The organism is Telluria sp. ZT3P25 (assembly GCF_059685895.1).
This window is the reverse complement of sequence record NZ_JCASIJ010000001.1, coordinates 1-225,631: the sequence shown is the minus strand read 5'-3', so window position 1 is coordinate 225,631 and position 225,631 is coordinate 1. Positions and strand designations below refer to the sequence as shown.

The window sequence follows — 225,631 nt, the reverse complement described above, 5'->3', positions numbered from 1 at the left end:
ACGGGTCGAACGCCTTGGCCACCACGTCCGGCGCCATGCCGGTACCGGCATCGGACACCGACAGCGTCAGGTAATCGCCAGGCGACAGTTCGAGCGCGCGGGCGGCAACGGGGTCGATCTGGCGATTGGCTGTTTCGATGGTGATCGAGCCGCCGGCCGGCATCGCGTCGCGCGCGTTGATGCACAGGTTTAGCAGCGCGTTTTCGAGCTGCGACTGGTCCACCAGCGCCGCCCACAGCGCGCGCTCGGCGCGTGGCTCCACCTGCACGCCGGGGCCGACCGTGCGCCGGATCATGTCAAGCATGCCATCGACCATCGCGTTGACGCAGATGGCCGTCGGTGCGAGCGTCTGGCGGCGCGAAAACGCCAGCAGGCGATGGGTCAGCGCCGCAGCGCGCCGGGTCGCGCCCTGCGCCACGCCGATGTAACGGTCGACATCGCCCACGCGGTCTTGCGCGATGCGGATCTTGACCAGATCCAGGCTGCCCGCGATGCCGGCCAGCAGATTGTTGAAGTCGTGCGCCAGGCCGCCGGTGAGCTGGCCGACCGCTTCCATTTTCTGCGAATGGCGCAGCTGTTCCTGGGCGCGTTCGAGTTCGGCCTGGCGCTCGCGTTCGACCGTGATGTCGCGGCCGGTCGCATACGTCACGCTGCCCGCTGGCGCCGCGGCCCATGAAATCCAGCGTATCGAGCCATCCTTGTGGCGATAGCTGTTGACCAGATGCGGCTGCTCGCCTTCCGCTGCAGCGCCATACGCATTCATCGTCGAGGCATGGTCTTCGGCCACAACGAATTCATTGGTGTGATGCCCTACGAGTTCGTCGGGCGTGTAGCCAAGCAAATGGGTCCATGCCGGATTGACGCGCCGGAACACGCCATTGGCATCAATCGTGAGCAACAGGTCGGGCGATGTGTCCCACATGCGGTCGCGTTCGGCCTGGGCTTCTTTTTCAAGGGTCACGTCACGCGCCGAGCAATACACCTTGCCGTCGTCCGGGACGGCCACCCACGATAGCCAGCGCCAGCCGCCGGCCTTGTGGCGGTGACGGTTTTCAAATCGCAGCGCGGGAATGTTGCGCTCGAGTGCATCACGCCACACGGCCCGGGTCAGCGCCTGATCGTCCGGATGGACGAACTCCATGAAGTGCGTGCTGGAGATCTCTTCCTCGGTCCAGCCCAGGCTAGCTTCCCAGGCGGGGTTCGACGTCTCGACGAAACCGTCGGCATTGAGCACGCCCAGGATGTCCGGACTGACCTGCCAGGTGCGGCCACGCGCCAGCGCCTGCGCAATGACTTTCTGCTCGAGCTGCTCGTTAAGGGCGCGCAGCTTGAGGATCGCCTGATCGCGTTCGGCCTCGACTGCGCGCCGGCCTTCGACGTCGATCAGCACGCCCGGGAACAGCAGCCCGGTGCCGTCCGGCGCCAGTTCGACCCGGCCGTTGGCCTCGATCCAGTAGTAGCGCCCGTCGGTGCGCCGCACGCGGTACTGGTGGGCGTAATGGCCGCCGCGCGCGATGACGGTGTTGATTGCCTGCGCCAGCCCGGCCTGGTCGTCGGGGTGGACCGTGGCGACGATCTGGGCCAGGCTCAGGCCGACGCGCCCGAGCGCCGGGTCAAGGCCGAAAGCGCGCGCAAATGCCTCGTCGACCGTGAACCGGTCAGTCGGCAAATCCCAGAACCAGGTGCCGATGATGGCGCCGGCGGACAGTGCCAGCTGCACGCGTTCGGCATCGATGCGCGAATTGCTTTCGTGCTGACGCAACACGGCCTCGTCGGCTGCCTGGCGGCGCCGGGTGAGGATGGTGTCAGTGGTTTCGATGCAGGTGCATAACAGGCCGAGGATCTCGCCGCCGTCGCCGCGTACCGGGCCGTACGAAAACGTGAACCAGGTGTGCTCGGCATAGCCCTTGCGCTGCATGACCAGCGGCAGGTCATGCATCTTGTACGATTCGCCCCCGACCAGCGTGCGGTCGACCAGCGGCGCAAGCACGTCCCAGATTTCGGGCCAGGCGGCCTGGAAGCTGCCGCCCAGTGCATGCGGGTGCTTGTCGCACAGGATCTCGGCGTAGGAATCGTTGTACAGGAGGGTTTGTTCGGCGCCCCAGACCAGAAAACTGGGGAACGCCGAACCGAGCACGATGCTCACACCGGTGCGCAGCGTGGCCGGCCAACCGGCGATGGGGCCCAGCGGCGTGGCCGCCCAGTCGTGGTCGCGAATCGCGGCGCCGAGCGCCCCGCCATCGATGGGAAATGCAATCGGATCACGCATGGGATCGACAGGCTGCGGGGCCGGCTGTCAGCGGAAAAGGGGTGCGCACGCTCATGATGCCGGCATTATGGCATGGGCAGTGCGCACTACTCCGCTACGCTGCGATGGCGATGCGCTGGTGCGCCTTGTGCCCGAGCGCGCGCCCGTGCTGGTGCCCGCGCTGGTGCCCGTCCGCTTGCGCATCGACCTTGAACACGCTGACCATCTGCTGTAGCGCGTGGGCCTGCTCTTGCAGCGCGCCGGTGGCGGCCGCCGCTTCTTCGACCAGCGCCGCGTTCTGCTGGGTTGCCTGGTCCATCAGGCTGACCGCTTCGTTGATCTGACCGATGCCCGACGTCTGCTCTTCGCCGGCAGCCAGGATCTCGGCCATGATGTCGGAGACCCGCTTCACGCTGGAGACGATCTCGTTCATCGTGGTGCCGGTGCTGTCGACCAGGACCGTACCCGCCTCGACATTGGTCACCGACGTGCCGATCAATTCCTTGATCTCTTTCGCCGCCGCCGCCGAACGCTGCGCCAGGTTGCGCACTTCGCTGGCCACGACCGCGAAACCGCGGCCCTGCTCACCGGCGCGCGCCGCTTCCACGGCCGCATTGAGCGCCAGGATATTGGTCTGGAACGCGATGCCGTCAATGACCGAAATGATGTCGACGATGCGCTTGGAGGACGCATTGATGGCGCTCATCGTCTCGACCACGTCCGACACCAGCTTGCCGCCACGTACCGCCACTTCGGATGCCGAGCGCGCCACATTGTTGGCCTGACGAACGTTGTCGGCATTGTGCTGTACGGTACTGGTCAGTTCTTCGAGCGAGGATGCGGTTTCTTCCAGGCTGCTGGCCTGCTGTTCGGTGCGGCCCGACAGGTTCATGTTGCCTGCTGCGATTTCGGCGCTGGCGGTGGCGATCGACATGCTGCTGTCACGCACGCTGCGCACGGTGCCGGACAACTGCTCCTGCATCGAAGCCAGGCCCTTGAGCAGCGCGCACATTTCATCCTGGCGATCGACAACGACCGTCGTCGACAAGTCGCCGTGGGCCATCGCGTCAAAGTGAGCGATGGCCTGCTCGAGCGGCCGCATGATTGCGCGCAGCAGCACCACCGACGACACGATCGCCAGCACGAGGCCAAACACCACGCTCAGACCTGCAGCCCACATCAATGTCGTAAACAGCGCCAGGCTGGATTCGAACTCATGGCGGGCCGTGGCCAGCTGGTAGTCGTCCAGCGCCACTGACGCCTTGTCGAAGACACCGTACAACGCCGTCATCTCTTTCATCGACAGCGCTTCGATGCGCTCGCTATTACCCTGCTCGAGGGCGGTGGCCAGCGCCAGCATGCCGTCGTTGATGTAGCGTGTCCGTTCGGTTTCCAGCGTCTTGGCCAGTGCCGCCTCTTCACCACTGCGCGACAAGGCCAGGTAGGTTTGCCACGATTTGTTGGCGTCGTCGATGAAGCCCTTGGCGCGCGCGATGGTCTTGGCGACGTCAGGCGCATCCGGGTGGAAGACGCCACGATCCAGGCCGAAACGTGCGCGGTTCAGGAAGTTCTTGGAATTGTTGATCGCAATGCTCGAAGCGAGCTGGTTGCTGTACACCTGCTCAAGCGCGGCATGATTGGAGCGCATCCCATAGATGCCGAGCACGCCAATAGCAGCAATCAGAAGGCCGAGGACCGCCAGCGTGGCGATCAGTCGGAAACGCAATGTCAATTTGGAAAGCATGGAGACCCTGGGTAAGTTTTCTTGCGCGAAGTAAATTCCGGAACGGAAAGACGATATCCCGGAAGTGACTACTCTTCGTTAAAAAATAGAGTCTGCCGTTCAATATTCCAAAAATTAGTTGTCTATAAGCAACAAATGAATAGCATACTGGTTAGTTTTTTCGGCAATCTTGGTGGGAACACCACACCATATCCGTCGATGCTGGCCTGACAATTCTCGCCAGTGCCGATGCGCGAGCACATCCTTACTAGGCAGCCATAAAAAAACCGGGGCACACGGCCCCGGTTCTCGGTATCAAACAACGCTATCGATTACAAATGCACTGAAATCTGCGGCATCAAATCGTCAAACGTACGGCCATTGCCGTTCTCGCCGATCGCATGCATCTTCCACTCGCCGCCATGGCGGTACAGCTTGGCCATGATCTGCGCCGAGTGCGAGCCCGTCACCGACAGGTTGAAGCGCGCGACTTCCTGCTGGTTGCCTGCATTAATCAGGCGGCAGTAGGCGTTTTCGACCGTGGCAAACGTTTGCCCGGTGAAGCTGTTGACCGTAAACACCAGCGCCTTGACCGATGCCGGCACGGCGCTCAGGTCGACGGTGATCTGCTCGTCGTCGCCATCACCGGCGCCGGTGCGGTTGTCGCCCGTGTGCACGATGCTGCCGTCCTTGCTCTTGAGCTGGCGGAACCAGATCACGTCCACCGGCTTGTTCGACTCGTCGAACATGACGACCGATGCGTCCAGATCGACGGCGTCCGACTTGCCGCCACCGAAGCCGAAGAAACCCTTCGACTTGATCGCATCCCAACCCAGACCCATGGTCACGCGGGACAGGCCGCCACCGGCTTCCTTGTCCAGAGAGATCTTCTGGCCCTTTTGCAGATTGACTGACATTGTGTTCCTCCGTTATTTCGCTGGCTGCTGCATCCAGGCTTTGAATGCAGTGCGGTTGCGCGAACATACATACACCTTGCCACGACCCGAGAAGCGCAGGACCATGCCCTCGCCGCTCGTCTGGCTGTTGATCAGGTTACCCAGGAAGCCGCCGCTGGTGCCGGTCGTGATCGAAATTTCGTAGCGCAGCGTGCTGTCCCAGCACACCACGTGGGAGTTGTCGATGATCGCGTCCTTGCCCGGCTCGACATCCAATACCGACATCGATCCGAAGCCTGACACCACCACCTGGCCCTGGCCGCCCGTCTCGGTGACGAAGAAGCCGCCACTGTTGGCGAACATGGCATTGCCCAGGCTTTGCGTGCGCACCTTGAGGTCGACGCCGGACGTGGCGGCGACAAATGCGCCATCACTGATGATGTAGTGGTTCGGACCGACATCGACCGTCTGCATCGCACCCGGCAGGGTTGGCGACAGCAGGCAGTCGCCATCGCCGCGCGTGGCTTCGATGTGCTGCTGGAAGAACGACTCGCCGTTGGCAAAGGTGCGCATCAGCGCACTACCGAGCCCGCCCTTCATCTTGCCTTTGAGGTCGAGGGTCGATTCCATCATCACCATCGCGTCGGATTCGCAATAGATGGTCTCGCCCTGCTTCATCGACACATGAAGGAAAGGATCGACGTCCCCGGTCACGGTAAATACTGGCATTTGGCTTCCTTAGAATTTGGTTCCACGCAGGGCGCCTCCGCAGAAGCGCCCTGGCTTGAATGATTAAACGTTGACGCCGTAGTTGCGGGCCAGAGGGCCCAGGCCGCCGGCAAAGCCCTGACCGATCGCGCGGAATTTCCAGTCCGCGCCGTTGCGGTAGACCTCACCGAAGATCATGGCCGCTTCGGTCGAACCGTCTTCCGACAGGTCGTAGCGCGCGACTTCGGCGTTGGTGGCGTTGTTGACGCAGCGGATGAACGCCTTGCCGACCATGCCGAAGTTCTGGCGACGGGTTTCGGCATCGTGAATGGTCACGCCCAGGACGACCTTGTCGACGTCGGCCGGAACCTTGGTCAGGTCGATCGTGACGAATTCATCGTCGCCCTCGCCGGCGCCGGTCGTGTTGTCGCCCGAGTGGACGATCGAACCGTCGCTCGACTTCAGGTTGTTATAGAAGATGAAGTCGCCATCCGAACGGACCTTGCCGGACGAATTGAGCAGGAACACAGCGCCGTCGAGGTCAAAGGCTGCGCCATCGGTGGCGCGAATGTCCCAGCCGAGTGCGACTTTCAGTGAAGTCAGGCCTGGTGCTTCTTTCGACAGGTTGACGTTGCCGCCTTTTTGCAGACTGATTGCCATGATGAGAATCTCCTAAATTGTGAACACCGGGTTGCAAGCGCCGCGAGCTGGTGTTCTGCCACTCGCAGCGAATTCTGTACTGCAGGGCCGGCATGCATGCCGCCGGCCCGGTTACCGCTTACGCGCCGCCGAGTGCGGCGTGCTTCTTCTTGTACTGAATCGAGCTCCACAGCGACGCCAGGATGAAGGCCACGCCCACACCGCCGGTGATCAGCTCTGGCACGTGCCACTTCATGCTGGCCAGCATGATCACGGCCAGGATACCGATCGCGTAGTGCGCGCCGTGCTCCAGGTAGACGTATTCATCGAGCGTGCCCTTGCGCACCAGGAACACGGTCATCGAACGCACGAACATCGCGCCGATTGCCAGACCCAGCATGATGATCACGACGTCGCTGGTGATCGCGAACGCGCCGATCACGCCGTCGAACGAGAACGACGCATCCAGTACTTCGAGGTACAGGAAACCACCGATACCGCCTTTTTTGACCGCATCACCGACAGCGCCCTCGCCCGATTCGCTCTTTTCCAGCAGGCTGCTAAGCATATCGACAGCAACATAGACCAGGATGCCCCACATACCGGCGATCGCAACGACCATCTTCTGCGCTTCATCAACATACGTCAGGCTAAACAGCAGCGCGGCGATGGCGATCATGACGGCGATCGACGACACCTTGCCGAGCGAGCCCAGTTTTGCTTCGAAGTTGCCCAGCCAGTGGGTTTCTTTTTCATCGTCCAGCATGAAGTTCAGGAACACCAGCAGCAGGAACATGCCGCCGAATGCCGCCACTTCAGCGTGGTGGTTGGTCAGGTGCATCGAGAAGGCTTTTGGATTGGTCAGCGCCAGGTTCCAGACTTCCCCCGCGCCCAGGTCGGCAGCCACGGCCACGATGACCAGCGGGAACACCAGACGCATGCCGAACACGGCGATGATGATGCCCACGCCCAGGAACAGCTTGATCCAGAACTCGTCCCAGGTCTTGAGGACCGAGGCGTTGACCACCGCGTTATCGAACGACAGCGACACTTCCATGACGGCCAGAATGGCCGCCACGCCCAGCGCGGTAATCATGCCCGACGTGCCGCCATGATCGAATCCCCACCATGCCGCAAGGGCAAGACAGACCGCGGTCACGATGAATGACCAGGTAAAGTACTTCATTAATATTTCCCCTCTTATGATTTATAAAAAACGGTGCTGACGAACAATTGTAAAGGTTGCCAAACGATTGAAAAAGCGAAGATAATCGGAGGGTTACTTCCGAAAAACAGAAGCCATGAGCCACGCACTCCCCAACTTTCGCCACCTCTATTACTTCTGGGTGGTTGCCAAGGAAGGCAGCATTACGCGCGCCGCCGAGCGCCTTGGTCTGGCCATCCAGACAGTGAGTACGCAGCTTACCTTACTTGAACAGGCGTTCGGCAAGGCACTGTTCACGCAGCAGGGCCGGCGCCTGACGCTGACCGAAGCGGGCCGCCTGGCGCTGTCGTATGCCGACCAGATCTTCCTGCTGGGCGAGCAGATGCAGGAAGCACTCGACGCCTCCGACAGCACGCGCATCCGCCTGGCGGTGGGCATTTCCGATTCGCTGCCCAAGTTCACCGCCTACCGCCTGCTCGAGGTCACGACTCAGTTGGCCACCCCGGTGCGCCTGGTGTGCCACGAAGACCAGTACGAGGCGCTGCTGGGCGATCTGGCGCTGCACAAGCTCGATGTCGTGCTGACCGACCGCGCTGTGCCCACCGGCACCACGCTGCGCGTGTTCAGCCACCTGCTGTCCGAAAGCGAAATGTTTGTCGTCGGCGCCCCCGCCCTCGCGCATGAGTACCGCGATGATTTTCCGGCGTCGCTGCACGGCGCGCCGTTTTTGCTACCCACGCGCAACAACGCGCTGCGCGGCAAGATCGACGACTGGTTCGAGCGCCATGCGATCCGGCCCGACGTGGTCGGCGAGTTCGAGGACAACGCGTTATTGAATACCTTCGGCCGGCGCGGCCTGGGCCTGTTCTTCACGCCGGCCGCGCCTGCTGCCGACATCGACTACCAGCTCGGCGCCGAGCTGGTCGGCCGGGTGCCGGAGGTACGCGAACACTTCTATGCGATCTCGAACGAACGCAAGATCAAGCATCCGGCGGTCGAGGCAATCCTGTCGGCCGTGCACAAAGGCGCGTTAGCAGACGGATAAGAGCCGTTTTGGGTTGTACAATGCCCCTTGGCTTTACCTTTTGTTAAGACATCTCCAGCATGGAAAATATTCTCTTCCTCGTTCTCGCCCTGTTTCTGGTCGCGCTGAACGGCCTGTTCGTCGCCGCCGAATTCAGTATCGTCACGCTGCGCAAGACCCGCGTGAACGCCATCGCCAAGACCACCGGCCTGCGCGGACGCATCCTGGAAAAAGTCCACGGCAAGCTCGACGCTTACCTGTCGGCCTGCCAGCTGGGCATCACGCTGGCGTCGCTGGGCCTGGGCTGGGTCGGCGAGCCGGCCTTTGCCAGCCTGCTCGAACCGGTCTTTGCGTTTGTGGGCGTGACGTCCGAAGAGCTGATCCACAGCATTTCGTTCATCGTCGCGTTCTCGGTGATTTCGTTCCTGCACATCGTGGTCGGTGAACTGGCACCAAAGACGCTGGCGATCCGGTTGCCGGAGTCGGTGGCACTGTGGTGCGCCATCCCGCTGTACGCGTTCTACTGGGCCATGTACCCGGCGATCGCCCTGCTCAATGCCAGCGCCAACACGCTGCTGCGCGTGGCCGGCCTGGCCGGCAAGGGCGGGCACGATCATCACTACTCGCTCGACGAACTCAAACTCATCCTGCGCACCAGTAACCCGGCCGAAAAGATCACGCAGGACGACCGCAATATCCTGGCCCAGTCGCTCGACTTCAGCCAGCTGGCCGTGTCCGAGCTGATGCGCCCGATCAACGAAGTCAGCGCCCTGTACGCCAGCCGCTCGCTCGAGCAGAATCTGGAAACCGTGCGCCGCAACCGCTTTTCGCGCTACCCGTATTTCGACAAGGACGGTGAAGAAGTCATCGGCATCGTCCACCTGAAAGACCTGTATTTCGCATTGCAGTCGGGCCGGCCCATCGGCGACCTGACGCAGTTCCTGCGACCCGTTGAGTCGATTTCAGCGCGCACGCCGGCGCAGGACATCTTCCGGCGCTTCCGCGGCGGCGCGCCCCATTTCGCGCTGATCGGCGAAAAGGGCAAGCGCCCGGTCGGCTTCGTCACGCTCGACAACCTGCTGGGCGCGATGGTCGGCGAGATCCGCGACGAATTCCGGATGAACGAAAACGATTGGCTCAAGCAGGCCGATGGCACCTGGATCGGCAAGGCCAGCCTGCCGATCTTCTCGCTCGAACGCCTGCTGGGCATCGACATCGATAACGAACAAATGGGGCTGGACGATGTCGAATCGGTCGGCGGCCTGTTGATGGCCAAGCTGGGCGACATCCCCAAGCAGGGCCAGCGCATCGGCTTCCCGCAGTTCGATGTCGTGGTCAAGAAAATGAACGGCCCGCGCATCCTGCTGGTCAAGGTGATCCCGCAACTGACACGTGCTGGCGAGAACGACGACCACGACTAACCGCCTTTTACATCGGCATTGCTGACATTACACAAGAATGATGCTATTTTTTGTGTATATCTGCGTGAACCGACGAGAGGCATTCAATGTCCGCCCTGCTCCGCCATAACGTTCACCTCGCCGGTCGGGGCGCCGCCACGATGGTGTTTGCCCACGGTTTCGGGTGCGACCAGACCATGTGGCGTCACCTCGCCCCTGCGTACGAAAACCGGTATCGCGTCCTGACCTACGATCTGATCGGCTCCGGCGGCTCCGATCTTTCGGCCTATGACCATGAACGCCATGGATCGCTGCATGGTCACGCCAACGACCTGCTTGCCTTGCTCGACGCCCATGCCACCGGCCCGGTCGTGTTTGTCGGGCACTCGGTCGGCGCGACGATCGGCATGCTGGCCACGATTGCCGCGCCCGGGCGCTTCGCGGCCCAGATCATGGTCAGTCCATCGCCCTGCTACATCAACGACGGCAACTACACCGGCGGCTTCACGCGTGATGACATCGACGAACTGCTCGAGACGATGGAGACGAACTTCATTGCCTGGTCGCACAGCCTTGCCCCGACCATCATGGGCGCACCGAACCAGCCGCACCTTGCCTCGGGACTGACCGCCAGCTTCTGCCGCAACGATCCCGAGATCGCGCATCACTTTGCCAGCGTCACGTTCCGCTCGGACCACCGCCTTGACGTGCTCAAGTCGACGACGCCGGCGCTGATCCTGCAATGCAGCGACGATCTGATCGCGCCGCTGACGGCCGGTCAGTGGCTGCACCAGAACCTGCCGGACAGTACCCTCGCCATGGTGTCGAACGTCGGCCACTGCCCGCACATGAGCGCGCCGACTGCGGTGTCGGACGCCATCGACGCTTTCCTCGCACAGCCACAACGCTGACCGTCCATGACCGCCGCCCTCACCGCGACCGACCTGTTCTTCGACCAGGCTGCATGCGGCCTGATGGCAACCGATGCACACGGCATGATCCTCACGGCCAACGTCAGCCTGCATGCGTGGCTCGGCATGGCACCCGGGGCGCTGGTGGGCATGCGCCTGCACGACCTGCTGCCGGCCAGCGCCCGCCTGTTCCACTACACGTGCTGCGTCCCGCGCTTGCAGAACGAGGGTGCGGCGCATGACATCCAGATCGACCTGTTGAGGCCGGGTGGCGCGCGGCTGCCGGTGCTGCTCCAGCTCGTGCGCCAGCGTGACGGCAATCTCGAGATCGATCACTGGGCGCTGTTTCGCGCCGGTGACCGGCATGCCTACGAAAACGCGCTGCTGTGCCGGTCTGAAGTCGCCGACGAGGCGCGCGAAGCGCAGCACCAGCGCGACCTGCAACTGCAGGCAGCAAACACGCAGTTGTCGGCGGCCGACCTGCGCAAGGATGAATTTCTGGCCACGCTGTCGCACGAGCTGCGCAACCCGCTCGCGCCGATGCGCAGCGCGCTCGACGTTCTCAAGATCAAGCACGGCAACGACGAAGACGCGCGCGTGATCGGCGCATTCGACCGCCAGTTGCGCCACCTGACGCGGCTGGTGGACGACCTGATGGAAGTCTCGCGCATCACGCAGAACCGCATGCAGCTGCGGCGCGCGCCGGTCGACATGGCCGCGCTGGCACGCGGCGCGGTGCACGACATGGCGCCGGTGATGACGGCGGCGCGCCACACGCTGCGCCTGACGCTGCCCGATACGCCGCTGACCGTCGACGGCGACGCCACGCGTCTGGCGCAGGTCGTGATCAACCTGCTGGGCAACGCAGCCAAGTACACACCCGATGGCGGGCTGATCTATGTTGAGCTGACTGGTTCGAACGGCCACGCCGAGCTGCGCGTGCGCGACAACGGCATCGGCATCCCGGCGGGCGCGCTGGGCACGATCTTCGAGTTGTTCACGCAGCTGGAACCGGGGCGCGAACGCGCCTGCGGCGGCCTGGGTATCGGCCTGGCACTGGCACGGGGCATCGTGGAGCTGCATGGCGGCGAGATCCTGGTCGAGAGCGACGGGCCGGGCCGCGGCAGCGAGTTCACGCTGCGCCTGCCGCTGATTGCCGGTTGCGCTGTGGCAGAAGAAACATCGACGGTGCCTGGCCAGCCGGCGCCACTACGGGTGCTGGTGGTGGATGACAATGTCGATGCGGCCGAGACGATGGCGACGATGCTCGAGCTGTTCGGCTGCACGACGCTGCTGGCGCATACGGCGGCGGGCGCGCTGGCACTGGCGCCAACGTTCTTGCCCGAGGTGGCGCTGCTCGATATCGGCCTGCCCGACTTCAATGGCTACGAACTGGCGCGGCGCCTGCGCGGGCTGGATGCCTGCGCCAGTACCAAACTGATTGCGGCCACCGGCTGGGGCCAGGAACGCGACCGGCAACTGGCGCGCGATGCGGGGTTCGACCACCACCTGACCAAGCCGATCGATATCGAGCGGCTGCGCTTGCTGCTACAGTAAGCACCTGTTCCTTACCGACACCGACACCATGACCCGCGCCTTGTCCCTGAACCTTCTCGCAGCAGGCTTGCTGTCACTGGCCACCCTGGTCGTGACGCCCGCCCCTGCCCATGCCTGCGAGCGTGTCTACCCGCTGGCCAACGGCGACGACCGCACGCGCCACGTGCGCCTGTCGGCCGGCTGGCCCGATGCGCAGATCCTGCAGAACCTCAAACTCAACCTCGACCGGGCCGACGTCAAGCGCAGCGAGAATTCGGGCACGGTCAGTATCCAGTACACGTACTTTCACAAGACGGTCGTGATCACGCGTTCGGCCAAAGGCGTCGAGGTGCAGCTGCTGGAAAAGGATCGTGAGAAGCTCGTCTGGCAGCTGGGACTGTGTTGATTGTACGGAGCGGAGCGAGACCAGGGGCCTCGCTCCATGCACGCGTTAGGCAGCCACGATCTTGCGGTTCGCCACGCCCGGCAACATGCGCAGCGTCTTGCCGACGACCGCCTTGTAGGTTTTCGACGTGACCGTATCGACGTAGCGGTACTCGGCCCGCGCTTCGGTCGGCGTGACCGTCAGCACGACGAAACCGCGCGAGGCCGTCTCGGCGTATTGCAGCGGCCCGATCAGCTGCTCCATGCCACCTGCCACTGTGGCCGGCGCGATGGTCGGGAAATAGGTCTCGAAGCCGGGCGAGGTCACGGCAGGCACGCCGAATTCGACGCCCACTGCACGCCCCTGCTGGTCGGCCAGATCGCTGGCCCAGGCATTGTGGGTGTCGCCCGCCAGCACCACCATGTTCTTGTTCAGTGTCTGCGCCATGTTCAGCACCGTCTCGCGCGCAGCATGGTAACCATCCCAGGCATCGAGGTTGTACGGCACCGGCGTGGCCGTGAGCAGTTGCTGTTCGGCGGCGCTCAGCGCGATACCGGCCTTGACCTTGGCGGCAATCGCGAAGTACGCCGGATAGCCCGTGGTGCCCAGCACCATCGGCGCCGGCAGCAGCATGCGCGCCATCAGCACCTGCTGGCCCAGGATCTGCCAGGTGGCAGTCGACTTGCTCATCTGGTTGCGCAGCCAGGTGGTCTGCTCCGTGCCCATCAGCTGGCGCGCCGGGTTCGTCACGTCGGCAGTAAAAGCGGCGCTGTTGAAGCTGCGGTCGGCGCCGACATAGCTGGCCAGGGCCAGTTGCTTGTCGCGACCGATCACGCGCGTGTCGAGCATGTGCAGCGAAATCAGGTTGCCGAAATCAAAGGAGCGGTAGATCTTGTCCGGCTGCGCGGCGTTCGGCACACGGATCGGCATCCACTCGTGATAGGCCTGGATCGCCATCTGGCGCCGCGCCGACCACAAGCCTTCCGTGGCCGGATCGTGGTTCTCGGCGCCGCCGCTCCAGGTGTCGTTGGTCAGTTCATGGTCATCCCAGACGGCGATGAAGGGCATGCGCGCATGCACCGCCTGCAGGTCGGGGTCGGTGCGGTATTGCTGGAAGCGGATCCGGTAATCGGTCAGCGTGATGATCTCGGTGGCCGGCTTCGACACGCGCCCCAGGGTACCCGCGTTCTGCGAGGCATAGCCGCCGGCGGCGTATTCGTAGATGTAATCGCCCAGGTGCAGGCCGACATCGATATCGTCGAACCTGGCAGCGTCGGCGTACACGTTGAAGTAGCCGGCCGGGTAGTTCGAGCAGCTGAACACCGCAAAGCGCACGCGTGACACGCTGCCCGTTGGCAGCGTCTTCGTACGGCCCACCGGCGACAGCTGGCCGTAGCAGCCGAAGCGGTAGAAATAGCTGCGGTTGGCCGTCAGGCCGGTCGCATCCACTTTCACCGTGAAGTCGCTGGCCGGACCGGTGCGCAGGCTGCCCGAGGCCACCGTACGCGAAAAGTCGCTCGTCTCGGAGATCTCCCAGCCGACGTCGATGTCGGCGGTGCCGGTGGCCGTGATGCGCGTCCACAGGATGACGCGGTCGGCGAGCGGATCGCCGCTGGCCACGCCATGCGCGAAGCTGACCGTGCGGTCATCACCATCACCGCCGCAGGCTGCGAGCGGGAGGGTGGACACGGCGACGGTGCCGAGCGAGAAGGTACGAATGAAATTGCGACGCGAATGCGATTGGTTCATGGGATGGCAATTGGTAAAAGTGAAAGACGGCAAATCTTAGCCAGCGCCGATGACGCTCTGATGACGCCGGCGATGCAGGGGGCATGAAGTGCCGGGCATGAAAAAACGCCCGGCCGGACATGGACATGCCGGCCGGGCGTGCACGGCGCGTGCGTGATCAAGCCTGCTTGCGCTTTTTCAGTCCGATGATGCCGGCAAGCCCCAGGCCCAGCAGCGCCAGCGAATGCGGCTCGGGCACCGGCGTTGCCGGCCCGAATACGGCGTCGCGCGCGGTGACGGCGATGTCCGGGAAGTTCGTGAAGACGCCATCCACGCCGAGGTTGTAGGCAGCCTCATAGGTAGCCGGGTTGTTCAGGAACGTGTATGGCATGACCGTCATGCCGGCATCGTGCGCGGCCTGTACGCAGGCTGCGCTGAGCTGGCCCGCCGACGGGCCGATCCCGTCGGCGATGGCCGCGACCGCTGCCGCGCCTGCCGCCGTGGTGGGACAGACGCCCAGATAGCTGACCGGAATGGACGAGTTGGTGTTCAGGTATGCCACCTGCTCTGCATTGAAGGACTGCGTCAGGGCGTGGCCCGCCGTCGTGAAGTAGCCGTTGTACTTCGTATTGGTCAAGCCCGCCAGGATGGCTTCCGCCACTTCCAGCCCGCTCTGCTTGGCTTCGGGGAAGACACCGATCGCGACACCGGTTTCGAGGAAATGGTTGTAGGCCAGGTCAAGGAAGGCGTCGTAGGACGTGAAGCTGTACGAGATGGCCGGGTTGAAGTAGGTCTTGTCGGTGCAGTAGCCGTTGGCGTTGCGGCATGTCACGGACAACTGCTCCAGCTGCGCCAGCGTGAATTTGCGCACGTCGTAGGTCCCGTTGCTGGAACGCAGCGCGGCGATCTCGGGATGCGTCGCTGCGAACGCGACGACATTGGTCGTGGCATTCAACGTGCCGTCATGCAGCATCACTGCCTTGTTGTCGGCGGTCAGGTAGACATCGCCCTCGATATAGTCAGCGCCCATCCGCATGGCGAGCTGGTACGACTGCACCGACTCTTCCGGCAGATACCCGCTGGCGCCGCGGTGGGAAATGACCAGCGGACGCTCGCCCGTGAGGGTCGACACGGGCATGGCATGGGATGCGACCGGCGCGAACAGCATGGCCGCGAGCGGCAACAGTCCGAGATACGACGTTTTCATAAAAGCAAACCCTCTTCAAGTGTTATGAGTTATTTCGCGCCACGCATGACGGGCGAGCGCATCAGAAGTTGTCAGCGCCATATTGGTGGGGCGAACGAGAGGATGCTAATTCGGCATGATGACAGTGGCATGAATTTGCGCGCCAATGTGTTGTTGATAACGCGGCGTTGCAGGCGTCACCGTGCCATCAAGACCTTGTAAGAAATATCCTACAAGACGAATTTACGCGTTAGACTCGTGGGGAAGCAATGAACATCCCTCCAGTCCGTCCTGGACCATGCATAAGTAAATGGAATAGCCTGCAATTATGGAAGAGTCCCTGCCGGCGTTCGCAGAAAAACCCACTACATTACTATCCAAATTAGGACCTGGCCTGATCACCGGCGCGGCAGACGACGATCCGAGCGGTATCGCAACCTATTCGCAGGCCGGTGCGCAATTTGGTTTCGGGTTGCTGTGGACGCTGTTATTTACCTATCCGCTGATGGTGGGTATCCAGATTGTCAGCGCACGTATTGGCGTGGTGACGGGCCATGGTTTGGCCACCAATATCCGGCGACATTATTCAAAGACGTTGCTGTATGCGATCGTCATGCTGCTGCTGATCGCGAACATCATCAATATCGCCGCCGACATCGCGGCCATGGGCGACGCACTGCGGCTGGTATTGGGTGGCCCCGCGCACGTGTATGCGATCGGCTTCGGGGCATTGTCCGCCGTGCTGCAGGTGATGATTCCCTACACACGCTACGTGCGCATCCTGAAATGGATGACGCTGGCGCTACTGGCGTACGTGGTAACCGTGTTTGTCGTCAGGGTGCCATGGGCCACAGTCGCGGTCGGCCTGGTCACGTTTCCGCACCTGCCTTGGAAGGCAGCCTACGTCACGACGATTGTTGCGGTATTCGGAACCACCATCAGCCCGTATCTGTTTTTTTGGCAGTCATCGCAAGAAGTCGAAAACCTGCGTGCGCTACCCGAAGCGCGGGCGCTGAAATATGCGCCGGCCGAAGCGAAGGCAAGCCTCGACCGGATCAAGGTCGATACCTACGTCGGAATGGGTTTTTCAAATGCGGTGGCATTCGCCATCATGCTGACCTTTGCCGTGACATTGCACCTGCACGGCATCACCGATATTTCGTCCTCGGCACAGGCGGCCGAAGCGCTGCGGCCGATTGCCGGCGAATTCGCATTCATCCTGTTCAGTCTTGGGATCATCGGCACCGGCCTGCTGGCGATTCCCGTGCTTGCGGGATCTGCTGCCTACGCGATGGCGGGCACATTTGAGTGGAAAAACAGCCTGCAAGACAAGCCTGCGGTAGCACCCCGCTTCTATGCGATCATCGTCCTGGCGACGCTGCTCGGGGTCATCCTGATCTACGCGCCCATCGACCCGATCAAGGCGCTCTACTGGAGCGCAGTCATCAACGGCGTCGTATCGATCCCGATCATGGCCGTGATGATGCCGATGGCAGCACGGAACGACATCATGGGCGCGTTGACAATCTCCCGACGCTTGAAGATCCTTGGGTGGCTCTGCACGTCGGTGATGGCGCTTGCCGTGGCGTGCATGTTTATCCTGACGTGAACGGCAAGGCGACCAGGCCAGGCCCTCGAATATCACGTCACGCGGCCGCCCGTTATCGGCCAGCCGCTGCTGCGCCGTTTTTTGCGCAATCGCTTCCCAGCCATTTTCCGGTGCCGCTTGCTTTCTGGCTGATATCTGCGCCGCCCGGCCCCGGTACGGTAGTGACCGAGTCAAACCGGTACGATGTTTCGCTGTCGGCCTTCAGGACAGCGTCGACCTTCATCCGGGGCTGGGTGCAGACCATGTTCACATTCATGCCGCCAGCGATGGGTGTCATCTTCTTGGTGCAGGAATCCGCGCCTTTTTTGCCGAACAAATCGAAGTCGTTGATGTTTTGCTGGGTAATGCACTGCCTCGTGCGCAAACCATCGCCATTCAGTTCAGTGCCACTGGCGGCCATCATCTTGTCGATCTGCGCGCGCTGCTCGGGCGTCATCAAAGCCATCTGGCTTTTCATCAGATCGAGATAGCCCCCCAATGGATTGCCCGCCGCCTTGTCCGACAGCGTCATATCGATCTGCCACAGTCCGGGTTTGATGGTCGGTTGCTGTGCAAATGCCTGCCCGGCGCACAGACTGGCAAGAACAAGGACGATCTGGGTAGCGCGTTTCGTTCGCATACTGGCTCCTGATAGGTAGAGTATTTCAGTGTATGCGATTCGGGCAGGCAGTGAAATTCGGGTGCGTGCGATCGATGAGGCAAGGACTCAGTGTCAGGCGATATCCCCGGCAACCCACGCACTGTCTGCCCGCAAATGCCAAGGCAGCGTGTCGATCACGTGCTGCGGACCTTCCACGTCCCAGGCAAAAATGCAGCAGCCGCAACCACTCATCTCGGAAATGTATGACAGGTTTTCCTTATTGTGTTCAAGCCACCATTCAGCTTCGTCGACCTGGCCTGCTATATCGACCGAAGCGCAGATTGATGCACGCGTTTTCATTATTGAAGTTCTAAAAGAGCGAAATTGGGGCTAAACGCCAGTATGCTTCAGGCCCGGCCCAGCCGCTCAGGCCAGTCTGGCAGGTTACCAGGTCGAAAATCCAGGGGTGACCGCGACAGACCGGAATCGAGTCAAGCGGATCTAGGATGCGCTCCCGTCACGACAACGCTCATAGAAGACAAACAGCCTGGAACTGTCTTCGCTCAGCCTCACACCATTCACTACCAACCAATTTCCTTTGTAGCCGAGCGGGTAGAACTCTGGAGCAAAAAAAGCTGGGGTCAGGTCTGACATTCGGACACGCGCTCAACAATGGGCAGATTCTTGTTGGACGGATGCTGGCTGCTTAATGCAGAGTCCGTGTCCAAATGTCAGACCTGACCCCGGCTGTTGGACCTGACCCCGGCTGTTGGACCCCGGCGGTTGTGACTTCGGACGTTGGCCAGCAAGCTTATGCCGCACCGCCGACCAGCTTCGCCAGCAGGAACACATCACTCGACTCGACCAACTCCGGTACCTGCGCCGCCAGCATCTGAAGATGCGGCGTTGCAAGATGCCGATCCAGGTCGGCCCTGCTCTGCCACTCCTCGGTGAACACGAAGCGACGTGGATTGGCGATGTCGCGGTTCACCTGGTAACTGACGCAGCCTTCTTCGCGCAGTGTCGGCTCGACAACGCTGCGTAACAGTGTTTCCAGTTTTTCTTCCAAACCGGGCTTGGCAACGAAAATAGCAACAACGGGCAATGTCATGATGGTCCCTGAGAGTGAGCGACTGACAAGATTATCACAACGATCTGCACAGCCCCGTCAGCCGATTCGTCTCGCCCGCGCTCAGCGCGGATCGACCGCCACCACCGCAAAAAACTGGCCCTTCAAGCACGTTTCCCGCCTTCCTTCTATACTGGCCGACCGCCGCGGCGCAGACCGCGGCTTGACCCTCACGTTAAGAAAACGAAAAATTCATGGCAGCCTTGTTTACCCCGTTCACACTCAAAGACGTCACTTTGCGCAACCGTATCGCGGTGCCGCCAATGTGCCAGTACACCGCCAATGACGGCTTCGTCAACGATTGGCATCAGACGCATTACGCCAGCATCGCCCGCGGCGGCGCCGGTCTGGTGATCGTCGAAGCGACCGCCGTTTCGCCCGAAGGCCGGATCACCCCGGGCTGCACCGGCCTGTGGAACGATGCACAGGTCGAGGGCATGGCCCACATTGCCGCCCGTATCAAGGCTGCAGGTTCGGTCGCCGGCATCCAGATCGGCCACGCCGGTCGCAAGGCCAGCGCCAACCGTCCATGGGAAGGCGATGACCACATCCCGTCGGAAGATGCGTATGGGTGGGATACCATTGCACCGTCGGCCATTGCCTTCGGCAAGAATTTGCCGAAAGTGCCGAAGGAAATGACGCTGGACGACATCGCGCGCGTCAAGGCCAATTTCGTCGACGCTGCCCGTCGCGCGCTTGCTGCCGGCTTCGAATGGCTTGAGCTGCACTTTGCGCATGGTTACCTGGGCCAAAGCTTCTTCTCGCCGCACTCCAACAAGCGCACCGACCAGTACGGCGGTGACTTCGCCGGTCGCAGCCGCTTCCTGCTCGAAACGCTTGAGGCCGTGCGCGAAGTCTGGCCAGCCAACCTGCCGCTGACCGCGCGCCTGGGTGTCATCGAATACGATGGCAACGATGAACAAACGGTGAATGAGTCGATCGAACTGATTCGCATGATGCGCCAGCGCGGTCTGGACATGCTGAGTGTCAGCGTCAACTTCACGATTCCGGATGTGAATATCCCTTGGGGCCCGGCCTTCCTGGGTCCGGTGGCCAAGCGCGTGCGTGACGAAGCCGGTATTCCGGTCGCGTCGGCATGGGGCTTCGACGGTCCGCACCTGGCGGAACGCGCCGTGGCCGACGAACAGCTGGACCTGGTCATGGTCGGCCGCGCCCACCTGGCCAATCCGCATTACCCGCTGGAAGCCGCCAAAGAGCTGGGCGTGGAGCGTCCGACCTGGGTGTTGCCTGCGCCGTATGCGCACTGGCTCGAGCGTTACAGCATGCAGAAGTAAACCGTGTGTCGGCAGGCAGGGATCATTGTCCTGACTGCCAAACCGTTGTCCGGCAAGCGATTCAGGCGCCCGCGTTTCCCGCAGCGCCTGCCTCGCGCCACTTGCCCGGAAACCTCACTACAATCGGCTCACCGATCAGCAACGAGGACCATCATGAGCATTCATCCCGAACACGACCTCAATCCCGGCGACGATGCCGAACCGGGCACGCCAGGTACCGGCGAAGACATCTGTGACGCCTGCGCCGGCAAAGGCACACTCCCGGATGGGAAGGCATGCCCGCAATGCGGCGGCAGTGGCCATGTGATTGTGGGTATTGGCGGCGGCTGAGCGCGCTCGCCCAGACCTGACATCATCATGCAGCATGGGGCATGCCAGACGCATGTTCCATGCTGCCAATGTTTTACTGCGGCGGCTGACCGTTCGATGCCATCAAGCCGGCATCCACTGGCAGGTTCACGCCGGTAATGAGGCGCGCATCGTCGCTCGCCAGGAACGCCATCGCGGCTGCAACGCCGTCCGGATCTTCCGGCGCGCCCAGCGGCATGCGCTCGTTGAATTTGGCGACCAGCTCGGGCTTTTTGATCATATCCTGAGTCAACCCGGTGTCGGTAAAGCTCGGATTGACCGCATTCACCCGCACCCCATCCTTGGCCGCATCCATCGCCATCGCGCGCACCATATTGCTGACCGCGCCTTTCGACGTGTTGTAGGCAAACATCTCCCAGTCGCCACCCAGTCCCGAGACCGACGACGTCATGACGATCGATCCGCGGGTCTTGACGAGTTCGGGCATCGCTGCCTTGGCCATGTGATAGTAGCCGCTGACATTGACGGCCATGACGCGCGCGAAGTCCTCCTCGCTCGTGGCCATGATGTCGCCATCCGTCGCGATGCCGGCATTGTTGATCAGGATATGCAGGCCGCCGAAGCGCTCGACGGTGGCCTTGACGGCGGCTGTCGCGGTGGCCTTGTCGGCAGTGTCGCCCACCTGCACCAGGACGCGGTCTTGCGGCAGATCGGCCGCGACCTTCTTGAGTTTATCGCCATCGATATCGAGCATGACGACACGGGCGCCTTCATCCAGAAAACGGCGCGCAGCGGACAGGCCGATGCCGGACGCGGCACCGGTAACGAGGACGGTTTTATCGTTGAAACGGTTCATTGGATTCCTTTCGAGCAGGCGGGGACAGCCCAGTTGCGCACGGCAAGCGAGCCATCCATTACGCCTTGTTGGTTCACGAGAATGTGCTGTCGACGATAGCACAGGGGTTCGTGCACCCCTCTTACGGTTCCAGCAGGAAAACTCCAGTGGACCTATTCGACGATGCGTTCTTCGTCGTGCTTGACGATAGGGTCTTCGGTGCCGGTCCACTCGCTCATCAGGGAGTAACCGACCGCCAGCAGGACCGGCCCGATGAACATCCCGATAAAGCCGAACGCGATCAGGCCGCCCAGCACGCCGAGCAGCGTGAGCAAGAACGGCAGGCTGCTGCCACGGCTGATCAGCATCGGCCGCACGACGTTGTCGACGCCGCTGATCAAGACCGCGCCCCAGACCGTCATGAAGATCGACCAGCCGGTCTCGCCCTGCGCGAACAGCCAGAGCGCGGCGCCGCCCCAGACCAGCGGCGGGCCGAACGGGATCAACGACGTCAGGAAGATCAGCACCGACAGCAGCGGCACGGCGGGCACGCCGGCAATCGCAAAGCCGATGGCGGCGACGATTGCCTGTGCCAGCGCGGTGCCGAGCAGGCCGTACATCACGCCGCGCACCGTCTGGCTGACGGTGGCCTGAATCGATTCGGCGCCCTCGCCCATCACCTTGCGCATCGTGACTTCGATGATCGACAGCAAGCCGTTGCCGTCGCGGTACAGGAAGAAGCTCACGAACGCGGCCAGGCTCATTTGCACGACGCCGGTGCCCAGCATCAAACCACCCTTGACGAGCCAGTGACGGGCCGGTTCAAGCATGCGCTGGGCCAGCGCCAGCATCTGCTCGCGGCTGGCGATCAGGTTGTTCAGATAGGTCTCGACCGACGGGCCGACCAGCGGGATGTCGCGCAGCCAGGTGGGCGGCGCCAGTTCGCGGTGCTCGATCAGCAGGCGCAGTTCGCCGAAGCCGCGCGCGACATCGTCGCCCAGGTTGTAGGCGACCATCGACAGCGGAATGATGAACAGCAGCGTGAGCGAGAGCGTCATGGTCAGCGCCGCAATCGTGCGCTGGCCATTCAGGCGCGTGAGCAGCCGCAGGTACAGCGGCCAGCTCGAAATGGCGACGGCGGCAGCGAACAGGATCGCCGGCAAAAACGGCCGCAGCACATAGAGGCAGCCCAGCGTGAGCAGGATGACCATGGCGATGCGGGTGTAGTTCCTGCCGGGTCGTTGCTGCTCCATGCTGCCTCAGGGAAGTGGTATTTACGGCATCATAGCAGTTGGCGCAGGTCGTGGGCGATCAGGCCCGGCCCCTGGCCATGGCGCACGAACAGGCGCAGCTGGCCCTGCTTGTCGAACACGAAGCTGCCGGCCGTGTGGTCGACCGTGTAGCTGTTCGCGTCGGCGCCCGGCGCTTTTGCGTAGAACACCTTGAACTCCTTGGCCACTTTCGCCGTTGCGGCGGCGTCGCCATACAGGCCGATGAAGCGCTTGTCGAACGCCGGCACATAGTGCGACAGCAGTTCCTGCGTATCGCGCTCCGGGTCGACCGTGACGAACAATACCTGGACTTCGTCGGCCGACGGGCCCAGTTCTTTCAGCACGGTTGCCATCTCGGCCATCGTGGTCGGGCAGACGTCCGGGCACTGGGTATAGCCGAAGAACATCACGACGATCTTGCCACGGAAATCTTGCAGCGTGCGCACCTTGCCGGTGTGGTCGGTCAGCGTGAAGCCCTTGGCATAGTCGACGCCCGTCACGTCCGTGTTGTGGAAGGCCGGGGCTTTGTCGCGCAGCTTGTCGCAGCCGGTGGCAAACAGCGCCATGGCCGAGAACGCCGCGATGGTCAGCAGTCGTTTCATCTTGAACCCAATAGTAGAACGTGCGAATCAGAACTTAAAATAGTGGTCGACCAGCAGCGCCGCGAACAGCAGCGACAGGTAGACGATCGACCACGTGAACGTCTTGCGCGCCTGCGCATCGCTGTAGTTGCGGTGCACGCGCCACGAGTGGCGCAGGAAGACCGCGTTGAGCGGTACCGCCGCCGCCAGGTAGATCAAGCCGCTCATACCGACCGCAAACGGCAGCAAGGTCGTGGCGGCCAGGCCGATCGTGTACAGCCACACCTGCAGGCCGGTAAACTTCATGCCGTGCGTGATCGGCAGCATCGGCAGACCCGAGCGCGCGTAGTCTTCGCGGCGGTACATCGCCAGCACCCAGAAGTGCGGCGGGGTCCACATGAAAATGATCAGCACCAAGAGCCACGCTTCCATCGGCACTTCGTTGGCCACCGCAGCCCAGCCCAACGCGGGCGGCATCGCGCCCGACAGGCCGCCGATGACGATGTTCTGCGACGTGTTCGGCTTGAGTAGCAGCGTGTAAATGAAGGCGTAGCCGACGAACGTGACGAAGGTCAACCACATGGTCAGCGGATTGACGAGTGTGTACAGCACCAGCATGCCCAGGCCGCCGATGATCGACGAGAACACCACGGTCTGCGTCGTGCTCAGTTCGCCCGAAGCGGTGGCGCGGCGCGCGGTGCGCGTCATGCGCGCATCGACGCGCGCCTCGACCAGGCAATTGACGGCGAATGCGGCCGCCGCCAGCAACCAGATACCGGCGGTGCCGGCGATCAGCGTTTGCCAGCCCGGAAAACCGTCCGTGGCGAGAAACATCCCGATCACGGCGCAGAATACCGCCAGCTTCGTCACGCGCGGCTTGGTCAGGGTCCAATACTGCGAGAAACGGCTCTGGGGCTTGGGAATGGCTGTCTGGGTTGTCATCAATGGGTGCTTGCAGACGCGGCGAGTCCGGGCGCTGGGACAGCGCGGGCCGCGTCGAGTTGGAACTTCACCCGGTAGTTTAACATGGTCACCAAAATCACCAGCAGCGCCGCCCCGGCGTTATGCATGACGGCAATCGCCAGCGGGAAGCTGAAATACACGGTCGCGATGCCGGTGAACAGCTGCGCCACCATGACCAGTACCAGCAGGCGGGCAGTCTTGCCCAGCGCCGGCAGACGCCAGGCGCGCCACGCCGCCAGACCCAGCACCAGCACGACGGCCAGCGCGAAGGCGCGGTGCACCCAGTGGATCGCGACCAGCGCCGAGAACGGCAAATAATGCCCTTCCATCGTCTTGCCCAGCTCGCGCCACAGGTGGAAGCCATGCTCAAAGTCCAGTTCGGGCACGATCGCACCCTGGCACAGCGGGAACGTGTCGCAGGCCATGGTTGCATAGTTAGTGCTTACCCACCCGCCCAGCGCGATCTGCACGGTGAGCACGATGGCGGCGAGCAGCGACAGCCAGCGCAGGCCGCGCAGCCGCGCGATCATTCCAGGCCCCTGCAACGGCGCTGGCCGCTTGAGCAGCGCGTCTTCGCGACATCCCATCCAGACCAGCATCGCCAGGAGCGTCATGCCCAGCAACAGGTGGATCGTGACGATCACCGGTTGCAGCTTGAGGGTGACGGTCCAGGCGCCGAACGCGCCCTGCACCAGCACCGAGGCCAGCAACGCGATCGGCATGGCCGGCTGGAACACGGCGTCGTGTGTGCGGCGCCACTGCTTGACCGACGTGAACAGCAGCGCCAGGATCAGCGCGCCGATACCCATCGCCAGGTAGCGGTGGATCATCTCGATCCAGGCCTTGGCTACCGTGACCGGACCGGTCGGCATCGCCGCTTCGGCGGCGGCGATCTGCTCGTGCGCCAGGAACGGGTTGGCTTCGCCGTAGCAGCCCGGCCAGTCCGGGCAACCCAGGCCCGAGTCGGTCAGACGCGTGAAGCCGCCGAACACGATCAGGTCGAACGTCAGAAACACCATTACCCAGACCAGCTTGCGGTATTTGTGGGCGTCGGACGACATCCAGACGATCGCCAGCGGCAGGCTGGCCACGAGCAGGCCCATCAGGCCGAGGTGTATGAGGGAAGACAGGTCCATGTGATTCTTTACCGGTAACGTGATTCAGCCAATGGCCGATGCCTTGAGCAGTTTGGCGATGTCCTTGTAGACGCGGCCCGGTTCGGGCTGGAACGGGAAGCGCATCATGAGGTTGCCCAGCGGGTCGATCAGGTAGATATGCTCGCTCGGGGCGCGGCCCGCTTCGGTCGGCAGCCACTTGGCCACCGTCGCGGCCGGGGCGCGCAGCAATTCCATGCCGTCGTATTCGCGCATCATGACGGTATCGAGCGGTTCGCTGTCGGTGATCAGCCACACGCGCTCCATGCGTTCCATGTTCTTGCCCTGCATCGTGCGCCACTGGCGCATCGCGTACAGCTGGCGCATGCATTCATCGTTGCACTTGCCCCCGCCCACGCGCAGCATGACCCACTTGCCTTTCAGGTCGGCGAGCGTGCGCGGCTGGCCGTCGAGCGTGGTCGTGGCCATCTGCGGGATCGGCAGCGTGCGCGCATCGAGGATCGTGCCGTAATTGGTGCGGTCGGTCGGCTTGACGATGTAGAAGGTAATGTACGACACGATCAGCGGCGCGGCGCAGATCAGCAGCACCAGCAGCAGTTTGAGGCGGCCGCGGCGGCGCGCGGTATCAGGGTCAGCGAGTTGTTCTTGAGCCACGTCGAAATCCCGTCATCACATAAAAAAGAAGGGCCAGCGCCGCCAGTGCATACCACTGGAAGGCATAGCCGCGGTGTTTGTCGATCCCTGCCTCGGGCAGCGGCCAGTCGCGCGCCATCAGGTCGGCCGGCGTCGCCGGCAACGTCTGCTGCACGAGAAACGGCAGCAAGCGCAGGCCGCTTGCCTGCGCCAGTGCCTGCGGCGTCAGGTTCTGCACCGCCGCGCCCGGCGCCAGCGGCGGGCCGTCGCCCAGTTCCATCACCTTGCCGGCGGACAGGACGAGCCGACCTTCGAGGGTAACCGGCCCGGCTGGCGTCGCAAATGTCGGCAGCTTGTCGAACTCGGCCTGGCGCGGCAACCAGCCACGCAGCACCAGCACGTGCTCGTCGGCACCCGCTATTTTAAACGGCATTGCGAGATAGAACCCGGACTGGCTCCCGCGTGGGCGGTTCGCGAGCAGGACGGGCCAGCCGGGGACGAACTCGCCGTGTACGCGCACGCGGCGAAATTCAAGATCCGGGGCGGCGGCGATGGTGGGACCGAGGTTGAATGGCGGCTGGGCGGCGCGCGCCAGCTGGCGCGCCTGCAGGCCGGTCTTGTAGGCGGCCCGGTCCTGCTGCCAGTTGCCGAGCAGGATGCCGATGAGGGCCACAATCAGTGCTGCAATCAGGGCGACGGGGCGAAATCGGAAGGCGAAGCGCATTACAATGAATTCTCAACCTTTCGCGGGTCCATCATGAAAATCTTCGTTGCCATCGCCTTCGTCCTGATCCTGGCCAGCCTGGCGTCGGCCCTGTTCTTCATGATGCGCGACAAGGGGCGCACCAACCGTACCGTCAATGCGCTGGCGCTGCGGGTGGGCTTGTCGATCGTGCTGTTCCTGTGCCTGCTGGCGGCGCACCAGATGGGGTGGATTGCGCCGACCGGTTTGCGTTGATCGGGTTGTGCTTGCTTACAGCCAGTACACCACCACGTACAGGCCCAGCCACACCACATCGACGAAGTGCCAGTACCACGCGGCCCCTTCGAAGCCAAAGTGGTGTTCGGCCGTGAAATGCCCGCGCAGCACACGGTACAAAATTACCGATAGCATGATCGCGCCCATCGTCACGTGAAAACCGTGGAACCCGGTCAGCATGAAGAAGGTCGAACCGTAGATGCCCGACGTGAGCTTGAGGTTCAGGTCCTGGTAGGCGTGCATGTATTCATACACCTGGAAGCCCATGAACACGGCGCCCAGCAAAATGGTCGCGGCCAGCCAGAACGCCGTCTTGGCGCGGTGGCCGGCGCGCAGGGCGTGGTGCGAAATGGTCAGCGTCACGCCCGACGTCAGCAGCAGCGCCGTGTTGATGGTCGGGATCGGGAACGGCCCCATCGTGCGGAAGCCCTCGACGATGCCGGCCGGCCCCGTATTGCCCCAGTGCGCCGAAAAATCGGGCCACAGGATCTGGTGATCGAGGTCGCCCAGCCACGGCATCGAAATCACACGTGCATAGAACAGCGCGCCAAAGAACGCGCCGAAGAACATCACTTCCGAGAAAATGAACCAGCTCATCGACCAGCGGAACGACAAATCGATGCGCTTGCCATAAAGCCCCGATTCGGATTCACCGATCGCTTCGCCGAACCAGAAGTACAGCACGACGAGCATCGCGACGATGCCGGTCAGGCACACGGGCATCGCGAACGGCAGCCCGTTGACCCAGCCCGACGCGCCGGCCATCGTCACCAGCATCGACAGGCCGGCCAGCAACGGCCAGCGCGAGGGGCCGGGAACGAAGTAATAAGGCGCGGCGGTCTGTGGCGAAGCTGGTTGTGACGAACTCATCTTTATCTCCTCGGGCGATGCTGTTGATTGTTGCGTCAAACTGGGAAACTAGGCCACCGCGAAACTTACCGCCAGCATGATCAGGCCGATGAAGATCGCCACACCGATCAGGCCGGCGACGATCACGTGGACCGGGTTCAGGCTGGCCGCATCGTTCTCGTAATCGGCGCGCTTGCGCACCCCGAAGAACGACCACAGCACGGCCTTCATGCTGGCCAGAAAACTCCCCTTGCGCTGATGGGGCTTATCCGTTTGCATCGCCCTCTTTCGGCGCGGCAGCGGCCTTGAACGCCCCGCCAATTTCAAAGAACGTGTACGACAGCGTGATGTTCTTCACTTCACGCGGCAGCTTGGGATCGATGAAGAACACCACCGGCATCTGGCGCGCTTCGTTCGGGGCCAGCGTCTGCTCGCGGAAGCAGAAGCACTCGACCTTCATGAAATGCGGCGTGGCCGACTGCGGCGCATAGCTCGGAATCGCCTGCGCTTTCACTGCCCTGCCCTGCGTGTTGACGACCTCGTACATGACGGTGGCCAGTTCGCCCGGATGCACGTCGATGCTGCGCGTGGTGGGCCGGAACCGCCACGGGCCCTGCGAATTGCCGTCTAGCTCGATCGTGATCGTGCGCGACTTGTCGACCTGGCTGTTGGTCGGCGCCGCGACAAACCCGTCCTGCTGCGTGAGCACGTTGATGCCCAGCACTTCGCAAATCTGCCGGTACACGGGCACCAGCGCATAGCCGAAGCCGAACATCGCAACCGCCACAACCACCAGCTTGCCGAAGGTGCGGCGGTTCAGGCGCAGCAACTTGACGCTGGTGGCCATATCAGCGCAGCAGCGTGAACTTGACGAACACGCTGATGAAGAAGAACAGCGCCAGGCCGGCCAGCCACAGCGCGGTTTTCAGGTTGTTGGGTTTGCGTGGCGCGGTCATCGGATTGTCCTTACTTCACCAGCGGCGGCGTTTCAAAGGTGTGGAACGGCGCCGGACTCGGCACGGTCCACTCCAGGCCTTCGGCGCCTTCCCATGGTTTGGCGGGCGCCTTGGCGCCGCCGCGGATCGTCGGCAGCACGACCGCGAACAGGAAGTACACCTGGCTGAAGCCGAAGCCGAACGCGCCGATCGAGACGATCATGTTGAAGTCGGTGAACTGCACTGCGTAATCGGCGTAGCGGCGCGGCATGCCGGCCAGGCCCAGGAAGTGCATCGGGAAGAACGTGACGTTGAACGTGATCAGCGAGAGCCAGAAGTGCATCTTTCCGCGCGCTTCCGGGTACATGTGGCCGGTCCACTTTGGCGCCCAGTAATAGAAGCCCGCGAACAGCGCGAACAGCGAGCCGGCCACCAGCACGTAGTGGAAGTGGGCGACGACGTAATAGGTGTCGTGCACCTGGATGTCGATCGGCGTGACTGCCAGGATCAGGCCCGTGAAGCCGCCGATCGTGAACACGAAAATAAAGCCAACCGCGAACAGCATCGGCGTCTCGAACGTCATCGAGCCCTTCCACATCGTGGCGACCCAGTTGAAGATTTTGACGCCGGTGGGCACAGCGATCAGCATCGTCGCGTACATGAAGAACAGCTGCGACGTCACCGGCATGCCGGTCGTGAACATGTGGTGCGCCCAGACGACGAACGACAGGATCGCGATCGATGCCGTCGCGTAGACCATCGAGGCGTAGCCAAACAGCGGTTTGCGGGCAAATGCCGGAATAATCTGCGAGACGATGCCGAACGCCGGCAGGATCATGATGTAGACCTCGGGGTGGCCGAAGAACCAGAAGATGTGCTGGTACATCACCGGGTCGCCACCGCCGGCGGCGTTGAAGAACGAGGTGCCGAAGTGGCGGTCGGTCAGTGTCATCGTGATCGCGCCGGCCAGCACCGGCATCACGGCGATGAGCAGGTAGGCCGTGATCAGCCAGGTCCAGCAGAACATCGGCATCTTCATCAGGGTCATGCCGGGCGCGCGCATGTTCAGGATGGTGACGATGATGTTGATCGAGCCCATGATCGACGAGGCGCCCATGATGTGCATCGCGAAGATCGCCATGTCCATGCCCAGGCCCATCTGCGTCGACAGCGGCGCGTACAGCGTCCAGCCGGCGGCGGTGGCGCCGCCCGGCACCAGGAACGACGTCGCCAGCAGGATCGCCGCCGGTGGCAGCAGCCAGAACGAGAAATTGTTCATGCGCGCAAACGCCATGTCGGACGCGCCGACCTGTAGCGGCAGCATCCAGTTGGCAAAGCCGACGAAGGCCGGCATGATCGCGCCGAACACCATGATCAGGCCGTGCATGGTCGTGAGCTGGTTGAAGAATTCAGGGCGCACGAACTGCAGGCCCGGCTGGAACAGCTCGGCCCGGATCATCAGCGCCAGCACGCCGCCCGAGAGCAGCATGATGAACGAGAACCACAGGTACAGGCTGCCGATATCCTTGTGGTTCGTGGCATACACCCAGCGCCGCCAGCCGTGCGGATGGTCGTGGTGTTCGTCGTGTGCGTGCTCATTGCCGTGCTCATTGCCGTGACCCGGTGCGTGGTCGATCGTCGTGGTGCTCATGGCGTTACCCCTGCTCGTTACGTGCGTTGGTGGCGGACATTATTTGCGGGCGGCCAGGACTTCGGCCGGCTGGACGATATTTTCCGCAGCCTTGTTCGACCAGGAATTGCGGGTATAGGTGATCACGGCGGCGATCTCGGTGTCGGACAATTGTGGCCAGGCCGGCATCGCAGTAGGGAACTTGCCGCTCTTCTGGCCGTGCAGCAAAATGTCGATCTGGTGCGCCTTGCTGCCCAGCACATTCGGCGAGCCGTCCAGCGCCGCGAACGCCGCCGGGATGCCCTTGCCATTGACCTGGTGGCAGGCCACGCAGTTGGCGGTGTAGACGGCTTCGCCACGGGTTTTGAGTTCGTCGATGGTCCAGACCTTGGTGGGGTCGTCGGCCAGCGCCGCCATCTCTTTTTTCTTGCCTGCGACCCAGGCCGTGTAGTCGGCATCGGACACGACGCGCACGACGATCGGCATGAACGCGTGGTCCTTGCCGCACAGCTCGACGCAGTTGCCGCGATACACGCCGATCTGCTCGGCCTTGAACCAGCCGTCGCGCACGAAGCCGGGGATCGCATCCTGCTTGATCGCGAACGCCGGCACGGTCCAGGCGTGAATCACGTCGTTGGCCGTGAACACCATGCGGATCTTCTTGTTGACCGGCACGACCATCTCGTTATCGACTTCGAGCAGGTAGTTGGCGGTGCGCGCTTCGGTCGGCGCGACGCCGGGCTCGCCGATCTGCGAACGCGGCGTGGACAGGTTCGACAGGAACGAGATGCCCTCGCCCTCGCCTTTCAGGTAGTCATAGCCCCATTTCCACTGCATGCCGGTGGCCTTGATGGTCAGGTCGGCATTGGACGTGTCTTTCAGTGCGACGACGGTCTTGGTGGCCGGCAGCGCCATGCCGATGACGATCAGGAACGGCACGATTGTCCAGGCGATCTCGACGGCGGTGGATTCGTGGAAGGTGGCCGGCTTGTGGCCGAGGGATTTGCGGTGCTTGAACACCGAGTAGAACATGACGCCGAACACGGCGACGAAGATCACCAGGCAGACGATCATCATCCAGGTGTGCAAGCCGTAGATGTCGGCGCCGACGGCGGTGACCGGGGCCTGCATATTGAGCTGGTGCTCCTGAGGCCGGCCCGTCAGTTGCTGCGCCCAAGCCGGCGCAGAGCCAGCGGCGGCGCCGAGTACGGCACAGCCGTACAGCACGGCCCGAAGTCGCGTTGCATATGTCATGTATGTCCCCAACCACCCAAAAAATAAGAATTATTTTTAAACGGTCAGCCATTCCACGAACGAACGACGCCGCTCCGTGCTGGCCGCAGAACACCAATGCCGTGCCGGGGCATCTCTGCGGCTGCTGCAATTCTTTTTCTGTTTCTGTTTTGACTCTGTTTCGCGGTTTGCGATGCCGCTTTTTCAAGCGATTCTATCGGCTAGTCGTGAAAAATAGCAATTGATTATATCTAAAGCACTAATTTTTATTCAAGGAATATCGGGTGCCCCGCCAATCTGCCCGTGCACGCGACGACGTTACGGCTTGCGTGGCTGGAAGCGGACGATCGATTCACCGGCCGTCGTCGTGCGCGGCGCCGGGCGAAATGCGTGGCCGTAGATCACTTCGAAGGTCAGGCCCAGCTTGCCATCGGGGAGGCGCTGCGCCTCCAGCGCAGCGAGCACACGCTGCCAGGCCGCGCGGCCGATCAAGCCGCGCCGGCGCGATTCGAGCGGATTGCCGCCCAGTGCGCGTACGTCGCGCAGCAGCGCCTGTGGCGTGTCGTAGGTGACCGTGATGCGCTCCATGTCCATGACCGGTGTCGAAAAGCCCGCCTCGACCAGCTGATCGCCGAAATCATGCATGTCGACAAATGGCAACGTGTGCGGGTACGCATCCAGCGCCGCAAATGCCGTGCGCAGTTCGGTGAACGTGTCGGGGCCGAAGCTGGAAAACATCAGCAAGCCCTCGACGCGCAGCACGCGGCGCCATTCGGCAAACACGCGGTCGGGCAGCGGATGCCAGTGCAACGCCAGGTTCGACCACAACAAATCGACCGAGTTCGGACCGAGCGGCAGGTTGCCGTAGTCACCGCACAGGATGTCGACGCCCGCCTTGGCCGGCATCAGCCGGCTCAATAACTGATTGAGCGAACCCGAGGCGCCCGGCTTTTTCGCCGCGCGCGCCATGGCGCCGGCGCCATCCAGGCCGACGATCTGCGCCGAGGGATAGGTCTTTTGCAGCAGGGCCAGGTCGCCCCCGGGGCCGCAGCCGGCGTCGAGCACCTGCTTGGGGATGATCTTCACCAGGGCCAGGCGCTCGTGCATGCGCGCGGCGATTTCGCGGCGCAGGAAATCCGACGACGCAATGCGTTCGGGCCGCGCGAACAGGTTGCGCACACGCGACAAGTCAATGGGCGCGCTCAGCGTGGACGGGGATTGAGGAGATGCCATGGGATCGGATGCGTGATGAGATAATGTGGGCAGTTTAACCGTTTGTGGGACGCCGAGCCGATGCCGGACCTTCGCCCGCTGCCGATGCGCCTCGTGCACGCGCTGCTGGATGCGCTCTTGCCCTCGTGCTGCGCACTGTGCGGCGGGCATGCGCGCGCGGCGGTGTGCGCGGATTGCGAGCAGGCGTATGTGGCGCCGACGCCGCGCTGTCCCTGTTGCGCCAACCCGACCGGCGCGCTGGACGTTGTGCGGCATTGCGGCGCCTGTCTGGCGCAGGCGCCGTCCTTCGACGCCACCTGGGTTGCCTGCGACTACGCGGCGCCGCTCGACAGCCTGGTGCTGCAGCTGAAGTTTGGCGCACAACTGGCGCTGGCGCCGTGGATGGCGCGCGTGCTGCATGCGGCCATCGGGTCCGAGGCACAGGCATTGCCCGAAGTGCTGTGTCCGGTGCCGCTGGGCCCGGCCCGCCTGATCGAGCGCGGCTACAACCAGGCGCTCGAAGTCGCGCGCCCGCTGGCCCGCGCGCTGGGCGTGCCGGTCGCCCCGCAACTGCTGCACCGGCTGCGCGAGACAGCGCCACAATCGGGCGCCGCGCCCGGCGACCGGCGCAGGAACGTGCGGGGTGCGTTTGGCGTGGCCAGCACGTTCGACGTACGTGACCGGCATGTGGGCGTGGTCGACGATGTCATTTCGAGCGGCCACACGCTGGCAGAAATTGCCGCCGTATTGAAAGGGGCGGGCGCTGCGCGCGTGACGAACATCGTCTTCGCGCGCACCCCGCCGCATGGATAAGCCTCATCATCAAGGAGAAGCACGTTGTTCCACGTCGTCCTGGTCGAACCAGAAATCCCGCCGAATACCGGCAATGTGATCCGCCTGTGCGCCAACACCGGCGTGCAACTGCACCTGATCGAGCCGCTCGGCTTTCCGCTGGACGACGCCAAGATGCGCCGCGCCGGGCTCGATTACCACGACTACGCGACGATGAAGGTGCATAAGGACTGGGATGCGTTCCTGCTTGATGCCCAGCCCGACCCGGCGCGCATGTTCGCCCTGACCACGCACGGCTCGGCGCCGTTTGCCGAGGCCCAGTTCCAATCAGGCGACGTGTTCGTGTTCGGCCCGGAATCGCGCGGCCTGCCTCCCGCCCTGCGCGAGACCTTCCCACCCGCCCAGCGCATCCGCCTGCCGATGCGGCCCGATAACCGCAGCCTGAACCTGTCGAATACGGTAGCAGTCGTCGTCTACGAAGCCTGGCGCCAGAACGGCTACGCTGGCGGCGCCTGAGCCGACGCCACTGCTCAAACAGCCGCCGTGTCAAAAGCCGGGGTCAGGTCTGACATTCGGACACGGCCTCGACTGCTCGGAGGGATACAGCCGCTCGATTACAGTAGAGCTTGTGTCCGAATGTCAGACCTGACCCCGCTTGTTAGTAGAGCTTGTGTCCGAATGTCAGACCTGACCCCGGCTTGTGCCACTCACTCGAATGCATCGAGCAGACCGGCGCGGGCCAGCAGGTCGATGGCCTCGTCGACCCGGCGCGGCGCGGCGGCGTCGAGTTGCTGGCGGTCGTCGCCAACCAGGGCGCGCATTTGCTGCGGCACGATCACCAGGTCGATGAAACGCTGCGCGATGGCCGTGACCGCTTCGACCTGATCGGGCGACGGCCCGGCCAGCGCGGCCACGATACTCGCCACGCCGCTGTTGCGCCTGGACTGGTCCACCATCCGCGACAATTCTGGTAGTCGCTGTGCGGTCGTCAAACAGACCCGCAGCAGTGCCACCGACTCTTCCCTGAGCGCCTGCTGCAGCAGATGCAGTCCCACTTTGTGCAGGCGTTCCCGCATCGGCATGGCATTCGGCAAGTCGGGCGCAGCCGGCTCGGTGCCCTCGAGCGCGCGGTGCATGACCGCGCTGAACAACGCTTCCTTATTGGCATAACGTGCGTACAGCGTCGCCTTGCCGGCACCCGCCATGGCGACGACCTGGTCGCAGCTCGTCGCATCGAAACCGGCGCGCAGGAACAACGTCGTCGCTGCGTCGAGGATGCGGCGGTCCACTTGACCGGCGTGCTCGGCAGACGGCCGGCCACCCCGCTTGCGCGTGGCTGGGGGCTGTTCCGGCTCGGGCAGGCTCGCTGTCAAATGCATGGCAAAACAGTCATCATAATAAAATGAACTGAATGGTATAGTTCAGTTTCTGAACTCTCGATCAAAGGTGAAGCGATGGACATGCGTTTGAAATTTCTATCTGACAATATGAGGGCAATTGATTTTGGCATGCTCTCGACCCGCACCGAAGGCGGTGCCTTCGCCAGCCGGCCCATGAGCAACAACGGTGAGGTCGATTATGACGGGGACAGCTACTTTTTCACCTACGACCAGGCCCGTACCGTGGCGGACATCGAGGGCGACGCAGCGGTCGGCCTGACCTTCACTGGTGCTCCCGGCACCCACGGCCAGCCACCGCTGTTCATCGCGGTGCAAGGCAACGCGGAACTGATCCGCGACAAGGCCATGTTTGCAGCGCACTGGACGGCCGGGCTCGATCACTGGTTCGAGCAAGGCGTCGACACGCCGGGATTGGTCATGATACGCGTTCGGGCCGCACGAATCCACTACTGGAATGGCGCCGATCAGGGCGAGATCGTTCTGTAAAACCCGAACCCGCACGGGTCACGCCGGCCCCTACCCTATCACCGACTTGACAGGCCCACCATGCATACTGCAATCGACGCATTTCCCATCCATATTCCAGACGCCGATCTGACCGACCTCGCCGACCGCCTGGCGCGCACGCGCTGGCCCGATGCCGAGACCGTGAACGACACCTCGCAGGGCCCACAACTGGTCCGCATCCGCGCACTGGTGGAACGCTGGCAGGACAGTTACGACTGGCGCACCACGGAAGCCGCGCTCAACGAATGGGGCAGCAGCCGTACCGTCATCGATGGGCTGGGCATTCATTTCCTGCATATCCGCTCACCGGAACCGAACGCGACCCCATTGCTGCTGACGCATGGCTGGCCGGGCTCCGTACTGGAATTTCGTGAGCTGATCGGTCCGCTGACGCAGCCACAGGCGCATGGTGGCCTCGCGTCCGATGCTTTCCATCTGGTGATTCCGGCCTTGCCCGGCTTCGGCTTTTCCGACAAACCGACTGAACCAGGCTGGGGCGTGGGCCGCACGGCGCAGGCCTTCGCGGAACTGATGCGCCGCCTCGGCTACGGCGAGCGCTGGGTGGCGCAAGGCGGCGACTGGGGCGCGGCGGTCACGAACGCCCTGGCGCACATGCGCGTGCCGGGCCTGGCGGGCATCCACCTGAACATGGTGATGTTCCATCCAACCGAACAGGAAATCGCCGACGCGACGCCAGAAGAGCAGCAGATGCTGGACGACGCCGCCCGCTACGAGAAGGACTATTCGGGCTACATGAAGCTGCAATGCACCCGTCCGCAATCTGTCGCGTTCGCGCTGGCCGATTCGCCTGTGGGCCTGGCCAGCTGGCTGTACGCGCTGTTCCAGGACGTGTCCGATACCGGGGGCCAGCCGGAGCGCACGATCGCGCCGGACCGCCTGATCGACGATGTGATGATGTACTGGCTGACCAATACCGGGCCGAGCTCGGCGCGGTTTTACTGGGAAGCTGCGCGCGAGATGGCGCGCGGCATGCCCACTGCCCCGCTGCCCCTGCCAGCCGGCATCAGTATGTTTCCAGGCGAGCAGATGCGGCTGTCGGAGCGCTGGGCCGCATCGCGCTTCGCCGACCTGCGCTTCTTTGGCGAAGCCGAACGCGGTGGCCACTTCGCGGCGATGGAAAACCCGGCCACTCTCGTTGAGCATCTGCGCGCAACGTTCCGCACGATGCGCTGAGCAACTTCAGCCCCGATGGCCGAACACGCCATCGGCAAACACCTGCGCATGAAAGCGCTCGCCGATCAGCCGGTGCGTGGCGGCGTCCGGATGCAGCGCATCGGGCAGCGGCAGGTGCGCGTTATCCTCGGCACCATACAGCGCACTGCCATCGAGGTAATGGATGTGCGCATCGGTGCCGGCCCGCTGCGCCACGATCCTCTGCAACTGCTCGCGGATGACACCCAGCGTCAGCTTGCCCTGGCGCCGCTCGGCGTCGTTGCCCATCGCCCGGAACAGCAGCCTGCCCTGCTCCATCGCCTTGCCATCGAACATGGTCGGTCCCGGCGTCGTTTCGTGGATCGGGCACCAGGTCGGCGAGATTACCAGCAGCGGCGTGGTCCGGTGCCGCCCTTCGCGGATCGTGTCGAGAAAGCCGTGCACGGCCGGCCCGAACGCGCGCACGCGCATCAGGTCGGTGTTGACGAGGTTGATGCCGAGCTTCAGGCTGATCAGGTCCGCCGGCAGGTCGCGGATCGTGCGCGCCGTGAACGGGTCGAGCAAGGCATTGCCGCCAAAGCCCAGATTGAACAGGTCGACACCGGCCAGACCGGCAGCCACGGCAGGCCAGATGCCGGTCGGGTGGGTCGCATTCGAGCCCTGGCTGATCGAACTGCCGTGGTGGAGCCAGCGGCGCTGGCCGCCTGCCAACAGCGGCGACACCGGCGCATCCGCGCGCAAGCTCACCAGCTCGGTCGTCTCGTCGTGCGGTAGCCAGAGTTCGACGGTCTTGTCGCCCGCCGGCAGATCGCTAAAGCGCAGCCAGTGCGGTTCGCCAGGATGTACCCGCGTTGCGCCGCTGATCATGTCGATGTCGAGAAGTTTGCCGCCCGGCGCACTCGCCTGCTGGAGCAGCTTCCCATCGACCACCAGATCAAAGATACCGTCAGGCCGCGGCGCCATCTTGCCGTAGCGGCGCTTGGTCGGCAGCACCAGCACCTCGACGACACGGGCCGTCGTCCGAAACGCCAGCCGCACGCCGGATGGCTGCGCCGCAGCCAGCGCCAGTTGCACATCCAGGTGCTGCGCGAGCGCCCACGCCGGCAAACGCTGCGGCAGCAGGCCGGCGTCGGTGCGTTCGAGCTCGACCGCGCCGTGGATCAGGTCTGCGGGAATCGGCGAGAGCGTGTACATCGACGTGCCCGTCATCAGGCACCTGCCGCTTCGCGGGTCAGCACCGTCAATCCCTCGACCAGGCGATCGAGTTCTTCCACCGTGGTCGTCAACGCCACCGTGGCGCGCACGAGACTGGCGTCGCCCACCGGCCGCTCCACCGTGAACACGCCGAAGCGCTCCAGCAGCGCCGCCTGCACGTCACGCGCGCGCATGCCGTCGATCGTAAACGCCGCCAGCGCCGTGTCGCCCACCAGCGGGCTCATCAACTGCAGGCCCGGCAGGTCCGCCACGCGCTGCACCCAGTAATTCCTGAGCCACGCCAGCCGCGCGCCTTTCGCTGCCGAACCGCCCAATTGCGCATGCACGTCCAGCGCCACCGGCGCAGCCATGATCGCGCTCATCGGCGGCATCCCAGCATGCAGGCGTCCGCGGATATCGTCCGCCGGATAATCACGGTCGCCAAAGTGCGGCTCGATCCGGTCCAGGCGCGACGACCGGATGTACGCGAAGCCCAGCCCCGGCGGCGCGCCGATCCATTTGTGCAGGTTAAAGCCCGCGAAGTCGATGCCCATGGCCTGCACGTCGACGTCCAGCTGGCCCAGCGCATGCGCGCTGTCGACCAGCACGTCGACGCCGCGCGCCCGCGCCAGTGCGACGATCTCGCGCACCGGCACCGACTGGCCATTGGCCGGAAATACTTGCGAGAGCAAAAGCAATTTCAGTCCCGGCGTATCGCGGATCGCCGTCGCATACTGTTCCAGCAGCGCGTCACCGGACAACGGCAGGCTCAAGTGCAGTTCCGTCGGCACCACGCCGCGCCGCCCTTCCAGCCACGCCATCGCATAGCGCATCGCCGGATAATCGAGGTTGCTCCACAGGACGCCATCGCCCGGCGCCAGCCGGTGGTACTGGCCGATCAGTACCTGCATCGATTCACTCGCGCTGCGCGTGAGCAGGATCTCATGCGGCTCGGCGTTGATCAGCCTGGCCAGCCGCGCGCACAGCACCCCGCCATGCTGCAGGGCTTGCGCGCTGCGCAGGAACGGGCTCAGATGGCGATTCAGGTAGTCGACCGATTCGACCAGCGCCGCCTGCACCGGCTGCGCCATCGCGCCAAAGTAGCCGTGCTCGAGATTGACGATGCCGTCGGGCGCTGGCGGATACAGGCCGGTTAAAGCCGGCATCGCAGGGAGCTTGGCCATGCCGGTCAGCCCCGGATCCGCGCCACCAGCTTGGTGGTCGAGCGGTCATGCTCGAAGTCGATCGCCACCGCGCGCCCGCCATACGCCAGCACGGCTTGCCCTTCGGGAATCTGGTCCATCACGTAGTCGCCGCCCTTGGCATAGATGTCGGGCCGGCCTTCCTGGACCACTTCGAGCGCCGTCTGTTCGTCGAACTCGACCACCAGGCTGACCGATTCCAGCGAAGCCAGCACCGCCATGCGATCGGCCAGCGTGTTGTGCGGGCGGTCGTCGCCCTTGCCCAGCCGCTTGACGGACGCATCGGTGTTGACTGCCACCACGAGCGAAGCGCCCAGCTCGCGCGCCTGCGCCAGATAGGTCACGTGGCCGCGGTGCAGGATGTCGAACACGCCGTTGGTCAGCACCACTGGCTTTGGCAGTGCGGCGATCCGCGCAGCCAGGTCGGCGCGCGTGCAGAGCTTGTTTTCAAATGAAGGCATAGGTATTCAGTGTCAGTGTTTGGGCGTTTCGTCGTCAGGCTCTTCATCGAGCGCCATCGACAATTCGGATGGCCGCGCCGCGCCGGCCGGCAGGCCCGGCTCCTTGCGCTCGCCCGACAGCTTGACCTGCAGGCGCAGGCCATTGGCCGAGTCGGCATTGCGGATCGCTTCGTCGTAGCTGATGAAGCCCTTGTTGTACAGCTCGAACAAGGCCTGGTCGAACGTGCACATGCCCAGCTCGCGCGACTTGTGCATGATCTCCTTGATGCTCTGGAAGTTCCCTTTAAGGATCATCTCGGCAATCGTCGGCGTGTTGAGCAGGATTTCGATAGCGGCCTTGCGGCCCTTGCCGTCCTCGGTGCGCACCAGACGCTGCGAGACAATGGCACGCAGGTTCGACGACAGGTCCATCAACAGCTGGTTACGCCGCTCTTCGGGGAAGAAGTTGATGATCCGGTCCATCGTCTGGTTGGCATTATTCGCGTGCAGCGTGCCCAGGCACAGGTGGCCCGTTTCGGCGAACGCGATCGCGTGCTCCATCGTTTCGGTGTCGCGGATCTCGCCGATCAGGATCACGTCCGGCGCCTGGCGCAGCGTGTTCTTCAGCGCGTTGTGCCACGACAGCGTGTCCACGCCCACTTCGCGGTGCGTGATCAGGCAGTTCTTGTTCTTGTGGACGTATTCGACCGGGTCTTCCACCGTGATGATATGGCCGGCCGAATTGTTGTTGCGGTAGTCGATCATCGCCGCCAGCGTCGTCGACTTGCCCGAACCCGTGCCGCCCACGACCAGCACCAGGCCGCGCTTGGTCATCACGACATCCTTGAGCACCTCGGGCAGGTCGAGCTTTTCGAAGTTGGGGATCTCGGACGAGATCGTCCGCACGACCATGCCGACGCTTTGCTGCTGCACGTAGACGTTCACGCGGAAACGGCAGACGTTGGGCAGCGAAATCGCGAAATTGCACTCCATTTCTTTTTCGAACTCGGCGCGCTGACGCTCGTTCATCAGCGAGATCGCGAGCGCGCGCGTGACTTCGCCGCTCAGGCGCTGCTGGCTGAGGGCTTTCATGGCGCCCTGGTATTTCATGCTCGGCGGGAAATCAGCCGAGATGAAGAGGTCGGAGCCGCCCTGGTGATGCATCACCGTGAGCAGCTTATGGATATAGACCTGGGCTTCCGCCGGGCCAAACGTGGTGGACATGCGGGCCTTTCAGAAAAGATGCATAGGCGGAGCCTATCAAGGGATTATATCGACTATCATTCTTGCTACACCATTATTTCATGGCACGCACCCTGCCGTCCGCCATCCGCGAGGGGCGGGCAGCGTGCCGAGCCGAGACGCCTACCATGACCCTGACCGAGTTGAAATACATTGTCGCCGTCGCCCGCGCCAAGCACTTCGGCCACGCGGCCGAAGCCTGTTTTGTGGCCCAGCCCACGCTGTCTGTCGCCATCAAAAAACTCGAAGACGAACTGGGCGTGCTGCTGTTCGAACGGGGCGGCTCGGAAGTGTCCGTCACACCGCTGGGCGCGCAGATCGTCGCGCAGGCCGAGCGCGTGCTGGAGCAGACCGCTGCCATCAAGGAGCTGGCCAAGCAGAACAAGGACCCGCTGGCCGGGCCATTGCGCCTGGGCGTGATCTACACGATCGGCCCCTACCTGCTGCCGCCACTGGTCAAAAACCTGATCGACACGGTGCCCCAGATGCCGCTGGTGCTGCAAGAGAATTTCACGCACAAGCTGCTGGAATTGCTGCGCCAGGGCGAACTCGACGCCGCCATCATGGCGCTGCCACTGCCCGATCACGGGATGGCGGTGCAGCCGCTGTATGACGAGCCGTTCATCGTGGCCATGCCCAAACACCACCCGTGGGCCAAACGCACGGCCATCTCGGCCGAAGACCTGAAAAGCGAAACGATGCTGCTCTTGGGTGCCGGCCACTGCTTCCGCGACCAGGTGCTCGAAGTATGTCCGGAAATGGCGCGCTTCTCGGCGCCAGGCGGTGGCACCGGCATGCAGCGCACGTTCGAAGGCTCGTCGCTGGAAACGATCCGCCACATGGTCGCCAGCGGCATCGGCCTGACGGTGCTGCCGCGTGCATCGGTGACCGACCTGAGCGAATCGAACGGTTTGCTGGCCTATGTGCCGTTCACCAAGCCGACGCCGTCGCGCCGTGTGGTGATCGCCTGGCGCAAGAGCTTCACCCGCCGCGCCGCCATCGATGCGGTGATGCGGGCGGTGAGTGAATGTCATCTGGCCGGTGTGGAAATGATCACGTACGAGGCGGCGGCGTAGTACCCGTCCAGACGGCTGGCGACGCTGGAGTGACAGCGTCGGCGTCGGCCGTCTTGTCCGTCTCGCTGGCGTCGCCAGCGGCCGCAGGCCCGCCCCTGACCGCGTCCAGCTGCGACGGTGAGAACACGATGGTCTGGGTCGGGAACGCCAGGCTGATGTCAGCAGCTTCCAGCCGCTCGAAGATCGTCAGCAGCAGCTTTTCGCGAATGATCACCTGGGTATCGAACTCGTGCACATCGATGTGGGAAAACACCTCGATGTTGAAGGCGCGCTCGCTGATGCTGCCCAGGCGAGCGCGGTGCCCTTCAGCCATGTTCTTTTCTTCGGCCAGGACTTGCTGGACGATGGAAATCGCTTCCCGGAGCTTGGCCGACGAATTGCCATAAGCGATCGCGATCACGGGATTGAACAGGAACCGGTCGCGCGCGGCGTAGTTTTCGATCTGGCGCGCCGACAGGTCGCCGTTCGGAATCGTCACCACCGTGCGCTCATTGGTGCGGATACGGGTCGAGCGGATGCCGACGTCTTCCACGGTCCCCACCACGTCGCCGACCTTGATGAAGTCGCCCACCTGCATCGGACGGTCCGCAATCACGGTCACGCTCCCGACCAGGTTTTCCACGGTCTTCTGGGCGCCCAGCGCCAGCGCGATACCACCGATACCAAGCGCCGCGATTCCTGTCGTGACGTCGATGCCGAAGGTGCTCAGGATCGCAATGCACGAAAACGCCAGCAGGATCACCTTGGCGGCGCGGCGCGCCAGCGTGATGACCGAAATGACCTGACGCCGCTGACTACGCTGCATGCGGGCAATCGCCAGCTCCGAAATCGCATCGACCAGCCGCAGGCCGAACCACACCAGTGCGATGACGGAGACGATGCCGGTGTAGCGCAGCAAGGTCTGGCGCGCCACGATCGACACCGGCACCTGCTCGGCCCAGTTGTAGAACACCCCAACGGCAATCAACAGGCTCACCGGCGGCAGCGCCGCTTCGAAGAAGCGGTACAGGCCATTGGCTTCCGGGTCGGGCACGAGTTTGCGCATGCAGAACACGATCAGCGCCGACACCATCCACAAGCCGCCGAACACCAGCACGCCAATCCCCAGCAGCAGCGCCCAATCCTTCAGCGGTGCGCCGGCAACGACGACCTGATCGGCCGCAGGCTCGGTGACCACGGGTGCACGCTTGGTGGCGGCGGCAATCTGGGTCAGCGTTTCGCGCGCGACGCGCCACACCTGGTGCTCACCGTCCTGCCCTTTCGTGAGCAGCACTGGAATTTTCTTGTCCTGGATGGCGATCTCGCCGATACGCTCCTGCTCGACCGGCAGGTCGTCATTCACCTTGCCATTGGGGTCGTTGGACAGTGTGATGAACGTATCGAGTGTGCCGCCGTCGTCCAGCACCGCATGGAAGGCGCGCGCCTGTTCCACGGCGTTGGTGCGCTGGCGCGAGCTGGTCGCGGGCGGCAGGTCGAAGTACAGCGCGGTGCGATCGTAGTCGGACTCGCCAAGGGCGCCGAGCAGACCGGAGACCATGGAGCGCGGCGTCTCGCGCTTGAGCGGATCGGGAACGGCAGGTTCGGCGGCGGTTGCCTCGGCATCCTGGCCGGCGGCGAACGCCGGTGGTTGGGTAAGCCCCAGCAGCAATGCCAGGGACAGTGAGACCAGTAATCTCATCGACAATATTCTATTCAAAACGACTCCTTGCACGTGTTTGATCGCATGGCGCATGGCGCGGCCCGGGCGGGAGTAACGGCGCAACATCCGCGGGATGACAAGCGACTGGTTGGTCGCAGCCCTGGCGAGCGCGCACGGGTAGTGGCATGCCTGCAGATGCGCAGCGATGGGCATGGCGTGCCGGAGCAAACGCGCTGGCCCGGACCTGCGATGCGATCGGTCTGGATGGCCGGACAGTGGTGCCCGGGACCCAAAGTCTAGCATCCTGCCGATGTCACGCCCGCACTATTGCTGCGATCGCCGGACCAGTCACTGGAAGCCTTCGCCATAAGCTGCCTCACGCTGTCACATCACGCCGTCCAATGCGTGAGATGGTCTGGACGGTTGGCGTTGTTCTCAGCAGGCGTAATTCTCAACCCGTTCTGGTGCGCCCGGACACGCCCTCGATCACGCCTTCGGCGGAGGCGATCAGTGTCAACGGCTGCTGCGCGAGGGCAGCGATCAACTTGCGCGCCGTTGTGTTGCGCGTGCTGTCGCGTTCGTCAGCCTCTTCGATCCGCCGGATCGTCGAAATCGACACATCGGCCATGTCGGCAAGCTTGCTGGCCGACCAGCCGAGCATCGCGCGTGCCGCACGCAAGGCGCCGGGCGTGATGTCAACGAACGGTGCTGAAGTGCCCGAGGACTCAGGCGCAGGCTGCCTGAACCGGTTCAATCCGGCGATGGGGAGCAGGACGCCAATCCATTGCTGGATCTCTCCCTCGACATTTACGATTGGCATTCCCCGCGCATTGAACCAACGATAGACGCCATCGGCACATCGCACCCGATAGTCAGTGTTGTAATGCGAGCCATGCGCGACGGCTGTCATCCAGGCGGAGCGAACGCGCTCCAGGTCTTCGACATGGATTGCATCCATCCATCCCTCGCCTTTTAGTTCTTCGACGCTTTGGCCGGTCAGGGCAGTCCACTCCGGAATATCGACCGCGTATCCATCCGCGCCAACCGTCCATGTCGCTGCACTCGTCTCAACAATCAACTCTAACAGTTGAGAAGTGTAAAGATTTTCCATACATATATTTTACATATCGGATCTCTAAAGAAAGAGCGATTTTCATTCTTTTACGAAAGAAAATTATTTACATTTTGATTCTTTTTGATTCATTTGATATGATCATTCGCCTTAGCTTCACGATAACTACAAAGGAAGCTACACCATGGTCAATAGCTCGGGTGGACCGCAGCTTGAACCGGCACCGTGTGAAAATGAACGTATCGCATTTCTGGGTCAGATTCAGCCACACGGCTTCCTGCTCGAGGTATCGCCGGATTGGAACGTCGTTCGCTGTTCCGAAAACCTCGGAAATTATCTGCCAACTGAGGTCGGCCAGGCAAGTGGGCGCCCTCTTCATGAGCTGATCGGGCGGCGCGCGCTGCACGATATCCGCGGTGAATTGCAGGTCATCGGCACGAAAAGTGGCGTGCGCCACCTGTTCGATGTACCGGTCGGTGCCGAGGGGATCGACACGCAATTGTTCGATCTGTCGGTTTCGCGTACGAGTGAGTCGATCATCATCGAATTCGAACCGTCGGCGGCCTCAGGTGACGATGCCTCGGGGCGCATGGTGTCATTGCTCAACCAATTGCGTGACGCCAGCGATATCGACCGCTTCTGCGAGGTGCTGGCGGCCCAGACACGCGCACTGTGCGGGTACGACAGGGCAATGGTCTACAAGTTTCACGAAGACCTCAGCGGCGAGGTCGTTGCCGAACGCAGTCGTGGAGGCATGGACAGCTTCCTGGGCCTGCGCTACCCCGCCAGCGATATCCCGGCGCAGGCGCGTGCGCTGTATCTGGTCAACCCGCTACGCGTTGTGGCCAACGTACAGGCGCAGAACGCGTTCCTCGTGCCGCTCCTCGACTACAAAGGCGACATGCTCGACCTGTCGATGGCGTCCCTGCGCGCCGTCTCACCGGTACACATCGAATACCTGAGCAATATGGGTGTGTGCTCCTCGATGTCGGTATCGCTGATCGTCGACGGCAAATTGTGGGGCTTGCTTGTATGTCACCATAATAGTCCCCGCTATCTGGCGGCGAAATTGCGGATGGCCCTTGAGTTCTACGGCCAGATGGCCTCGTCCATCATCGAGAACTTTGTCCGCCGTGCGCAGGAGCGTGGCCGCGCGGTGTCTCGCGACACGCACATGCGCATGTTGTCGATGGTGTCACCCAACGCAGTTGGCGAAGATAACCTGTTCGCGATGCTGTCGGACTTGCGAACAAGCTTGAATGCCAGCGGCATGGCCACGTATGTCGACGGCCTCGTGCGAAGGGTTGGATCGACACCCGGCCTGCCCGCCATGATGCGGCTGGTGAAATTCCTGAACGGCGCCACGACCAGCGAGATTTTTACCACGCACTGCCTGGCACAGACTTGCCCGGAAGCGGTGGCCGATTGCCCGGGCGTCGCGGGATTACTGGCAGTTCCCATCTCACGCAGCCCGCGTGACTTCGTCCTGTTTTTCCGCGATGAACTCGTCGCAGAAGTGAAGTGGGCAGGCAAGCCCGACAAAGTCGTGCGTGCCGATGCAGGGGTCTTGCGCTATTCGCCACGCGCCAGTTTCGCGTTGTGGAAAGAACGTGTACACGAGCAATCGGCGCAATGGAGCGATGCCGACCGCGACAAAGGCGAGTCACTGCGGGTCTCTTTGCTTGAAGTGATGCTCAGAATGACCGATACAGCGGAGAAGATGCGCAAGCAAAGTCATGATCAGCAAGACACGCTGATCGCAGAGCTCAACCACCGCGTCCGCAATATTCTCAATCTCATTGTCGGGCTGGTACGCCAATGCGGCAACAGCGCGACCTCGGTCACGCAGTTTACCGAAGATATCAGTTCGCGCATCCATGCTCTGGCACGTGCTCATGACCAATTGACCAGTAGCGGATGGCGACCAAAGTCGCTGAGCGATATGGTACGCATCGAGGCTGCTGCCTACCTCGGCAACGATGCTGCCAGCGTCATCATCATCGGCAGCGACTGGGCGATTGAGCCAGAGGCGTTCGCCACACTGGCGTTAGTATTTCATGAACTGATTACCAATTCAGCGAAATATGGCGCGTTCAAGCACGAGGGCGGCCATGCCAAATTGCTCCTGGAGCGTGGCGATACGGGTGATCTCTCGGTCCAATGGTCCGAACACGGCGGCAGCATCGTCGTGCCGCCTACGCGGCGCGGCTTCGGTTCGACCATTATCGAACGTGCGATTCCTCACGAGCTGGGGGGCAAAGCGGCGGTCGAATTCGCTCCAGACGGCTTGATAGCGCGCTTCGAGATTCCAGCGCGTTATATTTCAAGCAATGACGACGCACCAGCCACGTCGTACCCAATCATTGCGCACGCACCGTCACCCCTGCTGCCACCGCCCATCGGAAACATCCTGCTGGTAGAGGATAACTTGCTGATTGCAATCGAAACCGAGTCTACGCTGCTGTCGATGGGTGCCGAAAGTGTGCAGGTCGTCTCTACAGTCGCTGCAGCCCTCGAGACACTTCGCCAGTTCACGCCGGACTTCGCCGTACTCGATTACAACCTGGGCCGCGAAACCAGCCTGGCAATTGCAGAACATCTCACCGAGCAGAACATACCATTCATGTTTGTCACCGGCTACGGCGACACGGCGATCATTGACCAGCGATTCCGTGGCCGCCCCGTCGTCTCGAAACCGTATGATGCGAGCGCGTTGATTTTGCACATCGCATTGGGCGCGAAGCGGACGTGACTACCGAGGTAATTGAACGACAGGCCAAGACAAGAAGGATACCGGTGCCTAATCCGGATTTTTAACGCTTATGCCATTCAGGAACAAGTCCACCATGTGGCCGATACGCGATGTCGTTGACCGGTCAGCGTCGATCGCGATCGAAATGGCAGTGACCACGTAAATCAAATCCTCGTAAGTGACATCGCTGCGGATGGCGCCCGCTTCCTGTCCACGCTGAAGCAACCGCTGCCCTTCTGCCGTGATCGCATTGCATCCCGGCGTCCCGCATTGGATCACCGTCCCGATCGACGCAGCAAGGCTCTGATAGATGCTGGTGTTGCTGGCAAGCTCTTCAAGATAAGCGCGTACCGCGGCGCCTGGCGCGAGGTCCGCGTCGCGCGCAAGGCTGGTCTGGGCCAGCGACAAGAAACGCTCATTGCTGGTAGCGGCCAACAGCGCCTCACGCGTGGGAAAGCGACGATACAGCGTACCGATACCGACGCCTGCGCGCTTGGCCACTTCTTCGAGTGGCACATTCGCGCCTTTTTCCAGGAATAGTGCTTCGGCGGCAGCGAGGATGAGTTCGCGATTTTTCTGCGCATCAGCCCTGAGGGCGGGTTCGTCACTCACTAATTTTCTCTTTCGCTTGTTAAGTGGAGGCTCCCTCCGTATTATAAGTGGGGCGATCCTCCACTTTTAAAAAAGGGTACCAGAAAATGACGAAACGTTTTGAAAACAAGGTTGTGGTGATTACGGGCGGAAGCGACGGCATTGGTCTCGCAACGGCGAAACTGTTCGCCATCGAAGGTGCGCACGTGTACATCACAGGGCGCCGGCAAGCATTGCTGGATGACGCCGTGAATGAGATCGGCCACGGGGCGGTCGGCGTGCAAGGTGACGTCACCAACGCTGCCCACATGACCCGGCTATACGAACGGATCCGGCACGACCATCAACGCGTCGATGTCGTGTTCGCCAATGCAGGCATGTACGAGGTCAAACCACTCGATGCGATCGACGATGCGCATTTCGATTCGATCTTCGACAGCAATGTGAAAGGCGTGGTGTTGACTGTGCAGAAGGCACTGCCTTTGATGACGGCGGGAAGTACTGTCGTCCTCAATGGCTCCATCGCTGGCAGTAAAGGCCTGCCAGGCCAGTCGCTCTATAACGCGAGCAAGGCGGCGGTGCGCTCGTTTGCCCGAAGCTGGACGAATGACCTCAAGCAGCAGGGCATCCGCGTGAATGTGGTCTCGCCCGGTGGCACGGAAACACGCCTGATACGCAGCTACCTCGACATGCAACCGGATGTTGAAGAGGCACTGAATAAAAGCGTTCCGCTTGGGCGGCTGGCGGAACCGAACGAGGTCGCGCGGGCTGTGCTCTTCCTGGCATCAAGCGAAAGCAGCTTTGTCGCTGGCCATGAACTCTTTGTCGATGGTGGTGTCGCGGCAGTGTAGGCCAGGGGCGCGCGATCTGCGATGGCGAATCGACGGCTTGTCTGAAAAGTGCTATTTTCACCGATGATTTATTTTCGGAAACAACCATGCTGACGACACCGGGTACGCGTCCCCGCCTCTTCACCTCCCCTACCCTCTGGCTCGTCCTGATGAATATCGGTGCGTGGGTGTATCTGGGTATGCACGGCGTCGACTGGATGTCGCCCGACCCGAGAGACCTGACCGCCTGGGGTGGCAATCTTGGCCCCTACACCCTCACCGGCGACTGGCAGCGGCTCGTGACGTCGATGTTCCTGCACCACGGCGCACTGCACCTCGGCCTGAACATGCTCATGCTGTCGCTGATCGGGCCATTGTGCGAAGCGGCCTGGGGCCGGGTCCGTTTCACTCTGATCTATCTGTTGTCCGGCTTGTTTAGTGCACTGGCCAGCGCCTGGTGGTACGCGAGTCTGGCCGTGCGCAATATGGGCTATGACCTGGTGCCATCGGCGATGGGCTTCACGCCGCACTTCGCGACCACGGTCAGCACCGGCGCGTCTGGCGCGCTGCTTGGTGCATCCGGCGCCCTGCTGGTGCATGCGCTGTGCGCCGGCAACGCAGCGAAAATCGAATTGAAAGTCATCTTCCAGGTGGTCGCGCTGAATATCGGCATGGGCTTTCTGGTGGCCGGCACCGATAACGCGGGACACATCGGTGGCGCGCTTGCCGGGATCGCCCTCGGTATCTTGCTGATGCTGCCCGGGAGAGTGCTACGGATCGGCCCTGCGGTGCAATCGGCGGTCGTGTTCGCCGTCGGCCTGGGCGTGCTGGTGGTACTGGTCAAGCAGCCACCATCCGACCAGGTCAGCCGGATCGCGCACATCCTGCGCGCATCGGAGGCGCTTGCCGCGCAGCGCGACGCGGCGCGGGCCGTGAATCCGGAACGCCCGTAGTTTGAACGCGTGGGCGGGTATCCCGCGCACGCGTTCAACGCAACCAACCCGATCAGCCCTGACGGCGACGCGCCACCAGCAAACCGCCCAGCAGCAGCGGCAGCATCAGCGCGATCGTCGACGGCTCCGGTACTTCGGCCACGATCGAGAACGTGTCGCCGGCGCGCATGCCGCTGGTGTCGAGCAGCCAGTCGCTGCGGCCATCGACGAGGGTCGGGTTCCCGAACTGGAACTCGGCCGGCTCGCCATTGGCAAACGTGATCGCCGCGTTGTAGAACGAGCTGTTCACGCTGAGGTCTTGCGAGAACGCGGACACGGTGCCCGGCGCCGCAAACCGGATGCCCTGCAGGCCAAAGGTGAACTGCGGGAACGACATGCCGCTCAGGTTCAATACCATTGCGCTCAGGCTCAGCGGGCCGCCGATATCGGCTTCCTGCAGCACGAAGTTGAGCGTGGTACCGGCGAAATTACCCAACGCCAGGTCGAACGAAACGGCACCGGCGGCGCTGTAGTCGGTCACGGCATTGCCGGCCGCGCTGTCCGAGCTTACCAGCAGCGCCGCGTGGCTCGACGTGGAGAACGCCAGCGCGGCCAGGCCGGCTGCGAAGAATGTGTTGATGGTCATGGTGAATATCCTTGAATGAATGCGGTGAGAATTACAGCGGACCCTTGGCCCACGGACCCGAGATCGCGAACGTGATGCCCGGCGTCTGGATATTCACGAACAGGTAGCGGCCGGTCGGATCGAAGCAGGCACCGGCAAATTCATTGCCACGGCCATCGCCGGCCAGCGCCGTCGACTTGCCGGCGGCGGTCAGCTGGGCCGTCGTCAGGTTCACGTTGTTCTTGGCAAAGATGTAGGCGTCGCCGGCGCCCGTCAGGCCCATCAGGCGCTGGCCGAAGCCGAAGGTGTCGGTGATCGGGCTGGACGAGTCTTCGCAGATCAGCAGGCCATCGCGTGGGCTGACGGCCAGGTTGTCGCCCATATTGCCGATCAACGGGCTCGGGCTCGAATAGATGCACTTGAGCGTCTGGCTGGCCAGGTCCAGTTCCCAGATCGCGCCGCGGTTGACCGGGCCACCCGACGTGTCCATCACGTACAGCTTGCCCTTGGTGTAGAAGATGCCTTCGCCGCGGTTCATGCGCAGCGCGCCCTTGGCCCAGCCCTGGTTGAACGGACCGGCGGCATTGCTGATTGCCTGACCGTTCAGGCCCACGCTGTTGCCACGGTTGGCGTCCGGGTTCGGGATCGAGACCCATTCCAGTTCGTACGTCAGGTCGACCGAAGCAGTAGCCAGGTTGACGTTGTTGACACCCTTGACCTTGGCCATTTCAAGCACGCCGCCGCGCGCCAGCGAACCGGCCGCGCCCGTCTTGATGTCCGGCACGTAGCGGTAGAAGCCCGACTTGCCCGATGCATCCTCGGTCAGGTAGACGTTGCTGTTGGTCGGATCGACCGCGGCGGCTTCGTGCGAGAAGCGGCCCATGTTGACGATCGGCTGGCCGGTCGTCTGGCGCGGATCGACCGTCACTTCGAATACATAACCATGCTTCTTGCCGCCGGCGGTGATCGCGTCGGAACCGACTTCTTCGCAGGTCAGCCACGTGCCCCACGGCGTGACGCCGCCGGCGCAGTTCTGCTGGGTGCCGCCCAGGCTTGGCGTCATGCTGACCCAGTCGCCGTCGCGGAACACCAGGTTGGTGGTGCCGCCGCACGAGCGGTTGGTCGTGGTGGTGTTGATCGTGCCGCCGTCGTAGAAGCTGTAGGCGTTGATGAAATTGCCAGCTGCACTGCTGGTGATTTCATGATTGCGCACCAACACCTGCTCGGTGCTGCGGCCCACCTTGCGGGTGGCGATCACGCCCATGCCGTCGTGGCCGGCCGGGCATGGCCGGCCGTCGGTCATGATGTCGCCGCGCCAGCCATAGCTCTTGTACGTGAAGCCAGGCGGCAGTTGCAGCAGCGGCAGGCCGGTGCTCAGGTCATTGGTCGGCGCGATCGGGCCGTACGGGCTGTCGATCAGCGCGGTGACGCCATTGGCCGCCGCTGCTTCACGGGCGTGCAGCGCGGCGAAGGCGCCGACGAATGGCAGCGCGCTGGCGCCGGCGATGCCCTTGAGCAGGTTGCGGCGCGACGGCGACGTGTCGTGGTTGTTCATCTGTGCTTCTCCATTGATTGGGACGTGCGAGCCGGTGGACCGGCATCTCGAATGTTGGCAGCGCCTGAGCGGCGGCCCTGTCCTTACCACCCCGGCTCGGACCGATGCATTAAAGCAAACGATCATGTCAAGTTAATGACAACAAAAAGACAATTTTTCAGCATGCACGGTTGGTCGTGACACATGCCTGTCATGCACGTCGCATGACGCCTGCTGCGGCAAGGGCGCACCGCGCGAGACGACCAAACCGGCTAGAATTACTGTCTTCCGATCAATATTTTTTGCGACAAAAAAGCGAACACATGAACAAGCTGGCGCTCTACTTTCGCCTGATCCGGGCCGACAAGCCGATCGGCATCCTGCTGCTGCTGTGGCCAACCCTGTGGGCGCTATGGATGGCCTCGGGCGGCGTACCGGCCCTGGACATGCTGGCGATCTTTGTCATCGGCACCGCGCTGATGCGCTCGGCGGGCTGCGCCATCAACGACTACGCCGACCGCGACTTCGACCGCCACGTCAAGCGCACGGTCGACCGCCCGCTCACGAGCGGCAAGATCCGGGGCCGGGAAGCAGTGATGGTCGCGGCGGTGCTGGCGATCGCGTCGTTCCTGTTGATCCTGCCGCTGAACGCGCTGACCAAGCAGTTGTCGGTGGTGGCCGTGGTGGTCGCCGGCACCTACCCGTACTTCAAGCGCTTCTTCGCCATTCCACAGGCCTACCTTGGCATCGCGTTCGGCTTCGGCATCCCGATGGCGTTTGCCGCCGTGCAGGGCGCGGTGCCGGGCGTGGCCTGGTGGCTGCTGGTGGCGAACGTGTTCTGGGCGGTGGCCTATGACACCGCGTATGCGATGGTCGACCGAGACGACGACATCAAGCTGGGCATGCGCACGTCGGCCATCACCTTCGGGCGCTTCGACGTGGCCGCCATCATGCTGTGCTACGGCGCGTCGCTCGCGATCTTCCTGCTGTGCGGCTGGTCGCTGGGCCTGCGCTGGTGGTTCGTGGCCGGTGTGGCCGTGGCGGGCGCGCTCGCGCTGTATCACTACACGCTGATCCGCCACCGCGACCGGATGAACTGCTTCAAGGCGTTCCGCCATAACAACTGGCTGGGGGCCGCATTGTTCATTGGTGTCGCGCTGGATTATGCATTAGGTTAATATTGTCCGAAATGCATTCATCGCTGCTGCGGCAGTGTGATCGACCACCACATCAAGAGGCCTAATATGATCGAAAAAATCCCGACCCAGACCAATACCCGCGACCAGTTGGTCAACGACCTGAAAAGCGTCATCGGCGATGCGGAATCGTGGCTGCGCAACGGTAGCCAGCTGACTGGCGAAGAATTCAAGTCGGCCAAGGCCAAGTTCGAGCAGACGCTGGCCTCGGCCAAGGTCGGCCTGATCAACGCCGAAGAAACCGTGGTCGAGCGCACCAAGGTTGCCGCCAAGGCCACCGACGAATACGTCAAGGACAACCCGTGGAAATCGGTTGGCCTGGGCGCTGCCATCGGTGTCGTCATCGGCATGCTGATCGTCCGTAAATAAAATGACGATCACCGCGACCATCTCGCGCATCGGGGCCAACCTGCTTGCCATGCTGCGCACGCGGTTGGAACTGGCCGCGCTCGAACTGCAGGAAGAAACGCAACGCTTGTTCGGCTACGTGGCCTGGGGCATTGCTGCCGCCTTCTTCGGCGTGGTCGCGGTGCTGCTGGCCATCCTGTTCGTGCTGGTGCTGTTCTGGGACACGCACCGCCTGCTCGCCGTTGGCGGCATGACGCTGCTGTTCGCGCTGGGCAGCGTGCTGGCGTTCTTCAAGGTCCGTGGCGACCTGACGACCCGTGGGCCGATCATGGCTGCCACGCTGGCCGAACTGCGCAAGGATGCGCAAGCTGTCAAAGGAGAGCCGATCGATGACCACAAAATCTGAACCACTGGCGGTGCGCCGCCGTTTGCTGGCTGCGCAATGCGCGGAACAGCGCGCCCAGATGTCGGCCGACGTGACGCTGCTGCGCACGCCGTCGGCCATGGGCGGCACCACGGGGTATGTGGTGCAGCACAAGAAAGCCATCCTGACCGCCGCCGGCGTCGGGGTGGGCATCCTTCTGACCAGGCCGACCTGGGTGGTCGGTGCGATCACCGCAGCGTTGTCGGCCTACAAGCTGGCGCAGAAGGTGTTGCCGGTGCTGGGGTGGCGCAAGTTCGAGGTGCATTGAACCCCGCACTCCCGCATCACGCAAAGGGGCGTCCGCATTGGCGGCGCCCCTTTTTTCATGCGCTCAATCCTGGCCCAGCTCATCCCCGAGCGCCTTGCCGCGTGCCGCTGCGGCCTGCATCGCCGCGACGATCGCGCCTTTGACGCCCGCCGCTTCCATGCTCTCGATCGCCGCATGCGTCGTGCCGCCCTTTGACGTCACGCGCGCGCGCAGCACGTCGACTGCTTCATCGGACTGCGCCGCCAGTTGCGCTGCCCCCGTGAACGTGGCCAGCGCCAGTTCCCTGCCCTGCTCCGCATTCAGGCCCATCGCGAGGGCGGCTTCCTGCATCGCTTCGAGGAAGTAAAACACGTAGGCCGGCCCGCTGCCCGACACCGCCGTCACCGCATCGATCTGCGCTTCGTCATCCAGCCACACGGTCTTGCCGACCGCGCGCATGACGGCGTCAGCCTGCTCGCGCTGTGCAGCGCTCACGGCCGGCTGCGCCGCCAGGCCCGTCACGCCCATGCCGATCAGCGCCGGCGTATTTGGCATCGTGCGCACGATGGCGTCGTAGCCGCCGAGCCAGCGCGTCAGGTCGCTGCTGCGGATGCCCGCCGCGATCGACAGCACCAGCTGGCGCGTCAGGTGCGGCGCCAGCGCTGTGGCCACTTCGCGCATCTGCTGCGGCTTCACGGCCAGCACCACGACTTCAGCGTGCTGGACACCCTCGTCGATGTCGGTCGCGGTGCGCACGCCATAGTCGCGCGCCAGGCGCTCCAGTGCTTCGGGATTGCGGTCCACCACGTGGATCTGCGCGCCGGAACCCGCGACCTTCACGAGCCCGGAAATCAGGGCTGCGGCCATATTGCCGCCGCCGATAAAGACGATGTTCATGGTGATCCTGTCAGGTGTAATCGCGTTTGCCAAAGATGGCGCTGCCCACGCGCACGATCGTCGCGCCTTCGGCGATTGCGGGCGCCAGGTCGCCCGACATGCCCATCGACAGCGTGTCCATTTCCAGGCCTTCAGCGCGCAGCGCGTCGAACAGGGCGCGCACGCGCGCAAAGGCGGCGCGCTGTTCTGCGACATCGGTGGTGGGTTCGGGGATCGCCATCAGGCCGCGCAGGCGCAGGTTGGGCAGTTGCGCGACCTCGCGCGCCAGGGCTGGTAATTCTTCGGGCGATGCGCCGCTCTTGCTGGCCTCACCGCTGATGTTTACTTGCAGGCAGATATTCAGCGGGCCCAGTTCGGGCGGCCGCTGCTCCGACAGGCGCTGCGCGATCTTGAGCCGCTCGACCGTGTGCACCCAGGCGAAGCTGGCGGCGATGGGCCGCGTCTTGTTGCTCTGGATCGGGCCGATGAAATGCCACTCGACGGCGGTATCTGGTTGCGCCTGCGCGACGCTTGCGATCTTGTCGAGGGCTTCCTGCAAATAGTTTTCGCCGAACGCCAGCTGACCGGCGGCCATCGCATCGAGCACCGCCTGCGCAGGGAAGGTCTTCGATACGGCCAGCAACTGGACGTCGTTTCTGGCGCGTTCCGATGCCTTTACAGCATCGGTGATTGTCGCTTCGACAGCTTGCAAGTTCCCGGCGATTATGGACATAATGATTTTCTATAGGAAATATTTTTGAGGCCGTTTGCGGCACAGGGATTATAAATGGACATATCGGAATTACTCGCTTTCTCGGTCAAGAACAAGGCCTCGGACCTGCACCTGTCGGCCGGCCTGCCGCCGATGATCCGCGTCCATGGCGACGTGCGCCGGATTAACCTGCCGCCGCTGGAGCACAAGGACGTGCACGGCATGATCTATGACATCATGAACGACGGCCAGCGCAAGCAGTACGAAGAAGTGCTCGAGTGCGACTTCTCGTTCGCGATTCCGGGCCTGGCGCGGTTCCGTGTCAATGCGTTCAACCAGGAACGGGGCGCGGCCGCCGTGCTGCGCACGATTCCGTCCAAGATTCTGTCGCTCGAAGACCTGAATGCGCCGAAGATCTTCGGCGAACTGGCACTGAAGCCGCGCGGCCTGGTGCTGGTCACCGGCCCCACCGGCTCGGGCAAATCGACCACGCTGGCGGCGATGGTGAATCACCTCAACGAGCAGGAATACGGCCACATCCTGACGATCGAAGACCCGATCGAATTCGTCCACGATTCCAAGAAATGCCTGATCAATCAGCGCGAGGTCGGTCCGCACACGCTCTCGTTCAGCAACGCGCTGCGCTCGGCGCTGCGCGAAGATCCGGACGCCATCCTGGTCGGCGAACTGCGCGATCTGGAAACGATCCGCCTGGCGCTGTCGGCCGCCGAAACGGGTCACCTCGTGTTCGGCACGCTGCACACGTCGTCGGCCGCCAAGACGATCGACCGTATCGTCGACGTGTTCCCGGCCGAAGAAAAAGAAATGGTGCGCGCGATGCTGTCCGAATCGCTGCAGGCCGTGATTTCGCAAACGCTGCTCAAGACCAAGGACGGCTCGGGCCGCGTGGCGGCGCACGAAATCATGATCGGCACACCGGCCATCCGTAACCTGATCCGCGAAGCGAAGATCGCCCAGATGTACTCGGCGATCCAGACTGGCAGCAATGTCGGTATGCAGACGCTCGACCAGAACCTGACCGACCTCGTACGCCGCAACATGATCTCGTCGGTTGCTGCGCGCAGCGCCGCCAAGATCCCCGAAAACTTCCTCGGCTAAGGGCCATCCATGGAACGCGACCAGGCTACCAAATTCATGTTCGACCTGCTGCGCCTGATGGTGACCAAGGGCGGCTCGGACCTGTTCATCACGGCGGGCTTTCCGCCGGCGATCAAGATCGACGGGCGCATGACGCCCGTCTCGAGCCAGCCGCTCACCAGCGGCCACACGGGCGACCTGGCGCGCGCCATCATGAACGACAAGCAGGGAGCCGGCTTCGAGCTCACGCGCGAAGCCAATTTCGCGATCACGCCGGGCGACCTGGGACGCTTCCGTGTCTCGGCCTTCATGCAGATGGGCTGCGTGGGCATGGTGCTGCGCGTGATCACCACGGCGATCCCGAAGTTCGAGGAACTGAGCCTGCCCGACACGCTCAAGGACGTCGTGATGACCAAGCGCGGGCTGGTGATCATGGTCGGCGCGACGGGCTCGGGCAAGTCGACGACGCTGGCGGCGATGGTCGGCTACCGCAACGAGAACAGCTACGGCCACATCATCACGGTCGAAGACCCGGTCGAATTTGTCCACCCGCACCGGAACTGCGTGATCACGCAGCGCGAAGTGGGCGTGGACACCGACAGCTTTGAAGCAGCGCTGAAAAACTCGCTGCGTCAGGCGCCGGACGTGATCCAGATCGGCGAGATCCGCGACCGTGAAACGATGGAACATGCCATCGCATTTGCCGAAACGGGCCACCTGTGCCTGGCCACGCTGCACGCCAACAGCGCCAACCAGGCGCTGGACCGGATCATCAACTTCTTCCCCGAAGAGCGCCGTCAGCAACTGCTGATGGACCTGTCGCTGAACCTGAAAGGCCTGGTGTCGCAGCGCCTGATTCCAAAGAAGGAATCGAAGGGCCGCGTGGTGGCGATCGAGATCCTGCTGAACTCACCGTTGATTTCGGACCTGATCTTCAAGGGCGAAGTCCATGAGATCAAGGAAATCATGAAGAAGTCGCGCGAGCTGGGGATGCAGACGTTCGACCAGGCGCTGTTCGACCTGTACGAAGCCGACAAGATCACCTACGAAGACGCACTGCGCAATGCGGACTCGGTCAACGACCTGCGACTGAACATCAAGCTCAATAGCAAGCATGCGAAGAACCGCGATTTTTCGAGCGGGACGGAGGCGTTGGGGTTGGTGTGATGGGCCGCATCGGCCCACCGCCGGCTTTTAAAACCGCGACTCCAGCGTCACCCGCGCCATCGCCTGCCCATCCGAAAACGTCTTCCTGCGCTGCACGCCGTTGTCATCCACGTAGCGCGATTCGGACACCGTATCCTGCGCCAGCAGATTGGTTGCCGCCAGCCGCAGCTGGTAAGTCGGGTTGAACTTCCACAGCGCATACACATCCAGCTCGCGCCGCACGCTCTGGTAGCGTGACTGCTCCACGTTCACGCGCACGTTGCCGCCATTCTTGAAGGCGAAGCTTGCGCCCGTCGTGAGCTTGCCGCCCGGCGTCTTGTAATCCACACCGAGCGTGCCTGATACGGGCACCTGCTGGTCGAGCCGGTTGTCCGGTCCCGGTACCGCGTCGACGCGCGACCAGTTGCGCGCCAGGCTCGCGCGCAGGTCGATGTCCGGCACGTCCTGCAGCACGGCCGACAGCGGAAACTTTGCCTCGAGCTCCAGGCTGCGCGTGACCGCGTCGCCATCATTCACCGGCGTCTGGATCCAGCGGCCGTCTTCAAAGAGCAGGCCCTGGCGCGTGTAGTCGCTGATGCGCCGTACCGATACGCTGGCGCTCAGCAGCGCCTTCTCGGCCCAGTAATGTTCGTAGGACGCGTCGATGCCGGTCGCCAGTTCGGGCTTCAGATCGGGATTGCCGCGGTAGTCAGGGTCGGTCTGGCTGTTGTTCGGGGTCGTGAAGCGCCGCGGAATCAGGTTGCTGGCCGCCGGCGCCTTGAACGTGCGCGTCAGCGCCAGGCGCACCTGGTCGCGGCTGTCCGGCAGCTTGTAGAGCGTCTGCGCAAGCGGGCTCCAGACGCTGGCGCGGTTGGTGCTGGTGTCGAACGTGTTACCGCTGCTGCGCGTTTCCAGCCCTTCCCAGCGCAGGCCCGCGTACATCGACCACTGCTTGGTGACGTTCCACTCGTCTTGCACGAACAGCGCCAGGCGCTTGAGGGTGGCGTCGTAATCTTCATCGCGGCGCAGCGTGCTGCCCGCGAGCGGGAACAGCTCCAGTTCGCCGCGTCCATCGTCGCGCAAGGTATGGCCGCCGTCCCAACCCATCGACAGCGCGTGGTCCTTCTTCCATGGCCGCGAATACTTGCCCACCGCGGTGACGCCAACTTCGTCAGTGGCACTGAGCACGGTGGAGTCGCGCGCCAAACGGTCAACCTCGCCCAGCGTACGGAAATCGTTCTCATGCCAGTTACCGCGGCTGCGCGACCCGTTCACGCCCAGTTTCAGCTCGAATTTGGCGCCCTCTTCCAGGTTATGCATCCAGGTCAGGTCCGAACGCAGCGTCGTGTTGGTGCCCTTGCTGCGCACGTCGCGCACGTCGTACAGCGGGCGCAGGCCAAGGACGGTCTCGGTCAAGGTGCTGCCCTGGTAATTGTTGCGCTGGTGCGCAACGAGCGATTGCCAGCTGACCGTGTCGCCATTCTCCAGGCTCCAGTTCAGCCGTGGCGTGAGGTTGATGCCTTGCGGGCTGCCACGATCGGTCTGCTCGCTGCGCCGCAAAAAGGCAGGACGCCCGGCCGCATCGATCTGCGATTCTTCGAATGGCGACGGGCGGTCGAACTCGTAGCGCCAGGCGCTCGCGGCAAGCGAATACGACATCTTGCCGACGCGGTCCGACATGGTGAGGCTGGCCGCAGGATTGCTCACCTCGCCGCTTTTGCCATACCCGACGCGCAGCTCGCGCTGCGCCTTTTTTACCGCGCGCTTGAGGACGATGTTGATGGTGCCAGCGATCGACTGGGTCGAGAACTCGGCGCTGGCGGCGCGCAGAATTTCGATGCGCTCGATCGACTCGGGCGAGAGCTGGTCGATGTCGAAGCCGGCCGGCGCGCGCTCGCCGTTGAGCAGGATCTGCGTGTAGCCGCTGCCCAGGCCACGCATACGGATCTCGCCACCACCACGCCCGCCGCCGCCGCTGACGGTGATCCCCGGGAGGCGCTTGAACACGTCGAGCACCGAGGTGTCGCCGTAGCGCCGGATTTCCTCGGTCGACACCACGATCTTGCTGGCGGTATCGTCGCGGCGCGGATCGTAGCCGTTGGCGTCGGCCTTGACTTCGACCTTCTGGACAGTGTCCGTGGAGAGTGCCGGTGCCGCGGTGTTCTGAGCGTAAGCAGGCAAGGCAGACAGGGAAAGCGCGACGAGCGTGGGGCGAAGCATCTGGGGGACAGTCATGGCAGATTCAAAGGTGCCGTATTCTGTCATGCCCCTGCTGCTGCGAACAGCACGTCGTCAAATTACCCGACCCGCATACGGGTCAAACACTCACCCGCCCGGTCCCATGCCGCCGCCCGGTGGCCCGAACCCTTGGCCACCGCCAGGCCCGCCCCGCGCGCCATCCGGTCGGCGCCCGCCCGCAACGCCAAAACTGCCGAAGCGGTACGACAGCCCGACATACACGAGGCGTCCTTCCTGGCGGCGGATGCTGTATTCGCGCAGGCGGTCGGTCTCGGTGATCGATTCGGTCTTTTGCGAGTCGAAGACGTCGTTGACGTTCACGACGAGGCTCAAGGCCTGGCTCAGGTTGCGGCGATAACTCAGGTCAGCGCTGCGGGTCGGCTGGCGGTAGCCTTCGCCGAACAGCGTCTTGCCCTGCGCATTGAGCACCAGTTGCAGGCTGTTGGTCGGGTTGATCTGGTAGCTCACGCGCGCCCGGCCGCTGAGCGACGTGGCGCTGCGCTTGTCGTCCTGGCTGTTGCCCAGCACTGACTGCTCGGAGTACCCCAGGTTGCCGCTGGCGTTGACCGTCAAGCTGGGCGTGACGCGGCCGCTGAACGTGAATTCGAGGCCGCCCGAATTGCTGCTGCCGGCGTTCTCGCGCGTGGTCAGCAGCACCGTGTCGGAGATGAAGGTGCGCCGCTCCTGGATCAGGTCCGAGTCGCGCCGCGCGTACAGACGCACATTGGTCTCGACCTTGCCCAGTTTGGTTTCCAGCCCCAGCTCGATCGAGTCGGTCTTGGTGGGCATCAGGTCGGGATTGCCGGACGAGACGTTGGTTTCGTCGCGGTAGACGACAAAGGGATTGAGGTCGCCCGCGCCCGGCCGGCGGATGCGGTGCGCATAACTCAGGCGCAGCGCCGTGTCGTCCGACAGGTCGTAGGTGAGGAACGCGCTCGGGATCGCGTCGAAGTAATGGTTGTTGGCCTTGACGTTGGTGGTGACCTGGTTCAGATCGAGGTCGGTGTACTCGGTGCGCAGCCCGCCCAGCAAGCCCCACTTCTCGGCCAGGCGCAGCTGGTAGGTACCGTACAGCGCCACCGTCGTTTCATCGAGCTCGAAGCGGTTGGTGCGCTGGTTGCTCAGGCTCTCGGCCAGCGTCGCCTCATCGACATTGAAAAAGCGCGTGTCGAACACGTTGCTGTTCTGCGCGACCTTGTAGCCGGCCTTGAACACGCCCTTCTCGCCCGGCAGTTCATAGTCGCCCGTGAAGTCGATCACGCGCGTTTCGGTCAGGTTGTTCTGGTGCGTGCGCGGCGCGGTCGAATTGGCGGGGCGCACCGTGTAATCGCTGGCAAAGCGCGTGTCGGCCTCGCCCTTGTTGCCCGACAGGCGCAGGTCGAGCTTGAGGATTTCGCCAGGGCGCGCGCCCTTGTGATCGAGGCCGCCACTCAGGCTGTAGCTGCGGTTGTCGTTGTCACGCACGCTTGAACGCAGGTAGTCGCCGTCGATGCTGCCGTCGGCGTTGACGCCGCGATAGCGTTCCTGCGACTGCCCGTCGCTGCCGTTGGCCGAGAAGCTCGCCTTGGCCGACAGCACGTCCTTGTCGCCCAGGTTGTAGGTCACAGAGCTGTTCATGCCCACGGCCTCGGTGTCGGTGTCGCTGCTGGAGCGCTGCGTGCTGCTGGCCACGGCGCCGGTGCGCGGATCGATCCGGTCGCGGTTTGTTTCGCCGTCGGAGCCACGCGTGTCGCGCCGGACGTACACGCCGCCCTGCACGCTCATGCGCCCGGTCGTGTAGCTGCCGAAGCTCGATGCATTGGCGCGCCCTTCCGGCCCGACGTTTGCATTGACGGCGCCGAAGCCGCCCGGCGTGCGCTCGCGCCGCATCACCAGGTTGATGATCGGGCCGCCCCCGCCTTCGTTACCGAACTGCGCGCCGGGGTTGTTGATCACTTCCACCGAATCGAGATCGGCCGCCGGAATCGCGCCCAACGCCGCAGCGCGGTTCTCGCCCTGCATCATCGCCGACGGCTTGCCATCGACGAGGATCTGCACATTGCTGCGCCCGCGCAGCGTCACGTTGCCGTCCGCGTCCACCGCCACCGACGGCACCTTGTTGAGCGTGTCGGCCACCGTGTCGTTGGTCGAGGCGGCGTCACTCTTGACGTCATACGCCTGGCGGTCGATGCGGTTGGACGAACGCGCGGCCGTTACGGCAACGGTGGAGGCGACGGGGACGTCGGCCCCCTGCAGCGCCGGGGCGGTCGGCGTTACGGCGCCGGTGACGGGATCCGCAGGACGTACGGCGGTTTCCTGGGCAAGTGCACAGACAGGCGCGAGCAGCGCGAACAACAGGGCGGAGGAACGATGACGTGACATGAATACCTGGGTGACTGGACGTTTGGACGAGCGTGATTGTCGCACGCGTGGTTGCCGGAATTTGTTAAGAAATGCTAAGACTGAAAAATTTCGGCAGCATCGATCACGGCGTCTTGACAGTGATGCCGTCGGTTTTGCGCGCGCGTCCCGGAGTAGCGTAAGCTCCTGCGTTTACAACAAGGAGCTCACCCATGAATGCCTATGACTTCAACGCCACTGCCCTCGACGGCCAGCCGGTCGACCTGCAGCGCTACCGCGGGAAGGCGCTCCTGATCGTCAATACCGCCAGCGCCTGCGGCTTCACGCCGCAATACCAGGGCCTCGAAGCGCTGCAGCGCCGCTATGCGGACCAGGGTCTCGTGGTGCTGGGCTTCCCGTGCAACCAGTTCGGGCACCAGGAACCGGGCGACGAAGCAGCGATCGGCGCCTTCTGCGAAAAGAACTACGGCGTCACGTTCCCGATGTTCGCCAAGGTCGACGTCAATGGCGACGACGCGCATCCGCTGTTTCGCTTCCTGAAGGGCGAAGCACCCGGCGTGCTGGGCACCGAGGCCGTCAAATGGAACTTCACCAAGTTCCTCGTCAACCGCGAAGGTGCGGTCGTCACGCGCTATGCGCCGACCACCAAGCCGGAAGACCTGGGCGGGGATATCGAGAAGGTGCTGGCGAACGGGGTCTGATTGCGCCAGCGCTCAAGGCGCAATGGCAATCACTTCGTCACCCGGCTGCGGCTCGCAGCTTGCGCCCAGCGGCGTCCAGCCGCGCCGCACGACGATGCGGCGTTCGTCGTGGCAGATTTCCACGCGCTGTGTCTCGGGTGCGCGGCGCTGCACGAAGGCCTCGATCGAGGCCGGCACACTGACTTGCAGCGACAGCGCGTGCAGGTCTTCCACCGGGTGGTCGTCCACGTGCACGAGCGGCACGAACTGCCCGGCGAACATCGTGAAGTGCGACGGCACCTTGACCGGACCGGGGACGTAATCGTGCGCGTGCAGCCAGGCCTGCGCTTTTTTCCGCGCGTTGCCCTCGCCTGCCGCGCCACCCCAGGCACTGGCCATCAGCTCGGCCACCCACTGGTTGCAGTTCTGGTATTTGGTGCCGTAGGCATAGGCGTTCGCACTGTACTGACCGGCCAGCAGGGCCAGCGCCAGCGCCTTGTCGCGGGCCGCGCGTTCGAGCGATGCGCTGTCGGCATCCGGCAGGAACAACAAGGCAATATGGCCCTTGCCCGGTGCGTCGGCGCCGAGCGCGAAGCCGGCAATACCCTGGTCAAAGATGTACGGACGCGCCTCGTCGCATTCGTAATACAGCTGGCGCACGGCCCAGGGGCTGTCCGGCGTGTCGCGCAGTGCGACGCCGGCGTGTGAATACACCAGATCGAAGCGGCTCAGGTCCGTGCCGGCGCGCGCGATCAGGGCGATCTTGCCGTTCGAGCGCGCCAGCTCCTGCTTGACCACGCCGGCAAAGCGCAGCACGCGGTCCTGTTCGGTCGCGTTGAGGTCGCGCGAGCGTTCGCAGAAGGTGGGAAAGCCAGCCCAGGCACTGCCGCTCGCACACAACAGCAGCGCCAGCGCAGCCTGGCGCACGAGCATCAGATCGTGACTTTGCGCGAGCCCAGTTCGCGGTACCACTCGTCCTGCAGCGCCAGGAAGAATGGCCGCTGGGTGTCGGCGTAGGCGAATTCGTAGCCGTAGGCGCGCTCATTGACCTGGACCACGTCGCCCGCGATCACGGTGCGCGTCGCGAGGGCGCGGTTGGGCACGTCGAGCTCGAACGAACGGGCCTGGCCGGCAGCGGTTGCGCGCAGCGTCAGCCGGGTGGTATCGGGCTTGTTGGGGGCGTGTGCAATGTTGATCACGCGGTACTGGCCCGCGGCGACCTTGTCGTTGTCGCTCGAGCTGTTGCTGGAACCGCTGACCGAATCGGAAATGCTGGCCGACGACGCCGAGCCGGCGCTGGACGCGGACGACGCGAAGCTGTCAGCCTGCGCAGGCGCATTGCAGGCCGCGGCGAACAGGGTCAGGCACAGCGTGCGGGAGAGGATAGGCAGGGTCATGGCACTCTTTCATTTAGCGAGCAGAACGCCCCTATGGTACAAGCCCTTGCGCCGAATGACCATAGGGCAATTTTATCGCGTCTGAATGCGGGCCGCGCCGTGGGTGATGCAGGCGCGGGTGACGTTGTCCAGAAAGCGGATTGCGACATCCATCGACAGGCCGGGCGGCAGCAGGTTGGCAAGCCCGGGGTCTTCGTTGAGGCGATCGACGCCATACGCCAGCCGGCGCGAGACGTCGCGCGCCAGTTGGCCATCGCTGTTGTAGAGCGCGTCATAGACGCCGGCCGCTTCCCATACCGGCACGAGGCCCGGGGTGCTGCTGTCTTCGAAGACGATGGCGCGCGGACTGTCTTCGTCCTCGCGCACGAGTTGAAAGGTAAAGCTCAAGATCGTTCCTGCTGGTGTTCGTTGCTGGGTCGGGGCGATGCTACCACGCTCACCGTGTTGCTGCAGTGGCCCGATGTCCGGCGGACGCTCCCGAATCAGTTTGCCGTACCCTGCCGGCATTCGGTGGCGTAGGCGATCTTGTACGGTTTGTCAAAACAGCGCTGCAGGCCTTCGACCACATCGATATTCATGGGCCAGCGCATTTTGAGTGTCGTGCCGTCAGCCGTGGGCAGTTCGATAAAGCCATTCACCAGGGCTGGCACATCCTCTCCGGTCATCGGCGGTACTGCGGCAAGCTTTCGGTGTGCAGCGTCCAGGGCGATCCTGTCGTTGCGCAGGAAGGCGATCGATGCGTCTACATAGAAATTCCATCCCGAAGGATCATCTTCCACCGGCACGCGCGAATGTTCCATCAATGCTGCGGCTGGTCCGGACTGGCCGGCGATGGCGCGCATCTGCCCTTCGTGCCAGTGCAGCATGCTGGATTTGTTGCCATGGGCCTGGCGATAGTCACGCAGCAAATCGGCTGCCACGAGCTCGCAGCCCGGCGTATCGCCGAGCGGGCGCCACCCACCGCTCATGTCCTGATCAAACTTTGCTTCATCCAGGGCGAGCAGGCGGCTGCGATCATGGCTGCATGATGTGCTCGTTGCATTTGCGGAGGGTGTGGCTGCCGCGGTGGCAGATGAAAACAGGAGCGTGCACGCCAGGGCAAGGGTCGGAATCGGTAAGGACATGTGCAGGATTGGTTAGTCAGCAACGTGCCAGATTAGCAAATAGCAGCAAGCGAATAAGCGCGGATTCTCACTATCCTCGATGCGGAAACGCTTCCATGAAACGGACTGCGAGGAGCTCCCAAACCATCAGTAATGATAACGACAAGAGACGACGACCAGTTCCGCGTCATTCACCATGTCGACATCGAAACGAGAGATGGCTGTCAATCAGGTCAGTCGCTGCTCCAGCAGCTCGATCCAGTGCGTCACGGGCGTCCCGGTGCCCGCCTGCAAATGCGCAATGCACCCGATATTGGCCGACACGATCTGGTCTGCCCCGGTCGCAGCCAGGCTGGCCAGCTTGCGCTCGCGCAGCGCCAGCGAGATGGCAGGCTGCAGTACCGAATAGGTGCCGGCCGAACCGCAGCACAGGTGGTTGTCGGCGCACAGCACCACATCGACGCCGGCCACCTGCAGCACCCCCTCGACCTTGCCCCGGATTTGCTGGCCATGCTGCAGCGTGCACGGCGGATGATACGCAACACGCGGGCCGCCCTTGTCCTTCACCAGCGCGGCGATCCGGTCCTGGAATAACGCCAGGACTTCCGACAGGTCGCGCGTGATCGCGCTGATTTGTTCGGCGCGGGCGGCATACGCGGGATCGTGCGCCAGCAGGTGGCCGTATTCCTTGACGGTCACGCCGCAACCGGACGCGGTCATGACGATCGCCTCGACCGCGCCGCTCTCCACACTCGGCCACCAGGCGTCGATATTGCGGCGCATGTCATCCAGCCCGCCGTCCTGGTCGTTCATGTGATAGCGCAGCGCGCCGCAGCAGCCGGCCTTGGGCGCCACGGTCAGTTGCACGCCCAGTGCATCGAGCACGCGCGCCGCGGCGGCATTGATGTTGGGCGCCATCCCGGGCTGCACGCAGCCGTCCAGCACGAGCATCTTGCGCGGGTGGACGCGTGTCGGCCAGCGGCCGGCGGCGCGCACGGGCGGCAACTTGGCTTGCAGCTTCTCCGGCAACAGAGGCCGCAGCAGGCGCCCTGCCTTGAATGCCGGCGTGGCCAGGCCCGCGTGCGGCAGGCAGGCCTTGAGCGTCGTGCGCGTGAGCCGCTCGCCCAGGGGCCGCGCCACGCGCTCGTCGACCAGCTTGCGGCCGATGTCGAGCAGGCGCCCATACTTCACGCCCGACGGGCACGTGGTTTCGCAGTTCAGGCACGTCAGGCAGCGGTCCAGGTGCAGCTGGGTCTTGCGGGTCGGCTCGGCGCCTTCGAGCACATTCTTGATCAGGTAGATGCGCCCGCGCGGACCATCGAGTTCGTCGCCCAGCAACTGGTACGTCGGGCAGGTGGCGGTGCAAAAGCCGCAGTGCACGCAGGATCGCAGGATCGCCTCGGCCTCGGTGCCCTCGCGCGTGCCCTTGATGAAATCGGCCAGAGTGGTTTGCATGCCCTATTTGCTTTCGTTGTACATGCGGCCCGGGTTGAAGATATGCGCGGGATCGAACGCGTCTTTCATGCGCGCGTGGATGCGCGCCAGCGCCGGCGCGAGCGGCTGGAACACGCCGGCCGACTTGTCGCCTCCGCGGAACAGCGTCGCATGGCCGCCGCACGCCTGCGCGGTGCGCCGGATCGCCTGCTCGGTACCCGCGTCGCCATCGGCGCGCAACCAGCGCTGGGCGCCGCCCCATTCGATCATTTGTGGGCCGCCCAGCACCAGCGCGCCCGTGGTGGATGGCACCGACAGGCGCCACAGCGCACCGTCGCCGTCAAAGAACGCCGTGCGTTGTTCGCGCACGGCGTGCCAGAACGCATCGGCAACCGGCATGACCTCGCCGCCAAGATCCCTCACGGCGGCATCGACCGCTGCCTCGGCGCCCGACAAACGCAGCGCCAGTTCGCCGTCGGCCCAGGCGCTGGCCGAGATGGGCAAGGGCTGGCCGCCCCACGTGTTCAGGGACCGCAGTGCATCGATCTCGTTCAGTGCAAACCGCAGCGTCGTTTCGGCAAAGGGCCGTGGCAGTACCTTGACCGAGACTTCCAGCAGCACGCCCAGCGTGCCGAGCGAGCCGGCCAGCATGCGCGAGACGTCGTAGCCGGCCACGTTCTTCATGACGCGCCCGCCGAAGGCCAGCACATCGCCGCGACCATCGAGCAGCGTCGCGCCCAGCACGAAGTCACGTGCGGCGCCACTGGTCGCGCGGCGCGGGCCGCACAAGCCGCCCGCAATCACGCCGCCCAGCGTGGCGTGCGGGCCGAAGTGCGGCGGCTCAAACGCCAGCATCTGGTTGCGTTCGGCGAGCGCGACCTCGATCTCGGCCAGCGGCGTGCCGCAGCGCGCCGTGATCACCAGTTCGGTCGGCTCGTAGTCGACGATGCCCGCATGGGCGCGCGTGTCGAGGATGGCCCCGGCCGGTGCGCCGCCGTACCAGTCCTTGGTGCCGCCGCCACGGATGCACAGCGGCTGCCCGCTGGCGGCGGCCGCCCTCACCTGCTGCTGGAAGTGTTCGACGGTGTTCATCAGAAGCGCGGCAATTCTGGAAATGGCACCTGCCCGTGGTGCACGTGCAGCTTGCCGAATTCAGCGCAGCGGTGCGGCGTGGGGATGGCCTTGTCGGGATTGAGCAGCGCGCACGGATCGAACGCGTGCTTGACGGCGAAGAAGGCGTCGAGCTCCTTGCGTCCGAACTGCACGCACATCGACCCGATCTTTTCCATGCCCACGCCATGCTCGCCCGTGATGGTGCCGCCCACCTCGACGCACAGCGCCAGGATGGCCGCGCCAAACGCTTCGGCGCGATCGAATTCGCCCGCCACGCTGGCGTCGAACAGGATCAGCGGATGCATATTGCCGTCGCCGGCGTGGAACACGTTCGAGCAACGCAGGCCGTACGTGACTTCCATCGCCGCGATACCGGCCAGCACGCGCGCGAGCTGCTTGCGCGGGATGGTGCCATCCATGCAGTAGTAATCGGGCGAGATGCGCCCCGCCGCCGGGAACGCATTCTTGCGGCCCGACCAGAAGCGCCCGCGCTCCGCCTCGCTCTGCGAGACGGTAATGGCGGTGGCGCCGGCGCGCGCCAGCACTGCGCTCATGCGGCTGATTTCCTCGGCCACTTCAAGCGCGGTGCCATCGGCTTCGCACAGCAGGATCGCGGCGGCGTCCAGGTCGTAGCCGGCCTTGACGAACGGTTCGACCATGCGCACCGAGGTGCGGTCCATCATCTCGAGGCCCGCCGGGATGATGCCGGCCGCAATGACGTCGGCCACCGCATTGCCGGCCGTGACCACGTCGGCAAACGAGGCCATGATGACCTGCGCCAGCGCCGGCTTGGGCACCAGTTTTACCGTCACCTCGACAACAATGCCGAGCATGCCTTCCGAGCCGATGAACACGGCCAGCAGATCCAGGCCAGGGGCATCGAGCGCGGCCCCACCCAATTCGACGATGTCGCCTTCGATCGTGGCCACGCGCACGCGCAGCACGTTGTGGATCGTCAGGCCGTATTTGAGGCAATGCACGCCGCCCGCGTTTTCGGCGACGTTGCCGCCGATGGTGCAGGCGATCTGTGACGACGGATCGGGCGCGTAATACAGGCCGTGGCTGGCGGCGGCTTCGGAAATGGCCAGGTTACGCACGCCCGGCTGCACGACGGCGGTACGCGCCAGGTGATCGACCCGTTTAATGGCGTTCATGCGCGCGGTCGAGAGCACGACGCCATCGTGGATCGGCAGCGCGCCGCCCGACAGGCCGGTGCCGGCGCCGCGCGGGACCACCGGCACATTCAGCGCGCGACACACGGCCAGGATGGCCAGCACCTGCTCTTCGTCGGTCGGCAGCGTCACGACCATGGGCAACTGGCGGTAGGCGGCCAGGCCATCGCATTCGTAGGGCCGCGTGTCTTCGGGGGCGAACAGGACGCACGCCGCAGGCACGCGCGCCAGCAGCGCGGCGACGACCTGCGCACGTCGGTCAGGCAAGGCTGGGTTGGACGAAGACATGGGTCGATTGTAAGCAAATCGGCAGGTTTTGTCGTATCCTCGTGCCATCGTATTTTCACCCTACTGCATAAGAGAACATCATGGGCAACCGCCTCTCCAAAATAGCAACCCGCACCGGCGACGATGGCAGCACGGGCCTCGGCGACGGCAGCCGCACCGGCAAGGACAGCGCGCGCATCCACGCGCTGGGCGAAGTCGACGAACTCAATTCCTTTGTCGGCCTGCTGCTGTGCGAAGACATGCCGGCGGATCTGCGCGACGAACTCGTTGGCATCCAGCACGACCTGTTCGACCTGGGCGGCGAGCTGTGCATCCCGGGCTACCAGATGATCAAGGAAGAACACGTGCTGCGCCTGGACACGATGCTCGAAAAATACAACGCCGACCTGCCGGTGCTGAAGGAATTCATCCTGCCGGCCGGTTCGCGCGCAGCGTCCACGGCGCACCTGTGCCGCACGGTGTGCCGGCGCGCCGAACGCGCGATCGTCGCGCTGTCGAAGGCAGAAGAGATCCACGCGCACCCGCGCCAGTACGTCAATCGCCTGTCCGACCTGATGTTCGTGCTGGCGCGCGTACTGAACCGCTTCGCGGGTGGGGGTGACGTGCTGTGGAATCACGAGCGCAAGGCCAGATAAGTCATGGACGACTTCATCGGCGTCTACGACGACGCGCTCACCGCGCAGCAGTGCGAAGCGCTCATCAAGCGCTTCGACGCCAGCGACAAGGTGGTGCGCGGGCAGACGGGCAACGGCGTCGATGTCGTCAAGAAGGACAGCTACGACATCACGATCAACCAGCATCCCGAGTGGGCCGATGCCACCGGCATGCTGGTGGACACGATGGCGCGCCACCTGGCTGCCTACGCCGAACGCTACCGGATGCTGCTGATGGGGTCACTCTCACCCACGCTCGAGCATCCCGTGACCGGCGTGCCGACCGTGCTGTCGATGACCAACTTCGACGAACTGGGGCGACCCAACATCGATGAGTTGCTGCGCGTGCTGTACCGGCCCGGCACGATCAATCTCCAAAAATACCTGCGCGGCAGCGGCGGCTATCACCACTGGCACTCCGAGATCTATCCGCAGAACGCAAGCTGCGAATCGCTTCATCGGGTGTTGCTGTGGATGGTCTATCTGAACGATGTGGCCGAGGGCGGCGAGACCGAGTTCCTGTACCAGGGCCGCAAGATCGCGCCCAAACAAGGCCGGCTGGTCATTGCACCGGCGGGCTTCACGCACACGCACCGTGGCAATGTGGCGGTCAGTGGCGACAAATACATCGCCACCTCGTGGATCCTGTACCAGCGCGCCGAGACGCTGTTCGCATAAATCACCTTGATCACCGGGAAGGCAAGCATGGACACCAATACAAGTAAAGTCGCCATCGTCACGGGAGCCTCGCGCGGCATCGGCCGGGCCATCGCGCTGCGCCTGGCGCAAGACAATATCGCCGTTGTCGTCAACTATGCCCACCGCGCCAGCGATGCCGACGAAGTCGTGCAGGCCATCGAGGCTGCCGGCGGCAGGGCCATTGCGCTGCAGGGCGATGTGGCCAACGCAAGCGATTGCGCGCGGTTGTTCGACGCGACCGAGGCGCAGTTTGGCGGCGTCGACATCGTCATCAACAACGCCGGCGTCATCCAGCCCGGTACGACCATGGTGGCCGACACCGACGACGCCCTGTACGAACGCATCTTCGCCATCAACACGCGCGGCACGTTCAACATGCTGCGCCTGGCCGCCACACGCATGCGGTCCAACGGCCGCATCGTCAATTTTTCCAGCAGCGTGATCGGCCTGGCGCTGCCCGGCTACGCCATCTATGCCGGTTCGAAAGCAGCGATTGAAACGTTCACCAATATCTTTGCCAAGGAATTGCGCGGCAAGGGGATTTCGGTGACGGCCGTGGCCCCGGGCCCGACGGCGACCGATCTTTTCATGGAAGGCAAGACGCCCGAGCTGGTCGAACGCCTTGGCAAGATGGCGCCGCTCGAACGGCTCGGCACGCCGGAGGATATCGCCGGCACGGTGGCGTTTCTGGTCGGTCCGCAGGGCGCCTGGGTCAATGGCCAGACGTTGCGGGTCAATGGCGGGATCGTCTAACGGCTTGCAGCGCGGCGAAGGAACGCATCCCAGGGCGGATGCTCGCCGAAGTGCTCGAGCACGAAGTCGATGAACACCCTGACCTTCTGCGGCAGGAAGCGGTTTTCGCGGTACACCGCCAGCACGTGCGTGCCGAACATGCCTACCGGCGCGAGCGCCGGCAACACGTGGACGGCGCGCCCGGCGCGAATATCCTCGCCCACGACAAAGGTCGGCAACAACGCGATGCCGGCGCCGCCAAGCATCGCCTCGCGCAAGGCCTGGCTGCTGTTGATGGCCAGCGTAGCGGCGGGCTTGAACTGCAGGCGCGCGCCTGCCACGTCGAATTGCCAGCCGCCGGCGGGGCCGCTGTCGCCGAAGATCAGGCAGCGGTGCTCATGAAGCGCGGCCAGATCGGCGGGCGCACCATACTGTTCGAGGTAGCCCGGTGACGCGGCCAGCACATAATTGAGCAGCGCGACCGGCCGCGCAACGGCGCTCATCAGATCGACCTTTGGACTCAATCGCAGGGCAACATCGATGCCCTCTTCGACCAGGTCGACATACCGGTCCTGCAATTGCAGGACCACGCGCACATCGGGGTAACGTGCCATGAATGCCGGCAGCAGCGCCGCCAGTTGCGCATTCCCGAACGCCATCGACGTGGACACGCGCAACGTTCCGCCCGGCCCTGACTGCTGACCTGCAGCGGTGGACTCGATGGCGCGGGCTTCCTCGACCATCCGCAGCGCATGCTGGTGGATGTCACGCCCCGCTTCGCTCAGGCCGATGCGGCGCGTCGACCGGTTCAGCAGCTTGACCTGCAATGCCGCCTCCAGCCGCGCGACCGCCTTGCTGATGCTGGCTTTGGTGGTGCCCATCTGGCGCGCCGCTTCCGAAAAGCTGCCGGCATCGACGACCCGCACGAAGGCCCAGATATCCGAAAAGTCGCGTGGTGTTAAACCGGGCATGCGTATCCCTGTTGGAAACAATGTGTTGTAATTACAGAGGATTGTATCGGTAAACAGGGGGTCGTATGCTGTCTTCTCACCACCGGAGACCATCATGACCACGTTGCGTACTGCCCTTCCCGTCAGCCTGGCGCCACCCGTGCTTGCGCTGCCCTTGCTGTTCATCCTGATGTGGAGTTCGGGCTATGTCGTCGGCAAGCTCGCCCTGCCCTTCGCCGGCCCGTTCACGCTGCTGGTGCTGCGTTTCGGCCTGGCGGCGCTGGTGCTGCTGCTCGTGGCCCTGTTCACCCGCGCGCCGTGGCCGCGCCAGCGCGCGCAGTACGCGCATCTCGTCGTCGTCGGACTGCTAGTGCAGGCATTGCAGTTCGGGGGCCTGTACACGGGTCTGAAACTGGGCGTGAGCGCAGGCGTCTCGGCCCTGATCATCGGCGCGATGCCCCTGTGTACGGCGTTCGGAGCGGGCGTGTTTCTGCACGAACGCGTTGGCGTGCGCCAGTGGATCGGCCTGGGCGCAGGCATTGCCGGCGTGCTGCTGGTGGCGCTTGGCAAGGGCGTCGCCTGGCACACGGGTGCAGCCGGGATCGGCGCCGTGGTGCTCGCCCTGACCGGCATCACGCTCGGCACGCTGTACCAGAAAAAGTACTGTACCAACCTGGATTTGCGCACCGGCGGCTGCATCCAGCTGGCCGTGGCCACGGCCGTGGCGTTACCGCTGGCGCTGGGTCTCGAAGGCTGGCAGGTAGCGTGGACGCCCACGCTGATCCTGGCGTCAGGCTGGCTGTCGTTCGTCAACTCCATCGGCGCCGTCAGCCTGTTGTTTCTGATGATGCGGCGAGGAGAATCAAGCAGGGTTGCCAGCCTGTTCTACCTGATTCCTGGCACGACGGCGCTGATGGGATGGATCGTGCTGGGCGAACGAATCGGCCTGCTCTCAATCTGCGGCTTCGCCGTCACGGCCGGCGCGGTGTACCTGTGCACACGAACGAAGCAGCCATGAAAAAGCGGCGCACACGGCGCCGCTTTTTACGAAGCACGGATATGTCAGCCGTTATTCACCACCAGGCGCGGTTCACCGGATGCCGACAGGCGCGCGCGGATCGATGCCGCGATGCCCTTGGCGTCCAGGCCCACCGACGACAGCAGCGCCACCGGATCGCCCTGGTCGATGAAGGTATCCGGCAAGCCCAGATTGAGCACCGGCTTGGCGATGCCGGCAGCGGCCATCGCTTCCATCACGGCAGCGCCCGCGCCGCCCATGATGCAGCCCTCTTCCACCGTCACGATCAGGTCGTGCTCCTGCGCCAGGCGCTTGACCAGGTCGACGTCCAGCGGCTTCACGAAGCGCATGTTCGCGACCGTCGCATCGAGTTCGTCGCCGGCCAGGATGCTGTGCGAAACCATCGAGCCGAACGCCAGGATGGCGATATTCTTGCCGCTGCGGCGCACTTCGCCCTTGCCGATCTCGATCGAGTTCAAGGCCTCCACGATTGGCGTGCCGACACCGGCGCCGCGCGGATAGCGCACGGCCGCAGGGCCCGGATAGTGGTAGGCCGTCGTGAGCATCTGGCGGCATTCGTTTTCGTCCGACGCAGCCATGACGACCATGTTCGGGATGCAGCGCAGATAGGCCAGGTCGTAGTTGCCGGCGTGGGTCGCGCCATCGGCGCCAACCAGGCCCGCGCGGTCCAGCGCGAAGGTCACGTCGAGGTTCTGCAGCGCCACGTCGTGAATCAGCTGGTCGTAGCCACGCTGCAGGAACGTCGAGTAGATGGCCAGCACGGGCTTGACGCCTTCGGTGGCCATGCCGGCCGCGAAGGTCACCGAATGCTGCTCGGCGATGCCGACGTCGAAGTAGCGCTGCGGGTATTCCTGGTGGAAGCGGACCATGCCCGAGCCTTCGCGCATCGCCGGCGTGATGCCGACCAGGCGCTGATCGGCCGCTGCCATGTCGCACAGCCAGTTGCCGAAGACTTCGGTGTAGGTGATCTTGCCCGGCGCGGTGGCCGGTTTGATGCCCTCGAGGTGATTGAACTTGCCGGTGCCGTGGTACAGGATCGGCTCGGCCTCGGCCAGCTTGTAACCCTGGCCTTTCTTGGTCACCACGTGCAGGAACTGCGGGCCCTTGAGCTTCTTGATGTTTTCCAGCGTCGGGATCAGGGATTCGAGGTCATGGCCGTCGATCGGGCCGATGTAATTAAAGCCGAATTCCTCGAACATCGTGGCCGGAACCACCATGCCCTTGGCATGTTCTTCGAGCTTGCGCGCCAGGTCAAGCACGGGCGCCGGCAGTACGCTCTTGCCCACGTTCTTGGCAGCGGCGTAGAACTGGCCCGACAGCAGGCGCGCCAGGTAGCGATTGAGCGCGCCGACCGGCGGCGAGATCGACATGTCGTTGTCGTTCAGGATGACCAGGAGGTTCACGTCGTCTTCGACGCCCGCATTGTTCAGGGCCTCGAACGCCATGCCGGCGGTCATGGAGCCGTCGCCGATAACGGCGATGGCGTGGCGGTCTTCACCCTTGATCTTGGCAGCTGCGGCCATGCCGAGCGCGGCCGAGATCGAGGTCGACGAGTGGGCGGTGCCGAACGTGTCGTACTCGCTTTCGTCGCGCTTCGGGAAGCCCGACAGGCCATTCAACTGGCGCAGCGATGGCATGCGGCCGCGGCGGCCCGTGAGGATCTTGTGCGAATAGGTCTGGTGACCGACGTCCCAGACAATACGGTCGCGCGGCGTGTCGTACACGTAGTGCAGCGCGATGGTCAGTTCGACCGTGCCCAGGTTGGACGACAGGTGACCGCCCGTTTTCGAGACCGACTCGAGCAGGAACTGGCGCAGCTCCTTGGCCAGTGGCGTGAGCTGGGTGCGCGGCAGCTTGCGCAGGTCGGACGGGTCGTTGATATTGTCTAGCAGGTTCATTTAGGCCTTCCGCTGCACGATCAGGTCTGCCAGTTCACGCAGCCGCTGTGCTTGTTCTCCGAATGGCGCCAGCGCGTCATGCGCGTCACGCCGCAATTGCTCTGCCAGGTCGCGCGAAGGCGCCAGGCCGAGGATCGACACATAGGTCGGCTTGTTGTCGGCCGCATCCTTGCCGGCGGTCTTGCCCAGCGTGGCCGAGTCGGCGGTCGCATCAAGTACATCGTCGACCACCTGGAACGCCAGGCCAACCGCGGCCGAATAGGCGTTCAGGGCCTCGACTTCAAGTGGCGTCAGGTCGCGGCCCGCGAGCGCGCCAAGCAGCACCGACACGCGTAGCATGGCGCCCGTTTTCAACTGGTGCATGCGTTCGAGTTCGTCGCGCGTCAGGGCCAGGCCCACGCTGTCGAGGTCAATGGCCTGGCCGCCGCACATGCCGTTCGAGCCGGCGGCCTGCGCCAGCAGGCGCACCATCGTCAGCAGGCGCGCCGGTGGCACGGTGGCGCATTCGGCCAGCACCGTGAAGGCCTGCGCCTGCAGCGTGTCGCCCACCAGCAGCGCGGTCGCTTCGTCGTAGGCCACGTGCACCGTCGGTTTGCCGCGGCGCAGCGCGTCGTCGTCCATGCACGGCATGTCGTCGTGCACGAGCGAATATACGTGGATCATTTCGACGGCGCTCGCCACACGCGCGAGCGCGGCCGGGTCGGCGTCGAACAGCGCGCCAGCGGCGTATGCCAGCAGCGGGCGTACACGCTTGCCGCCGCCCAGCGTCGTGTAGCGCATCGCTTCGTGCAGCTTGTGCGGCACCTGGGTGGCCGCCGGCAGGAACGCATCGAGCGCGCCCTCGACGTCGTGCTGGACCTGGCGGGTCCAGTCGGCGAACGCCGGCGCGCTCATTGCGCGCCCTCGTCGTCGCCCGAGAACGGCTTGAGCATGTCGCCTTCAAGTACCTTGACCTGCGACTCGACTTTCTCGAGCTGCCCTGCGCAGTACTTGACGAGTTCGGAGCCGCGCGCATACGCCGCGACCGAGGCGTCCAGCGGCAAGGCGCCGGACTCCATCTGTGTCACGAGCTGGGCCAGTTCGGCCATCGCCCCCTCGAAGGATTCGGGTGGCGCCGCCCCTGCTGCTGCGCTGCCCGCTGTCATATTCTTTGCCATAGGTCGGTATCGTAAGGGCGTCCAGTTGTGCGCCGTGGGTCAATCCAATCGCGTATTTTAGATCAATCCCACACCACGGGGGGCGCACATTGCACCATTCGCAACATGCAGCCCCGTCCATCGATTGGGCCATGCCCTCCCTCATCATGAAAATCATGCCACGAAGGCAATTTCCCCACCAGCGCACGCAACAGCCGCGCGCCGGACCAAGACGGTAGAGCTCGTTCCGAAGTATAATCGCCGGTTCTGTCCGAAATACCGTATTCCTTTACTTAAATACTGGTCTTTGGATTCTTTCTCTTCTTTGGATGCTTATTTAAGGGGGGTTGGGATGTCCGATCTGGCTACCCACGCCAAGCTGGCGCGATCCAACGCGCAGCTTCCGGTAACTGTGTATTTTGACGAGGCGCTGCTCAAACAAGAGATGCAGCAGCTGTTCGTGAATGGCCCGCGTTACGTCGGCCATGAATTGATGGTGCCCGAAACGGGCGACTTCGCCACGCTCGCCGCCGAGCACGAAGGCCGTATGCTGGTGCGTAATGCCAACGGCATCGAGGTGCTGTCCAACGTCTGCCGTCATCGCCAGGCGCTCATGTTCAATGGGCGCGGCAATGCGACGAACATCGTCTGCCCGCTGCACCGCTGGACCTATGACCTGAAGGGTGAACTGATCGGCGCGCCGCATTTTGCCGATACCCCGTGTCTGAACCTGTCCAAGACGCCGCTCCAGAACTGGAACGGACTGCTGTTCGAGCAGAATGGCTACAACGTGATGGACAAGCTCGGCCAGCTGTCGGTGACGAAAGACCTCGATTTCTCGGGCTACATGCTCGATCACGTCGAAGTGCACCAGTGCGACTACAACTGGAAGACCTTCATCGAGGTCTACCTCGAGGATTACCACGTCGAACCGTTCCACCCGGGCCTGGGCAACTTCGTCTCGTGCGACGACCTGAAATGGGAATTCGGCGCCGACTACAGCGTGCAGACCGTGGGCGTGAACCGCGCGCTGCAAAAGGCCGGCTCGCCTGCCTATAAACGCTGGCAGGAGCAGATCCTCAAGTTCAACAACGGTACGCCGCCGAAGTACGGCGCAATCTGGCTCACGCTCTACCCGAACATCATGGTCGAGTGGTATCCGCATGTGCTGGTGGTGTCGACGCTGTGGCCCGATGGCCCGGACAAGACGCGCAACGTGGTCGAGTTCTACTACCCCGAAGAGATCGTGCTGTTCGAGCGCGAATTCGTCGAGGCCGAACGCGCCGCGTACATGGAAACGGCGGTCGAGGACGATGAAATCGGCCTGCGCATGGATGCCGGCCGCAAGATCCTGGTGGCGCGCGGCGTCAACGAAGTCGGTCCGTACCAGTCGCCCATGGAAGACGGCATGCAGCACTTCCATGAGTGGTATCGCAGCAAGATGGCGCTGTAGGGAAGCACTGATTAATTCATGGAGGCGGACTTGGCGCGGAAAATAGCCACCCTGCGGCGTTGCAAATTCTCGCAATAGCTCGCTATTGCTGCGATTTGCGCCTTGCATGGCGGCTTTTTCCGCAGCCAATTCCATCCCCCAGAATAGATCAGTGCTTCCCTAGCCGTGTCGTGACACGCAGCGCTGCGGAGGGTGTGGCCAGTCGGCTGCCCCTCCTTTTTTTATTGGGAATACCATGGCTTCACTCTGGATGCTGTTCGCCAGCTTCGCGTTCGCCGCGATGGGCGCGGGCGTCAAGCTCGCCTCCGAGTTCTACTCCACGTCCGAACTGCTGATGTACCGGGGTCTGATCGGCACCGTCATCCTGCTGGCGATGGTGCGCCACCGTGGCGGCACGTTCAGGACGCCGTTCGCCAGATCGCACCTGATCCGCAGCTTCGTCGGCGTGACCGCGCTGTGGATGTGGTTCTTCGCCATCGGCCGCCTGCCGCTGGCCACGGCCATGACGCTGAACTACATGGCCCCGATCTGGATCGCGGCCTGGATGTTCGCGCTGGGCTGGTGGACCCGCACCAAGCACGCCGAATGGCCGCTGGTCGTCGCCATCGGCATGAGCTTCTTTGGCGTGACGATGGTGCTGCAGCCGGCGATCGAAAGCCAGCAGTGGCTCGGCGCCCTGGCCGGCGTATGCTCGTCGGTGGTGTCGGCGGCGGCCTATATGCAGGTGCGCAAACTGGGCCTGCTGGGCGAGCCGGAATACCGCGTCGTGTTCTTCTTTTCGCTCACCACTGCGGTCGTGGGCCTGCTGGCCACGCTGGCCGGCGACGGACCGAAGGGCGCCGTGTTCCACGCACACACGCCATACAGCCTGCTGCTGCTGGCCGGGATCGGCGCCGCAGCGCTGATGGCGCAGATGGCCATGACCCGCGCCTACCGCGTCGGCAAGGTGCTGGTGGTGGCCAACCTGCAGTACACCGGCATCGTGTTCTCGTGCCTGTGGGGACTGCTGCTGTGGAATGACACGTTCGACTGGCACGTCTGGCTGGGCGTGGCCGTGATCCTGGTGTCGGGCGTGGCCGCGACGTTCTACAATACCCGCAAGACGGCGCGCGGCGCCGTCGTCAAGGACACCGATCCGATCGCCAGCGAAACGTAAAGGAACCATCATGCACCAGACCCTGATTTCTGCCGCCGACCTGGCCGCGCACATCGACGACCCGGCCTGGGTCGTCGTCGACTGCCGCCACGACCTGATGAACCTGGCCGCCGGCCGCGACGCTTACGCGAGCGGCCACCTGCCGGGCGCGGTGTTTGCCGATATCGAGACGGTGCTGTCGGGCGCCAAAAACGGCGCCGATGGCGTGTTCCTGGGCCGGCATCCGCTGCCCGACAAAGCAGCGCTGGCCGAGGCATTGCGCGGCTTTGGCATCGACGACGCCACGCAGGTGGTGGCGTATGACGCGCATGGCGGCATGTTCGCGGCGCGCCTGTGGTGGCTGCTGCGCTGGTTGGGGCATGAGGCAGTGGCGGTGCTCGATGGCGGGATGGCCGCGTGGGAAGCTGCCGGGCAGCCGTTGACGACCGAGGTGCGTACCAGGCCGCGCGGCGCCTTGAGCGTCCGGGCGCCGTTCGTGCCGACCGTGACGGTGCGCGAGGTACTGGACAATCTGGAAAGCGGCAAACGGATCGTGATCGATGCGCGCGCGGCCGACCGCTATCGTGGCGAAAACGAGACCATCGATCCGGTGGGCGGGCATATTCCGGGCGCGAAGAACCGCTTCTTCAAGGATAACCTGGGGCCTGACGGGCGCTTCAAGGATGCTGCGCAGCTGCGCAAGGAATTGGGTGCGCTGATCGACGATCCTGCCGCAGCCATCATGCAGTGCGGGTCGGGCGTGACCGCCTGCCACAATCTGCTGGCACTGGAAGTGGCGGGCTTGCCGGGCGCTGCGCTGTATCCGGGATCGTGGAGCGAGTGGGTTGGCGATCCTGCGCGGCCGGTGGCCAAAGGCGCGGCGTAATTCTTAACCGTCGAGGCGTAGACGGCGGAGCCGTCCACCCTACGTCATGCGCATCGTGCTGACATCAGAACGCGTGCAACGCGACGACGATCGCCACGCCCAGCCCGATCAACAATACCTGCGGCACCGACTCGCGCATCGTCGAACGCCGCTGCATCTGCGGCATCAGGTCGCTCACCGCGATATAGATGAAGCCTGACGATGCAAACACCAGCACGTACGGAATCAGGCCGCTGGCCCGGTCAAGCGTGTAATACCCCAGCAAGCCCCCCGCCACCGCCATCAGGCTGCACAGCAGGTTGAACACATAGGCGCGCAGACGCGAGAAGCCGGCATTGAGCAGCACGATGAAGTCGCCGATCTCCTGCGGAATTTCATGGGCAACGATCGCCAGCGCGGTGACGATGCCCAGTTCCGGATTGGCCAGGAAGGCTGCGGCGATCAGGATGCCATCGGTGAAGTTGTGCATGCCGTCACCGAGCAGGATCATCCAGCCGGCCTTGCCGGCTTCGCGCGCATCGTGCCCGTGGGCGTGGTGGTGACCGTCGCCTTCATGATGGTGCGAGTGGCGCAGCAGGGCCACCTTCTCCAGCACGAAGAAGGCCAGCAAGCCGCCCAGCAGCGTGGCGAACAGGCTCCTGGTATCGGCGCCCGAATCGAACGCTTCCGGCAGCGCGTGCAGCAGCGATGTGGCCAGCATGATGCCGACCGACAGGCTGACCATCTTTTCCACCACTTTCGACAGCAGGGCAAACGAGAAAATGGCAGCCCCGGAGATGCTGACGACGCCGGCGACGAGCGTCGCCAGCAGGATCGAGCGCAGGGTCGGGTCGATGAATGGGGCTGAAAACGGGTCGATTTGAAGGCCTCTTGTTCTGTACGTGCGACGAGCCGCAAACCGGGCATTGTACCGCTCCCGGCCTGCCCTCGTCCAAGGCGGCGCCTGCTACATCAGGCGACGCCGTATTTGGCGAACCACGCCAGCGCGCGGTTCCAGCCATCCTGCGCGTCCGCCGCGTTGTACATCGGGCGGTAGTCGGCGTGGAAGGCGTGGCCCGATTCCGGATACACGTGGATCGTCGAGCGGCTGTTGCCCTTGTCGAGCGCGGCCTGCATGCGCTGGACCGATTCGACCGGGATGCCGGTGTCCTTCGCGCCATACAGGCCCAGCACCGGCACTTTCAGGTTCTGGGCAAAGTCGATCGGGTGCTTGGGCGACGTGGCGGTTGCCTCGCCCACCAGGCGCCCGTACCAGGCGACGCCCGCCTTGACCTTGAGGTTATGCGCCGCGTACAGCCAGGTGATGCGCCCGCCCCAGCAAAAACCGGTGATACCCAGTTTTTCGGTGTTGCCGCCGCGCTGGGCGGCCCACGTGACCACGCGATCGAGGTCCGACATCACTTGTGCATCCGGCGTCTTCCCCACGATGTTCTTCATCAGCTCGGCCGTGCTCGGGGCCTTGGTCGCGTCGCCCTGGCGCACGAACAGGTCGGGCGCGATCGCCATATAACCCTGCTTGGCAAAACGGCGCACGACGTCCTTGATGTATTCGTGCACACCGAAGATCTCGGAAATCACCAGGATCACCGGCACGCCCGTCTTGCCCTTGGGCTGGGCGCGATAGACCGGCACATCCTGGCCGTCGATGACGAGGATGGTGTCGCCGGCGTCGAGACCGTCGGTATCGGTCTGGATCTGGGTCTGCGCCATGACCGGCAGCGCGCTGGCGGCAAAGCCGGTGCCGATGGCGGCCCGGATGAAGTCGCGGCGCCCGACGCCATCGGTGTATGCGCTCGCGCCAAGCAGGCTGCCGGCGTCGTTGACGAGGTCTTTCATGGTCATCCCTTCGATCAGTGGTGGACAGGCTTGCGAGTTTAGCATCGCCTGCACCGGGCACGCACGGCGCTACGTGTGCGCAGGCACCACTTCATCGAGGATCGCGTACAGCTTCTGCATGTCGACCGGCTTCACCAGATGGTGGTTGAAGCCGGCGGCCGCCGTGCGCGCGCGATCCTGCTCCTGGCCATAGCCGGTGATCGCCACCAGCACCGCGCGCTGCGCGCTGGCCCGGGCGCGCAGGCGCCGTGCCAGTTCGATGCCATCGATGTCGGGCAGGCCGATATCGAGCAGGTACACATGCGGCGCCACGTGCTCGGACGCGGCCAACGCCGGCAGCGCGGCATGCTCGACGTGCACCTCGTGTCCGGTCGATTCGAGCAGCAGCGCGAGCATCGTCGCCGCGTCCATGTTGTCGTCCACTACCATGATGCGAAGATGATCGGACGATGCCGGCGCGCGCATCGTGCCGGCAGCCGGCGCGTTGGCGGCAGGCGCCTCGCTGTCCAGGCGCGGCAGGCAGACCGTGAAGGTGCTGCCCTTGCCCTGCCCTGCACTGTGGCACGTGACGCTGCCGTGATGCAGGCTGACCAGACTTTTCACCAGCGCCAGGCCCAGGCCAACCCGCCCAGCGAGCGATCCGACGAACGCTCGGCCTGAGAAAACAGCTCGAACGCGCGCGCGACCAGTTCGGGCGCCATGCCGATGCCGTCGTCCGTCACGTGCAGCAGCACATGCGTGGCGCGCACTTCAGTAGACAGCGTGATGTGGCCACCTTCGGGCGTGTACTTCGCCGCATTGCTGAGCAGGTTGGCCAGCACCTGCACCAGGCGCTTGTGATCTCCCTCGACCAGCGGCGCTTGCGGCGGCAGTTCCAGCGCCAGGTGATGGCGGCGGGCGTGGATCAGGGGCGTGACCTGCTCGATCGCGTCGTTCACGATATGGCGAAGGTCCAGGCGTGCGGTGTGCAGCGCCACCAGGCCGCGCGTGACCCGCGAGACGTCGAGCAGGTCGTCGACGAGGCTCGTCATGTGGCGCACCTGGCGCCCGATGACCTGGCTGGTCTTGCGCACCTGCGCTTCATCGAGCCGCGCCCGTTGCAGCAGGTCGGCGGCCGCGCCGATGGGCGCCAGCGGATTGCGCAGTTCGTGCGCCAGCATCGCCAGGAATTCATCCTTGCGCCGGTCGGCGGCAGTGAGCTGCTCCTGCGCTTCGCGGCGCTCGGTGACATCGCGGAAGAAGAACGCGATGCCGCCATCGAACGAGCGATGGGTGCGCGTTTCGATCCATGCCTGGCGCCCGTCTGGCATGCGGTGGGCCAGCTCGAGAATCCCGGGGGCGCCGGTGCTCATCACGCGCCGGAACACGGCGTCGGCCGGGGTAGCGCGCAGTTCGGGCCAGACTTCCCAGTGGTTGTGGCCGATGACATCTTCGGCGCGGCGCTGCGTCAGGCGCAGGCCTTCGGCGTTCATGCGCAGGATGTTCCAGTCCTTGTCGAGCACCGCGAAGCCCTCGCCCATGCTGTCGAAGATGCTCTGGCTCTGGTCGCGTTCACGGCGCAGCGCGGCGTGCGCGCGGGCCGCTTCGACCGCCGACCAGGTACGCTCGGCGGTCTCCTGCGCCATCCGTATCTCGGCCTCGCGCCACCGCCGCGGCGTAGCATTCTGCACCGTCAGCACGACCCGCATCTTGCCGGCCTTGATGTACGGGACCAGCAGGTCGGCGCCGACGCCGATCTGCGCATAGACGCCCGTATTGCCCGCGGTGCGGCTGTCCTGCGCGACATCGTGGTTGACGACGGTCTGGCCGGCGCGCAGCGCAGCGATCATCGGCGGACCGAAATCGTCCATGACCATGATCTTGCCGGCCAGGCTCGCCACGCCCTGCGCGGTCCAGTCGCGCACGATCGCAACGGTGCCGGCGTCGTCGTCGATCTGCGCATACAGCACGCGCGACGCCTGCAGCGCGCGGCCCAGCAGCTCGCAGGCCGCCTCGGTGACGTCATCGGGGTTGGCGAGCTGCCGGATGCGGTCGGCCAGTGTGAGCTGGAAGGTCTGGTTTTCGCGGACCTCTTCGAGCTGCTGGACTTTTTCGAACAGCGCCTGCGCCGCGTGATAGGCCTCGGTGACATCGCTGCCTTGCGCAAAGATGCCCGTCACCTGCCCCTCGTGGCCGAAGATTGGCTGGCACAGCAGATCGACGTAGCGCTGTTCCAGCGCGCCATCGGGCCGGCGCTGCAGCGAGATCAATGAATCGCGCAGCACGACCGGTTTGCCGCCCGCGAAGACGCCATCGAATACGCGGCGCACGCCCTGCGCCGCCAGCTCGGGCAATGCGTCGAGCAAGGGTTTGCCGATCAGCTCGCGCCGCCCCACCAGCTGGTAATACGCTTCGTTGGCCATCTCGAAGACATGATCTGGGCCGGTGAGCACCGCAATGAAGCTCGGCGCCTGGTTGAACATGGTCTGCAACTGGCTGCGCTCCAGGCTCAGGATGCGCGTCATCGCCTCGTGCATCTGCGGCCGGGTCATCTGCGGCATGTCGGGCACCGCATGCGCGCCATGCCTGAGATGGTAGGCGCCGGTGGCGGCGTCGAAGCGGTACAGATCCGTGACATCGATGGCGTTTTGCGCCACGAAGGCGACCTCACTGGCCGCATCGAACACCGGTGTATGGATCGCGCTCCAGTAACGCTCGCCGAACACGTGCCCGCCCGGCGTCTCGCGCGGCACCGCATACCGCAGCAGCGCGCTGGTGTGCGGCTGCTTCGTCGCAAAAGCTTGTTCGATCGACCGGCGTACCTCGTCGACGTTGGTCGATGCGGGGTCGTTCGGATCGGCCGGAAACGCCTCGAAGATATGCTGGCCGACGATCTGCTGCGCCGTGCGCCCGGTCGACTCCAGATACGCGGGATTTGCACCAATGATGGTGAAATCCCGGTTGATGAGCAGGTAAGGATACGGCGAGGCCGCGAACAATGCCGCGTAGTCAGGTTGCGTAAACATCACTTATTCTCACATATAAATTGCGAGAAAAATACGCGTTCTGTAACGGATTTTTCGGTGGCTGGTCAAGCCACCCCTGCCTGGGCCAGGGCGCTTAGTCTTAGTGCGCCTTTTCCCAGTTTTCGCCCACACCCGTTTCGGCTACCAGCGGCACCTTCAGCGTTGCCACGCCGGCCATCAGTTCGGGCAGCTTCACGCGCACCAGTTCGAGTTCGGCCTGCGGCACTTCGAGCACCAGTTCATCGTGCACCTGCATGATCATGCGCGTGCCCAGTTGTTCGGTTTCGAGCCAGCCCTGCACGGCGATCATCGCCAGCTTGATCAGATCAGCCGCCGTGCCCTGCATCGGCGCATTGATCGCTGCCCGTTCGGCGCCGGCGCGGCGCGGGCCGTTCGGCGAATTGATCTCGGGCAGCCACAGGCGGCGGCCGAACACCGTTTCGACATAGCCGCGCGCCTTGGCCTGCAGGCGCGTCTCGTCCATATACTGCTTCACGCCCGAGAAGCGCGCGAAGTAGCGCTCAATATAATTAGCCGCCGCGCCCCGCTCGATGTTCAGATTGGCCGCCAGGCCAAAGGCGCTCATGCCGTAGATCAGGCCAAAGTTGATGACCTTGGCGTAGCGGCGCTGTTCGCTCTGCACGTCCGCTGGCGGAATGCCGAAGATCTCGGCGGCCGTTGCGCGGTGGATGTCTTCGCCATCGGCAAAGGCCTTGAGCATCGCGACGTCGCCCGAGATATGCGCCATGATGCGCAGCTCGATCTGCGAATAGTCGGCCGAGACGATCACGCTGCCCGGCGGCGCGATGAAGGCTTCGCGGATGCGGCGCCCTTCGGCGTTGCGCACCGGGATGTTCTGCAGGTTCGGCTCATTGGACGACAGGCGCCCCGTGATCGCCACCGCCTGCGAGTAATTGGTGTGCACGCGGCCCGTGCTGGCGTTGACCATCTTCGGCAGCTTGTCGGTATAGGTCGACTTGAGCTTGGACATGCCGCGGTGCTCGAGCAGGATCTTCGGCAGCGGGTAATCCTCGGCCAGCTTCTGCAGCACTTCTTCGTCGGTCGACGCGGCGCCGGTGGCGGTCTTCTTGATCACCGGCAGGCCGAGTTTGACAAAGAAGATTTCGCCGATCTGCTTTGGTGAACCCAGGTTGAACGGGCCGCCGGCCAGTTCGTACGCTTGCTGTTCGAGTTCGAGCATGCGCTTGCCCAGCTCGTTCGATTGCACACCCAGCAGCTCACTGTCGATCAGCACGCCGTTGCGCTCGATCTTGTGCAGCACTTCCATCGTCGGCATCTCGATGTCACGGTAGATGTACGTCAGGCCCTTGTCGGCTTCGACGTGCGGCAGCATCGACCCGTGCAGGCGCAGCGTGATGTCGGAATCCTCGGCCGCATACTCGGTGGCGCGGCCCAGTTCGACCTGGTCGAAGCAGATCTGGTTGACGCCCTTGCCGCACACGTCCACGAACGGAATCGTCGTGTAGCCCAGGTGGCGCATGGCCATCGTGTCCATGTCGTGTGGCTTGTGCGACTCGAATACATACGACTGCAGCAGCGTGTCGTGCACGATGCCCTTCAGGGCGATGCCATGGTTGGCGAAGATATGCATGTCGTACTTGAGGTTCTGGCCGAGCTTGGGCTTTGCCGGATTTTCCAGCCAGGACCGCATCTTTTCCAGCACGTGTTCGCGCTCGAGCTGGTCCGGTGCGCCGGCATAGCGGTGCGCCAGCGGGATGTAGGCGCCCTTACCCGGTTCGACCGACAGCGAAATGCCCACCATCTGCGCCGTCATCGGATCGAGCGACGTCGTTTCGGTGTCGACCGACGTCAACGCGGCCGCGTCGATCAGCGCCAGCCACGTCTCGAGCTGCTCTTCAAGCAGAATCGTCTCGTACTCGCCCTTGATGACCGGCATGCCATCGAGCGTGGCCTGCGCGCCTTCCGGCGAATTGAGCGGACCGCCGCCCGGCGCACTGCCGGCTGCCGGGCGCACGCTGCCGTCGCCGGCTTTGGCGCCGCCCAGGTCGCGCAGCATCGTCTTGAAGCCGTAGCGGCTGAAAAATTCACGCAGCGCGTCGGCATTTTCGGGCCGGCCGACGAGCGTTTCTTCAAATGACACCACGTGCTTGACCAGGTCGCAATCGGTTTTCACGGTGATCAGTTCGCGGCCTTTCGGCAGCCAGTCGAGCGCCGCGCGCAGGTTCTCGCCAACGGCGCCACCGATACTGCCGGCGTTTTCCATCACGCCGTCGAGAGAGCCGTGCAGCGTAAGCCATTTGACGGCTGTTTTCGGACCGCACTTGGGCACGCCCGGCACGTTGTCGACGGTGTCGCCGACCAGCGTCAGGTAATCGATGATGCGGTTTGGCGGCACGCCAAACTTGGCCAGCACGCCGGCGTCGTCCAGGCGCTCGTTGCTCATCGTGTTGATCAGCATGACCTTGTCGTTGACGAGCTGGGCCAGGTCCTTGTCGCCGGTGGAGACGACCGTTTTCATGCCGCGCGCGGTGGCCTGTACGGCCAGCGTGCCGATCACGTCGTCGGCCTCGACGCCCTCGACCATCAGGATCGGCCAGCCCATGAGCCGCACCACTTCGTGGATCGGCTCGATCTGCTTGCCCAGGTCTTCCGGCATCGACGCACGCGTGGCCTTGTACTCGGGATACAGGTCGTCGCGGAAGGTCTTGCCCTTGGCATCGAACACGCAGGCAATGTAGGCGGCAGGAAAGTCGGCGCGCAGGCGGCGCAGCATGTTGACCATGCCGTGCATGGCACCGGTCGGGAAGCCGTCAGGGCTCCTCAGGTCGGGCAATGCATGGAAGGCGCGGTAGAGATAGCTGGAACCGTCGACGAGCAGAAGGGTATTGTCCATAGGGGCGAAAATCAGGTAAGCATGCGGCGTCGAGAGTGGCGCCAGGGTCGCTGCCATTATCGCAGAATCCGCAGGATGAGCAGCGCCCGCTCCAGCGTCTCAATTCCTCGCGGCAATCGTTGGATGTGGCACACGTTTCACAGGGAGGCGGTACTGTTTGCTACAATGGACTAAACGACATTAGGTGACCATCATGCTGCGCTCGACACCCCGCTTTGCCCTCCTGACGCTGTGCCTGTTCGCCCACGCGGGCCTGGCCTCGGCGCAGCCGACCACACCACCGCAAACACAGACCCAGCCGGCGCCACGCGCCACGACGCCAGCCGCGCCAGCCCAGCAACAACGCCCAAGCGACGCCCCGCCGCAACTCGAGCGCATCGAGCCGGGCAGCGATGTGCCGGCCGTGACGATCCCGCCCCGTAAAGGCACGGTCATCACCGAGAAGCGCGGCAACGACGGCAAGGTCAACGAAGTCGAAGTGCAAGCCGGCCCAAGCCGCTACACCATGAAGCCCAACGTTGCACCGGGAAATGCCCAACCAGGCGATATCTCGGGCAGCAGCATCCGCGCCCCACAATGGCAAGTGATGGAATTTGATTTTGGCAATCCCAAGAAACAGAATACCGACGAGCAGCCGGCCGCCGCGGCGCCAGCCCGTGCCGGTGCAGCCGGGACCATCCCGGCCCGCGCCGATGTGCCGCCGCCACCTGCGCTCGAGCCGACCACCAAACAATGATCCCGCCTGCCGCGTTCGCGCGGCAGTGTCACGGCCATCGTCCACTTCTCTTTCTTGCTAGCTCATGGCAGTTTTCACCGCGGTCGCGCTGGATGACCTTCACCAGTGGATCAAGCAGTTCCCCCTCGGCCAGGCCGTCGGGCTTGAAGGCATTTCCTCCGGCATCGACAACAGCAATTTCTTCCTGAATACTCAGCACGGCATGCAGTCCGGCCATTATGTGCTGACGATCTTCGAGAACCTGCGCTTCGACCAGCTCCCCTTCTATGTCAACCTGATGCGCCACCTGGCCGGGCGCGGCATTCCTGTGCCGGCGCCGGTGCCCAACCACGACGGCGAACTGGTCGTGAGTCTGCACGGCAAGCCGGCGATCATCGTCAGCCGCCTGAATGGCAGCTCGCAACTCGACCCGCAGCCGGTGCATTGCGCCGAAGTGGGCCGCATGCTGGCGCGGATGCACCTGGCGGCGCACGACTTTGCGCTGCAGCAGCCGAACCTGCGCGGCATCGACTGGTGGACGGCGACCGCACCCGAGGTCGCCCCCTTGCTGAGCGAAGCCGAAGCCACGCTGCTGCAGGACGAGGTCGCATACCAGGCCGCGTTCGCCGCAAGCGCTACCTATGCCAACCTGACGCGCGGCCCGGTGCACGCCGACCTGTTTCGCAATAACGTGATGTTCGAGGGCGAGCGCCTGAGCGGCTGCTTCGACTTTTACTTTGCCGGCATCGATACCTGGCTGTACGACGTGGCCGTGACCGTCAACGACTGGTGCGTCGACCTGGCCACCGGCGAGCTGGACGAAGCCCGCGTGTGCGCCCTGCTCGATGCCTACCACGCGGTACGGCCATTCACGGCCGACGAGCGCGACGCATGGCAACCGCTGCTGCGCGCGGGTGCGCTACGCTTCTGGCTGTCACGCCTGTATGATCTGCACCTTCCACGCGCGGCCGAGCTGTTGACGCCGCACGACCCCACCCATTTCGAACGTATTCTGCGCGAGCGCATTGCGCGCCCCGCGCCGGGCTTGCCCTCCACTGTCATTACATGAACAAACTACCTGCATCTACCGGCTGGACCTGGCTCAAGAATGGCGCCCTGCTGTTTCGTCAACAACCTGCCGCGCTGACCACGCTGCTATTCGCCAATATCCTGGTCAGCATCCTGATCAGCGCCGTGCCACTGCTGGGCGCGATGGTGGCGGTGGTGCTGATTCCATCGTTCTCGATGGCGTTCATGATGGCGTGCTCGATGATCGAGAACGGCCAGCGCGTCACACCGGCCGTGGCGCTGACGGGTTTTCGCAAGCCGGTGCTGCGTGAGCTGTGCAAGGTCGGCATTGTGTATCTGGGCGTGTCGCTGATCCTGGCGCTGATCACGCGCTTTGCCGTGCAGCCGGACTTCTGGGAGCAGGTGCAGGCCCAGAGCACCAGTGGTACCCCGGCCGTGCTGGCAGGCCAGGACGTGCTGGCGATGTTTTTGATCTTCGCGCTCGACGTGGTGGCGCTGATTTCACTGTGCTTTGCCGCGCCGCTGACGTACTGGCAGAAAATGCCGCCGCTCAAGGCCGTGTTCTACAGCTTCTTTGCCGTCAAGCGCAGCGCCGGCATTTTCATCGTGATGCTGCTGGCATGGTTCGGCATCTTCTTTACCGTGTGCATGGTGATCGCCGTGATCCTGGGCGGCAGCAGCATCGCGCGCGTCGTGATCATGTGGGTGATCTTCTTGTTCGTCCTGCTGCTGCAGTGCGCGCTGTATGTGGGCTACCGCGAGATCTTCGGTGCGCCGCCAGCAGAGCCCGGCAACAAGGTCAGCCTCGACAAGCAGCGGTAATCAGGAAAGACCAGCAACAATCAGCCAACGCTGGCGGCATGGCCGCCAGCGTGACTGCCCACCTTAGCGGCCCACCCGCTCCAGCTTCGCGATCGACAGATCCAGCACCTTCACCCCCGCCGAACCAAAGTTGATCTGGGCCCGCGCCGCGCCGGCGCCGCCCTCGATATTGACGATCACGCCTTCGCCGAACTTGGCGTGGACCACGCTCTCGCCCACGCGCCAGCCCGTGCCATTGCCCGCCTTTTGCGTGATCTGCTGCGCGATCTTGTTGTCGCTGCCGCCTTCGCGGAACTTGGCGTCGTCCCACGCCGTGGTCGACTTGCGCCCGCCGAACCAGTTGCCCTGCACGCGTGGCGAGAGCCACTTGATCGATTCTTCAGGCAGTTCGTCGAAGAAGCGCGATTTCATGTTGAAGCGGGTCTGGCCGTGCAGCATGCGCTGCTGCGTAAAGCTCATGTACAGACGGCGGCGCGCGCGCGTGATCGCCACGTACATCAGGCGCCGTTCTTCGTCGACACCGTCGGCCTCGCGCGCACTGCTCTCGTGCGGGAACAGGCCTTCTTCGAGGCCCGTGATGAACACGGCGTCGAATTCGAGGCCCTTGGCCGAGTGCACCGTCATCAGTTGCAGCGCCTCTTGCCCGGCCTGCGCCTGGGCGTCGCCCGCTTCGAGCGACGCATGCGACAGGAAGGCCGACAGCGGCGACATCACGGTGGGCAGCGGCGCGCCGCCATCGAGGATCTCGATGCCGTCCTGATACACGACCGATTCGCCGGCCTGCGCCTGCGCCGGCGGGCCGAGGTGGGCCGGCGCCTGGGTGCCGAAGCCCTCTTCTTGCACGAACTGGGTCGCGGCGCTAACCATCTGCTCCAGGTTCTCGATGCGGTCGGCGCCTTCTTTTTCGTTGCCGTAGTGCGCCAGCAGCGTACTGCGCTCGAGCACCACGCGCACCAGTTCGGGCAGCGGCAATTGCTGGGTCTCGAAGCGCGCACCTTCGATCAGCTTGACGAAGTTGCCCAGCACGGTGCCGGCCTTGCCCGTCATGTACGGCACCGCTGCGTACAGCGAAATGCCGTAGCTGTCGGCCGCCATCTGCAACTGCTCGATCGAGCGCGCGCCGATGCCGCGCGTGGGGAAGTTCACCACGCGCATGAAGGCCGAATCGTTGTGCGGATTGTCCATCAGCTGCAGGTAGGCGATCGCGTGCTTGACCTCGGCGCGCTGGAAGTAGCGCAGGCCGCCGTACACGGTGTACGGAATGCCGGCCGCGAACAGCGCATGCTCGATCACGCGGCTTTGCGCATTGCTGCGGTACAGGATCGCGATTTCGTTGCGGCCCATGCCCTCGTTCATGAGGCTCTTGGATTCTTCGATGATCCACTGCGCTTCTTCGAGATCCGACGAGGCCTCATACACGCGCACCTGTTCACCCTGGCCGGCATCCGTACGCAGGTTCTTGCCCAGGCGCTTGGCGTTATTGGCGATCAGGAAGTTGGCGCTGTCGAGGATGTGGCCATGCGAGCGGTAGTTCTGCTCGAGCTTGATCAGGTTCTTGACCTGGTAATCGCGTTCGAACGCCGACATATTGCCGACGTTGGCACCGCGGAAGGCGTAGATGCTCTGGTCATCGTCACCGACGGCGAAGATGGCACCGCCGCCCGATTCGCCCTGCCCCGCCAGCAACTTGAGCAGGTTGTATTGCAGGTCATTGGTATCCTGGAACTCGTCGACCAGGATGTGACGAAAGCGCATCTGGTAGTGGTGGCGCAGCGGCGTATTGCGTGCCAGCAGTTCGTAAGAGCGCAGCAGCAGTTCGGCGAAATCGACAACGCCTTCGCGCTGGCACTGCTGGTCGTACAGCTCGTAGAGCTCGACCATGCGGCGCTCGATCGGGTCGTAGGCTTCGACCTGCGAAGCGCGCAAGCCCTGGTCTTTGGCATTATTGATGAAGTACATCAGCGCTTTGGCCGGGTACTTGTCATCGTCGACGTTGTGCGCCTTGAGCATGCGCTTGATCAGCGACAGCTGGTCTTGCGAATCGAGAATCTGGAACGTCTGCGGCAGCGCGGCGTCGCGATAGTGCGTGCGCAGCAACCGGTTGCACAGCCCGTGGAAAGTGCCGATCCACATGCCGCGCGTGTTAATCGGCAACATCGACGACAGGCGCGTGAGCATTTCTTTCGCCGCCTTGTTCGTGAACGTTACCGCCATGATGCCGGCAGGCGAGACCTGGTTGGTCTGGATCAGCCAGGCGATGCGCGTGGTCAGGACGCGCGTCTTGCCTGAGCCGGCGCCGGCCAGGATCAGGGCGCTTTGCGCCGGCAATGTGACGGCGGCAAATTGTTCAGGATTCAGGGTGTCGAGTTTCAGCATCTGGCCATTATACCGCCGCGATATACTGTATGCCCATCCAGTTTCGTGGCGTACGCGTGATCCATGGGCGGGACATTGACTAGCCGTTCGAGCGTGTCGTCTGGAATTGTGGCAGGCCGTCATCGAGTTTGAGCCAGTCCAGGCGGCTGCGTACGAACACGTGATCGGCTGGCGGCACCTGGTTCGGGTCATCCAGGCTGGCAGTGGCGATATCGATCTCGTCGGGCCACCTGTCGTCCTGATAGGTCAGCGTCGTGCCGCACGCCGCGCAGAAACCGCGCACGGCCTGGCTGCTCGACCGGCGTACCGCCAGTTGGCCGGCAGTCCAGCGCAGCGCATTGCTGGCGACACTGAACCACGCAAACGCCGGCGCACCCGACGCCTTGCGGCAATCGGCGCAATGGCACAGTGTGCTGTTGAACGGTGCGCCATCGGTTTCGAATCGGACTGCGCCGCAGGAACATCCACCAATGAACGTCATCACGTCTCCTGTCGTTATCTTCGTACATTTCGTCGAGGAAATCTCATCAACTGTGCTCAATTGTCGGAATTCAAGCTTCCCAAGCGCGCGCCGTGTGACGAGTGTTTCGCTTATGTTAACACCAGCTTTGCGACAAGCTCGTGAAAATCTTAATAAGGAGAATGATCATGCTAGGACGCGTAGTGACCATGGCCGCGCTGGCCGTTGGCGGTGTGATGCTGTCGAAAAAATTCAAGGGAAACAATGGCTTTGGCGCCAGCTCGGGAATCGTCGAGACCATTGAAATCAATGTGCCCGTAAGCACCGCCTATAACCAGTTCACGCAGTTCGAAGACTTCCCGCAATTCATGAAGAGCGTGAAGGAAATCCGCCAGCTCGACGACAAGCACCTGCATTGGCGCGCCAATGTCGCCGGCGAAGAAAAAGAGTGGGATGCCGAAATCACCGAGCAGATTCCGGACAACCGCATCGCATGGCGCAGTGTCACCGGCGTGAAAAATGGCGGCGTCGTTACCTTCCACAAGATCTCGGACACCGTCACGCGCATCGCGCTGCAGATGGATTACGAACCGGAAGGGACGCTGGAAACCTTGGGCGACGCCCTGGGCGCCGTGCGCATGGAAGCGCGCGCCAACCTGGCCAACTTCAAGGAGCTGCTCGAGCAGCGCGGCAGCGAAACCGGTGCCTGGCGCGGCAAGGTCGATCAGCACTGACCGATCCGTGCACCCTCGCCGGCACCGGCACGCCGGTCAAGGCCGGCGGCTGTTGACCGGTTTGATCGATGCCGGCAGCGCCACGCGCTCGACTGGCGTCGTCTGCGCCGCAATAAAACCTTCGAGCGCCAGCGACAGATCGGCCACGACCTGCGGGCCATAGGCCGCTTCGATCAATTTGTACTGGCGCTCGATGAGCGGGGCGATATCGTCGATCAGGCGGTCACCCTTCGGGGCGAGGCGCACCCAGATGCGGCGCTGGTCGGCCGCCACACGCTGGCGCTCGATCAATCCCAGCTCTTCCATCCGCGACAGCACGCCCGTCATGCTCGGGCTCAGGATCTGGCACAGTTCGCACATCTCGCGTGGTTCCAGCTGCTCGTGCTCGTCCAGCACGCGCAGGATGCGCCATTGCTGCTCGGTCACGCCGAAATGGTTGAGGATGGGACGGAAGTGCAGCAACAACGATTCGCGTGCCTTCAGAAAAAGCTGGGGAAGATTGCGGTGGGTAATCCGGCGGGCCAAGGAATGCTCCGTAATAGGTAATTCTGTCTCTGGTTCTGCATCGGCCGCTGCGCACGGATGCGCGGCAATCGTGCCTGGCTGACTAATATACTTGCCAGCCCGATGGATTTCGCTTCACGCAGCCGATTCCATGCGAATTTTTTGTGAACAGATATTACCGCAGCCCCTCTAAAGCACGAAAGAGCGACTCGATGGCCGCCCTTCACGTCAGCGGAAACGCATCAACCGGCAACCGGCGCCGGCCGTGCCAGGCCCTTCGCCCGCGCATCGCGGATCAATGCGCGCACCGTCTTGTCGGCGACTTTGCTTTCGCGCTCCATCTCCTTGCCCAGCATGCCCATCCTTTCACCCAGCACGTGCATCGGTTTGCCGGCCTCTTCCATCTGGCGACCAATCGCTTCCATCGATGCGTGCGACTTGCGTATCTGCGGCGAATCGTAGGCCTGGCCGATCTGCCGGCCTGCGGCGTTCATGCGCGCTCCGGTCGCCGCCATCTCGCGGCTGAGGCGCTCGCGCTCGGCCTGGTCGCGTGCGCTTTCCATCAGGCTGCTCAGGCGTTCCATGTGCTGGCTCAGCGCCTGCATGCCGCCATCGATCTCGCGCATGTCGCGCTCGCTCGGCAGATTGGCCTTGTTGGCGGCAACGCGGTCCATCTCGCGTCCCAGCGCGTCCATTTTTTTGCTGTGGACATCCATTTCCTTGCTATGCACATCCATGCGCGCACTCAGCCGGTCCAGCGGCGCCCAGGCGGTACGCACCTTGGCCATGACTGCGGCATCCTGGATCACGTAGTCGCGCCCGCCTTCACGGAACCAGATGAATTCGCCCGGAATGGCGCGCTGGGCCGCCTTCACCGCTGGCCAGTCGTCACTGCTGCCGCTGATATTGAAGCTGCCTTCCTTGCCGCGCACCAGCGCGTACGGCTCGCCCTGCGTCACGCGCACCGCGCGCCAGGATTCCTGCGCGCCAGCCTGCATGGGCATGCTCAAAGCCAGCGACGCGGCGCACAGCGCCAGGCCAATGAAGGGAAGCGCCAGTCGGCGCGTGAGCGGTGTGGAATGCGGCATGAGGTTCTCCTTGGGCCAGGAACAATGGCAACAGGCCGGACGCGCCGGCGATGAAAACACTCTAGTCCCCTGCCCCGGCACGAGCCAGCACACTGCGACAGGCCGTCGAAATCGCGGCGCAGACCGTCAATCGAGGCCCGTAACGACAACGCGGCCCGAAGGCCGCGTGCATCACATGCAGATGGTGCGGGCCTTAAGGCCTGCGGTGATCAATAGACGACCACCGAGCGGATCGATTCGCCGGACTTCATCAGGTCGAAGCCTTCGTTGATACGGTCGAGCGGCAGGTGATGGGTGATCAGCTCGTCGATATTGATCTTGTTTTCCATGTACCAGTCGACGATCTTCGGCACGTCGGTGCGCCCACGGGCGCCGCCGAAGGCCGAACCTTTCCATTCGCGGCCGGTCACCAGCTGGAACGGACGGGTGGCAATTTCTTGGCCAGCAGCAGCCACGCCGATGATGATCGACTTGCCCCAGCCCTTGTGGCAGCACTCGAGCGCCTGGCGCATCGTGTTGACGTTGCCGATGCACTCGAAGCTGTAGTCGGCGCCGCCGTCGGTCAACCCGACAATGGCGTCGACCACATTCTCGACCTGGGTCGGATTGATGAAATGGGTCATGCCGAACTTGCGCGCCATCGCTTCGCGTTCCGGGTTCAGGTCGACACCGATGATCTTGTCGGCGCCCACCATCCGGGCTGCCTGGATCACATTCAGGCCGATGCCGCCCAGACCGAACACGACGACATTCGCGCCTGCCTCGACCTTGGCGGTGAAGATCACGGCGCCGATGCCGGTGGTCACGCCGCAACCGATATAGCAGATCTTGTCGAATGGCGCGTCATTGCGCACTTTTGCCAGGGCGATCTCGGGCACCACGATATAGTTCGAGAAGGTCGACGTGCCCATGTAGTGATAGATCGGCTGGCCGTCGATCGAAAAGCGCGACGTCGCATCCGGCATCAGACCGCGGCCCTGCGTCGAGCGGATCGCCTGGCACAGATTGGTCTTTTGCGACAGGCAGAATTTGCACTGGCGGCATTCCGGCGTGTACAGCGGAATCACGTGATCGTCCTTACGCAGGCTGGTCACGCCCGGGCCGACGTCCACCACGACACCCGCGCCTTCATGGCCCAGGATCGATGGGAAGATGCCTTCCGGATCAGCACCCGACAGCGTGTAGTAGTCGGTATGGCAAATGCCGGTGGCCTTGATCTCGACCAGCACTTCACCGGCCTTCGGGCCTTCGAGTTCCACTTCTTCGATCGTCAGCGGCTGACCCGCTTTCCACGCGATTGCTGCCTTGGTTTTCATGTCGTTTTCCCGTTGCTTGAATGGACCGGCGCGCGCAGGCGCGCTGCAAAACGCCATGATAACAAGCTTGGGGCATCATGGCCGCGCGCTGCCGTGGATGCCGGTATCAAGTCGCCCGGCTGGTGGATCGCACGCCATGCCAGCGCGCACAACGGCGGGACGCGTGGCCCTATTTGGGCAGCCATATCCATACGACATGAACGTCATTACACAGTAACAAACGGTCGCTACTGTTCCCGCTTGCCGGTTCGGCGGTGCGGTCGGTCCGTGTGCTCGTTCAATGATGTTTGCGAGGAAATGCATGAATACGGCCGGGTACGTGACCACGAAGAATAACGTTTCAAATGAATCGTTGACCGATGTAGGGCAGACGGCGCTGCCGGGCACGATGCACGCCGGGGCGCGCCAGGACCTGGTCTTCCATACGACAACACTGCTGTTCGCCGCCTCGGTGCTCCTGATGCTGACCGGGTTGATCATCTCGCTGACGATCGGCGCCTGGCCGGCCCTGCGCGAGTTCGGTCCGGGGTTCGTGACACGGGTCGAGTGGGATCCGGTCAACCAGCAGTTCGGCGCCATGATCGCCATCGGCGGCACGCTGATGACGTCGATCATCGCACTGGCCGTGGCATGTCCGGTCAGTTTCGGCATCGCCCTGTTCCTGACCGAAATCTGTCCCGGATGGCTTCGCCGCCCGCTTGGTACTGCCGTCGAGCTCCTGGCCGGGGTCCCCTCGATTATCTACGGCATGTGGGGATTTTTCGTCTTCGCGCCCGTCTTTTCCGCGTATGCACAGCCGGTGCTGGCCGGCACACTCGGGCAAGTGCCAGTTCTGGGCACGCTGTTCAGCGGCTCACAGAACGGCCTGGGCATCCTGACCGCCGGCCTGATTCTCGCGATCATGATCATTCCATTCATCGCATCCGTCATGCGCGACGTCTTCGCCATTGTCCCGGCCGTGCTGAAAGAATCGGCATATGGCCTGGGCTGCACGACATGGGAAGTTGCGCACAAGGTCGTCCTGCCCTACACACGCAACGGTGTGGTTGGCGGGGTGATGCTGGGCCTGGGCCGGGCGCTTGGAGAAACGATGGCCGTCACTTTCGTGATCGGCAATGCGCATCACCTGTCCTGGTCACTGTTCGCCGCAGGCAGTTCGATCTCGTCGACACTTGCCAATGAATTCGGCGAAGCTGAACAGGCCATGCACGTGTCGTCACTGTATGCCCTTGGCTTGATCCTGTTCGCCATCACGTTCATCGTGCTGGCCGCCGCCAAGCTGATGCTGCTGCGCATGGCGAAACGGGAAGGCACGACATAACCGGCGGGCTGCGGGCCAGATACCGGCGACGACGCTAAGTCGGTGCGTCGACCAGAAGTTCGGGCTGTAGTGCGCGGATACGCAGCTCGGTAAAGTAACCGCCGGCTTCGTTATAGCGCAGGTAATGGCGGCCACACCCGGTGCAGCGCGCCACGGTACAGCGGTTGGCCGGATAGAAGCGCGGGGCGATCGGCGCATCCGCACTTTCGTAACGGGTGCCTGCCGGATGATATTCGGCGAAGGTCGGCTCGTCGTAGGGGTCTTCGAACAGGACCCCGATGTCTTCGAAGCCGTCAAGTTCCAGCGTCAATGGCAGCGCGGTCCAGGCTTGTAACGGTACGGCCATGCAGCTGCATGGGGTCGTCACCCGTGAAGAGGCCTGTGCCAGCTGTGTCAGTGTCGTGAAATCGATGTACTGCATGTCAATCCAATCCCGGCGAAGCGCCGTCTGCCCACATCACTCTGATCGGACACGGTACCAGATGCGGGTCCGTGCCGGTGCATGGCATTCTTGCACAGGATGCGATACCATCGTTCCCTGCGCCATCTGCAGGGTCACCTGGAGAACACCATGTCCGATCCTTTACCGGTGCGCGCCGCACCATGCCCGCTTGAGCTTTCCGATGCATTTCCCCGCGCCTTGCGCGTTGACGCCCAGGCGCTTTGCGCCACCCACGTCTGGCATCCACATCCCTCTCACCTGCACTTCATCGTGGCATTGGCCGATGAGAAGCTTGCCATCCCGACACGCTTGTATTTTGACGCCTCCCTGCTCGCAGCGACTGGCGATCTCAATGCACGCCAGCGCGCCATGCTGTGGTGCCTGGGCACGCGCCACCACAACGGCCATGTCCGTGAAGAATGCCTGCGTCACCTGCTGGCCAACCTGCAAGACTGGATGGCACCGTTCGTGGTGCAGTTGATCGGTGAATACGTCCACGAGATCATCGAGCTGATCGATGCGGCACTGACCACGCTCGATCCGCGCATGCAGACTGCGTTTGCATGCTTTGCCAGGGACAATCCGCGCTACATCGATACGATCGAACGGCGCACGATCAGCTACCGCCCCGCTGACTACGACAGACGGTCCGGTCGCTCGCGCGATTACCCGGGAGCGCGCGCCGTGGCGCGGCTGCGTCAGCTGGAGCGCGCAGAACGCGATGCGGCGTGAGGCCTGCATCATGCTGTATGGATAAATGCTGCGTGCGTAATCCCAGGACCGTGCCGCTACGCTATGATTTGCGCCCCAGCATGGTTTCTTTGGAAAGTAAAACGCAATGATTGTCGGCATCGACCTTGGCACGACCAACAGCCTGATCGCAGTATGGGACAACGGCGCGGCGCGCCTGATCCCGAACAGTCTCGGGGAGATGCTGACCCCTTCCTGCGTGAGCGTCGATGAAGACGGTGCGATCCTGGTTGGCCAGGCTGCGCGCGAACGTCTGCAAACCCATCCGCAGGCAAGCGCTGCCAATTTCAAGCGCCTGATGGGCAGCGACAAAACCCTCTATCTCGGCAAGCGCGGGTTTCGTCCCGAAGAACTCTCTGCGCTGGTATTGCGCTCGCTGAAGGAAGACGCCGAAGCCGCCCTTGGCCACCCGGTGACCGAAGCGGTGATCACGGTGCCTGCGTATTTTTCGGATGCGCAACGCAAGGCCACCCGCACCGCCGGCGAACTGGCCGGTCTGAAGGTCGAGCGCCTGCTCAATGAACCGACCGCCGCCGCCCTGGCCTACGGGATCCACCTGCGCGACGGCGAATCGAAATTTCTCGTGTTCGACCTGGGTGGCGGCACCTTCGACGTGTCGGTACTCGACCTGTTCGACAGCGTCATGGAAGTGCGCGCGTCGGCCGGCGACAACTACCTGGGCGGCGAGGATTTCGTCACAGCGCTGGTCGAGCATTTCTTCGCCGCGGCGAGCGTGCCGGCCACGCTGCGCGCAGACGCGCAGTTCATGCAGCGCCTGGCCGCGCAGGCCGAACTGGCCAAGCGCGCCCTGAGCGAGTCTCCGCGCGCCACCATCCGCGTGGTCGATGGCGACACGCAGTATGCGCTGGAGCTGGACGAGGCGGGTTTTGAAAAGCTGTGCGCGCTGCTGCTGGCACGCCTGCGCGCGCCGGTCGAACGGGCGCTGCGCGACGCGCGCCTGCCGATCGCCGAGCTGGACAATATTGTGCTGGCCGGCGGCGCCACCCGCATGCCGCTGGTGCGCAAGATGGCGGCGCGCATGTTCGGTCGCTTCCCGGCGTGCGACATCGACCCCGACCAGGTAGTGGCGCTCGGCGCCGCCGTACAGGCCGGGCTCAAGATGAAGGATGCGGCGCTGGACGAAGTGGTGATGACCGACGTCGCGCCATATTCGCTCGGCGTGGCCACCACGATGCACATCGACGCCGACCATTTCTCGCATGGCCATTTCGACCCGATCATCGAACGCAACACGGTCATCCCGGCCAGCCGCGTCAAGCGCTACTTCCCGCTACAGGACACGCAGCGCGTCATCGAACTGCTGGTCTACCAGGGCGAAGCGCGCATGGCGAGCGACAACATCAAGCTCGGCGCGCTGACCATTCCGCTCGCCACCGGCAACGACGAAGGTGTCGACGTGCGCTTTACCTACGACGTGAATGGCCTGCTGCAGGTAGAAGCGACGCTGGTGCACACGCGCGACGTGCACACCCTCGTCATCGAAGGCAATCCGGGCATGCTCAGCGCGCCGGAAATCGCACAACGCTTCCAGGCGCTGTCCGAACTCAAGATCCATCCGCGCGATCACATGGAAAACCGCACGCTGCTCGCGCGTGGCGAACGCCTGTACCAGCAACTGCGGGGCGACGAGCGCGAGCGTCTGGGCCGCGAAATTGCGCGCTTCGAGCAGGCGCTGGGCACCCAGGAACGGCGCGTGATCGTGCCGGCCGTCGACGTGTTTCGCCAGGTGCTCGATTATTTCGACCACCAGAGTTTCCTGCTGCCCGAGGCATAGCCCCCGATGGCCGCCACGTTTGCATTTCTCGACGCGCTCGGGCTGGATCAGGATGCGCGCGAGCGCGACATCCGCAGCGCCTACGCCCGGCGCCTGAAGACCATCGACCAGGAACACGACGCACAAGGCTTCCAGGACCTGCGCGCGGTGTACGAAGAAGCAATGGCCTGGGCCGCGTGGAAAAAACGCGAAGCCGAGGCCGAAGCCCCGCCGGCAGCCACCACGGCCATGGCCCCCACGCCGGCTGCCGACGCAGCCCCAGAACCACCTGCCGCGCCCGAGCCGGTCGATGCGGACGATCCACGGTCAATGGGTGAAGCCGCCTTCGGACGGCTGGCGACGGAGATGGAAGGGTTGCTCGCACAGCCGGCCCAGAACAACCCCGATCCGTACGAGGCGCTGCTCCGGCGCAGACTGGACGACGATGACCTGATCAACATCGACGCACGGATCGTGTTCGAGGCGATCGTCGCCACCGTGCTGGCGCACGGCTGGCGGCCCGGCCACGAAAACCTGTTCGCGGCGGCGCTCACGGTATTCGGCTGGGATGCGGACCCGCAGCGACTGCTGGCGTTCGGCCATGCCGGCATGGTGCTCGACCGGGCGCTGGCCGAGCGCCGCCTGTTTGCCACGCAGCCACCGGCAAGGCAAGCCGCCATGCGCCGCGCTGCACGCGCGCTGCGCGACACCGGCGCGCCCACGGTACAGCGCCTGCGCAACGACATGCGCATTGTCGAAACGATGGTGGCGCGGTTCCCTCACATGATGCGCATCCTGGTCAGCTTCGAGAACGTGGAGCAGTGGCGGGCCGCTTACCAGGCGCGCTTCGGTGCGCAAGCAGAGGCCGCGTTCGACATTGACGACGATCTTGCCGTGCCGGTGCAACCCCGATCGCTGGCTGCCTGGCTGTGGGTCATCGCGCGCAATGTGGCGCTGATCGTCGTGACAGCGCTGCTGCTGTACGCAGTGTTCAAGGCGACCGACCCCACACCGGCGACGCCGGCTGTCAGCCAGCAGGTACTGGACGCGCACGTTCCGCCACTACGCTACCAGCCGCCGTCCGGCGCGAAGCCCGGCGTGCTCGATACGCGGGTACGGGTCTTCCTGGACGCGGACAGGCGGGTCAGCCAGACACGCAATGTCTCGACCTCGGGCGAGCCGGGCTTCGACGAGGCGGTGGCCGAGGCGCTGCGACAGGCCACGCCGTTCCCGCCCGAAACACCGGCCGAGTTCGAGGTAAGCTATACGACCACCATCACGGCCCGGCAAGCTGCGAAAGCAAATGCGCCGGCGCCGCGGCAAGCCACCCACGGCATCACCCCGGGGGCCGCACTGTTGGGCAAGCACGTTCCCCCCATCGACTATCAGGCGGACCGCTTCACGCAGCCTGGCGAACTGACACTGCGATATCGTGTCGATCTCAACGCTGACGGCGTGGTCGTGCGCGTCAAGCAGATCAAGGGATCGGGCGAGCCGCGGCTGGACCACGCGATGGAGAATGCCCTGCGTGCAGCCAAGCCGTTCCCGGCCGATACGGCGCGCAGTTTTGACGTGGAATGGTCCACCACGGTCACGCAAATACAGCGTACCGACGCCGATCGCACGCAGCCGCCCCCACGCGAAGCGTAAGCGGCGGCCTGTGCCCGCCGCCAATCTAGGCTATGCTTGCCGGTTGGATTAATCAGGCAGAGCGCACGATGCATATTTACTCGACTCATTCCGTGGGCGTCATGACGCGCCCATGCACCACCCTGGCAACTGCAGGCCGCTTCCCGGCACGAACGGAGCGCACCTGATGTTTCATCTGATGTTCAGCCTTCCCTGCCTGCTGGTCCTGGTGCGCTGGCTCTGGCCGCTGCCGTTGTCCACGAAATCCAAAGTGGCCAGTGCTGTCGTGCTGGTACTGGTCTCGCAGTACCACCTGTGGTCGCGCCTGTCCTCGGGCAGCGTGTTCTCGCCCGAATTTCCGAAAGGGCTGGTCATCCTGTTCAACTGGGGCTTTGGCGCGATCCTGCTGCTGGCGGTGTTCCAGTTGCTGCTCGATGCCGGCACCCTGATCGCGATGGCGATCCGGCGCCGGCGCGTGGCGATTGCGCCGCGCCTGCGCTACGGCATCGCCATTGCGGCTGCGCTGCTGGCAGCCCTGGGCGTGAACCAGGCGATCAAATCGCCGTCGCTCGAAGACGTGCTGATCGAGGTGAAGAACCTGCCGCACGAATTCGACGGCTATCAGGTCGTGCACCTGACCGACCTGCACATCAGCCGCCTGTTCGACGCCACTTGGACGCGCAAGGTCGTCGCCGACGCCAATGCGCTGGACGCCGACCTGATCGTCATTACCGGCGACCTGATCGACGGCAATATCGCGCACCGCGAACGCGACGTGGCGCCGCTGCGCGACCTGCGCGCGCCCGACGGCGTCTGGGTCATTCCCGGCAACCACGAATACTTCTTTGGCCACAAGGCGTGGATGGCGTATTTCGCAGGCCTGAACATGACGCCGCTGGACAACAGCCATACCGTCCTGAAGCGCGGCGCCGGGCAACTGGTGCTGGCCGGTGTCAATGACGTGACCGCACCGCAGACCGGCGCGGCGCCGCCCGACGTCGACGCGGCCCTGCGCGGCGCGCCGGCCGGCGTACCCGTGATTCTGCTCGACCACCAACCGCGTAATGCCCGCCATGCCGCCAGCCGCGGCGTCGCGCTGCAACTGTCCGGCCACACCCACGGCGGCATGATCGTCGGGCTCGACCGGGTGGTGGCGCGTGCCAACAACGGCTTCGTGTCGGGCCGCTACGATGTCGACGGGATGACGCTGTACCTGAACAACGGCACCGCATTGTGGCCGGGATTCGCGCTGCGCCTGGGCGTGCCGTCCGAGCTGACCCGGATCACGCTGCGGCGTCAGACGGCGCGTTCATGATCCTGCGATGACCAGCCGCATGCGCTGCTCGACCTGATCCGACCCGGGCCGCATCGGCTCTTGCCATCCCGTGGCAACGAACCCGGCGCGCGTGTAGAGGCGAACTGCCCCGTCATTGGCGCAATTGACGCCAAGCTGCATGGCAGTGGCGCCGCGCCCGCCCGCCCAGCGCACCGCCTCGGCCAGCAAACCGGCGGCCACACCCTGCCCGCGTGCTTCGGGCGCCACCCACATCTGAAACAGGTTCACGAGGGCCGGGTCGTCCGCGTCGACCTTCGCCCAGGCCAGCCCGGCGGGTTGGCCCGCGACGTGGGCCACGAGTGGATGGTCGATGCCGGACGTGGCCGCTCGGGCCAGGCGCGCTGCCCATTCTTCGGCCGGCCGCGTGGATTCGGCAGCCAATGTGCTGCCAAAGGCGTCGGGGGCGTCTTCCAGCGCGCGCAGACGGAGCGCGCGGTAAGCCGGCCATTCGTCGGGTAAGAAATGGCGAATCGTGTAGCCAGCCAGTTGGTACGCCATGCACGTGCTCCTGTTGGTGATCGGAGGACGATTCTAGCAAGCAATTCTGGCCTTGTGGTTCAATCCTGTTCCCACTCTTCCAGCTTGCGCTTGCGTGCGCGGCCTACCTCGATCCGGTTGCGTGTCGTGAAGGCGATCAACCGTGCCACGACCACCGCCAGGTACATCAAACCGACGAGCATCTCGACGCTGGCCAGCGCCCGCGCCGGTGGCGTCAGCGGAATCACGTCGCCGATGCCCGTGCTCGAGAGCAGCGCAAAGCTCAGGTAATTGAGTTCGGTCCAGGTACGCGGCGCGCCCGCGTTGACGGCGGCGGCAAAGGTGCCGGGCTGGACTTCCTGCAGCAGGATGTACATGTGGGTGAAGGCCCAGGCCAGCAGCGTGAACGTGGCGCCGGCCGCGAACAGCTCGTCGGTCGTGGCGCGTTCGTCTTCCATCATGTAGGCGATCAGGCTGCCGGCCGCGTAGAAGTAGAACAACGCCTCCAGCCCCGACGACCAGGCCAGCAGGTGGTTGTAGCCCAGCAGGATCTGCGCCAGCAGCAGCGCGATGATCGGTACGGCCAGCGCCCAGCTCACACGCACCTCGCCGGGCGTACGGCGCACCATGCGGATGGCAAAGGCCAGCACCACGATGCCGAAGCAGTTGAAGGCCACCTGGCCGGCGCGCGTTCCTTCGATGAAGGGGTATGACAGCATGCCGAGCAGCTGCACCAGCAGCAGGATGGCGGATGGATGGCGGCGGGTGTGGATGAACAGGCGTGGAGCGATCATGGCGGCAGGACAAAGTCGTAAGTACTGCCATTGTAGGTTCAGCCGGCCGAAAACAGGCTCCCGAATGCGTGCGCGGCCATGCGCGGGTCGGCCGCACCGTACACGCTGGTGATCGCCGCGACCAGGTCGGCGCCGCGCGCGACCAGGGGCGCGGCGTTGGCCGGCGTCATGCCGCCGATGACGACGAGGGGCAGCGTGAACTCCGCGCGCGCCTGGTCAAGGAGTTCCGGTGGCGTCACGAACGTGTATTTTTTAACCGGTGATGGGTAGAAGCCACCGAAGGCAAGGTAGCTGGCGCCGGCGTCGCGCGCAGCACGCGCCAGCGCCAGGTCGCCATAGCACGAGGCGCCGACGATCTTGGCCGGGCCCAGCAGCGCGCGGGCAGCGGCAAGCGCCCCATCCGTGTGGCCCAGGTGCACGCCATCGGCGTCGAGCACCTGGCACAGGTCGAGATGGTCGTTGATGACGAGCGGACAGCCGTGGCGGCGGCACAACGCCAGCAGCGCCGTGGCCTGTTCGAGGCGCAGGCGCGCGTCTGCCTCCTTGTGCCGGTATTGCACCAGGGCGGCGCCGGCGCTCAGCGCGGCATCGGTGGCGGCCAGCAGCCGCTCGGTGTCGTTCCAGTTCGGTGTGACGAGATACAAGCCCTTCATAGTGGCTCCTTCAATGTGGTTGGCACAGGCGGCGCGGGATGCGCTGCCCCGGGGCGATCGCGAACGATTGCGCCAGTGTGGCGTGTGTATAGGCCTGGGCGTGCCCGAGGGCGATGGCCATCGACTCGCCCAGCGCCAGGCGACCCGCCAGCGCAGCGGCCAGCGTGCAGCCGCTGCCGTGATAACTGGCCGGCAGGCGCGGCCAGTGCCACTCGCGCAACATTTGACCGTCCTGCAGCCAGCGGTTGATGACCGTGTCGCCCGGCGCATGGCCGCCCGTGACGAGCATCTGCACCGTGCCTGGGGCGTCCAGCGCAGCGCGCTCTGGCAGGTTGGGCAGCACGATCGTCGCCAGCGTCAGCAAATCGGACAAGGCGCCACTGGCGTTGCCCTGCCCAAGCGCGTCGCCATGGCCGCTGGCCAGCACCGGGTCGAGCACCACCGGCAGATCGGGTTGCCGCGCGCGCAGGTCACGGATGACGCCCGCAATCGCCGCCGCATTGGCCGCGTTGCCGGGGATGCCCAGCTTGACGGCGCGGATGTCGAAGGCGGCGACCAGCGGCGCAGCCTGGCGCGCGACCAGGCCGGCATCGACCGGGTGCACGTCGAACACGCGGTTATTGTCCTGGCAGGTCAGCGCCGTGGCCACCGGCAGCGCGTGGGCGCCCTGCGCGGCAATGGCCAGGATATCGGCCGCCAGGCCCGCGCCGCCGCCGGGATCGAGCCCGGCGAAGACCAGCACGCACGGTGTCATGGGGCGAGGTTACCCGTGACGTTGCCCGTGATCTTGCCCTCGACCGGCGACGACGGCGATGCCGCGAAACGTTTTGGCATGCGCCCCGCCAGGTACGCATCGCGCCCGGCCAGCACCGCATGCTTCATCGCGCGTGCCATACGCACCGGGTCGCGCGCGCCGGCAATCGCGGTGTTCATCAGCACGCCGTCGCAGCCGAGTTCCATCGCGATTGCCGCATCCGACGCCGTGCCCACGCCGGCATCGACCAGCACCGGCACCGTGGCCTGCTCGATGATCAGCGACAGGTTCCACGGGTTGAGGATACCCATCCCCGAGCCGATCAGCGACGCCAGCGGCATCACGGCCACGCAGCCGATCTCCTGCAGAATGCGGGCCTGGATCGGATCGTCGCTGCAATAAACCATCACGTCGAAGCCGTCGCGCACCAGGGTTTCGGCGGCCTTGAGCGTTTCAGGCATGTGCGGGAACAGCGTGGTGGCGTCACCCAGCACCTCGAGCTTGACGAGATTGCGCCCGCCCAGCAGCTCGCGCGCCATCTGCAACGTGTAGACCGCATCCTTCGCATTGAAGCAGCCGGCCGTGTTGGGCAGGATGGTGAACTCCGACGGCGGCAGCACGTCGAGCAGGCTGGGCGCGTTCGGGTCCTGGCCGATGTTCACGCGGCGGATTGCCACCGTGATGATCTCGGCGCCGGCCGCCAGCGTGGCCTCGCGCGTTTGCGCCAGGTCGCGGTATTTGCCGCTGCCCACCAGCAGGCGCGAACGGTAGGCGCGCCCGGCGATGGTGAGTACATCCGGTTGCCCGTCTGGTTTCATGTTTTCGTTCATGACATTCATCCTGTTCTCCTTTAGCCGCCACCGATGGCGCGCACGATATCGACCCGGTCCTGCGCCTGCAGGCGGCGCGTCGGCCACTGCTGGCGCGGCACCACCTCGCGATTGACGGCCAGCGCCATCCCCTGCCCGCTCAGGTCCAGCTGTTCGAGCAGGCCGGCGAGTGTCTGGCCCGGCGGCACGCCGCACGGCGCGCCATTGACTTCGATGGATGTCATTCAGACCTCCCGGTACAGCCGGGCGCCATCGCGCACGAACTCAATCGCCTTTTCCTGCATCCCCTGGTGCAGGGCTGTTTCGCCCTGGACGCCATTGGCCGCAGCGTAGGCGCGCACTTCCTGCGTGATCTTCATCGAGCAGAAATGCGGGCCGCACATCGAGCAGAAATGGGCCACCTTGGCCGAATCCTTGGGCAGGGTCTCGTCGTGGAATTCGCGCGCCTTGTCGGGGTCCAGGCCCAGGTTGAACTGGTCGTCCCAGCGAAATTCGAAGCGCGCTTTTGAGAGCGCGTTGTCGCGCAGCTGCGCGCCCGGATGGCCCTTGGCCAGGTCGGCCGCATGGGCCGCGATCTTGTACGTGATGATGCCGTCCTTGACGTCCTGCTTGTCAGGCAGGCCCAGGTGCTCCTTGGGCGTCACGTAGCACAGCATCGCCGTGCCGTACCAGCCAATGGTGGCCGCACCGATGCCGGACGTGATGTGGTCGTAGCCAGGGGCGATATCGGTCGTGAGCGGCCCGAGCGTGTAGAACGGCGCTTCATGGCACTGCTCGAGCTGCAGGTCCATGTTCTCCTTGATCAGGTGCAGCGGCACGTGACCGGGGCCCTCGATGATCGTCTGCACGTCGTGCTTCCACGCGATCTGCGTGAGTTCGCCCAGCGTTTTCAGTTCGGCCAGCTGCGCTTCGTCGTTGGCGTCGTAGATCGAGCCTGGGCGCAGGCCATCGCCCAGGCTGAACGTCACGTCGTACGCCTTCATGATGGCGCAGATGTCTTCAAAGTGGGTGTACAGGAATGATTCGCGGTGGTGCGCCAGGCACCATTTGGCCATGATCGAGCCGCCGCGCGAGACGATGCCCGTCAGGCGATTGGCCGTCATCGGCACGTAGCGCAGCAGCACGCCGGCGTGGATCGTGAAGTAGTCGACGCCCTGCTCGGCCTGTTCGATCAGCGTGTCGCGGAAGATCTCCCAGGTCAGGTCCTCGGCCTTGCCATTGACCTTTTCCAGCGCCTGGTAGATCGGCACCGTGCCGATCGGGACCGGGCTGTTACGCAGGATCCATTCACGCGTTTCGTGGATGTGCTTGCCGGTCGACAGGTCCATCACCGTGTCGGCGCCCCAGCGGATTGCCCACGTCATCTTTTCCACTTCCTCGCCAATCGACGAGGTCACGGCCGAATTGCCGATATTGGCATTGACCTTGACCAGGAAGTTGCGGCCGATGATCATCGGCTCGATTTCGGGGTGGTTGATATTGAGGGGGATGACGGCGCGCCCGCGCGCGACCTCGGAGCGCACGAATTCGGGCGTGATCTCGGCGGGGATGCTGGCGCCGAACGACTGGCCCGGATGCTGGCGCCCCATCAGGTCGGCGACCCGCTTGCCCATCGGACCGGACGCATGCAGCGACGCGATGTATTCCTTTCGCTGCATGTTTTCGCGCAGCGCGATGAATTCCATTTCGGGCGTGATGATGCCCTGGCGCGCGTAGTGCATCTGCGTGACATTCGCGCCGCTCTTCGCGCGACGGGGCGCGCGCTGCAGGTCAAAGCGCAGCGCGCTCAAGGCCGGATCGTCCAGCCGCTGCTGGCCGTACTGCGACGATGGCCCGGCCAGTTGCTCGGTGTCGCCGCGCCCGTCGATCCACGGTTGCCGCATTGGCGCCAGGCCACTGCGGATATCGATCGCGGTCGCGGGTTCGGTGTACGGCCCCGACGTGTCATAGACGAACAGCGGCGGATTGGGTTCGCCACCAAAGCTGTCGGACGTGGCCGACTGGCTGATCGCGCGCATCGGCACGCGGATATCGGGCCGGCTGCCTTCGATGTAGACCTTGCGGGAGTTTGGTAGCGATGCGATGGCTGCCTGGTCCACCGTGGCGGTGGCGGCATCGAACAGTTGCGAAGACTTCGGCGGTGCGTTCATGTGGCTCCCTTGCGTGCATGAGAGCCAGCAAAGGAGTTACCGGGTGCGGCAAGGTCGGGCGCAGGACTGCGCACGGCCGCACTATTCGGCTGCTTCCCTTCGCTGGCATTATCCAGATCAGGTTCGGAGGGTATTTCTCACCCACGCATCGTTGTAAAAGCAACGACGCGCAGGACCCCTAGCGTTTGCTGCCAGTGATGGCAGCGGGTGGATTATAGCCGAACAAATATTGAATGGGCATCATGGTTACAACATCGGCGGCTCGGCCGGCAATGGCAGCAAATGCAAAGCGCCGTCGATGAAACGCACTTCGACGAACGGCGTCTGCGCCGGCTCGACTGCCCGGCACACCGTCGGCCCGCCCTGCACCGCCACCTCGAGCTGCACGCTGGGCCCGTCGACCGCCACATCGAACGAATCCGCACGCGAAATCGTCAGGTCGGTACTCACGTTCGGCCGGTCATAGACCTGCTTGCCGTCGACCCGCACGCTGACCGTATTGTCTTGAAACCCTTCGCCCAACCTCACGCGTAACGTCATCGCTTGCCTCGCCTTTCCATTGACTGCAACAGGTTTGCCGGACAAGCCGCCTGAAGGGCAGGCTTGTCCGGAACAGAGTAACGCCAGCACGACCAGCCCAAGTGCCCGGCGCATCCCCTGCGATCCAGCATGGATCATGCCTTGCGGTGCGGCCGCGTGCCCGGCCCGGTCGCGCCGGTCGCCGCAGGACCACCCTGAACGGTGGCCAGGCAGGTGAGCAACTCGCCCTGGGACACCGGATCGAGTACCTTGGCCTGCGCGGCGCTCGAGAGCAATGCGACGCTCTCATCGAGACGCGCTGCGCGCACGAACAGCGGCTTGCCCTCGCCAGCGTTCACTGTCTTGAACGCGCGGGCGGCATTGACGCCCTTGACCATGCGCACATAGGCGGCCATCGGATGCATGTCGAAGCGGTCGAGGACCTCGTCGAAGGCAGCATTACCCGAGCGCAGCGTGGTGTTGTCCGACCCCTGCAGGTACAACAGCGCGCCCTGGTCCTCGCCCATGAACAGGTCGGCCAGCACGTTGTCATCAGTGCTGACCGGATAGCGCACGCGCACCGTCAGGATATCGGACAGCACTTGCGATCCGTCGAGCGCCGCATACGCGGCCCGCACCCGGTACTGGCCTGGCCGGTCAAAATAGAAACCATCCTTGCCATAGCCGATATAGGCGCTATCCTGGACCGGGTTGTCCACCCCGAGCATCGTCTGGCGCTCGCCTACCAGGTGGTCGATCATCGGCTCGTAGGCGCAGACCTTGCCGCCAGGTTGTTCGATGACGATCTTCACCAGGCCATAGTTCGGATGCAGCCAGGTATGGGCGCGCCGCCCGCGTGTGTCAGTGGCGCGTAGCTTAAGTTCGAGCACCACCGGCTCGCCCAGCGCGAAGCTGCGCTGGTGGGTCGATATATCGAGCACCAGGCCGGATTCGTCCGAGATCGGATCGGCCATCACGTCACGGCCAAGCGAGGCGCCGCTCGTGAAGCTGTTGCCGCCCATGATGACGTCGTTGCGGAAACCATGGCGCAGGTGGATCAGCTCTTCGTCGTCGAAGCGGAAGTCGAAGCTGCTCCAATAGCCAGGCGCGCCGCCATTCGGGTAGTACCACGGGTAGTTCATCCACGACAGCGCTTCGGGACGGTTTGGCTTGGGCGGATTGGCGTACGATTTCTGCCACGAGTGCATCAGGTTGAAACAGTGCCCAAGTTCGTGCACATAGGTATACAGCTGCAGCCGGTTTTGCTCGGCCGTGGTGCCGCCGATCCCGGCGTGGAACACGGCGCAGCCCTGGCGCTGCTTGCCCTGCTGGTCGAACATGATGCCGTACAGGCCCGTGCCCATATCATGCTGTTGCGCCACCAGTTGCCAGACGCACCACTGCTGCAGGTCGCCCCACAGCGAAAAATGCTGCTGCATCGACGCGTGCAGCTCGGCATTGCTCCAGGTGGTATTGGCGCCGGCCGCGCTGACATCGATGACATTGTTGCCGGCAGTGGGCACCATCCCGATGCCCGCTTCGCCAAAGGCGCTGACCACGTTGACCGTGCGGGCGCTGCCGCCCGAAGGCAGCGAACCCGTGTTGTAGCTTGTAAACGGCGCGGTCGTCACATCGGACACGCTGTCGGTTTCAATGCGCACCGTGCGGAAATGCAGGGACGAGAACGGACAATGATAGGAAGCCCCGGGCGTATTGTTGACCGTGAAGAACTGCAGCGTGGCCGCGGCCTGCGGCTGGAAGATGTTCACGCGCGGGATCGTTACCTGGATCACCGGCGCCCCGGCCGCGAACGTGAAGCGGCCCATGCCCTTGACGACGATACGGGTGGTCGACACCGTCACGGTCGGGCTGTCGACCACGAACGAGCCGAAGTACGACTTGGTCTTGCCGCTGGTCTGGTAAAAGTCGCCGCTGACCCGGCGCATCGGCCGGTTGCGGTCGACGTCGACCCGCAGGTCGAGCTGGAAGCTGCCCAGCGAACTGGCGTAGCAACCGCTGACCGCCTTCTTGATGGCCGGTATGGACGGGATGGGAAGCGAGGGGATCGGCAAGGGCACCTGCGGGGCAGGCGCGATACCCGGCCCCGCAGCAAGCCCGGGCGCAGCGCCGGTGGGCCCGGTGTCGTACGGCTCGGGAATCCCCAGGTCGCCATTGGACAGCCCGGATACTTCTTCATAGGTCATCACGCCGGTGTCGCCGATGGCGTCCTCGTTTGCATTGTCGATCCCGGTTGGGTCGAGTTGTGACATGGTGTTCTCCTCATGTTGGACATGCCCTCGTTCGACCAGCGCAGTAGGGGTGATGGTTCGTCGAGGCTGCAGATATTCAGAGGAATCACCCGCACATTTGGAGGTAGATCAAGGAGCTGTGGCAAACAAAGAAGGATTCAAACGAGCTGGGCAACACATGGCAATTCAGCGACGCTGCCAGGATAGGCTGGCGCTGGAAGGTGACCTATAATGGTTTCTTTCGCAAAATTCACACACGACCACATCATGGAATTAGCCAAGTCTTTCGAGCCAGCCGATATTGAACAGTTCTGGCGCGCCGAGTGGGAACAGCGCGGCTACTTTGCCGCGACCATGGACGAGGGCAAGCCCTCCTTCAGCACCCAGTTGCCGCCGCCGAACGTCACCGGTACCCTGCACATGGGCCACGCGTTCAACCAGACGATCATGGATGGCCTGACGCGCTACTACCGCATGCGCGGCTACAACACCGCATGGGTCCCGGGCACCGACCACGCCGGCATCGCCACCCAGATCGTCGTCGAGCGCCAGCTGGATGCGCAAAAGATTTCGCGCCATGACCTGGGCCGCGACGCATTCCTCGAAAAAGTCTGGGAGTGGAAGGAAAAATCGGGCAGCACCATCACCGGCCAGATGCGCCGCCTGGGCACGTCGCCCGACTGGCAGCGCGAATACTTCACGATGGACGAGCCACGCTCGAAATCGGTCGTTGAAGTCTTCGTGCGCCTGTACGAGCAGGGCCTGATCTACCGCGGCAAGCGCCTGGTGAACTGGGACCCGGTGCTGGGCACGGCCGTGTCCGACCTCGAAGTCGACTCGCAGGAAGAAGACGGCTTCATGTGGTACATCCAGTACCCGCTCACCGACGGCAGCGGCCACCTGACGGTCGCCACCACGCGCCCTGAAACGATGCTGGGCGACGTCGCTGTCGCGGTCGATCCGACCGATGAGCGCTACCTGCATTTGCACGGCAAGACACTCACGCTGCCATTGACGGGCCGCGAAATCCCGATCATCGCCGACAGCTACGTCGATAAAGAATTCGGCACCGGCTGCGTCAAGATCACGCCGGCCCACGACTTCAACGATTACGCGGTTGGCCAGCGCGCCGGCCTCGCGCCGATCAGCATCTTCACGCTCGACGCCAAGATCAACGAAAACGGCCCTGCCCAGTACCAGGGGCTGGACCGCTTCGCCGCGCGCAAGCAGATCGTGGCCGACCTCGAAGGCCTCGGCCTGATGGAACAGATCAAGCCGCACAAGCTGATGGTCCCGCGGGGCGACCGCACCAACGTCGTGATCGAGCCGATGCTCACCGACCAGTGGTTCGTCGCGATGACCAAGCCGGCGCCGGAAGGAACGTTCAATCCGGGCAAGTCGATCACTGACGTGGCGCTAGAAAAAGTCGCCAGTGGCGAGATCAAGTTCGTGCCAGAAAACTGGAGCACGACCTACAACCAGTGGCTGGGCAACATCCAGGACTGGTGCATCTCGCGCCAGCTGTGGTGGGGCCACCGCATCCCGGCCTGGTTCGCCGAAGACGGCCAGATCGTCGTCGCGCGCGATGAAGCCGAAGCGCAGGCCAAGGCGGCAGCTGCCGGCATCACGGGCGCCCTGCGCCGCGACGACGACGTGCTCGACACGTGGTTCTCGTCGGCGCTGGTGCCCTTCTCGACCATGGGCTGGCCCGAAGAAACGCCGGACATGAAACTGTTCCTGCCGTCGTCGGTGCTGGTCACCGGCTTCGACATCATCTTCTTCTGGGTGGCGCGCATGGTCATGATGACCGCGCACTTCACCGGCAAGGTGCCGTTCGAGACCGTCTACGTGCACGGCCTGGTGCGCGATTCGCAGGGCCAGAAGATGTCGAAGTCGAAGGGCAACACGCTCGACCCGATCGACCTGATCGACGGCATCGACGTCGAGACGCTGGTGGCCAAGCGCACCACGGGCCTGATGGACCCGCGCGCCGCCGAGAAAATCGGCAAGGCCACGCGCCGCGAATTCCCGGATGGCATCCCGGCGTTCGGCACCGACGCCGTGCGCTTCACGATGGCAAGCTACGCGTCGCTGGGCCGCAACATCAACTTCGACCTGGGCCGCGCCGAAGGCTACCGCAACTTCTGCAACAAGCTGTGGAACGCAACCCGCTTCGTGATGATGAACACCGAAGGCAAGGATTGCGGTGCACCGGCACCTGAAGATTTGTCGCAGGCGGATCGCTGGATCATCTCGCTGATGAACCGCGTCGAGCAGGATGTCGCCAAGGGTTTTGCCGACTACCGCTTCGACAATATCGCCAACAGCATCTACAAGTTCGTCTGGGACGAGTACTGCGACTGGTACCTCGAAGTCTCCAAGGTCCAGGTCCAGCAAGGCACCGAAGCGCAGCAACGCGCGACGCGCCACACGCTGCTGCGCGTGCTGGAAGTGATCCTGCGCCTGGCGCATCCGATCATCCCGTTCGTGACCGAAGCACTGTGGCAGAGCATCGCCCCACTGGCTGGCAAGACCGGGCCGACGATCATGCTGCAACCGTATCCGCAGGCCGATGCGACGCAGATCGATGAAGGTGCAGAGGCCTGGATGGAGCAGTTGAAGGCGCTGGTGGACGCCACCCGCAACCTGCGCGGCGAGATGTCGCTGGCGCCGTCGCTGCGCGTGCCGCTGATCGTCGAACCATCGAGCGACGCCGGGCGCGCTGACATGGCGGTGTTCGCACCGTACATCCAGCTGCTGGGCAAACTGGCCGAAGTGCAGATCGTCGATGCGCTGCCGGAATCGCCAGCGGCCGTGTCGATCGTCGGCACCACCAAGCTGATGCTCAAGGTCGAGATCGACGTCGCCGCCGAACGCGAACGCCTGTCGAAAGAAATCGCGCGCGTGGCCGGTGAAATCGCCAGGGCCAACGGCAAGCTGTCCAACGAGAGCTTTGTTGCCCGTGCCCCGGCCGCCGTCGTGGCACAGGAGCAGGAACGCGTGGCGAACTTCTCGGCCACGCTCAGCAAGATGCAGGAGCAGCTCGAAAAGCTGGCAGCAGCATAAGCAGCTGACGGTGTAGACGAACAACGCGGCCCGGGTGGCCGCGTTGTTCGTTTACGCTGCCGTTTTCATGCATGCGACATGTGTCACACAAACTGCTTGCCGAGCATGTGACAAGTGTCGCATAATCACTCACGACAAGGAGACTCCATGACTGCTGCGATTCCATCACCGACTGAACTATGCCTGCTCAAGGCGCTGTGGCGCGACGCACCGCTTAGTGCGCGCGCACTGCATGCGCAGGTCGAGGATGAACTGGCCTGGTCGTTTTCATCGACCCGCAAAACACTGGAGCGCATGCTCGACAAGGGCATGGTGGCGCAGGAGGCCAGCGGCGGCCTGCAGGTCTATCGCCCGCTGCTGGAAAAGGTCGGCACGCTGGCCGCGTTTGCGCATGACTTCAGCCGGCGCGTGATGGAGATGGACGCGCCGCTGGCCGCGTCGATGTTCACCGGCAGCAAACTGGTCGATGAGCAGGAACTCGAACGCCTCGACAGCCTGCTGCAGGACTGGCCCGAGGACGACGCATGATGACCGGTTCGTGGCTGCTGGTGCACTTTGCCGTGGCTTGCGCAGGCAGCCTGGTGCTCGCGTTCGCCCTGTCGATGCTGCTGCGCCTGGCCGCGCGGCGCTGGCCGGCGCTGCTGGCGCACCGCAGCGTGTGGCTGGGCGGCCAGGCAGCCGTGGTGCTGGTGTTCCTGATGGCCGTTGCTCCGCTCCCGCGCAGTGCCATTGCGCCAGCCCTGACCCTGCCAGCACCAGCCCCCCAGCACGCGTTGACGGCCGAACCCGATGTGCTGCCGCCGCTGACGCAGACAACCCTGGCGCTGCCCCCGGCGCCGGCGCAGGACCCGTTCGACACGGTCTGGCGCTATCTGCCCGTTGCCTGGCTGGCCGCGTATCTGGCTGGACTGACGTTTCACGCGGTGCAGCGCCTGCGCATGCAGCGTTGCTGGACGGTGCTGCTGCGCCAGACGCGCCGCGTTGGCGATGCCGAGCTGCGCGCCTGGCCCGGCATGACGCCGGCCCAGCGTGCTCTCGTCGCCAGCCGCCTCACGGTTCGCACGATCGACCTCCCGATTTCTCCCATGCTGCATGGCGTGCGGCGCCCATCCCTGCTGCTGCCGGCGCACGTGTCGGCGCTTGACGTCAGGCAGCAGCAGATGATCGTCGAGCATGAGCTGACCCACTGGCGCCGCGCCGATCCGTTGTGGCTCACGGTCTCGGGCGTGCTCGCACTGCTGTTCTGGTTCAACCGGCCGTATCAACGCCTGGACGGCGCGCTGCGCGAGGCGGTGGAACTGGGTTGCGATGATGCCGTGCTCTCCGGCGCATCGAACCGCGAACGCCAGGGCTATGCGGGCGCGCTGGTGGCGCAACTGCGGCGGCAAGCGAGCTGGAAACCGGGATGGCAACCGGGATGGCAAGCAGGTGCAGCATTCGGCAGTCCGGGCATCGTCGGTCGGGTGCAGCGGATGCAGGCCGCCCGGCCACCGCGCCTGTCGGCACAAGGCCGCCTGCTGGTCGGCTGCGGCGTTGCCGCACTCGCTTTGCTCGGTGCAGCGCTGCAACCCGCCTTCTCGGCGAGCGCGTCTTCCCTCGCCCCGGCGCCGCCGATCGCGCCGCAGGCACCGCTTGCAACCTGGCGCTACCCGCTCGACCGGCCACGCATCACGAGCCTGTACGGCGTGGTCAGTCCGAGCGTGCCAAAGGGTCACCACGGCATCGACCTGGCGGCCCCGCGCGGCACACCGGTCCTGGCGGTCGCCGCCGGCACGGTACTGGAAGCAGCCTTCGATGCAGCCTGGGGCCACTATGTACGCGTCGATCATGGGGCCGATACCAGCTCGCTGCTGATTCACCTCGATCGCATCGACGTGGCTCCCGGACAGCGCGTCAAGGCCGGCGACCTGCTTGGCACCTCGGGCGCCAGTGGCAAGGCCACCGGGCCGCACCTGCATCTGGAGTACTGGGAAGGCCGGCAGCGCCTCGATCCTGTGCAGATGCTTCCCGACCTGCTGCAGCACGCCACCAAAAAGGCCATCGCCCGGCGCGAGGCACAAGGCAACCCCGTCCCCATCGACCGGTAAGACATCCCATGCGAATCATCCGAAACGGCAGCGCCTGCGCGCTGCTGGTGGCGGCGCACGCCGCAACGCTGGCCCAGACCACACCTGCACCCATGCAGCAGGTGATGGTCAAGGCCGACGCCGACACCTTGCGCACGCAGGCCACGACCACTGCGATCGTGATCCGGCACGACGACATCGTGCGCCATGGCGATACCAGCCTGGCCGATGTGCTCAAGCGCCAGCCCGGCATCACGCTCGGCGGCAGTCCCGGTGCGCCGCCCACCATCCGCATGCGCGGCCTGGGTGGAGACTACGTCGCCATCCTGCTGGATGGCGTGCCGGCACCGGCCGGCTTTTCGCTCGAGTCGCTCGAGCCCGGCATGATCGAGCGCATCGAGATCGGGCGCGTGGCCACGGCCGAGACAAGCAGCCAGGCGGTGGCAGGCTCCATCAATGTCATCCTGCGGCGTGCCAGCGCCGGCACGAACGAGATCAAGGCCGGCAGCGCGCTGATTGCCGGCTACGCCGCCCCGCAACTATTGGCGCAGCACAGCGCCCGCCTCGGCCCGCTCGCGTATTCGCTGTCGGCGACGCTCAGGCGCAACCGCAATCCGGTCGAGGCTGTCACGCGCGAAGAAGGCATGCGCCCCACGCTGCTGCGCGCCACCGACTGGTTCGAGCACCAGGTCGAAGACGTGCTGGAACTGGCGCCACGCCTGACCTGGCAACCGAATGGCCGCGACAGCATCACCTCGCAAAGCTATCTGCGCCGGCGCCGCATCGATAACGCCAAGCGCGAGCTGGAGTCGACCATGCTTGGCAACCCGACCGCCTATCCGCGTTCCGACCAGGCGTATCGGACCGACCCGCTGCATGGCTACGCCGACCTGGCCTGGAACCGCAAGCTCGATGCCGGCGCGCGGCTGGCGCTCAAGCTGTCCAGTTTTTATACAACGCGGGATGCCGATTTTGTCTATCGCGGCAGAAGTCTTGACGGGACGCTGCTGCGCACGAATGCCGTCGCCTCCGGACCGACGGAACGCGAGTGGACTGGCAGTGGAAGCTGGCGTCGCCCGCTGTGGGGCGGCCACACACTGGCCGCCGGCTGGGAAACCGGCCGCAAGACGCGCACCGAGTACCGGCGCGAGCACCAGGTCGATGGCAACGGTGCACAGTTGTTGACCAGCGACGAAGATTACCGCGCGCAGGTAACGCGCAGCGCCTTCTTCGTCCAGGATGAATGGGACATCACCCCGGCCTGGTCGGCCTACGCCGGCCTGCGCCGCGAAGAGGTGCGCACGACCGGCGAAGGCAATGCGGCAGCCCCCGTCGACGTCGATGCCGGGGCCTGGAGCCCGGTCTTCCAGACCCTGTACCGGCGCGCGCGCCCGGACGGCGACACGGGGCCACACGATGGTTTTCGGCTGGCCGTGAGCCGCACCTACAAGGCGCCGAACATTGTCCAGCTGATGCCGCGCCGCTACACGGTCGACAACAACAACAGCGCGACCAACCCCGACCAGCAGGGCAATCCGGGCCTGCGCCCGGAACTCGCACTTGGCGTCGACGTGGCCTGGGAGCGTACCTTCGGCAAGAACGGCATGACCAGCGTGAGCGCATTCCACAAACGCATCCGCGACATCACGCTCATCGACATCAGGCAGAACCTGGGTGTGTGGACCGCGACGCCGGTCAATGCAGGCATGGCGACCGTGCGTGGCATCGAATTCGAAGGCAAGGCCACGATCGGCCAGCTGGCGGCACGCGTGAACCTGGCGCGCAACTGGTCGCGTGTCGACAATGTGCCGGGGCCAGATAACCGCATCGCCGGGCAGCCGGCGTACAACGGCAATCTGGGTCTGGACTACAGCACAGCGAGCGGGCGCATCGACGTCGGCGGCAGCTATACCCACACCAGCCGCGTTGTCAGCCGCAGCAGCGCATCGATCGTCGATGCAGACAGCATGAAACGCCAGCTCGACCTTTACGCACTGTGGAAGCGTGATGCAAGATCGCGCCTGCGGCTGTCGGTCTCGGACCTGCTGCAGCAAGACCTTCTCGAACAGCGCACGTTCGAAGGCAACGCGCCGCTGATTCGCGCAACGACATATCGGGTGCGCGCAACCTGGCGCCTGGTATGGGAGCACTCCCTGTAGACAATGGCAGCAATCACCCTGGAAAGCACCGCATGACGACTTCCCTTCCCCACTGGCACGCCGCGCGGCGCAACGTCGGCATCGATTGCCTGCGTGGCCTGGCGATCCTGCTCGTGATCGTGCACCATCTGGCCTTGCCGTTTCGCCTGCCGCTGGGTCCAAGCCTGCTTGGCCAGTGGCTGCCCAAGCGACTGATCGACGCCATCAGCTTCAACGGCTACGAAGCAGTCTTTATCTTCTTCACGTTGTCGGGCTTCCTGATCACGCTGCGTATCATCGAACGCGATGGCGACGTTGGACAGGTCGACCTGCGCCGCTTCTACCGCGCCCGCGCGCGGCGCATCCTGCCCCTGCTCGGCCTGGCCCTGACGCTGCTCTCGCTGCTGGCCGTGTGCCAGGTGCCGGGATTCATGCCAGAGACCGACCGCCACTCGCTGGCCGGCTTGCTCGGTTCGGCGCTGACGTTCACGTTTAACTGGTACGAAGGCCGCACTGGCTGGGCGCCGGCGGGCTGGGATGTCCTGTGGTCGCTGTCGATCGAAGAAGTGTTCTACGTGGGCTTTCCGCTGCTGTGCCTGTGGCTGCCGCGCCGTGTCCTGATCGGCATGCTGGTCGTGCTGGCGCTGGGACTGCAACCGTTGCGCGCGCTGGTGCCGATGAGCGATGAGGTCTGGTGGGAAAAAGCATACCTGCCCGGGATGGCTGCGCTGGCCTGGGGCGTGCTCGCTGCACTACTCGCGCACCGGTGGCAGCCAGGCAAGCGAGGGGCCCGCATCATGGGTCTGGCTGGTGCGTTGTGCCTCGTGCTGGTACTGGGCTGGTCGGACGTGGTCTACCGTTATCTCTTCAAGTCGAACCTGTACGTGATTTGCGTCGGCGCCTGCCTGCTGCTGCTGGCCTTTCACGCGCAGCCACCTGCGCCGCGCCGTGGTCTGGGATGGCTGGCGCGCATGGGAAGCCTCAGTTATGAGCTGTACCTGTTCCACATGTTCATCGTGCTTGCCACCGCGGGCCTGTACCGCGCGCTGCTTGGCAACGTGCAAACCTGGACCTTCGTTGTCTATGTGCCGGTGCTGCTGTGCTGTTACGCGCTGGCGCGCCTGCTCGAACACGGCGCCATGCATCTGGGTTTGCAGCGCAGACCATCCGTGGGCCAGGCGCCCGTCAAAGGCGTGTGATGCGACGACGAACCCGTTGGCTGTCGATCCTGCCCGCGATGGTGGCGGGCTATCTGCTCCTTGTCGTCATCTGGGCCTGGGCCACCTTTGACACTGTCATTGCGCACATGCCTGCAATCGCTGACGCGCCCCTGTCCGCGCGGCAGACGCAGATCCTGCTGCGCGTCGAAGATCCTGCCTTCTTCGTACACCACGGCGTGAGCCTGACCAGCGGCCAGGGCTTTGCGACGATCTCGGGCGCGGTCGCGCGCGACCTCTACCTGGAAGGTGCGGACCTGGGCGGGGCTGGCGGCGCGTTGCAGGCGCTGTACCGCAGCGTCTTCGCATGCTGCAAACGGATCGATCTGGGCCGTGATGCGATGGCCGTAGTGCTCGACGCCAGGCTATCCAAGGCGCGACAACTGGCGCTGTACACCACCCATGTCTATTTGGGAACGTACAACGGCAGGCAGATCATGGGCTTGTCAGCGGCGTCCCGGAATTATCTCGGCAAGTCGCTGGGACAGACCAGCGAAGACGAGTTCATTGGCCTGGTTGCCATGATCAAGGCGCCCAACACCTACCACCCTGTCAGGCAGCCCGCAGCGTATGCCACGCGCGTGGCACGGGTGCGTGCGCTGGTGCACGGCACCTGCAAGGCTCACGGCTGGTTCGATACAACACTGGCGCACTGCGGCGCGTGATCACTTGAGGCCATGCCACCAGCGCCCGCCGGCATGCGGCTGCGTCAGGTTCAAGGCTTCGCCCATCTCCGGCGTGGTCAGCTTGATCCCGCGCTCGTCGGCCAGCGTCTCGATCCGGTCGAACGGCTCCTGCCAGCGGTGCAGCGCCAGATCGAACGTCCCGTTATGCATCGGCAGCAGCCAGGCTGCGTTCAGGTCGACAAACGCCTGCAGCGTTTCTTCCGGCTGCATGTGGATGTCCGGCCAGAGCCTGTCATAGGCGCCGGTTTCGATCAGCGCCATGTCGAATGGTCCGTACCTGGCGCCGATCTCCTTGAAGCCCTTGAAATAGCCGGTGTCCCCGCTGAAGAACAGGCGCAGGTCGTCGTGCTGGATCACCCATGACGCCCACAGCGTCGAGTTACCGTCGTGGGGTCCGCGCCCGGAGAAGTGCTGGGCCGGCGTCGCCACGAAGTGCACGCCGTCGATCTCGGCATCCTGCCACCAGTCGAACTGGCGTACTTTGGCGCGATCGATGCCCCAGTCGACCAGCCGGTCGCCCACGCCTAGTGGCGTGAGAAATACGGATGTCTTCGGCGCCAGCGCCATGATCGCCGCGTAGTCGAGGTGATCGTAATGGTCGTGCGACAGGATGATCGCCTTGATGGGCGGCAGTTCATCGATCGAGATGGGCGGTGCATGAAAGCGCGCCGGGCCGAACCACTGCACGGGCGATGCACGCTGCGAGAACACGGGATCGGTCAGGTAGAACTCGCCGGCGAGCTTGATCAGCATCGTCGAGTGGCCGAGACGGTACAGCGTATTGTCGGGCGCGGCCAGCAGGGCCGCCCGGGTCAGCGGCTGCACCGGCACCGCCTGCTGCGGCGTGGTCCCGGCCCGCTTGTCGAACAGGAAAGCCCACCACAGTTTGGCAATGCCACCGGCGCCCAGCTTGTGCATGGCGACCGGATTGCGGTATTTGCCGTCGTGGTATTGCGGCGAGGTTGGCGCGCTCGTCGTTGCCGAGACAGAGGTACAGATTGCCATGGTAGCGAGAGCTCCCGTAACGATGATGCCGACAAGCAGGCGCATGAACGCGTCGATTCGATAAAAGTGCACTACGGCCGATCCGGACTTCCTGGCGCTGGGCGGATGGCACACGCTCCAGCGGGCGCCCGGGCCTGGATGGCCGGGACGCCGCACGTCTTTATTTGATCGCCGCCGCGTCGCGCGCACTATCGCCTTGGAGCTTGAGCGCAGCAGCGCGACCTTCCCAGTAATGCGCATTCTTGATCCCGAGCGCAACTGGATCGAACTCGGGTTCCTTGCCGGCCTTCTTCTGCGCTTCGTAGTCGCGCAGGCACTTGAAGGCGTCCTTGCGAAGCAAATAGATTGCGACGATGTTCAGCCAGGCCATCAGGCCGACGCCGATGTCGCCCAGGCCCCAGGCCACGTCGGCGGTCTTGACTGCGCCGTAGATCGTGGCCGAGACGATGCACAGCTTGAGGAGCACGCCCAGCCACGGATGGCGGTTATGGCGGTCCATGTAAGCAATATTGGTTTCGGCGATGTAGTAGTAGGCGACGATGGTCGTGAACGCGAAGAACAGCAGCGCGATCGCGACGAACAGCGCGCCGAAGCCCGGCAGCACGTTTTCGAGCGCCGTCTGCACGTAGCCCGGACCCGACGCCACGCCCTGCACGCCGATGAAGCGCGCCGTGCCGTCAGTATTCTCGACGTTGTACTGGCCCGTCACCAGCAGCATGAAGGCGGTGGCCGAGCACACGAACAGCGTGTCGATGTACACCGAAAAACCCTGCACCAGACCCTGCTTGGCCGGGTGGCTCACTTCGGCTGCCGACGACGCATGTGGGCCGGTGCCCTGCCCGGCTTCGTTCGAATAGATGCCACGCTTGACGCCCCACTGGATCGCCATGCCGAGCATGGCGCCAAAGCCCGCGTCCAGGCCGAAGGCCGAGCTGACGATCAGGCGCAGCACGCCAGGCAGCGCTTCGATGTTCATCGCCACCACCACGACGGCCACGAGGATGTAGGCGGCCGCCATGAACGGCACCACGATCTCGGCGAAATGGGCAATGCGCTTGACGCCACCGAAGATGATCGCGGCCAGCACCACGGCCAGACCGATGCCGGTGTAGAGCGGATCGATGCCGGCGGCGGTCTTGAGGCCTTCGGCGATCGAGTTGGCCTGCACACCTGGCAGCAGCAGGCCCGTGGCGAACAGCGTGGCGATGGCGAAGGTCCAGGCGTAGCGCTTCATGCCCAGGCCTTTTTCGATATAGAACGCCGGGCCGCCGCGGTACTGGTTGCCGATCTGCTCCTTGTAGACCTGGCCCAGCGTCGACTCGACGAAGGCCGAACTGGCGCCCAGGAAGGCCACGGCCCACATCCAGAATACGGCGCCGGGGCCACCGAACGTGATGGCGGTGGCCACGCCCGCGATATTGCCGGTGCCGACGCGGCCGGCCAGCGTCATGGCCAGCGCCTGGAACGACGACACGCCCTGCTCCGAGCTCTTCCCTTCACGCATCAGGCGCAGCATCTCGCGGATGTGCCGCACCTGCAGGAAGCGGCCTCGAATCGAGAAATACAGGCCCGCCCCGAGGCACAGGGCGATCATGATGGGGCTCCAGATGATACCGTTGACTGCGTTGACCAGGTCGAGCATGGGGGTGCGACTCCTGCGTTGAGGGGTTCAGGAAGGGCGGCATATCGCCGCCGTGACGTCGCACAAGTTACATGATTCCGTAGGGAATTAACATCATTTTCTCGACCCTGTGGCGCCATGCGCCAGGCTGACGCAGGATGGGCGGGAAATGGGCGCTGCTGGTGCGGGCGCGCCCGGTCTGTGCACCAATTGCTGGCGATCTAAAGCGTGGTGGACATGATACGATCCCACCATGGACCGACGAAGCGATTACAAGACCTCCCTCCTCATCGACGCCGTGCTGCACGACCTGTCGATCGAGGCCCGCCCTGCGGCGCGCGAACTGGCCACGCTGGGCGTGCCGCTCGAAGTGAGCCTGCGCGTGCTGACCCGCCCGGCCGAGCGGCGCCACCAGGTCACACCGGAAGACGTGCGCAACGCGCCATAGCCCCGTGCTGCGCGATTGGAATACATCCTCGGGCGTCAACCTGTCACACGGGCGAAACGGTAGGCTACACTGGCACCGCACCTACAACAACACTGGAGACACCATGCGCCACCTGATGCAAGCAAGCCTGATCGCCGCCGCCATGCTCACCCTGCCCGCCGCCGCCTGGGCGCAGGCCACCTCGCCGGTCGGCACCTGGAAGACCATCGATGACAAGACCGGCAAGCCGAAGGCGCTGGTGCGGATCACCGAAGAAGGCGGCGTCCTGACCGGCAAGATCGAAAAACTGTACCGCGCACCATCCGAAGAGCAGAACCCGCTGTGCGGGAAATGCAGCGACGCGCGCAAGGACCAGCCGATCATCGGCATGACGATCCTGTCGGGCCTGAAGAAAGACGGTGGCGACTACACCGGCGGCGAAATCCTCGACCCGGCCGCCGGCAAGACCTACAAGAGCAAGGCCACGCTGGCCGACAACGGCAACAAACTCGAAGTGCGCGGTTACATCGGCGCGCCGATGTTCGGGCGCACCCAGACCTGGCAGCGCGAGCAGTAATCGTACCCACGGCCCGGCGACGGGCCGTTTTCATTTTCCATGACCCTGAACCTCGCCTACCTCTATCTCGGATTCGCCATCGTGACCGAAGTGATCGGCACCACGGCCCTGAAAGCCTCCGACAGCTTCACCCGTCCCCTGCCCAGCCTGATCACGGTGGGCTGTTATGCCCTGTCGTTCTACCTGCTCACCTTCAGCCTGCGCGTGCTGCCAACCGGCATCGCCTACGCGATCTGGTCCGGCGTGGGCATCGTGCTCATTTCGATCGTCAGCTGGTTGTATTTCAAGCAAAGCCTGGATCTGGCGGCGATTGCCGGCCTGGCGCTGATCATCGCCGGCGTGCTGGTCATCAACCTGTTCTCGAAAAGCGTCGGGCACTGACCATGTCAACCGCGCCGTGCGCCCGGACGTTACATCCGGCCCCATCCCGATCCTTCGCACCATGACACCCATCCCGATCACACGTACTGCCCGCCCCGTCTTTCGCGGGCGCGAGATGCGCGTGCTGCGGCTCCTGAGCATGGCCGCCGGCGTGTTTGCCATCCTGCTGCCGGCCGCGTTGCTGGCCTCGACGGCGCATGGCATTCCCGACTGGCTCGAACCGTACATCGTGCTGGTGGGCGTGGCGCTGGGCTCGGGCGGGTTTTTCCTGGTGGCGATGGCGGGGCAGCGCATGGGGCGCGACGCCATGCTGCGTTCGTTCGCGGCGCTGCTGCTGATGGTGCCGTTCGGCGCCAGCGGCATCGTCATCTGGCATGGCAGCAATATGCTGATGGTGTACCTGTGCACGTTCTTCCTGATCCACACGGTCCTGCTCTATTGCAGTTTCATCTATCCGTTGATGCACGTGCCGCAGCCACCAGCGCCGCCCCGGCGTGGCGGTAAAACACCCGCCTGGAACCAGTTGAGCCGGCCGCGCCGCAACGCCGACGACTACAACCAGCCGGCATCGCGCGCCAACCGGTAGGCTTCGACGCGGTTGCCGGCGCCCAGCTTGCTGATCGCCTCGGACAGGTAGTTGCGCACCGTGCCTTCCGACAGGTGCACCTGGCGCGCGATCTCGCCGCTGCTGCGCCCTTCCCCCGCCAGCCGCAGCACCTGCCGCTCGCGCTCGGTCAGCGGATCGCTGCCGCTGTTCCAGCTTTCCAGCGCCAGTTCGGGCGCGATCGCGCGGCCGCCGCCGTGCACGACGCGGATCGCCGCGGCCAGCGCATCGACCGGCGCGTCTTTCAGCAGATAACCGCGCACGCCGGCCTCCATCGCGCGGCGCAGGTAGCCACTGCGCGCGAACGTGGTCACGACCACGACGCGGCACGCCAGCTTGCGCTGGACAAGTCCCTGCGCCAGTTCGAGGCCCGTCATGTGCGGCATCTCGATATCGGTCAGCACGATGTCCGGCACCAGGCGCTCGCACAGCGCCAGCGCTGCGCGCCCGTCTGCGGCGCCGCCCACCACGTCGAAATCCGGTTCGAGCCGCAGCAGCGCGCTGAGGGCGCCCAGCACCAGCGTCTGGTCTTCGGCGATCAGGATGCGGATCATGCCGATGCTCCCGACGGCACGTGCAGTTCGAGCGCCAGGCCGGCGCCGGCCTGCAGCGACAAGCGCCCGCCCAGCGCCGCCACCCGCTCGCGCATGCCGGCCAGGCCGTTGCCCGGCTGCAGGCCATCCGTGCTGCGCAGCTTGCCGTCGTCGAGCACGCGCAGCACGGCGTGCGTCCGGCCATCCTGCTGCTCTTGCACCAGGCTCAGCGTGCAGCGTGACGCGCCGGCATGACGCACGATGTTCGTCACGGCTTCGCGCACGGCCAGCGCCACCACGTGTTCGGCCGCCGGCGCCAGGTCCATGCGCTCGATGCGCTCGTCGAGGATCACGTCAGCCGCCAGCAGGCTGGCGCGCGCACTGGCCAGCGCCTGCACCAGGCCACTGTGGCGAAACCCCGTCACGGCCGCGCGCACCTCGGCCAGCGCTTGGCGCGCATTGGTTTCGATGTCGGCGATTTCGCGCTCGCAGGCAGTCAGATCGCGCCGCGCCAGCTTGCGTGCCAGTTCGGCCTTCAGCGCAATCATCGACAGCGAGTGGCCCAGCAGGTCGTGCAGGTCGCGCGAGATGCGTTCGCGCTCGGCGATGCGCGCCATGTGCTCGACCTCTTCCTGCTTGCGCATCAGGAGCGTACGCGACGTGCGCAGCCGGGCATCCATGATGCACGACAGGCCGACCGGCATGCCGGCCATCAGGATCGGCAGCAGGAACACCATCCGCATCTGCGGGAGCAGCAAGGCAACGAGCGCGCCGCCAGCGATCACGGCCAGCATGGCCCCCACGGCGCGGGCCGTGCCGTGAATGCGCGCGCACATGGCGCAGGCAAAGATGAAGAAGCAGGCAGCGCCCGGATTCCACGGCGCCCAGGCTGCGCCGATCAGGCAGGTGGTCACCACGCAGGCGCCGACGCGCCAGCCACGCGGCCAGAAACTGGCGCAGTACAGCGGCACGAACAGGATGATCGTCAGCGCCAGCAGCGCCGCCTCGGCCGCGCCGGGCGCCACATAATAAAACTTCCAGAACAGGTAGCCCAGCGACAGCAGCCACGTGTATTGCAATGCGCCGTAGTCGGCCGGCATCCACGGCCGCATCAGCACCTGCCTGAAGGTCGTTGTCATCGTGACTCCGTGATCGTTATTGCGCCAGCAGGCGCACGTCGGCAAGTTCGAAGCGGTACTCGCCCGGCTGTGGCCCGGCACTGAATGCTAGCATGGCAACCGCCGCCGGATCGATGCCGGCAAAGGCCGCCAGCGGCACGCTGATCTCTTCCCACTCCTTGCCGGCGACGAACGGCACGCTGCTCGGCCGGTTATTGGCCGCGCCCATGATCATCACCTGGTAGGTTTTGCCGTCGCCGCGCACCTTGAAGCGCAAGACCCGGGCCGCGCTCAGGTCGGCCGGCTGCATCGGCCGCGCACCGGGCATGAAGGCGACGCTCGACCACGCATACGGCAGGCCGGGGGCGACGCTGGCCTGCACCGCCAGCGGGACCTGCCCGTCGGGCAGCGCCGGCAGGACGTCGAGCTTGACGGTCGACTTGCCGCCGGCGTACTGGTCGGTCGACGGCATCCAGCCGCTACCGAACGGGCTGGCCAGTTTCGACGAGCTGAACTGGCTGATACGTCCATCGGCCGGCAAGCTCTGGCGCGTCGATGCGCCGCTCTTGCGCGACCTGTTGCCGCCTGGTGTCGCGCAGGGCATTTGCGCTTTGCCCGTCTTTCCACACCTCGACGATGCGGCGCGTGGCGGTGATGTCGCGTGTCGGATCGCCCTCGACCAGCAGCAGGTCGGCCTTGCAGCCCTTGGCCACGCAGCCGCGCTGGCCCAGCCGGAAGGCGGCGGCCGGTGCGCTCGTGGCGGCGGCCAGCGCGGCGGTCGGCGTCAACCCCGCTTCGACCAGAGCGGCCAGTTCGCGGTGCATGCTGATGCCGTACAGCGTGCCAGCATTGCCGGCATCGGTGCCGGCCAGGATGGGCACGCCCGCCCTGGCCAATGCGGCCGTGACCGCCTTCGGCATCGCCAGCAGCTGGGGCTGCGCCTGCTGGCCGTAGCGCGCCTTGAGGGTCGTTGCGCCCTCGCGTTCGACCAGCGCCGCCAGATCCGCATTGCCCAGCAAATCGTCGCCGCGCACGCCGGCCATGCTTTCCATGACGGTGAAGGTCGGGATCACGAAGGCGTTCTTGCGTTTGGCCAGTTTGGCCAGGCTGTCGACCGCCGTTGCATCGGGCGCGGTGCCCAGGAACAGATGAACCAGCGCGTCGGCGCCGGCCTCGAGCGCGGCGCGGGCGTCTTTTTCGGTGCTGACATGGACGACGGCCAGCTTGCCGCGCCGGTGCGCCGCCTCGATCAGCGCGGTGGCGGTCGCGATGTCGAGCGAGCTCATTGCGCCAGCGCCGTGCCCGCCCGCTTCCAGCACGATCTTGATGAAGTCGGAGCCTTCGGCGATGCGGGCGTCGACAAAGGCCTGCGCCTCGCCCGGGCTGCTCAGGGTCGGGATCGGCACGCCGAACTGGGTGCCGTGGCCGCCGGGCGCGGTGGCCAGGACGCCGGCCGAGAACAGGTCCGCCTGGCCCGCGTGCTGCCCTGCTGCCATGCTGCGTTTGGCGTCCTGCATGACCGGCACGGCGGTAAACATGTCGATCTGGGTCGTCACGCCGAACAGCACTGGCAGGTCGAGTTGCCTGAAGGCGTGGGTGTGGGCGTCGATCAGGCCGGGCAGCAGCGTGCGCCCGGCGCCTTTGACGATGCGCGCGCCTGCCGGGGCCGGCCCGCGAAAATCCGCATCGACGACGCGTGCATCGTCGAACAGCACCGAACGCCGTTCGTGCACGGCCTTGCCGTCGAAGACACGCACGTCCTGGACCAGGGTGGCAGCGCCCAGCGCCATGCAGGAGAGGGACAGACCGGCGGCGGCAAATGCCGCTTTTGCGATGATAGTGGACATGGTTTCCTCACGGGTTGGTGTGAGACCAGTATGTCGATCATGCGGGTCTGCCGACAGGCGCACTTGCCACCGATATGGGGTGACAACTGTCATGTGCGACCTCGCCCCCGCTACATCTGAAAGACATATTAACGGCAAAACAAGGACAAATCTGTCGCGTGCCAAAGACAGTTACCATGACCCCAATATTGCCTGTGTGCTATCTTTATCACATTGCCGTACTGGCTGAATGTTGCAATCGATCTCGTATGAGCCAGAACACCGCCCCTGTCTACTTGCTGCGCCAGGCATCGCCATGACGATCCTGCGGCTGCTGTGCTTTGCCGCCGGCATGCTGGTGCTCGTCGCGCCGGCGATCGTGCTGCCGGCCGGCGCCATGACGGCCGACGCGGGCAAGGCAGCGGCAACGCTGGCGTGCCTCGTGCTCGGCGCGTGCGCTTTCTTCGTGACAGGGATGGCCGGCCATCTGCTGCGCCGCTCTGCCCTGCTGCGCGCAGTGGTCGCCCTGCTGCTGGCGGTGCCGCTCGCGTTCTGCGCCACGTTGTTGTGGCGCGGCGCCGCGCCTGCGTTCATGTGGATCGCCGGCGCGCTGCTCGGTTTGACGCTGACGCTGTACCTGACCCTGGTGTATCCGGTGCTGCGCACGCAGACGCAAGCGCTGCTGCGCTGGCGCGCTGCGCGGCAGCTGGTATCACTACACTAGCCCCACCAGACTCGCCACCGCGCGGATCAGCAGATGCGGCTGCAACGGTTTGATCACATACGCCTGATACCCGGCCTGCAATGCGCGCTGCTGGTCCAGTGGCCGCGCGAACGCAGAAATCGCCACTGCCGGCAGCATGTGTTCATCGAGCTGCATGTCGTTGCGCACCGTGCGGATCAGGTCGTAGCCATTCAGCTTGGGCATGCTGATATCGCTGACCAGCACCTGCGGTCGCGCAGCGCCCAACTGCGCCAGCGCCGCTTCGACCGAATTGACGGTGACGACGCCGGCGCCCCGCTCTTCCAGCACGCGCCGGCTCAGTTCCAGGATGTCTTCGTTATCGTCCACCAGCAGCACGCTCACGCCGCGCAGGTCGATCAGCATCAGCTGGTCGGCTTCAGTGTCGGTCTGGGCATCGGCCAGCGCCCCGGACACGCCGCCATGCTCGCCATCGGCCGGGCGCAGCGGCAGCATCACCGTGAAGGTGGCGCCCTGGCCCACGCCCGCGCTGTCGCCGCTGACGGCGCCGCCATGCAGCTCGGTCAACTGCTTGACGATCGACAGGCCGATCCCCAGCCCGCCATGCACGCGCGCGGCCTTGCTGTTTTCCTGGCTGAAGCGGGTAAATAGCTGCGGCAGGAACCGCGCATCGATGCCCTCGCCGTTGTCACGCACTGTCACCGCGACCTGTCCGTCATTGCGGCGCTGCGCAGTCAACGTGATCGCGCCACCGCCAGGGGTAAACTTGAGCGCGTTGCCCAGCAAATTGGCGAAAATCTGCTGCAAACGGACCGGATCGCCATCGAGTTCCAGCGGCGCGCCGTCATGGGTATCGATCCGGATGTCCACGCCCTTCTCGATGGCGAGCGGGCGCAAAAATTCAGCGGCCGAATCGAGCAGCGCGCTCAGGTCGACCCGCTGCAGATCCAGGATCAGCTTGCCGGTGACGATGCGGTTCATGTCCAGCAGGTCGTTGATCAGCTTGGCCTGCAGGCCCGCATTGCGCGCGATGGCGTCGATGCCCCGCTTGACTGTGGCGGGATTGTCCTGCGCGCGTTGCAGCACACCGGCCCAGCCGACGATCACGGCCAGCGGCGTGCGCAGTTCATGGCTCAGCGTGGCGAGAAATTCGTCCTTCAGCAGCGCCACGCGTTCGCTTTCCAGGCGCGCCGTGCGTTCGGCCTCGAACAGGTACTGGCGCTGGCTGTCCATCACCTGGCGTTCGGCCATGACTTCGCGCGCGATCTTGCGCCGCTCGATCGCGTTTTCGACGGCCCAGGTCAGGCTTTCGCGGCCCAGCCAGGCCTTGCCCACGAAATCCTGGGCGCCATGGCGCAGCGATGCGCGACTCTCCGCGCCGGCCACGCCGGTGAGGATCACGACGGGCAGGTGCGGGATCTTGTCGGCATCGCACGGCAGGCGCGCCAGCACGTCGAGCGCGTCGCCATCGGGCAAATAGAAATCGAGCAGCATGCAGTCGAACGGCGCCGAACTTGCGCACAGGTGCATCGCCTCGTTCGCCGACGTCGCTTCGACGAACTGGTAGCGCCGATCGTGCCCGCCCAGCAGCGCCGCTTTCGCGTCGGCGCGGTCCAGCGCATTGTCGTCGACCAGCAGGATGCGCCAGGGACGATCGGTCTCGTAGGTCATGGGCAAGAGCGTGGGCATGGGGGTTTTCCAGTCGATGATGTGTCCGCGCCCGGCAGCACGACGTGCGTCAGCCAGTAGCGAAAGATGCTCTCAAGGTTGGCCAGGCCTTCCTCGAAGTTCACCAGTTTGACGTGATAGGCGTTGCCGCCGGCCGCATAGAACGCGTCCCGGTCGCGCGGGTTGATACTGGCTGTCAGCACGATGACGGGCAGCGTGCGGCGTTGCGGATGGCGGCGCACTTCTTCCAGCAGCGTCAGGCCGTCTTCCCCGGGCAGATTGCAGTCCAGGAGCATGAAGGCATAGACCACCGCAGGCGCCGTAAACAGCAGGCGCCTGGCGTTGTCGGCATCCGTGGCATGCACCAGCAGGTTGCGGATGCCGGCGCGCCGCGCGGCAATCGAGACGGTGTCGAAATCGTCGTCGCTGTCGTCAACGACCAGGATGGGCGGCAGGTCGCTGCGCACCAGTAGCGTCATGCGCCGGACTGCTTCATGCCGGTACCGCTCAGTGTGAAATAAAAGGTGGTGCCGACACCCACGTCGGACGTGAACCAGCTGTGACCATTGTGCTGCTCGACGAGCTTCTTGACGATCGCCAGACCGGCGCCACTGCCGCCCCCGTACGCGTCGCGCGTGTGCAGGCGCTTGAACATCATGAAGACGCGCTCGCTGTGCTTGGTGTCGATGCCGATGCCGTTGTCGCGCACGTAGAACGTGGAGACGGCATCGCCATCCACCGGATCGAGATAGCCGATCTCGATGCAGCGCTGCGGCTTGTCGTTGTACTTGGCGGCGTTGGAGATCAGGTTGGCAAACACTTCGCGCACGCGGATGCGGTCGCACGAGATCGTCGGCAGTGGCCGCGGAATCTGCACGTCGATGTCGCGTCCCAGCAGACTCGCGCCGAGCATGTCGGTCGCTTCGGCCACCACGTCGTCCAGTGCGATCGGCTGACGCTCGAGCGAGAGGCGGCCGACGCGCGAGAAGTGCAGCAGCGCGTCGAGCAGGCTGTCCATGCGCACCGTCAGCCGCAACATGGCGTCGATGCGTTCGCGGCCCTGCGCGTCGAGCGGGCGGCCCGCCTTCGTTTCTTCGAGCAGGAAGTGCGCGTACTTGTGGATGCCACGCAGCGGCTCTTTCAGGTCATGGCCGGCGACGTAGGCAAACGCATCGAGTTCGTCGTTGCTGCGCACCAGATCCGTGTTCAGCGCCGCCAACTGTTCGGCGCGCGCCACGACGACGTCGAGCATCAACAGACGCAGGTTTTTGGCCGCTTCGATCTCCACCGGCTTCCAGGGTTCGGCGCGGCCCCGCACCTCTTCCTGCCACACGGCGAAGCTGTGGCGTGGAGTCAGGCGGGTGCCGTGCTCCCCGGTCGCCTTGCCGGCTTCGTACGGATTGCCGCCCCACTGATAGGTTTGCAACTGCTCGGGGCGGAACCAGATGACCCAGTCGCCGTGGCTGCGCTGTGACATCGGAAACGCCAGCACGCCGCTGCAGCAATCGGCCCGGTCAATGCCGTCAGGGTCGTCGCGGCCCAGGTCGTCCAGCGCAATGACCGTGCTGCCATCGGCCAGGCGCGCGCTGTGCAGCGTCAGCCAGGCCGCCAGTGTCGTGAGCTGCTGTGCATCCGGGGTGGCGCCGGCCATGCTCCACTGGCCGTTTTCCGATACTGCCACGCCGCCCGCGTCGATGCCATCGAGCAGCGAAGGCGCGCCATGCGTCAGCGCCGCGTAGTTGCCGTCGGCGAGTGCCTGGCCCAGCACGGCCTGGTGCGCGGCGTCGAGCTTCAGCCGGTATTCCAGATGCTCCCGGCCCTCGGCCGAGGCAATTTCAAGGGACGTGACCTGGCCGATGAATTCGGCGGCCGCGCGCAAGGTATAGGGCATGACGATCGGCGCGTAATGGTGGCAGGCGATCAGGCCCCACAGGCGCCCGTCGCGCAGGATTGGCATGGTCAGCGTGGCGGCTACACCCATATTGCGCAGGTAATCGGTGTACATGACGGAGGCGCCGCGCAGCGCGCAGTAGGTCATGTCCAGCGGCCGCCCCGTCACGGGGTTCAGCAGCGGCGTGATTTCCATCAGTGCGCCATTCGCGTCCGGCAACGGGCGCACGCCGATGCGCTTGAAGATCGCCCGCGCCGGCACCGGGATGTCGCTGGCCGGATACCGCAAGCCCAGCCAAGAATTGAGGTCGCTGCGGTGCGCATCGGCGATCACTTCGCCGGTCTCGTCGCGGTGGAAGCGGTAGATCATCACGCGGTCCAGCCCCGTCGTGCGGCGTACCTCATTGGCGGCGATGTCGCAGAACGCGCTCAGGCTGCTGGCGGACTTCAGGCGCACCAGCGTCGTCTTCACCATCGAATAATAGTCGCTGTCGGTCACGACCGTGTCGCCCGGGCGGCTGGCCGGCTCGATCTCGACGATCAGGACGCCGTCGGCCTGGTGGACTGAAAAGTCCATTGGCACATCCTGGCAAGGCGGATGGGGCAGCGGCGCCGTCAGCACGTACAGCGCATTGCGTTCCAGGACTTCGGTGCGCATTGCATGCACAATGCGCTGCGCCGCATCCGGGCCGATCACGCCGGCCAGTGGCTGGTTCAGTACCTGGTCCATGGCCAGGCCAGTACGCTGCGGCCAGTTTTCACTGGCCTGACGCACGATCAGATCATCGGGACTGAGCGCCAGCAGCAAGCCATGCGCCTGGATGCAGCCCGGGGTCTGCACCGGCTCATCATCGCAGTTGGACAGGGAGACGCCATGGCGCTTGATACTGTACGGGAACGGCAGGGTGCTGCGACTCATTGAGTGACTCTTTATCGCATGGCCGTTTGTTAGACGAAGAGGCGAAGAGTAGCACTAACAGGAAAACGGGGTAAATAATCGTCGTGCGCGTCTGAAAACCGATGGTTTTCGGACAAGTGGCGTTACTTTTTATTTCGCCAGAACGTAAAACGCATAGCCGAGGACACCGATGATGGCGTAGATCCCGATATAACCCGACCACATCATGAAACGCCCCTCCCAGCTGCCTTCCCTGGCGAGTCTGGCGTAATAGCCCCAGGCATTGCCGGGTTCATAGTCTTTGTTCTTGCGGTGCTTGTAGTCGATGACCTGATTCGGGACACCGAAGACGACCAGGAAGACGCCCGCGATGACCTTCAAGACGTTGATGTCGTCCATGACTGTTCAGCGTGGCGACTTTGCGCCGGAGCGCTCCAGCAAGCGGCTCGATGGCGCCAGCGCCAGCACAAGCAACCAGCCCGCGGACACAAACCCGCGATGCAATACGAAGAAGCACAAGGCACACACGATCCATTGGGCCAGGCCGGTGGGTGGCACGCCAAGCCCGGCTCTGTGAGCCAGAAAACCCGTGGACAACGCGGCCGATGCGCTCACCAGCGCGGCAAACCACCAGGTATGTTCGAGTCTGGATGTCATTGCGGGATCGCCGTCAGTTTGCAAGACATGCAGTATATGGTACTGCACGTGCTGCAAAAGGCGCACAAAGTCACTGGGGGGCTGTGCTGCCGATCTTCAGGCAGGCGGCAGACTATCCCACAAGTCGCCTGTCGGGCTGATGCGCGGCGCTGTCACGCCAAAGTGCTGGTACGCCAGCGGCGTGGCGATGCGTCCGCGCGGGGTGCGCTGCAGATAGCCTTGCTGGATCAGAAACGGTTCGAGCACGTCTTCGATCGTGTCGGCCGCTTCGCCGATGGCGGCGGCCAGGTTGCCGATGCCGACCGGGCCGCCGGCAAACTTGAACAGCACCGCTTCGAGCAGCTTGCGGTCCATCACGTCGAAGCCCACGCTGTCGACGTCGAGCATCTTGAGGGCCCGGTCGGCGATGTCGCGCGTGATGTCGCCATTGCCTTTCACCTGCGCAAAGTCGCGCACGCGGCGCAGCAGGCGGTTGGCGATCCGCGGCGTGCCGCGAGCGCGCTTGGCCACTTCGCGCGCGCCTTCTTCGTCGATCGGCGCCACCAGCAGCGCGGCGCTGCGCAGCACGATCTTGGTCAGCTCGGGGACGTTGTAGAACTCCAGGCGCGCCACGATGCCGAAACGGTCGCGCAGCGGATTGGTCAGCATACCGGCGCGCGTGGTCGCGCCGACCAGCGTGAACGGCTGCAGGTCGAGCTTGACCGAGCGCGCGGCCGGGCCTTCGCCAATCATGATGTCGATCTGGTAGTCCTCGAGCGCCGGGTACAGGATCTCTTCGACCACCGGCGACAGGCGGTGGATCTCGTCGATGAACAGTACGTCGTTCGGCTCGAGATTCGTCAACAACGCGGCCAGGTCACCCGGACGCTCGAGCACGGGGCCCGACGTCTGGCGCAGGTTCACGCCCATCTCGCGCGCGATGATGTGTGCGAGCGTCGTCTTGCCCAGGCCCGGTGGCCCGAACAGCAGCGTGTGATCAAGCGCTTCATGGCGGTTACGCGCGGCCGTGATGAAAATCTCGAGCTGGTCGCGGATTTTCTCCTGGCCGACATATTCGTCAAGCTGCTTGGGCCGCAGCGCGCGCTCGATCGCCTCTTCGTTGGGCGAGGCCGGCGCGGCGTCGATCACGCGCTGTTCGGTAAAGTTGTCGGTCTGGATACTCATTGCTTACATCCGGTCAGGCTTTGGAGAGCGCCTTGAGCGCAAATTTGATGCCATCCGAGACGCTGGCGCCGGTTGGCATGTTCTTGATGGCGAGCAGCGCTTCTTTGTCGGAGTAACCTAGCGCAGCAAGCGCATTGAGCACGTCGGTCTGCGTGTCGTCGCGCGGCACACCGGCCACCATGCCGATGTCGGCGCCGAGTTTGCCTTTCAGTTCCAGCAGCAGGCGCTCGGCGGTCTTCTTGCCGATCCCGGGCACCTTTACCAGGCGACCCGTCTCTTGCAGCGTGACGGCCTGCGACAGCTCGGCCACGGTCATACCCGACAGGATCGACAGCGCCATGCGCGCGCCGACACCCGTGATCTTGATCAGTTGCCGGAACAGCGCGCGTTCGGACGCGGTGCCAAAGCCGAACAGCAGGTGCGCATCTTCGCGCACGGTCAGGTGCGTAAACAGCACGACTTTTTCGCCCGTGTGCGGCAGATTGTAGAACGTGCTCATCGGCACATCGACTTCATAGCCGACGCCATTGCAATCCACCAGCACATGCGGCGGCGCTTTTTCGAGCAGGGTTCCGGAGAGACGACCGATCATCGAATGAGTTCCTTGTTATGAGACGAGACGGCTGTTTTTCATGCGCAGCCCGATCATGTCGGGCGCAATGGCGCCGAGCAGCGCCAGCGTGTCGATCGTGTGGGCATGGCAAATGGCCACGCCGAGCGCATCGGCGGCGTCGCTGCCCGGCAGACCCGGCAGCTTGAGCAGGCGCGCGACCATGTCCTGCACTTGCGGCTTGGCCGCGCGGCCGGTGCCGACCACCGCCTGCTTGACCTGCACCGCCGTGTATTCGGCCACATCGAGGTCGGCGCCCACGAGCGCCGTGATGGCCGCGCCGCGCGCCTGGCCCAGCAGCAGGGTCGATTGCGGATTGACGTTGACGAACACTTTTTCGATGGCGGAACAGGCCGGCTGGTAGGTCGCGATGATCTCGCTGACGCCGTGCAGGATGACTTTCAGGCGTGGCGGCAAGGCGCCCTCCAGCCCGGTCTTGATGGTGCCCGAAGCGATGTAGCGCAGCTTCGTGCCGTGTTTTTCAATGACGCCAAACCCCGTCGTGCGCAGGCCCGGGTCGATGCCGAGAATAATCATGCTGGAATGTTACCCCGGCTGGGGGTGTTCGTGGGAAAAATACTGTGCAAAAACACAGGGGCGCACCATTTCGGTACGCCCCCGTTGGACGTCAGCGGGGGCGGCAGGTTTCCCGCTGCCCTCGCCTTGCCAATGAATCAATGACGGAAGTGACGCGTGCCCGTGTACAGCATGACAACGCCACGCTCGTCGGCGGCATCGATGACTTCCTGGTCGCGCATCGAGCCACCCGGGTGGATCACGCAGGTCGCGCCGGCATCGACGACGACGTCCAGGCCATCGCGGAACGGGAAGAATGCATCCGACGCCACGGCCGAGCCGGTCAAGCTCAGGCCGGCGTTCTGGGCCTTGATCGACGCGATGCGCGCCGAGTCGATGCGGCTCATCTGGCCGGCGCCGACGCCCAGCGTCATGCCGTTACCGCAGAACACGATCGCGTTCGACTTGACGAACTTGGCCACGCGCCACGCGAACATCAGGTCTTGCAGCTGCTGCGGCGATGGCTGCAGCTTGGAGACGACGCGCAGGTCTTCCATGCCGACGTTTTTCGCGTCCGGCGACTGCACCAGCAGGCCGCCGCCGACGCGCTTGACGTCGTAGGCATTCTGGCCGGCGCCCAACGCGATTTCCAGCAGGCGCACGTTCTGCTTGGCCGACATGATCTGGCGCGCTTCGGCGGTAAAGCTCGGCGCGATCAGCACTTCGACAAACAGCTTGGCCAGCGCTTCGGCCGCCTTGCCATCGACTTCGACGTTGAAGGCGATGATGCCGCCAAAGGCCGAGGTCGGATCGGTCTGCAGCGCGCGCGAATACGCGTCCAATGCATCGATGCCGATGGCCACGCCGCACGGATTGGCGTGCTTAACGATCACGCAACCGGCAGTCTGGCCGAGGCCGCCAAGCGACTTGACGCATTCCCAGGCCGCATCGGCATCGGCGATATTGTTGTACGACAGCTCTTTACCTTGCAGCTGGCGGTAGTTGGCCAGCGCGCCGTCGATCGTGACGAGGTCGCGGTAGAAGGCGGCGCCCTGATGCGGGTTTTCGCCATAGCGCATCTCTTGGACTTTCTCGAAGCCCATGTTCAGCGTGGCCGGGAAGTTCGAGCGGGTTGCGTGCGCGCGGTCTTCGCCCAGGCTGGTCAGGTAATTGGTGATCGCGCCGTCGTACTGGGCGGTGTGCGCAAACACTTTCTTTGCCAGGCGGAACTTGGTCTCGTAGCTGACCGGACCGGCGTCGCCGCCCGAGCCCTTCATTTCTGCCAGCACGACGCCGTAGTCGGCCGGATCGACGACCACGACCACGTCGCGGTGGTTCTTGGCGGCCGAACGCAGCATGGTCGGGCCACCGATGTCGATGTTCTCAATTGCATCTTCCAGCGAGCATTGCTCTTTGGCGACGGTTTGCTGGAACGGGTACAGGTTGACCACGACCATGTCGATCTGCGGAATATTGTGCTCTTCCAGTTTCGCGATGTGCTCGGGGAAGTCGCGACGGGCCAGGATACCGCCGTGCACTTTCGGGTGCAGCGTCTTGACGCGGCCATCGAGCATTTCCGGGAAACCGGTGTAATCGGCCACTTCCGTGACTGGCACGCCATTTTCTTGCAGCAGCTTGGCGGTGCCGCCAGTGGACAGGATGTTCACGCCCAGCTGGTTCAGCGCGCGCGCGAAATCGAGCACGCCGGTCTTGTCGGATACGGAAATGAGAGCTTGTTTGATCATGGTGAGGCCTATGGTTGAGAATTCCTGGCGCCGGGCGTGGAGACCGATAGGTCTCCGAGGCCGCGCAGGAAGCGCAGCCGAACCGGCAACGCTTAGAGCAGCCCGTGCTCTTGCAGTTTCTTGCGCAATGTATTGCGATTGATGCCCAGCATCTGCGCGGCATGCGACTGGTTGCCGTCGGCGCGCGACATGACGACTTCGAGGACGGGCTTTTCGACGGTCAACACCATCATGTCGTAGATGTTGGTCGGTTTTTGTTCGCCGAGATCGTTGAAATAGTCTTCAAGACTCTTCTGGACAACTTCCTGGATACTTTCTTTGCTCATGTCTTTGCTGCTTCATCCTGGTTGTGTGATTGCTGCCCAGCTTGCTTCACTGGCTTGCTGCATATGTGGGCAGCGCGTCCCCAATTGTTCTTCTTGTCGCTGGTTGTGCTGGTCTTCTATGCGGCGATCGCGTCCACGGCGGGAAGCGCGGGGCGGTATTGTAACCGCTCGCCATGGCGGTGCTGGGATTTCAGGAAGTCATCCATCGCAGCAAGTTGCTCGGCGGTCGATTCCAGCAGATTCATGCGCTGACGGAATTCTTCGCCATCCGGCAGATCCTGGACATACCAGCCGATGTGCTTGCGCGCGGTGCGTACGCCGATGAACTCGCCATAGAAGGCGTAGTGCGCCGGCAAGTGCTCGTGCATCAGTTCGCGCACCTCTTCCACCAGCGGCGCCGGCATGTGCTCGCCCGTGCGCAGGTAATGATCAATTTCGCGGCAGATCCATGGCCGGCCCTGGGCCGCCCGGCCGATCATGACGGCGTCCGCCCCCGTGTAGTCGAGCACGAACTTCGCCTTCTCGGGCGTGGTGATGTCGCCGTTGGCCACCACCGGGATGCCGACCGACGCCTTCACGGCGCGGATGGTGTCGTACTCGGCGTCGCCCTTGTAGCCGTCGGCCCGGGTGCGACCGTGCAGGGTCAGCATCTGGATGCCGGCCTGCTCGGCCAGACGCGCGATGCGCAGCGCGTTCTTGTTTTGGCGATCCCAGCCGGTACGGAACTTCAGCGTGACCGGCACATCGACGGCCTCGACCACCGCGTGCAGGATGCGCTCGACCAGGTCTTCGTGCTGCAACAGGGCGGACCCGCACCAGCTGTTGCACACCTTCTTGACCGGGCACCCCATATTGATGTCGATGATCTGCGCGCCGCGCTCGACGTTGAACTTCGCGCAATCGGCCAGGTCTTTCGGATCGGCACCGGCGATCTGCACCGCCTTGGGCTCCATCTCGCCCGCGTGGTCGATCCGGCGCGATGTCTTTTCGCTGGCCCACAGGCGCGGGTTGGACGCGGCCATCTCGGACACCGCATAGCCCGCACCGAGCTGCTTGCACAGTTGCCGGAACGGGCGGTCCGTCACACCAGCCATCGGTGCGACAAAGACGTTATTACGCAGGAGATAAGGACCTATTTGCACAGCTGGCAGACTCAAAAGTGACACGGGAACCTGCTATTTTACCTCAAGCGCTGCTCAAATTATCAGCACAATTTTTCAAATTGTTGTGTGTGCGATATTGGCAAGTTGTGCTAATTAGCTTTTGCCTAGGTAGCACCGCGCCCGGATAGTTGACGTGGCAGCATCATCGCTGATAGACAATACAGAGGCGGATGGTTCATCCGAAGCGCGTCAGCGAATGCGGGTGAGCGTGGGCCGTGGTTTGAAATCGCTGAATGCAGGACGCACGTCGGTGACACGCCCTGTTGCCGAGTCATAGTCGTATGGAATGTGAACGACGATGCCCGACCACGAGAAGTCCGTTGGATTGCGTGTGACGATCGAAATGCCATAGGCAGCGGCCGTGCCACCAATGATTGCATCCGGAAGTTTTACTTTGGGACCGCTGATGAGGCTATTGCCACGGATGTCGATGGCAAGCTCGGTAATTTGCGGATCCAGGGGTAATACTGCGAACTCTGCAAGTAATGCGTCGAGGATCGGTACCTCATGGGGGCGAGCAATTTGGCCAACGCGCAATTCCATGTAGGTAATTGTGCTAATGGCCGGAAAATCGTACCTCCCAAGCTCTATCGCGGCTTCGTGAACGCCATTGAGCATGTCGATGAAAATATTGGTGTCGAATAAAATCAACGCCATTCGCTTCTTAGCTGCTCTTGCGCTTGAACACCGTCTTTTACTGTGTCGGTGCGGTCTTTCCACAGCCCTTCCGCCATCTTCAGCGCAGCCAGACGGCGTTGCCGGGCGGCTTCCACAGGCGTCAACGGCGGCTCTGGCACAACCGGCTCCTTGCGTTTGCTGCGATACATCGCCTCGCTCATCTTGCACCTCCCGCTACGCAATTCGATCGTGGGATAAGTGTAGCGCAATTGCAGCGGGGTGTCGTCGGCCAGGATCCCAACCGATGCAGACAGGACGGCTTGACGGATGACATTACGTCAAGTCGTCCAGCGCCACTTGCCGCAGATGTTCGACTTCGCCCCAGCTGAGCAAGCGCAACTTGCCCTGCTCGAGCACGAAGCGGTTGATGCTGGCGTTGTGGACCTTGAAGTCGCGCGGGGTGTCCAGCGACAGACCCAGCGCGGCGCGGTAGGCGCACTCGAGTACGCCGCCGTGCGCCACCAGCGCCAGCGTCTGCCCCGGATAGCGGGCCGCCTGGGCCGCGATCGCCGTCGTGACGCGGTCGAAGAAGGCGCGGAACGATTCACCCTGATTGTTGCCCGGTGGCAGCGTCGCATCGATGTTGCGCGCCTGCCAGGCGGCAAACTCCAGCGGATAGCGGGCCGCGATCTCACTATAGAGCAAGCCTTCGAAGCCGCCGTAGCAGCGTTCGCGCAGTTGGGAATCGACCTGCAACGCCGTCGTTGCGCCGCGTGCGCGCAGGATCGCTTCAGCGGTTTGCCGGGCACGGCCCAGGTCGCTGGACAGCACGTGGTCGATGGCTTCACCGGCCAGTGCCGCGCCAAGCAGCGCCGCCTGGCGCTCGCCTTCTGCATTGAGCGGGATATCGAGATGGCCCTGCAGCCGGCGTTCGGCATTCCATGCGGTTTCGCCATGGCGGATGAGCAGGATCGTGGTCGCGCCCTGGGGCGCCGTGGTCAGGGTCATGAGGTTCTTGTGCCCGAACCTCGGGGCAATCGGATGGAAGCGCTATTTTGGCAGATCGGCGACGGCGTGGGGATTGAGTGCATAGGTGCCAAAGATGCACGCCTCGTCGAGGATGTGCCCGTAGATCGCCATGCGCGCCTCGAGCCCGGTGAAACGCCCCGTGAGCGGCAGGCGCGGCAAATCGAGTGCATACAGCGTGAAAACGTAGTGATGCACGCGCTCGTCGTTCCAGGGTGGACATGGGCCGTCATAGCCATAAAACTCGCCAGCCAGGGCCGGGTCGTTGACAAACCAGTGGGTATAGTCGTTGACGCCGTGGCGCAGCTGGTGCTCGGTGCCGTTCTTGATGGTAAACGGCACCAGCGGGCCCGGCTTGCCGTGCGGCGTGACGCGATGGGAAAACCTGCCCTCGGCCAGCGCCGTGAGGCACACCGGGATATCGGCCAGCGTCCAGTGGAAAAAAGCGGTACGCGGCGCCGTCAGCGGCACCGTGCAGCCGTCGACATTGACACGGCGTGCATCGCGCGGTACGTCGGGATCGTGGCAGAACAGTACCAGCGACTCGGTGCCGGTCGGCACGTCGTCCCAGGCAATGTGCGGGTTGCGGTTGCTCGACAACCTGACACGGGTGGCAGGGTCGCCCACGGCGAACGCGCAGGCAGCGGGAATGGCGGCCCCGTTGGTAAATGAATTGCTCCAGATGCGCATCACTCCTCCCGGCTACTGGTTTTGACACCTGCAGCCAGCCGGGGTTTCAGCGCGTTGCTACGACCGGATCAACCCGCAGCCAGAAGGTCACCGGCCCGTCATTGATGAGCGACACCTTCATGTCGGCGCCGAACACGCCGATCTCCACCTGCCCGTGGCGCGTGCGCGCCTGGCGCACCACGTGATCGAACAGGCGCCGGCCGTCTTCCGGCGCTGCCGCCGGCGTGAACGATGGCCGTGTGCCTGATTTGGTGTCGGCTGCCAGCGTGAATTGTGGCACCAGCAGCAGGCCGCCCTTGACGTCGGCCAGGCTGCGGTTCATCTTGCCGGCCTCGTCCGAAAAGACGCGGTAGCCCAGCATCTTGGTCAGCAGCAGGTCGGCTTCGCGCTCGGTGTCGCCCTTTTCGGCGCACAGCAATACCACGAGGCCGGGACCGATGGCGCCGACGGTCGCACCGTCGACCCGCACTGCCGCTTCGCTCACACGTTGCAGCAAACCGATCATGCCAGCGTCACGCGCGCAAACTTGCGCTTGCCCACTTGCACGACGAGCGTGCCGGCAGCCACCTGCAACCCCTTATCCGCCACGACGGCGCCATCGATGCGCACGCCGCCCTGGTCGACCATGCGCATGGCTTCCGACGTCGATGCACACAGGCCAGCTTGCTTGAGCAATTGCGCCACGCCCATCGGTGCGCCCGACAGCGCCACTTCCGGCACGTCGTCGGGGATGCCGCCCTTGGAGCGGTTGACGAAGTCAGCCAGCGCATCGTCGGCCGCCTGCGCCGAATGGAAGCGCGTCACGATTTCCTTGCCCAGCGCCACCTTGGCGTCGCGCGGGTTGGCGCCGCCGTCGATCGTCGCCTTCAATTGGGCGATGTCGTCCAGTGAGCGGAACGACAGCAGATTGAAGTACTTCCACATCATGTCGTCCGAAATGCTCATCAGCTTACCGAACATGGTGTTCGGTGCTTCGGTGATGCCGATGTAGTTGTTTTTCGACTTGGACATCTTCTCGACGCCATCCAGGCCTTCGAGCAGCGGCATGGTCAGGATGCACTGCGGCTCCTGGCCGTAATCCTTCTGCAGTTCGCGGCCAACCAGCAAGTTGAATTTCTGGTCCGTTCCACCCAGCTCAAGGTCGGAGTGCAAAGCGACCGAATCGTAGCCCTGCATCAGCGGATACAGGAACTCATGCACGGCAATCGGTGTCCCACTCTTGTAGCGCTTGGTGAAATCGTCGCGCTCCATCATGCGCGCTACGGTATAGCGTGACGCCAGCTGAATCATGCCGCGCGCGCCGAGGGGGTCGCACCACTCCGAGTTGTAGCGCATCTCGGTGCGGCTGGCGTCCAGCACCAGCGATGCCTGACGGAAGTACGTCATCGCGTTTTCTTCAACCTGCTCGCGCGTCAGCGGCGGCCGGGTGGCGTTACGCCCCGACGGGTCGCCAATCATCGACGTGAAGTCACCGATCAAAAAGATCACCTGGTGACCCAGATCTTGCAATTGACGCAACTTGTTCAGCACCACAGTGTGACCCAAGTGCAAGTCCGGCGCCGTCGGGTCCAGACCCAGCTTGATGCGCAGCGGTGTGCCGGTTTGCTCGGACCGCGCCAGCTTTTGCGCAAAGTCGGCCTCAATCAGCAGCTCGTCGACACCCCTTTTTGCGATGGCGAGGGACTCGAGAACACGCTCAGTCAGAGGAAGGCGCACGGGCGCATTTAGCATGGAATTGCCACCAGGAACTGCGGTTGAGGTCATAAATTCGTGTAGGAAATTGGCTAAAACGGTTGTAGGACCACATCTTTTGGTATAATTCACGATCCTGTTTTCGTTTCCCAAAGAAAACTTTGTTAAACGTCATGAACATGGCCCTTGAAAGTTCAGCCGCAAATTTTAACTGATTGCATGAACCCTATACAGAAAATTACCCGTCAGACACTGCTGCAGCTGGTGCCGAAGACCCGCAAAGCCCGCGTTTTGAGCGCCGGCGCCGTCTTCCTGAGCATGTGCGCCTTTGGCGCAGTAGGTGTCGCCCCGATCGCCAGCGATCCTTCCGACCTGCCCGTGACCTCGGTCGCGACGAACCTGGAATTGCCAAATCTGGCATCCCAGATCGCCGCGCTCCAGCAAGACGAGCAGCAATTCATCCACGAAGAACGCATCCGCCGCGGCGATTCGCTCGGCTCGCTCTTCACCCGCCTTGGCATCGAAGATGCACAGGCACAGAAATTCGTTCGTTCCGACAAGCTGGCACGTCGCCTGCTGTCGCTCCAGACCGGCAAGCGCATTCAGGCCGAGACCGATGAAAACGGCCTGCTGCTGTCGATGCGCGCCACTGTCATCGATGGCAAGAATGGCAACGCACGCACGATCAGTGTCGAGCGCAAGAGCGAAGCTTTCGTCGCCCTCGAAGCGCCGGCCAAGCTCGAGCGTCGCGTCGAGATGCGCTCGCGCGATATCGCTTCGTCGCTGTATGCAGCCACCGACTCCAATGTCGACGGCGGCAGCCTGCCCGATTCGATCGTCGGCCAGATCATCGAGATGTTCTCGACCGATATCGACTTCCGCACAGACGTCAAGCGCGGTGACCGCTTCAATGTGGTCTACGAGACCTTCTGGCTCGACGGCGAACAGGTCAAGACCGGCCGTATCCTGGCTGGCGAGTTCGTCAACCGCGGCGTGGCTTATCAGTCGGTCTGGTACGAAGACCCGATCACCAAACAGGGCGGCTATTACACCCTGGACGGCAAGGCACTCAAGAAAGCCTTCCTGAAGTCGCCACTCGAGTACTCGCGGATTTCGTCGGGCTTCTCGATGCGCGTGCACCCGCTGTCGGGCAAATGGAAAGCGCACAAGGGCGTCGATTACGCAGCATCGACCGGCACCCCGATCCGCGCCGTGGCTGACGCTACCGTCGACTTCGCCGGCAACGGCAATGGCTACGGCAATATGGTCGTGCTCAAGCACTGGTCGGCGTACAGCACCGCCTATGCGCACATGAGCCGTATCGCGCCAGGCCTGCGCAAGGGCGCCAAGATCAACCAGGGCCAGGTCATCGGCTACGTCGGTTCGACCGGCTGGTCGACCGGCGCGCACCTGCACTACGAATTCCGTGTTGCAGGCGTGGCCAAGGATCCAAACCAGTACAAGTCGCTGGCACAGCAACCGCTGAACCAGGCTGAACTGGCACGTTTCCGCATGGCTGCAGCTGAGATGAATCACCGCTTCTCGCTGCTAGGTCCAAGCGGTTCGGCCATGGCCGCCCGCTAAGACAGCTTCAACCCTGTCCCGACGCCCTCCGCTGCATTTCGATGCCGGAGGGCGTTTTGTTTTGTATGGCATGATCTTTTCATAACACCATGACCGAGACCCCTTCCCTTTTCATCGGCCTGATGTCCGGCACCAGCCTCGACGGCGTCGATGGCGTGCTGGCCAACTTTTCGCAAGGTGCGATCCGCACGATCGCAGCCGCGTTCACGCCCTTCCCTGCTGACCTCCGCACCGAACTGATGGCGCTGCAGGCAGCAAGCCACAATGAGCTAGAGCGTGAGGCGCTGGCCGCCAATGCGCTGGCGCTGGCGTATGCCGACTGTGTACGCGCGCTGTTGCCGTCCAGCCCGGGCAAGGTCGCTGCCGTGGCCGTGCATGGCCAGACGATCCGCCATCGCCCCGAACTGGGCTTTACGCGCCAGACCAATAATCCGGCGCTGCTGGCCGAACTGACCGGCCTGGACGTGATCGCCGACTTTCGCAGCCGTGACGTCGCTGCCGGCGGCCAGGGCGCGCCGCTGGTGCCGGCCTTTCACGCGGCCGCGTTCGGCGCGCCAGGCACCGCGCGTGTCGTTGTGAATATCGGCGGCATTGGCAATATCAGCGTGCTGCATGGCGACGGGCGCGTGACCGGCTTCGATACCGGTCCGGGCAATGTCTTGATGGATCTGTGGATCGCGCGTCACCAGGGCCGCGCCTATGACGAGGATGGCGCCTGGGCTGCGAGCGGGACCGTGCACGCGCCATTGCTGACAGCGTTGCTCGATGAGCCGTACTTCGGGCTGTCGGCGCCCAAGAGCACGGGGCGCGACCTGTTCCATGCAGACTGGCTCGATGCCAGGCTGGCCGCCTTTCACGCAGTTGCACCGGCCGATGTCCAGGCCACGCTCACGCGTCTGACGGCCGTCACGATCGCACGCGCCATCCGTGATGAAGGCATCGCGCCGGATGCGGTGTACGTGTGCGGTGGTGGCGCCTATAACGGCGCGCTGCTGCGCGCCATCAGCGCCGAACTCGATGGGATCAAGGTGGAATCGACGGGCGAACTTGGCGTGGCACCAAACCGGGTCGAGGCGCTGGCATTTGCGTGGCTGGGCTGGCGCTTCACGCAGCGGGCGCCGGGCAATCTGCCGGCCGTGACGGGCGCACGCGGCCTGCGCGTACTTGGCGCGCTGTACCCTGCGTGAACGCAAAAAAGCCCGCTTGAGGCGGGCTTTTTTTGATCTCCGGCACTTGCCGGGTCACGCTGCGCTGCTTACGCCGAGAACGACGAACCGCAACCGCAGGTCGAGGTGGCGTTCGGATTCTTGATCACGAACTGCGCACCTTCGAGGTCATCCTTGTAATCGATCTCGGCACCGACCAGATACTGGTAGCTCATCGAATCGATCAACAGCTGGACGCCTGCTTTTTCCATCGTCGTGTCATCGTCGTTGATGATCTCGTCGAAGGTGAAGCCATACTGGAAGCCCGAGCAGCCGCCGCCCTGCACGAAAACGCGCAGCTTGAGGTCGGGGTTGCCTTCTTCTTCGATCAGCTGGGCCACTTTCTGTGCCGCGCTGTCGGTGAAGTTGATTGGTACGGGAATCGTGTCGAAATCTACTACTTCGGCGACTGCGGTCATGGAATGCTCCTGGATAATCAAACTCCGCCCATTATAGACGGTTGGGGGAACTCATGCTGCCGACCCTCTGGGAAAGTCGGCGAGATGAGACACCAGTTGTCACTCAGACAGGGTACCGTCCCTTGATGATATCAAGAGGACATGATCCTTCTGCAAGCGCTGGTGCAGTAGCCTCGAATATGCGGCCAAGTGGCCGCAATTCAAGTCTGGCAGGCACCAGCGACGCCTGTTACGGCAACAGCGCGATCTGCTTCAGCCCGGTCGCTTCATCCAGCCCGAACATCAGGTTCATGCACTGCACGGCCTGGCCCGATGCGCCTTTGACCAGGTTGTCCTGCACCACCAGGATCACGACCGTGTCGCCGCCATCCGGGCGATGCAGCGCCAGGCGCAGCACGTTCGAGCCGCGGGTCGAGCGCGTCTCAGGGTGCGAGCCGAACGGCATCACGTCGACGAACTCGCTGTCCTTGTAGGCGTCTTCGAACAGGGCCTGCAGCGCCGCATCGTCGATCTCTTTCGTCAGGCGCGCATACAGCGTCGCGTGCATACCGCGAATCATCGGCACCAGGTGCGGCGTGAAGATCAGGCCAACCTTCTGGTCGGTGAAGCGCGCCAGCTGGGCGGTCGTTTCCGGCGTGTGGCGGTGACCGCTCACACCATAAGCCTTGAAGTTATCGCTCGACTCGGAGAACAACGTGGCGATCTCGGCCTTGCGACCGGCGCCCGAGACGCCCGACTTGCAGTCGGCGATCAGGTTGCCCGCATCAATGACGCCGGCCTTGAGCAGCGGATAGTAGCCAAGCTGCATCGTGGTCGGGTAGCAGCCCGGATTGGCGATCAGGCGCGCGTCCTTGATCGCGTCGCGGTTCAGCTCAGCAAGACCATACACGGCTTCTTCGAGCAGCTCGGGCGCCGTGTGGTCGATCTTGTACCATTTTTCGAACGTGGCCTGATCCTTCAGGCGGAAGTCGGCCGCCAGGTCGATCACCTTGACGCCGGCTGCCAGCAGCTCGGGCGCCTGCGCCATTGCCACGCCGTGCGGGGTGGCGAAGAACACGACGTCGCAGCTTTTCAGGTCGGCTTTGTCGGGGCTCGAGAACGCCAGGTCGACGCGGCCGCGCAGCGACGGGAACATGTCGGCCACCGGCAGGCCGTCTTCCTTGCGCGACGTGATTGCCGTCAGTTGCACATCCGGGTGCACGGCCAACAGCCGCAGCAATTCCACGCCCGTGTACCCGGTGCCGCCAACGATGCCAACTTTGATCATGTTCTGTTCCTTCATAGTGGTAAAAAGGCCCTGCTTGCAGGACGAACGTGCATTTTAACAGCCTGGGAAATGCGGGGCATACCGCTCTGTAAAGCAAAAAAGCCGCCCAACCTTGCGGTGGACGGCTTTTTCGGCACAGCGCCCGAAGGCGCCGGCAGAAACGAATTAACGCTTCGAGAATTGCTTTGCGCGACGTGCTTTGCGCAGACCAACTTTTTTACGCTCGACTTCACGCGCATCGCGAGTGACGAAGCCAGCACGGGCCAGATCTGGCTTCAGTGCTGCGTCGTAGTCGATCAGAGCGCGGGTGATGCCGTGACGGACGGCGCCAGCCTGGCCCGACTCGCCGCCGCCGTGCACGTTGACTTTGATGTCAAAACGCTCGACGTTGCCGGTCAGTTCCAGCGGCTGGCGAATGACCATCAGGCCGGTTTCGCGCGAGAAGTATTCCGAAGCAGGCTTGCCGTTCACGATGATCAGGCCGGTGCCAGTTTTGATGAACACGCGAGCGACTGCACTCTTGCGACGGCCGGTGCCGTAGTTGTAGTTACCGATCATGTCAGTTCCTTAGAGGGTCAGTGCTTGTGGTTGCTGAGCAGCGTGTGGGTGCGAACCTTCCGCGTACACTTTCAGCTTCTTGATCATTGCGTAGCCGAGTGGGCCTTTAGGCAGCATGCCCTTGACCGCTTTCTCGAGTGCGCGACCTGGGAAACGCTGTTGCATTTTCAGGAAGTTCGTTTCGTAGATACCGCCCGGGTAACCCGAGTGACGGTAGTACGTTTTTTCGGTGGCCTTGGTACCGGTCACACGCAGTTTGCCTGCATTGATCACAACGATGAAGTCACCGGTGTCGACGTGCGGGGTGAATTCCGGCTTGTGCTTGCCGCGCAGTCGGAGTGCCACTTCGCTGGCAACACGTCCGAGGACCAGGTCCGTCGCGTCAATGACAAACCAGTCGCGCTGGACTTCATGGCCCTTAGCGGAAAAAGTTTTCATGTTTATTCCAAAATAAAAAATTGCTCAAATGGTGGTTCCGCCCTGTACTTCAGCGGACTCGGCCTTGTTATCTTTTCCTGAGCAAACGGAAAGCCGACGATCATAACCTGCACCGGCATTGCCGTCAATCGCCATCTGGTGATTTTCAGGGACCAACGCGGCCACAATCCTGACCCGGTCCGCATGCCTTGATGCATAGTTGAAACAATGGGTTGACCATAGAAACAACGCGAACTTATCATCGTTGCAACCTGAGGAGATGTCGTGACGATATTCAAGATTTTGCCCGCCCTGCTGGCGCTGCCGCTGCTGCTGGCTGCGGGCAGTGCCAGCGCCGCCGCACCGGCCATGACGGACCGCAGTTGCCACCTGCCCGGCGTGGTCGAGGCGCTGCGCTGTGTCAGCGTGACCGTGCCGCTCGACCATGGGCAGCCGCAGGGTCCAACGCTGGCGCTGCACGTGACCGTGGCCCCGGCCTTCCGCCAGGGCAGCCGTACCGATCCGCTGTTCGTGCTGGCCGGTGGCCCGGGCCAGGCCGGCAGCGATGTGCTGGTGCTGCTCAAGACCGCCTTCGACCGGGTGCGCGCCACGCGCGACATCGTCTTCATCGACCAGCGCGGCACCGGCCGCTCGGGCAAGCTCGGCTGCGTCAGCAAGCACGAACACGAAACCATGGGCGACGCCGAACTGATGGCCGAACTGCGCGCCTGCATCGCAGCCAACACCTCGCCGCTGCGCGCCTACACGACGCTGGCCGCCGCGCGTGACCTCGAACGCGTTCGCCTTGCGCTGGGCTACGGCGCGGTCAACCTGTGGGGCGGCTCGTACGGCACGCGCCTGGCGCAAACCTATGCCCGCGCCTATCCATCGAGCGTGCGCGCGCTCGTGCTCGACGGCGTGGCCGCGCCCGACCAGGTCATCCCGGCCGGTGGCCGCGATTCGCAGACCGCGCTCGACGGTGTGTTTGCCGCCTGCGCCAAGGACGCTGCCTGCCACAAGGCGTACCCGAACCTGCGCGCCGAATTCGATGGCCTGGTCAAGCGGCTCGAAGCGGGTGACCTGCGCCTGTCGCTGCCCAATCCGCGCACGGCCGAGCAGACCAGTTTCACGATGTCGTCCGACCGCTTCCTGGGCACCGTGCACAACATCCTGTATGCGCCGGCCGATGCACGGCGTCTGCCATTCCTGATCCATAACGCGAGCCAAGGGCGCTGGCAGCCGTTCATCGCGCGCCAGAACCTGGCCGGTGACTTCGGCAACGATGCGAGCATGTCGATGCTGCTGCACTTCGCCGTGGTGTGCGCCGAAGACGTGCCGCGCTTTACGCCAGAACTGATGAAAGCTGACGCCGCCGTGCTGGCGCGGCCGCTGGCCGAGATGATGCCGAAGCTGTGCCGGGACGACATCAAGGTGCCGGCCGTGCCGTATGTCACGCCCACCCGGATCGACGCACCGGCCCTGCTGCTGTCGGGCGCGCTCGATCCGGTCACGCCGCCGCACCGCGCCGCGAGCGCCGCCAGGTCGATGGCGCACGCCCAGCAGATCGTGGTGGCCAATGCCAGCCACGGTGTTTCGCAACTGGGCTGCGCGCCGCGCCTGCTGCGCGCTTTTCTCGACCATCCGCAGGCCAAACTCGACGCGGCCTGCATGGCCGAGATCCCGGCGCCCACCTTCCAGCTCGGCAGCGCCGGGCCGCAACCATAAGATTCGGACACGCCATGATCGAAGTTCACGATGTACGCAAGGCCTTCGGCGCCGTCCAGGCGCTGGGCGGCGTTTCCTTCACCGCGCGCGATGGCCAGATCACCGCGCTGCTCGGCCCCAACGGCGCCGGCAAGACCACCCTGCTGCGCACGCTCGTCGGCCTGCTCAAACGCGACCACGGCAGCATCCTGATCGGCGGCGTCGACCCCGAACAGGACCCGATGGCAGTGCGCCGCAATATCGGCTTTCTCACCGACCAGTTCGGGCTGTACGAGCGCCTGACCACCCGCGAATACCTGCATTATTTCGGCGAACTCAATGACATGCAGGCCCCGGCGCTGCGCACGCGGATCGGCGAAGTGGCCGAGCTGCTGGGCATGGAAGACATCCTGGATCGCCGGGCCAAGGGCTTTTCGCAGGGCCAGCGCATCAAGGTCGCGCTGGCGCGCACGCTGCTGCACCGCCCGCGCCACCTGCTGCTCGATGAACCGAGCCGCGGCCTGGACGTGATGAGCACGCGCGCACTGCGCACGGCGCTGAACGCGCTGCGCGAGGACGGCAGCTGCGTGATCATGGCCACCCACGTGATGCAGGAAGTGACGCACCTGTGCGACGACGTGATCGTCATTGCCAAGGGCCATACCGTGGCCCAGGGCTCGCCCGACGAATTGTGCCGGCGCACCGGCATCACCAACCTGGAAGACGCCTTCGTCAGCCTGGTCGGCACCGAAGAAGGTATCGCATGAAGTCCAAGATCCGGATCGTGTTTTTGAAAGAGCTGCGCGAGATGCTGCGCGAGCGCCGCACGCTGGCGTTCCTGCTGGCGGCGTCGCTGATGTACCCGGCCATCATCGGCCTGCTGCTGAACCAGATGATCGAACGGAATACGCGCACCGAGCGTGAAGGCATCGAGATGGTCGTCATCGGCGGTGCGAAAGCGCCGACCCTGATGGCCCAGCTGCGCGAGCGCAGCGTGACCGTCACCGAGGCCGCGCCGATGAATGAGGACGCCATCGGCGACCTGCTGCGCGCCAAAAAGACCGTCGCCGTGCTGCGCGTGACGGACGACTACATCGCCAACTACCAGGCCATGCGCCCGGCGCGCCTGGAGCTGTGGTTCGATTCGTCCACCGAGAGCGGCCCGCAGCGGCGCGACGTTGAAGACATCCTGCAGGCCTACAGCAGCAATATCGCCAGCGCGCGCCTGCTCGCGCACGGCGTCTCGCCCGCCACGCTCTCGCCCATCGAATTGCAGCGCCATGACACCGGCACCAATGCCTCGCGCTCGGCAATGGTCATCGGGGGCATCATCGGCATCCTGTTTTTGCCGGCGTTTTTCCTGAACCTGTCGGCGGCCGTCGACAGCACGGCGGGTGAACGCGAGCGGCGCTCGCTCGAAGTGCTGATGGCGCAGCCGGCCCGCAGCTGGGAACTGGTGGTCGGCAAATGGCTGGCCGCGAGCGTGCCGTCTCTGCTGGGCGTGACGCTGATCCTGTGCGTCGCGCATGCGATCCTGCGCTGGCTGCCGCTCGAGGAAATCGGCATGTCGTGGAACCTGGGCTGGGGTGAGCTGATGCTCGTTTGCCTGGTCACGGTGCCGCTGTCGCTGCTCTCGAGCGCCCTGTTCATCGGCCTGGCGATGAACGCGAAGACCTTCAAGGAAGCCCAGACCACGGTCAGCTTCGTGACCATCCTGCCCGCGATTCCGGGCTTCGTGGTCTCGTTCATGGAACTCAAGACCGCGACCTGGATGTACCTGGTGCCGATGCTGTCGAACCAGACGCTGGTCAAGGAACTGGCCAAGACGGGCGACATCGGCCCGCTGCCGTTCGTGCTGACGTTCTTGTGCGCGCTGATTCCGGCGCTGCTGGTGGTGGCGTTCGCGAGCTGGCGCATGAAGAGCGAGAAATACGTGCTGGGTGTGTAATCCCGCCGTACAATCGAAGCCCCTTTTCAAGAACACAGCACAGCGGAGCAGAACATGGATGTAAAAGTCAGCTGGAACGGCCCGTCGGGCATGAGCTTCCGGGCCCAGACGGGCAGCGGCCACATGGTGGCGATGGATGGCGCACCGGAAGGCGGCGGCCACAATCTGGCGCCACGGCCGATGGAGATGGTGTTGATCGGCACCGGCGGCTGCGCCGCGTATGACGTGGTGCTGATCCTCAAGCGCGGGCGTGAAGACGTGCGCGGGTGCGACGTCACGCTGCAGGCCGAGCGCGCCGAGGTGGACCCGAAGGTCTTCACGAAGATCAACTTCCACTTCGTGGTCACGGGCCGCAACCTGAAACCGGCGGCGGTCGAACGCGCGGTGCAGCTATCGCATGACAAGTACTGCTCGGCGTCGGCCATGCTGGCCAGGACCGCCGAGATCACGCACTCGATCGAGATCGTCGAAGCTTAAACCGGCGCCTCAGATGCGGTAGGCGGCGGTGGTCATGACCTTGGCCATCGCCCGCATCGCCATCTTGACCGGCATCGGCAACGGGGCTGCGCCCATCGCCTGGGCCGCGTCGGCGTGCGCGATTTCATCGATGCGCATCTGGTCGACGATCGCGCGCGATTTGGCGTCCTGCTGCGGCAGCAGTTCGAGGTGGCTGTTCAGGTGCGCCTCGACCTGGCGTTCGGTCTCCACCACGAAGCCCAGGCTGACCGGATCGCCGATCCGGGCCGCCACCGCGCCCATCACATAGGCGCCCGCATACCACAGGGGATTGAGTACGCTCGGCTGCGAACCCAGTTCGTCCAGGCGCTGCGCGCACCAGGCCAGGTGGTCTTCTTCTTCCTGGCCGGCTTCTTCGAACTGCGCACGCAATTGCGGCGTGTGGGCAAAACTGGCCTGCGCATCGTACAGGGCCTGGGCGCACACTTCGCCGACATGGTTCACGCGCATCAGACCCGCGCTGTGACGGCGCTCGGTATCGGACAGCTCGCTGTCCATGGCATGCGTGGCCGGGTTCGGGCGCGACATGGCGGTCACGCCGCCGACGACGCGCAAGGCCTTGTCGACGCCGACAATCAGGTGGTCCAGGGGGCTGATGAAACGATTCGCGGTCATGGCTGGCTCGGTAATCTAGTCGCTGAGGCCTTCATTATATGCCTTAGTTCTCGCGATCCACTCGACCAGCGGCCCTTCCGGCTCGATGCCCGAGATGTTCTTGGCCACGCCCAGGTTCAGTTCGAGCAGGTACGGCACCGACACGATCGGCACGCCGGGACAGTGGCGGGAAAACGCGTCCAGAAAACGACTCGATTCCACGGTCGGCATGACCTTCTCGCCGCTCATGAACTGCAGCACGCTGGTGATCGTGTGGCCCTTGCCCAGCGTGTGATAGACGAAGCGGTTGAATTCGCGGTCGACCGTCTTGAAGTCGATTTCGTCCTTCGTCATCAGGCCGGCCAGGTACACCAGGCCCAGGCCGACACGGAACCAGTCGGTCGATTCGGCCCGGCTGCGCCCTTCGCGCATCAGGACCAGCAGTTTTTCTTGGGTGGCGGCATCCATGTTGCCATTATCCATAATTTGGGCGGGCGCGGGCCGCGCACCCGTTGCGCGGGACAACAAATTTATAGAAAGAAACCCGGCATGCACCCTGTCACCGGATAATGCAGCCTGGGGCCCGCTTTGGCCCGCGCATCGCACCGTGCCGGTCCTGGCCGAGACGATTGAATACAATGCCAGTGTGAAAAAAGCGTAGCTGCAATGTAAATACACCACTGCAGCCAGGAGTTGTCATGCAATTAAAGATCCGCAATTTGTCCAAGACCTACGCCAACGGCGTGGTCGCGCTCGACCGTGTCACGCTGAATATCCCGGCCGGGATGTTCGGGCTGCTCGGCCCGAACGGTGCGGGCAAATCGACACTGATGCGGATTCTCGCCACGCTGCAGGAATGCGACGCCGGCTCGGTGTTCCTCGACGATATCGACGTGCTGGACGAAAAAGACGCGGTGCGCCGCATGCTCGGCTACCTGCCGCAGGATTTCGGCGTGTACCCGAAGGTCACGGCCTACGACCTTCTCGACCATTTCGCGCAGCTCAAGGGGCTGTCGCACCGGGTGCGCCGGCGCGAAGTCGTCGACGGCCTGCTGCAGCAGACCAATCTGTGGGACGTGCGCGCGCAGCGCCTGGGCACCTTCTCGGGCGGCATGCGCCAGCGCTTCGGCATCGCCCAGGCCCTGCTGGGCGACCCGCGCCTGATCATCGTCGACGAACCCACGGCCGGCCTGGATCCGCAGGAGCGCGTGCGCTTTCACAACCTGCTGTCGGACATCGGCGAAGAGCGCACCGTGCTGCTCTCGACCCACATCGTGTCCGACGTGGCCGACCTGTGCGCCAATATGGCGATCATCAACAAGGGCCAGGTGCTGCTGTGCGGCGAGCCGCAAGAACTCATCTACGGCATCGAAGACTTCATCTGGGCGCGCTTCGTCACGAAGGCCGAACTGCCGGCCTTCCAGGCGCGCCACAGCGTGATCTCGAGCCGCCTGCTCAGTGGCCGCACGCTGATCCACGTGTATGCCGAAGACGATCCGGGCGACGGCTTCGAGCCGGCCCGCGCGAGCCTGGACGACGTGTACTTCGCCACTATCGCCGGCCGTCATAATCCTGCCGCCGGGGATTGCTGACCGTGCGCGCGCTGCTCGTCATTGCCCGTTTCGAGGCCAGGCAGCGCCTGCGGCTGCTGTCGACCTGGGTGTATTTTGGCGGCTTCCTGGCGCTCGGGATGCTGTGGATGGTGGCGTCGGGCGGCGCGTTTCGCGAGCTGTCGATCACGTTCGGCACCCGCATCGCGATCGATGGGCCACGCCAGATCGCGCTGGCCACCGCGATGCTCGGCAGCCTCGGGGTCATCGTTGCCGCCGCCGTCATGGGCCGCGCGGTGCAGCAGGATTTCGAGCACGAGATGCACCACTTCTTTTTCAGCGCGCCGCTGCGCAAGGCCGACTACGTGTTCGGTCGCTTCCTGGGCGCGTATGCCACGCTGGCCGTGATCTTCGCCGGCATCGTGCTGGGCCTGTGGTTCGGCACCATGCTGCCCGGGATCGCGCCCGATCGCCTCGGCGGCGCGCCGCTGGCCGCCTGGCTCACGCCGTATCTGTTCACGCTCCTGCCCAATCTGTTCATCTTTGGCGCGATCTTCTTCGTGCTGGCCGCCCTCACCCGGCGCATGCTGCCGGTGTACGTGGCCAGCGTGATCATGACGCTCGGGTACACCATCGCGCCATCGCTGGCGCGCGACCTCGATTTCAAGACGCTGGCCGCGCTGATCGACCCGTTCGGCACCACCGCACTGATCCGCCTGACCGAATACTGGCCACTGGCCGAGCGCAACGTGCGCCCGATCGCGTTGACCGACGTGTACCTGATCAACCGCCTGATCTGGGCCGGGTTCTCGCTATTGGTGCTGCTGCTTGGCTACTGGCGCTTCCAGGCGGTCGGCGAAACCGAAAGCCAGACACGCGCGCGCCGCAAGACCGCGGCAGAAGTGCCATCGGGGCTGGCGCCGCCATTATCGCGCGCGGCGCGCGATACCAGCACGCCGCCGGATTTCGCGGCCCGCAGCCTGGCCGTGCTGCTCGTCAAATCGAGCTGGGGCGAGCTGCGCGAAGCGACCCGCAATGCGTACTTCGTGGCGCTGGCCACGGCCGGCGTGCTCGCGCTGATCGCCAGCGCGCTCGACCTGGGTGCGATGTATGGCACGCCGACGTATCCCGTCACCTACATGATGCTGGAACTGATCCGCGATGTGACCGGTCTGTTCGTAATCGTCACGACGATTTTCTATGCCGGTGAACTGGTCTGGCGCGAGCGCGAGATGCGCACCAGCCAGATCCTCGATGCGCTGCCCGTGCCGAGCTGGCTGCCGCTGGCCAGCAAGACGCTGGCGCTGGTCGGGCTGCAAGCCTGCCTGCTGCTCGTCGCCATGGTCACGGCCATGCTGATCCAGCTGTTCAAGGGGTATTTCCAGCTCGAACCGGGCCTTTACGTCCGGGCGCTGTTCTCGATCATGCTGCCCCACTTCGCGCTGCTCGCGGTGCTGGCCATCGCGGTGCAAGTCATCGTCAACCACAAATACCTGGCCAACTTCGTCATGATCGGCTGGGTGCTGGCGGCGCTCGCCTTCAATGGCGCGGGCATGGATCATCCGCTGGCGCTGTACGCGGCCTGGCCCGACCTGACCTATTCGGCAATGAACGGCTTTGGCCACTACCTGCTGCGCGAGCGCTTCTACCTGCTGTACTGGAGCGGCGCGGCCCTGATGCTGCTGGGCGTGGCGCGCGCGCTGTGGCAGAGGGGCGTCGATAGTGGCTGGCGCCAGCGCCTGCAGCTGGCGCGGCGCAGCTTGAGCCTCCCGGTGCTGGCCACGATCGGCGCCGGCGCCGCCGTGTTCGCGGGCAGCGGCGCTTTCCTGGCCTGGGAAATGGCGCAGGGCGGCTACCTGAGCGCGCACCAGGCCGAGCAGCTGCGCGCCGACTACGAACAGCGCTACCACCGCACCGCGTTCCTGCCGCAGCCGCGCATCACGGCCGTCAAGCTCGACACGGCCATCCATCCCGCCGCGCGTTCGCTGCAGGTCAAGGGCAGCTATCAGCTCGAAAACCGCAACAGCCGGTCATTGTCGGACGTGGTGCTGTACCAGCAGCGCGGCGCGCGTCTGAACGTGACGTTCACGCAGCCGGCAACGCTGGCAGAGAGCGACCCGGAACGCGGTTTCTATCGCTACCGCCTCGCCACGCCGATGGCGCCGGGCGCGCGCATGGGGCTGGACTTCACGGTCGACTACGCGCCGCGCGGCCTGCTCGGGCTGGGGAGCGAGACGCCGGTGGTGGGCAATGGCACGTTCTTCACGGATGACGTCATGCCGCGCATCGGCTACCAGCCGGCGGTGGAACTGCTCGACGAACGCGATCGCCGCCGCCACGACCTGGCCCCGCGCGCGCGCATGGCCGCGCGCGACGATCCGGCGGCGCGCGCCAACCACCTGCTGGGCGTGGATGCCGACTGGATCGACTTCGAGACCACCGTCAGCACGAGCGCCGACCAGATTGCGGTGGCGCCAGGCACGCTGGTGCGCGAATGGAGCCAGGACGGCCGGCGCTACTTCCGCTACAAGATGGACCGCCCGATGCTGAACAACTATGCCTTCCAGTCGGCACGCTACGAAGTGCGCCACGAACGCTGGCAGGACGTGACGATCGACGTGTATTACCACCCGGGTCACGACGCGAACGTCGAGCGCATGGTGCGCGGCGCCCAGGCCGGTCTCGATTACGGCGCGCGCAATTTCGGACGCTACCCGCTGCGCGAACTGCGCATCGTCGAATTCCCCCGTTACAGCAGTATGCCTGTTGCCTACCCGGGCGTGATCCCGTTCTCGGAAAGCGCCGGCTTCATTGCGCGCATCGATCCCGGCTCGCCGAAAGACCTCGACTACCCGTTCTACATCACTGCGCATGAGACGGCGCACCAGTGGTGGGGGCACCAGCTCATCGGCGCCAACACGCGCGGCAGCACGGTGCTCAGCGAAGGCGTGTCCGAGTACATGGCGCTGATGGTCATGCAGCGCGCCTACGGCGCGGGCAAGATGCGGCGCTTCCTGCGCTATGACCTCGACCGCTACCTGAGGGGCCGCGCGAGCGAGCAGCGAAAGGAAGCGCCGCTGGCGCTCAACGAACAGCAGCCTTACATCCACTACCAGAAAGGTGCGCTGGCGCTGTACCTGATGCAGGACATGCTGGGCGAGGATGTCGTCAATGGCGTGCTGCGTGGCCTGTTGGAGCAGCACGGCTACCAGGGCCCGCCCTACCCGACCGCGTCCACCCTCGTCGACGGCCTGCGCGCCGTCACGCCGCCAGCCAAGGCCTATCTGATCGACGACCTGTTCGAATCGATCGTGCTGTACGAGAACCGGGCCGACAGCGCCACCGCGCGCCGGCGCGCGGATGGCAAGTACGAGGTAACGATCCGCGCCAGCGCCGGCAAGATGCGTGCTACCGACCAGGGCGAAGAGCAGCCGATGCTGCTCCACGACTTCATCGAGTTCGGCGTGGACGACAGCGATGGCAATCCCCTGGTGCGCGAACGGCGTCTCGTCAGCAAGGATGAACAGCAGATTACGCTGGTGGTCGATGGCATGCCGGCGCGTGCCGGCATCGATCCCGATAACAAGTTGATCGATCGAAAACCGCGAGACAATATGTTGGCAGTCGACAAGCAGTAGTTCTCGCGCTATGATCAAATCAAAATATGGGGGAGGAAGCGTCATGTCAAACCTGGTCACGGAGATTACCGAAAAAATCCAGATGCTGAACGCAACAGAGAAACAGCAAGTGCTACACATGCTGCTGCAGGACATCGACGGGCCCGATCAGGACGCCGATGAAGCGTGGCGCAACGAAGTCGTGCGGCGCGTGCAAGCCATTCACAATGGTGAAGCAGCCATTCGCGCATTGAAGGAATGGCAGGACTGACAGCGTTCGGTGTGTTCGACAAAGAAAAAACCGCGGCATGCCGCGGTTTTTTTACGCCGGTCGGCGCTGTCTTATTTCGCCGCTGCCTTCTTGGCAGGCGCTTTCTTGGCCGCCGGCTTCTTGGCCACTGCTTTCTTGGCCGCAGGCGCTTTCTTGGCGGCTGGCTTGGCCGCGGCCTTGTGCGCCGCCTTCACCGGGGCGGCTGCGCCGTCGACCGCTGCTTCGGCATCCACCGCGCCATCGGCAGCGCCGGCCTTGACCTTGGCGCCCGGCTTGGCCTTGCGCTCTTCGAACTCGAAGCTGATCTTGTTGTCTTTGCCACGCACCAGGAACGCCTTGAACGCGCGCCGCGTGCGCTGCGACACAAAGCCCGGCAGCAGGTCGGTCTTGCCTTCATTGAGCAGCTTGCTCATCTGTTCAGGCAGGATCTCTTGCTGCAGGATGATGCGGCCGCTGCGGAAGTCGCACGTCTTTGGCTTGGCCACGCTGTGTTCGCACACATAGGCCAATGGCATTTCGAACACGCCGCCGGTGCACTTCGGGCACGGACCGACCGGTGTCTGGCCAGTAAAGTCCACGCCTTCGCCGTCGGCGCCTTCGTCGTCCTGGCCAAAGTCGAACTCGAGCTTGAAGTTCTTGATCTCTTCGTCGCGCACGATGCGCAGGATGGCGGCAAACGGGCGGCCCATTTTCGAGCGGAAGCCTTGCAGCGGGCCGATCGTGCGTTTTTCGAGCAGCTCTTCGACTTCGCTGATCTCGAACTGGCGGCTGCCCGGCGTCTTGCTCATCGAGAAATCGCACTTGGTGCAGGCAAAGCGGCGGTAGTTTTCCTTGACCACGCTCGCGCAGTTCGGGCACGGGGTCGTCAGCGTTGCGTAGTCGCCCGGGATCGTGTCGTTGCTGTATTCCTTGGCGCGCTTGACGATGATCTGGGTCATCTGGGCAATTTCGCGCATGAATTCTTCACGCGAGATCTTGCCCTTTTCCATTTGCGACAGCTTGAATTCCCATTCGCCGGTCAGTTCGGGCGCTGTCAGTTCATTCACGCCCAGGCCGCGCAGCAAGGTCATCAGCTGCGATGCTTTCGCGGTCGGCATCAGCTCGCGGCCTTCGCGCAGCAGGTATTTCTCGGTCAGCAGGCCTTCAATGATGGCGGCGCGCGTTGCCGGCGTGCCCAGGCCCTTGCCGGCCATCGCGTCGCGCAGCTCGTCCGAATCGATCAGCTTGCCGGCGCCTTCCATGGCCGACAGCAGCGTCGCTTCGTTGTAGCGTGCGGGCGGCTTGGTGACCAGGCCGTTGGCCGTGATTTTTTCGGTCAGGACTTTCTCGCCCTTGGCCACCGGCACCAGGTTGGCGCCATCCTTGTCGTCGCCCAGGTCCTTGCCGTACACGGCCAGCCAGCCGGGATTGGTCATGACCTTGCCTTCGGTCTTGAACTGGTGGCCCGACACTTCGGTAAAGCGCGTGGTGACCAAAAATTCGGCGGCCGGGAAGAACACGGCCAGGAAGCGGCGCGTGACCAGGTCGTACAGTTTCTGTTCCGGCTCGGACAGGTTTTTCGGCACGATGCCGGTCGGGATGATCGCGAAGTGATCCGAAATCTTGGTGTTGTCGAAAATGCGCTTGTTCGGCTTGACCCAGCCGCCCTTGGTCACTTGCTTGGCGAACTGGTTGTAGTTATTGGTCTCGGCCAGCGCGACGAGCGTTTCCTTGACCGTGGCAATATAGTCTTCGGGCAAGTGGCGCGAATCGGTACGCGGGTAGGTCAGCACCTTGTGCTTTTCGTACAGCGCCTGGGCCAGACCCAGCGTGTTCTTGGCCGAAAAACCGAAACGGCCGTTGGCTTCGCGCTGCAGGCTGGTCAGGTCGAACAGCGCTGGCGCCATCGACGTGGTCGGCTTGGATTCTTCGGTGACGGCGCCCTGCTTGCCGCGGCAGGCGGCGGCGATCGAGTCGGCTGCGGTCTTGCTCCACAGGCGTTCGGCGCGCTTTTCGGGGTCGTTCTCGTCCTTCTTGAACTTCTGGTCGAGCCAGCGGCCTTCGTAGATACCGGCGGCGCACACGAACTCGGCGCGCACCTCCCAGTAATCGCGGGCGACGAATTTCTTGATCTTTTCTTCACGCTCGACGACGATCGACAGCGTCGGCGTCTGCACGCGGCCGACGGTGGTCAGATAGAAGCCGCCCTCTTTCGAGTTGAACGCCGTCATGGCGCGCGTGCCGTTGATGCCGATCAGCCAGTCGGCTTCGGAGCGGCAGCGCGCGGCGTCGGCCAGCGGCAGCATTTCTTCGTCGCTGCGCAGGTTGGCGAAGCCGTCGCGGATCGCGCCGGCCGTCATCGACTGCAGCCACAGGCGCTTGACCGGTTGCTTGGCCTTCGCGTTCTGCGCAATCAGGCGGAAGATCAGTTCACCCTCGCGCCCGGCATCGCAGGCGTTGATCAGCGTCGTGACATCCTTGCGCTTGATCAAACGATTCAGCACCTTCAGGCGCGATTCGGTCTTGGCGATCGGATTGAGCGCGAAGTACGGCGGGATCATGGGCAGGTGCGTGAAGCTCCACTTGCCACGCTTGACGTCGTGCTCTTCGGGCACGGCGATTTCAAGCAGGTGGCCAACGGCCGACGAGAGCACGAATTCGTCCGATTCGAAGTACTCATCGTGCTTGGTGAAGCCGCCCAGTGTCTTGGCGATGTCGTTCGCGACCGACGGCTTCTCGGCGATGATGAGGGATTTGGTCATAGTGTTTCTCGTCGTACTGTCTATATAGTGTGGGGCTTGCGCATCATACATGCTCAAGCTGGCGCTGGTGAAATTCCAGCCATCATGCCAGTTTGGTAACGTCCTGAAGGAAGCGGCCAATGATAAGCGGGTTCCCGCGCTTCCGGCAAGGGGCCGCCCCATGCTGGTGCATTCAGGCAGGTATGCCAGAAATACAAAACGGGGCGCGCAGCCCCGTTCAGTCGTTACCATTATTGCATTATCTTCAATGCAACAACCGCGGCTCCTGCTCGTCGTCATCGCTGAACAGATCGTCGAACATCAGCGCGTCCGGCTCCTTGCCCTGACTCCACAGCACCATCAACACGATGATCTTGAGCTTGCTCAATGCAATGGGCGATTCGTCGCACGCCAGTGCACGCTCGATGACGATTTCGCGCTGGATCGGGCCGAGGACCTTGGCGCTTTCGAGGAAGGCGATAAAGCCGATCGCTGCGCTGCCGAGCTCGATATATTCTTCGTCGACGTAGTAACGCGTGCCGGTGGAAGCATCGATGGTTTCGGGCAGCGGCGCGTCGGTCAACCCGCCCAGCCAGTCGAGCGCCTCCGTGATTTCGATGTCATCGAAACCAACGGCGGAGAGCTTGCGCGCCAGGGCTGCCGGCTCGGGGCAGGCGTCGGGACGGTAGTACGTCTCGTAGAGATAGACCAGGATGTCGAACATAGTGACGCTACTGTATCAGCTAAACTTCGTGAGGCACAAGTGGAGCACGCCCGCCACGCCGCACCGCGGGAAAACCGTTGTATCCAAGCCTTGTTCAATAAGCCAGCATATTAAAAACCATTAGAAACAAGCACATACCATTCGCATAATGCGGATCGGGGAGCATGGCCGGCGTGTCACTGCCAGTCACAAATACGGCCTGCAACGACGCTGTCAACGCCAGATGCGCTGTACTCGCCCGCCCGGCAACCGGGTCACGAAGCCGGCCAGTTCCAGTGCGAGCAGGCGCGCCCCGAGGGCGCCGGGATCGAGCGCCAGGCGGCCCAGCAACTCGTCGAGCGTGACCGGTTCGTGGCCCAGGGCGCCAAGCAGGATGGCGTCGTCGTCCGACGCAGGCGCAACCGCAGCGGCCTGCGGCAAGCGTGCCAGCGGCGACACGCGCATGGCCATCAACACATCGTCCACCGTCTCGACCAGTTGCGCGCCCTCGCGGATCAGGCGGTGACAGCCCTTGGTCAGCGCCGAATGAATGGAGCCGGGCAACGCGAACACGTCGCGGCCCTGCTCGGCCGCCATCTGCGCCGTGATCAGCGAGCCGGACTGCGCCGCCGCCTCGATCACCAGCACGCCCGCCGCCAGGCCGCTGATGATGCGGTTGCGGCGCGGGAAGTTGGCGCCCAGCGGCGGCGTGCCCAGCGCATATTCGCTGACGATGCAGCCCTGTTCGGCAATCCGGTGCGCCAGCGCGCGATTGCGCGCCGGATAGACGCGGTCCAGGCCCGTGCCAACGACGGCAATCGTCGAGCCGGCCCCGCGTAGCGCGCCTTCGTGCGCCGCGGTATCGATCCCCAGCGCCAGCCCCGACACCACGCACAGTCCGGCACCGGACAGCGCGGCGGCGAACGATTCGGCATCCAACCGGCCCTGCACGCTGGCATTGCGGCTGCCCACGACCGCGACCAGCGGCTGCGTCAGCAAGTCGAGGCGGCCGCTGACATATAACAGCAGCGGCGGATCGGGGATCTGGGCCAGCGCCGGCGGATAACGGGGATCGTGGAAGGTAACGAGACGGTGGTCGGGCACGGTCAGCCAGGCCAGCGTGGTGTCGATGAGCGCCGCCAGCGCGGGCGTGACGGGCGCGCAGATGGCGCGTGCCTGGGCTGGCGTGACGTGCGCGCCCAGCGCTGCCGGGCCGGCGCGCAGGATGGCGCCGGGGCTGCCGAACGCGGCCAGCAACGCATGCACGCTGCGGCACCCTACCCCGTCGGCCTGTTCCAGGCGCAGCCAGTCGGCGATTCGGGTGGCGCGCTGCTCAAGCGGTAGGCGGGGGTCCGTGGCCTGCACGGCGGGGTTACTCCGGTGATTTGACCACGTCGCCGACTTGCACGGGCGCTGTCACCGTCATGATCAAGCCGTACGAGACGTTCTTGAAGACGCGGAAGATGAACAGGCTGCCATTTTGCTCGTCGGGCATTTTCAACTGGGCACGCCCCATGCCGAGGAAGCCCCGGCTCGCCGGGTCGGCCACAGTCTTCCCGACATGATAGAGCTGCAGCACGGCGCCGACATCGAGTCCGTCAACCGCGCCCCGGTTGACAGTCACGACCTGGCTCTGGCCGGCGTAGGTCACGCCGGCGTAAATGGACATCACGCGCGCGTCGATCGGTTGCAGCGGCGCATGTGGCACGTAATTGCGCACCGGCGTGGGCGGCTGCGGTACCAGCAGATCGCCCACGCCCATCTCGCGCACGGTGTCGACGACCTGGAACGTGTGCGCATCGACGCCGGGGCCGGCCGGGGTGACGAGCTTGACGCTGCCCAGGAAGGCCGCTTCATGCGCCATCACCTTGCCGGTCTGCGGATCGCGCAGCACGGTGCCGGGCCGGAACACCTGGTACACCGTGTCGCTCGTGAGCGCGCCGTGGACGTACACGCGGTCGCCCATACCCAGGTAGAAACGGCCTTCCTGCGAGGCGACGATGCGCGGCGCGCCGGCCAGCTCGTCGGCTTCGACCACCAGCGGCTGGGTCAGGTACGGCTCAATGGCGCCGGCGGGGATCGACGGCACCGCGCCCTGGCCCGTACCTTCGCTGCGCACTTGCGGCGACAGGCGCGTCAGCGGCGGCTGGCCACGGCCATCGCCATCCTCGCCAGGCCGGTTGAACGACAGGCGGCCGCGCGCGCGGTCGAACCAGATCACCTGGCCCGGATAGATCCAGTGCGGGTTGCGAATTTCATCACGGTTCATGCCCCAGACCTGCGGCCAGCACCATGGGTTGCGCAAGAACTTGCCAGAAATGTCCCAGAGGGTGTCACGCTTGACGACAACGTGCTTGTCGGGAGCGTCGGAGCGAAACGCGCAGGCCGCCGACGGGGCGCTGGCATTCGTCTGGGCCACGGCGGCGCCGCTCGCGGCGCAGGCCAGCAAGGCCACCGCTGCAGCATGGGCCATGACTGTGCTAAAATTTTTCATTGAAGACGTCCGTTAAGTCCGGCGTTAAGACAGCGTAAATCCGAATACGATTGCAGGCCGCGCGTGAATTCCGCCCGGCCGCGGCGCCAGAAGCATCACGACGTACCGCTCCCCGCCCACGGAAGGGTTGCTGTATAGAATCAAATTCTGCACACAATTGCCTGAACTAGCAAGACAAACCGGCGTTTGTCCTGCGGGGCGTGTGGTGCATTTGCTGTTCGAAATTGCCCGCGCTCTAGCCCCCCGTCAACCGCACCCACCTCTCGAAATCCGAACTGATCATGGCCCTACTCGACATCCTTCGCTATCCCGACCCACGTCTGCACAAGATTGCCACGCCCGTGACCGAATTCGGCACCGAGCGCCTGCGCACGCTGGTTGCGGACATGGCCGACACCATGTATGACGCGCCTGGCGTTGGCCTGGCTGCGAGCCAGGTGGACGTGCACGAGCAGGTCGTCACGATCGACGTCACCGAAGCGCAGGACGACCTGATGGTCTTCATCAATCCTGAAATCACCTGGTCGAGCGACGAGCGCGCGGTGTACGACGAAGGCTGCCTGTCGGTGCCGGGCGTGTACGACGGCGTCGAGCGCCCATCGCGCGTCAAGGTGCGCGCCTTCGATCTGGACGGCAAAGAGTTCACGGTCGACGCCGATGGCCTGCTGGCCGTCTGCATCCAGCACGAGATGGATCACCTCAAGGGCAAGGTGTTTGTCGAATACCTGTCGCCACTGAAACGCAACCGCATCAAGGCCAAGCTGCAAAAAGAAGAGCGCGGCCTGGCGCGTGAAGCGGCCCAGCGCGGCGCGCGTCGTTGATGAAGGTCGTCTTTGCCGGCACGCCGGAGTTTGCCGCCGTCGCCCTGCGTGCGATCCACGAAGCCGGCTTCACCGTGCCGCTGGTACTGACCCAGCCCGACCGCCCGGCCGGGCGCGGGATGCAGTTGCAGGCTTCCAGCGTCAAGCAATACGCGCTGGCGCATGGCATGCCGGTCGCGCAGCCGCTGTCGCTGCGCACCGACAGCAAGGACCCCGAACGCGCCGAACAGGCACGCGCGGCCCATGCGCAGCTGCTGGCACTGGACTATGACGTGATGGTAGTGGCGGCCTATGGCCTGATCCTGCCGCGCAGCACGCTCGAGATCCGCCCCTGCATCAATATTCACGGCTCGCTGCTGCCACGCTGGCGGGGCGCCGCGCCGATCCACCGCGCGATCGAGGCGGGTGACGTTGACGCCGGCGTGACCATCATGGAAATGGAAGAAGGCCTCGACACCGGCCCGATGCTGCTGATGGAAGGCTTGCCGATCGAGGCCGCCGACACCACCGGCACGCTGCACGACAAGGTGGCGGCGCTGGGCGCGCGCATGATCGTCGAGGCGCTGCACAAGATGGCCGCTGGCGAATTGGTGGCCACACCGCAGCCCGAAAGCGGCGTGACCTACGCAGCCAAGATCACGAAAGAAGAAGCCAAGCTCGATTTCGCACTGCCAGCGGACGTCCTGGCGCGCAAGATCCGCGCCTTCAATCCGTTCCCCGGTGCGAACGGCGTGGTCGATGGCGTGGCGCTCAAGATCTGGCATGCCGTTGCGGTGGAAGGCAGCGGCGCACCGGGCCAGGTGCTGCAGGCCGATGCGGACGGGATCGTGGTGGCGTGTGGCGCGGGCGCGCTGCGCCTGACCGAGCTGCAAAAACCGGGTGGCAAGCGCCTGGCGGCAGCAGAATTCCTGAAGGGCTTTGCGCTGACGGGACTGCAGTTCAGCTAACGAAGCACGCGCTCCGAATACGACAAGGCAGCCCACGGGCTGCCGTTTTTGTCTTCACGCCATGAAAAAGGCGCCTCGACGGCGCCTTGCAACTGCTTAGTCTGCCTGCGAATCACGCTCGGCATCCATGTGTTCACGCAGAACCTGGTTGATGCGGGTCTGATAGCCAGGACCTGCGGCCTTGAACCATTCAAGCATATCCACATCCAGGCGGATCGTGACGATCTGTTTCACACCATTGCTGGCGACTTGAGGTTTCGACGATGCTGCTGGCTCCGGGTTGCGGTCCATCGGCTGATCCCAGTCCGGTCGATATTCTTTGTTCATGCGTTATCCCATCTGTTCACGCCACTCGCGGTGGCTTGACTTGATTGTCGTCTCACCATGTAACGTAAAGATTGCTGCACAACTGTGAATTGTAACGCCATGTAACACATTGCATGTTACATACAAAAGGATACATACACAGGGTCAACTTTTAGCGATATCAACGGCTTGGCGTATAATCGTAGACCGCCCAACAGGCAACATCTTCAAGCCGCCCTCCTCGAAAGACCTCACCATGAACGCCCGCTCCAACGCCATTTCGCCGATCGAAACCCAGCTGCGTGACATCCTCGCGCGCCGTATCATGATCCTGGATGGCGCGATGGGCACGATCATCCAGCAGTACAAGCTCGATGAAGCGGCGTATCGCGGCGAGCGGTTTGCGACGTTCGCTGCGCCCGAAGGCAGTGGCGCGCGCGAGCTGTTCGTCAAGGGTAACAATGAGCTGCTGACGCTGACGCAGCCGCAGATCATCCAGGAAATCCACGAACGCTATCTAGCCGCCGGCGCCGACCTGCTTGAAACAAACACGTTCGGCGCGACCGGCGTGGCGCAGGACGACTATCACATGGCGCACCTGGCCTACGAGATGAACGTGCAAGCGGCCCGGCTCGCGCGCGCTGCCTGCGACAAGTACTCGACGCCAGAGAAGCCGCGCTTTGTCGCCGGCGCGCTCGGCCCGACGCCCAAGACCGCGTCGATTTCGCCTGACGTGAACGACCCGGCGGCGCGCAACGTGACGTTCGACCAGCTGGTCGCGTCCTACCATGAGCAGGTGCGCGGCCTGGTCGACGGCGGCGCCGACGTGCTGCTGGTCGAGACGATCTTCGACACGCTCAATTGCAAGGCGGCGCTGTTTGCGATCGACCTGTACTTCGACGAACACCCGGACGTGCCGCGCCTGCCCCTGATGATCTCGGGCACCGTGACCGATGCTTCGGGCCGCATCCTTTCGGGCCAGACCGTGCCCGCCTTCTGGAATTCGGTGCGCCACGCCAAGCCGCTGACCATTGGCCTGAATTGCGCGCTGGGCGCCGCCCTGATGCGCCCGTACGCGCAAGAGCTGTCGAACATCGCCGACACCTTCGTCTGCATCTACCCGAACGCCGGTCTGCCCAACCCGATGAGCGACACGGGCTTTGACGAACTGCCCGCAGACACGTCCGCGCTGCTGCGCGAATTCGCCGATGCGGGCTTCATCAATATCGCCGGTGGCTGCTGCGGCACGACGCCGGAGCACATCAACGCGATCGCGACCATCCTGGAGCAGCACGCGCCACGCATGATCCCCGAGATCCCGGTGGCGATGCGCCTGTCGGGCCTCGAGCCGTTCACGATTGACGAGTCGTCGCTGTTCGTCAACGTCGGCGAGCGCACCAACGTGACGGGCTCGAAAGCGTTTGCGCGCATGATCCTCAACGAGCAATTCGACGAGGCGCTGTCGGTCGCGCGCCAGCAGGTCGAGAACGGCGCCCAGGTCATCGACATCAATATGGACGAAGCGATGCTCGACTCGCAGGCGGCCATGACGCGCTTTTTGAACCTGATCGCGTCGGAACCCGATATCTCGCGCGTGCCGGTGATGATCGACTCGTCGAAGTGGTCGGTGATCGAAGCGGGCCTGAAGTGCGTGCAGGGCAAGGCGATCGTCAACTCGATCTCGATGAAGGAAGGCGAAGAAGAATTCATTCGCCAGGCAGTCCTGTGCCGCCGCTACGGCGCGGCTGTGATCGTGATGGCATTCGACGAACAGGGCCAGGCCGACACGTTCGCGCGCAAGACCGAGATCTGCGCGCGCGCCTATAAAGTGCTGACCGAGCAGGTGGGCTTCCCGCCCGAAGACATCATTTTTGATCCGAACATTTTCGCGATCGCGACCGGCATCGAAGAACACGACAACTACGCCAACGACTTCATTCAGGCGTGCCAGTGGATCCGCGACAATCTGCCGTACGCGAAGATCTCGGGCGGCGTGTCGAACGTGTCGTTCAGCTTCCGCGGCAACGATCCGGCGCGTGAAGCGATCCACACCGTGTTCCTGTACCATGCGATCAAGGCCGGTCTGACGATGGGCATCGTCAACGCCGGCATGGTCGGCGTCTACGACAACCTGGCGCCCGAACTGCGCGAGCGTGTCGAGGACGTCGTGCTCAATCGCCGCAAGGACGCCACCGAGCGCATGATCGAGATCGCCGGTACGCTCAAAGCCGGCGGCAACAAGCAGGAACAGAACCTCGAGTGGCGTGAAGCGGCGGTCGAACAGCGCCTGGCGCACGCGCTGGTGCATGGCATCACGCAGTGGATCGTCGAGGACACCGAAGAAATGCGCCAGCAGGTGCTGGCGTCAAAAGGCCGCCCGATTCACGTGATCGAAGGCCCGCTGATGGATGGCATGAACATCGTCGGCGACCTGTTCGGCCAAGGCAAGATGTTCCTGCCGCAGGTGGTCAAGTCGGCGCGCGTGATGAAGCAGGCCGTGGCGCACCTGGTGCCGTTCATCGAAGAAGAAAAGGCGCTCGAAGAAGCGCGCACCGGCATCGTCTCCAAGCCGAAGGGCAAGATGGTGATCGCCACCGTCAAGGGCGACGTGCACGACATCGGCAAGAACATCGTCTCGGTGGTCATGCAGTGCAATAACTTCGAGATCGTCAATATGGGCGTGATGGTGCCGTGCGCCGACATCCTCGCGCGTGCGAAGGAAGAAAACGCGGACATGGTGGGCCTGTCGGGCCTGATCACGCCATCGTTAGAGGAGATGGCGCACGTGGCGCGCGAGATGCAGCGCGATCCGTACTTCCGCGACCGCAAGATGCCGCTCCTGATCGGCGGCGCAACCACCAGCCGCGCGCACACGGCCGTGAAGATCGCACCGTTCTACGACGGCCCGGTGGTGTACGTGCCGGATGCATCGCGTTCGGTCTCGGTCGGCCAGTCGCTGGTCACGGACGACACGCGCGACGCCTACATCATCGAGCTGGCGCAGGACTACGAACGCATCCGCATCCAGCACGCCAGCAAGAAGGCGCTGCCGATGCTCACGCTCGAGCAGGCCCGCGCCAACAAGGCGCGCCTTGATTTCGCACCGGTAAAACCGAAGTTCATTGGCCGCCGCATCTTCAAGAACGTCGACCTGGGCATGATCGCGCGCTACATCGACTGGGGCCCGTTCTTCCAGACCTGGGACCTGGCCGGCCCGTTCCCCGGCATCCTCACCGACGCGGTCGTGGGCGACGCCGCGAGCAAGGTGTTTGCCGAAGGCCAGGCAATGCTCAAGCGGATCATCGAAGGCCGCTGGCTGTCGGCCAACGGCGTCATCGCGCTGCTGCCAGCGAACACGGTGCATGACGACGACATCGAAATCTACACCGACGAATCGCGCTCGCAGGTGGCGCTGACCTGGTACGGCCTGCGCCAGCAGGGCGTGAAACCCATGGTGAACGGCGAACAGCGCCCAAACCAGTGCATCGCCGACTTCATCGCGCCAAAGGACAGCGGCGTCGCCGACTACATCGGCATGTTCGCCGTGACCGCCGGCCTGGGCATCGAGAAGCACGAGCAGCGCTTTGAAGCCGCGCACGACGACTACTCGTCGATCATGCTCAAGTCACTGGCCGACCGCCTGGCCGAAGCGTTCGCCGAATACCTGCACGAACGCGTGCGCACCGACCTGTGGGGTTATGCCGTCGGCGAAGACCTGAGCAACGAAGCGCTGATCGCCGAAAAATACCTGGGCATCCGCCCCGCCCCCGGCTACCCGGCCTGCCCCGAGCACACAGTCAAAGCCGACATGTTCGCCACGCTGCAAGCCGAAGAAATCGGCATGCAACTGACCGAATCCTACGCCATGTACCCCGGCGCCGCCGTCTCCGGCTTCTACCTGGCCCACCCCGACTCAAAATACTTCGTCGTCGGCAAAATCGCCAACGACCAGGTCGACGACATGGCCACCCGCCGCAACATGGACAAACAAGAAGTCGAACGCCACCTGGCCCCCAACCTCTCCTGACCCAATTAGGGTCAGAGTAGAATTAATTAGTAATTTTTCCGAAAATCACGCTTTTTAATTAGGGTCAGAGTCGAATTATTGAGCAATTGCTCTCGCCAATAGCGGTCTCGGCCATTTGCGGCCTTGCGGATTGGAAAAGTTGTCAAACAATTCGACTCTGACCCTAATTGTTGGGTAATTGCTTTTCTGGCTGGGAATGTGAAACGGGCCGGCAGTTTCCTGGCGGCCCGATTGGGTGATGCTGCTGGTGACGTCAGATCGCGTAGCGTACGACCTTGTCGCTCCATTCGAATGCGGCCACTTCGAGCTCGGCCAGATCGTCGCCATCGAAGGCCAGTGACTTCAGCCCTGCCAGCATATCGTCCTGCTCGTCGTCCATGCGCTCGATCGATTCGGCCAGCTTGAGCAGTTCGCCAAAGAAGCCCGTGCGGTTCAGGAGCGCGGCGCGTACTTCGTCGATCACGGGGATTTGTTCGACGATGTCGCGCATCGGAATGCAGAACAGCGTGTCCATCAACGACATCATGCCGACCGTGAACGCGATGTCGGCAACGTTGCGCTGCCCCGGGCGCATGCGCTGGGCCAGCAGCTCCATCAGGCGCGCGCGGGTTGTGGCCAGCATCAGGAGCGGACTCTGGCTGTGGCCCCGTACATCGGGCTCGGCAAACAGCAGGATCTGCAACCAGCGCTGCAACTGGCGCCGGCCCAGCAGGGTCAGGGCCTGGCTGATCGATTCGATGCGCCGCCCTGCACCGACGGCCGGCGTGTTCACCAGGCGCAGCAGGTTCAGGCCAATCGTCACTTCGCGTTTGACCACCTGCTCGATCTCGGCATTGTCGGCATCCGACATGATCAGATTCATCAGGTCGAGCACCGTCGTCTGCGACGGCGACAGCTTGCGCCCCGCGATCACCGATGGCTTGGCAAAATAATAGCCCTGGAAATAGTCGAAGCCGACGTCCAGGCAGGTCCGGTATTCGGTGAGGTTCTCGACCTTCTCGGCCACCAGCCGCTTGCCCGTGGTGCGCAGACGCGGCGCGAGCGACAGCATCGTCACGAGCGGCAGCGCGCGCAGATCCATTTTGACGAAGTCGATCACCGGCAGCAAACGCGACAGCGCTGCGCCATGGGCAGATGCTTCGGCAGCAAAGCGAAAACCGTGCGCCGCCAGATGCGTCATGCGGTTGATGACATCGACATCGGGCTCGACCGAGCTGACGATGTCCAGCACCGTGCGCTCGCGCGGCATGAACGCGAACATATCGCTCATCAGCGCCTCTTTGTCGACATTGATGAACGCGGTCGCATCGCCAATCGCGCGCGGCAGGCCGAGCTGGGACGCATGGTGGATGACGCTGGCGCTGGCCGACAGGCCGGATTCGAATTCGGCTGGCCCCTGGGCACTGCCCCGGAACAGCAATTCGTAACCAAACAATGCCTGGTTACGGTCCAGCACTGGCTGGCGCGCGAGGAAGAAATTGCGCATGCGCAGTGGCTGGGATGCCTCGTCGAGGCGGGCTGTATCGGTCATGTCATTCTCAATATCGCGGCAACTAATCTACTTTACCGCATCCCAATGACAGTTGGGTTTCCTAAAATAAATTTTTTGTGAGAATGTTGGGGAACGATCAACCTGTTGACAATGTCGCCACGTCCTGCGGCAGACCATCGACGAATACTTTCAGCTCACCCGGCGCGAAATGGGTCCATTCCTCGTTCGTCGTCAGCGGTTCAGTCACGATGATGGCGACCCGGTCATCGGGCGTCGTCACCTGCGAAAAGTCGACCGACAGGTCTTCGTCCGACAGGCAGGCCGTCACGAACGGGTGCTTGCGCACGACGTAGCACAGCTTGGTCGAGCAATGCGTGTACAGCGCCGTGCCATCCGACAGCATCATATTGAAGGTGCCATGGGCAGCGATGCCGGGAATGATGCGCTCGAGCGCCCCGGCCAGCGCCGTGCGTGTCGGCGCCGTGTCGCCAAACTCGCGGCGCAGGCTTTGCAGCAGGAAGCAGAAGGCCAGCTCGCTGTCGGTCGTGCCCACGGGCCGGAAAGCGCCATCGAGTACGGGTGCAAATCCCTTGAGGTCGCCGTTATGGGCAAACACCCAGTAGCGGCCCCACAATTCGCGCACGAACGGATGACAGTTTTCCAGCGCCACCTGGCCAACGGTGGCCTTGCGGATATGGGCAATGACGTTGGTGGATTTGATCGGGTAACGCTTGATCAGCTCGGCGATCGGCGAAGCGACTGCCGCCTGGTGATCGACGAAGTGGCGTACGCCGGTACCTTCGAAGAACGCGATTCCCCAGCCATCGTGGTGGGTATCGGTATGGCCGCCGCGGTGGGCGAAGCCGGTAAAAGAAAAGACAATGTCAGTAGGGACATTGCAGTTCATTCCAAGTAACTGGCACATGGGTACAGCTTCGTATGCTACTGAAATGAGAGCGCCATCACCTTGGCTGGCAATGGCGCGGCAGGTACTTCACCAGCGGCTTAATGCAGCACCACCGGTTGGCTCATGAGCGTGTCGTACTCGCCCAGGAATTCGTCGATTTCTTCCATCGTCGGCTCGCTGGCGATCAGATTGTTGACATCGCGCCGGAACGATTGCGCGAGCCGGCCGCCGATGAACGCTTCGCGTCGGCCGGTCTTGTCGACGATCTCGAAGCCACCAAAGCGCAGTGCTTCGAGTTCACGGTCGACACCGAATTCGACGACGCTGTACTGTTCACTGTTGTAGATCATGTTCATGTTGACTCCTTCGATCAGAAAGTTGGTGCCAACCTGCCGGGTGGCGGCAAATGGCAGGCTGTTCACTTCGATAAAGAGGTGGGGCTGGCCGGCTGGATTTCAAGTGAACACGCCCGTAAAACTCAGGCGTGCACGATGGGTTCCAGGGCCAACAGCTGATCGTATGGCGGTGCTGCAAGCCACGATCGCAACTGATCAAGGTGTTCGCTGCTCGCCAGACCGATGAACAGGCGCCGAGGGCGTTGGCGCAGCAGACGATTCAATGTTACACGCAAAACCAGATTGCCGTCGCAGCACAGGCAGCCCGGGGCGATGCGCATGACCTGCAGGCCAGGATGGGATTCGAGCGGGGTGGCCGCCACGCCGAGGCCTTCGAGGATGACGGCGTCGAACGGGATGGCGGGCGCCGGTAGGCGGCTGACCGGCGAGGCCGGTCCATCAGCGGCCAGGCCACTGACGGACACAGACGAAGCAGACGCCGCGTCGAAGGGCGCGGCCAACAGCGCCGCAATGGCCCCTTCGCGCGCCGCCGCCGTCGAACCGGTAACGAGACTGGTGGCCGCGCGGGCCATCAGCCCCCTTTCTTGGCCAGCTTGCCCGGCTCGACGCCCAGCTGCTTGAGCTTGCGGTACAAGTGGGTGCGCTCCAGGCCCGTCTTTTCGGCCACGCGCGTCATGCTGCCGCCTTCGCGGCCCAGGTGGTGTTCGAAATACATGCGCTCGAACGCATCGCGTGCTTCGCGCAGCGGCAGGTCGAACGACAGCGTGTAGCCGGTGCCCTCGCCCTGCGACATGGCATGCACGAGACGCGCGCCATTGCCAAGGGGCGTGCCAAGGCCCGGCTGTGCATTGGCCGATGCGAACATCGGCGCCGATGGCGAGGCCGACGCGGATGCAGCGCTGCCGCCGTCAAGGCCCATGCTCGGGACGCTCGGTGCAATCGGGCGCGGTGGGGCCATCGGCGCACGTGCGACTTCCTGCGCGCGGCTCAGGCCCTGTTGCACGGCCTTGAGCAGCTTTTGCAGCGCGATCGGTTTCTCGAGGAAGTTCAGCGCGCCGATGCGCGTTGCTTCGACTGCGGTGTCGATGGTCGCGTGACCCGACATCATGATGACCGGCATGGTCAACAGGCCGTCGCGCTGCCATTCCTTGAGCAGCGTGACGCCATCGGTGTCAGGCATCCAGATATCGAGCAGCACGAGATCCGGGGCACCGGCCGCGCGCGCCTCGCGCGCCTGCTGCGCGTTCTCGGCCAGGGTGATGGCATGACCTTCGTCACCGAGGATCTCGGACAACAGCTCCCGGATCCCCATTTCATCGTCAACTACCAGTATGTTCGCCATCTCTTCTACCTTCCTGATCTTCTACCCGACGTGTGTGCAATTTTATAAGTTTTTTGCACTGAAGGGGAGTTCGAAAAACCATTACGAGCGGAGCCACGATCGGCCGGAAAAACGCACTGTACTGACAAACGCGGCGCGGTGTACTGCCGGACGGTGCGATTGGCAGGGCAACACGCAGCCGCTTGTTCAGTTGTCCTTAAGCCAAGCTTGCTTCGGGAGCTAACTTTAACAGCAAAATCGACACTGCTGCGCCAGTTCCATCGCTGCGGTTTCCGACATCGATGCGGCCACCGTGTTCGTCGATGATTTTCTTGACCATCGGGAGGCCAAGGCCCGTGCCGCGCGCCTTGGTCGTGACGTACGGTTCGAACGCGCGCGCCAGGATGCGGGGCGCGAAACCGGGACCATTGTCGACGATCGCCAGGCGCACTGCGGTGCCGGCAAAGCCACCGGTGCCGGTGTACTGGATCGCTTCGGTCGTGATGTCCACGCGCGGCGCCGGCGCATCCGGCCCGCGCTCGACCAATGCATCCTGCGCGTTCTGGACCAGGTTGTGGATCACCTGGCGCAACTGGGTCGCATCGCCCATCACGCGCGGCAGGTCCGGCGCGAGGTTCGCATGAATGATGTCGCTGCCGTCGTCGGCCAGGTACAGGCTCAGGATCTCGGCGATCAGGCCATTCAGGTCGAGCTGGTCGAGCATCGCCGGCGGCGTGCGCGCATAGTCGCGGAAGTCGTCGACCATGCGCTTCATCGCATCGACCTGGTTGACGATCGTGGTCGTGCCGCGCTGGAGCAGGTCGGCCTGTGCTTGCGGCAGGTGTTCCGCCAGCTTCATCTGCATGCGTTCGGCCGCCAGCTGGATCGGCGTGAGCGGATTCTTGATTTCGTGCGCCAGGCGGCGCGCCACCTCGCCCCAGGCCACCGAGCGCTGGGCCGTGATCACGTCCGAGATATCGTCGAACACGACGATAAAGCCGCTGTCGGCGCCCACCGGCAGGCGCGAGCCGCGCGCCAGCAGCACGATGTCGTGCTCCTGTTCGTCGGCGGCGCCGGTCTTGCGCTGGGCGTCGCGGGGGATCTCGATCTGCTGCTGCCAGTGCGCGCGCTTGCGGCGCTCGGCCGCCACGTGGGCACTCTGCGCCGAGAACGAGCGCGCCACCGTGTTCGAAAAATGCTCAAGGCCGGCGATGCGGTTCAGGGGCCCCGCCATCGCGCCCGGTTCGATCTGCAGGATGCGGTAGGCGGCATCGTTCGAGTTGACCACGATGCCTTCCGCATCGAGCACGATCACACCAGCCGACATATTGGCCAGCACCGATTCCAGGTGGGCCTTGGCGCTTTGCAGCGCGGCGCGGTTGCGCTCCACGGCGCTCCTGGCCTCGAACAGCTGGCCCGTCATCGCATTGAACGATCGGGTCAAGGTACCCAGTTCATCGTTGGTCTCGACGATCGGGCGCGGCGACAGGTCACCCTCGGCCACCGCCTGCGTGCCTTCGGCCAGCACCAGCAGCGGCTGCGCGAGGTTGCCGGCAATGAGGAAGGCGCTGCCGATCGCCCCGAAGATCGCCAGCAGCAGCGTCAGGGTCAAGGTCACGATGTACATCTTGCGCAGGCCGGTACGCGCTTCGAGGCGCAGCCGGTATTCGGTGGAGGCCGAGCGCAGCACCTCGGCATTCGAGGCCAGACCGACCGGCACTGCCTGCAGCAGTTGCAGGTAGCGCTGCTCCACGCCCGGCGGTTCTGGCACGGCCATCACCACGCGCAGGCGCAGGCCGGTCACGGCATCGAGTGCGTTCGAAGCGCCGTCTGCGGCCTCGTCGCCCGCATCGGCAGGGCCGACGCCGCCCTCGGCCTGGGCATACCCGCCCGGCATCCCGGCGCTGCGCAGCATGCGTTCATTGGGTGCGTCGGCAGCCAGGTTGGCGCCGCGGTCTTCGGTGGCGGCTGACAGGACGGCGCCGTTGGCGTCGACCAGCATCACGCTTTGCAGGCCGCTGGTATCAGCCAGCAGGCGCGCGAGTACCGGTTGCGCGGTCATGTCGCTCTGCCCTGCCAGCGTGGCGGCGGCAGTCTGCGCGGTGGCGCCCAGTTCGGACAGCGATTCGTCGAGCGCGGCGCGGCCCAGGTTCAGGCCCGATTCAATCGCCGATTCGATCTTGACGTCGAACCACGAGTCAATGGAGTGCGACACGAACTGCACCGACACGATGAAGATCACAAGGCCGGGCAGGATGCCGATGCCGGCAAACAGCAGCACCAGCCGGGCCATGAGCCGGGAGCCGAACTTGCCGGCCTTGTAGCGGGAATACAGGCGGCCCAGCGCCACGACCACGACGATCAGAAGCAGGAACGCCATCGCGGCGGTCAGGCCCAGCAGCCAGCTGTAGTAGCGGCCGAAGAAGCCCGAGTTGTCCGATGCGCCGGCCAGCAGGAACAGCAGGATCGAGACGATGGCGCCGCCAACGATCAGCGCGTAGCGCACCCCACCGCTGATCACTTCACTCCGCACGGTAGGTGAACGTCTTGCGGCTGGAGGTCAGGCGCCAGTCCGAGTCGTTGAAGGCATTGACCTGCAACGGCTTTTGCAGGTACTCGCGGTCCATGAACATGCGCAGCGAGACTTCATAGACTTCGCCGGCCTTGAGCGTGCCCTTGGGCGCGATCAGCCAGCGCGTCGGGCGCCGGATCATGAACATCGCGTCTTCAAAGGTCTGGAAACGTTCCTGGAACGAGCCCACCACGACCACGTAATACTGGCGCGTGAGCACATCGTACGAAATGCGGATGGTGCGTTTTAATGAGACCGCTTTTTCGTCGCGCCAGTACCAGCGCGGGCGCGTGAGTTCGATCTCGGTGGTGAAGTGCAGCTGGACCCCGTGCTGGATCGCGTCCTTCAGGCCGTGGTTCAGTTCGAAGTTGTAGGCCGTGTTGAGGCGGTAGCCATCGTCGCTCGCTTCGATGGTTGCGCGGGTGATTTCGATATCGTCGGCCGCCTGCGCCGGCGTGCCCATGGCAACGCACGCGATCGCCAGCAGCAACTGACAGGCGAAAAGGCGGAAAAATCGTAACGTCACGGGGGAGCCGGGGCCTTAAATAATGCGCGTGGTGAAAAGAACTTCACGCCGCTTTCTTCTGGAACAGGGCGTAGAACAAACCGTCATGATCCTGTCCAGCGCCACCGACGGGCAGCAGTTGGCCCGGCGCATCGAGGCGGACCGCGTCGTGGCGGGCCGCGAAGGCAGCCGCCTGCGCCTCCGATTCCTGGGGCCAGAGCGAACATGTCACGAATAGCAATTTACCATTCGGCAGCAGCATCTGCCAAAGGTTGTCGAGTATTTTGGCTGAAAGTGTTGCAAGTTGGGATGTATCCGACTTGCGGCGCAACCAGCGGATATCCGGGTGGCGGCGCACGATGCCCGACGCCGTGCACGGCACGTCGGCCAGGATGCGGTCGTATTGACGGCCATCCCACCAGTCGGTCGCGCCGGCATCGGCCGTCACGAGCTGCGCGGCCAGGCCCAGGCGGCCGAGGTTGTCACCCACGCGGCCGAGGCGCAGCGCATCGGTATCGACGGCCGTGAGCTCCACGTTCGCCACCTCGAGGATATGGCCGCTCTTGCCGCCGGGCGCCGCGCACGCATCGAGCACGCGCATGCCGTCCTGCAGGTCGAGCAGCGGCGCGGCCAGCTGGGCGCCGGCATCCTGTACCGACACCACGCCTTCGGCAAAGCCGGGGATCTGGCTCACATTGATCGCCTGCGCCAGGCGCACCGCGTACGGCCCCACCTGCTCGGCGTCCAGGCCGGCATCCTGCAGCGACTGCAGGTACGCGGCGACCTCTTGCCGGCGGCGGTTCACGCGCAGCGTCAGTGGCGGGTGCGCGTTGCCGGCAGCAAGCACCGCTTCCCAGTCGCGCGGGTACGCGGCGCGCGCCGTGTCGATCCACCACTGCGGATAATTCCAGCGCGCCAACGGCGTGCGCAGCGCTTCTTCCACAAGCGATTCACGCTCGCGCAGGAAGCGGCGCAGCACCGCATTGACCATCGCCTTGGCGTGTGCAAAATCGGGGTGCGCTGCCGCGCCGGTGACGGCCTGGTCGACCACGGTAAACGCTTCGTATGGCGCCGGCATGCCCTCGGGCGGATCGAGCAGCGACAACGCCGCGCACAGCAGCGCGCCCAGCATCGGCGGCTCGGGCGCCTTGCTCGTCATCAGGCCCAGCAGCGTTTCGCTGCGGCCCAGCTGGCGCATGGTGCGGTAGGCGATGTCCTGGATCGCGCCGCGCGTTTGCGGCGTGACGTCGTAGGCGCCGAACACGATCGACAGCGCCTGCGGCAGCGCCATGCCGCCCTGCACACGGGCGACGGCGCTGGCCGCGCCCAGCAGCGCAAGGGCCAGCGAGTCGGATTTGAGGTCGGGCTTGTAGTCGCGTTGCGGGGCGACCTTCACTTCATGACTGGCGCGCAGGCGCGGCTCTTCACGCTGCGGGCGCGCAACGTGGTGCTTCAACTGATAACCGGACGCCGATGCCGGCTGGGCCGGTGCGCGTTCGCCTTGCAGTGCCTGGCCATCCTTTGCCTGGCTGCCCTGCGCCTGACTGCCCTGCCCTTGTCCCTGTGCGCGTGGTTGCCCGCGCTCGGCGGCCTGGGCCGGCTTGCGGCCTGCTGCGCCGGCACCGCGCCGGTCGGACGCCGGCTTGGCCTTGGGTTTCAGGGAGAGCGTTGGACGCTTGTCAGTCATGGCGAATAAAATGTTGCGAAAATGGGCTCCCATTGTAACGGTTATGCCTTTGACGACGCTTAATATAGTGGCCGCTGTGGTTATCCTGATAGTGGGTGATACGCTGGCCGCTGGCGCCGCAGCCCGCCAAAGCGGCCCGTCAAGCTAGTATAATGTGCACTGTTTGCCTGACCTCCAGGCGCCGCCTCATTACATTTTCGACCATTCCCATGCTCGCCCAACAAAAACAACAAATCGTTGCCCTGTTCCAGGCCGCCCTCGCGCCGATCGTTGCCGGTACCGATCTCACCCCGAACGTGGTGCTCGAACGGCCCCGCGATCCATCGCACGGCGACATCGCCTGCAATATCGCGATGCAGCTGGCCAAGCCACTCAAGACCAACCCGCGCGAACTGGCCACGCGCCTGGTCGCCGCACTGCTGGCCGAACCAGGCGCGCAGGGCCTGATCGAGGCCGCCGACATCGCCGGCCCCGGCTTCATCAACCTGCGCGTGGCCGCCAGCGCCAAGCAATCGGTCGCGCGCAGCGTGCTCGAACAGGGCGCGGCATTCGGTAGCAGCACCAGCGGTGCCGGCCACCATGTGATCATCGAATTCGTCTCGGCCAACCCGACCGGCCCGCTGCACGTCGGTCACGGCCGCCAGGCCGCGCTGGGCGACGCGATGGCGTCGCTGTTCCTGTCGCAGGGCCATGACGTCACGCGCGAGTTCTATTACAACGATGCGGGCGTGCAGATTGCCACGCTGGCGAACTCGGTGCAGGCGCGCGCGCGTGGCTTCAAGCCGGGCGACGCCGAGTGGCCCGAATCGGCCTACAACGGCGACTACATCGCCGACATCGCCGCCGACTTCCTGGCCAAAAAAACCGTCTCGGCCAGCGATGGCGAGCCGGCCACCGCCAGCGGCGACGTCGACGACCTCGAATCGATCCGCCGCTTCGCCGTCACTTACCTGCGCAACGAGCAGGATCAGGATCTGCAGGCCTTCGGCGTCAAGTTCGACAACTACTACCTCGAGTCGTCGCTGTACGCCGACGGCAAGGTCGATACCGCCGTCAGGACGCTGGTCGACTCGGGCAAGACCTACGAGGACGGTGGCGCGCTGTGGCTCAAGACCACCGACTACGGCGACGACAAGGACCGCGTGATGCGCAAGTCCGACGGCACCTACACGTACTTCGTGCCGGACGTGGCGTACCACATCCAGAAATTCCGCCGCGGCTTCGACCAGGCGATCAACATCCAGGGCAGTGACCACCACGGCACGATCGCGCGCGTGCGCGCCGGTCTGCAGGCGGTCGACATCGGGATCCCGCAAGGCTATCCCGACTACGTGCTGCACAAGATGGTCACCGTGATGAAGGACGGCGAAGAGGTCAAGATTTCCAAGCGCGCCGGCTCTTACGTCACCGTACGCGACCTGATCGACTGGTCGGGCGCGGGCGATGTCACGCGTGGCCGCGACGCGGTGCGCTTCTTCCTCATCTCGCGCAAGGCCGACACCGAGTTCGTGTTCGACGTGAACGTCGCGCTCGAAACGAGCGACGAAAACCCGGTGTACTACGTGCAGTACGCCCACGCGCGCATCTGCTCGGCGCTGGCCAACTGGGGTGGCGATGTCGCCTTGCTGGCCGGCGTCGATTTGTCGCCGCTCACCTCGCCGAAGGAATTCGAACTGCTGGCCAAGCTGGCGTCGTACCCTGAAGTGCTCGAGCGCGCCTTGGGCGAACTGGGCCCGCACCAGGTCGCGTTCTACCTGCGCGAACTGGCCGGCGACCTGCACAGCTACTACTTCGCGCACAAGTGGCTGCTGGACGACGACGAGCCGCTCAAGCTGGCCCGTCTCGCGCTGGCCGCCGCCACGCGCCAGGTGCTGCGCAACGGCCTCGCGCTGATCGGCGTGTCGGCGCCGGACAAAATGTAAAACTGCATCCCACTGCTTAACCAGAAAGCGTCATGACCGCCATTCGATCCTTCTCGCCCCTCCGCCAGCGCGGCAGCACCCTGACGGGCATCATCATCGGCCTGATCATCGGGCTGGGCATCGCAGTGGCGGTCGCACTCGTGATCACCAAGGGCGCCTCGCCCTTTACCGATCGCTCCAACAAGATGGGGCGTCCGGCCGACCTCGAGCCGAGCCAGGCCAACGATCCGAACAAGCCGCTGTACGGCACCCGCACGCCGGTGCGCGAAACACCGAAGCCGGTGCCGAGTGCACCAGCTGCCGCGCCGGCAGCACCGGCAGCACCCGCAGCGCCGACTGCAGCGCCCGCAGATGCCGATCCACTGGGCGCCGCAATCGCCGGCATGCAAACGCCGCGCCGCACGCCGGCACCGGCGCCATCGCCGGCACCCGTCAACACGGTCGCAGCAGCACCGGCGGCGGCCGCCGTCACCGACGGCTATATCTATTACCTGCAAGCGGGCGCGTTCCGTGAAATGTCGGACGCCGAAAACACCCGCGCCAAGCTGGCCCTGCTGGGCTTCGAGGCCGCGATCACCGACCGCAGCACCGACAGCGGCGTGCTGCATCGCGTACGCGTCGGCCCGTTCACGCAGGTCGAAGGCGTCAACCGCGCGCGCGCCAAGCTGCTCGACAGCGGCATCGACGTCGCCATCGTGCGCAACCAGCGTTGATCCGGCATGTCGCTGCCGGCGAAGCGCGTCTTCATCACCGGCGCGTCGAGTGGCATCGGCGCCGCGCTGGCGCGCGAGTATGCGGCGCGCGGCGCCACGCTGGGCCTGCTCGGCCGGCGGCGCGACGCACTCGACCAACTGCGGCAATCGCTCCCTGATTCCTCGCGCCACCAGGTGTATGCGGTCGACGTGCTCGAGCGCGCGGCCCTTGCTAGCGCCGCGCAGGATTTCATCGCTGTGAACGGCGGCGCCGATATCGTCATCGCATGCGCCGGCATCTCGCAGGGCACGCTGACCGAGCAGGCCGACGATCTGGCCGTGTTCGACGCCGTCTTCGCCACCAATGTGAATGCCACGGTGGCGACGTTCGCACCGTTCATCGCCGCCATGAAAACCCAGCCGACGCCGTGCCGCCTGGTCGGCATCGGCAGCGTGGCCGGTATTCGCGGCATGCGCGGTGCCGGCGCCTACTGCGCCAGCAAGGCCGCGCTGCACAGCTATTGCGAAGCGCTGCGCGTGGAACTGCGCCCGTCAAATATTCGCGTGGTGACTATCGCCCCCGGCTACATCGATACCCCCATGACCCGCGCCAACCGCTTCCCTATGCCTTTTTTGATGCCCCCTGAACGCTTTGCCACGCGGGCTGTCGCGGCGATCGCGCGCGGTGACAGTTACCGCGTGCTGCCGTGGCAGATGGGCGTCGTCGCCAAGCTGCTGCGCCTGATGCCCAACGCCCTCTTCGACCGTCTCTTTGCGCGCGCGCCGACCAAGCCGCGCCGGGAGCAACCATGAACGCCGCCGCCATTGCCGCGCTGTCACGCGCAGGCGTCGCCGTTGAAGTCGTCGCGCAGACCGGGTCGACCAATGCCGATCTGCTCGCGCGCGCCAGCACACTTGCTGCCCCGCTGCTGCTGGTGGCCGAACATCAAAGCGCCGGCCGCGGGCGCGCGGGCCGCAGCTGGCTGTCGTCGCCCGAAGGCTCGCTGACGTTTTCGCTGGCCTGGCGCTTCGACGGCGGGCCGCAGGCGCTGCTTGGCCTGCCGCTGGCGGTGGGCGTGGCGCTGGCCGACACGCTGGGCACGCTGGGCCAGCAAGTGCAGTTGAAATGGCCGAACGATGTCCTCAAGGATGGCGACAAACTGGCCGGCATCCTGATTGAAACCCAGTCCGCCCCTGGCGGTGGCACCTGGACCGTGATCGGCATCGGACTGAACCTGTTGATGCCGGACGAGATGGAAGCGCAGCTGGGCCGCAGCGCGGCCGGCATGCCATGGCTGGCGCGCATGGACCGTGACGCGTTGCTGGCGGCGCTGCTCGACGGCCTGGCGGACTGCCTGCGCGAATTTACCGCGCGCGGGTTTGCCGCCTTCAGCGCGCGCTGGAATCTGCGCCATGCATGGCAGGGCGAGACCGTCGTCCTGCTCGACGGCGGCGTCGTGCGGCACGAAGGCCGCGCGGCCGGTGTCGACGATAGTGGGCGCTTGCTGCTCGATACCGCCGAAGGCCGCATCACCGTGATGGCCGGCGACGTCTCGCTGCGGGTGAAAGCATGATGCTGCTGATCGATGCCGGGAACACCCGTGTCAAGTGGGCGCTGGCAGACGACGGCGCGGCGCCTGGCGTCTGGTCGGCTACTGGCGCGGTAGCGCATGCCGGGCTGGATGCATTGGCGTCCGACTGGACCGGGGCCACGCGCGTGCTGGTCTCGAACGTGGCGGGACCCGTGCTGGCCGAACGCATCGCTGCCCTGCTGCCGGCGCATGCACAGGTCGAGTGGTTCGCGTCCACGCCGCAGCGCGCAGGTGTCACCAACGGCTACCGCGACCCGGCGCGGCTCGGGTGCGACCGCTTCGCCGCTGCCATCGGCGCGCGCGCGCTGGCACCCGGCCAGGACCTGATCGTGGCCACCTGCGGCACCGCGACCACGGTCGACGCGGTGCGCGCCGATGGCCACTTCATCGGCGGCATGATCCTGCCCGGGCTGGCCCTGATGGCGGCGAGCCTGGCGCGCAACACGGCGCAACTGCCGCAGGTCGATGCCGGCGCATTGCCGCCACTGTTCGGCGACAACACGCACGATGCGATCCTGTCCGGCCTGCTCTCGGCGCAGGCCGGCGCGATCGAGCGCGCGGTGGCTGGCCTGGCCGGCGCCTTCTGCATCGTCTCGGGTGGCGCCGCGCCGCATATCGCGCCAGCCCTCAAGGTTGCGCACAAGGTGGTCGATAACATCGTACTGGTCGGCCTGCATGCAGCAGCCACCGGCTCGACGGGGGATATGCGGTGCTGAAATTCGTGTTCTGGGCGCTACTGGGCGCCAACGGGGTCTTGCTGGCGTATGGCCAGGGCCTGCTCGGCCAGTCGCCAGATGCGGCGCGCGAGCCGGCGCGCCTGAAGAACCAGCTCGCGCCCGAACGCATGCAGCAGCTCACGCCAACGCAGGCCAGGCAGGCTGCGGCCAGCGTTGTACCGGCGCCGCAAGCCGAGGTGGCTACTCCTGCTCCAGAGCCTGCGCCTGTGCCTGCGCCCCCACCGGTAACCCGGAACCTGGTCGCCTGTGTGCAGGCTGGCCCGTTCAGCACGGCCGATGCGCGCCGCTTCGAGGCACGTGTCGCGCGTCTTGGCCTGGCAGCGCGCCAGTCGCGTATCGAGATCCCGTTCCAGGAAGTGACGAGCCGCCTGGTCTACCTGCCACCGAACGGCGGTCGCGAAGGCGCCCAGCGCCGCGTCGCCGAGCTCAAGGAGCGCGGCGTGACCAACTTCTTCATCATGCAAAATGACACGTCGCCATTACGGTATGCGATTTCGCTGGGCGTGTTCAAGTCGGACGGGGCGGCGCAAAAGCTCGTGGCCGACCTGCAGCGCCAGGGCGTGCGCGGTGTGCGCATTCTGCCGCGCGGGCCTCAGGTGACGCGCGCCGGCTATCAGTACCGCCAGATCGAGGCTGGCGAGCGCGATCGCCTGACTGGTATTGCCGATAACTACAACGGTGTCGAAGTCACCCGCTGCAGCTGATCCTGTTTCAAGATCAACAACGGCGCACCTGTGGGTGCGCTTTTTTTCGTCCCTACGTGTTGCGCGGACGCTGAAACCTGTCGAATTTCTTTACACCAAATTCTTTTAAGAAAATAAGATTGTTTATAATCAATGAGTTGCTTTGCTGGCACAAGTATTGCTATATACAAATTATCGTTTCTTAAATTCAAAACTAGGGGTTTGCCATGAAAAAACTGATCACCACCGCTCTGCTGACCGCACTCTGCACTATCTCCGCTGCAGCACTGGCCACGCCCATCGCGATGACGGGCGCATTTGCCTCGAGCGACATGGCAAACAACAACTACAGCGCCGTGTTCAGTGGCAAATCGTTCCTGCCGGCCGACTACACGGTCAACAGCCTGACGTACTCGTTCTCGTTCCGCGACGATGGCACCGATATGTTCACGACGTCGGCGCCAGTTTCCACTGGCAGCAACATGACGGGCTGGATGCCCCACACCTCGATCAGCTATGCACGCTACCTGACCAATTACGCGACGGTGGAGCGCACGGGCCAGCAGGAAAGCGCCGCCCTGTCGATCGGTGGCGTTGCTCTCGGCACGGGCAGCACGTCATTGCTTGAGTCGAGCACGACCGCATCGAGCCCACTTCAGGTCAAGTACGAAGGCACGGGCTGCTACTCCTACCAGTGCTACGACTTCTACACGAAGGGCTGGACCGACACCACGACCATCACCCGTGACTACACCGGCGCCTTCACCATCAGCGGGATCATCTCGAACCAGTCGATCATCGACGAACTGCTGCGCAGCGACCAGCTGACGCTGAACCTGAAAGTCGCGGGCGACCTGGTGCTGACCAATTCGCAGCTGCTGCTGGACTACACGAAAGTCGTGGCGTCTGCCGAAGTGCCGGAACCATCGAGCATCCTGCTGGCGCTCGCCGGTCTGGCCGGTCTGGGCGCCGTGCGTCGCCGCAGCAAGCGCGTGGCGGCATAACGCAGTTTCAGAAAGCCTGGCGAGGCGTCAGCGCCGCACGACGATCGGCTTCAACCCCAACGAAGCCGGCAGCGCGTCCATCGCCTCGATCGCCTCGGCGCGGGTCGGATACGGCCCGCCGTACAGGCGATTGAATGAACCCACCTTCACAACTTCGAGCGTGCCCACGTCCACGCCGGCGCGCGCGATCTGGTCGCTGATCGCTTCGGCGGTGCCGGTGCGGCCATACGCGCCAAGCTGGATGTAGTAGTCGCCCGTCGTGGCGCGCGGCGCAGGTGCCTCTTGCGCCGCTGGTGTCGCCGGCTCCACCAGGCGCACGACGGCGCCGCTGTCCGACCGCACCCGGTCTTCGAGCATCAGCGCGGCGATCTCGGGCGGCGCCGATTGCGCCTGTGATGTCGCTTCACGCCGCGCGGCGGCAATCTGCGCCGGATTGACGATCGGATCGCCCGGGAACAGGCGCTCGATCTCGACCTCGTGGCTGCCATTACCGAGCAGGCCCAGTTTCAGCGCGGCCGTGTACGACACATCGATGATGCGCGTGGAATGGAACGGGCCGCGATCGTTGATGCGGACGACCACCGACTGGCCGCTTTCCAGGCTGGTCACGCGCACGTACGACGGAATCGGCAGCGTCGGGTGTGCACCCGTCATCTTGTACATGTCGTAGAGCTCACCGGACGCGGTGCGCTGGCCATGGAATTTCTTGCCATACCAGGTGCTGATGCCGCGCTGGGTCCACCGTTCATCATTGCCCAGCGGCGTGTAGGTCTTGCCCAGCACCGTGTAGGGACGGCTGGTGAACTTGTTGAACGGTTCGGCCATGACGACCGCGTCGGGCGTTTCGAGCAGCCCGTCGGACGGATTCTCGCCCGGGCCGTCGTCCTTGTAGTAGCCGCCCCGCCCCGAATTGGCAGCCGGCAGCTTGGGCGCGGGGCCATGCTTGGCGGTGGGCTTGTGCGGCCACGGAAATGGCGACAAGCGTTTGTGTTCACCGGTACTGCTGCACGCCGTGACAAGAAAGGCAACCGCTACGACCGCCGGGATGTTTTTGCGAACGCCCATTGGCAGTCCTCCTGCTAGTTAAGTCTTCACCAGTTTACGGTGTCTTTGAATACTCATCAATATGCCGGCGCCAAGGCCGAGTGTGATAAAGGCAGTGCCGCCATAGCTCATGAAGGGCAGTGGCACCCCGACCACGGGCAGAATGCCCGCCACCATGCCCATGTTGACAAAGGCATAGGTAAAGAAAATCATCGAGATCGATCCGGCCAGCAGCCGCCCGAAGGTATTGGCTGCATTGGCCGCGATCATCAGGCCACGCCCGATCAGCAGCAGGTACACGAACAGCAGGAACAGGTTGCCGATCAGGCCGAATTCTTCCGAATACACCGAGAACACGAAGTCGGTGGTCCGCTCGGGCACGAATTCCAGGTAACCCTGGGTGCCCTTCATGTAGCCCTTGCCGCTCACGCCACCGGAGCCGATCGCGATGATCGACTGGATGATGTGGAAGCCCTTGCCCAGCGGGTCGGAGGTGGGATCGATCAGCGTCATCACCCGCTCGCGCTGGTAGTCGTGCATCATCGACCAGCCCACCGGCAGGCTGGCCAGCCCCAGTACCGACACGGCGGCGATGGCCTTCCATGACAGGCCGGCCAGGAAGATCACGTACAACCCCGATGACGCCACCAGCAGCGACGTGCCAAGGTCGGGCTGCTTCATGATGAACGCCACCGGGATCATCAGGAGCGCCCCGGCGGCCAGATAATTCTTCCAGCCCGCGACCTGGGCCCGGGTCTGGAAATACCAGGCCAGCATCAGGGGCACGCCGATCTTCATGATCTCGGACGGCTGGATGTCGATCACGCCGATGTGCAGCCAGCGCCGCGCGCCCTTCTTGATCAGGCCAAACATGGCCACCGCGATCAGCAGCGCGACCCCGATGGTATAGATCGGCACGGCCAGGCGCATCAGCGTTTGCGGCGCGATGTTCGCGGCGATCCACATCACGGCAAACGACAGCAGGAAGTTACGGATCTGGTGCTCGACCCGGTCCGGGAAGTCGGCGCCGGCCGATGACATGGTGATCATGCTGATCGTGACCAGGACTGCCAGGATCAGCGTGAGCGGCAGGTCGAACACCGTGAAATAGGGGCGCAGGCGCCGCCGCAGCGAACGCCGTTCTGGAATATGGGCCATGATTTACTCGGTTCGGGTGACGGCGGGCGCGCTGGCCGTTTGGAGCGGTGCGGTCACGGGTGCTGGCACTGGCGCGGCCTTCTTGACGGTGACGGGACGCTCGGCCTTTTTTGGTTCGGCCGGCGGCGCCGGGCGCTTGCCCAGGATGGCGTAATCGAGCACCTTGCGCGCGATCGGCGCGGCGATAGCCCCGCCAAAGCCGGCGTTTTCAACAACCATCGCCAGCGCGATGCGCGGCTGCTCGGCCGGCGCAAACACGGTAAACAGCGCATTGTCGCGGTGGCGTTCATCGATTGCGTTGGCATTGTATTTTTTGCCGCGCAAGCCAATCACCTGGGCCGTGCCGGTCTTGCCGCCGGCCGTGTACAGGGCGCCGGCAAAGGCTTTCTGGCCGGTGCCTTCGCGGATCACGCCCGCCATCGCATCCTTGATGAAGGCGATGTGCTCGGGCTTCATGGCCAGGCGCCGGGTTTCCTTCGGCACGGTCAGTGTGCGCTCGCGGGTGGCGCCGTCCTCGATCATCTTGACCAGGTGCGGCTTCATCACCACGCCGTTGTTGGCCAGAATGGCGGTAGCATGCGCCAGCTGCAGCATCGTGTAGTTGTTGAAGCCCTGGCCGATCGCGACCGAAATGGTGTCGCCGCCGACCCATTTCTGGGCCGCCGGGTTGCGCTTGAAGCGTTCGGCCTTCCACTCTTTCGAGGGCAGCACGCCGGTCTTTTCGTAATCGAGGTCGATCCCGGTCGGCTGGCCAAAGCCGAATTCGCGCATGAACTTGGAGATGTTATCGATGCCCATCTCGTTGGACAGCTGGTAGTAATAGGTATCGCACGAGTGAGCGATCGAGGTGTACATATTGACGAAGCCGTGCCCGCCCGGCTTGTCATCGTTGAAGCGGTGCCCGCCCAGCATGAAGAAGCCGGGATCGCGGATCGCATCCTGCGGCCGGCGGAATCCCATCTCGAGCGCTGCCAGCGACATGAACGGCTTGAAGGTTGACCCGGGCGGATAAGTACCCGACAGCGGCCGGTTCATCAGCGGCTTGTCGAGCGAGGTATTGAGTTCGTTCCAGCTCTGGCTGTCGATGCCGTCGACGAACAGGTTCGGATCGAACCCGGGGCGCGACACGTAGGCCAGCACGTCGCCGGTGGCCGGCTCGATCGCGACCAGCGCGCCGCGCTGGTCACCGAACGCTTCTTCGGCGATCTTCTGCAGTTCGATGTCGATCGACAGGATCAGGTTGCTGCCCGGCGTTGGTGCCGTGCGGCGCAGCGTGCGGATGGCGCGCCCACCGGCGGAGCGCTCGACCTGCTCGTAGCCGGTCTGGCCGTGCAACTGGCGCTCGTAGCGCTTCTCGACGCCTTCCTTGCCCATGTGATCGGTGCCGTTGTAGTTGGCAGCGTCGTCGCCCTCTTCCAGCGCGTCGGCTTCCTTCTGGTTGATGCGGCCGATATAGCCGATCACGTGCGAGGCCACCTCGCCCATCGGGTACTGGCGAAACAGGCGCGCCTGCACTTCGACGCCGGGAAAGCGGAAGCGCTGCGCGGTGAAGCGCGCGACTTCGTCATCGGTCAGGCGCGTGCGCAGCGGAACGCTGGCAAAGCTGCGCGACTCTTCCAGCAAGCGCTTGAAGCGGCGCCGGTCGCGCGGCTCGATCTGCACCAGCTTGGCCAGTTCGTCGATCACCGATTCCATGTTTGCCTGCAGCTTCGATGGTGTCAGTTCGAGCGTGTAGGCCGAATAGTTACGCGCCAGGACCACGCCGTTGCGGTCGACGATCAGCCCGCGATTGGGCACGATCGGCACCAGCGCGATGCGGTTGTCCTCGGCCTGGGCCGCGTACTGATCGTGGTGCAGCACCTGCAGCCACACGACGCGCGCGACCAGGAGGCCAAAGCAAATGAAGACCAGGGCGATCAGCACGGTCAGGCGCATCCGGAACTGGTGGATCTCGCGATCGCTGTCTTTGAATTCGGTCATGCGCGTATTGGTCGATTCAGGTCGTCAGATCGGACGGGTGTGGTCGCGGTCGACCGCACGGCGCTGGGGCGCCAGCAGCAGCCAGGTGATCACGGGCCACAGGATTACCGCCACCACGCTCTCAATGAACTGCAACAGGCCCGGGAAGCGGCCGGAGACGATGAAATGCACGATCAGCTGGATCGCCTGCGCCATCAGGAGCAGCGGGAACACGTGCATGGCCTGGGTGAGCGTCGGGAACCACAGCACGCGGCGGTGGATCATGATGGCGAAGTACGACAGCAGCGTGTAGGCCAGCGCGTTCTCGCCCAGGAGGCTCGCATCGTGCACGTCCATCAAGAGGCCCATGCAGAAGGCGACGCCGATGCCGACCTTGCGCGGCTGGTGAATGCCCCAGAAGACCAGCACCAGTGCGACGAAATCGGGCGCGCCGAGCCAGCGGCCCCACGGCATCAGGTTGAGCATGAAGGCGCACACCAGGCTGAACATGATGAACAGCGGGCTGACGGGCAGCAGGATGTAGTGTGGGCGGTTACCTGGCATGGTCGCTTATCGGGTTGGTGACGGTGCAGCCGGCGTCGGTGTGACTGGCGTCGGTGCAGGCTGCGCCCGGACCGCCGGCGTAGTAGCGGCGCGTGTCGTTGCAGCCGGCACGGGTGTGGTCAGCGTCGTCGGTGCGGCGCCCGGTGTGACCGGCGCAACCGGCGACTGCAAGGCGGCCGGTGCGCCGGCTGCCGGCAATGGCGAGGCAGGCAACGGCGGCGTCGGCACCGGCGCCATTGCCGGCAGCTTGCGGCGGTTGCCGGTTGGCGGCGTTTCCTGCGGCGGGCGCGCCGGCAAGGCATGGTTCGACATGATCACGAGCACCTGGCGGTTGCGGTCGATGCCGGCCAGCGGCAGGCCGACCACGCGGCCGAACGAGCCGGTCGCTTTTTCGACCTGCGTCACGCGCGCCACGGCCAGGCCGGCCGGGTACATGCCGTCCAGGCCCGACGTGACCAGCACGTCGCCGACCTGGATGTCGGCATCCTGCGCCACGAAGCGCAGATCGAGCTGGCCGGAGTGACCGCGGCCATAGACGATGCTGCGCAAACCGCTGCGCAGCACCTGCACGGGAATCGCCTGGTCCTTGTCGGTCAGGAGCGTCACTTCGGATGTGAACGGAAACACGCGCGTGACCTGGCCAACGACGCCGGCATGGTCGATCACCGGCAGGCCCGGCGTGACGTCGTCACGCGAGCCGCGGTTGATGACGATCCGGCGCGTCGACGGATCGCGCGCGTCGTACAGGATTTCGGCCATCTGCGACTGCACGGGCAGTTGCTGCTTGCCGTCCATAAGGCGTCGCAGATGGATGTTCTCGGCCATCTGGAACTGCGCCTGCTGCAGCAGGCGAGCCTGGGCCAGCTCGTGGTTCTTCAGCACCTGGACCTGCTTTTGCAGCGTGGAGACCGACGAGAAATAGACGCCCATATTGCCCACGGCATCGCGCGGCAGCATGGCGGCCATCTGCATCGGGTACAGCACGGTGGCGGCGACCGTACGCACGCCGGCAAGAAGCCCCATGCGGGCGTCGACCACCAGCAGAACGATCGCGATCAGCGCGAACACCGTCACCTTGACACGCGCGGGCGCGCCTTGTTTGAACAGCGGCGGAGGACTATATTCCATGAGCTCTGGTGGTGGTAACGCGGGAGTTCATATCAAGACGGGCAGTCGCGCGCAGCTTGTGACCGCACGCCCTGCCCGTCCTGGAAGACCACGTGCGGCTTATTCGTACGAGAAGATGGAACCGAGTTTGTCCATCCGTTCCAGCGCCATGCCCGAGCCGCGTACCACGCAGGTCAGCGGGTCTTCGGCCACCAGCACCGGCAGGCCGGTTTCTTCCATCAGCAGGCGATCCAGATCGCGCAGCAGCGCGCCGCCGCCGGTGAGCATCATGCCCTTTTCGGCGATGTCGGCGCCCAGTTCTGGCGGGGCCTGTTCCAGCGCGTTCTTCACGGCCGAGACGATCTGGTTCAGCGGGTCGGTCAGCGCTTCGAGGATCTCGTTGCTCGAGATCGTAAACGAGCGCGGGATGCCTTCGGACAGGTTGCGGCCCTTGACTTCCATCTCCTTGACTTCCGAACCCGGGAACGCCGAGCCGATCGCCTTCTTGATCGCTTCGGCGGTCTGCTCGCCGATCAGCATGCCGTAGTTGCGACGGATGTAGTTGACGATGGCTTCGTCGAACTTGTCGCCGCCCACGCGCACGGAGCCTTTGTAGACCATGCCGCCCAGCGAGATGATGCCCACCTCGGTGGTGCCGCCGCCGATGTCGACCACCATCGAGCCGGTCGCTTCCGAGACCGGCAGGCCGGCGCCGATGGCCGCGGCCATCGGCTCTTCGATCAGGTACACCTGCGAGGCGCCGGCGCCTAGGGCCGATTCACGGATCGCGCGGCGTTCGACCTGGGTCGAACCGCACGGCACGCAGATGATGATGCGCGGCGAAGGACGGAAGAATTTGGACTCGTGCACCATGCGGATGAACTGCTTGAGCATCTGTTCGGTGACGGTGAAGTCGGCGATCACGCCATCCTTCATCGGGCGGATCGCCTCGATATTGCCGGGCACCTTGCCCAGCATCTGTTTGGCTTCCTTGCCAACCGCCTGGATCGTCTTCTTGCCATTTGGCCCGCCCTGCTGGCGGATCGCGACGACCGACGGCTCGTCCAGCACGATGCCCAGACCGCGCACATAAATCAGCGTATTGGCGGTACCGAGGTCAATGGCGAGGTCGTTCGAGAAATAGCTGCGTAAAAAACCAAACATGAGTGTCCTGATGCGCATCAATGTGCGCCTAAACATTGATCGGGGATTCTGTGCCGCACCTGCCAACCGAGGGCACCGCGGACTTTCATTGCGCGGTAGCCATAGCTTTCGGCACGACAACGCATTAGCCCGCCATTCTACCTTATAATTTGTCGTTTACATGCCCAATACAGGTGGATTTCCCCACCGAATTGCAAGCGGTTTGCGCGATATTTGAAGGGTTTTATCAACTTTAAAATGCTGTTCGCTGACAACTTGCTAACATTCTTTATTCGCCTAATCACATTCTGCGCGGCCCCGGCCGCGCCACCTTGCCATGTCCCTGACCCTATCTGACGTAAAACGCATTGCCAACCTGGCCCAGCTCGAGATGAACGACGCCGATGCCGAGATCGCGCTGGGCGAGTTGAACGGCATTTTCGCGCTGGCCGAGCAGATGCAGGCGGTCGACACCACCGGCGTGGCGCCACTGGCGCAGCCGCTGTCCGCGATCCTTGCCCTGCCACTGCGCCTGCGCGACGACGTGGTGACCGAACAGAACCACCGCGACGATTACCAGGCACCGGCCCCGAAAGCCCAGGACGGCCTGTATCTGGTGCCGAAGGTCATCGAGTAATCCCGGCATTTGAATCGCTCACGAATCCGCTTTTAGAATCGACACGCACATGCATAACAAGACCCTCAAGGAGCTGTCCGCGCTCCTGCACTCGAAGCAGATCTCGAGCACCGAACTGACGCGCCACTACCTCGGCCGCATCGACGCCAGCGAGCATAACGCCTTCCTGCACGTGGACCACGCGCGCTCGCTGGCCCAGGCCGCCGAGGCCGACGTGCGCTTCGCCGCCGGCACGGCCGGCCCGCTGACCGGCGTGCCGATCGCGCACAAGGATATTTTCGTCACGCGCGACTGGCGCACGACGGCCGGCTCGAAGATGCTCGAGGGCTACGTCAGCCCGTTCGATGCCACCGTGGTCGAGCGCTTCCGCAGTGCCGGCATGGTCACGCTGGGCAAAGTCAACCTCGACGAATTCGCGATGGGCTCGGCCAATGAAAACTCGGCCTACGGCGCAGTGAAGAATCCATGGGACACGACGGCGGTGCCGGGCGGCTCCTCGGGCGGCTCGGCGGCGGCGATCGCTGCGCGCCTGGCGCCGGCGGCCACCGCCACCGACACCGGCGGCTCGATCCGCCAGCCGGCCGCGTTCTGCGGCGTCACCGGCATCAAGCCGACCTACGGACGCGTATCGCGCTTCGGCATGATCGCGTTTGCCTCGTCGCTCGACCAGGGCGGCCCGATCGCCCAGAGCGCGGAGGATTGCGCGCTGCTGCTCAACGAAATGATCGGCTTCGACGAGCGTGATTCGACCAGCCTGACGGTCGACCAGGGCAACGTCGCGGAAGACTACACGCGCGCGCTGGAGCACCCGTTGACCGGGCTGCGCATCGGCGTGCCGGCCGAATATTTCGGCGAAGGCCTGGCCAGCGACGTCGAAAGCGCGGTACGCGCGGCGCTCGAACAGTTCGTCAAACTGGGTGCGACGCTGGTGGACATCTCGCTGCCGAAGACCGCGCTGTCGATCCCGACCTATTACATCATCGCGCCGGCGGAAGCCTCGTCGAACCTGTCGCGCTTTGACGGTGTGCGCTACGGCCACCGCGCCAGCGAGTACAAGGATCTGCAGGACATGTACCGCAAAACCCGCGCCGAAGGTTTCGGCACGGAGGTCAAGCGCCGCATCCTGGTGGGCACCTATGTGCTGTGCCACGGCTACTACGACGCCTATTACGTGCAGGCGCAGAAGATCCGCCGCCTGATCGCCGACGACTTCCAGGCTGCATTTGCCGACAAGTGCGACGTGATCATGGGCCCGGTCGCGCCGACCGTGGCGTGGGACCTGGGCGCCAAGTCGAACGATCCGGTGGCGAACTACCTGGCCGACATCTACACGCTCTCGACCAGCCTGGCGGGCCTGCCCGGCATGTCGATCCCGTGCGGCTTCGGTGCCGGCGAGAAGAACGGCAAGCGGCCGGTCGGCCTGCAAATCATCGGCAACTACTTCGCCGAAGCCAAGCTGCTGAACATCGCGCACCAGTACCAGCTCGCGACCGATTGGCATACGCGCACGCCGGACGGCGTTTGATTCGCGCCGACACAGAACAAAGAGAGAACACTATGCAATGGGAAGTCGTCATCGGTCTTGAGAATCACGTGCAGCTCACGACCCAATCGAAAATCTTCAGTGGCAGCGCGATCCGTTTCGGCGCCGAGCCAAACACGCAAGCCAGCCCGGTCGACCTGGCGCTGCCGGGCGTGCTGCCGGTGCTGAACCGCGGCGCGGTCGAACGCGCGATCCGTTTCGGCCTGGCAGTCGGCGGCACCATCGCGCCGGAGTCGGTCTTCGCGCGCAAGAACTACTTTTATCCCGACCTGCCAAAGGGTTACCAGATCAGCCAGTTCGCCGATCCGGTGGTCCAGGGCGGTACGCTGACCTTCGCCTACGAAAAAGACGGCAAGCTCGAAATGAAGACGGTCAACCTGACCCGCGCCCACCTCGAGGAAGACGCGGGCAAGTCGCTGCACGAAGACTATGCGGGCATGAGCGGGATCGACCTGAATCGCGCCGGCACGCCGCTGCTCGAGATCGTGTCCGAGCCCGAAATGCGCAGCGCTGCCGAAGCGGTGGCGTATGCCAAGGCGATGCACTCGCTGGTGATGTGGCTGGGCGTTTGCGACGGCAATATGCAGGAGGGTTCGTTCCGCTGCGACGTCAACGTCTCGGTACGCCCGGTGGGCCAGCAGGAATTCGGCACGCGCTGCGAAATCAAGAACCTGAACTCGTTCCGCTTCATGGAAGAAGCGATCCACTACGAAGTGCGGCGCCAGATCGAGCTGATCGAAGACGGCGGCAAGGTGATCCAGGCCACGCGCCTGTGGGACCCGGACCGCAAAGAAACGCGCTCGATGCGCACGAAAGAAGATGCGCAGGATTACCGCTACTTCCCTGACCCTGACCTGCCGCCACTGGCGATCGGCCAGGACTGGATCGAGCGCGTGAAAGCGGAGATGCCGGAACTGCCGGGCGCCATGCGCGCACGCTTCACGGGCGAATACGGCCTGCCGGAATACGATAGCCTGGTGCTCACGTCGTCGCAGACGATGGCGACGTACTACGAAGCGGTGGTGGCGAAAGCCGGGAAAGAAAACGCGAAGTCGGCCGCCAACTGGATGATGGGCGACGTGTCGTCGACACTGAACCGCGAAGGCGTCGAGCTGCAGGCTTCGCCCGTAAGCGCCGCGCAACTGGCGCTGCTGCTCAAGCGCATCGCCGACGGCACGATCTCGAACAAGGCCGCCAAGGAAGTCTTCGCCGCAATGTGGGACGCCAAATCGGACGACGAAGCATTGGCCGACACGGTCATCGACCAAAAGGGGCTGAAACAGATCTCGGATACGGGCGCACTGGAAGCGATCGTCGACGAAGTCCTGGCCGCCAACGCCAAATCCGTCGAACAATACCGCGCCGGCAAAGAAGCCGCGATCAACGCCCTGATCGGCCAGGCCATGAAAGCCTCCAAAGGCAAAGCCAACCCAGCGCAAGTGACCGAACTGCTGAAGAAAAAGCTGACCAGCTAACCTTCCTCCTCAATTAGGGTCAGAGTCGAATTATTGAGCAATTGCCCACAATTGCCAGCAATGCGACGCTGACCCTGATTCATTTTTACCCACAGTAATTGCCCAGCCTAGCGACTCTGTCCCCACTTATCGGGCGACCGCGAGCAATTGCCCAACAATTCGACTCTGACCCTATTTGTTTGGACGGCCCAAACTGTCCGCAAAGCAGGAAAGCTGAGCCGATTCCCGTTCAAGTGATCAAATTGATTAGTGATATTCCAGGCGGAAACTAAATCGATTCCTGCAAGCACATAAATAATAAGGGTCAGAGTCGAATTGTTTGACAACATTGGGTAATTGCCCAATAAGTCGACTCTGACCCTAATTAATTTGCAAGAGTTTCCCCCAATCTAAATTAGGGTCAGAGTCGAATTGTTTGACAACTTTGGATAATTGCCCAACAAATCTACTCTGACCCTAATTGTTGGGCTATTGCTTTTGGATGCCGTAGCGGGTGCGGTAGGCGGAGACGGCGTCTTTGTGTTGCGACAGGCGGGGGTCGGCGGTGTGGGTGTCGAGGTAGGTGAAGAGGTCGGCGAGGTTGGCGATCGAGATCACCGGGATGTTGAACTCGCGCGAGACTTCTTGTACGGCTGACTGCTCGGAGAGTGCGTCGTCGGCGCCCGAGCGCTCCATGCGGTCCAGTGCGATGAGGACGGCGGCTGGCTCGGCGCCGGCGGCGCGGATCATGGCGACCGATTCGCGCACCGAGGTGCCGGCGCTGATCACGTCGTCGATGATCACGACCTTGCCCTGCAGCTTGGCGCCGACAATCGTGCCGCCTTCGCCGTGGTCCTTCGCTTCCTTGCGGTTGTACGCGTACGACGTGTCGCGGCCTTTCGCGGCCAGGGCCACTGCCGTGGCGGAGGCCAGCGTGATGCCCTTGTAGGCCGGGCCGAACAGCATGTCGAATTCGACGCCCGAGTCGAGCAGCGTCTGCGCGTAGAACTGGGCCAGCTTGCCCAGCGTGGCGCCGTCGTGGAACAGGCCGGCGTTGAAGAAGTATGGCGACAGGCGCCCGGCCTTGGTCGTGAATTGGCCGAACTTCAATACTTCGGCCTCGACCGAAAACCCGATGAATTGCTGGCGCAGATCAGTCATGTACTTCTCCCTGAATGTCGAAAGCGGCTATTTTAATCGCTCACGGCCCTGCCGGCGACGACCCGTAGCGCTTCGGCACCGCTGATCGGCTTGACCATGTGCGCCGCGAAGCCGCTGGCCTGGCTGCGCGCGCGGTCCGTGGCCTGGCCGTACCCGGTCAGCGCGACCAGCCGGCACAGGCGTCCTGCCGGCAGCGCGTGGATGCGCGCGGCGAGCTGATAGCCGTCGAGCACCGGCAGGCCGATGTCGAGGAGCGCGACGTCGGGCCGGAAGCGTTCAACCGCTGCCAGCGCCGCCACCGGATCGTGATACACCTCGACCGTGTGCCCGTGCGCCGTCAGCAGGCGCGCCAGCGTATTGGCGCCGTCGGCATTGTCGTCCACCACCAGCACCCGCTGCGGCGCGCTGTCAATGGCCGGTGCGGCCACAACGGCCACAACCGCCACCGGCGCGGACAGCCCCGCCACGCCGTGCAGCGGCAAGCGCACCACGAACTGGCTGCCAAGGCCCCGCCCTGCGCTGCGCGCTTCGACGCTGCCGCCATGCAGTTCCACGATGTTCCTGACCAGCGCCAGCCCGATCCCGAGCCCGCCCTCGGCGCGGTCGATGCTGCGTTTGCCCTGGAAGAACAGCTCGAACACCTGCTCGCGCATTTCGGGCGCCAGGCCAATGCCCGTGTCGCGCACGCTGATCTCGACCACGTCCGCGCCGTCGCGCCGTGCGCGCAGCCAGATCCGGCCACCCGGTTCGGTGTAGCGCGCGGCATTGGTCAAGAGGTTCGACACCACCTGCACCAGCCGCGCCGGATCGCCTTCCCACACCAGGCCCGGTTCGACGTCAACCTCCAGATGATGCCGGCGCTGCTCGACCAGCAGGCTCGCCATCTCGAGCGCGCGGCCCGTCACCTGCGCCATCTCAACCTGCTCGAACTTCAGTTCGATCTTGCCGCGCGTGACGCGCGAGACGTCGAGCAGGTCGTCCACCAGCCGCACCAGATGGTCGACCTGGCGCTGGATGATCTCGCCCTCGCGGCCGTAAGCGCCGTCGCCGCGCATGCGCATCAATTGCAGCGCGGTGACGATCGGCGAGAGCGGATTGCGCAGCTCGTGGCCAAGCATCGCCAGGAATTCATCCTTGGCCTGGCTGGCCGCGCCCAGGTCAACCAGCAGCTGCTCGCGCTCGCGGGCCGCGTGCTCGATCGCCAGGCGGTTGCGTACGTGCTCCGTCACATCGACCGCCACCACGATCACGCCTTCCGGCCGGCCATCCAGATCCAGCAACGGCTCCAGGCTGAACTTGAAGAAGCGCTCGACCGGTTGACCATCTGCATCCAGACGCGTGACTGACAGCTCCTCGGCCTGGTACGACACGCCGCTGGCGTAGACGCGGGCGACCGCCTCGGCGACGCCGGCGCCGCCCAGATGCGGGAACGCTTCGTCGAAGGTCTGGCCCAGCATGCTGCTGGTGTCGATCAGGTCGCGGTAGCGGTTGTTCACCAGCCGGAAGCGCAGCTCAGGTCCCATCAACAACGCCGCAGCGACCGGCGCGGCCATCAGCATGGCGTCGCGCTGCGCCAGCGCCTGATCGCGCTCGTGGCGTTCGGACGCGTCGCGCGTGAAGCAGCGCGTGTAGCGCAGCTGGCCGTCGACGAAATGCCCGTTCGAGTGGATCAGCACGTGCTTGATAGAGCCGTCCTTGCAGCGCAGGCGCGCCGGCTGGTCGTACAGCGCCTCGCCCGCCAGCAGCGTGCGCAGGATGAAGTCGATCGTGGCCGGGTCTTCGTGAAAGTCAGCGATATGCCGCCCGACGTAGTCTTCCCAGCCATAGCCAAGCATCTGCAATTCGGCGCGGTTGGCCCACAGGATGGTGCCGTCGGGACCGACGCGGTGCAGCCCTTCGACGGCGTTCTCCACGAAATCGTAGAGTTCGGCGGCCGTGGCGTCATCGTGCTCGCGCACGGGAATAGCGACGACGTCCGCAGGGAGCGGTTTGTCAATGTTCATGGGATCGGGAAGGGAAAATGCGGCGTGCCGTCGACGCGCAGGGGACCGCCAGTATACCAGATCGTTGCCATTAATCACCGCCAGTCCCCATAAAGCAACAGCCTCAAGGCATGACTGGCAGCATCAAAACACGCTACACTTGCGGGCTAACGATGCGCCTCTCAATGCGCTCTGCCCTCTTTCACCTGCTCGACTACCTCCATGCCACGAATCATTTCCGCAAACCTCAACGGTATCCGCTCCGCCCACAAAAAGGGCTTCTTTGACTGGCTGGCCACGCAGGACGCCGACTATATCTGCGTCCAGGAACTCAAGGCCCAGGAAGCCGACATGACCGAAGATTTCCTGCGCCCGCACGGCTATCACGGTCGCTTCCACTACGCCGAGAAAAAAGGCTACTCGGGCACCGGCGTCTACAGCCGCACGGAGCCCGACCAGCACCGCATCGGTTTCGGGTGCCTGGAGTTCGATGCCGAAGGCCGCTACACGCGCTGCGACTATGGCAACCTGATCGTCATCTCGGTCTACTGCCCGTCCGGCTCTTCGTCGCCCGAGCGCCAGCTGGCCAAGTTCCGCTTCATGGAAGTCTTCCTGCCGCATCTGCAGGAACTGCAGGCCGAGGGCCGCGAAGTCGTCATCTGTGGCGACTGGAACATCGCGCACAAGGAGATCGACCTGAAGAACTGGAAGGGCAACCTGAAGAATTCAGGCTTCCTTCCCGAAGAACGCGCATGGATGACGCGCATCTTCGACGAGCTGGGAATGGTCGACGTGCACCGCGGCCTGGATGCGCGCCCCGACCAGTACACCTGGTGGAGCAACCGCGGCCAGGCCTACGCGAAGAACGTCGGCTGGCGCATCGATTATCACGTCGCCACGCCCGGCATCGCGGCGCGCGCCAAAACCGTCTCGGTCTACAAGGACGTGAAGTTCTCGGACCACGCCCCGCTCATCATCGACTACGACCTGTAGTCAAGCCGGCCAGCGCAGGTCGAAGCGGCTGGCGAAGCTGCGCGGCTGGCGCGTGAGTGGATCGTCGAACGCGATGGCGCGCGCCAGCAACTGCAGCGGCGCGCTGAAATCGTCGCTGCCGCAGGGCCGCGCCACCGGATAAAAACTGTCGCCGACAATCGGCGCGCCCAGCGACGCCAGGTGCAGGCGCAGCTGGTGCTTGCGCCCCGTGTGCGGATGCAACCGGTAGCGCGCGAGCGGCCCGCGCCCCTCGATCAATTCGATCAGGGTTTCCGAATTGGGTTCGCCCGCCACTTCTTCGCTGAGAAAAAACTGCGCCGCATCCTGCATGCGGCTGCGGTATGTGAACGGCAGCGTGCGCCCCTGCAGCAGTGGCGCGATCGCTTCATAGGTCTTGGTGACCACCCGCTTCTGGAACATCGACTGGTAAGCGCCGCGCGAGGCAGGGTTGTGCGAAAAGATCACCACGCCCGCCGTCTCGCGATCGAGCCGGTGGATCGGCACCAGGTGCGGCAAATCGTAGGTGCGCTTCAGGCGCACCAGCAGCGTCTCCCTCAAGAAGCGCCCGCTCGGAATCGTCGGTAAAAAATGGGGTTTGTCGGCGACCAGGATGTGGTCATCCTGGAACAGCACCGCCTCCTGGAACGGGATGGGCACCTCGGGCACTTCGAGCTCGCGGTAGTACCAGATGCGCATGCCCTGGCGCACCGGCGTGTCGAACGCCACCCGCGCGCCCTTCGCGTCGACGACCTCGCCACGTTCCAGCCGCGCTGCCCAGGATTGCATCGGCACGTCGGGAAAGCGCTCGCACAAAAAGCGCAGCATGCCCCCCGCGCGCGTCTCGGTCAGCCACAGGTAGCTGGGCGCAACGCCGTCGCGCAGGGGCAGCGGGACGAGTGCATTGGCTTCGGCCTGACGGCCCCTGGCGCTACTGCCCATCAACGCCTCAATTCAGCGCAGTGCTCTTGTAGGCAGGCAGCTTGGCGACCGTCGTCTTCTTGGCACGCGCATACAGCGGCAGCAGCACGTTCATGTGCGCTTCCATGTCCTTGATGCGGGTGTCGCCGCCCGGGTGGGTCGACAGGATTTCCATTGGCGCGCTCTGGTTCAGCGTGGCCATCTTGCGCCACAGCGCAATGCCGGCGCGCGGATCGTAACCGGCGCGCGACGAGATATCCAGGCCCACCAGGTCGGCCTCGCGCTCTTCGTCGCGCGAGAATTTCAGCACCAGCATGCTGCCGAGGCCATTGGCCGCCGTCGCAGTCAGGTTGGGATCGACGCCGAAAATGCCGGACAACAGCGCGCCACCGACACGCGCGCCCAGCGCGGTGACGTTGGACTTGGCCAGGCGTTCGCGCCCGTGTTCACGCAGTGCGTGCGCGATCTCGTGGCCCATGATGGCCGCGGCTTCGTCGTCGGTCAGCTGCAGCTTGGTGAGGATGCCAGTGTAGAAGCCGATGCGGCCACCCGGCATGCAGAATGCGTTGACCTCGTCGGCCTGGATCAGGTTGACCTGCCAGTCCCACTTGCTGGCCACCGGATTCCAGCGCGGCGTGAACGGGATGATGCGCTGGGCGATCGTGCGCAGGCGTTTGAGCTGCGGGTCGCTGGTCGGGGCCAGCAAGCCCTTCTCCTTGGCCTGGCTCATCATCTCGGTGTACTGCAGGCGCGCGGCCTCATTGACCTGCTCTTCCGGCGCCAGCACGCGCATGCGCGACAGCGGCTTGACCTCGATGCCATCCTGGACGACGACGCCGGCGTCCTGCGCCGTGGCCAGGCCGGTCGCGGCAAACAGGGTCAGACAAACGGCGAGTTGTTTCAGTTTCATCATCATGGCTCCGGCAGGCTGTTGTTGGCAGCCGGCCTCGTAAAATTGGTTATAAATGGGCAGCGCCCGCGCAGAATCGACGTGATCATGCCGTATGTACCGGCCCGGCTCAAGCCGCCAACGCACATAAGTCGCAACCTGCCTCGCCTTATACTGCCGGCGGCGCTTTTTTACGCAGGCGGAAGACCGCCATGCTGCCGCGCAGGTTCGGCAGAAACTTGACCACCTTGCCGTCGGCCAGCGCCACGCATTCCAGCACTTCCAGGCCGCATTCGACCGCCAGTTCCTGGAAATCGTAGATCGTGGCACAGCGCACGTTCGGCGTGTCGTACCACTGGTACGGCAGCGCGCGCGAGACCGGCATGCGCCCGCGCAGCAGCGCCAGACGGTGCGGCCAGTGCGCGAAGTTCGGGAACGAGACGATCGCTTCGTGGCCGACACGCACGATGTCGCGCAGCAGGCCTTCGACATGCTGCATCATCTGCAGCGAGTTCAGACACAGCACGGTGTCGAACGTGTTGTTGCCAAAGAGACCCAGGCCCTTTTCCATATCGTGCTGGATCACGTTGATGCCGCGCGCGGTACTTTCCAGGACCTTGTCGTCGGCGATCTCGATGCCGTAGCCCGAGCAGCGCTTGCCCGATTCGAGGTAGCGCAGCATGGCGCCGTCGCCGCAGCCGACGTCGAGCACGTGGGCGCGTTCGCCCACCCAGTGCGCGATGAAGGCCAGGTCGGGCCGCAGCGTATTGAGGTCGGCGAAATTCATGCGGCCTCCGTGGCGGTGGTGATGGCGCTCGGGGCCAGTTCAAGGGCGATGCGGTTGTAATACGCGCGCACCACGTTCATGTAGCGCGCATCGTCGAGCAGGAAGGCATCGTGGCCGTGCGGCGCGTCGATTTCGGCATAGGTCACGCGGCGCCGGTTGCTGATCAGGGCTTCGACGATCTCGCGGCTGCGCTCGGGCGAGAAGCGCCAGTCGGTCGTAAACGACGCGATCAAGAACTGCGCTTTGGTGCCAGCCAGCGCCTTTTCAAGATCGCCGTCGTACTCGCGCGCCGGATCGAAGTAGTCGAGCGCCTTGGTAATCAACAGGTAGGTATTGGCGTCGAAGTATTCCGAGAACTTGTCGCCCTGGTAGCGCAGGTACGATTCGATCTCGAAGTCCACGCCGAAGTCGAAGTTGTAGTCGTTTGTCTCGGCCGCGTTGCGCAGCTTGCGCCCGAACTTCTCGGCCATGTCGTCGTTCGACAGATACGTGATGTGGCCAATCATGCGCGCCACTTTCAGGCCGTTCTTCGGCACCACGCCATGTTCGTAGAAGTCGCCGCCGTGGTAATCGGGGTCGGTCAGGATCGCCTGGCGCGCGACGTCGTTGAAGGCGATGTTCTGTGCCGACAGCTTCGGCGTGGAGGCGATCACGATGCAGTGGCGCAGGCGCTCGGGGAACTTGATGCTCCACGACAGGGCCTGCATGCCGCCCAGCGAGCCGCCCATCACGGCGGCAAAGCGGTCGATGCCGAGGCGGTCGGCCAGCAGCGCCTGCGCGGTCACCCAGTCTTCCACCGTCACCAGCGGAAAGCTCGCGCCATACGGCTTGCCGGTGGGGGCATTGACATGCATCGGGCCGGTCGAGCCGAAGCACGAGCCGAGGTTGTTCACGCCGATGACGAAGAAGCGGTCGGTGTCCACGGGTTTGCCCGGGCCGACCATATTGTCCCACCAGCCCGCGCTCTTGGGCGTGTCGTACTGGCCGGCGACGTGGTGCGATGCATTCAGGGCGTGGCAGACCAGTACCGCATTGGACTTGTCGGCGTTGAGCGTGCCATAGGTTTCATACATCAGCGTGTAGTTGCTGAGCTGCGCGCCGCTTTGCAGGCGCAGCGGCTCGGCGAAGTGCATCGCCTGCGGTGTGACTATTCCTAGAGATCCCATGGGACTGTGTGCTTTGATTGATGATGCGGTGGTGGCGCCGTTGCCGGGCATGGCAACGGCGCGCGACTCACAGGGTCTGCAACTGCTCGACGGCGCTGGCGATTTCACCCGGCTCCATCGCGCGCAGGATGCGCCGGGTACGGGTCGTGACCACGCCCAGGTCGGTATTCAGAATTTCCTGTTTCACCGCCAGCAGCTGCGCCGGGTGCATCGAGAACTCGCGCAGGCCCATGCCCAGCAGCAGGCGCGTGAGCTTGACATCGCCGGCCATCTCGCCGCACACCGCCACATCCAGCCCAGCCTTGTGGCCCGTGGCGATGGTCGAGGCGATCAGTTGCAGCACCGCCGGGTGCAGCGGATTATACAGGTGCGCCACTTCGTAATCGACGCGGTCGATCGCCAGCAGATACTGGATCAGGTCATTGGTGCCGATGGACAGGAAGTCCATGCGGCGCACGAACAGCGGCAGCGCCAGCGCCGCAGCCGGGATCTCGATCATGGCGCCGACTTCGATGCCTTCGTCGAAGCGGATCTTCTCGTCGCGCAGCTGGGTCTTGGCCTGCTCGATCATGCCCAGCGTCTGGTCGATCTCGAACGCGTGCGCGAGCATCGGGATCAGGATGCGCACCTTGCCGAAGGCCGACGCGCGCAGGATCGCGCGCAGCTGCACCAGGAACATCTGCGGCTCGGCCAGGCAATAGCGGATCGCGCGCAGGCCGAGCGCCGGGTTGAGCGCCGTGTGGTCGGTCTGGTCGAGCGGCTTGTCGGCGCCCACGTCGAGCGTGCGGATCGTGACCGGGCGGCCCTTCATCGCCAGCACCGCCTTGCGGTACTGCTCGAACTGTTCTTCTTCGTCCGGGATGCGCAGCGCCTGCGCGCCGCGGCCCATGAACAGGAATTCGGAGCGGAACAGGCCCACGCCATTGGCGCCAGCCTCCAGAGCGGCCGGACAATCGTCCGGCAGTTCGATATTGGCCAGCAGCGTGATCGTGGTGCCGTCGCGCGTGATGGCCGGCGTTTTCTTGAGCTTGAGCAGGCGCTTGCGTGCCTTGGCCATCGTGATCTGGCGCGCGCGGTACTGCTCGAGCACCAGCTGGCTCGGATTGCAGATGACGACGCCGGCGTCGCCGTCGACGATCAGCCAGTCGTCCTGCTCCACCAGGCGCGAGGCCTGGTCCATGCCGACGACTGCCGGGATATCCAGGCTGCGCGCGACGATGGCCGTGTGCGAATTCTGGCCGCCGACGTCGGTGACAAAGCCGATGAACGAGCGGTCACGAAACGCCAGCATGTCGGCCGGCGAGATGTCGTGGGCCACGACGATCATCTGTGGCGGGGGCTGGTCTTCGTCGGCAAACACCGGCGCGACGCTCAGTGCGGTGCCGGTCAAGACCTTCAGCACGCGCTCGGCGACCTGCTGGATGTCGTACTTGCGCTCGCGCAGGTAGGGGTCTTCGATTTCGTCGAACTGCGCCGAGAGTTCATCGATCTGCGTCACCAGCGCCCATTCGGCGTTGTAGTGGCGCGCACGGATAATGCCCTTGGGCGCTTCCGAAATCATCGGATCGGACAGGATCAGCGCATGCACGTCGATGAAGGCGCCCAGTTCGGTCGGGGCATCCTTCGGCAGGCCGGTCCAGAGCTCCTGCAGATTGTGTTGGACGGCGGCGATCGCATCCTGCAGGCGCTGCACCTCGGCCTCGACCTGCTCTTCAGGAACCAGGTAATGCTTGACGTCGAGTGCGGCCGGCGTGAGCAGGTGCGCGCGGCCGATCGCGATGCCGCGCGAAACCGGAATGCCGTGAAGGAGAAAAGAAGCCATGGAAGAATCCGTTGAACGCGAGGGGACCGCTTCACGCGGCATTATTCACCTTCACCGAACTTGTCGTTGACCAGCGCCGTCAGGGCGGCCAGCGCGGCTTCTTCGTCGGCGCCATCGGCTTCGAGCGTGACCTTCGCGCCCTTGCCGGCGGCGAGCATCATGACACCCATGATCGACTTGGCATTGATGCGACGGCCGTTGCGGGTGAGCCAGACGTCGCTCTTGTACCTGGCGGCCAGTTGCGTGAACTTGGCGGAGGCCCGTGCGTGCAGGCCCAGCTTGTTGATGATCTCGAGTTCTTGTTGAATCATAGTCGCTTTATCGTTTTTGTAATGTGTCTGACTGCGCCCGGTATCTCCTCGCACGCATCGCCATTGCCAACGCCATCGCCGCCTGCCCTAGCCCACCCGGATCCGGTTGTCCACCCGCACTGCCCCGTTCTGCGCGCCGGCCAGCGCCATCTCGACGACCACGTCGAGCGAGTCGCGCCGGTAGGTAATCGCGCGCAGCAGCATCGGCAGGCTGATGCCGGCGATGACTTCCACGTGGCCCGCGTCGGCCAGCGAATTGCAGCAGTTCGACGGCGTGCCGCCCTTGACGTCGGTGATCACCAGGACGCCGTCGCCGTCGTCCAGGCGCGCGATGGCTTCCTTGGCCAGGCAGTTGATCTGGCCGATATCCTGGTCAGCGGTCACGTCGATTGCCTCGACGCGCTCGGTGGGGCCGCGAAACACGTGCGTCGCTGCGGCGATGAATGCCTGGCCCAAAGGTGCGTGGGTCAGGAGCAGAATGCCTACCATGTCGTTATCCAAGTACTTTCTGTTCAACCGCGTCGATGAACATCGCGGCCACGTCAAAACCGGTCTGGTCGAAGATCTCCTGGAAGCAGGTCGGGCTGGTCACGTTCACTTCGGTCAGGTTCTCGCCGATCACGTCCAATCCTACCAGTAACAGGCCACGCTCGGCCAGCAACGGGCCGAGGGCTTCGGCGATCTCGCGATCGCGCTCGCTGATCGGCTGCGCTACGCCGATGCCACCGGCGGCCAGGTTGCCGCGCACTTCGCCGTTTTGCGGAATCCGCGCCAGCACGAACGGCACCGGCTTGCCGCCGATGACCAGCACGCGCTTGTCGCCCTTGTCGATCGCCGGGATGAATTTCTGGGCCATGATCGTGTAACGGCCATTGGCCGTCAGCGTCTCGATGATCGAACCCAGATTGAGCGCGTCGCTTTTGACCCGGAAGATGCCGGCGCCGCCCATGCCGTCGAGCGGCTTGAAGATCACGTCGCCGTGCTTGGCGTGGAAGGCGCGCAGGCGCGCTTCGTCCGAAGTGACGATCGTCGGCGACGTGTATTGGCTGAACTGGCCGATCGCCAGTTTTTCGTTGTGGTCGCGGATCGCCGACGGGCTGTTGATCACGCAGGCGCCCTGGCGCACGGCCAGTTCGAGCAGGTAGGTGCCATAGACGTATTCCATGTCGAACGGCGGGTCCTTGCGCTCGATGATGGCGTCGAATTCGGACAATTTCACGTCGACGGCGGCATCGGCCGTGTACCAGACATCCGGCTCGCCCGTCAGGTGGATCTGCATCACGCGCGCGCTGACGATGCCCTCTTCGAGCACCATGTCGCGCTGTTCGAAGAAGTACAGGGCATGACCGCGCCGGGCCGCCTCGCGCATCATGGCGAAGGTCGAATCCTTGTAAATCTTGAATCCGGACAGCGGGTCGGCGAGAAAAGCGATTTTCATGGGGCGTCCAATCGATGTAATACCTTGATTTTAGCCCGAATCGGCAAACCTCGCGGCCAGGGCCCGAGGTTTGCCGGACGCAGTGCGTCAGTACACTTCCGGATTCGGATCGGTGCGTTCGAGTTCCAGCGATGCGGCCAGCATGCCCAGGCGCGCGACCACGCCATACACGTAAAAGCGGTTGGGCGCAGCGGTGCCCGGCTTGGCCTTCGGATCGGGCATCGCGTGCTGCTGCGCGAACGCCAGCGGCACGAACTGCGAACCAGGCGCATTGAGGTTCTGGTCGATGCCGCGCTCGGCGTGCACACGGTAGAAGCCACCCACAACATAGCGGTCGATCATGTAGACGACCGGTTCGGCGACGGCATCGTCGATCGATTCGAAGGTGGGCACGCCTTCCTGGATGATCAGATCGGTCACGGCCACGCCATCCTTGACCACCGACATGCGCGCGCGCTGGGCCGGGGTCAGGTCGCGCACTTCGCTCGCGTCCTTGATGGTCATGATGCCCATGCCGTAGGTGCCGGCGTCGGGCTTGAGGATCACGAAGGGCTTGCGCTCCTTCATGCCATATTCCTTGTACTTCTTCTTGATCTTCGAGAACAGCGCCGAAACATCGTCGGCCAGTGCTTCGGTGCCGACGTTCTCGCGCAGGTCGACTTCGGCGCAGGTGCTGTGCAGCGGGTTGACCAGCCACGGATCGATGTCGATCAGCTTGCCGAATTTCTTGGCCACTTCGTCCAGCGCCTTCAGGTGGTTGCTCTTGCGGCGCAGCGCCCAGCCGGCGTGCAGCGGCGGCAGCAAGGCTTGCTCATGAACGTTTTCGAGGATCGACGGGATGCCGCCCGACAGGTCATTGTTGAGCAGGATGGTGCACGGATCGAAGTCAGGCAGGCCGACGCGGCGGCCATTGGCCGAGCGCACGAGCGGCTCGAGCACGAGCATATTGCCGTCAGGCAGCGCCAGCGGCGTCGGCTCGGTGATCTCGGGCGAGAACGTGCCAAGGCGGACATGCAAGCCGGTCTGGCGGAAGATCTGCATCAGGCGCGCGACGTTCTGCAGGTAGATCGGGCTGCGGCGGTCGGCGTCCGGCACCAGGAGCAGGTTGCGCGCGTCCGGGCAGTACTTGTCGACGGCGGCCATGGCCGCCTGCACCGTCAGCGGCAGCATCTCGCTGGCCAGGTTGTTGAAGCCGCCCGGGAACAGGTTGGTGTCCACAGGTGCGAGCTTGTAGCCGGCATTGCGCAGATCGACCGAGCAATAAAATGGCGGCGTGTGCTCCTGCCACTCGAGGCGGAACCAGCGCTCGATGGCAGGCGTGGCTTCGAGGATTTTCTTTTCCAGGTCCAGCAAAGGACCGGTCTGGGCGGTGGCGAGGTGCGGAACCATTGATTGGACGTCCTTGTTGTGCGCTTCTTGTTGTTAATTAAGTTGGGAATCGCATATGGGGTTGGTCCGGGTATTTTAAAGGGCAATGCGAAGAATGCAAAAAACGCCGTCCCGCTTGCGCGGAGACGGCGTTTTTCAAGGAGGACCTACGACTGAGCGGATCAGTAACGGTAGGCCGACTCGCCGTGGCTCGTGATGTCCAGGCCTTCGCGTTCCTCTTCTTCCGGTACACGCAGACCGATCACGATATCCACCAGCTTGAAGGCGATGAAGGCCACGACGGCCGACCAGATGACGGTCACGCCGATCGCATGCGCCTGGATCCACAACTGGCCGACGATCGAGTAGCTCGTGTTCATCGCATTGGTCGTGTAATCCCAGACGCCCTGCCCGCCCAGTGCCGGCGACGCAAACACGCCGGTCAGCATCGCGCCCAGGATACCGCCCACGCCGTGCACGCCGAACACGTCGAGCGAATCGTCGGCGCGCAGCAGGCGCTTCAGACCCGTCACGCCCCACAGGCAGACGATACCGGCCAGCAGGCCGATGACCAGTGCGCCCATTGGACCGACGAAGCCGGCGCCCGGGGTGATGGCCACCAGGCCCGACACGGCGCCCGATGCGGCGCCCAGCATCGATGGCTTGTGCTTGAAGATCCACTCGCCCAGCACCCAGGTGAGGGTCGCACCGGCGGTGGCCAGCAGCGTGTTCAGGAACGCCAGTGCCGCCACGTCGCCTGCTTCGAGCGCCGAGCCGGCATTGAAGCCGAACCAGCCGACCCACAGCAGCGATGCGCCGACCATCGTCATCGGGAGCGAGTGCGGCGCCATCGATTCACGACCGTAACCGATCCGCTTGCCGATCACATAAGCGCCCACCAGGCCGGCCACGGCCGAGTTGATGTGCACCACGGTACCGCCCGCGAAGTCGAGCGCGCCCTGCTGCCACAGGTAGCCGGCAGCTGCGGTGACGGTTTGCAGCGAAGCCGCGTCGGTGATGGCGTCAGGACCGGCCCAGAACCAGACCATGTGCGCGACCGGCAGGTAGCCGAAGGTGAACCACAGCACGACGAACACCAGCACGGCCGCGAACTTGGCGCGTTCGGCAAAGGCGCCGACGATCAGCGCGCAGGTAATCGCTGCGAAGGTGCCCTGGAAGGCGACGAAGATGAATTCGGGGATCATCGTCTCTTTGCTGAAGGTCGCGGCCATCGCAAACTTGCCGGCGACCGGATCCCAGATGCCTTGCAGGAAGGCGCGGTCGAAGCCGCCGATGAACGCGTTGCCCTGCGTGAAGGCCAGCGAGTAGCCGTACAGGCACCACAGCACGATCACGAGGGCAAACACCATCATCACCTGCATCAGCACCGACAGCATGTTCTTGGCGCGCACGAGGCCGCCGTAGAACAGCGCCAGGCCGGGAATGGTCATCAGGATCACCAGCAGCGTGGCGACGAACATCCAGGCCGTATCCCCCTTGTTGATGGACGGCGCCGCCATGGCCGGCAGGGCAACGCCCAGGCCCAGCAAGGCGGTCAGTATCGTTGTAGTTATACGCTTCATGAAAACATTCCCTCTTACAGTGCGTCGTTGCCGGTCTCGCCGGTACGGATACGGATGACCTGATTCAGGTCGGCCACGAAGATCTTGCCGTCACCGATCTTGCCGGTGCGGGCAGCGCCCTGGATCGCGTCGATGACCTGGTCGACGATGGCATCGTCGACCGCGGCTTCGATCTTGATCTTGGGCAGGAAGTCGACGACGTACTCGGCGCCACGGTACAGCTCGGTGTGGCCTTTCTGGCGGCCGAAACCCTTCACTTCGGTCACGGTCATGCCTTGCACGTTGATTTCCGACAGTGCCTCTCGCACCTCGTCGAGCTTGAAGGGCTTGATGATGGCGGTGATCATTTTCATGGTATTGCCTCTTTTGCAATCAAAAAGTTTTTGAGACGGACAGCACGGCGGCGGACTTGCCGAGATTCTTGCCTTCCGGGCTCAGGTAGGCGTCGGTATTCGCCTTGTGCCACGCCAGCGCCACGGTGGCGACGCCGAAGTCCTTGGTGACGCCGACCTTGTAGTCGGTGTACGAAAACGCGCTGTTGTTCTTCAGTTTCTGGCGCCCGACGTGCAGGTTCAGGATGAAGCCATTGCTGACGTCGATGTCGGCGCCCACGTCCAGGTAGCCGCTGCGCTTGCTGTCTGCGGTGCCGAACAGATTGGTCGTCGAGTGCGAGTACTTGATGTAGGCCGGGCCGTAGCCGAGTTTGCCGTACAGTTCGAACGTGTTCGCGCTCGGGTTCAAGCCGTTGTCTGGATAGTAGTAATACAGGCCGCCAATGTCATAGCTGATCGCGTCGCTCAACTGACCGCGCTTGCCGCCATAGACGTCCCATTCGATATTGCCGTCGCCGCCCAGGTCTTTCGTCCATTTGATGGTGGAAAGCCAGGTGCCCACGTAGAAGCCGGATGGGCCATGTACGTAGTCGACGCCGCCCTGCAGGGCCGGGTCGAGGGCTGTTTGCGACAGACCGCGGTAACGGTAGTCGCTGGTGATGCTCGCGTTGTAGCTCACCTGGTGTTCGGCGGGTTGTTCCTGTGCCATGCCCTGCGCGCTGGTAAGAGCCAACACTGCCAGGACAACTGCGCTGAATTTTGCTTTGCACTTCATGACAAACCCCCTTGATGAACAACATGAAAAATGACTGCTTGTGGATCCTTGTAATGTTCTTTATCTAGGCTTTATTTAGCAGGATGCGTGCCAGCTCATAGCCAGCTCATAAACGGGAAAAAGGTCCTTGTTTTTTTGGTAAACACGCCCCACATCGGTTTTGCTACAACACAACGGACCGCACACGGCACCCAGACGGCCGTTCGGCGCACTACATCAGGTCACATTGCACCATCATGGAGCGTGCGGCCTCGGCAGAAAGGGAAATGGATATGAGTAATAGCAACTTCTTCAGCGACTTGCAGGGCAAGATCAACCAGGCGCTCGAGAGCGGCCCGGCCAAGGACATTGAACGCAATGTGAAGGCGGCCATGACGTCGGGCTTTTCCAAGCTCGATCTGGTCACGCGCGAGGAATTCGATATCCAGGCCCAGGTGCTGGCCAAGACCCGCAGCAAGCTCGAGGCGCTCGAACTGCGCGTGAGCGAGCTTGAAGCCAAGCTGGGTGCAGGCAACACCACGGCGTCGCCGGCAACCTCATCGGCAACCTCGGCGACAGCGGCATCGGCATCTGCCGTGTTTCCGACCTCGGGCAGCTCGGCCATTCCAATGCCAGGCGCTGCGCCATCGGCTACTGCGCCGTTCCCGGCTGCACCGGAAGACCCGACGATCGTCGTGCCGCCAACGCTCGACAAGCATTAAACAGTCCTCAGGCCAGCCCGCCTCGCGCGGGTGGCCTCGGCAGCAGCAGCGACAGGCCCGTGTCGCCATCTTTTGACGCGCATCCCGGCTTATACTGGTTGTCTTTACGGAGACCACGATGACCCGACAGTTTGCCGCGCTGATCACCACCTTGACCCTGCTGGCCATGCCAGTCCCGATCCACGCGCAGCCAACCGCTGCCGGTGGTGACGTTCGTCCGGAGATCCTGCGCCAGCTCGATGGCGCCTGGACCATGACGGGTGATGTGCGCGGCAAACCGGTCACCTACCGCATGGTTGCCAAGCCAGCCTTGCACGGCACATTCACCGAGCTGCGCATGCAGGATGTGCAAATGCCCGCGCAGTATGAAGCAGCCGTCTTCGTCGGCTACGATGCCGCCAGCAAGACCATCATCGCGCACTGGATGGACAGCTTCGGCGCCAAGTACTCGGTCCCGCACGGCAGTGGCGACATCACCGGCAACGTCGTCACATTCACCATTCACTACCCGAGCGGCCCGTTTCGCAATACCTGGCGTTTCGATCCGGCCACCTCGACGTGGCAGTTCGCGCTCGAGGCGGCGCAGCCGGACGGCTCGTGGAAGCACTTCGCCGGCTACGCGCTCAGGCGCGACTGAGCGCGCCCGGGCCGGCGGGCTTCAATCGACGCTGACTTCCTTGCGGTTGTCACGCGCCACACGGTCGATCAGCTTGTTGTACGGATCGACACCCACGTCAAACGGCTGCTCCTTGACAGTCACCGTCACGGTCGGATTCTCACCCCGCAGTACGCGCTTCTCCAGTAGCAGCACGCGCTCGTCCGATTCCTTGGCATCCTTCGCGCGCGCGAACACGCCGATCTCCACGGCTTCGTCATAGGTGCGCGGCGTTTCCTGTCCCTTGCCGTCGGCCTGCATCTTCGCCAGATGCAGTTTCATCGTCACGTCCCACTGCCCGTCCGGACGCTTGACGGCCTTTGCCTCGGTCACGCGGTTATCGTAGAAGACGATGCGCTCGAACAGGTCGGCGATCAGCGCGTGCTTGCCGACCGGGGCTTCGGCGCGGATGTAATCGACCAGTTCGGCGGATGTCGCAAACGGTGCCTCCTGATAGCCCTTGTCCTGCAGGAAGCGCTTGAGGGCGCGGTTGAGTGCCGCTTCACCGATCTCGTCACGCAGGCGGTAGAAGACCAGGCTGCCCTTGCGGTAGTGGATGTAGTCCTGGTTTTCCACGCGCACCAGCGGCAGCTCCTCGATCTTTTCGGCGCCGCGCGAACTGAGGTAGCGGTCCAGTTCATAGCGCAGGAAACGGCGCATCTGGTGCGGGCCGTATTCCTTCTCCATCACCATCAGCGCCGAGTACTGCGCCAGCGATTCGATCAGCATGCTCGCGCCCTGCACATTCGCGGCCGTGACCTGGTGGCCCCACCACTGGTGCGCCATCTCATGCGCCGTCACGTAGAAGACGTAGTCGATGTCCTCTTTGTCGCGCAGGTCGGCGATGAAGCCGATCGATTCCGAGAACGGGATCGTGTTGGCGAACGATTGCGCGAAGCGCTGGTAGTTCGGGAATTCCAGGATGCGCACCTGCTTGTGCTGGTACGGCGTGAACTGGGTCGTGAAGTAGTCGAGCGACTTTTGCGTGCCCGCGATCATCCGGTCCACGTTGTAGGCATGTTTCGGATCGTGATAGATCTCGATAGCAATGCCGTGCCAGTCGCTTTTCCTGACCTGCCAGTTGGCCGAGAGGTAGGCGAAGAACGGCATCATCTTCTGGTCCATCTTGTAGCGATAGTAGTTGCGGCCGTTTTCCTTCCACGCCTTTTGCAGGTAGCCCGGTGCCAGCGCGATCTGGTCGCCGCTGGTCGAGACGGTGGTGTCGAAGCTGATCCAGTCGGCGTCGTCCCCGAACATCGTGTTGGCGCGGGCCGCCTGGTTTTCAAGCTTGGCCATGCGCTCCGGTTCACCCAAGCCGCGCTTGCGGCGCTCGTTGCGGTCCAGTAGTTCGAACTCGCTCTGGTAGCCGACCAGCGGGAAGAACTCGCGGTTGTTGAAGAACGTGCCGTTCAGGTTGAGCGTGTCGCCCCTGCCCGCGTTGGAAAAGCCGGGCCGGCGCACGTCGACCGTGAAGTCCAGCGCCAGGCGGGCGCCCGGCGCCGTCGGCTGCGCGAGCTTAAGTATCCGGAAGCCCGCTACCTGGTCGTCCAGGACCACCGTGTGTGCGGGCAGTCCGGCGAAGGTGGTCACGACATCCGGATTGACTTGCAAGCGCAGCGTGTCGAGCGGCTGGCTGGTCTTGTTCTCGAAGACGTAACGGCCCTTGACCATCACGCGCCGCTCGGCCGGGTAGATGTCCACCGCAGCGAGCACGTCGACGATCTTCACGTGCGGCAGGTCCTTGTACTTGCGGTAGGTCTTTTCGTACCTGGCCTGCTTGTCCATCGCCACGTTCTGCGCTTCGTAGCGGCCCAGCGTGACGGTATTGTGGAAGATCCAGCCGCCCACCAGCGCGAACGCGATCGTGCAGGCAGCCAGCGCAACGCCCGATGCACTCTTGAGGCGTCGCGTCGCTTCGCGCGTGCGCGTGCGCCACTCGACCGACAGGCCCCGCACCCAGAACGCCTGGGCCACGATCAGGCCCGCCACGACAAACAGGGTCCAGTACAGCGCAAACCACGACCAGCCCGTGACGAAGTGGCCGAAGCCGTTCATGTCCGAGTACGGCGTCTCGGGCAGCAGACCGATGTTGTACAGGTTGTGATCGAAGTGCAGGACCGACAGAACAATCTGCGCCACGATCAGCACGATCATGAACAGGTAACCCAGAAACTTGTTGTTCGTGACGACCTGCAGCGCGACGGCGATCAGCGCCATCAGGATGTACGGCATGCCGGCCATGAACACGCCCTGCAGATACACCATTGGTTCGATCGGCGCCCCGCCCTTGTACAGCTGGATGGCGATCGCAGTCAGGATCCCGGCAAACAGGAAGGCCAGCACCACGCCCACGAGGGCCAGGCTTTTCGCCACCAGCGGCGCCCAGTTCGGCATCGGCATTGCATCGCTCACGTCGGCGATGCCGGCCTGGCGCTCCTTGAAGATCAGTTCACCGGCGTAGAAGATCACGATGATGAGCAGCAGGAAGTTGTAGCTGCCCTTGAGCAGCTCGATCATCAGGTAGGTGCGCGGGTAGACGTCGGTGCCGAACATCTGGTGCAGCTGACTCGAGCTGCCCACCATATTGAGTACGCCGAACAGCAGCATGACCAGGAACGGCACGCTCTTGAAGACGGCCACGGCATCGAAGACGAAGATGTGCCAGCACTGGGTCCAGCGCGTGGCGCGTGTGAAGCGCGGCACGATGCGTGGCAGCGCGACGTGCGCCGGGGTGCCGGCGGCCGGCGCTGCCGCTTTGGCCTTGCCGAACAGGCGCTTGCCGGTGCCGGCGCGCTGCGGCTTGAACAGCACCAGTGTGAGGCCAAGCAGCGTCAAGCCGACCACGCTCCACAACAGCCGGTTGGCCAACATATAGCCGCCGATGGCCGGCAGGCCGGCATTCGATTCGGCAGTCGAGAAGTAGCGCGTGGCGCGGCCAAGGGCGCGCAGGCCGAACGGGTCGGCCAGCACGGCGAACCACTCATTGTCGATATTGCTGGTGAATTTGCCCGCCAGGATCCACAGCACGAAAAACGCCATCACGCCGACATACACCATCATGATCGAGCGCGTCGTCGCGGCCAGCAGCATCAGCAAGGCGCCGATGAAGAGCAGGTTCGGCATCACCAGCACGCACAGCGCCCAAAGGTAGGCCGCGCCGGGGAACGGCCCCACGCGCTCGGCGTCGATCCACGGCATCAGGGGACCGAGCATCATGCCCGCCACGATCACCGCAAAGATCACCATGCAGGCCAGCAGACCAGCCAGGAAGCGGCCGACGAGGTAGTCGTGCTTTTTCATCGGCGTGGCAAACAGCATGTCGGAGATGCCGACGTCGCCATCGCGCAGCACCGAGCCGGCGATGAAGATGGTGACGACGAACATCGACATCAGGCTGAAGACGCCGAGCAGCTGCGCGACGACGACCGGCGCATTGCGATTCACGTTGCCGATGCTGCCGCCGATCTGGATCGCATCGGTGGTGGTCGCACCAAAGGCCAGCGCGCCGAAGATCAGCGCGCACACCCACAACAGCGGCTGGCGCAGCTGGATGCCCAGCTCGAACTTGAAGAATTCCCGTAGCATGCCGGCTCCTTACGCGACGACTGGTGCGGTGGATGCCGACGCCGCATCGGTTGCCGCATCGGTCATCGAAGCGGCCGTGCGGTTGGCGTTGCGGATCTGGAGGAAGTAGACGTCTTCCAGGTCTGGCTCCACGCTGACGAAGCCGTCGTCCGGCTGCGATTCGGCGAACACGTTGATCTGCGGGCGCCCTGCCACCAGGCGCGTGGAGAGCACGTTGAAATCGCGCTGGTAGTCGGCCAGCGCATCCTGGCTGACGGTGCGGCGCCACACGCGGCTCCGGAGTGTATCGATCGCAGCTTGCGGCTCGCCCTGCAGCAGCACGGTGCCCTTCGCGATCATCGCCATGCGCGGGCACAGGTCGGTGACGTCTTCGACGATGTGGGTCGACAGGATCACGACCACCTGTTCGCCGATCTTGGCCAGCAGGTTCAGGAAGCGGTTGCGTTCATCGGGGTCCAGACCTGCGGTCGGTTCGTCGACGATCACCAGGCGCGGCGCGCCAAGCAACGCCTGCGCGATGCCGAAGCGCTGGCGCATGCCGCCCGAGAAGGTGCCCAGGCCGCGCGAGCGCGCTTCCCACAGATTGGTCTGGTGCAGCAGCGCTTCGACCATCTCCTTGCGCTCGCCCTTGGCCGTCAGGCCCTTGAGGACGGCGAAATGATTCAGCAGTTTTTCGGCGCTCACTTTCGGATATACGCCGAAGTCCTGCGGCAGGTAACCGAGCTGGCGGCGCAAGCCCTCCTTGTCCTTCAACACATCCAGGCCGTTGAAATCGATGCTGCCGCTGTCGGGGTCCTGCAGCGTGGCGATCGTGCGCATCAGCGACGACTTGCCGGCGCCGTTCGGGCCGAGCAGGCCGAACATCCCGGTTGGGATCTCGAGACTGACATTGTTGATCGCCTTGACGCCGTTGGCATAGGTCTTGTTGAGCTGCTTGATCGATAGCATGGACGGATTCTCCGGGGAAGGTTGCGGTTGTCGTTGTTGTTCACGATCAATGTAACGTTAATAAAAAGCAATGTCAGCATTTTGTGACAGACGGTATGAATCGCGGCATGAACGACGAGATCACCGGTATATGCATCGGTCATGAAAGGGCAAGCACGCGCACGCCTGTCCGCTCTCAAACGGTGGCGCGATGCCCGCTTTAGGATGGGGCACCCTGGCGTTCTGCAGAAGGAATCCGATGAGTCTCGCCGTCCTGAAAAGCCGCGCGCTGGCCGGCATGGCTGCACCGCCCGTCAATGTCGAAGTCCATCTGGCCAACGGCCTGCCCGGCTGGACGATCGTCGGCTTGCCCGACACCGAGGTGCGCGAAGCGAAAGACCGCGTGCGCGCTGCGTTGCAGAATTCGGGCTTCGATATTCCGCCGCGCCGCATCACGATCAATCTCGCGCCAGCCGATCTGCCCAAGGAATCCGGCCGCTTCGATCTGCCGATCGCGCTGGGCATCCTGGCCGCGTCGCACCAGATCCGGGGCGATGCGCTGGAACGTTACGAGTTCGCTGGCGAATTGTCGCTGTCGGGCGAGCTGCGGCCGGTCCGCGGCGCATTGGCGATGGCGTTTGCGATGGTGCGTGCGGGTTCTTCACGATCTGATGCGCAGGGCCGGGCCTTCATCCTGCCGCTGGCCAATGCCGATGAAGCGGCGCTGGTCGACGCGGCCGAGATCTTGCCGGCGCGCACGCTGCTCGAGGTCTGCGCGCACTTCGCCAATGCGCCCGATGCGCCCAAGCTGGTGCGGCATGTGGGACCGGCCCTTGCGCATGCCGTGTGCTACCCCGATTTCGCCGAGGTCAAGGGCCAGCAGCATGCCAAGCGCGCGCTCGAGGTGGCGGCGGCCGGCGCGCATTCGTGCTTGCTGGTCGGCCCGCCCGGCGCGGGCAAGAGCATGCTGGCGGCGCGCCTGCCTGGCTTGCTGCCGTTGATGAGTGACGCCGAAGCGCTCGAATCGGCTGCCGTGCAATCGCTCGCGGGCGGCTTCTCGCCACAGCGCTGGCGCCAGCGGCCGTTTCGCAGCCCGCATCACACGACGTCCGGCGTGGCCCTGGTGGGCGGCGGCAGCGTACCGCGGCCTGGTGAAGTCTCGCTCGCACATCATGGGGTGCTGTTCCTGGACGAGCTGCCCGAGTTCGACCGGCGCGTGCTCGAGGTGCTGCGCGAGCCGCTCGAATCGGGCCAGATCACCATTTCACGCGCGGCGCACCAGGCCGATTTTCCGGCCCGTTTTCAGCTCATCGCGGCGATGAATCCGTGTCCGTGCGGCTGGCTCGGTCATGCCAGCGGCAAGTGCCACTGCCTTGAGGCCGCGGTGCTGCGCTATCAGAGCCGCATCTCGGGGCCACTGCTCGATCGCATCGATATCCAGTTGCCGGTCGCAGCGCTGGGCCCGGAGAGCATGGGTGCACGCGCCGATGGAGAACCGAGCAGCGTGATCGCAGTACGGGTAGCGCAGGCGCGTGCGGTGCAGGTAGCGCGCCAGGGGTGGCCCAACAGTCACCTCGGCCCGCGCGACATCGACCGTTACTGCGCGCCCGATGAAGCCGGAGAACGCCTGTTGCACGCCACAGCCCGGCACCTGCACTGGTCGGCACGTGCGTATCACCGCGTGCTCAAGGTCGCGCGCACGGTGGCCGACCTGGCCGGCAGCGAGCACGTAGTCGCCACGCACGTGGCCGAGGCGATCGGGTACCGGCGCGCGTTGCAGCGTGAGTAGCGGCGTGAGTTGCAGGTGTTGCGTTCTGCGGCGCTGCTGTTACCATCGACGCATGCGACCCTCTCCCGTGCGTGCCCTGCAGATTGTCCCGATCCTCCTGGCCAGCGCGCTGCTGGCCGGCTGTAATCCGGCCTATAACTGGCGTGACTACACGAGCGAGGATGGCCGCTTCAAGGCGCTGTTTCCGGCCAAACCCGCGACCCTGAGTCGCACGGTGGACCTGAACGGCATGCAGGTCGAGATGACGATGACGGCGGCGAAGGTCGACAACACCACCTTCGCCATCGGTACCGGCGTGGCGCCCGATCCGGCGCGCGCGCAGGCTGCGCTGCCGGCCATGCGCCTGGCGCTGCTGCGCAATATCGGCGCGCCCGACACTGCGACCACTGGTGACCTGAGCGTGGATGTCACGGGCGCCGGCCAGGGCACATCGATGCACCTGAGCGGGCGCTTCGTGGCAAAGGGCAACCGCTTCTACCAGGTGATCGTGCTTGGCCCTGCAGGCAAGACGCCGCTGGAACAGATCGAGCAGTTCCTCACATCCTTCACGAGCTTCTGAGGTCACCCATGGATGACCAGCTCCCCGCCCTGCGCCTGGTCGGCCTGCGCAAGCAGTTCGGCCGCCCTGCCGTCGATGACCTCGACCTGCTGGTCCGGCGCGGAGAGTTCTATGCGCTGCTCGGGCCGAACGGCGCCGGCAAGACGACGACGCTGCGCCTGGTCACGGGCCTGCTGGCGCCCGACGCCGGCACGATCGAGGTGTTGGGAGTGGACATGACTGCGGCGCCGGCAGCGGCCAAAGCAAAGCTGGCCTATCTGCCGGACGAGCCGATGTTATATGGGAAGCTCAAGCCGTTCGAGTACCTCGAATTTGTTGCCGGCCTGTGGGGCGTGCCAGCGCAGGACGCCGAACCGCGTGCACGCGAACTGCTCGACTGGCTCGACCTGAGCCAGCATGCGCATGAGCTGACCGAAGGTTTTTCGCGCGGGATGAAGCAAAAGCTCGCGCTGGCCGGCGCCCTGATCCACGACCCGGAACTCCTGATCCTCGACGAGCCGCTCACTGGTCTTGACGCAGCAGCGGCGCGCCAGGTGAAAGACCTGCTGCTGGCGCACGTGGCCAAGGGCGGCACCGTCATCCTGACAACACACATCCTCGAAGTGGCCGAGCGCCTGGCGCACCGCATCGGGATCATTCGCCAGGGCCGGCTGATCGCCGAAGGCACGCTGGACGCGCTGCGTGAACGTACGCCGGGCGGCAGCCTGGAAGACATGTTCCTGCACCTGATGGCCGCGCCATGAGGCTGGCGCCGGGCAGCGTCGGCTGGCTGCTGCGGCACGAGCTGCGGCTTGCCTGGTTCAATGCGGCGGGCGGCAAAGCGGCGGACGGGCGGCGCCGGCCAGGCAATCTGGCGCTCGGTCTGGCGGCTGCTGGCTGTATCGCCATGCATGTGGGAGGCTGGTTTGTCGTGCGCCAGCTGGCAGGGGTGCCTGGTGACGATCCGCGCATCCTGCTGGCAGTGTCCGCGCTGCTGATCGTGGCCACGACCTTCATGCTGTCATCGGCGATCAAGGCGTGTGTCGTCGTGATGTTCGAGCGCAGCGACCTCGATCTGCTGCTGTCGTCACCCCTGCCCTCGCGCAGCATTTTCACGGTGCGGCTGCTGGGCGTGTGCGCAGGCACGGCGGCGCTGTACCTGTTTTTGCTGGCGCCGTTCGCGCATGCGGGGCTGCTGCAGGGCCAATTTCGCTGGCTCGGGATCTATCCCGGCGTGATCGCCCTTGCGGTGCTGTGCAGCTGTGGCGCCATGCTGCTCACGCTTGGCCTTGTACGTCTGCTCGGTGCGCGCCGCACGCGCGTCGTGGCGCAGATCGTCGGGGCGCTGGCCGGCGCGCTGCTCGTCATCGCGTCGCAGCTGCATGCGCTCACGTCCAAACAAACGCAGGATGGCATTCGCGATACCGTGCTGGGGATGGTGCAGGCGGAGGATGCAGCGAATAACCCGCTCTGGCTGCCGGCGCGGGCGATGCTGGGCGAGCCGTTGCCGGTGCTGCTACTGGGCGCCCTCGCGTGCGGCATGTTCGTGCTGACGACCTGGCGTACGCATCGCTTCTTTGCGCGCGGGCTGCAACTGGCCGCGTCGACGCCTTCGATCGCTGCGGGCAAGGCGTCATCGACACCGGCGCGGCCCCGTTTCGGGCGCAGCCTGTTTCGCGCGGTGGTCATCAAGGAATGGCGCCTGATCGTGCGCGATCCGCAGTTGCTGTCGCAGGTGATGCTGCAAATCCTGTTTTTGCTGCCGTTGTTCTTCCTGATTTTCAAGCGCGCCGACGTCCAGGTGCAAGCCATCGGCGCGGGGCTGGCACTGCTGTGCAGTTCGCTGACGGGCGCGTTGGCATGGATTGCCTTGTCGGCTGAGGATGCGCCGGATCTGCTGCTGGTATCGCCCGCGTCGCAGCGCACCGTACGGCGCGCCAAGCTGGCAGCAGCGATGATGCCAGTCCTGGGGTTGGTGGCTGTTCCTCTGCTATGGCTGACAGTGCGGATGCCTGCGGTCGGGCTGATCGGATTCCTGGTCGTGTGCGGCGCTGTCATGGGTGCCGGTCTGGTGGTGTTCTGGTGTGGTCGGCCTGGCGTGCGCAGCGATTTCAAGGGGCGGGGCAAGGGTGGCTTCGTGATGAACGTGCTTGAGTTGTTCAACAGCCTGGCGTGGGGCGCTTTGGGATGGCTGTTGTCGGCTGCCACGCTTGGTCCATTGGGCGACATGGGCATCCTCGTAGCAGCAGGGGCTGCATTGCTCGCCATCGGCGTACCTGGCATTGCCTGGATGTTGCGGTCCCGGCCGGTGTGAGCGCGACCGCACTGTGAAGGGGCGCGAGTCGTGCTATCGTTTAATTACTAACAAAACCAAGAGATAGCTATGTTGATTACATTTAAATGCAAAACGTATCCAGAAGTTCTGATGTATCAGGAACATGCCAAACGTATCCTTGACCTGCTGCACAAGGAGCCAGAGCGCGGCGTGATTACCTCGGCCGAAGCCAGTCAGGTGATTTCGCTGGTCGAGGAAGAGATCGAAGAGTCGCGCAAGCATCAGGTGTCGGATCAGGTGGCGCACGATGTCCATGCGCATCACCGCGATGAAGATGACCATGACCATCAGGCAATCGAGGTCGTCAGTTTCTCGACCCGCATGTATCCGCTGCTGGAAATGCTGCGCTCGGCGCGTGATAACAAGACCGATATCCTTTGGGGTGTGTAAGCAGGCTTTGGCTTATCTTTGTCTGCATGTAAAAAGCCCGCTGATGTGAGTCAGCGGGCTTTTTTTGCGCCACATCGGTCGAGTGGCACTGGTTATTTGATGATGTGAATATCATCGCCCCAAAGCGAAAAGCCCCACTCAGATAACTGAGTGGGGCTTTTCTATATAACTAGCCTGACGATAACCTACTTTCACACTGGTTGCAGCACTATCATCGGCGCAAAGTCGTTTCACGGTCCTGTTCGGGATGGGAAGGGGTGGGACCGACT

The 225,631-nt window shown here is 64.1% G+C and carries 214 protein-coding genes, 1 rRNA gene, 1 pseudogene and 1 riboswitch (1 of these 217 cut by a window edge); of the genes and pseudogenes, 81 read left to right on the top strand and 135 right to left on the bottom strand.

The window, feature by feature from the left end; translation table 11 throughout:
• The 6 genes from AC56LY_RS01080 to AC56LY_RS01055 all read right to left on the bottom strand — a co-directional run.
• Positions 1-2,269 carry the 5' portion of a PAS domain-containing protein gene (locus AC56LY_RS01080; RefSeq protein ID WP_499575727.1) on the bottom strand. The gene continues 578 nt to the left of window position 1, outside the view, so only the first 2,269 of its 2,847 coding nucleotides appear in the window; its start codon is at positions 2,267-2,269; the stop codon falls past the left edge of the window.
• Between the two features lie 94 nt (positions 2,270-2,363).
• On the bottom strand, positions 2,364-3,992 hold the full coding sequence (locus tag AC56LY_RS01075; protein ID WP_499575725.1) for a methyl-accepting chemotaxis protein: 1,629 nt from the start codon (positions 3,990-3,992) through the stop codon (positions 2,364-2,366).
• Positions 3,993-4,303: 311 nt separating this feature from the next.
• Positions 4,304-4,888, bottom strand: coding sequence for a TerD family protein (locus AC56LY_RS01070; protein ID WP_499575724.1), 585 nt, complete (start codon positions 4,886-4,888; stop codon positions 4,304-4,306).
• 12 nt (positions 4,889-4,900) lie between these two features.
• Positions 4,901-5,596, bottom strand: a complete 696-nt coding sequence (locus AC56LY_RS01065; protein WP_258836548.1) for a TIGR00266 family protein — start codon at positions 5,594-5,596, stop codon at positions 4,901-4,903.
• Positions 5,597-5,659: 63 nt separating this feature from the next.
• Positions 5,660-6,235 (bottom strand): TerD family protein, encoded by a 576-nt coding sequence (locus tag AC56LY_RS01060; RefSeq protein WP_258836549.1) that lies wholly within the window; start codon positions 6,233-6,235, stop codon positions 5,660-5,662.
• Positions 6,236-6,353: 118 nt separating this feature from the next.
• Positions 6,354-7,400 (bottom strand): DUF475 domain-containing protein, encoded by a 1,047-nt coding sequence (locus AC56LY_RS01055; RefSeq protein WP_499575722.1) that lies wholly within the window; start codon positions 7,398-7,400, stop codon positions 6,354-6,356.
• A gap of 115 nt (positions 7,401-7,515) precedes the next feature.
• Here AC56LY_RS01055 and nhaR point away from each other — a divergent pair, with 115 nt between their 5' ends.
• From nhaR to AC56LY_RS01030, 5 genes are all read left to right on the top strand, one after another.
• A complete protein-coding gene (nhaR, locus tag AC56LY_RS01050) occupies positions 7,516-8,424 on the top strand; it encodes a transcriptional activator NhaR (protein WP_258836551.1) in 909 nt (302 codons plus the stop codon).
• A 59-nt stretch (positions 8,425-8,483) separates the two neighbouring features.
• Positions 8,484-9,824 (top strand): hemolysin family protein, encoded by a 1,341-nt coding sequence (locus tag AC56LY_RS01045; protein WP_183557055.1) that lies wholly within the window; start codon positions 8,484-8,486, stop codon positions 9,822-9,824.
• A gap of 86 nt (positions 9,825-9,910) precedes the next feature.
• Positions 9,911-10,714 carry an alpha/beta fold hydrolase gene (locus AC56LY_RS01040; protein WP_499575721.1) on the top strand — a complete coding sequence of 268 codons (804 nt, stop codon included), beginning with the start codon at positions 9,911-9,913 and terminating at the stop codon, positions 10,712-10,714.
• A gap of 6 nt (positions 10,715-10,720) precedes the next feature.
• Positions 10,721-12,271, top strand: coding sequence for a hybrid sensor histidine kinase/response regulator (locus AC56LY_RS01035; protein ID WP_499575720.1), 1,551 nt, complete (start codon positions 10,721-10,723; stop codon positions 12,269-12,271).
• Positions 12,272-12,299: 28 nt separating this feature from the next.
• Positions 12,300-12,656 carry a hypothetical protein gene (locus AC56LY_RS01030; protein WP_499575719.1) on the top strand — a complete coding sequence of 119 codons (357 nt, stop codon included), beginning with the start codon at positions 12,300-12,302 and terminating at the stop codon, positions 12,654-12,656.
• 45 nt (positions 12,657-12,701) lie between these two features.
• Here the strand turns inward: AC56LY_RS01030 and AC56LY_RS01025 are convergent, their stop codons facing one another.
• Together AC56LY_RS01025 and AC56LY_RS01020 are read right to left on the bottom strand one after the other, a co-directional pair.
• The gene (locus AC56LY_RS01025; RefSeq protein ID WP_499575718.1) at positions 12,702-14,384 is read right to left on the bottom strand and encodes an alkaline phosphatase D family protein; all 1,683 of its coding nucleotides are present in this window, start codon (positions 14,382-14,384) and stop codon (positions 12,702-12,704) included.
• 157 nt (positions 14,385-14,541) lie between these two features.
• Positions 14,542-15,570, bottom strand: a complete 1,029-nt coding sequence (locus AC56LY_RS01020; protein WP_499575716.1) for a glycerophosphodiester phosphodiesterase — start codon at positions 15,568-15,570, stop codon at positions 14,542-14,544.
• A gap of 307 nt (positions 15,571-15,877) precedes the next feature.
• Between AC56LY_RS01020 and AC56LY_RS01015 the strand changes: the two genes are divergently transcribed.
• Positions 15,878-17,158 carry an Nramp family divalent metal transporter gene (locus tag AC56LY_RS01015; RefSeq protein WP_499575715.1) on the top strand — a complete coding sequence of 427 codons (1,281 nt, stop codon included), beginning with the start codon at positions 15,878-15,880 and terminating at the stop codon, positions 17,156-17,158.
• A gap of 52 nt (positions 17,159-17,210) precedes the next feature.
• On the opposite strand, the gene AC56LY_RS01010 is transcribed toward AC56LY_RS01015, so the two are convergent.
• From AC56LY_RS01010 to AC56LY_RS01000, 3 genes are all read right to left on the bottom strand, one after another.
• Positions 17,211-17,777, bottom strand: a complete 567-nt coding sequence (locus AC56LY_RS01010; RefSeq protein WP_499575714.1) for a DUF3617 domain-containing protein — start codon at positions 17,775-17,777, stop codon at positions 17,211-17,213.
• 93 nt (positions 17,778-17,870) lie between these two features.
• Positions 17,871-18,098 (bottom strand): hypothetical protein, encoded by a 228-nt coding sequence (locus AC56LY_RS01005; RefSeq protein WP_499575712.1) that lies wholly within the window; start codon positions 18,096-18,098, stop codon positions 17,871-17,873.
• A gap of 451 nt (positions 18,099-18,549) precedes the next feature.
• Entirely contained in the window at positions 18,550-18,849 is a 300-nt protein-coding gene (locus AC56LY_RS01000) for a putative quinol monooxygenase (protein WP_499575711.1), read from the bottom strand.
• A 212-nt stretch (positions 18,850-19,061) separates the two neighbouring features.
• Here AC56LY_RS01000 and AC56LY_RS00995 point away from each other — a divergent pair, with 212 nt between their 5' ends.
• Together AC56LY_RS00995 and AC56LY_RS00990 are read left to right on the top strand one after the other, a co-directional pair.
• A complete protein-coding gene (locus AC56LY_RS00995; protein ID WP_499575710.1) occupies positions 19,062-20,162 on the top strand; it encodes an NADH:flavin oxidoreductase/NADH oxidase in 1,101 nt (366 codons plus the stop codon).
• A gap of 153 nt (positions 20,163-20,315) precedes the next feature.
• A complete protein-coding gene (locus AC56LY_RS00990) occupies positions 20,316-20,492 on the top strand; it encodes a hypothetical protein (protein WP_499500953.1) in 177 nt (58 codons plus the stop codon).
• Between the two features lie 73 nt (positions 20,493-20,565).
• On the opposite strand, the gene budC is transcribed toward AC56LY_RS00990, so the two are convergent.
• From budC to AC56LY_RS00955, 7 genes are all read right to left on the bottom strand, one after another.
• Positions 20,566-21,327, bottom strand: coding sequence for a meso-2,3-butanediol dehydrogenase (gene budC, locus AC56LY_RS00985; protein ID WP_499575709.1), 762 nt, complete (start codon positions 21,325-21,327; stop codon positions 20,566-20,568).
• 152 nt (positions 21,328-21,479) lie between these two features.
• On the bottom strand, positions 21,480-22,559 hold the full coding sequence (locus tag AC56LY_RS00980) for an AI-2E family transporter (protein WP_499453377.1): 1,080 nt from the start codon (positions 22,557-22,559) through the stop codon (positions 21,480-21,482).
• 29 nt (positions 22,560-22,588) lie between these two features.
• Positions 22,589-23,143: an SCO family protein gene (locus AC56LY_RS00975; protein ID WP_499581903.1), complete on the bottom strand. Its 555-nt coding sequence runs from the start codon at positions 23,141-23,143 to the stop codon at positions 22,589-22,591.
• A gap of 63 nt (positions 23,144-23,206) precedes the next feature.
• Positions 23,207-24,100 (bottom strand): heme o synthase, encoded by an 894-nt coding sequence (cyoE, locus tag AC56LY_RS00970; RefSeq protein ID WP_258836573.1) that lies wholly within the window; start codon positions 24,098-24,100, stop codon positions 23,207-23,209.
• Positions 24,100-25,257: a COX15/CtaA family protein gene (locus tag AC56LY_RS00965; protein ID WP_499575708.1), complete on the bottom strand. Its 1,158-nt coding sequence runs from the start codon at positions 25,255-25,257 to the stop codon at positions 24,100-24,102. Before AC56LY_RS00965 ends, cyoE begins: the two co-directional genes overlap by 1 nt.
• A gap of 24 nt (positions 25,258-25,281) precedes the next feature.
• A complete protein-coding gene (locus tag AC56LY_RS00960) occupies positions 25,282-25,890 on the bottom strand; it encodes an SCO family protein (protein ID WP_499575706.1) in 609 nt (202 codons plus the stop codon).
• Complete coding sequence (locus AC56LY_RS00955; RefSeq protein WP_499575705.1) at positions 25,868-26,542, bottom strand: SURF1 family protein; 675 nt, start codon at positions 26,540-26,542, stop codon at positions 25,868-25,870. The genes AC56LY_RS00960 and AC56LY_RS00955 overlap by 23 nt, the downstream gene beginning before the upstream one ends.
• An 84-nt stretch (positions 26,543-26,626) precedes the next feature.
• On the opposite strand from AC56LY_RS00955, the gene AC56LY_RS00950 reads away from it, so the two are divergent.
• A complete protein-coding gene (locus AC56LY_RS00950) occupies positions 26,627-26,827 on the top strand; it encodes a twin transmembrane helix small protein (RefSeq protein ID WP_183557020.1) in 201 nt (66 codons plus the stop codon).
• 15 nt (positions 26,828-26,842) lie between these two features.
• On the opposite strand, the gene AC56LY_RS00945 is transcribed toward AC56LY_RS00950, so the two are convergent.
• The 7 genes from AC56LY_RS00945 to AC56LY_RS00915 form a co-directional block, all read right to left on the bottom strand.
• Complete coding sequence (locus tag AC56LY_RS00945) at positions 26,843-27,718, bottom strand: cytochrome c oxidase subunit 3 (protein ID WP_183557018.1); 876 nt, start codon at positions 27,716-27,718, stop codon at positions 26,843-26,845.
• 48 nt (positions 27,719-27,766) lie between these two features.
• Positions 27,767-27,976: a DUF2970 domain-containing protein gene (locus tag AC56LY_RS00940; RefSeq protein WP_183557016.1), complete on the bottom strand. Its 210-nt coding sequence runs from the start codon at positions 27,974-27,976 to the stop codon at positions 27,767-27,769.
• Positions 27,963-28,544 (bottom strand): cytochrome c oxidase assembly protein, encoded by a 582-nt coding sequence (locus tag AC56LY_RS00935; RefSeq protein WP_499575703.1) that lies wholly within the window; start codon positions 28,542-28,544, stop codon positions 27,963-27,965. Before AC56LY_RS00935 ends, AC56LY_RS00940 begins: the two co-directional genes overlap by 14 nt.
• A 1-nt stretch (position 28,545) precedes the next feature.
• The gene (locus tag AC56LY_RS00930; RefSeq protein WP_499575701.1) at positions 28,546-28,653 is read right to left on the bottom strand and encodes a cytochrome oxidase small assembly protein; all 108 of its coding nucleotides are present in this window, start codon (positions 28,651-28,653) and stop codon (positions 28,546-28,548) included.
• A gap of 10 nt (positions 28,654-28,663) precedes the next feature.
• Entirely contained in the window at positions 28,664-30,283 is a 1,620-nt protein-coding gene (ctaD, locus tag AC56LY_RS00925) for a cytochrome c oxidase subunit I (protein WP_499575700.1), read from the bottom strand.
• Positions 30,284-30,322: 39 nt separating this feature from the next.
• Positions 30,323-31,516 carry a cytochrome c oxidase subunit II gene (gene coxB / locus AC56LY_RS00920; RefSeq protein ID WP_499575698.1) on the bottom strand — a complete coding sequence of 398 codons (1,194 nt, stop codon included), beginning with the start codon at positions 31,514-31,516 and terminating at the stop codon, positions 30,323-30,325.
• A 297-nt stretch (positions 31,517-31,813) separates the two neighbouring features.
• Positions 31,814-32,728 carry a methyltransferase domain-containing protein gene (locus AC56LY_RS00915; protein WP_499575696.1) on the bottom strand — a complete coding sequence of 305 codons (915 nt, stop codon included), beginning with the start codon at positions 32,726-32,728 and terminating at the stop codon, positions 31,814-31,816.
• 60 nt (positions 32,729-32,788) lie between these two features.
• On the opposite strand from AC56LY_RS00915, the gene AC56LY_RS00910 reads away from it, so the two are divergent.
• Entirely contained in the window at positions 32,789-33,520 is a 732-nt protein-coding gene (locus AC56LY_RS00910) for a ComF family protein (RefSeq protein ID WP_499575694.1), read from the top strand.
• A 24-nt stretch (positions 33,521-33,544) separates the two neighbouring features.
• Positions 33,545-34,015: a tRNA (uridine(34)/cytosine(34)/5-carboxymethylaminomethyluridine(34)-2'-O)-methyltransferase TrmL gene (gene trmL / locus AC56LY_RS00905; RefSeq protein WP_499575693.1), complete on the top strand. Its 471-nt coding sequence runs from the start codon at positions 33,545-33,547 to the stop codon at positions 34,013-34,015.
• A 191-nt stretch (positions 34,016-34,206) separates the two neighbouring features.
• On the opposite strand, the gene AC56LY_RS00900 is transcribed toward trmL, so the two are convergent.
• Positions 34,207-34,878 (bottom strand): TetR/AcrR family transcriptional regulator, encoded by a 672-nt coding sequence (locus AC56LY_RS00900; RefSeq protein ID WP_499575691.1) that lies wholly within the window; start codon positions 34,876-34,878, stop codon positions 34,207-34,209.
• Between the two features lie 75 nt (positions 34,879-34,953).
• Here AC56LY_RS00900 and AC56LY_RS00895 point away from each other — a divergent pair, with 75 nt between their 5' ends.
• On the top strand, positions 34,954-35,385 hold the full coding sequence (locus AC56LY_RS00895) for a pyridoxamine 5'-phosphate oxidase family protein (RefSeq protein WP_499575690.1): 432 nt from the start codon (positions 34,954-34,956) through the stop codon (positions 35,383-35,385).
• Positions 35,386-35,445: 60 nt separating this feature from the next.
• The gene (locus AC56LY_RS00890) at positions 35,446-36,600 is read left to right on the top strand and encodes an epoxide hydrolase family protein (RefSeq protein ID WP_499575689.1); all 1,155 of its coding nucleotides are present in this window, start codon (positions 35,446-35,448) and stop codon (positions 36,598-36,600) included.
• 6 nt (positions 36,601-36,606) lie between these two features.
• Here the strand turns inward: AC56LY_RS00890 and AC56LY_RS00885 are convergent, their stop codons facing one another.
• From AC56LY_RS00885 to AC56LY_RS00870, 4 genes are read right to left on the bottom strand one after another with little or no spacing between them, the layout of a single operon-like run.
• Positions 36,607-37,788 (bottom strand): SGNH/GDSL hydrolase family protein, encoded by a 1,182-nt coding sequence (locus tag AC56LY_RS00885; RefSeq protein ID WP_499575687.1) that lies wholly within the window; start codon positions 37,786-37,788, stop codon positions 36,607-36,609.
• Positions 37,788-38,957, bottom strand: a complete 1,170-nt coding sequence (locus tag AC56LY_RS00880) for an aminotransferase class V-fold PLP-dependent enzyme (RefSeq protein ID WP_499575686.1) — start codon at positions 38,955-38,957, stop codon at positions 37,788-37,790. Before AC56LY_RS00880 ends, AC56LY_RS00885 begins: the two co-directional genes overlap by 1 nt.
• A 5-nt stretch (positions 38,958-38,962) precedes the next feature.
• A complete protein-coding gene (gene rfaE2, locus AC56LY_RS00875) occupies positions 38,963-39,436 on the bottom strand; it encodes a D-glycero-beta-D-manno-heptose 1-phosphate adenylyltransferase (protein ID WP_258836587.1) in 474 nt (157 codons plus the stop codon).
• A gap of 12 nt (positions 39,437-39,448) precedes the next feature.
• Positions 39,449-40,639 (bottom strand): PilT/PilU family type 4a pilus ATPase, encoded by a 1,191-nt coding sequence (locus tag AC56LY_RS00870; protein WP_499575685.1) that lies wholly within the window; start codon positions 40,637-40,639, stop codon positions 39,449-39,451.
• 146 nt (positions 40,640-40,785) lie between these two features.
• Between AC56LY_RS00870 and AC56LY_RS00865 the strand changes: the two genes are divergently transcribed.
• The gene (locus AC56LY_RS00865; RefSeq protein WP_499581901.1) at positions 40,786-41,733 is read left to right on the top strand and encodes a LysR substrate-binding domain-containing protein; all 948 of its coding nucleotides are present in this window, start codon (positions 40,786-40,788) and stop codon (positions 41,731-41,733) included.
• Here AC56LY_RS00865 and AC56LY_RS00860 read toward each other — a convergent pair.
• Both AC56LY_RS00860 and AC56LY_RS00855 read right to left on the bottom strand, forming a co-directional pair.
• Complete coding sequence (locus AC56LY_RS00860) at positions 41,711-43,411, bottom strand: mechanosensitive ion channel family protein (protein WP_499575683.1); 1,701 nt, start codon at positions 43,409-43,411, stop codon at positions 41,711-41,713. The genes AC56LY_RS00865 and AC56LY_RS00860 overlap by 23 nt on opposite strands.
• A gap of 412 nt (positions 43,412-43,823) precedes the next feature.
• On the bottom strand, positions 43,824-44,483 hold the full coding sequence (locus tag AC56LY_RS00855; protein WP_499575682.1) for a PAS domain-containing protein: 660 nt from the start codon (positions 44,481-44,483) through the stop codon (positions 43,824-43,826).
• A gap of 145 nt (positions 44,484-44,628) precedes the next feature.
• Here AC56LY_RS00855 and AC56LY_RS00850 point away from each other — a divergent pair, with 145 nt between their 5' ends.
• The gene (locus tag AC56LY_RS00850; protein WP_499575680.1) at positions 44,629-47,196 is read left to right on the top strand and encodes an HWE histidine kinase domain-containing protein; all 2,568 of its coding nucleotides are present in this window, start codon (positions 44,629-44,631) and stop codon (positions 47,194-47,196) included.
• A gap of 48 nt (positions 47,197-47,244) precedes the next feature.
• Here AC56LY_RS00850 and AC56LY_RS00845 read toward each other — a convergent pair whose 3' ends face one another.
• Positions 47,245-47,808 carry a TetR/AcrR family transcriptional regulator gene (locus AC56LY_RS00845; protein WP_499575679.1) on the bottom strand — a complete coding sequence of 188 codons (564 nt, stop codon included), beginning with the start codon at positions 47,806-47,808 and terminating at the stop codon, positions 47,245-47,247.
• 86 nt (positions 47,809-47,894) lie between these two features.
• On the opposite strand from AC56LY_RS00845, the gene AC56LY_RS00840 reads away from it, so the two are divergent.
• Entirely contained in the window at positions 47,895-48,638 is a 744-nt protein-coding gene (locus AC56LY_RS00840) for an SDR family NAD(P)-dependent oxidoreductase (protein ID WP_499575678.1), read from the top strand.
• 86 nt (positions 48,639-48,724) lie between these two features.
• A complete protein-coding gene (locus AC56LY_RS00835; RefSeq protein ID WP_499575676.1) occupies positions 48,725-49,570 on the top strand; it encodes a rhomboid family intramembrane serine protease in 846 nt (281 codons plus the stop codon).
• A 52-nt stretch (positions 49,571-49,622) separates the two neighbouring features.
• Here AC56LY_RS00835 and AC56LY_RS00830 read toward each other — a convergent pair whose 3' ends face one another.
• Both AC56LY_RS00830 and AC56LY_RS00825 read right to left on the bottom strand, forming a co-directional pair.
• Positions 49,623-50,195: a PEP-CTERM sorting domain-containing protein gene (locus AC56LY_RS00830; RefSeq protein ID WP_499575675.1), complete on the bottom strand. Its 573-nt coding sequence runs from the start codon at positions 50,193-50,195 to the stop codon at positions 49,623-49,625.
• A 31-nt stretch (positions 50,196-50,226) separates the two neighbouring features.
• A complete protein-coding gene (locus AC56LY_RS00825) occupies positions 50,227-51,729 on the bottom strand; it encodes a PhoX family protein (RefSeq protein ID WP_499575673.1) in 1,503 nt (500 codons plus the stop codon).
• A 302-nt stretch (positions 51,730-52,031) separates the two neighbouring features.
• Between AC56LY_RS00825 and ubiA the strand changes: the two genes are divergently transcribed.
• The 4 genes from ubiA to AC56LY_RS00805 all read left to right on the top strand — a co-directional run bounded on the left by ubiA (position 52,032) and on the right by AC56LY_RS00805 (position 53,944).
• Positions 52,032-52,886 carry a 4-hydroxybenzoate octaprenyltransferase gene (gene ubiA, locus AC56LY_RS00820; RefSeq protein ID WP_499575671.1) on the top strand — a complete coding sequence of 285 codons (855 nt, stop codon included), beginning with the start codon at positions 52,032-52,034 and terminating at the stop codon, positions 52,884-52,886.
• 66 nt (positions 52,887-52,952) lie between these two features.
• Entirely contained in the window at positions 52,953-53,273 is a 321-nt protein-coding gene (locus AC56LY_RS00815; protein ID WP_499575669.1) for an ElaB/YgaM/YqjD family protein, read from the top strand.
• Position 53,274: 1 nt separating this feature from the next.
• A complete protein-coding gene (locus AC56LY_RS00810; RefSeq protein ID WP_499575668.1) occupies positions 53,275-53,658 on the top strand; it encodes a phage holin family protein in 384 nt (127 codons plus the stop codon).
• Complete coding sequence (locus AC56LY_RS00805) at positions 53,642-53,944, top strand: hypothetical protein (protein WP_499575666.1); 303 nt, start codon at positions 53,642-53,644, stop codon at positions 53,942-53,944. The genes AC56LY_RS00810 and AC56LY_RS00805 overlap by 17 nt, the downstream gene beginning before the upstream one ends.
• A 63-nt stretch (positions 53,945-54,007) precedes the next feature.
• Here AC56LY_RS00805 and proC read toward each other — a convergent pair whose 3' ends face one another.
• The gene (gene proC, locus AC56LY_RS00800) at positions 54,008-54,820 is read right to left on the bottom strand and encodes a pyrroline-5-carboxylate reductase (RefSeq protein WP_499575664.1); all 813 of its coding nucleotides are present in this window, start codon (positions 54,818-54,820) and stop codon (positions 54,008-54,010) included.
• 10 nt (positions 54,821-54,830) lie between these two features.
• Positions 54,831-55,532 carry a YggS family pyridoxal phosphate-dependent enzyme gene (locus tag AC56LY_RS00795; RefSeq protein ID WP_499575663.1) on the bottom strand — a complete coding sequence of 234 codons (702 nt, stop codon included), beginning with the start codon at positions 55,530-55,532 and terminating at the stop codon, positions 54,831-54,833.
• Positions 55,533-55,586: 54 nt separating this feature from the next.
• Here AC56LY_RS00795 and AC56LY_RS00790 point away from each other — a divergent pair, with 54 nt between their 5' ends.
• A complete protein-coding gene (locus AC56LY_RS00790; RefSeq protein WP_183556967.1) occupies positions 55,587-56,630 on the top strand; it encodes a type IV pilus twitching motility protein PilT in 1,044 nt (347 codons plus the stop codon).
• A gap of 9 nt (positions 56,631-56,639) precedes the next feature.
• A complete protein-coding gene (locus tag AC56LY_RS00785; protein WP_183556964.1) occupies positions 56,640-57,776 on the top strand; it encodes a PilT/PilU family type 4a pilus ATPase in 1,137 nt (378 codons plus the stop codon).
• 27 nt (positions 57,777-57,803) lie between these two features.
• Here the strand turns inward: AC56LY_RS00785 and AC56LY_RS00780 are convergent, their stop codons facing one another.
• Complete coding sequence (locus AC56LY_RS00780; protein ID WP_499575661.1) at positions 57,804-59,990, bottom strand: TonB-dependent receptor plug domain-containing protein; 2,187 nt, start codon at positions 59,988-59,990, stop codon at positions 57,804-57,806.
• Between the two features lie 90 nt (positions 59,991-60,080).
• Positions 60,081-62,354, bottom strand: coding sequence for a TonB-dependent receptor domain-containing protein (locus AC56LY_RS00775; protein WP_499575659.1), 2,274 nt, complete (start codon positions 62,352-62,354; stop codon positions 60,081-60,083).
• A gap of 191 nt (positions 62,355-62,545) precedes the next feature.
• Here AC56LY_RS00775 and AC56LY_RS00770 point away from each other — a divergent pair, with 191 nt between their 5' ends.
• Positions 62,546-63,034, top strand: a complete 489-nt coding sequence (locus AC56LY_RS00770; protein WP_499575658.1) for a glutathione peroxidase — start codon at positions 62,546-62,548, stop codon at positions 63,032-63,034.
• Positions 63,035-63,046: 12 nt separating this feature from the next.
• Here AC56LY_RS00770 and AC56LY_RS00765 read toward each other — a convergent pair whose 3' ends face one another.
• The 7 genes from AC56LY_RS00765 to AC56LY_RS00735 form a co-directional block, all read right to left on the bottom strand.
• Positions 63,047-63,946, bottom strand: coding sequence for a DUF2145 domain-containing protein (locus AC56LY_RS00765; RefSeq protein ID WP_499575656.1), 900 nt, complete (start codon positions 63,944-63,946; stop codon positions 63,047-63,049).
• A complete protein-coding gene (locus AC56LY_RS00760) occupies positions 63,946-64,410 on the bottom strand; it encodes a hypothetical protein (RefSeq protein ID WP_183556956.1) in 465 nt (154 codons plus the stop codon). The genes AC56LY_RS00765 and AC56LY_RS00760 overlap by 1 nt, the downstream gene beginning before the upstream one ends.
• 72 nt (positions 64,411-64,482) lie before the next feature.
• Positions 64,483-64,797 carry a hypothetical protein gene (locus AC56LY_RS00755; protein ID WP_499575654.1) on the bottom strand — a complete coding sequence of 105 codons (315 nt, stop codon included), beginning with the start codon at positions 64,795-64,797 and terminating at the stop codon, positions 64,483-64,485.
• Positions 64,798-64,892: 95 nt separating this feature from the next.
• Positions 64,893-65,534 (bottom strand): hypothetical protein, encoded by a 642-nt coding sequence (locus AC56LY_RS00750; protein ID WP_499575652.1) that lies wholly within the window; start codon positions 65,532-65,534, stop codon positions 64,893-64,895.
• A gap of 207 nt (positions 65,535-65,741) precedes the next feature.
• Positions 65,742-66,968, bottom strand: coding sequence for a glycolate oxidase subunit GlcF (glcF, locus tag AC56LY_RS00745; RefSeq protein WP_499575650.1), 1,227 nt, complete (start codon positions 66,966-66,968; stop codon positions 65,742-65,744).
• Positions 66,969-66,971: 3 nt separating this feature from the next.
• Positions 66,972-68,039 (bottom strand): glycolate oxidase subunit GlcE, encoded by a 1,068-nt coding sequence (glcE, locus tag AC56LY_RS00740; RefSeq protein WP_499575647.1) that lies wholly within the window; start codon positions 68,037-68,039, stop codon positions 66,972-66,974.
• The gene (locus AC56LY_RS00735; protein ID WP_499575646.1) at positions 68,039-69,520 is read right to left on the bottom strand and encodes an FAD-linked oxidase C-terminal domain-containing protein; all 1,482 of its coding nucleotides are present in this window, start codon (positions 69,518-69,520) and stop codon (positions 68,039-68,041) included. Before AC56LY_RS00735 ends, glcE begins: the two co-directional genes overlap by 1 nt.
• An 80-nt stretch (positions 69,521-69,600) precedes the next feature.
• Between AC56LY_RS00735 and AC56LY_RS00730 the strand changes: the two genes are divergently transcribed.
• From AC56LY_RS00730 to AC56LY_RS00720, 3 genes are read left to right on the top strand one after another with little or no spacing between them, the layout of a single operon-like run.
• Complete coding sequence (locus tag AC56LY_RS00730) at positions 69,601-70,155, top strand: cob(I)yrinic acid a,c-diamide adenosyltransferase (protein ID WP_183556943.1); 555 nt, start codon at positions 69,601-69,603, stop codon at positions 70,153-70,155.
• A gap of 3 nt (positions 70,156-70,158) precedes the next feature.
• Positions 70,159-70,851 carry a 2OG-Fe(II) oxygenase gene (locus AC56LY_RS00725; protein WP_499575644.1) on the top strand — a complete coding sequence of 231 codons (693 nt, stop codon included), beginning with the start codon at positions 70,159-70,161 and terminating at the stop codon, positions 70,849-70,851.
• Positions 70,852-70,878: 27 nt separating this feature from the next.
• On the top strand, positions 70,879-71,625 hold the full coding sequence (locus tag AC56LY_RS00720) for an SDR family oxidoreductase (protein ID WP_499575643.1): 747 nt from the start codon (positions 70,879-70,881) through the stop codon (positions 71,623-71,625).
• On the opposite strand, the gene AC56LY_RS00715 is transcribed toward AC56LY_RS00720, so the two are convergent.
• Positions 71,622-72,575: a LysR family transcriptional regulator gene (locus AC56LY_RS00715; protein WP_499575642.1), complete on the bottom strand. Its 954-nt coding sequence runs from the start codon at positions 72,573-72,575 to the stop codon at positions 71,622-71,624. The two genes, AC56LY_RS00720 and AC56LY_RS00715, sit on opposite strands and share 4 nt — an antisense overlap.
• Before the next feature lie 94 nt (positions 72,576-72,669).
• Here AC56LY_RS00715 and AC56LY_RS00710 point away from each other — a divergent pair, with 94 nt between their 5' ends.
• Complete coding sequence (locus tag AC56LY_RS00710; protein ID WP_499575641.1) at positions 72,670-73,572, top strand: DMT family transporter; 903 nt, start codon at positions 72,670-72,672, stop codon at positions 73,570-73,572.
• Between the two features lie 44 nt (positions 73,573-73,616).
• Here AC56LY_RS00710 and dxs read toward each other — a convergent pair whose 3' ends face one another.
• From dxs to AC56LY_RS00695, 3 genes are read right to left on the bottom strand one after another with little or no spacing between them, the layout of a single operon-like run.
• Positions 73,617-75,491, bottom strand: a complete 1,875-nt coding sequence (gene dxs, locus AC56LY_RS00705) for a 1-deoxy-D-xylulose-5-phosphate synthase (RefSeq protein ID WP_258836623.1) — start codon at positions 75,489-75,491, stop codon at positions 73,617-73,619.
• Positions 75,492-76,385 carry a polyprenyl synthetase family protein gene (locus tag AC56LY_RS00700; protein WP_332532620.1) on the bottom strand — a complete coding sequence of 298 codons (894 nt, stop codon included), beginning with the start codon at positions 76,383-76,385 and terminating at the stop codon, positions 75,492-75,494.
• Complete coding sequence (locus AC56LY_RS00695; protein WP_499500884.1) at positions 76,382-76,648, bottom strand: exodeoxyribonuclease VII small subunit; 267 nt, start codon at positions 76,646-76,648, stop codon at positions 76,382-76,384. Before AC56LY_RS00695 ends, AC56LY_RS00700 begins: the two co-directional genes overlap by 4 nt.
• A gap of 331 nt (positions 76,649-76,979) precedes the next feature.
• Here AC56LY_RS00695 and AC56LY_RS00690 point away from each other — a divergent pair, with 331 nt between their 5' ends.
• The 3 genes from AC56LY_RS00690 (at position 76,980) to AC56LY_RS00680 (ending at position 80,101) form a co-directional block, all read left to right on the top strand.
• Entirely contained in the window at positions 76,980-78,080 is a 1,101-nt protein-coding gene (locus AC56LY_RS00690; protein ID WP_258836626.1) for an aromatic ring-hydroxylating oxygenase subunit alpha, read from the top strand.
• Between the two features lie 235 nt (positions 78,081-78,315).
• Positions 78,316-79,236 carry a DMT family transporter gene (locus tag AC56LY_RS00685; RefSeq protein ID WP_499575638.1) on the top strand — a complete coding sequence of 307 codons (921 nt, stop codon included), beginning with the start codon at positions 78,316-78,318 and terminating at the stop codon, positions 79,234-79,236.
• A 10-nt stretch (positions 79,237-79,246) separates the two neighbouring features.
• Entirely contained in the window at positions 79,247-80,101 is an 855-nt protein-coding gene (locus AC56LY_RS00680) for a sulfurtransferase (RefSeq protein ID WP_499575637.1), read from the top strand.
• A gap of 64 nt (positions 80,102-80,165) precedes the next feature.
• Here the strand turns inward: AC56LY_RS00680 and AC56LY_RS00675 are convergent, their stop codons facing one another.
• From AC56LY_RS00675 to polA, 5 genes are all read right to left on the bottom strand, one after another.
• Positions 80,166-80,864 carry a ZIP family metal transporter gene (locus tag AC56LY_RS00675; protein WP_499581897.1) on the bottom strand — a complete coding sequence of 233 codons (699 nt, stop codon included), beginning with the start codon at positions 80,862-80,864 and terminating at the stop codon, positions 80,166-80,168.
• Between the two features lie 188 nt (positions 80,865-81,052).
• Positions 81,053-81,937 carry a dienelactone hydrolase family protein gene (locus AC56LY_RS00670; protein WP_258836629.1) on the bottom strand — a complete coding sequence of 295 codons (885 nt, stop codon included), beginning with the start codon at positions 81,935-81,937 and terminating at the stop codon, positions 81,053-81,055.
• A gap of 69 nt (positions 81,938-82,006) precedes the next feature.
• On the bottom strand, positions 82,007-82,540 hold the full coding sequence (locus AC56LY_RS00665) for a response regulator (RefSeq protein WP_499575636.1): 534 nt from the start codon (positions 82,538-82,540) through the stop codon (positions 82,007-82,009).
• A complete protein-coding gene (locus tag AC56LY_RS00660; protein WP_499575635.1) occupies positions 82,537-84,942 on the bottom strand; it encodes a PAS domain-containing sensor histidine kinase in 2,406 nt (801 codons plus the stop codon). The genes AC56LY_RS00665 and AC56LY_RS00660 overlap by 4 nt, the downstream gene beginning before the upstream one ends.
• A gap of 100 nt (positions 84,943-85,042) precedes the next feature.
• Entirely contained in the window at positions 85,043-87,817 is a 2,775-nt protein-coding gene (polA, locus tag AC56LY_RS00655; protein WP_499581895.1) for a DNA polymerase I, read from the bottom strand.
• 193 nt (positions 87,818-88,010) lie between these two features.
• Here polA and AC56LY_RS00650 point away from each other — a divergent pair, with 193 nt between their 5' ends.
• The 3 genes from AC56LY_RS00650 to AC56LY_RS00640 all read left to right on the top strand — a co-directional run bounded on the left by AC56LY_RS00650 (position 88,011) and on the right by AC56LY_RS00640 (position 90,383).
• Positions 88,011-88,553 (top strand): hypothetical protein, encoded by a 543-nt coding sequence (locus tag AC56LY_RS00650; RefSeq protein ID WP_499581893.1) that lies wholly within the window; start codon positions 88,011-88,013, stop codon positions 88,551-88,553.
• Positions 88,554-88,617: 64 nt separating this feature from the next.
• On the top strand, positions 88,618-89,601 hold the full coding sequence (locus tag AC56LY_RS00645; RefSeq protein WP_499575633.1) for a homoserine kinase: 984 nt from the start codon (positions 88,618-88,620) through the stop codon (positions 89,599-89,601).
• Positions 89,598-90,383, top strand: coding sequence for a BPSS1780 family membrane protein (locus tag AC56LY_RS00640; protein WP_499575632.1), 786 nt, complete (start codon positions 89,598-89,600; stop codon positions 90,381-90,383). The genes AC56LY_RS00645 and AC56LY_RS00640 overlap by 4 nt, the downstream gene beginning before the upstream one ends.
• Before the next feature lie 63 nt (positions 90,384-90,446).
• Here AC56LY_RS00640 and AC56LY_RS00635 read toward each other — a convergent pair whose 3' ends face one another.
• Both AC56LY_RS00635 and AC56LY_RS00630 read right to left on the bottom strand, forming a co-directional pair.
• On the bottom strand, positions 90,447-92,759 hold the full coding sequence (locus AC56LY_RS00635) for a UvrD-helicase domain-containing protein (RefSeq protein ID WP_499575630.1): 2,313 nt from the start codon (positions 92,757-92,759) through the stop codon (positions 90,447-90,449).
• 79 nt (positions 92,760-92,838) lie between these two features.
• The gene (locus tag AC56LY_RS00630; RefSeq protein ID WP_499575629.1) at positions 92,839-93,240 is read right to left on the bottom strand and encodes a GFA family protein; all 402 of its coding nucleotides are present in this window, start codon (positions 93,238-93,240) and stop codon (positions 92,839-92,841) included.
• A gap of 167 nt (positions 93,241-93,407) precedes the next feature.
• Here AC56LY_RS00630 and AC56LY_RS00625 point away from each other — a divergent pair, with 167 nt between their 5' ends.
• Entirely contained in the window at positions 93,408-93,953 is a 546-nt protein-coding gene (locus AC56LY_RS00625) for an SRPBCC family protein (RefSeq protein ID WP_499575628.1), read from the top strand.
• A 36-nt stretch (positions 93,954-93,989) separates the two neighbouring features.
• On the opposite strand, the gene hpaR is transcribed toward AC56LY_RS00625, so the two are convergent.
• From hpaR to AC56LY_RS00610, 3 genes are all read right to left on the bottom strand, one after another.
• Positions 93,990-94,478, bottom strand: a complete 489-nt coding sequence (gene hpaR / locus AC56LY_RS00620; protein ID WP_499575626.1) for a homoprotocatechuate degradation operon regulator HpaR — start codon at positions 94,476-94,478, stop codon at positions 93,990-93,992.
• A gap of 221 nt (positions 94,479-94,699) precedes the next feature.
• On the bottom strand, positions 94,700-95,545 hold the full coding sequence (locus tag AC56LY_RS00615) for a hypothetical protein (protein ID WP_499575625.1): 846 nt from the start codon (positions 95,543-95,545) through the stop codon (positions 94,700-94,702).
• 209 nt (positions 95,546-95,754) lie between these two features.
• Positions 95,755-96,861: an S-(hydroxymethyl)glutathione dehydrogenase/class III alcohol dehydrogenase gene (locus tag AC56LY_RS00610; RefSeq protein WP_499575623.1), complete on the bottom strand. Its 1,107-nt coding sequence runs from the start codon at positions 96,859-96,861 to the stop codon at positions 95,755-95,757.
• 388 nt (positions 96,862-97,249) lie between these two features.
• Here AC56LY_RS00610 and pstC point away from each other — a divergent pair, with 388 nt between their 5' ends.
• Entirely contained in the window at positions 97,250-98,182 is a 933-nt protein-coding gene (gene pstC, locus AC56LY_RS00605; protein WP_499581891.1) for a phosphate ABC transporter permease subunit PstC, read from the top strand.
• Positions 98,183-98,216: 34 nt separating this feature from the next.
• Here pstC and AC56LY_RS00600 read toward each other — a convergent pair whose 3' ends face one another.
• Positions 98,217-98,528 (bottom strand): hypothetical protein, encoded by a 312-nt coding sequence (locus AC56LY_RS00600; RefSeq protein WP_499575622.1) that lies wholly within the window; start codon positions 98,526-98,528, stop codon positions 98,217-98,219.
• A gap of 225 nt (positions 98,529-98,753) precedes the next feature.
• On the opposite strand from AC56LY_RS00600, the gene AC56LY_RS00595 reads away from it, so the two are divergent.
• The 4 genes from AC56LY_RS00595 (at position 98,754) to AC56LY_RS00580 (ending at position 104,092) form a co-directional block, all read left to right on the top strand.
• A complete protein-coding gene (locus AC56LY_RS00595) occupies positions 98,754-99,356 on the top strand; it encodes a hypothetical protein (protein ID WP_499575621.1) in 603 nt (200 codons plus the stop codon).
• A gap of 106 nt (positions 99,357-99,462) precedes the next feature.
• On the top strand, positions 99,463-101,169 hold the full coding sequence (locus AC56LY_RS00590) for an Hsp70 family protein (RefSeq protein WP_499575619.1): 1,707 nt from the start codon (positions 99,463-99,465) through the stop codon (positions 101,167-101,169).
• A gap of 6 nt (positions 101,170-101,175) precedes the next feature.
• Positions 101,176-102,798, top strand: a complete 1,623-nt coding sequence (locus AC56LY_RS00585; protein WP_499575617.1) for a TonB C-terminal domain-containing protein — start codon at positions 101,176-101,178, stop codon at positions 102,796-102,798.
• 166 nt (positions 102,799-102,964) lie between these two features.
• Positions 102,965-104,092, top strand: coding sequence for a metallophosphoesterase (locus tag AC56LY_RS00580; protein WP_499575615.1), 1,128 nt, complete (start codon positions 102,965-102,967; stop codon positions 104,090-104,092).
• On the opposite strand, the gene AC56LY_RS00575 is transcribed toward AC56LY_RS00580, so the two are convergent.
• The 9 genes from AC56LY_RS00575 to AC56LY_RS00535 all read right to left on the bottom strand — a co-directional run bounded on the left by AC56LY_RS00575 (position 104,087) and on the right by AC56LY_RS00535 (position 112,560).
• Complete coding sequence (locus tag AC56LY_RS00575; RefSeq protein WP_499575613.1) at positions 104,087-104,611, bottom strand: GNAT family N-acetyltransferase; 525 nt, start codon at positions 104,609-104,611, stop codon at positions 104,087-104,089. The two genes, AC56LY_RS00580 and AC56LY_RS00575, sit on opposite strands and share 6 nt — an antisense overlap.
• Positions 104,612-104,670: 59 nt before the next feature.
• Entirely contained in the window at positions 104,671-105,384 is a 714-nt protein-coding gene (locus AC56LY_RS00570; protein WP_183556881.1) for an ion channel, read from the bottom strand.
• A 38-nt stretch (positions 105,385-105,422) separates the two neighbouring features.
• Entirely contained in the window at positions 105,423-106,037 is a 615-nt protein-coding gene (gene thiE / locus AC56LY_RS00565) for a thiamine phosphate synthase (protein ID WP_499575610.1), read from the bottom strand.
• A gap of 10 nt (positions 106,038-106,047) precedes the next feature.
• Positions 106,048-106,791: a bifunctional hydroxymethylpyrimidine kinase/phosphomethylpyrimidine kinase gene (locus AC56LY_RS00560; protein ID WP_499575607.1), complete on the bottom strand. Its 744-nt coding sequence runs from the start codon at positions 106,789-106,791 to the stop codon at positions 106,048-106,050.
• Complete coding sequence (locus AC56LY_RS00555; protein WP_499581889.1) at positions 106,788-107,621, bottom strand: thiazole synthase; 834 nt, start codon at positions 107,619-107,621, stop codon at positions 106,788-106,790. Before AC56LY_RS00555 ends, AC56LY_RS00560 begins: the two co-directional genes overlap by 4 nt.
• Before the next feature lie 20 nt (positions 107,622-107,641).
• Positions 107,642-107,845, bottom strand: coding sequence for a sulfur carrier protein ThiS (gene thiS, locus AC56LY_RS00550; protein ID WP_183556875.1), 204 nt, complete (start codon positions 107,843-107,845; stop codon positions 107,642-107,644).
• Positions 107,846-109,771 carry a phosphomethylpyrimidine synthase ThiC gene (gene thiC / locus AC56LY_RS00545; RefSeq protein WP_499575604.1) on the bottom strand — a complete coding sequence of 642 codons (1,926 nt, stop codon included), beginning with the start codon at positions 109,769-109,771 and terminating at the stop codon, positions 107,846-107,848.
• A 77-nt stretch (positions 109,772-109,848) separates the two neighbouring features.
• Positions 109,849-109,961: riboswitch (TPP riboswitch) on the bottom strand.
• Positions 109,962-110,017: 56 nt separating this feature from the next.
• A complete protein-coding gene (locus tag AC56LY_RS00540) occupies positions 110,018-110,311 on the bottom strand; it encodes a hypothetical protein (protein ID WP_499575602.1) in 294 nt (97 codons plus the stop codon).
• A gap of 134 nt (positions 110,312-110,445) precedes the next feature.
• A complete protein-coding gene (locus AC56LY_RS00535) occupies positions 110,446-112,560 on the bottom strand; it encodes a hypothetical protein (protein WP_499575601.1) in 2,115 nt (704 codons plus the stop codon).
• Between the two features lie 246 nt (positions 112,561-112,806).
• On the opposite strand from AC56LY_RS00535, the gene AC56LY_RS00530 reads away from it, so the two are divergent.
• The 6 genes from AC56LY_RS00530 (at position 112,807) to AC56LY_RS00505 (ending at position 121,691) form a co-directional block, all read left to right on the top strand.
• Positions 112,807-115,605: a valine--tRNA ligase gene (locus AC56LY_RS00530; protein WP_499575598.1), complete on the top strand. Its 2,799-nt coding sequence runs from the start codon at positions 112,807-112,809 to the stop codon at positions 115,603-115,605.
• 147 nt (positions 115,606-115,752) lie between these two features.
• The gene (locus AC56LY_RS00525; RefSeq protein WP_499575596.1) at positions 115,753-116,133 is read left to right on the top strand and encodes a BlaI/MecI/CopY family transcriptional regulator; all 381 of its coding nucleotides are present in this window, start codon (positions 115,753-115,755) and stop codon (positions 116,131-116,133) included.
• The gene (locus tag AC56LY_RS00520; protein ID WP_499575593.1) at positions 116,130-117,692 is read left to right on the top strand and encodes a peptidoglycan DD-metalloendopeptidase family protein; all 1,563 of its coding nucleotides are present in this window, start codon (positions 116,130-116,132) and stop codon (positions 117,690-117,692) included. Before AC56LY_RS00525 ends, AC56LY_RS00520 begins: the two co-directional genes overlap by 4 nt.
• Positions 117,693-117,700: 8 nt before the next feature.
• Positions 117,701-119,830 (top strand): TonB-dependent receptor plug domain-containing protein, encoded by a 2,130-nt coding sequence (locus AC56LY_RS00515; RefSeq protein WP_499575590.1) that lies wholly within the window; start codon positions 117,701-117,703, stop codon positions 119,828-119,830.
• Between the two features lie 32 nt (positions 119,831-119,862).
• Positions 119,863-121,008: an acyltransferase family protein gene (locus AC56LY_RS00510; RefSeq protein ID WP_499575587.1), complete on the top strand. Its 1,146-nt coding sequence runs from the start codon at positions 119,863-119,865 to the stop codon at positions 121,006-121,008.
• A complete protein-coding gene (locus AC56LY_RS00505) occupies positions 121,008-121,691 on the top strand; it encodes a transglycosylase domain-containing protein (RefSeq protein ID WP_499575586.1) in 684 nt (227 codons plus the stop codon). Before AC56LY_RS00510 ends, AC56LY_RS00505 begins: the two co-directional genes overlap by 1 nt.
• Here AC56LY_RS00505 and AC56LY_RS00500 read toward each other — a convergent pair whose 3' ends face one another.
• On the bottom strand, positions 121,692-122,762 hold the full coding sequence (locus AC56LY_RS00500; RefSeq protein ID WP_499575582.1) for an MBL fold metallo-hydrolase: 1,071 nt from the start codon (positions 122,760-122,762) through the stop codon (positions 121,692-121,694).
• Positions 122,763-122,877: 115 nt separating this feature from the next.
• Positions 122,878-124,359, bottom strand: coding sequence for an alanine/glycine:cation symporter family protein (locus AC56LY_RS00495; RefSeq protein WP_499575579.1), 1,482 nt, complete (start codon positions 124,357-124,359; stop codon positions 122,878-122,880).
• Between the two features lie 232 nt (positions 124,360-124,591).
• Here AC56LY_RS00495 and AC56LY_RS00490 point away from each other — a divergent pair, with 232 nt between their 5' ends.
• From AC56LY_RS00490 to AC56LY_RS00475, 4 genes are all read left to right on the top strand, one after another.
• A complete protein-coding gene (locus tag AC56LY_RS00490) occupies positions 124,592-124,786 on the top strand; it encodes a hypothetical protein (RefSeq protein ID WP_499575576.1) in 195 nt (64 codons plus the stop codon).
• A gap of 103 nt (positions 124,787-124,889) precedes the next feature.
• Positions 124,890-125,342, top strand: a complete 453-nt coding sequence (locus AC56LY_RS00485) for a DUF2147 domain-containing protein (protein WP_499575574.1) — start codon at positions 124,890-124,892, stop codon at positions 125,340-125,342.
• Between the two features lie 39 nt (positions 125,343-125,381).
• Positions 125,382-125,723, top strand: coding sequence for an SMR family transporter (locus tag AC56LY_RS00480; protein ID WP_499575571.1), 342 nt, complete (start codon positions 125,382-125,384; stop codon positions 125,721-125,723).
• A 61-nt stretch (positions 125,724-125,784) separates the two neighbouring features.
• A complete protein-coding gene (locus AC56LY_RS00475) occupies positions 125,785-126,309 on the top strand; it encodes a hypothetical protein (protein ID WP_499575569.1) in 525 nt (174 codons plus the stop codon).
• Here AC56LY_RS00475 and AC56LY_RS00470 read toward each other — a convergent pair.
• Genes AC56LY_RS00470 through AC56LY_RS00455 form a run of 4 tightly spaced genes read right to left on the bottom strand, consistent with a single transcriptional unit; the run spans position 126,276 to position 129,825 of the window.
• Positions 126,276-126,881: a response regulator gene (locus AC56LY_RS00470; RefSeq protein ID WP_499575567.1), complete on the bottom strand. Its 606-nt coding sequence runs from the start codon at positions 126,879-126,881 to the stop codon at positions 126,276-126,278. The two genes, AC56LY_RS00475 and AC56LY_RS00470, sit on opposite strands and share 34 nt — an antisense overlap.
• Positions 126,878-127,999 (bottom strand): sensor histidine kinase, encoded by a 1,122-nt coding sequence (locus AC56LY_RS00465; RefSeq protein WP_499575564.1) that lies wholly within the window; start codon positions 127,997-127,999, stop codon positions 126,878-126,880. The genes AC56LY_RS00470 and AC56LY_RS00465 overlap by 4 nt, the downstream gene beginning before the upstream one ends.
• A gap of 16 nt (positions 128,000-128,015) precedes the next feature.
• Positions 128,016-128,519, bottom strand: coding sequence for a CIA30 family protein (locus AC56LY_RS00460; RefSeq protein ID WP_499575562.1), 504 nt, complete (start codon positions 128,517-128,519; stop codon positions 128,016-128,018).
• On the bottom strand, positions 128,458-129,825 hold the full coding sequence (locus tag AC56LY_RS00455) for an amidohydrolase family protein (protein WP_499575559.1): 1,368 nt from the start codon (positions 129,823-129,825) through the stop codon (positions 128,458-128,460). The genes AC56LY_RS00460 and AC56LY_RS00455 overlap by 62 nt, the downstream gene beginning before the upstream one ends.
• A gap of 295 nt (positions 129,826-130,120) precedes the next feature.
• Between AC56LY_RS00455 and AC56LY_RS00450 the strand changes: the two genes are divergently transcribed.
• Positions 130,121-130,528, top strand: a complete 408-nt coding sequence (locus AC56LY_RS00450) for a hypothetical protein (RefSeq protein WP_499575555.1) — start codon at positions 130,121-130,123, stop codon at positions 130,526-130,528.
• Here the strand turns inward: AC56LY_RS00450 and AC56LY_RS00445 are convergent.
• The 17 genes from AC56LY_RS00445 to tyrS all read right to left on the bottom strand — a co-directional run bounded on the left by AC56LY_RS00445 (position 130,520) and on the right by tyrS (position 145,209).
• Entirely contained in the window at positions 130,520-132,196 is a 1,677-nt protein-coding gene (locus AC56LY_RS00445; protein WP_499575552.1) for a hybrid sensor histidine kinase/response regulator, read from the bottom strand. The genes AC56LY_RS00450 and AC56LY_RS00445 overlap by 9 nt on opposite strands.
• Positions 132,175-132,654, bottom strand: a complete 480-nt coding sequence (locus tag AC56LY_RS00440; RefSeq protein ID WP_499575550.1) for a response regulator — start codon at positions 132,652-132,654, stop codon at positions 132,175-132,177. Before AC56LY_RS00440 ends, AC56LY_RS00445 begins: the two co-directional genes overlap by 22 nt.
• Positions 132,651-134,984 (bottom strand): ATP-binding protein, encoded by a 2,334-nt coding sequence (locus tag AC56LY_RS00435; protein WP_499575548.1) that lies wholly within the window; start codon positions 134,982-134,984, stop codon positions 132,651-132,653. Before AC56LY_RS00435 ends, AC56LY_RS00440 begins: the two co-directional genes overlap by 4 nt.
• A 129-nt stretch (positions 134,985-135,113) precedes the next feature.
• On the bottom strand, positions 135,114-135,362 hold the full coding sequence (locus AC56LY_RS00430) for a hypothetical protein (RefSeq protein WP_499575546.1): 249 nt from the start codon (positions 135,360-135,362) through the stop codon (positions 135,114-135,116).
• Between the two features lie 6 nt (positions 135,363-135,368).
• Positions 135,369-135,620, bottom strand: a complete 252-nt coding sequence (locus AC56LY_RS00425; RefSeq protein ID WP_499575543.1) for a hypothetical protein — start codon at positions 135,618-135,620, stop codon at positions 135,369-135,371.
• 96 nt (positions 135,621-135,716) lie between these two features.
• Positions 135,717-136,784: a Holliday junction branch migration DNA helicase RuvB gene (gene ruvB / locus AC56LY_RS00420; RefSeq protein WP_499575541.1), complete on the bottom strand. Its 1,068-nt coding sequence runs from the start codon at positions 136,782-136,784 to the stop codon at positions 135,717-135,719.
• Between the two features lie 13 nt (positions 136,785-136,797).
• The gene (gene ruvA / locus AC56LY_RS00415) at positions 136,798-137,376 is read right to left on the bottom strand and encodes a Holliday junction branch migration protein RuvA (RefSeq protein ID WP_499575539.1); all 579 of its coding nucleotides are present in this window, start codon (positions 137,374-137,376) and stop codon (positions 136,798-136,800) included.
• Positions 137,377-137,391: 15 nt separating this feature from the next.
• Positions 137,392-137,931 carry a crossover junction endodeoxyribonuclease RuvC gene (ruvC, locus tag AC56LY_RS00410; protein ID WP_183556793.1) on the bottom strand — a complete coding sequence of 180 codons (540 nt, stop codon included), beginning with the start codon at positions 137,929-137,931 and terminating at the stop codon, positions 137,392-137,394.
• Between the two features lie 137 nt (positions 137,932-138,068).
• On the bottom strand, positions 138,069-139,655 hold the full coding sequence (gene purH / locus AC56LY_RS00405; protein ID WP_499575536.1) for a bifunctional phosphoribosylaminoimidazolecarboxamide formyltransferase/IMP cyclohydrolase: 1,587 nt from the start codon (positions 139,653-139,655) through the stop codon (positions 138,069-138,071).
• Positions 139,656-139,747: 92 nt separating this feature from the next.
• On the bottom strand, positions 139,748-139,981 hold the full coding sequence (locus AC56LY_RS00400; protein ID WP_005667930.1) for a helix-turn-helix domain-containing protein: 234 nt from the start codon (positions 139,979-139,981) through the stop codon (positions 139,748-139,750).
• 116 nt (positions 139,982-140,097) lie between these two features.
• Positions 140,098-141,123: a tRNA dihydrouridine synthase DusB gene (gene dusB / locus AC56LY_RS00395; protein ID WP_499560218.1), complete on the bottom strand. Its 1,026-nt coding sequence runs from the start codon at positions 141,121-141,123 to the stop codon at positions 140,098-140,100.
• Positions 141,124-141,333: 210 nt separating this feature from the next.
• Positions 141,334-141,801, bottom strand: coding sequence for a PIN domain-containing protein (locus AC56LY_RS00390; RefSeq protein WP_499575533.1), 468 nt, complete (start codon positions 141,799-141,801; stop codon positions 141,334-141,336).
• Positions 141,792-141,983 carry a hypothetical protein gene (locus AC56LY_RS00385; protein WP_499575529.1) on the bottom strand — a complete coding sequence of 64 codons (192 nt, stop codon included), beginning with the start codon at positions 141,981-141,983 and terminating at the stop codon, positions 141,792-141,794. Before AC56LY_RS00385 ends, AC56LY_RS00390 begins: the two co-directional genes overlap by 10 nt.
• Positions 141,984-142,095: 112 nt before the next feature.
• A complete protein-coding gene (locus AC56LY_RS00380) occupies positions 142,096-142,770 on the bottom strand; it encodes a histidine phosphatase family protein (protein ID WP_499575526.1) in 675 nt (224 codons plus the stop codon).
• A gap of 42 nt (positions 142,771-142,812) precedes the next feature.
• A complete protein-coding gene (locus AC56LY_RS00375; protein ID WP_499575524.1) occupies positions 142,813-143,478 on the bottom strand; it encodes a YbhB/YbcL family Raf kinase inhibitor-like protein in 666 nt (221 codons plus the stop codon).
• 46 nt (positions 143,479-143,524) lie between these two features.
• On the bottom strand, positions 143,525-143,983 hold the full coding sequence (dtd, locus tag AC56LY_RS00370; protein WP_499575521.1) for a D-aminoacyl-tRNA deacylase: 459 nt from the start codon (positions 143,981-143,983) through the stop codon (positions 143,525-143,527).
• On the bottom strand, positions 143,980-145,209 hold the full coding sequence (tyrS, locus tag AC56LY_RS00365) for a tyrosine--tRNA ligase (RefSeq protein WP_499575519.1): 1,230 nt from the start codon (positions 145,207-145,209) through the stop codon (positions 143,980-143,982). Before tyrS ends, dtd begins: the two co-directional genes overlap by 4 nt.
• A 180-nt stretch (positions 145,210-145,389) precedes the next feature.
• On the opposite strand from tyrS, the gene AC56LY_RS00360 reads away from it, so the two are divergent.
• Both AC56LY_RS00360 and AC56LY_RS00355 read left to right on the top strand, forming a co-directional pair.
• Complete coding sequence (locus AC56LY_RS00360) at positions 145,390-146,754, top strand: peptidoglycan DD-metalloendopeptidase family protein (RefSeq protein WP_499575517.1); 1,365 nt, start codon at positions 145,390-145,392, stop codon at positions 146,752-146,754.
• Positions 146,755-146,843: 89 nt separating this feature from the next.
• Positions 146,844-147,941: an anhydro-N-acetylmuramic acid kinase gene (locus tag AC56LY_RS00355; RefSeq protein WP_499575514.1), complete on the top strand. Its 1,098-nt coding sequence runs from the start codon at positions 146,844-146,846 to the stop codon at positions 147,939-147,941.
• Positions 147,942-148,009: 68 nt separating this feature from the next.
• Here the strand turns inward: AC56LY_RS00355 and erpA are convergent, their stop codons facing one another.
• The 4 genes from erpA to rplM form a co-directional block, all read right to left on the bottom strand.
• On the bottom strand, positions 148,010-148,378 hold the full coding sequence (gene erpA, locus AC56LY_RS00350) for an iron-sulfur cluster insertion protein ErpA (RefSeq protein ID WP_183556750.1): 369 nt from the start codon (positions 148,376-148,378) through the stop codon (positions 148,010-148,012).
• 229 nt (positions 148,379-148,607) lie between these two features.
• The gene (gene argC, locus AC56LY_RS00345; protein WP_499575511.1) at positions 148,608-149,645 is read right to left on the bottom strand and encodes an N-acetyl-gamma-glutamyl-phosphate reductase; all 1,038 of its coding nucleotides are present in this window, start codon (positions 149,643-149,645) and stop codon (positions 148,608-148,610) included.
• 165 nt (positions 149,646-149,810) lie between these two features.
• A complete protein-coding gene (gene rpsI, locus AC56LY_RS00340) occupies positions 149,811-150,203 on the bottom strand; it encodes a 30S ribosomal protein S9 (RefSeq protein WP_183556746.1) in 393 nt (130 codons plus the stop codon).
• A gap of 9 nt (positions 150,204-150,212) precedes the next feature.
• Positions 150,213-150,641, bottom strand: a complete 429-nt coding sequence (rplM, locus tag AC56LY_RS00335; RefSeq protein WP_183556744.1) for a 50S ribosomal protein L13 — start codon at positions 150,639-150,641, stop codon at positions 150,213-150,215.
• Positions 150,642-150,905: 264 nt separating this feature from the next.
• Here rplM and AC56LY_RS00330 point away from each other — a divergent pair, with 264 nt between their 5' ends.
• Genes AC56LY_RS00330 through AC56LY_RS00315 form a run of 4 tightly spaced genes read left to right on the top strand, consistent with a single transcriptional unit; the run spans position 150,906 to position 154,749 of the window.
• Complete coding sequence (locus tag AC56LY_RS00330; protein WP_499575508.1) at positions 150,906-152,345, top strand: alpha/beta fold hydrolase; 1,440 nt, start codon at positions 150,906-150,908, stop codon at positions 152,343-152,345.
• 14 nt (positions 152,346-152,359) lie between these two features.
• Entirely contained in the window at positions 152,360-153,091 is a 732-nt protein-coding gene (locus tag AC56LY_RS00325) for an ABC transporter ATP-binding protein (RefSeq protein ID WP_499575504.1), read from the top strand.
• The gene (locus AC56LY_RS00320; protein ID WP_499575501.1) at positions 153,088-154,272 is read left to right on the top strand and encodes an ABC transporter permease; all 1,185 of its coding nucleotides are present in this window, start codon (positions 153,088-153,090) and stop codon (positions 154,270-154,272) included. Before AC56LY_RS00325 ends, AC56LY_RS00320 begins: the two co-directional genes overlap by 4 nt.
• 54 nt (positions 154,273-154,326) lie before the next feature.
• On the top strand, positions 154,327-154,749 hold the full coding sequence (locus AC56LY_RS00315) for an OsmC family protein (protein ID WP_499575499.1): 423 nt from the start codon (positions 154,327-154,329) through the stop codon (positions 154,747-154,749).
• 9 nt (positions 154,750-154,758) lie between these two features.
• Here AC56LY_RS00315 and coq7 read toward each other — a convergent pair whose 3' ends face one another.
• Both coq7 and AC56LY_RS00305 read right to left on the bottom strand, forming a co-directional pair.
• The gene (gene coq7 / locus AC56LY_RS00310; RefSeq protein WP_499575497.1) at positions 154,759-155,403 is read right to left on the bottom strand and encodes a 2-polyprenyl-3-methyl-6-methoxy-1,4-benzoquinone monooxygenase; all 645 of its coding nucleotides are present in this window, start codon (positions 155,401-155,403) and stop codon (positions 154,759-154,761) included.
• Positions 155,404-155,418: 15 nt separating this feature from the next.
• Positions 155,419-155,850, bottom strand: a complete 432-nt coding sequence (locus AC56LY_RS00305; protein ID WP_499575494.1) for a hypothetical protein — start codon at positions 155,848-155,850, stop codon at positions 155,419-155,421.
• Positions 155,851-156,080: 230 nt separating this feature from the next.
• Here AC56LY_RS00305 and AC56LY_RS00300 point away from each other — a divergent pair, with 230 nt between their 5' ends.
• From AC56LY_RS00300 to AC56LY_RS00290, 3 genes are read left to right on the top strand one after another with little or no spacing between them, the layout of a single operon-like run.
• Positions 156,081-156,974, top strand: coding sequence for an ABC transporter ATP-binding protein (locus AC56LY_RS00300; RefSeq protein WP_499575493.1), 894 nt, complete (start codon positions 156,081-156,083; stop codon positions 156,972-156,974).
• 2 nt (positions 156,975-156,976) lie between these two features.
• Positions 156,977-160,570 (top strand): ABC transporter permease/M1 family aminopeptidase, encoded by a 3,594-nt coding sequence (locus AC56LY_RS00295; RefSeq protein ID WP_499575487.1) that lies wholly within the window; start codon positions 156,977-156,979, stop codon positions 160,568-160,570.
• A 10-nt stretch (positions 160,571-160,580) separates the two neighbouring features.
• A complete protein-coding gene (locus tag AC56LY_RS00290; RefSeq protein WP_499575485.1) occupies positions 160,581-160,820 on the top strand; it encodes an addiction module protein in 240 nt (79 codons plus the stop codon).
• A gap of 71 nt (positions 160,821-160,891) precedes the next feature.
• Here AC56LY_RS00290 and AC56LY_RS00285 read toward each other — a convergent pair whose 3' ends face one another.
• The 4 genes from AC56LY_RS00285 to AC56LY_RS00270 form a co-directional block, all read right to left on the bottom strand.
• A complete protein-coding gene (locus AC56LY_RS00285) occupies positions 160,892-163,561 on the bottom strand; it encodes a DNA topoisomerase III (protein ID WP_499575481.1) in 2,670 nt (889 codons plus the stop codon).
• Between the two features lie 244 nt (positions 163,562-163,805).
• A complete protein-coding gene (locus tag AC56LY_RS00280) occupies positions 163,806-164,264 on the bottom strand; it encodes a Smg family protein (RefSeq protein WP_183556726.1) in 459 nt (152 codons plus the stop codon).
• 213 nt (positions 164,265-164,477) lie between these two features.
• On the bottom strand, positions 164,478-165,608 hold the full coding sequence (dprA, locus tag AC56LY_RS00275) for a DNA-processing protein DprA (RefSeq protein ID WP_499575476.1): 1,131 nt from the start codon (positions 165,606-165,608) through the stop codon (positions 164,478-164,480).
• Between the two features lie 7 nt (positions 165,609-165,615).
• Positions 165,616-166,737: a LysM peptidoglycan-binding domain-containing protein gene (locus AC56LY_RS00270; protein ID WP_499575473.1), complete on the bottom strand. Its 1,122-nt coding sequence runs from the start codon at positions 166,735-166,737 to the stop codon at positions 165,616-165,618.
• A gap of 281 nt (positions 166,738-167,018) precedes the next feature.
• Here AC56LY_RS00270 and def point away from each other — a divergent pair, with 281 nt between their 5' ends.
• A complete protein-coding gene (gene def, locus AC56LY_RS00265) occupies positions 167,019-167,558 on the top strand; it encodes a peptide deformylase (RefSeq protein WP_499575471.1) in 540 nt (179 codons plus the stop codon).
• Positions 167,558-168,505 (top strand): methionyl-tRNA formyltransferase, encoded by a 948-nt coding sequence (fmt, locus tag AC56LY_RS00260; protein WP_499575469.1) that lies wholly within the window; start codon positions 167,558-167,560, stop codon positions 168,503-168,505. Before def ends, fmt begins: the two co-directional genes overlap by 1 nt.
• A 96-nt stretch (positions 168,506-168,601) precedes the next feature.
• On the opposite strand, the gene AC56LY_RS00255 is transcribed toward fmt, so the two are convergent.
• The gene (locus AC56LY_RS00255) at positions 168,602-168,832 is read right to left on the bottom strand and encodes a BrnA antitoxin family protein (protein ID WP_499575467.1); all 231 of its coding nucleotides are present in this window, start codon (positions 168,830-168,832) and stop codon (positions 168,602-168,604) included.
• A 235-nt stretch (positions 168,833-169,067) separates the two neighbouring features.
• Between AC56LY_RS00255 and metH the strand changes: the two genes are divergently transcribed.
• Complete coding sequence (gene metH / locus AC56LY_RS00250; protein ID WP_499575465.1) at positions 169,068-172,838, top strand: methionine synthase; 3,771 nt, start codon at positions 169,068-169,070, stop codon at positions 172,836-172,838.
• A 253-nt stretch (positions 172,839-173,091) separates the two neighbouring features.
• On the opposite strand, the gene AC56LY_RS00245 is transcribed toward metH, so the two are convergent.
• The 8 genes from AC56LY_RS00245 to rsmB all read right to left on the bottom strand — a co-directional run bounded on the left by AC56LY_RS00245 (position 173,092) and on the right by rsmB (position 181,678).
• Positions 173,092-174,369 carry an EAL and HDOD domain-containing protein gene (locus AC56LY_RS00245; protein WP_499575463.1) on the bottom strand — a complete coding sequence of 426 codons (1,278 nt, stop codon included), beginning with the start codon at positions 174,367-174,369 and terminating at the stop codon, positions 173,092-173,094.
• 97 nt (positions 174,370-174,466) lie between these two features.
• Complete coding sequence (locus tag AC56LY_RS00240; protein WP_499575460.1) at positions 174,467-175,255, bottom strand: class II glutamine amidotransferase; 789 nt, start codon at positions 175,253-175,255, stop codon at positions 174,467-174,469.
• Between the two features lie 80 nt (positions 175,256-175,335).
• Entirely contained in the window at positions 175,336-175,593 is a 258-nt protein-coding gene (locus AC56LY_RS00235) for a BTH_I0359 family protein (protein WP_343024945.1), read from the bottom strand.
• A 122-nt stretch (positions 175,594-175,715) separates the two neighbouring features.
• The gene (locus tag AC56LY_RS00230; RefSeq protein WP_499575458.1) at positions 175,716-176,165 is read right to left on the bottom strand and encodes a GTPase; all 450 of its coding nucleotides are present in this window, start codon (positions 176,163-176,165) and stop codon (positions 175,716-175,718) included.
• Complete coding sequence (locus AC56LY_RS00225; RefSeq protein WP_499575456.1) at positions 176,165-176,935, bottom strand: response regulator; 771 nt, start codon at positions 176,933-176,935, stop codon at positions 176,165-176,167. The genes AC56LY_RS00230 and AC56LY_RS00225 overlap by 1 nt, the downstream gene beginning before the upstream one ends.
• A 196-nt stretch (positions 176,936-177,131) precedes the next feature.
• Positions 177,132-179,432: a sensor histidine kinase gene (locus tag AC56LY_RS00220; protein WP_499581887.1), complete on the bottom strand. Its 2,301-nt coding sequence runs from the start codon at positions 179,430-179,432 to the stop codon at positions 177,132-177,134.
• Between the two features lie 4 nt (positions 179,433-179,436).
• Positions 179,437-180,012: a DUF4390 domain-containing protein gene (locus AC56LY_RS00215; RefSeq protein WP_499575453.1), complete on the bottom strand. Its 576-nt coding sequence runs from the start codon at positions 180,010-180,012 to the stop codon at positions 179,437-179,439.
• 43 nt (positions 180,013-180,055) lie between these two features.
• A complete protein-coding gene (gene rsmB / locus AC56LY_RS00210) occupies positions 180,056-181,678 on the bottom strand; it encodes a 16S rRNA (cytosine(967)-C(5))-methyltransferase RsmB (RefSeq protein WP_499575451.1) in 1,623 nt (540 codons plus the stop codon).
• Positions 181,679-181,887: 209 nt separating this feature from the next.
• Here rsmB and argS point away from each other — a divergent pair, with 209 nt between their 5' ends.
• The 7 genes from argS to AC56LY_RS00175 all read left to right on the top strand — a co-directional run bounded on the left by argS (position 181,888) and on the right by AC56LY_RS00175 (position 188,308).
• A complete protein-coding gene (argS, locus tag AC56LY_RS00205; protein ID WP_499575448.1) occupies positions 181,888-183,600 on the top strand; it encodes an arginine--tRNA ligase in 1,713 nt (570 codons plus the stop codon).
• Between the two features lie 32 nt (positions 183,601-183,632).
• Positions 183,633-184,313, top strand: coding sequence for an SPOR domain-containing protein (locus AC56LY_RS00200; RefSeq protein WP_499575446.1), 681 nt, complete (start codon positions 183,633-183,635; stop codon positions 184,311-184,313).
• Between the two features lie 6 nt (positions 184,314-184,319).
• Entirely contained in the window at positions 184,320-185,105 is a 786-nt protein-coding gene (locus tag AC56LY_RS00195) for an SDR family oxidoreductase (protein ID WP_499575444.1), read from the top strand.
• Positions 185,102-185,866 carry a biotin--[acetyl-CoA-carboxylase] ligase gene (locus AC56LY_RS00190; RefSeq protein ID WP_499575442.1) on the top strand — a complete coding sequence of 255 codons (765 nt, stop codon included), beginning with the start codon at positions 185,102-185,104 and terminating at the stop codon, positions 185,864-185,866. The genes AC56LY_RS00195 and AC56LY_RS00190 overlap by 4 nt, the downstream gene beginning before the upstream one ends.
• Positions 185,863-186,600, top strand: a complete 738-nt coding sequence (locus AC56LY_RS00185; protein ID WP_499575439.1) for a type III pantothenate kinase — start codon at positions 185,863-185,865, stop codon at positions 186,598-186,600. Before AC56LY_RS00190 ends, AC56LY_RS00185 begins: the two co-directional genes overlap by 4 nt.
• Positions 186,594-187,325 (top strand): SPOR domain-containing protein, encoded by a 732-nt coding sequence (locus AC56LY_RS00180; protein WP_499575436.1) that lies wholly within the window; start codon positions 186,594-186,596, stop codon positions 187,323-187,325. The genes AC56LY_RS00185 and AC56LY_RS00180 overlap by 7 nt, the downstream gene beginning before the upstream one ends.
• 206 nt (positions 187,326-187,531) lie before the next feature.
• Positions 187,532-188,308, top strand: a complete 777-nt coding sequence (locus tag AC56LY_RS00175; protein WP_499575433.1) for a PEP-CTERM sorting domain-containing protein — start codon at positions 187,532-187,534, stop codon at positions 188,306-188,308.
• A gap of 27 nt (positions 188,309-188,335) precedes the next feature.
• Here AC56LY_RS00175 and AC56LY_RS00170 read toward each other — a convergent pair whose 3' ends face one another.
• From AC56LY_RS00170 to AC56LY_RS00145, 6 genes are all read right to left on the bottom strand, one after another.
• The gene (locus tag AC56LY_RS00170) at positions 188,336-189,373 is read right to left on the bottom strand and encodes a septal ring lytic transglycosylase RlpA family protein (RefSeq protein ID WP_499575430.1); all 1,038 of its coding nucleotides are present in this window, start codon (positions 189,371-189,373) and stop codon (positions 188,336-188,338) included.
• An 18-nt stretch (positions 189,374-189,391) separates the two neighbouring features.
• Positions 189,392-190,510 (bottom strand): rod shape-determining protein RodA, encoded by a 1,119-nt coding sequence (rodA, locus tag AC56LY_RS00165; protein WP_499575425.1) that lies wholly within the window; start codon positions 190,508-190,510, stop codon positions 189,392-189,394.
• 3 nt (positions 190,511-190,513) lie between these two features.
• The gene (gene mrdA / locus AC56LY_RS00160; RefSeq protein ID WP_499575422.1) at positions 190,514-192,490 is read right to left on the bottom strand and encodes a penicillin-binding protein 2; all 1,977 of its coding nucleotides are present in this window, start codon (positions 192,488-192,490) and stop codon (positions 190,514-190,516) included.
• Positions 192,491-192,514: 24 nt separating this feature from the next.
• Positions 192,515-193,033: a rod shape-determining protein MreD gene (mreD, locus tag AC56LY_RS00155; protein ID WP_499575420.1), complete on the bottom strand. Its 519-nt coding sequence runs from the start codon at positions 193,031-193,033 to the stop codon at positions 192,515-192,517.
• Between the two features lie 6 nt (positions 193,034-193,039).
• Positions 193,040-194,161 carry a rod shape-determining protein MreC gene (gene mreC / locus AC56LY_RS00150; RefSeq protein WP_499575417.1) on the bottom strand — a complete coding sequence of 374 codons (1,122 nt, stop codon included), beginning with the start codon at positions 194,159-194,161 and terminating at the stop codon, positions 193,040-193,042.
• A gap of 99 nt (positions 194,162-194,260) precedes the next feature.
• Positions 194,261-195,304, bottom strand: coding sequence for a rod shape-determining protein (locus tag AC56LY_RS00145; RefSeq protein ID WP_183556678.1), 1,044 nt, complete (start codon positions 195,302-195,304; stop codon positions 194,261-194,263).
• 316 nt (positions 195,305-195,620) lie between these two features.
• On the opposite strand from AC56LY_RS00145, the gene gatC reads away from it, so the two are divergent.
• The 3 genes from gatC to gatB are packed head-to-tail and all read left to right on the top strand — an operon-like array spanning position 195,621 to position 198,938.
• Positions 195,621-195,920, top strand: a complete 300-nt coding sequence (gene gatC, locus AC56LY_RS00140) for an Asp-tRNA(Asn)/Glu-tRNA(Gln) amidotransferase subunit GatC (RefSeq protein WP_499575415.1) — start codon at positions 195,621-195,623, stop codon at positions 195,918-195,920.
• A gap of 49 nt (positions 195,921-195,969) precedes the next feature.
• Positions 195,970-197,445 carry an Asp-tRNA(Asn)/Glu-tRNA(Gln) amidotransferase subunit GatA gene (gene gatA / locus AC56LY_RS00135; protein WP_499575411.1) on the top strand — a complete coding sequence of 492 codons (1,476 nt, stop codon included), beginning with the start codon at positions 195,970-195,972 and terminating at the stop codon, positions 197,443-197,445.
• Positions 197,446-197,477: 32 nt separating this feature from the next.
• Positions 197,478-198,938 (top strand): Asp-tRNA(Asn)/Glu-tRNA(Gln) amidotransferase subunit GatB, encoded by a 1,461-nt coding sequence (gene gatB, locus AC56LY_RS00130; RefSeq protein WP_183556672.1) that lies wholly within the window; start codon positions 197,478-197,480, stop codon positions 198,936-198,938.
• Positions 198,939-199,406: 468 nt separating this feature from the next.
• On the opposite strand, the gene pyrE is transcribed toward gatB, so the two are convergent.
• Both pyrE and AC56LY_RS00120 read right to left on the bottom strand, forming a co-directional pair.
• On the bottom strand, positions 199,407-200,078 hold the full coding sequence (gene pyrE / locus AC56LY_RS00125) for an orotate phosphoribosyltransferase (protein ID WP_183556670.1): 672 nt from the start codon (positions 200,076-200,078) through the stop codon (positions 199,407-199,409).
• A 32-nt stretch (positions 200,079-200,110) separates the two neighbouring features.
• Positions 200,111-202,081 carry a hybrid sensor histidine kinase/response regulator gene (locus AC56LY_RS00120; protein WP_499575406.1) on the bottom strand — a complete coding sequence of 657 codons (1,971 nt, stop codon included), beginning with the start codon at positions 202,079-202,081 and terminating at the stop codon, positions 200,111-200,113.
• Between the two features lie 201 nt (positions 202,082-202,282).
• Here AC56LY_RS00120 and AC56LY_RS00115 point away from each other — a divergent pair, with 201 nt between their 5' ends.
• The gene (locus AC56LY_RS00115; protein ID WP_499575404.1) at positions 202,283-203,053 is read left to right on the top strand and encodes an exodeoxyribonuclease III; all 771 of its coding nucleotides are present in this window, start codon (positions 202,283-202,285) and stop codon (positions 203,051-203,053) included.
• On the opposite strand, the gene AC56LY_RS00110 is transcribed toward AC56LY_RS00115, so the two are convergent.
• The 12 genes from AC56LY_RS00110 to AC56LY_RS00055 all read right to left on the bottom strand — a co-directional run bounded on the left by AC56LY_RS00110 (position 203,054) and on the right by AC56LY_RS00055 (position 214,442).
• Positions 203,054-203,992: a pseudouridine synthase gene (locus AC56LY_RS00110; RefSeq protein ID WP_499575402.1), complete on the bottom strand. Its 939-nt coding sequence runs from the start codon at positions 203,990-203,992 to the stop codon at positions 203,054-203,056.
• 7 nt (positions 203,993-203,999) lie between these two features.
• Entirely contained in the window at positions 204,000-204,887 is an 888-nt protein-coding gene (locus tag AC56LY_RS00105; protein ID WP_499575400.1) for a M48 family metallopeptidase, read from the bottom strand.
• 142 nt (positions 204,888-205,029) lie between these two features.
• Complete coding sequence (gene metW, locus AC56LY_RS00100) at positions 205,030-205,647, bottom strand: methionine biosynthesis protein MetW (RefSeq protein WP_499575398.1); 618 nt, start codon at positions 205,645-205,647, stop codon at positions 205,030-205,032.
• Entirely contained in the window at positions 205,644-206,813 is a 1,170-nt protein-coding gene (gene metX, locus AC56LY_RS00095; RefSeq protein WP_499575393.1) for a homoserine O-succinyltransferase MetX, read from the bottom strand. The genes metW and metX overlap by 4 nt, the downstream gene beginning before the upstream one ends.
• 67 nt (positions 206,814-206,880) lie before the next feature.
• A complete protein-coding gene (gene ptsP, locus AC56LY_RS00090; protein WP_499575388.1) occupies positions 206,881-208,635 on the bottom strand; it encodes a phosphoenolpyruvate--protein phosphotransferase in 1,755 nt (584 codons plus the stop codon).
• A 41-nt stretch (positions 208,636-208,676) separates the two neighbouring features.
• A complete protein-coding gene (locus AC56LY_RS00085; RefSeq protein ID WP_183556652.1) occupies positions 208,677-208,946 on the bottom strand; it encodes an HPr family phosphocarrier protein in 270 nt (89 codons plus the stop codon).
• A gap of 87 nt (positions 208,947-209,033) precedes the next feature.
• A complete protein-coding gene (locus AC56LY_RS00080) occupies positions 209,034-209,435 on the bottom strand; it encodes a PTS sugar transporter subunit IIA (RefSeq protein ID WP_183556650.1) in 402 nt (133 codons plus the stop codon).
• 4 nt (positions 209,436-209,439) lie between these two features.
• Entirely contained in the window at positions 209,440-210,384 is a 945-nt protein-coding gene (gene gshB, locus AC56LY_RS00075; protein WP_499575384.1) for a glutathione synthase, read from the bottom strand.
• An 87-nt stretch (positions 210,385-210,471) separates the two neighbouring features.
• Positions 210,472-211,773 (bottom strand): glutamate--cysteine ligase, encoded by a 1,302-nt coding sequence (gene gshA / locus AC56LY_RS00070; protein ID WP_183556646.1) that lies wholly within the window; start codon positions 211,771-211,773, stop codon positions 210,472-210,474.
• Positions 211,774-211,934: 161 nt separating this feature from the next.
• Positions 211,935-213,335, bottom strand: coding sequence for an ammonium transporter (locus AC56LY_RS00065; protein WP_183556644.1), 1,401 nt, complete (start codon positions 213,333-213,335; stop codon positions 211,935-211,937).
• A 14-nt stretch (positions 213,336-213,349) separates the two neighbouring features.
• Positions 213,350-213,688, bottom strand: a complete 339-nt coding sequence (glnK, locus tag AC56LY_RS00060; protein WP_137171558.1) for a P-II family nitrogen regulator — start codon at positions 213,686-213,688, stop codon at positions 213,350-213,352.
• Between the two features lie 19 nt (positions 213,689-213,707).
• Complete coding sequence (locus tag AC56LY_RS00055) at positions 213,708-214,442, bottom strand: TorF family putative porin (protein WP_499575381.1); 735 nt, start codon at positions 214,440-214,442, stop codon at positions 213,708-213,710.
• Between the two features lie 272 nt (positions 214,443-214,714).
• Between AC56LY_RS00055 and AC56LY_RS00050 the strand changes: the two are divergent.
• Positions 214,715-214,948, top strand: a pseudogene (locus AC56LY_RS00050) (accessory factor UbiK family protein); the annotation flags it as partial.
• A gap of 313 nt (positions 214,949-215,261) precedes the next feature.
• Positions 215,262-215,780: a DUF1579 family protein gene (locus AC56LY_RS00045; RefSeq protein ID WP_499575378.1), complete on the top strand. Its 519-nt coding sequence runs from the start codon at positions 215,262-215,264 to the stop codon at positions 215,778-215,780.
• 21 nt (positions 215,781-215,801) lie between these two features.
• Here the strand turns inward: AC56LY_RS00045 and AC56LY_RS00040 are convergent, their stop codons facing one another.
• Both AC56LY_RS00040 and AC56LY_RS00035 read right to left on the bottom strand, forming a co-directional pair.
• Entirely contained in the window at positions 215,802-219,383 is a 3,582-nt protein-coding gene (locus AC56LY_RS00040; RefSeq protein ID WP_499575374.1) for an ABC transporter permease/M1 family aminopeptidase, read from the bottom strand.
• Between the two features lie 9 nt (positions 219,384-219,392).
• On the bottom strand, positions 219,393-220,331 hold the full coding sequence (locus AC56LY_RS00035; protein WP_499575372.1) for an ABC transporter ATP-binding protein: 939 nt from the start codon (positions 220,329-220,331) through the stop codon (positions 219,393-219,395).
• A 238-nt stretch (positions 220,332-220,569) separates the two neighbouring features.
• Between AC56LY_RS00035 and AC56LY_RS00030 the strand changes: the two genes are divergently transcribed.
• The 5 genes from AC56LY_RS00030 (at position 220,570) to AC56LY_RS00010 (ending at position 225,362) form a co-directional block, all read left to right on the top strand.
• Positions 220,570-222,099, top strand: coding sequence for a YifB family Mg chelatase-like AAA ATPase (locus tag AC56LY_RS00030; protein ID WP_499575370.1), 1,530 nt, complete (start codon positions 220,570-220,572; stop codon positions 222,097-222,099).
• A gap of 52 nt (positions 222,100-222,151) precedes the next feature.
• Positions 222,152-222,658, top strand: coding sequence for a hypothetical protein (locus AC56LY_RS00025; protein ID WP_499575367.1), 507 nt, complete (start codon positions 222,152-222,154; stop codon positions 222,656-222,658).
• 8 nt (positions 222,659-222,666) lie between these two features.
• On the top strand, positions 222,667-223,401 hold the full coding sequence (locus AC56LY_RS00020) for an ABC transporter ATP-binding protein (RefSeq protein ID WP_499575365.1): 735 nt from the start codon (positions 222,667-222,669) through the stop codon (positions 223,399-223,401).
• Positions 223,398-224,951 carry a putative ABC transporter permease subunit gene (locus tag AC56LY_RS00015; RefSeq protein ID WP_499575363.1) on the top strand — a complete coding sequence of 518 codons (1,554 nt, stop codon included), beginning with the start codon at positions 223,398-223,400 and terminating at the stop codon, positions 224,949-224,951. Before AC56LY_RS00020 ends, AC56LY_RS00015 begins: the two co-directional genes overlap by 4 nt.
• Positions 224,952-225,020: 69 nt before the next feature.
• Positions 225,021-225,362 carry a DUF1840 domain-containing protein gene (locus AC56LY_RS00010; RefSeq protein WP_499561479.1) on the top strand — a complete coding sequence of 114 codons (342 nt, stop codon included), beginning with the start codon at positions 225,021-225,023 and terminating at the stop codon, positions 225,360-225,362.
• 172 nt (positions 225,363-225,534) lie between these two features.
• On the opposite strand, the gene rrf is transcribed toward AC56LY_RS00010, so the two are convergent.
• Positions 225,535-225,631: ribosomal RNA gene (gene rrf, locus AC56LY_RS00005) — 5S ribosomal RNA — on the bottom strand; the annotation flags it as partial.

What these genes read in the sequence shown, in the direction of transcription:
- AC56LY_RS01075 (WP_499575725.1), bottom strand. Translation starts at nt 3,992, where the DNA reads ATGCTTTCCAAATTGACATTGCGTTTCCGACTGATCGCCACGCTGGCG.
- AC56LY_RS01070 (WP_499575724.1), bottom strand. Translation starts at nt 4,888, where the DNA reads ATGTCAGTCAATCTGCAAAAGGGCCAGAAGATCTCTCTGGACAAGGAA.
- AC56LY_RS01065 (WP_258836548.1), bottom strand. Translation starts at nt 5,596, where the DNA reads ATGCCAGTATTTACCGTGACCGGGGACGTCGATCCTTTCCTTCATGTG.
- AC56LY_RS01060 (WP_258836549.1), bottom strand. Translation starts at nt 6,235, where the DNA reads ATGGCAATCAGTCTGCAAAAAGGCGGCAACGTCAACCTGTCGAAAGAA.
- AC56LY_RS01055 (WP_499575722.1), bottom strand. Translation starts at nt 7,400, where the DNA reads ATGAAGTACTTTACCTGGTCATTCATCGTGACCGCGGTCTGTCTTGCC.
- nhaR (WP_258836551.1), top strand. Translation starts at nt 7,516, where the DNA reads ATGAGCCACGCACTCCCCAACTTTCGCCACCTCTATTACTTCTGGGTG.
- AC56LY_RS01045 (WP_183557055.1), top strand. Translation starts at nt 8,484, where the DNA reads ATGGAAAATATTCTCTTCCTCGTTCTCGCCCTGTTTCTGGTCGCGCTG.
- AC56LY_RS01040 (WP_499575721.1), top strand. Translation starts at nt 9,911, where the DNA reads ATGTCCGCCCTGCTCCGCCATAACGTTCACCTCGCCGGTCGGGGCGCC.
- AC56LY_RS01035 (WP_499575720.1), top strand. Translation starts at nt 10,721, where the DNA reads ATGACCGCCGCCCTCACCGCGACCGACCTGTTCTTCGACCAGGCTGCA.
- AC56LY_RS01030 (WP_499575719.1), top strand. Translation starts at nt 12,300, where the DNA reads ATGACCCGCGCCTTGTCCCTGAACCTTCTCGCAGCAGGCTTGCTGTCA.
- AC56LY_RS01025 (WP_499575718.1), bottom strand. Translation starts at nt 14,384, where the DNA reads ATGAACCAATCGCATTCGCGTCGCAATTTCATTCGTACCTTCTCGCTC.
- AC56LY_RS01020 (WP_499575716.1), bottom strand. Translation starts at nt 15,570, where the DNA reads ATGAAAACGTCGTATCTCGGACTGTTGCCGCTCGCGGCCATGCTGTTC.
- AC56LY_RS01015 (WP_499575715.1), top strand. Translation starts at nt 15,878, where the DNA reads ATGGAAGAGTCCCTGCCGGCGTTCGCAGAAAAACCCACTACATTACTA.
- AC56LY_RS01010 (WP_499575714.1), bottom strand. Translation starts at nt 17,777, where the DNA reads ATGCGAACGAAACGCGCTACCCAGATCGTCCTTGTTCTTGCCAGTCTG.
- AC56LY_RS01005 (WP_499575712.1), bottom strand. Translation starts at nt 18,098, where the DNA reads ATGAAAACGCGTGCATCAATCTGCGCTTCGGTCGATATAGCAGGCCAG.
- AC56LY_RS01000 (WP_499575711.1), bottom strand. Translation starts at nt 18,849, where the DNA reads ATGACATTGCCCGTTGTTGCTATTTTCGTTGCCAAGCCCGGTTTGGAA.
- AC56LY_RS00995 (WP_499575710.1), top strand. Translation starts at nt 19,062, where the DNA reads ATGGCAGCCTTGTTTACCCCGTTCACACTCAAAGACGTCACTTTGCGC.
- AC56LY_RS00990 (WP_499500953.1), top strand. Translation starts at nt 20,316, where the DNA reads ATGAGCATTCATCCCGAACACGACCTCAATCCCGGCGACGATGCCGAA.
- budC (WP_499575709.1), bottom strand. Translation starts at nt 21,327, where the DNA reads ATGAACCGTTTCAACGATAAAACCGTCCTCGTTACCGGTGCCGCGTCC.
- AC56LY_RS00980 (WP_499453377.1), bottom strand. Translation starts at nt 22,559, where the DNA reads ATGGAGCAGCAACGACCCGGCAGGAACTACACCCGCATCGCCATGGTC.
- AC56LY_RS00975 (WP_499581903.1), bottom strand. Translation starts at nt 23,143, where the DNA reads ATGGCGCTGTTTGCCACCGGCTGCGACAAGCTGCGCGACAAAGCCCCG.
- cyoE (WP_258836573.1), bottom strand. Translation starts at nt 24,100, where the DNA reads ATGACAACCCAGACAGCCATTCCCAAGCCCCAGAGCCGTTTCTCGCAG.
- AC56LY_RS00965 (WP_499575708.1), bottom strand. Translation starts at nt 25,257, where the DNA reads ATGGACCTGTCTTCCCTCATACACCTCGGCCTGATGGGCCTGCTCGTG.
- AC56LY_RS00950 (WP_183557020.1), top strand. Translation starts at nt 26,627, where the DNA reads ATGAAAATCTTCGTTGCCATCGCCTTCGTCCTGATCCTGGCCAGCCTG.
- AC56LY_RS00945 (WP_183557018.1), bottom strand. Translation starts at nt 27,718, where the DNA reads ATGAGTTCGTCACAACCAGCTTCGCCACAGACCGCCGCGCCTTATTAC.
- AC56LY_RS00940 (WP_183557016.1), bottom strand. Translation starts at nt 27,976, where the DNA reads ATGCAAACGGATAAGCCCCATCAGCGCAAGGGGAGTTTTCTGGCCAGC.
- AC56LY_RS00935 (WP_499575703.1), bottom strand. Translation starts at nt 28,544, where the DNA reads ATGGCCACCAGCGTCAAGTTGCTGCGCCTGAACCGCCGCACCTTCGGC.
- AC56LY_RS00930 (WP_499575701.1), bottom strand. Translation starts at nt 28,653, where the DNA reads ATGACCGCGCCACGCAAACCCAACAACCTGAAAACCGCGCTGTGGCTG.
- ctaD (WP_499575700.1), bottom strand. Translation starts at nt 30,283, where the DNA reads ATGAGCACCACGACGATCGACCACGCACCGGGTCACGGCAATGAGCAC.
- coxB (WP_499575698.1), bottom strand. Translation starts at nt 31,516, where the DNA reads ATGACATATGCAACGCGACTTCGGGCCGTGCTGTACGGCTGTGCCGTA.
- AC56LY_RS00915 (WP_499575696.1), bottom strand. Translation starts at nt 32,728, where the DNA reads ATGGCATCTCCTCAATCCCCGTCCACGCTGAGCGCGCCCATTGACTTG.
- AC56LY_RS00910 (WP_499575694.1), top strand. Translation starts at nt 32,789, where the DNA reads ATGCCGGACCTTCGCCCGCTGCCGATGCGCCTCGTGCACGCGCTGCTG.
- AC56LY_RS00900 (WP_499575691.1), bottom strand. Translation starts at nt 34,878, where the DNA reads ATGCATTTGACAGCGAGCCTGCCCGAGCCGGAACAGCCCCCAGCCACG.
- AC56LY_RS00895 (WP_499575690.1), top strand. Translation starts at nt 34,954, where the DNA reads ATGGACATGCGTTTGAAATTTCTATCTGACAATATGAGGGCAATTGAT.
- AC56LY_RS00890 (WP_499575689.1), top strand. Translation starts at nt 35,446, where the DNA reads ATGCATACTGCAATCGACGCATTTCCCATCCATATTCCAGACGCCGAT.
- AC56LY_RS00885 (WP_499575687.1), bottom strand. Translation starts at nt 37,788, where the DNA reads ATGACGGGCACGTCGATGTACACGCTCTCGCCGATTCCCGCAGACCTG.
- AC56LY_RS00880 (WP_499575686.1), bottom strand. Translation starts at nt 38,957, where the DNA reads ATGGCCAAGCTCCCTGCGATGCCGGCTTTAACCGGCCTGTATCCGCCA.
- rfaE2 (WP_258836587.1), bottom strand. Translation starts at nt 39,436, where the DNA reads ATGCCTTCATTTGAAAACAAGCTCTGCACGCGCGCCGACCTGGCTGCG.
- AC56LY_RS00870 (WP_499575685.1), bottom strand. Translation starts at nt 40,639, where the DNA reads ATGTCCACCACGTTTGGCCCGGCGGAAGCCCAGGTCTATATCCATAAG.
- AC56LY_RS00865 (WP_499581901.1), top strand. Translation starts at nt 40,786, where the DNA reads ATGACCCTGACCGAGTTGAAATACATTGTCGCCGTCGCCCGCGCCAAG.
- AC56LY_RS00860 (WP_499575683.1), bottom strand. Translation starts at nt 43,411, where the DNA reads ATGAGATTACTGGTCTCACTGTCCCTGGCATTGCTGCTGGGGCTTACC.
- AC56LY_RS00855 (WP_499575682.1), bottom strand. Translation starts at nt 44,483, where the DNA reads ATGGAAAATCTTTACACTTCTCAACTGTTAGAGTTGATTGTTGAGACG.
- AC56LY_RS00850 (WP_499575680.1), top strand. Translation starts at nt 44,629, where the DNA reads ATGGTCAATAGCTCGGGTGGACCGCAGCTTGAACCGGCACCGTGTGAA.
- AC56LY_RS00840 (WP_499575678.1), top strand. Translation starts at nt 47,895, where the DNA reads ATGACGAAACGTTTTGAAAACAAGGTTGTGGTGATTACGGGCGGAAGC.
- AC56LY_RS00835 (WP_499575676.1), top strand. Translation starts at nt 48,725, where the DNA reads ATGCTGACGACACCGGGTACGCGTCCCCGCCTCTTCACCTCCCCTACC.
- AC56LY_RS00830 (WP_499575675.1), bottom strand. Translation starts at nt 50,195, where the DNA reads ATGACCATCAACACATTCTTCGCAGCCGGCCTGGCCGCGCTGGCGTTC.
- AC56LY_RS00825 (WP_499575673.1), bottom strand. Translation starts at nt 51,729, where the DNA reads ATGAACAACCACGACACGTCGCCGTCGCGCCGCAACCTGCTCAAGGGC.
- ubiA (WP_499575671.1), top strand. Translation starts at nt 52,032, where the DNA reads ATGAACAAGCTGGCGCTCTACTTTCGCCTGATCCGGGCCGACAAGCCG.
- AC56LY_RS00815 (WP_499575669.1), top strand. Translation starts at nt 52,953, where the DNA reads ATGATCGAAAAAATCCCGACCCAGACCAATACCCGCGACCAGTTGGTC.
- AC56LY_RS00810 (WP_499575668.1), top strand. Translation starts at nt 53,275, where the DNA reads ATGACGATCACCGCGACCATCTCGCGCATCGGGGCCAACCTGCTTGCC.
- AC56LY_RS00805 (WP_499575666.1), top strand. Translation starts at nt 53,642, where the DNA reads ATGACCACAAAATCTGAACCACTGGCGGTGCGCCGCCGTTTGCTGGCT.
- proC (WP_499575664.1), bottom strand. Translation starts at nt 54,820, where the DNA reads ATGAACATCGTCTTTATCGGCGGCGGCAATATGGCCGCAGCCCTGATT.
- AC56LY_RS00795 (WP_499575663.1), bottom strand. Translation starts at nt 55,532, where the DNA reads ATGTCCATAATCGCCGGGAACTTGCAAGCTGTCGAAGCGACAATCACC.
- AC56LY_RS00790 (WP_183556967.1), top strand. Translation starts at nt 55,587, where the DNA reads ATGGACATATCGGAATTACTCGCTTTCTCGGTCAAGAACAAGGCCTCG.
- AC56LY_RS00785 (WP_183556964.1), top strand. Translation starts at nt 56,640, where the DNA reads ATGGAACGCGACCAGGCTACCAAATTCATGTTCGACCTGCTGCGCCTG.
- AC56LY_RS00780 (WP_499575661.1), bottom strand. Translation starts at nt 59,990, where the DNA reads ATGACTGTCCCCCAGATGCTTCGCCCCACGCTCGTCGCGCTTTCCCTG.
- AC56LY_RS00775 (WP_499575659.1), bottom strand. Translation starts at nt 62,354, where the DNA reads ATGTCACGTCATCGTTCCTCCGCCCTGTTGTTCGCGCTGCTCGCGCCT.
- AC56LY_RS00770 (WP_499575658.1), top strand. Translation starts at nt 62,546, where the DNA reads ATGAATGCCTATGACTTCAACGCCACTGCCCTCGACGGCCAGCCGGTC.
- AC56LY_RS00765 (WP_499575656.1), bottom strand. Translation starts at nt 63,946, where the DNA reads ATGCTCGTGCGCCAGGCTGCGCTGGCGCTGCTGTTGTGTGCGAGCGGC.
- AC56LY_RS00760 (WP_183556956.1), bottom strand. Translation starts at nt 64,410, where the DNA reads ATGACCCTGCCTATCCTCTCCCGCACGCTGTGCCTGACCCTGTTCGCC.
- AC56LY_RS00750 (WP_499575652.1), bottom strand. Translation starts at nt 65,534, where the DNA reads ATGTCCTTACCGATTCCGACCCTTGCCCTGGCGTGCACGCTCCTGTTT.
- glcF (WP_499575650.1), bottom strand. Translation starts at nt 66,968, where the DNA reads ATGCAAACCACTCTGGCCGATTTCATCAAGGGCACGCGCGAGGGCACC.
- glcE (WP_499575647.1), bottom strand. Translation starts at nt 68,039, where the DNA reads ATGAACACCGTCGAACACTTCCAGCAGCAGGTGAGGGCGGCCGCCGCC.
- AC56LY_RS00735 (WP_499575646.1), bottom strand. Translation starts at nt 69,520, where the DNA reads ATGTCTTCGTCCAACCCAGCCTTGCCTGACCGACGTGCGCAGGTCGTC.
- AC56LY_RS00730 (WP_183556943.1), top strand. Translation starts at nt 69,601, where the DNA reads ATGGGCAACCGCCTCTCCAAAATAGCAACCCGCACCGGCGACGATGGC.
- AC56LY_RS00725 (WP_499575644.1), top strand. Translation starts at nt 70,159, where the DNA reads ATGGACGACTTCATCGGCGTCTACGACGACGCGCTCACCGCGCAGCAG.
- AC56LY_RS00720 (WP_499575643.1), top strand. Translation starts at nt 70,879, where the DNA reads ATGGACACCAATACAAGTAAAGTCGCCATCGTCACGGGAGCCTCGCGC.
- AC56LY_RS00715 (WP_499575642.1), bottom strand. Translation starts at nt 72,575, where the DNA reads ATGCCCGGTTTAACACCACGCGACTTTTCGGATATCTGGGCCTTCGTG.
- AC56LY_RS00710 (WP_499575641.1), top strand. Translation starts at nt 72,670, where the DNA reads ATGACCACGTTGCGTACTGCCCTTCCCGTCAGCCTGGCGCCACCCGTG.
- dxs (WP_258836623.1), bottom strand. Translation starts at nt 75,491, where the DNA reads ATGAACCTGCTAGACAATATCAACGACCCGTCCGACCTGCGCAAGCTG.
- AC56LY_RS00700 (WP_332532620.1), bottom strand. Translation starts at nt 76,385, where the DNA reads ATGAGCGCGCCGGCGTTCGCCGACTGGACCCGCCAGGTCCAGCACGAC.
- AC56LY_RS00695 (WP_499500884.1), bottom strand. Translation starts at nt 76,648, where the DNA reads ATGGCAAAGAATATGACAGCGGGCAGCGCAGCAGCAGGGGCGGCGCCA.
- AC56LY_RS00690 (WP_258836626.1), top strand. Translation starts at nt 76,980, where the DNA reads ATGTCCGATCTGGCTACCCACGCCAAGCTGGCGCGATCCAACGCGCAG.
- AC56LY_RS00685 (WP_499575638.1), top strand. Translation starts at nt 78,316, where the DNA reads ATGGCTTCACTCTGGATGCTGTTCGCCAGCTTCGCGTTCGCCGCGATG.
- AC56LY_RS00680 (WP_499575637.1), top strand. Translation starts at nt 79,247, where the DNA reads ATGCACCAGACCCTGATTTCTGCCGCCGACCTGGCCGCGCACATCGAC.
- AC56LY_RS00670 (WP_258836629.1), bottom strand. Translation starts at nt 81,937, where the DNA reads ATGAAAGACCTCGTCAACGACGCCGGCAGCCTGCTTGGCGCGAGCGCA.
- AC56LY_RS00660 (WP_499575635.1), bottom strand. Translation starts at nt 84,942, where the DNA reads ATGTTTACGCAACCTGACTACGCGGCATTGTTCGCGGCCTCGCCGTAT.
- polA (WP_499581895.1), bottom strand. Translation starts at nt 87,817, where the DNA reads ATGGACAATACCCTTCTGCTCGTCGACGGTTCCAGCTATCTCTACCGC.
- AC56LY_RS00650 (WP_499581893.1), top strand. Translation starts at nt 88,011, where the DNA reads ATGCTGCGCTCGACACCCCGCTTTGCCCTCCTGACGCTGTGCCTGTTC.
- AC56LY_RS00645 (WP_499575633.1), top strand. Translation starts at nt 88,618, where the DNA reads ATGGCAGTTTTCACCGCGGTCGCGCTGGATGACCTTCACCAGTGGATC.
- AC56LY_RS00640 (WP_499575632.1), top strand. Translation starts at nt 89,598, where the DNA reads ATGAACAAACTACCTGCATCTACCGGCTGGACCTGGCTCAAGAATGGC.
- AC56LY_RS00635 (WP_499575630.1), bottom strand. Translation starts at nt 92,759, where the DNA reads ATGCTGAAACTCGACACCCTGAATCCTGAACAATTTGCCGCCGTCACA.
- AC56LY_RS00630 (WP_499575629.1), bottom strand. Translation starts at nt 93,240, where the DNA reads ATGACGTTCATTGGTGGATGTTCCTGCGGCGCAGTCCGATTCGAAACC.
- AC56LY_RS00625 (WP_499575628.1), top strand. Translation starts at nt 93,408, where the DNA reads ATGCTAGGACGCGTAGTGACCATGGCCGCGCTGGCCGTTGGCGGTGTG.
- AC56LY_RS00615 (WP_499575625.1), bottom strand. Translation starts at nt 95,545, where the DNA reads ATGCCGCATTCCACACCGCTCACGCGCCGACTGGCGCTTCCCTTCATT.
- AC56LY_RS00610 (WP_499575623.1), bottom strand. Translation starts at nt 96,861, where the DNA reads ATGAAAACCAAGGCAGCAATCGCGTGGAAAGCGGGTCAGCCGCTGACG.
- pstC (WP_499581891.1), top strand. Translation starts at nt 97,250, where the DNA reads ATGCACGCCGGGGCGCGCCAGGACCTGGTCTTCCATACGACAACACTG.
- AC56LY_RS00600 (WP_499575622.1), bottom strand. Translation starts at nt 98,528, where the DNA reads ATGGCCGTACCGTTACAAGCCTGGACCGCGCTGCCATTGACGCTGGAA.
- AC56LY_RS00595 (WP_499575621.1), top strand. Translation starts at nt 98,754, where the DNA reads ATGTCCGATCCTTTACCGGTGCGCGCCGCACCATGCCCGCTTGAGCTT.
- AC56LY_RS00590 (WP_499575619.1), top strand. Translation starts at nt 99,463, where the DNA reads ATGATTGTCGGCATCGACCTTGGCACGACCAACAGCCTGATCGCAGTA.
- AC56LY_RS00585 (WP_499575617.1), top strand. Translation starts at nt 101,176, where the DNA reads ATGGCCGCCACGTTTGCATTTCTCGACGCGCTCGGGCTGGATCAGGAT.
- AC56LY_RS00580 (WP_499575615.1), top strand. Translation starts at nt 102,965, where the DNA reads ATGTTTCATCTGATGTTCAGCCTTCCCTGCCTGCTGGTCCTGGTGCGC.
- AC56LY_RS00575 (WP_499575613.1), bottom strand. Translation starts at nt 104,611, where the DNA reads ATGGCGTACCAACTGGCTGGCTACACGATTCGCCATTTCTTACCCGAC.
- AC56LY_RS00570 (WP_183556881.1), bottom strand. Translation starts at nt 105,384, where the DNA reads ATGATCGCTCCACGCCTGTTCATCCACACCCGCCGCCATCCATCCGCC.
- thiE (WP_499575610.1), bottom strand. Translation starts at nt 106,037, where the DNA reads ATGAAGGGCTTGTATCTCGTCACACCGAACTGGAACGACACCGAGCGG.
- AC56LY_RS00560 (WP_499575607.1), bottom strand. Translation starts at nt 106,791, where the DNA reads ATGACACCGTGCGTGCTGGTCTTCGCCGGGCTCGATCCCGGCGGCGGC.
- AC56LY_RS00555 (WP_499581889.1), bottom strand. Translation starts at nt 107,621, where the DNA reads ATGAACGAAAACATGAAACCAGACGGGCAACCGGATGTACTCACCATC.
- thiS (WP_183556875.1), bottom strand. Translation starts at nt 107,845, where the DNA reads ATGACATCCATCGAAGTCAATGGCGCGCCGTGCGGCGTGCCGCCGGGC.
- thiC (WP_499575604.1), bottom strand. Translation starts at nt 109,771, where the DNA reads ATGAACGCACCGCCGAAGTCTTCGCAACTGTTCGATGCCGCCACCGCC.
- AC56LY_RS00540 (WP_499575602.1), bottom strand. Translation starts at nt 110,311, where the DNA reads ATGACGTTACGCGTGAGGTTGGGCGAAGGGTTTCAAGACAATACGGTC.
- AC56LY_RS00535 (WP_499575601.1), bottom strand. Translation starts at nt 112,560, where the DNA reads ATGTCACAACTCGACCCAACCGGGATCGACAATGCAAACGAGGACGCC.
- AC56LY_RS00530 (WP_499575598.1), top strand. Translation starts at nt 112,807, where the DNA reads ATGGAATTAGCCAAGTCTTTCGAGCCAGCCGATATTGAACAGTTCTGG.
- AC56LY_RS00525 (WP_499575596.1), top strand. Translation starts at nt 115,753, where the DNA reads ATGACTGCTGCGATTCCATCACCGACTGAACTATGCCTGCTCAAGGCG.
- AC56LY_RS00520 (WP_499575593.1), top strand. Translation starts at nt 116,130, where the DNA reads ATGATGACCGGTTCGTGGCTGCTGGTGCACTTTGCCGTGGCTTGCGCA.
- AC56LY_RS00515 (WP_499575590.1), top strand. Translation starts at nt 117,701, where the DNA reads ATGCGAATCATCCGAAACGGCAGCGCCTGCGCGCTGCTGGTGGCGGCG.
- AC56LY_RS00510 (WP_499575587.1), top strand. Translation starts at nt 119,863, where the DNA reads ATGACGACTTCCCTTCCCCACTGGCACGCCGCGCGGCGCAACGTCGGC.
- AC56LY_RS00505 (WP_499575586.1), top strand. Translation starts at nt 121,008, where the DNA reads ATGCGACGACGAACCCGTTGGCTGTCGATCCTGCCCGCGATGGTGGCG.
- AC56LY_RS00500 (WP_499575582.1), bottom strand. Translation starts at nt 122,762, where the DNA reads ATGCGCCTGCTTGTCGGCATCATCGTTACGGGAGCTCTCGCTACCATG.
- AC56LY_RS00495 (WP_499575579.1), bottom strand. Translation starts at nt 124,359, where the DNA reads ATGCTCGACCTGGTCAACGCAGTCAACGGTATCATCTGGAGCCCCATC.
- AC56LY_RS00490 (WP_499575576.1), top strand. Translation starts at nt 124,592, where the DNA reads ATGGACCGACGAAGCGATTACAAGACCTCCCTCCTCATCGACGCCGTG.
- AC56LY_RS00485 (WP_499575574.1), top strand. Translation starts at nt 124,890, where the DNA reads ATGCGCCACCTGATGCAAGCAAGCCTGATCGCCGCCGCCATGCTCACC.
- AC56LY_RS00480 (WP_499575571.1), top strand. Translation starts at nt 125,382, where the DNA reads ATGACCCTGAACCTCGCCTACCTCTATCTCGGATTCGCCATCGTGACC.
- AC56LY_RS00475 (WP_499575569.1), top strand. Translation starts at nt 125,785, where the DNA reads ATGACACCCATCCCGATCACACGTACTGCCCGCCCCGTCTTTCGCGGG.
- AC56LY_RS00470 (WP_499575567.1), bottom strand. Translation starts at nt 126,881, where the DNA reads ATGATCCGCATCCTGATCGCCGAAGACCAGACGCTGGTGCTGGGCGCC.
- AC56LY_RS00465 (WP_499575564.1), bottom strand. Translation starts at nt 127,999, where the DNA reads ATGACAACGACCTTCAGGCAGGTGCTGATGCGGCCGTGGATGCCGGCC.
- AC56LY_RS00455 (WP_499575559.1), bottom strand. Translation starts at nt 129,825, where the DNA reads ATGTCCACTATCATCGCAAAAGCGGCATTTGCCGCCGCCGGTCTGTCC.
- AC56LY_RS00450 (WP_499575555.1), top strand. Translation starts at nt 130,121, where the DNA reads ATGACGATCCTGCGGCTGCTGTGCTTTGCCGCCGGCATGCTGGTGCTC.
- AC56LY_RS00445 (WP_499575552.1), bottom strand. Translation starts at nt 132,196, where the DNA reads ATGCCCACGCTCTTGCCCATGACCTACGAGACCGATCGTCCCTGGCGC.
- AC56LY_RS00440 (WP_499575550.1), bottom strand. Translation starts at nt 132,654, where the DNA reads ATGACGCTACTGGTGCGCAGCGACCTGCCGCCCATCCTGGTCGTTGAC.
- AC56LY_RS00435 (WP_499575548.1), bottom strand. Translation starts at nt 134,984, where the DNA reads ATGAGTCGCAGCACCCTGCCGTTCCCGTACAGTATCAAGCGCCATGGC.
- AC56LY_RS00430 (WP_499575546.1), bottom strand. Translation starts at nt 135,362, where the DNA reads ATGGACGACATCAACGTCTTGAAGGTCATCGCGGGCGTCTTCCTGGTC.
- AC56LY_RS00425 (WP_499575543.1), bottom strand. Translation starts at nt 135,620, where the DNA reads ATGACATCCAGACTCGAACATACCTGGTGGTTTGCCGCGCTGGTGAGC.
- ruvB (WP_499575541.1), bottom strand. Translation starts at nt 136,784, where the DNA reads ATGAGTATCCAGACCGACAACTTTACCGAACAGCGCGTGATCGACGCC.
- ruvA (WP_499575539.1), bottom strand. Translation starts at nt 137,376, where the DNA reads ATGATCGGTCGTCTCTCCGGAACCCTGCTCGAAAAAGCGCCGCCGCAT.
- ruvC (WP_183556793.1), bottom strand. Translation starts at nt 137,931, where the DNA reads ATGATTATTCTCGGCATCGACCCGGGCCTGCGCACGACGGGGTTTGGC.
- purH (WP_499575536.1), bottom strand. Translation starts at nt 139,655, where the DNA reads ATGATCAAACAAGCTCTCATTTCCGTATCCGACAAGACCGGCGTGCTC.
- AC56LY_RS00400 (WP_005667930.1), bottom strand. Translation starts at nt 139,981, where the DNA reads ATGAGCAAAGAAAGTATCCAGGAAGTTGTCCAGAAGAGTCTTGAAGAC.
- AC56LY_RS00390 (WP_499575533.1), bottom strand. Translation starts at nt 141,801, where the DNA reads ATGGCGTTGATTTTATTCGACACCAATATTTTCATCGACATGCTCAAT.
- AC56LY_RS00385 (WP_499575529.1), bottom strand. Translation starts at nt 141,983, where the DNA reads ATGAGCGAGGCGATGTATCGCAGCAAACGCAAGGAGCCGGTTGTGCCA.
- AC56LY_RS00380 (WP_499575526.1), bottom strand. Translation starts at nt 142,770, where the DNA reads ATGACCCTGACCACGGCGCCCCAGGGCGCGACCACGATCCTGCTCATC.
- AC56LY_RS00375 (WP_499575524.1), bottom strand. Translation starts at nt 143,478, where the DNA reads ATGCGCATCTGGAGCAATTCATTTACCAACGGGGCCGCCATTCCCGCT.
- dtd (WP_499575521.1), bottom strand. Translation starts at nt 143,983, where the DNA reads ATGATCGGTTTGCTGCAACGTGTGAGCGAAGCGGCAGTGCGGGTCGAC.
- tyrS (WP_499575519.1), bottom strand. Translation starts at nt 145,209, where the DNA reads ATGCTAAATGCGCCCGTGCGCCTTCCTCTGACTGAGCGTGTTCTCGAG.
- AC56LY_RS00360 (WP_499575517.1), top strand. Translation starts at nt 145,390, where the DNA reads ATGAACCCTATACAGAAAATTACCCGTCAGACACTGCTGCAGCTGGTG.
- AC56LY_RS00355 (WP_499575514.1), top strand. Translation starts at nt 146,844, where the DNA reads ATGACCGAGACCCCTTCCCTTTTCATCGGCCTGATGTCCGGCACCAGC.
- erpA (WP_183556750.1), bottom strand. Translation starts at nt 148,378, where the DNA reads ATGACCGCAGTCGCCGAAGTAGTAGATTTCGACACGATTCCCGTACCA.
- argC (WP_499575511.1), bottom strand. Translation starts at nt 149,645, where the DNA reads ATGATCAAAGTTGGCATCGTTGGCGGCACCGGGTACACGGGCGTGGAA.
- rpsI (WP_183556746.1), bottom strand. Translation starts at nt 150,203, where the DNA reads ATGATCGGTAACTACAACTACGGCACCGGCCGTCGCAAGAGTGCAGTC.
- rplM (WP_183556744.1), bottom strand. Translation starts at nt 150,641, where the DNA reads ATGAAAACTTTTTCCGCTAAGGGCCATGAAGTCCAGCGCGACTGGTTT.
- AC56LY_RS00325 (WP_499575504.1), top strand. Translation starts at nt 152,360, where the DNA reads ATGATCGAAGTTCACGATGTACGCAAGGCCTTCGGCGCCGTCCAGGCG.
- AC56LY_RS00320 (WP_499575501.1), top strand. Translation starts at nt 153,088, where the DNA reads ATGAAGTCCAAGATCCGGATCGTGTTTTTGAAAGAGCTGCGCGAGATG.
- AC56LY_RS00315 (WP_499575499.1), top strand. Translation starts at nt 154,327, where the DNA reads ATGGATGTAAAAGTCAGCTGGAACGGCCCGTCGGGCATGAGCTTCCGG.
- coq7 (WP_499575497.1), bottom strand. Translation starts at nt 155,403, where the DNA reads ATGACCGCGAATCGTTTCATCAGCCCCCTGGACCACCTGATTGTCGGC.
- AC56LY_RS00305 (WP_499575494.1), bottom strand. Translation starts at nt 155,850, where the DNA reads ATGGATGCCGCCACCCAAGAAAAACTGCTGGTCCTGATGCGCGAAGGG.
- AC56LY_RS00300 (WP_499575493.1), top strand. Translation starts at nt 156,081, where the DNA reads ATGCAATTAAAGATCCGCAATTTGTCCAAGACCTACGCCAACGGCGTG.
- AC56LY_RS00290 (WP_499575485.1), top strand. Translation starts at nt 160,581, where the DNA reads ATGATCAAATCAAAATATGGGGGAGGAAGCGTCATGTCAAACCTGGTC.
- AC56LY_RS00285 (WP_499575481.1), bottom strand. Translation starts at nt 163,561, where the DNA reads ATGACCAAATCCCTCATCATCGCCGAGAAGCCGTCGGTCGCGAACGAC.
- AC56LY_RS00280 (WP_183556726.1), bottom strand. Translation starts at nt 164,264, where the DNA reads ATGTTCGACATCCTGGTCTATCTCTACGAGACGTACTACCGTCCCGAC.
- AC56LY_RS00270 (WP_499575473.1), bottom strand. Translation starts at nt 166,737, where the DNA reads ATGAAAAATTTTAGCACAGTCATGGCCCATGCTGCAGCGGTGGCCTTG.
- def (WP_499575471.1), top strand. Translation starts at nt 167,019, where the DNA reads ATGGCCCTACTCGACATCCTTCGCTATCCCGACCCACGTCTGCACAAG.
- fmt (WP_499575469.1), top strand. Translation starts at nt 167,558, where the DNA reads ATGAAGGTCGTCTTTGCCGGCACGCCGGAGTTTGCCGCCGTCGCCCTG.
- AC56LY_RS00255 (WP_499575467.1), bottom strand. Translation starts at nt 168,832, where the DNA reads ATGAACAAAGAATATCGACCGGACTGGGATCAGCCGATGGACCGCAAC.
- metH (WP_499575465.1), top strand. Translation starts at nt 169,068, where the DNA reads ATGAACGCCCGCTCCAACGCCATTTCGCCGATCGAAACCCAGCTGCGT.
- AC56LY_RS00245 (WP_499575463.1), bottom strand. Translation starts at nt 174,369, where the DNA reads ATGACCGATACAGCCCGCCTCGACGAGGCATCCCAGCCACTGCGCATG.
- AC56LY_RS00240 (WP_499575460.1), bottom strand. Translation starts at nt 175,255, where the DNA reads ATGTGCCAGTTACTTGGAATGAACTGCAATGTCCCTACTGACATTGTC.
- AC56LY_RS00235 (WP_343024945.1), bottom strand. Translation starts at nt 175,593, where the DNA reads ATGAACATGATCTACAACAGTGAACAGTACAGCGTCGTCGAATTCGGT.
- AC56LY_RS00230 (WP_499575458.1), bottom strand. Translation starts at nt 176,165, where the DNA reads ATGGCCCGCGCGGCCACCAGTCTCGTTACCGGTTCGACGGCGGCGGCG.
- AC56LY_RS00225 (WP_499575456.1), bottom strand. Translation starts at nt 176,935, where the DNA reads ATGGCGAACATACTGGTAGTTGACGATGAAATGGGGATCCGGGAGCTG.
- rsmB (WP_499575451.1), bottom strand. Translation starts at nt 181,678, where the DNA reads ATGACTGACAAGCGTCCAACGCTCTCCCTGAAACCCAAGGCCAAGCCG.
- argS (WP_499575448.1), top strand. Translation starts at nt 181,888, where the DNA reads ATGCTCGCCCAACAAAAACAACAAATCGTTGCCCTGTTCCAGGCCGCC.
- AC56LY_RS00200 (WP_499575446.1), top strand. Translation starts at nt 183,633, where the DNA reads ATGACCGCCATTCGATCCTTCTCGCCCCTCCGCCAGCGCGGCAGCACC.
- AC56LY_RS00195 (WP_499575444.1), top strand. Translation starts at nt 184,320, where the DNA reads ATGTCGCTGCCGGCGAAGCGCGTCTTCATCACCGGCGCGTCGAGTGGC.
- AC56LY_RS00190 (WP_499575442.1), top strand. Translation starts at nt 185,102, where the DNA reads ATGAACGCCGCCGCCATTGCCGCGCTGTCACGCGCAGGCGTCGCCGTT.
- AC56LY_RS00185 (WP_499575439.1), top strand. Translation starts at nt 185,863, where the DNA reads ATGATGCTGCTGATCGATGCCGGGAACACCCGTGTCAAGTGGGCGCTG.
- AC56LY_RS00175 (WP_499575433.1), top strand. Translation starts at nt 187,532, where the DNA reads ATGAAAAAACTGATCACCACCGCTCTGCTGACCGCACTCTGCACTATC.
- AC56LY_RS00170 (WP_499575430.1), bottom strand. Translation starts at nt 189,373, where the DNA reads ATGGGCGTTCGCAAAAACATCCCGGCGGTCGTAGCGGTTGCCTTTCTT.
- rodA (WP_499575425.1), bottom strand. Translation starts at nt 190,510, where the DNA reads ATGGCCCATATTCCAGAACGGCGTTCGCTGCGGCGGCGCCTGCGCCCC.
- mrdA (WP_499575422.1), bottom strand. Translation starts at nt 192,490, where the DNA reads ATGACCGAATTCAAAGACAGCGATCGCGAGATCCACCAGTTCCGGATG.
- mreD (WP_499575420.1), bottom strand. Translation starts at nt 193,033, where the DNA reads ATGCCAGGTAACCGCCCACACTACATCCTGCTGCCCGTCAGCCCGCTG.
- mreC (WP_499575417.1), bottom strand. Translation starts at nt 194,161, where the DNA reads ATGGAATATAGTCCTCCGCCGCTGTTCAAACAAGGCGCGCCCGCGCGT.
- AC56LY_RS00145 (WP_183556678.1), bottom strand. Translation starts at nt 195,304, where the DNA reads ATGTTTGGTTTTTTACGCAGCTATTTCTCGAACGACCTCGCCATTGAC.
- gatC (WP_499575415.1), top strand. Translation starts at nt 195,621, where the DNA reads ATGTCCCTGACCCTATCTGACGTAAAACGCATTGCCAACCTGGCCCAG.
- gatA (WP_499575411.1), top strand. Translation starts at nt 195,970, where the DNA reads ATGCATAACAAGACCCTCAAGGAGCTGTCCGCGCTCCTGCACTCGAAG.
- gatB (WP_183556672.1), top strand. Translation starts at nt 197,478, where the DNA reads ATGCAATGGGAAGTCGTCATCGGTCTTGAGAATCACGTGCAGCTCACG.
- pyrE (WP_183556670.1), bottom strand. Translation starts at nt 200,078, where the DNA reads ATGACTGATCTGCGCCAGCAATTCATCGGGTTTTCGGTCGAGGCCGAA.
- AC56LY_RS00120 (WP_499575406.1), bottom strand. Translation starts at nt 202,081, where the DNA reads ATGAACATTGACAAACCGCTCCCTGCGGACGTCGTCGCTATTCCCGTG.
- AC56LY_RS00115 (WP_499575404.1), top strand. Translation starts at nt 202,283, where the DNA reads ATGCCACGAATCATTTCCGCAAACCTCAACGGTATCCGCTCCGCCCAC.
- AC56LY_RS00110 (WP_499575402.1), bottom strand. Translation starts at nt 203,992, where the DNA reads ATGGGCAGTAGCGCCAGGGGCCGTCAGGCCGAAGCCAATGCACTCGTC.
- AC56LY_RS00105 (WP_499575400.1), bottom strand. Translation starts at nt 204,887, where the DNA reads ATGATGATGAAACTGAAACAACTCGCCGTTTGTCTGACCCTGTTTGCC.
- metW (WP_499575398.1), bottom strand. Translation starts at nt 205,647, where the DNA reads ATGAATTTCGCCGACCTCAATACGCTGCGGCCCGACCTGGCCTTCATC.
- metX (WP_499575393.1), bottom strand. Translation starts at nt 206,813, where the DNA reads ATGGGATCTCTAGGAATAGTCACACCGCAGGCGATGCACTTCGCCGAG.
- ptsP (WP_499575388.1), bottom strand. Translation starts at nt 208,635, where the DNA reads ATGGCTTCTTTTCTCCTTCACGGCATTCCGGTTTCGCGCGGCATCGCG.
- AC56LY_RS00085 (WP_183556652.1), bottom strand. Translation starts at nt 208,946, where the DNA reads ATGATTCAACAAGAACTCGAGATCATCAACAAGCTGGGCCTGCACGCA.
- AC56LY_RS00080 (WP_183556650.1), bottom strand. Translation starts at nt 209,435, where the DNA reads ATGGTAGGCATTCTGCTCCTGACCCACGCACCTTTGGGCCAGGCATTC.
- gshB (WP_499575384.1), bottom strand. Translation starts at nt 210,384, where the DNA reads ATGAAAATCGCTTTTCTCGCCGACCCGCTGTCCGGATTCAAGATTTAC.
- gshA (WP_183556646.1), bottom strand. Translation starts at nt 211,773, where the DNA reads ATGGTTCCGCACCTCGCCACCGCCCAGACCGGTCCTTTGCTGGACCTG.
- AC56LY_RS00065 (WP_183556644.1), bottom strand. Translation starts at nt 213,335, where the DNA reads ATGAAGCGTATAACTACAACGATACTGACCGCCTTGCTGGGCCTGGGC.
- glnK (WP_137171558.1), bottom strand. Translation starts at nt 213,688, where the DNA reads ATGAAAATGATCACCGCCATCATCAAGCCCTTCAAGCTCGACGAGGTG.
- AC56LY_RS00055 (WP_499575381.1), bottom strand. Translation starts at nt 214,442, where the DNA reads ATGAAGTGCAAAGCAAAATTCAGCGCAGTTGTCCTGGCAGTGTTGGCT.
- AC56LY_RS00045 (WP_499575378.1), top strand. Translation starts at nt 215,262, where the DNA reads ATGACCCGACAGTTTGCCGCGCTGATCACCACCTTGACCCTGCTGGCC.
- AC56LY_RS00040 (WP_499575374.1), bottom strand. Translation starts at nt 219,383, where the DNA reads ATGCTACGGGAATTCTTCAAGTTCGAGCTGGGCATCCAGCTGCGCCAG.
- AC56LY_RS00035 (WP_499575372.1), bottom strand. Translation starts at nt 220,331, where the DNA reads ATGCTATCGATCAAGCAGCTCAACAAGACCTATGCCAACGGCGTCAAG.
- AC56LY_RS00030 (WP_499575370.1), top strand. Translation starts at nt 220,570, where the DNA reads ATGAGTCTCGCCGTCCTGAAAAGCCGCGCGCTGGCCGGCATGGCTGCA.
- AC56LY_RS00025 (WP_499575367.1), top strand. Translation starts at nt 222,152, where the DNA reads ATGCGACCCTCTCCCGTGCGTGCCCTGCAGATTGTCCCGATCCTCCTG.
- AC56LY_RS00020 (WP_499575365.1), top strand. Translation starts at nt 222,667, where the DNA reads ATGGATGACCAGCTCCCCGCCCTGCGCCTGGTCGGCCTGCGCAAGCAG.
- AC56LY_RS00015 (WP_499575363.1), top strand. Translation starts at nt 223,398, where the DNA reads ATGAGGCTGGCGCCGGGCAGCGTCGGCTGGCTGCTGCGGCACGAGCTG.
- AC56LY_RS00010 (WP_499561479.1), top strand. Translation starts at nt 225,021, where the DNA reads ATGTTGATTACATTTAAATGCAAAACGTATCCAGAAGTTCTGATGTAT.